Genomic DNA, 229,769 nt, shown 5'->3' with positions numbered 1-229,769 from the left:
ACAACCACATTGGCATATTCATTGGCCTGCTGGCGGCCTTGCTGCCCCATTATCTTGGCTTGGCTATTCCCGCAGCACTATGCGTGGCGGTATTTACCGTCATCCGCCGCATGAGCCAGAATGAAGAAATTGATGCCATTAACAGCAGTGGTCTTTCACTGCTGCGGATCACACGCCCCTATATCCAGTTGGGCGTTATTTTAGGTGTTCTTTCCTTCCTGCTTTATGGCTTTATTCAGCCTCACGCGCGGTATGATTTCCGTTCAACCTTTTATATTGCCAGCCATACGGGCTGGGCACCGCGTTTACAGCCCCGCATGTTTGCCAGCCCTTCGTCCCAACTCACCATTGTTGCGGACAAGGTCTCCCAAAGCGGTTCTGATCTGGAGAACGTTTTTATCAGAGACCTGTCTGAACAGCAGGAACGCGATATTACAGCGCGCAATGGGCATATCCGCATCGGTTCAGATGGGGAAACCGTTGAGATTGATCTGACCAATGGTGTGATTGTCACGGATAAAGGGGATGGCGTGCCTAGTCTGGTCACATTTGATCATTCAACACGCTACCTGACGCATGCCTCTCACATCTCCCCATTCCGTACCCGCGGCGAGGATGAGCGAGAACTGACATCTCCCGAACTGGTTGGCCGCCTGATCCGGCATGATCCTTCCATTTCCCGGCCACATATGCGCTCTGAAGTGCATTTTCGTATGGCGCGCAGCCTGACTGTGCCTTTTATTCCACTGCTGGCGGCTTCTCTGGCACTCATGCGCAAGCGCCAACGCAACAATGCCGGTCTGCCTCTGGCCTTTATTATTATGGTTGGGTTTGACCACATCATCCAGTTTGGCCACAGCATGGTTGCTACAAAAAAGGCATCACTCCTGCTTATCTGGGGGCCTGCTTTGATCTTTATTGTCGGCTGCACGCTCCTGCTGCTTTATAAGTCTGGCAGCTTTCAGGTGTTAAAAGCCTGGCGTTCCCGCTCATCTGCCCAAAAAGCCCTGCCATGAGCCAATCTTCAAGCATGCCCCGCCACGTTCTTCTCCGCTATCTTTCCATGGCGTTGCTCACACGCGTGATTTTTTGTGGTGCCGTTCTTGTCGGGCTTCTTGAAATTCTGGCTCTGCTTGAACAAACCACCCCTATTTTACAGCGGCACTTGGGCATACAGGGTATTCTGAGTTTTGCAGCCATGCGCGCGCCTTTTCTGTTGGCAGGTGCGCTTCCATTAAGTGTGCTGATTGGTGCGCTGCTTATGCTCACCCAGATGACATTGGCCAGCGAGATTGCCATCCTGCGCGCCTGCGGCCTTTCTACCTTTGGCCTGTATAAATACCTTATCCCAGCTACGCTCGTTATTGGCTTTGCCGGTGTTGTGCTGGATGATCAGGTCACCCCTCGGTCTGAACAGGCCTTGGCCGCATGGTGGAACCGCACAGACCCGCATCCAGAAAACGGGCACGCCTTCTGGTTTCATGATGGCAACCGTATTGCCCACATTGGTTATACATCTGATGGCGGCAATATGCTGACCAAGGTGGATATCTACATCCGTGATGCCAGCGGGCGGCTACAGCAGATTCTTCACGCCAAATCTGCTGATTACACGCATACGCGTGGCTGGCTCCTGCACAATGTTGATAGCATTACCGTGGAGGGCGAAAAAACCACACGCCTGCCTTCTGTTCAGGACATGGGCTGGGATACAAGCCTGCATCCGTGGGAGTTTATTCGACTGTCTGCCGAAAATCCGCCGCTTTCTTCCACCACCATTCTGGGCATGTTACGTGGGCGCCTGCCATCCCATACCAGCCCCGGTTTTCTGGAGGCTGGGCTGCTTGAACGCTTTTTGCGTCCGGCATCCTTGCTTGTTCTTTTGTTGATTGCACTGCCCACAATCTATATCCCTCCACGGACAGGAACGCGCAGCTGGGTGCCGGTATGGTGCTTGGGCAGCGGGCTGTTGTTTATTATTGTGCAGGGTATGCTACGCGCAATGGGAAATGCGGGGTTGCTACCACCGGCAATTGCTACCATACCCGCACTGATTATTTTCACACTGGGGGCCATTACTGTGCTCCTGAGGAATGAAACACGATGAGCGGAACGCTAAATAACTCGTCGCTTAAAACCGGGCGCAGCTTTGATCTGGGGAAAATGAACCTCAGGCAGCTTTGGGTGGCATATCTTACCTACCCAACCATCCTGCTCTATTTTGCGCTGGTTATTGCTTCTGCTGCACTAGCTGCGTACTTTTTTGCTGGCTGGTGGCCAACGCTGGTTTCTCTGGTAGCAGTTGTTATCGTGTACCCCGTGGTATGGTACCTGCTGCACCGTTATGTACTGCATGGCCGTATTCTGTATAAAATGAAATGGACGGCTGCATTGTGGAAGCGCATCCATTTTGACCATCATCAGGACCCGCATTTGCTGGATGTTCTGTTTGGTGCACCAGTGACAACACTGCCAACCATTGGAGCGGTAACCATCCCCATTGGGTATCTTATTGGTGGCATTGGGGCTGCGGCCACAGCGTTTGGTACGGGCGTTGCCATTACCTGCATTTACGAATTCTTCCACTGCATCCAACACCTCAACTACAAGCCGCGCTCAAGTTGGATCCAGCGTATGAAAGCGCGCCATGTACTGCACCACTTCCATGATGAAGATGGGAACTTTGGCATTACCAGCTTTGTCGTGGACCGGATATTTGGCTCATATTATCTGGATGCCAAAGCTCGCCCCCGTAGCCCCACGGTATTCAACCTAGGTTACGATGTTAAGGAAGCCCAACAGTATCCGTGGGTGATGGATCTGACTGGTGCCCCTCCGCGTGACCGCCCCGATGGTGCACGCCCGGCGGCGGAGAACAGGAAAGCGGCATGACCGCTTCCTCCCAAGGCATTACAGCCTTTATTCTGGCCGGTTCCCGCCCCGGCAAGCCAGATCCCGTTGCATTGGCCGGAGGCGTTTCTCACAAAGCGCTTCTGCCTATTGGCGGGGTACCTATGCTTTTAAGGGTGATTGATGCACTCCAACAGGTGCCTCAGGTCACCCGCATTGCTGTGTGCATTGAAAACCCGCAAATTATCGCTTCCATCATTCCCGCAGGCATAGACGTTATTCCTGCGCGCCCTGAAGGCCCTAGCGCAAGCGTGCTGGCTGGCCTTGCGCGCTATGGCACACCTTTGTTGGTGACCACCGCAGATAATGCCCTACTCCAGCCAAGCTGGGTGCAGGAACTGCTCAGCCAGAGCCACCCACAAGCCGATCTTGCTGTGGCCGTTGCGGCAGAAACAACTGTAAAGCGGGATGTGCCCAATACGCAGCGCACCTATATCCGGCTGGCTGATCTGGCTTTTTCTGGCTGCAATCTGTTTTTATTCCGCACTTCTGTTTCTGCCCGCGTGGCAGACCTGTGGCGGCATGTAGAGAAAAACCGCAAGCACCCTTTGCGTGTTGCATGGCTTTTAGGGCCAAGTATTTTGCTCCGCGCCCTATGTGGCAGGCTGACACGCCGCGCGCTGTATCAACGCATCTATCGCCTCACCAGCGCGAAAGCAGAACTTGTTCCGCTTTCTGATGGCCGCGCTGCTGTGGATGTAGATAAACCTGCCGATGTTGTGTTGGCAGAGGAACTTGCATCTACCCTTCCCGCTTGTTCTTTTTCAAAACCACTACAGAAATAACCTTTCTTCAGATTCAGGCGGGCAGCAACGCATGCAGTGCGGAAGGAATGTCCGCCATGCTAGCTACCTGGCCATCTGCCTGTGCCGCCAATGCGCCAGAACCATAACCCCATGCAGCAAACACAAACTTCACGCCGGCTCCTGTAGCGGCCCCATAATCTGGCGGCATATCCCCAATCATCACGCTGCGCGAAACTTTCCCGCTCGCTTGTTTGATTGTCCCCAATAAATGCGCAGGATCTGGTTTGTGGGCTGCAAAACTGTCACCTCCGCCTATTGCCGCAAAAAGTGATGTCAGGCCAAAATCATCCAAAATACGCCGGGCGGCTACCTCCGGCTTGTTGGTACATACAGCCAGCAACCATCCAGCATCTTTCAACTGTTCCAATGCCTGCTGTGTGCCGGGAAATAGACGTGAAAGCTGCGTAGCTCGTGGCGTGTAAAGCTCCATAAACGTTTGCACAGCTTCGGCCTCCGTAAACGGTAAGGCATAAGGCTGCGCAGTTATGGCCTGCTGCTTTTCACGCCCTGCATTCAGAACACGTTTCACCAGAGCAGGCACGCCATTGCCTATCATGGTGCGCACCTCTGCATTTGTCAGCGGTGGAAGATGGCAGATTTCCAGCAATTCCCGGCTACACGCGGCCAGATCTGGCACGGAATCAAGCAATGTGCCGTCCATATCAAAAACAGCAAGACGAGGTGTGGACATGCAGTTTTTCCTTGCCGAGTAAATATCTGAAAACTTTTATGATATTGGCATGTTTGTTTTCCGGTGTGGAGACGTTTGACACATGCCGGAGCTTGGCTTACCGCATGCTCTTATGACGTCTATTTCCGCACCACGTCCTGCCACGGCGGTTCTTCTGGCCGCCGGACTGGGCACCCGCATGAAATCCTCCCGCCCTAAAGCCATGCAATCTCTTGGTGGCCGACCAATGCTGGCTCATCTGCTGGCCAATGCAGCGGAGGTATTTGACAGGCTGGTTGTTGTAATCGGCCCAGATATGGAAGAGGTTGCCGAATTAGCAGCCCCCTACCCAGTGGTTGTGCAGCAAGAACGCTTGGGCACAGCTCACGCAGCGTTGCAGGCCGAAGCCTGGTTTGGTGATGGCGATGTGGCCGTTCTGTATGCTGATAACCCTCTGATTTCAGCAGAAACGCTCAACCGCTTGTTGGAAGAGCGCCGAAAGCCGGATGTAGGTTTGGCATTGTTGGCAATGCGCCCGGCGGATCCAGCACGTTATGGCAGGGTGGTTGCCCAAGATGGCAATGTGGAACGTATTGTAGAATGGGCAGACGCCACGCCAGAAGAGCGCGCGATTGACCTGTGCAATGCCGGTGTATTGTGTGCAGATGCCGTAGATTTCCGCCGTTGGCTCCATAACGTACGCAATGATAACGCCAAGGGCGAATATTACCTGACAGACGTGGTGGATCTGGCCGTAGCCGATAACGTGCAGGTGCGCGCGGTAGAAGCCGCGGAAGATGAACTGCGCGGCGTAAACTCCCGTGCGGAACTCGCGCAGGCAGAAGCGGCCCTACAAACACGCCTCCGCAATAAGGCCATGGAAAATGGTGTAACATTGGTTGCGCCAGAAACTGTGTTTTTAAGTGCTGATACGCAGATTGAACCCGATGTGTTGATAGAACCCAACGTGTTCTTTGGCCCGGGTGTAACCGTGCAAAGTGGTGCTGTTATTCGCGCCTTCAGCCACCTTGAAGGATGCGAAGTACAGGCCAATGCGATTATTGGCCCCTATGCGCGCATTCGGGAAGGTACCACCATTGGCGCTTCTGCACGGGTTGGCAACTTTGTTGAGATCAAAGCCACAACGCTGGGTGAAGGTTCTAAAGCCAACCATCTGACATATCTGGGCAATGCCGAAATTGGCAGCCGCACCAACATTGGCGCAGGCACCATTACCTGCAATTATGATGGCGTGTTCAAACACACCACCACGATTGGAGACAAAGCCTTTATTGGTTCAGATTCCATTATCGTAGCGCCCGTGAGTATTGGGGACAACACTCTGGTGGCTGCTGGCAGTGTCATTACACAAAATGTGCCAGATGAGGCTTTGGCTTTTGGCCGGGCGCAGCAGGTGAATAAAGCTGAAATGGGCAGGCTTTTTAAAGAGCGCCTGCAAGCAAAAAAGGAAAACGGCTGATGTGTGGGATCTGCGGCGTTGTTGGCCGAAGGCATGCCACCCCTATTGTTTTTGAAGGTCTGCGCCGGTTGGAATATCGGGGCTATGATTCCGCAGGTATTGCCACGTTAGTAGATGGGCGTGTTGAACGCCGCCGTGCAGCAGGCAAGCTCGATAATCTTGCGGCACTGCTCAAAAAATCTCCGCTGCCCGGCACCACCGGCATTGGCCACACACGCTGGGCTACTCATGGTGCCCCTACTGCATGCAATGCGCACCCTCATGGTACCGAGCGCGTGGCCATTGTGCACAATGGCATTATCGAAAACTTTGAAACCCTGCGCCGTGAGCTTGAAGCTGCTGGTCAGGTTTTTGAAACAGAAACCGATAGCGAAACCATCGCCCTGCTGGTGGACTACCACCTGCAACAGGGGCTGGAACCTAAGGAAGCCGCCCTCCGCGCGCTGCGCCGCCTAGAAGGTGCATACGCCGTTGCCATGATTTTTGCTGGCCATGAAGGGCTGATGATTGGCGCATGCCACAGTGCCCCACTGGCTGTGGGCTTTGGCGATGATGAAATGTTTCTGGGCTCCGATTCACTGGCTCTGGCACCGCTGACCCGTCGCATTGCCTACATGGAAGACGGAGACTGCGTTGTTATCACCCCCAAGAGTGCTGAGTTCATGAATTTTGACGGTGCACCTGTTGAACGCACCATCCAGCTTACCGCTTTGGCTGCAGGCTCCATCGGCAAAGATGGTTACCGCCATTACATGGAAAAAGAGCTGCACGAACATCCGTTGGTGATCGGCCAGACTTTGCAACGCATGGTGGACCCGGCTTCTCGCCGTGTGATCTTGCCGGAACTGCCTTTTGATCTGGCAGAAGTGCCACGTGCCGTTATTACCGCCTGTGGGTCTGCCTTTTTTGCCGGGATGATTGGCCGCTACTGGCTGGAAGAAATTGCCCGCTTGCCCGTGGATATAGATGTTGCCAGCGAGATGCGTTACCGCAACCCGCCGCTCACGGCAGGATCCTTGGGGCTGTTGATTTCTCAATCTGGGGAAACAGCAGATACACTGGCAGCCCTGCGCAGCCTGCGTGAAAAAGCAATTCACATCGCTTCCGTGCTGAATGTTGAACACAGCACCATGGCGCGGGAAAGCGATGTTGTGCTGGGCACAGTGGCAGGCCCGGAAATTTCTGTGGCATCTACCAAGGCCTTTACAGCTCAGCTCACCGTATTGGCGTGCCTGACCATTGCCACGGCTCGTGCCCGCGGCAAACTGGATACACTGGCAGAAGAACATCTGGTTAGTGCCCTGCTAGACCTCCCCAGCCGTGCTGCGGAAGTGTTCAACCAGACGGATGCCATTCGCGCTATGGCACAAGTTGTGGTGGAAGCGCGTGATGTTCTGTATCTGGGTCGTGGCAGCATGTTCCCGGTTGCCATGGAAGGTGCGCTCAAGCTGAAGGAAATTTCCTACATTCACGCAGAAGCATATGCTGCTGGTGAAATGAAGCATGGACCCATTTCCCTTATCGATCGCACAGTGCCTATTGTTGCTACCGTGCCATCCAACGCGTTGTTTGAAAAAACACTCTCCAACCTACAGGAAGCCAAGGCACGCGGTGGCCGCCTGCTGGTGTTTACGGATACCAAAGGTGCTGAACGTGTTTCTGCCATTGCAGAACAAATGGTGGTTCTGCCGCACGTGCACGATTTTGTAGCCCCCATTCTGCAAACCATTCCGGTGCAGATGCTGGCTTACGAGGTTGCTGTGCTGAAAGGCACAGACGTGGACCAACCACGTAACCTCGCTAAATCGGTGACCGTGGAATAAATACAAAAAAGCCCCTATCTGCACGGATAGGGGCTTTTTACTGCTTATGGCTGCTGCTGGGGTTTTCCTTCCAGCTCCACCATAATGTGGCCCATTTTGGGGCTATCTACCTCTATTCTGGTTGCCACCATGCCGATCTGGGGAATGTTCTCAAACCACACACGCCCCTGTTGCGGCTTTCTGGCTTTGCGATCTGCGCTGGACAGTTTGAAGCCCTTGATCTGCTGCGCCACAAAATTGCAGCGCAGGCCATCTTCTCCCCAATCTTTTGATGCGCCATCTGGCAAAGGCTGAACGCCTTCTGTTTGCACCTGCAACGTGCTTAAGCGCACACCATCAAACACCTTAACCGCACCATTGCCGCAGCCCTGCCCCTCCTGCACCTTGTGCAAAAGTGCCATGAGGATAGCCACATTATCTACCGCGCCTTTGCGCTCATCTGGCAAAATCTGTTCACGATCGGTTTCTACAGGCTCCATTGCCTGCACATCCGGCATGTCCTGTTTATAGGCAATGGATAGATGCCTGTTTTTACCGCGAGACCAACCTGCGCTTTCATAGCTTTCTGGCTCGGGCATGCCGCTATCGTAAAAATGGCCCTGCGCACGCAGGTTGATATTAGTTTTCATGAAAAGCTGGAACAATCCGCCCGTTTTGCTTTGGGCGGCTACGCTATATTGGTTTCCGCTGAGGCGATAAGCACTGTTAATGGTCATAACATGCAGGCCATGCGCGTACACAAAATAGCGCACCACTGTTTGCGGGGCAGAAACCGCGCCAGCAAATGGCGTTACCAGCACCTCTCCGACCCCAAGCAACAGACCTACGGCACTGGCTTTGGCAAAACGATGCTTAAATAACAGATGCAAAAAAGACATTAGAAAGTCCCTTTGGAATCATCAGGAAAAATCCTGCCGTTCCCCACGATAACCCAAACGGATAGAAACAGCCTGCGCCAACCCCGCAGCCATATTGCCCAATTGCGCAACCGTGAAACGGCTTAATTCTGTTTGAGGCAGGCTAATGCCAATACCGGCTACGGTCTGCCCAGAATGATCTCTTACAGAGGCAGCAAAGCACCATAGCCCTTCATGCACCTGCTCATCATCCACCGCGTATCCTCTGTCACGAATTTCTGCGATTTCACGCACCAATGTCGTCACAGAGCAGATACCGTTTGGCGTAAGCGGTTCTGACCATGTGGAAACAGGGTTAAGAGCCAGCCATTCTCTGAAAGACGTATCATCCATACCGGCCAGCATGGCATTACCTGTGGCCGTAAATATGGCAGGCAAGCGCATACCCACCCTAAAAGAGGCCCCAAGCACTGTAGCGCTATTGCGGCAGGCCACGTAAACAACCTCTGCCCCCTCCAGCATGGTCAGCGTTACCGTAAACGCATCCAGATCGTCACGATTCTCCAACACATGGTAGAATTCCGTTACCAGATCGCGCTTTTCCGTCACGTCTCCGGCCCAGTCCAACAGGCGTGTGCCCAGCCTGTAGCCCTGAGATGCGTTTTTCTCCAGCAGCCCCAATTCCACCATAACAGCCAGCAGGCCATGCACCGTGCTGCGTGGCAAATCGAGCTGGCGCGCCACATCTGCGGCCAAGGGCGGCCTGCTGGAAGCCTTCACCATATCAAGAATACGAACGGCCCGCCGCAATGCGGGAACCGTGTCCTGCGATTTGGACATACTTTTTCTTATTTTCCTTGTTGACAGAGAGGTCCGATCTCTTCATTATTCCAAATACGGGATCGAGTTCAATATAATGAACAACAAAAATCAGAACCGATCTTGCCGCGCAGAAGACATAGTGGAAGCCTGAGAAACAAGAACCCGAAAACGGGCAGCAGGCTTCCACTCTTCTTCGGCATTATGCCGTAAATAAATGCACCAAAATCTCGCTCCCTTTTCCGTCCTGCGCTACAGATAAAGCCTTTCCTGCACCATAGCAGTAAAAGGGCATGAACTTGACCTGTATATATGATTTTAAACTCCCCGCCCTAAATGGAAGCACCCTTGATCTGAGCGCTTATCGGGGGAAACCTGTTCTGGTGGTGAACACCGCATCTAAATGCGGATTTACCCCGCAATATGAAGGCTTGCAGGCTTTGTGGACACAGTTCCAAAAAGCCGGGCTGGTTGTTGTGGGGGTGCCAAGCAATGATTTTGGTCAGCAGGAACCCGGCACTTCGGAAGAGATTTCCTCCTTCTGCCAGATCAATTACGGGGTTACCTTCCCTATGGCGGCACGCAGCCCTGTAAAAGGGCCAGATGCTATTCCGCTCTTTAAATGGCTGGATAGTGAGCTTGGTTTTCTGGCACGGCCACGGTGGAACTTCTTTAAGTATCTCACCAACCGTCAGGGTATGCCAGTTGCATGGTTCAGCTGCCTAACGCCGCCTACATCCGGGCGTGTCAGGCATGCTGTGAAAAATGCTCTCAAATCGTAAAAATTAACCCGCAGAGGCAGGCAGTGGATCGCCGTTAAAATCGGCAGGAACCAGCCTGCCTTCCTGCATGGTCACAACCCTATCCATCCTGGGCAGCAATTCGCGGTTATGGGTTGCCACCAAAACCGCTAGCCCTTTCTGACGCACAACATCAAGCAACTGAGAAAATACGCTATCTGCCGTATGCACATCCAAGTTGCCGGTAGGTTCATCCGCCAGCAAAAGAGCCGGATCATTTGCTAGGGCACGTGCAATGGCAACACGCTGCTGCTCACCGCCTGAAAGCTTGCCCGGCAAATGGTTTACACGGTGTGCCAAGCCAAACATGCGTAAAAGCTCCTCGGCTTTACGGCGTGCCTGTGCCTTGCCTATGCCCGCAATCATCTGCGGGAGCACCACGTTTTCCTTGGCCGTAAATTCACCTAGAAGATGATGAAACTGATAAACAAATCCTATCTGGTCTCGCCGCATAGCTGTGCGTCCGGCATCTGCCATGCCTGTGGTAACTTGGCCTGCAATAACAATCTCGCCTGCATCTGGCGTATCCAGCAAGCCAGCCAGATGCAACAAGGTTGATTTACCCGTGCCAGATGGCGCAACCAGACCTACAATTTCTCCGGCATGCAAGGAAAAATTGATATCCTGCAAAACCGGCAGAACACCCTCATCCCCGCTGCGATAAGCCTTGCGAACATGCTTCAGGCTTAAAACCAACTGATTATTCATGCCGCAAAGCCTCCACCGGGTCTGTTTTGGCTGCACGCCAAGAAGGGTAAAGCGTTGCCAGCAGGGAAAGCCCCAGCGCCATGACAATAACTTCGGCCACCTGCCCCCACACCAGCTTTGCTGGCAGGTGCTCCAGATAATAAACTTCTGGGTTGAACAGGTTTGTGCCAGTCAGTTTTTGCAGAAGCTGACGGATACGCTCGATATTCATGCAGAATACAACGCCGAGTGCTGTGCCTGCCACAGTGCCCGTTACGCCTACAAAAGCGCCGCACATTAGAAAAATGCGCATGATGGCGCCTCGGCTGGCCCCTATGGTGCGCAGCACGGCAATATCGGCGGTTTTATCCTTCACCATCATGATGAGGGAGGAAATAACGTTAAAAGCCGCCACAAGGATGATAAGTGTGAGGATAAGGAACATCACATTCTGTTCCACCTGCACGGCGCCGAACAGAGCGTTGTTGGCGTTGGTCCAATCCAATACACGCAGGCCCGGATCTCCCACCGCATTTTCAATGGCAAGGGTAACAGGGCGCACATGCTCTGCATCCTTGGTCATGACCTGAATCTGCGTGGCCTTGTTGGGCATCTGAAAGTAAATTTGCGCTGCGTGCATGGGCAAAAACACAACGCTAGAGTTGTAGTCGTTCACCCCGGCATCAAAAATGGCCACCACGCGGTACCTGCGCACACGTGGCACGGTACCAAATGCCGTGGCAGCGCCATCGGGTGAAACAAGGGTAAGGCCTGAGCCAATGCCCAACCCTGCCCGTTCCGCCATTGTAACGCCGACAACGATGGAATCATCCGGGCCAAAATCATCCAGAGATCCCGCAATAATGGAAGAACTGACGGCTTTAAGGTCTTTCAGCCCCTGAGGTGTCAGACCATGCACCATGCCGCCAGAATTATAGGCCCCGGCGCTGAGCAGCACCTGCCCTTCCACCAAAGGTGTGGCGCTGACCACACCCGGAACAGACCGAACCTTACGCGTGACATCTTCATACTGGGAGATTGTGCGGCCCTGCCCATAAATGGTCAGGTCCCCATTCAACCCCAGAATGCGGCCCATAAGGTCGGCCTGAAAGCCGTTCATCACGGCCATAACGATAATTAGCGTTGCTACACCAAGGGCAATGCCAACCAGCGAGAAAATGGCAATAACTGATACAAACCGTTCCCCTCGCCGCGCACGGAGGTAACGGCCCGCCACCGCCCGCTCAAAGGGTCCGAACATGCTTATCAGCCTGCCAGAACCAGAGCCAGCGCGTCATCCACGCTCACCTCATGGCGTTCACCGGTGGCACGGCGCTTTAGTTCCACCTTGCCTTCCTTGGCACCACGTGGGCCTACAACAATCTGCCACGGATGGCCCATAAGGTCTGCATCTGCAAACTTTACGCCAGCGCGTTCTGCACGATCATCATACAGGAAGGCTTCTTCGTTCGTGCTGTAGATGCGCTCGCAAATGGCATCGCACAGTTCATCACCGTTTTTCAGGTTCAGAATAACTGCACGGAAGGGTGCAACGGCATCCGGCCAGATAATGCCGTTATCATCGTGGCAGGCTTCAATAATTGCACCGGCAAGGCGGGAAACCCCAATGCCGTAAGACCCCATTTCCGGATAAAGCTGGTTTCCGTCCGGGCCGCTTACGCTTACGTCCATGGAGCGGGTGTATTTATCGCCAAAATAGAAGATATGCCCAACTTCTACGCCGCGGCCTTCGCGCTGGCGTTCTGCTGGCACAGCCTGCCATCCGGCCTCATCGTGCATTTCATCTGTTGCAGCGTAAGGCGTTGTCACACGGTTGAAGAAAGCTTCCAGCGCTACGGGGCTGTTGGTATCAACCGGTTCATCCAGCCAATCCTGCTCTTCCAGCGCGGCATCGTAAAACACGCCACTTTCTCCAGTGGGGGCCAGAATCAGGAACTCATGGCTCAACTCACCACCAATCGGCCCGGTATCCGCCCGCATGGGCACTGCCCGCACACCCAAACGCTGGAAGGTACGCAGGTAAGCCAGCAGCATACGACGGTAGGTTGCAACAGCAGAGTCGTAGTCCAGATCAAAGCTGTAAGCATCTTTCATCAGAAACTCACGGCCGCGCATCACCCCAAAGCGGGGGCGCATTTCATCACGGAACTTCCACTGAATATGATACAGAACCTGCGGCAGATCCTTGTAGGATTTTACGGTCTGACCAAACAGATCCGTAATCATTTCCTCATTGGTCGGCCCGTACAGCAATTCACGCTTGTGCCGATCCTGAATACGCAGCATTTCCGGGCCATAGGCATCATACCGGCCAGAACGCTTCCACAAATCGGCTGATTGCAAGGTTGGCATCAGCACTTCCTGCGCCCCAACCCGATCCTGCTCTTCCCGCACGATCTGGCTGATATTGCGCAACACTTTCAGGCCCGCTGGCAGCCACGCATAAATGCCAGATGCCGTCTGGCGGATAAGCCCCGCCCGCAGCATAAGCCGGTGCGAGACAATCTGGGCTTCTGCCGGATTTTCCTTGAGAGTGGGAAGAAAGCTGCGCGAAAGACGCATGGTGCATTCAGCCTTGTAAAAAAAGCGACTTTTCCTGAACGAAAGCCGCTTTGGTGTAACCAATCACTATCTGCTGTAAAACAGTGACGGGATAAAGAAAAGCCTGAGACACCGGCATTTTCTCTTACCCCGTCTTCTGTCAGGTATCAGACACGCAGCACGTGAACATCCACCAGCGGGCGCTTTTGCAGCTTACGCCCCAATGCGCGACGCAGAGCCGTTTTAGCGGCCTCACGGAAGGAAACATCATCCCCACGCAGTTCATCTGGAATAATGTCCAGCGCGTTGGCGAATTCTTCGCGCACACGCACGCTTTCCAGATCATCCGGATCAAGCAAGCCCGGTGCGCTTACCTTGGGCTCACCAATTACAAAGCCTTCTTCATCCACTGCAAAGCTGCCGATGACCATGCCGTTGAACAGCATCTTGCGGCGCGCAGCCAGCACCCCTCCGTTCATGGGCAGCAGACGGTTACCGTCCAACGCCAGACGGCCTGTTGGTGCTGTATCCACCACTTCCAGCTTGCCCGGAGAAAGACGCAGGATATCACCATCTTCCAGCAGAACAGGAGCAATACCCATTTCCTGCGCCAATGCAGCCTGTGCTGTCAGATGGCGCCATTCACCATGCACCGGCACAACATGCTGCGGCTTGAGCAGTTCGTACATTTTCTGCACATCGCCACCCGTTGCGTGGCCAGACACATGCACAAAATGCTCACGATCCGTAATTACCCGCACACCACGGCGTGAAAGGTTATCCTGCACCGCCATAATCGCGCGCTCGTTGCCCGGAATCATACGGCTGGAATAAATAACCGTATCCCCCTCACCCAAAGCAATGTTGGGGTGGGTATCCATGGCAATGCGAGATAGAGCAGAACGAGGTTCACCCTGACTGCCGGTAATGATCAGCAGAATCTGGTCATCTGGCACATCATTTACGTCCTGCTCTGTCAGGAACGGCAAAACGCCAGACAGATAACCGCAATCCCGCGCAGCAGTATCCAGATTGCGCAGGGAGCGCCCAACCAGAACCACCGTACGCCCAGCAGCCTGCGCCGCCATGGCGATGGTTTCAACACGCGCCACGTTGGAAGCAAAGCACGTTACGGCAATGCGGCCCTTAAGGCTTGCCACCAGTTCCGTCATGCTGCGGCGCACTTCGGATTCTGAGCGAGACGGCCCCGGCTTCATCACATTGGTGCTGTCACACACCAGCGCCAGAACGCCTTCACGGCCAATTTCAGCCAGCCTGTCCAGATCTGTTGCAGGCCCTACCAACGGGTCCGGGTCAAACTTCCAGTCCCCCGTGTGCACCACAATGCCGGAGGGCGTGCGCAGAACCATGGACTGCGCCTCTGGCACAGAATGCGTTACCGGCACAAATTCAATATCAAACGGCCCCACATCAAACCGCGCACCGGGCTGGATGACGTGAATCGGCACATCCATAATGCGGGCTTCAGCCAGTTTGCGGCGCAGAACAGCCGCTGCAAATGGCGTAACATATACAGGGCATTGCAGCATGGGCCAGACATGGGCCACAGCACCAATATGGTCTTCATGCGCATGGGTAATCACCAAGCCGGCCAGCTTGTCCTTGCGCTCTACAATAAAGCTTGGATCTGGCACCAGAATTTCGGCTTCTGGCGTATCGTTGCCACTAAACCCAATACCACAATCTATCGCCAGCCACGTGTCTCCCAACCGGTAAAGGTTGAGGTTCATGCCAATCTCACCCGTTCCGCCCAAAGGCAGAAAGGCCAGATCGCCGTTCTGTTCTGTCATTTCCGTGTTTTACCCTTCTGCAACATAATCTCGGTCCACTGTAAGTTTTGGCAGGGGGTTTCGCCCCGCCAGCAAACGCAACCCATTTAGGGTGAGCATTGAATCCACATGTTCAAAAACAGACGTACCTTCTGAGAAGAGTGGAGCCAGACCTCCGGTTGCCAGCACCTTCATGGGGCCAACCTCCTTTCTGATCCTCTCGACAATCCCCTCAATCAAACCAACATAACCCCAAAACACGCCAGACCGCATGGCGGTTACCGTGTTGCGCCCAATGGCGGAATCTCCTACTGGCCGCCCTATTCCTATACGGGGCAACCGTGCTGCTGCCTGATGCAACGCTTCAACCGACAAATTGATGCCAGGAGCAATAACACCACCGCAGTAGCTTCCATCCTTATCCACAACATCAAACGTTGTGGCTGTTCCAAAATCTATAACCGTAAGTGGTCCACCATACATATGGTGTGCAGCCAGACCATTCAACAGCCGATCTACCCCAACTTCATCCGGGTTATCCACCTTGATGGCAAACCCCCAATCCAGCCGGGCAGATGCAAGAAGCGGCTCAACAGCAAACCACTGCCTGCATAAAGTGCGTAAATGATACAAGGCAGCGGGCACAACAGTGCCAATAACCGCACCGTCAATATCATCTGCCACAATACCTTGGGTGCGCAACAACGCATTCAGCCAGACAGCGTATTCATCAGATGTGCGCTGGGCCTGCATGGTAATGCGCCATACACCACGCCATCTTTCACCATCATGCACCGCAAACACGACATTGGTGTTGCCTGCATCAATAACAAGCAGCACCCTTTATACCCCTTCTTCCAGCAGGATATCTCCTGTCGTGATCGTTTTCATACCGGTTTCCGTGTCCAGCAGCAGGCGGCCATCCTCGGCCAGACCCGCAAATTTTCCCTGTTCATAAGTAGTTCGGCTGCTAACGACAAGAGGCGTCCCCACAGGATGCGCCCGTTCAAGCCATGCCTGCCGCAATGCACCAAAGCCATTTTGCTGCCAAACGGCGCACCAATGTGTCAGGCTGGAAAGAATACATTGGGCAACATCTTTTGCTGGCGGCACCGCGCCATACTGGCCCAAGCAAGCGGCAAAGCGTCCTGTTTGCTGCTGAGAGGGCACCTGCGTGAGATTGGCACCAAAGCCTATAACAAGGCGGCCGCCTTCTCGCTCTATCAGGATACCGCCTGCCTTTTGGCCATCCAATAAAAGATCATTCGGCCATTTTATCATGAGATGCCCTGCCACAGCAGGCACGGCGCGCAATAACCCATCGTAAAACGCCAAAGAGGCGGCAAACGGCCACCCCCCCAGCATATCCTGCCCTGCCTGTTGTGCATCTAGCAGAACGGATAAAGCAAGACTTTGCCCGGCATCCACCCATTGGCGGCCACGGCTGCCTCGTCCTTGGGTTTGCCTATAGGCTAAAACTGCAAGGCCGGAATCTGCCCCCTGCCGTGCCTGTTCCAGACAGAAATCAGAGGTGGAGCCCAGTTCTGCAAAGCATTCAAGCCGCCACGGGCTAGACTGATCTTTCATCCGCCCAGAGCAAGTGCTGCCTGATGCGCCCATGCCATTAGAGGGCCCATTCCTGCAACAAACAAGGCTGTTGCCAAACCCATGCTGCCGGAAACAAATAGCAGGCTGGGTGCAGGACGATCCAGCACTTCTGCTGGGCTATCAAAATACATCACCTTCACAATCCGCAGATAATAATACGCACCAACTATGCTGGAGAGTGCGCCAATTACCACCAGTACGTAAAGGCCAGACTGCCAAGCCGCGGCAAAAACCAAAAATTTACCAAAGAAACCAGCCAGCGGTGGTGCACCCACCATGCTGAACATAAACAGCGCCAGAACAGCAGCCATTGCCGGATCTGTACGCCCTAGGCCTGCCAGATCGGAAATGCTGACAACCTCCCGCCCTTTCCGTCGCATTGCCGTAATGCAGGCAAACACACCTGCATTCATGACAAAATAAGCGGCTAGATAAATAAGCGTGGCCTGCACACCTGCCAGTGATGCCGCGGCCAACCCCATCATGGCGTACCCCATATGACCAATAGAGGAATATGCCATCAGACGTTTGATGTTGCCTTGAGGAATAGCTGCAAAAGCCCCGTACACCATGGACAGCACGGAAACGGTTTCAATCAGGATTTGCCAACGCGGAGCAACCGTACCAAACGGCCCGGCCATAACACGCAGGAACAATGCAAAAGCTGCAAATTTGGGAGCCCCCGCCATATAAGCCGTTACCGGAGTGGGTGCACCCTGATAGACATCTGGCGTCCACATATGAAACGGCACAGCTGAGAGTTTGAAGCACAGGCCGGTAACAATAAAAACAATGCCAACAATCAGCCCCATTGGCAGATCACCAGAAGCCCGAATAGCCGCTACCAGCCCTGTATATTCCATAGTACCTGCGTAACCATACACAAGCGAAATACCATAGAGCAGCAAACCAGAAGCCAAAGACCCAAGCACGAAATACTTCAGCCCAGCTTCTGATGACAGCACACTATCCCGCTCCATCGCACACAGAATGTAAATGGACAGTGATGAGAGTTCCAACCCCACGAACAACGTCATCAAATTGGCGGAGGATGCCATGATCATCGCGCCCAATGTTGAAAACAGCATCAGCACCGGGGTTTCAAACGGCAGGGTAGTTTTATCCCGCGTGCGGTAACTGAACGTTAGCACCACGGCGGTTAATGCACCTGCCAGTATCAGCATCTTCATAAAGCGGGCAAAGCCATCATTCACAAAGGTGCCTGCATACCCTTCCCCCGTGGGAGACAGCAGAACCAGAAACCCGCATACGGCAAATGCTGCAATGCTCAACATGGCAGAAGAGAAAAATCCTTCCCCTTTCCGCTGCAACACACCGGCTACCAGAATAACAATGCCAGACAACGCAAGCACAATTTCTGGCACTGCTATTGTCCAGTTAAAGCTGGTCATACTCATTGCACCATACCCCGCAGGTGGGAGGAGAAAGAAAAGGGAAAAACCGTTTCGCGCATCATGTTCGCTTCTTCCTCAGCCACACAGCGCCACGGTTAACAGCACAACCAACCCGGCCAAAACCGTAAAGGCATAAATGGCGATAGACCCGGTTTGCAGCTTTACGGCTTGCGCTGCACTTGTACGCGCGGCCTGCACCACATCATGCGGCACAGCTTCCACCACGCCTTCTTCTCCGTCTTTCCAGAGAACGCGTGCGATTGCAGCGTAGGGGCGCACAAAAATGGCATCATACAATTCATCAAAATACCATTTGTTGAGCAGGAAGCGGTAAAGCGGCCCACACGCCCGCGCCATATTGGTTGGCAAAGCAGGGTTCAACACATAACACAGCACAGCTACAGCAATACCGGCCAAACCTGCCAAAGAGGGTAAAATAGCAATCAAACCCGGTACATGTTCCAGATTTTCCATAATCGTATTATCTGGCGCATTGAAAATGGCCCCTTCCCAGAAACCGATCTGGTGCGTTCCGATGTAAAAGGGCGCCAAAAGAATACCCGCCACAACAGCGCCAAAAGCCAGCAGCACCAAAGGCACGCTCATAACGGCTGGGCTTTCATGTGCTGCATTCCGCGCATGGGCATCTGCTGCCTGACCATGAAACACCAGGAAAATAAGCCGCCAGCTATAAAAAGCCGTGAGAAACGCAGTGATTGTGCCTAGGCTCCATGCATATATGCTGACGGAAGAACCTGTGGACCACAGTGCATTCAAAATGGCATCCTTGGACCAATAGCCTGCAAACGGAAACACACCGGCAAGCGCCAAACTGCCTATCCACATCACCGTGTAGGTCAGCGGCAGTTTTTTCCATAAACCGCCCATTTTAAACATGTTCTGTTCATCATGCATGGCATGGATAACGGAACCAGCGCCAAGAAACAGAAGCGCTTTAAAAAATGCATGTGTTGTCAGATGAAAAACCGAAGCCTGATACGCACCCACACCCACAGCGGCAAACATGTAACCAAGCTGCGAACAGGTGGAATACGCAATGGTGCGTTTGATATCTGGCTGCACCATACCCACCGTTGCGGCAAAAAAGCAGGTGGTTGCACCAATAAGAATAATGAACGTGCGTGTTGCAGGCGCAAACTCCAGCAACGGAGACATACGCGCCATAAGAAACACACCGGCCGTAACCATTGTGGCTGCGTGGATAAGGGCAGATACAGGTGTTGGACCTTCCATGGCATCTGGCAACCATGTGTGCAGGAACAATTGAGCCGATTTACCCATAGCCCCAACAAACAGCAGCAGGCAGATAACCTCCAGCATACGGAAGGAAATGCCAAACAACGTGTATGGTGCATTTAAAACCTGCGGAACCTGCGCAAAAATGGCATCATACTGCACGGTATGGAACAGCACATAAATCAGCCCGATACCCACAAGGAAGAATAGATCCGCCACGCGGTTGACCACAAACGCCTTGATGGCTGCGGCTGTTGCGGATGGACGATCATACCAGTAACCAATCAGCAGATAACTGGCGAGGCCCACCCCTTCCCATCCGAAAAAAAGCTGGATCAGATCATTGGAGGAAACCAGCATGAGCATGGCAAAGGTGAACAGAGAAAGGTAAGAAAAAAACCTGTATGTGGGCATAGCATCATGGCTCATGTAGCCAAGGCTGTAACAATGCACCAGCAACGAAACCACAAGCACCATTGCCACCATGGTAACAGATAGCGCATCAAACCTTAGCGTCCACGTGGCATCAAACCCACCCGCATGAACCCATTGTGCAAGACGCACTGTGGAATGGCCAAAGCCTGCAAGCCACCCGCCCCACAAAGCCCCAATGGCGCAAAGCGTTGCAATGCCCATACACAAAAGAGTAACGGCTTTGGCTAGGGTATCACCCATGAAGCGGCCACCAAGCCCAGCTACGGCAGCCCCTACAAGAGGTGTAAGAACAGCGGCGGAAAAGAGGTTAAGATCGGGCTGCATAGCCAATCATCCCTTCATCATCGTCACGTCTTCGACCTGGATGGACCCACGATTACGGAAATACACCGTAACAATAGCCAGACCGATAGCAGCTTCTGCTGCGGCAATTGTAAGCACAAACAGAACCATGACCTGCCCGGACAGATCTCCATGCGCGGAAGAAAACGCAACAAGATTGAGATTGGCCGAAAGCAGAATGAGCTCCATGGACATCAGCAGGATGATGACGTTCTTGCGGTTTAGAAAAATACCAAACACACCCAGAACAAGCAGTGCCGCGCTAACAAAAAGATAAGGCCCAATACCTATGGGAGCGATTGCGGGTGTCATGGCCTGTTCTCCTCTGTTTCCGCTACAGCCTGATTTCCGGAACCATAGGAACCGGGAACTGCTGTTTCGTAATAGGAGCCTTTGGGCCGAAGGAAACCACCGCTTTCAAACACGTTTTCGCCAAGTGGCAGTTGCACAAGCTCCAGCGTTTCTTCAACTGTGCGTGCGTGTTGCTTATCTATGTTCTGGCGGCGGCCTGTAGCGCGTTCACGCAACGTCAGCACAATGGCGCCTATCATGGCAACCAGCAGCACAATCCCACATGCCTGAAATAGAAAAACGTAATGTGTGTAAATGACAGTTCCCAAAGCTTCCGTATTGGTAAGCTGAGGCACAGGATTAAGAGGTGCCACAATATTGGCTGGCGCCATTTTCCAGTTACTGAACGCCATAAGCAGCTCGGCAAACAAAACGCCCCCAACACATACGCCTAAAGGTGCGTGTTTCTGAAAACCTTCGCGCAGGCTGCTGAAATCTATATCCAGCATCATCACAACAAACAGGAACAGAACAGCCACTGCCCCCACGTAAACAATAACAAGCAACATGGCCAAAAATTCGGCCCCTGCCACCAGAAACAAACCCGCTGCATTAAAAAATGCAAGGATAAGAAAAAGCACGGAATGCACCGGGTTACGTGCGCTAATGACCATTACAGCCGAAAACAGCAGCACCGTTGCAAAAACGTAGAAAACAAGCTGTGCCATCATTGGCCAACCTCCTGCCATGTCATGGCCTGCATCTGCTCAGCGATACGGGGCATCTAATTCCAGACGCCGCGCAAGCAGCGCTTCCCACCTGTCTCCATTCGCTAAAAGCTTATCTTTGTCGTACATAAGCTCCTCGCGCGTTTCGGTGGCAAATTCGTAGTTCGGGCCTTCAACAATGGCATCTACCGGGCAGGCTTCTTCACACAGACCGCAATAGATGCACTTTGTCATGTCAATGTCGTAGCGTGTGGTGCGGCGGGATCCATCATCCCGCTCTTCTGCCTCAATAGTAATGGCCTCTGCCGGGCATGTCGCTTCACAAAGCTTGCAGGCAATACAACGTTCTTCCCCATTAGGATAACGGCGTAATGCATGTTCCCCCCTAAACCTGGGGGATAGCGGCCCTTTTTCGTAAGGGTAGTTTAATGTCACTTTTGGGCGAAACATCATGCGGAAAGTGGATGACATGCCCCCCACCAACTCTTTCAGCAGGAAAGAGCGCAGCGTGTTACCTAAAGCACTCATCAGTTCACACCTCCCATATGGGGCAGCAGGCCTGTTGCCATAAGAAAACCTGCCGTTCCGATCATCCACAAAAGGGAAAATGGCAGGAATACTTTCCAGCCCAGCCGCATAAGCTGATCGTACCGATACCGTGGAAACGTGGCACGCACCCAGATAAAGACGAACAGACAGAAAAGGATTTTGAAAATCAGCCACAAAGGACCCGGCACCCATGTAAGCGGTGCAATACCCAATGGTGGCAGCCAGCCGCCCAGAAACAGAATGCTGACCATAGATGACATAAGGATCATGTTTGCGTATTCGCCCAGAAAGAACAGGCCAAACGCTAGGGATGAATATTCGACAAAAAAACCAGCCACCAGTTCACTTTCCCCTTCGGGAAGATCAAACGGTGCGCGGTTTGTTTCTGCCAATGCCGATATAAAAAACACAATAAACATCGGGAACATTGGCAAGCAGAACCAGACATGACGCTGAGCCAGAACAATATCGTTCAAGTTCAGACTTCCCACTGCCAGCAATACGGAAACAATCACCAAGCCAATGGAAACTTCGTAAGAAACCATCTGCGCGGCAGAGCGTAATCCACCAAGAAAAGCGTATTTGGAATTAGACGCCCAGCCAGCAATAAGAATGCCGTAAACACCTAATGAGGAAATAGCCAGAAGGTAGAGAATACCCACATTGATATTGGCAACGGCCAAACCGTTACCTGTAGGAATAACCGCCCATGCCACCATGGCCAACGAAAAGGTAAGAAACGGTGCAAACAAGAACAAAGCACGGTTTGCTCCTGCTGGAATGATTGTTTCCTTTACAATCATCTTGATGGCATCAGCAAAAGCCTGAAGCAGGCCAAATGGGCCATTCACATTTGGCCCACGGCGGCGCTGCATGGCGGCCATTACCTTGCGTTCCATCAGCGTAAGATACGCAACAGCAATAAGCAGCGGCACCAGAACAGCCAGTGTTTCCAGCAGCATCAGAATAATCTGGCCAGCAAGGGTATGGTAAAAGAACTGTCCCATTGGCCTTACTCCGCTGCTATTGCGCGAGGCACGCTATAAACTTTTGAACATTCCGCCATAGTGGGGCTGGCACGGCTGATAGCGTTGGTCTGGTAATAATCAGGAATGACAGACCTGAAAGGTGCGGACATAAAGCTTTTGTCCTCGTCCTTTTCCTGTTGTGAAGCAATTGCCTGAGGAGCCGCAAGCTTTGTGACATGCCCAACATGTGCAAACACAGGGTTTACGTCCGCCATACGTGCACGCAATTCCTCCACCGTATTATACGGCAATGTATGCCCACACACTTCTGAAAAAGCCCTGATAATACGCCAATCTTCTCGCGCATCTCCCGGAGCAAACACAGCCCGAAAAGCACGTTGCACACGCCCTGCAGTATTTACGTATGTACCGGATTTTTCCGTATAAGCCGCTCCGGGCAGAATAATATCTGCCCGCTTGGCCGCTGCATCACCATGATGCCCTTGATACACAACAAAGGTTTCTGGCGAGATACGATCAATGGGAAGTTCATCTGCGCCCATCAACCACAAAACTTCTACACCACCACGCAGCATGCTGGCAGTAGCGCATCCATGCGGGCCGGGCACAAACCCAATATCTAATGCCCCCACGCGGGATGCCGCTGTGTGCAGAACATTCAGCCCGTTCCACCCATCCACAACAACACCTGTTTTTGCTGCCAACTGTTTACAAGCAGCATAAATAGCTGGAGCATCCTGACGGGTTAAAGCCCCGTGCCCAAGAATGATCATGGGGCGTGATGCTTTTTGCAAAACCTCTGCAAAAGCATTTTCCCCTTTTAACAGAGCATCCAACGCAGTCGGACCATCAGCCAAAATCTCAACCTGATATGTTGGATCAGAAACAAACTGGCCGATACTGGCTATGGGAAAGCCGCCTCGCCCTGCATCCAGATACCGTTTACGAATACGGGCATTTAAAACTGGGGCCTCACGCCGTGGTTCTACCCCTATTAACAACAAGGCATCTGCCTCATCTATTCCGGCAATATCGCTGTTAAACAGGTAGTTTGCGCGTGCGCTCAAATCATACCATGCGCCATCTTGTCGGCAGTCCAAGTTTGATGAGCCAAGGCTATTCAAAAAATCCTTAAGAGCACAGAGGCTTTCTACATCACATAAATCACCCGCAATGGCACCAATCTTTTCACCAGGCACGCCTTCCAGCCTGCGCGCCAAAGAAACAAATGCCTCCTGCCATGTGGCCGGATGTAACTTACCGTGCACACGTACCCAAGGCTGATCAAGCCGCCGACGCTTGAGCCCATCAACCGAAAAACGTCCTTTGTCAGAAAGCCATTCTTCGTTCACTTCATCATTCACGCGCGGTACAATGCGCATGACTTCACCACCGCGCGCCTGAATCTGGATATTCGTACCCAGCGCATCCATCACGTCAATGCTGTCTGTTTTTTTGTATTCCCATGAACGGGCGTGAAAAGCCGATGGCTTGGCTGTAAGGGCACCTACAGGGCAAACATCTATCAGATTTCCTGAAAGCTCTGATGTCAGCGCCTTTTGCACGTATGTGGTGATTTCAGCATTTTCACCGCGAGAAACCATACCTAGCTCAGGCGTGCCAGCTACTTCCGTACTAAACCGAACACAACGTGTGCACTGGATACAGCGTGTCATAGCCGTTTTAACCAACGGCCCAAGATCTTTATCTGTTACAGCGCGTTTTTCTTCATGATAGCGCGAAATACCAGATCCATACCCATAAGCCTGATCTTGCAGATCACACTCCCCGCCCTGATCACAAATAGGGCAATCCAGCGGGTGGTTAATCAGCAGAAATTCCATAACCGCACGGCGTGCACGGCGCACAACCTCTGTATCCGTAAAAATCTGCATCCCTTCAGAAATAGGAAAACCGCAGGATGCAACAGGCTTGGGCGCACGCGCCACTTCTACCAGACACATACGGCAGTTACCCGCAACGGAAAGCCGTTCATGATAACAAAAGCGTGGTATTTCCTTTCCGGCAGCCTCGCAGGCCTGCAAAGCGCTAAAACCTGCGGGCACATCTACCGGTGTACCGTCAACAATGACCTTCACCATTATTCTTACTCCGCCGCCACTGGCACACCGCCGGCAGGCACCTGCACCAAGCCCGTGCCGCCATGCGCAGCCTTGTACTGCCGAATACGCGCTTCCATTTCTGGTCGGAAATGCCGGATAAGCCCCTGAATAGGCCATGCAGCGGCATCACCCAGCGCACAAATGGTATGGCCTTCCACCTGCTTGGTGACCTGCTCCAGCAGATCAATCTCTTCTATTTCGGCTGTGCCCTGCACCATGCGGTTCATCATACGCATCATCCACCCGGTGCCTTCCCGGCATGGCGTGCACTGGCCACAGCTTTCGTGTTTAAAGAACTTTGAAAAACGTGCGATGGCTTCAATAATATCCGTGGATTTATCCATTACGATCATGCAAGCAGTACCCAATCCGGAACGTTCTGCACGCAAACTATCGTAATCCATCAACACAGTTTCACAGATGGATTTGGGCAACACGGGAACAGAGCAACCACCAGGAATAACGGCCAGCAGGTTATCCCACCCACCGCGCACACCGCCGCCGTGTTTTTCAATAATCTCTTTAAGCGGAACACCCAGTTCTTCTTCAAAAACACAAGGTGTATTCACATGGCCGGAAATGGCCATAAGTTTTGTGCCTGCATTATTGGGCCGGCCCAAGCCAGAAAACCAAGCAGCCCCACGCCGCATGATGGTGGATGTAACAGCTATGCTTTCCACATTATTCACTGTGGTTGGGCAACCATATAACCCTGCCCCTGCCGGAAATGGCGGCTTCATACGGGGCTGGCCTTTTTTACCTTCCAAACTTTCCAGCAGAGCTGTTTCTTCCCCGCAAATATATGCGCCAGCACCACGGTGAATGCGGAAATCAAAATCCCATCCGCTACCTGCAGCATTTTTACCGAGCAGACCCGCCTCATAAGCTTCGTCTATAGCAGCCTGAAGGCGCTCGGCTTCTCTGCAAAACTCGCCACGAATGTAAATATAGGACGCATGCGCACCCATAGCGAAAGAGGCAATCATTGCGCTCTCTATCAGCTTATGTGGCTCATGCCTCATGACTTCCCGGTCCTTACATGTGCCGGGTTCTGATTCATCCCCATTGATAACGAGATAATGCGGGCGGCCATCAGACTTTTTAGGCATGAATGACCACTTTAGCCCAGTGGGAAAACCCGCCCCTCCACGTCCACGCAGGCCAGAAGCTTTCATTTCCGCCACTACTGCATCTCGCCCTTTTGCAATAATGGCTGCTGTATTCTCCCAGTCTCCCCGTTTCCGGGCTGCGGGCAAACGCCAATCATCCTGTCCATAAAGATTGGTGAAGATACGGTCTTTATCCTGAAGCATGGCCGTTTCTCCTACTTCTGATCCGGGGATGATACAGACGTTTCCAAAAGGGTTTTTCTGCCCCCTTCCGGTGCTGAACACATACGGTTGATAGCTGGCCCGGCTTCTGGCTTCCGGCCTGCACGCAAATCTGCAATCAATGCTTCTGTGCGTGGGCCATCCATATCTTCGTAGTAATCATCATCAACTTGCAGAATTGGTGCGTTGGCGCATGCACCCAGACACTCCACTTCTGTTAGAGTAAACAGGCCATCTGCGCTGGTTTCACCAAAATGATGAATACCCGTTGCCTTACGGCAAGCCTCTGTTACCACATCCGAACCACGCAACCAGCAGGGTGTGGTTGTACAAACCTGAAGGTGATAACGCCCAATCGGCTTTGTGTTGAACATGGTGTAAAAAGAGGCAACCTCATACACGCGTATTGGTGCCATCTCTAACCTGCGGGCAATGTCATCCATTGCGACAAGAGGTATCCATGCACTGCCAGTAACACGGCCCATCTGGCGCTGTGCAATATACAAAAGCGGCATAACCGCACTGGCTTTACGTTCTTCTGGGTATTTTTTAAGAACATTTACAATTTCTGCTTCAGATTCATCATCAAAAGCAAAACTTTCCGGCTGTTCTGCCGGGGCCCAGGTGGTGTTCATCGGTCAACCTCCCCGAACACAAGATCAAGCGATCCAATAATGGCCACCATGTCTGCCAGCATCCCGCGGCGGGACAATTCATCGATGGCCTGAAGATGAGCAAATCCTGTTGGGCGAATTTTGCAGCGATAAGGCCGGTTGCTTCCATCAGCAACCAGATACACCCCAAACTCTCCTTTAGGACTTTCCACCGCTGTATAGGTTGCGCCGGGGGGTACATGATACCCTTCGCTGAACAACTTGAAGTGATGAATGAGCGCTTCCATAGAACGCTTCATTTCTGCGCGTGGTGGTGGGCTAAACTTAGGGTCCTGCACCTTTACGTCCCCAGGGCGTATCTGGCTTAGGCATTGCTCAATAATCTTGACGCTTTCACGCATTTCCGCAACGCGCACCAAATAACGATCATAACAATCACCCTGCCGCGCTACCGGCACATTGAACTCAACTTTGTGATAATTGTCATAAGGCTGATTACGCCGCAGATCCCACGGCACACCAGAGGCACGCAAACATGGCCCGCTAAAGCCCCATGCCAATGCTTGTTCTGTTGTAAAAACGCCAATACCAACCGTGCGCTGTTTCCAGATACGGTTTTCAGTCAGCAAGCCTTCAAGTTCATCAATCCATTTTGGAAACTCTTTGGCCCATGCGCCTATTTTATCTTCCAAGCCAGCCGGCACATCACGCGCTACACCACCCGGTCGGAAATAATTGGCATGGAATCGTGCTCCGGATGCTGCCTCGTAAAACTCCAAAAGTTTTTCGCGCTCTTCATATCCCCACAAAGCGGGCGTAACGGCTCCACAATCCAGCCCCATCGCTGTAAGATTGAGAATGTGGTTTAGAACACGTGTTATTTCTGCAAACATAACACGCAGCCACTTGGCGCGTTCTGGAATATCAATACCCAGAAGTTTTTCCGTTGCCAGAGCAAATGCCTGCTCCTCACACATCGGAGAAACATAATCCAGCCGATCAAAATACGGCAGAGCTTTCTGATAGGTTTTGTATTCTATCAGTTTTTCTGTGCCACGATGCAAAAGACCAATATGGGGCACAGCACGCGCCACCACCTCGCCTTCCATCTCCAGCACCAAACGCAACACACCATGCGCAGATGGATGCTGGGGTCCAAAATTTAGCGCGTGAGAATCAATTTCCACAACCTTACGGGGCTCTTCTTCTGCCACCTTCTCAGGCACAAGGCTTTCTGGAACATCTTGCCGCAGCACAGTATCTGCTGTTTCGATAAAGGTATTTTTCAATTCAGTCATCAGCCGGACCTCTTCATGCCCTGTCTGACTTCATGCGCTTTTTCGTCTCCCGGCAAAGTCAGCATGCCTTCCCATGGGGAAACGAAGTCGAAATCTCGAAAATCCTGTGTCAAGGAAACAGGTTCTTTCACAACCTGCCTGCGCTCCACATCGTAACGAACCTGTTCATAGCCCGTTAACGGGAAGTCCTTGCGCAGCGGGTGCCCTTCAAACCCATTATCTGTGAGGATACGCCGCATATCTGGCTGGCCAGAAAAGACCACTCCAAACAGATCGTAACATTCACGCTCCCACCATGTGGCGCAGGGCCATAAATGGTGCACGGAAGGTACGGGGGTTACCTCATCTGTCTGCACGATCACGCGAATACGGTGGTTATGCGTGACGGACAGCAGATTATAAACAACCTCGAAGCGTTGCGGTCGTTCTGGAAAATCTACCCCGCACAAATCCATCAGTTGCTCAAAGCGGTATGATGGATGATCCCGCAGTAACTCGAAAAAATGCAATAAGTGATCGCGCTCTATGCGAACGACCAACTCACCTTTTTCTACTGCTGCATAAGAAACTGCAGGCACAGTTGCCATAAAGGTAAAGGCCATGGCAGACAGCCGCCCTTCAAGACGCCCTTGTCGAGGATTTACAGGAAGTTCAGCCACGGAGAATGGTCCCTGTCCGACGTATTTTTTTCTGAAGAAGCATGATGCCGTAGATCAAAGCCTCTGCCGTAGGCGGGCAGCCCGGCACATACACATCTACAGGCACAATGCGATCACACCCACGCACAACGGAATACGAATAGTGGTAATACCCACCGCCGTTGGCGCAGGAGCCCATGGAAATAACCCAGCGTGGCTCGGCCATTTGCTCGTACAACCGGCGCAGCACAGGCGCCATTTTGTTAGTAAGCGTGCCAGCCACAATCATGACATCAGACTGGCGTGGAGAGCCACGCGGGATAATACCCATACGGTCCAGATCATACCGCGGCATATAGGCGTGGATCATTTCCACCGCACAGCAAGCCAGCCCAAAGGACATAGGCCACAAGCTGCCTGTGCGCCCCCAGTTCACCAACTTATCCAGATTGGCAACAACAAAGCCTTTCTCGGCCAGAACCCCTGTAATGCCCCGCACAACAGCATCTTGCTCTGGGCCGGGCGGAAGCGCTTCGCGGTTCCATAAGACCGCATCCTGCTGGTTGGTTGTCATGGCTGTATCTCCCTCACCTCAATCCCAATCCAGCGCGCCCTTGCGCCATTCATACAAAAAGCCAATGCCCAGCACGGCCAGAAACCCAAGCATGGAAAGGAAGCCAAACAGCCCAATGCGCCCTAGGCTGATGGCCCAGGGAAACAAGAACGCAACTTCCAGATCGAAAATGATGAACAGGATGGCAACCAGATAGAAGCGCACATCAAACCGACGGCGCGCATCATCAAATGCTTCAAAACCGCATTCATAAGCTGTGAGTTTTTCGGAATACGGTTTCTGGTGGCCGCTTAGTAGCGCCATACCCAGCATGGCGGCGGCAATAATAACCGACATACCCCCAAACACGAGAACTGGCGCATAATCACCAAGAACAGACTGCATGGTGTGGTTCCTGCACATGTTTCAAGCCGCAGTGGCTTTTGTTTCATGCAGCAACCCTAGCCCCAACATCCTGCGCACGGATATGCACGAACGCGTTGGGTATGGGGCACTTTCTTGTGAAGGCCGAATTTTAAGAGATAAATTGAGAGGCCAGATAATGCTCTGGCGAAAACCACACACAGGCAGCAATGGAACTAAGTCCATTGTGCGTGTGGGTTACCATTTGGGGAAAATGGTGGGCAATGACGGGATCGAACCGCCGACCATCTCGGTGTAAACGAGACGCTCTACCGCTGAGCTAATTGCCCGCGCCCTATGTGCCATAAATAGAAAAGGCCGACAACCCCTTCACACGTTTCAAGCAGCAATCTTAACCCCAACATCCTGCGCACAGATATGCACGAACGTATTGGGCATGGGGCACTTTCTTGTGAAGACCGAATTTTAAGAGATAAATTGAGAGGCCAGATAATGCTCTGGCGAAAACCACACACAGGCAGCAATGGAACTAAGTCCATTGTGCGTGTGGGTTACCATTTGGGGAAAATGGTGGGCAATGACGGGATCGAACCGCCGACCATCTCGGTGTAAACGAGACGCTCTACCGCTGAGCTAATTGCCCGCCCCTTATGTGCCATAAACAGAAAAGGCCGACAACCCCCTTTTTTGAGATTGTCGGCCTTTTTCAGAAAAAAATTTTCTGACGGAATTAACCGCTGACGGCATCCTTCAGCGCCTTGCCCGGCTTGAAGCGGACAGAGGTGGAAGCAGGGATATCGATTTCTTCACCCGTACGTGGGTTGCGGCCTTTAGCTGCCTTGCGGGTTGCGGTCACGAATGTGCCAAAACCAACCAGACGTACTTCCTGCTTTGTGGACAGGGCCTTTTCGATCGCACCGAATACGGCATCGACCACTTCACCGGCTTTTGCCTTGGGCAGGTCAACAGCTTCAGCCACTGCTGAAACGAGTTCCTGCTTGTTGAGCGGCTTCTCCATCCTTACGCCTTTCTATTTCTTATATCTGTTCGGAACGGCGGGCGGCCTATTTCGTCCGCCTGTCCGCTACCTGAACGCACTATGAAGCCGTTTTCCGCCACGTCAACCAAGCAAACGCAACTTCGTGGGCTCTTATCCCTTCTATTCAGTGTGGCAACACCGGAAGAGCGGATTCTCCACCAGCCGCTGGCAGTGGATCTGGCACATCTTCCCACTCAATTGGCTGGGGCTGACGCACCAATGCACGCGCCAGAACTTCATCCACATGAGAGACAGGAACGATTTCCAGTTTCTTCTTCACGTTGTCAGGGATTTCCGTAAGGTCCTTCTCATTTTCCTTGGGAATGAACACAGTACGAATGCCCGCACGCAGGGCTGCAAGCAGCTTTTCTTTCAAGCCGCCAATAGCCAGCACACGCCCACGCAAGGTGATTTCACCCGTCATGGCCACATCCCGACGGATTGGAATACCTGTCAGCACGCTTACCAAGGATGTGACCATCGCCACACCGGCGGAAGGTCCATCTTTGGGAGTCGCACCTTCTGGCACGTGCACATGGAAGCTGCGCTTATCAAACAAGGTGGGCACAATGCCAAAGCTGGTGGCCCGACTCCGCACAAAGGAGAATGCAGCAGAGATGCTCTCCTTCATCACGTCGCCCAGCTTACCAGTTTCAACAATACCGCCCTTGCCCGGCACCATAACACTTTCAATGGTCAGGATTTCCCCACCCACTTCGGTCCAGGCTAGGCCGGTTACAACACCAACCATGTCTTCTGCTTCGGTTTCCCCATAGCTGAAGCGACGCACACCTGCGTATTTGTCCAGATTCTTGGGAGTAACAGAAACTTTCTTGGCCTTGCCGGTGACGATTTCCTTCACGGCCTTACGGGCAAGCCCTGCAAGTTCACGTTCCAGATTACGTACACCAGCCTCACGCGTGTAATAGCGAATCAAATCCCGCACAGCGTCATCTGTAATCGACCATTCACCCGGCTTGAGATTATGGGTCTGCGTCTGCTTGGAAATAAGATGGCGTTTGGCAATTTCCACCTTTTCATCTTCCGTGTAACCGGACAGACGAATGATTTCCATACGATCCAGCAGAGGCTGCGGCATGTTCAGGCTATTGGCCGTTGTTACGAACATGACATCAGACAGATCGTAATCCACTTCCAGATAATGATCTGCGAATGTACTGTTCTGTTCCGGATCCAACACTTCCAGCAGTGCAGATGCCGGATCTCCGCGCCAATCAGACCCCAGCTTGTCGATTTCATCCAGCAGGAACAGTGGATTCGAGACTTTCGCCTTCTTCATCCCCTGAATGATCTTGCCGGGCATGGAGCCGATATACGTGCGCCGATGACCACGAATTTCAGCTTCATCACGCACGCCACCCAGCGACATACGCACATAGTGCCGCCCTGTAGCCTTAGCGATAGAACGTGCCAGAGATGTTTTACCAACCCCCGGAGGACCTACCAGGCACAGAATCGGGCCTTTCAGCTTCTGAGACCTGCTTTGAACAGCCAGATATTCCAGAATCCGTTCTTTAACCTTTTCCAGACCATAGTGATCTGTATCCAGAATTTTTTCTGCTTCTGTCAGATCATGTTTGACCTTGGTCCGCTTTTTCCACGGAATACTCAGCAGCCAATCCAGATAATTCCGCACAACTGTAGATTCGGCAGACATCATGCTCATGCCGCGCAGCTTTTTCAGCTCCGCTACAGCTTTTTCGTGTGCTTCCTTAGAAAGCTTGGTTTTGGCAATGCGTTCTTCCAGCTCGGATGTTTCATCCTTGCCGTCTTCGCCTTCACCCAGTTCCTTCTGAATCGCCTTGAGCTGTTCGTTCAGATAGTACTCGCGCTGCGTTTTTTCCATCTGGCGTTTAACGCGGTTGCGAATCTTCTTTTCGACCTGAAGAACATCAATTTCCGCCTCAATATGCGCGAAAACCTTTTCCAGCTGCGCCATCACTGTTGGCGCTTCCAGAATTTCCTGTTTTTCCGCAATCTTGAGGTTGAGATGGCTGGTTACGGTATCCGCCAGCTTTGCCAGATCACTGATCTGGTTCAGAGATACCAGCACCTCAGACGCAATCTTCTTGTTGAGCTTCATATACTGCTCAAACTGAGACACGATAGAACGCCCAAGCGCCTCGGCTTCTGGCCCTTCAGCCGGCTGCTCTGGCATGTCCTCAATATCGGCTTCGAAATGGCCTTCAACCTCGTGCAAGGTTTTTACGCGTACGCGCTTAACCCCTTCCACCAGCACCTTTACGGTGCCGTCTGGCAGTTTCAGGAGCTGCAGAATGGTTGAAAGCGTGCCAACCCGATAAATGTCATCGGCAGACGGATCATCCTGCGCCGCATCTTTTTGGGCGACCAGCAGAATGTGGCGGTCATCTTTTGTGACCGTTTCCAAAGCTTTTACAGATTTTTCGCGCCCAACAAACAGAGGCACGATCATATGCGGGAACACCACAATATCGCGCAGTGGCAGCACAGCCACATGTGCCGGAGCTTTAGCTTCCTGAACTTCTGGCTCTGCAGCAGCTTCTGCAACTGGTGTGGTTTGAGGCGTGGCTTCTGCGACCACTTCCGGCTTGGTTTTTGTTGCAGTCCGGCGTCTGCGTTTCACTGGTTTTTCGTTATCAGCCATGATGATGACCTCCTGACAAGGACGATCCGGACACGGCACCCACCTTGCGGCATACCCTGTTCCGTACAAGAGCCAACGCGATGAAAGCTCTTTAGTCTATCCTTATGTCGTTATTCACAGCGTGTTACACAATGGGACAGTGACAAAAACAGCGCTGGAGCATGTGCCGCCAGCGCTGTTTTGTGAACATTTCCCAACTTAAGCAGATTGTTCTGCCGGGATCTCTTTCTTTTTCCCGTAGACATAGACCGGACTGGCCTTGCCTTCCGCAACATCCCGGTTAACCACCACTTCCTCTACATTTTCGAGGCCCGGCAGATCGAACATGGTCGACATCAGGATACTTTCCAGAATGGAACGTAGCCCACGCGCACCCGTCTTTCGCACAATAGCGCGATCTGCGATGGCCTTGAGTGCATCATCCGTGAAGTTCAGCTGCACATTTTCCATCTGGAACAAACGCTGATACTGCTTAACCAACGCATTTTTGGGTTCCGTCAGGATCTTGATAAGTGCCGCTTCATCCAGATCACCAAGCGTTGCGATAACTGGCAAACGCCCGATAAATTCTGGAATCAGACCAAACTTCATCAGGTCTTCCGGTTCCACATCATGCAGGATTTCACCTGTCTTGCGTTCATCCGGAGCACGCACATCGGCACCAAAGCCAATGTTGGTTCCCTTACCGCGGGCAGAAATAATCTTGTCCAGCCCGGCAAAAGCACCACCGCAGATAAACAGCATATTGGTGGTATCTACCTGCAGGAATTCCTGCTGCGGATGCTTGCGCCCACCCTGCGGAGGAACAGAAGCCACTGTACCTTCCATCAGTTTCAACAGCGCCTGCTGCACACCTTCACCGCTTACATCACGCGTAATGGAAGGATTGTCTGACTTTTTGGAAATCTTGTCGATTTCATCAATATACACAATGCCACGCTGTGCGCGTTCCACATTGTAATCAGACGCCTGCAACAGCTTGAGAATGATGTTTTCAACATCTTCCCCCACATACCCTGCTTCTGTCAGGGTTGTGGCATCTGCCATTGTAAAAGGCACATCCAGAATACGCGCCAGTGTCTGAGCCAGCAGGGTTTTACCAGAACCTGTGGGGCCAATAAGCAGAATATTGGATTTTGCAATCTCAACATCACCAGCTTTGGCAACCTGTGTCAGGCGCTTGTAATGGTTATGCACGGCAACAGACAAAACCTTTTTGGCTTGAGCCTGCCCGATAACATAATCATCCAGCACCTTGCAGATTTCCCGCGGCGTTGGCACACCCTCGCGCGATTTAACAAGGGAAGTCTTGTTCTCTTCACGGATGATATCCATGCAGAGTTCAACACACTCATCACAAATGAACACCGTGGGGCCGGCAATCAGCTTGCGAACCTCATGTTGTGACTTTCCACAGAACGAGCAGTAAAGCGTGTTCTTGGAATCACCGGACTTCGTATTCATCAGCCCACTCCCTCGATCATCCCAGGCCCCATCGCACCGAGAGCCGAGTCCCAGAACGTGTGTGCCTGCCTTACGGCAGGCGTCTTCCCTATTGTAACAGGAAGATTACTGTACGCCAGATTAAGGATGACTTTTATCCTTCTTGCCTGTTTCTGTCGCTTTATGGTGGCTGATCACCTCATCCACAATTCCGAAGGACTGAGCTTCCTGAGCGGACATGTAAGTATCACGCTCCAGCTTCTGCTCAATTTCCTCCAGCGTGCGACCTGTATGTTCACGGTAGATTTCATTCAGCTTCTGACGAATGATCAGAATTTCACGCGCCTGAATTTCGATATCACTTGCCTGCCCCTGCGCGCCGCCTGAAGGCTGATGCACCATAACGCGGGCATTAGGCAGTGCGAAACGACGCCCCTTTTCTCCCCCAGCCAACAGCAAGGAGCCCATAGAGGCTGCCTGCCCGATGCACACCGTGCTTACGGGGCTGCGGATGTACTGCATGGTATCATAAATTGCCAAACCGGCAGAAACCACACCACCCGGGCTGTTGATGTAAAAGGAGATTTCCTTGTTAGGATTCACGCTTTCCAGATACAGAAGCTGCGCGGAAATCAAGGAAGCAACCTGATCGTACACGGGACCAGTCAGGAAGATGATCCGCTCTTGAAGCAGGCGGGAATAGATATCAAACGCCCGCTCACCGCGAGAGGTCTGTTCGACCACCATCGGTACCAGCGCATTGCTGAAAATCTCAACGGGATCACGATCCCTCATACCACTCATTCCCGTATAAAAAACTGAATTAGCCTTTCCTGCCTTCCTGCGCGAACACAAGAAAGCTCAGGCACTCTGGTTCAAGATAGAGATAAAGTGGAAAGATGCCACCCCGGAAAAGAAAAACATGCCCAAAAAGAATGTCCCGCCAGTTCACACTGGCGGGACACGGCCTTTTTCTTATTAGATATTCGCTGGTGGAATATCTGAAAGTTCCTCTGGTGTGACCTCTTTATCGGTCACTTTGGCCAGTTCAATCAGGTAATCGACAACCTTGTTTTCAGGGGGGGGGACACGGCCTTTTTCTTATTAGATATTCGCTGGTGGAATATCTGAAAGTTCCTCTGGTGTGACCTCTTTATCGGTCACTTTGGCCAGTTCAATCAGGTAATCGACAACCTTGTTTTCAAAGATCGGTCCCCGGAGAGATTCCGCTGCCTGCGGATTCTTCTGGAAGAATTCGAATACCTGCTTTTCCTGCCCAGGGTAGCGCATGGCTTCTGCCCGCACCGCACGTCCCAGTTCATCCGGCGTTACCGTAATGTTGTTCTTACGGCCAATTTCAGCCAGAAGCAGACCCAGCTTTACGCGACGTTCCGCAATCTTGCGGTAGTCAGCGCGAAGGGTTTCTTCGTCTTTGTTCTTGTCTTCGTCATCAAGCTGACCGGACTTACGGTCTTCTTCAACGCGCGCCCAGATCTGGTTGAATTCTGCATCCACCATGCCTTCTGGCGCAGTGAAATCAGTTTTCTTTGCCAGTTCATCCAGCAGTTCGCGCTTGATACGCAGACGGGAAAGCTGATCGTATTCGCCTTCAACCTGCTTGCGAATCAGGTCTTTCAGCTGATCAAGGCTTTCAAAGCCCATCTTCTTGGCCAGCTCATCATCAATCGGCGCATCAACTGGCTTCTTGATCTGCTTGGCTTTGATATCGAAGGTTGCTTCCTTGCCTGCCAGCTCGGTTGCGCCGTAATCTTCGGGGAAAGTTACCGTGATAACTTTTTCTTCACCCGGCTTCATGCCTTCGATCTGCTCAGCAAATCCGGGAATAAAGCCTTCGCCGCCGATTTCAACGTTCACGTCTTCAGCAGAACCGCCTTCGAAGGGCACACCATCGCGCTTGCCAACGAAGTCGATAGCAACCACATCACCCTTGGCAACGGGGCGAACTTCTTCCACCACTTCAAAGGTGCGACCGCGTTTTGCGATATCTTCCAGCACCTTGTTGATGGCTTCATCGCTCACATTTGCCTTCAGGCGTGTCAGCGTAAGGTCAGACAGATCCGGCACAGCAATTTCTGGCAGAATTTCTGCTTCAACCGTGAATTCCAGATCTTTTCCATCATCGGTCTGACCGGAAACCAGATCCACCTTAGGCTGACCAGCAGGACGGATACCGCGTTCATCAAAAACGTTACGCAGAGCGTCAGATACCGTCTGTTCTAGAACTTCTGCCCACACGCTTTCGCCGTAACGCTGCTTGGCCAGAGAAACAGGCACCTTACCCGGACGGAAGCCCGGCAGGTTCAGGTTTGCTGCAACTTCCTTCAGCCGCGCATCACGCTTGCTGGCAATTTCCGCCGCTGGAACTGTTACGGTAAAACCACGCTTCAGCCCTTCGGAAAGGGTCTCGGTAACCTGCATCGGTCAGGCCTTCCTTTCGGTACAAAACTCAAACACCCGCTACGCAAAGGCCGTCGCGGACCAGGACGGGAGCATGATCGTAAAATAATTGGTACGGGTGGAGGGACTTGAACCCCCACGACTTGCGTCACCAGAACCTAAATCTGGCGTGTCTACCAATTCCACCACACCCGCGCATTAACGTGCTCACCGTCACGAGTTGGGTGGACTTAACTCAAACATGCGTCCACGGCAAGATGCCGATGTGCGAGTTCACCCTCTGTTTCTGCATATGAGCTGCTTTTTCTCGTGCAGCACCCAAATGAAGGTCCAAATCTTCGGCCACAGGCCACGGCCCAGCTTGCCGCCCGGCTTCTCCGTGCAACCACACGCCAGCACATGCGGCCTCCCACGCTGGCATGCCAGCCGCCAGAAGGGCTGAAATGACACCAGAAAGTGTATCGCCAGAGCCAGCCGTACCTAATGCAGGGGTTGCATGATTATTGATGGCAAGCCGCCCATCTGGCGCTGCAATCATGGTGGAAGCGCCTTTTAGAACCACCACCGCGCCAATTTGCTGAGCAGCCTGCCGGACATGCTCTGGCGGGTTGCTGCCTACTGGCCCGAATACGCGGGTAAATTCCCCAATATGCGGTGTTATAACTGCAACCCCTTTAAGTTTTTCAGGGTCACCAGCAGAGGCACTTAAAGCGCCAGCATCCGCCAAAACGCTTTTTCCTGCAGCCAATAATACAGGCAATGTGGCCTGCACCTCGGCTTCCGTCAGGCCGGGTCCACAAACCCACACACGGCGACGTTTATCTTCCAATAATGTCGGCAACGGCGCGTCATCTATAATAAGGCCGGGCGCACCCAATTTATACGCCGCTGCACCTGCCCCAGCGGCTACGCGCACCAAACCAGCGCCAGCAGCACGTGCACCACCAGCACATAATCGCGTTGCGCCCGGCATGGATTCGCCAGCACAAATACTCACCACGCCGCGCGTATATTTATGACTTTCAGGACCAGGAATCGGCAAATGCCACAAGCCGGGTTCATTTTGCCATGTTGTTGGCGACACCTGATCGAGCGCAATTTGTGGGATTCCGATATCCGCCAGAATCAACCGCCCCAGATATTCCCGTCCCGGATACAGCAAATGCCCCGGCTTGAACCGGCAGAACGTTACCGTCATGATAGCCTTCGGAGCATATCCGCGCACCAAGCCCGTCGCGCCATCCACGCCGGAAGGTATATCAACGGCAACAACACGCCGCGCAGCTTGCAGAACTTCAACAGGCAAACCTGCAACATCTCTGCTCAGTCCTGCGCCAAATACGGCATCCACCACCAAATCCGCCCTTGCAGATTCCTGTGCAGAAAACGGTACACGGACACCACGGAATCGGGCCGAGGATTCTGCGGCCGGGCCACCGGGCTTGGGCGCCACCATTTCCGCCACGGCCACAGGCCAACCTGCATCATAAAGATGCCGTGCCACTACGTAGCCATCTCCTCCGTTATTCCCGGGGCCACAGAGCACAAGCACACGAGCTGGCTTTTCATACCGAAGAATAGCGCGGGCCACGGCGCGGCCAGCATTTTCCATCAATACGGAAACGGGCACTGTTTGCGCCGAAATATGGTCAATTTTCCCCATTTCGTCAGGAGAATAAACGCTCAGAAGAGAAGGATATATTGCTGCCATATCGAGCCTCCGCACACAGAGTAGACGATGATCTGTGCAAATATAGCCCCTTGCGCAGTGTCCGTCCCCTTGGCAATCAGGCAGCAGACAAGCGTTGGACGATGACCCTCTCCCCGCCCCGCGCCTTCTTCCTGCATTAACGCCAAGCGGAGTTCAGCATGCCCCATTCCATTCTCTGGAGCCTTGTTCTCACCCTCCACCTTGTCAGCATCATCCTGTGGATCGGTGGTGGTGCTTACGCCGTTATCATTTTGCGCCCCAGCCTACGCCTGCTGGATGCAACGCAACGCAATTCTGTGCATTTGCAGACACTGGCCCGCTTTTTTAAGGTTTTAACGCACGTTATCCCTACGGCGCTGATTACCGGCTGGCTGCTGATTATTCATGAAGGTGGATTTGCCAACGCACCGTGGACAACCAACCTCATGCAGCTTTTGGGCATTATCATGGCTGTATTGTTTGTCATGATGTACACAGGCCCTTATCAGAAAGCCCGGCGCTCCATCCGCCCGCAGCCTTCTGTGTTCGACTCCATTCGCTCCCGCGTGCTGCTTATTGTAGGCTTGGGTGTGCTGGCTGTGCTTTCTGCCTGCCTTGGCCATCCTTTTGCCTAAGAAATGCAACACATTCTGGCAAAAACTTGATTTCAGGCCAAAACAGCTTTATCGGAACTAACGCCTGACCGGGTAGATACGTGAATCGGTGCCTCAGTCACTTTAGTTGAGGCACCCCGATACGGGCAGGCTCTTCAGCCAGTGCTGACAACAGACAGACCTACGGTTCCGAGAGCAGATTGACAGCTAAAACGCCCGCCTCCCCCCGCAAGACAACAACACGTAGCCGCAAAAAAACGGCTACCCCTGCCCCTGTGAGCGCCGCAGATGCCACGGAAGATACGGGCGCAGCAACTGAAGCTCCTGCTGAAAAAGCAGTTGTAGCTGAGGCAAAACCTGCCCCTAAAAAACGTGTTGTAAGACGCCGGAAGCCAAAAGCTGAGAAGGTGGAAAAAGCTGAAGAACCAGCAGCTGCGCCACAAAAGGCAGAAGCAACGCCAGAAGCTGAAACGCCTGCTCCCGTAGCAGCCACAGCTTCTGCTGTTGAAGTTGTTGAGCAAGCCCCTGAAGTTGCGCCTAAGCAGCCTCCTGAAAAGCAGGCTGCTCCGAAGGCCGAAGCTGAAGAAACGGCAGCCCCTGAACCGGCATCTGCTGAAAAAACAGCCGAAATTGCGGTTGAATCAACAGAAGATACCAATTCCGTCACATTTGCTGACTTGGAACTGTCCGAGCCGATTTTGCGTGCCATTTCGGACATGGGCTACACACACCCCACTCCTATTCAGGAACAAGCCATTCCGGCCATTCTGATGGCGCGGGATGTTATGGGCGTTGCACAAACGGGAACAGGTAAAACTGCGTCCTTTACACTGCCCATGCTGGAGATTCTGTCCGATTCGCGGGCACGGGCACGTATGCCACGTTCCCTTATTCTGGAACCCACGCGTGAACTGGCGTTGCAGGTTGCTGAAAACTTTGTGAATTACGGCAAATACCTCAAGCTCAACCATGCTCTGCTGATTGGCGGGGAAAGCATGGCGGATCAGAAGGAAGTGCTGAACCGTGGCGTGGATGTGCTGATTGCCACCCCCGGCCGCCTGCTTGATCTGTTTGAACGCGGCGGCTTGATGCTGAACCACACTGGTATTCTGGTGATTGATGAAGCTGACCGTATGCTGGATATGGGCTTCATTCCTGATATTGAAAAAATTGTCGGGCTGTTGCCACCTAACCGGCAGACACTGCTGTTTTCCGCCACCATGGCACCCACCATCCGTAAACTGGCAGATGCATTCCTGCATTCTCCCAAGGAAATTACGGTTGCGCGGCAGTCTTCTGTCGCCACAACCATTACAACTGGCATTGTGGTGGTGGATGAATACAGCAAGCGCGAAACGCTCCGTCAGCTGCTGAAAGATCCGGCGCTGCAGAATGCTATCGTGTTCTGCAATCGTAAGCGTGATGTTGATATTCTCACCAAATCACTCGTGAAGCATGGCTTTTCTGCCGCTGCGTTGCATGGTGATCTGCCTCAGTCCGTGCGCTTTTCCACTCTGGAAAAGTTCAAGAACGATGAATTGAAAGTGCTTGTGTGCTCCGATGTGGCTGCACGCGGCATTGATATTGGCGGCCTTTCCCACGTCTTCAATTTCGATCTGCCTTTCCATGCAGAAGACTACGTGCACCGAATCGGACGTACTGGCCGCGCAGGGCGTGAAGGCCACGCCTACAGCATTGCAACGCCGTACGATAAAGCGCTGGCAGAAGCCATTGAAAAGCTGACGGGCAAAGAAATTCCGCGCATGGCGCTGGATGGCGTGAAGCAGCTTGAATGGTCTGATGAAAAACGGCCACCAGCAGGCCGCACACGGAAACCCCGCACACCGCAGCGGGAGCGTGAAAATGCAGTGCCCACGCCGCGTGAACAGCAGCCAGAAGCCAAGCCCCAGCAGGCCGCACGCCCAGAACGTCAGCCTACGCGTAATACACGCCATCAGCGGGATGAAATCCCTCCTGCACCTGGTGGCGACGTACAGGGTTTTGGCGATATGGTGCCAGCATTCATGCTGCTGCCTCGGCGGAGTTCTGTAAGGCCGGCCTCACCAGGAGCAGATGCTGTTGCTGAACGCAGTGCAGACGTACAGTCCTGAACACGTCTGTGACTGAAACCTACGATACGGACGTTCTTTATCTGGCAACGCAGGGCGATGGTGCCGTGCGTACGCCAGATGGGCGCATAGCCTACATTCCAGAAACCCTTGCTGGTGAGCATATCCGTCTGACGAAAGATTCAGAGGGAAAATGGCAGCTTGCTGAAGTGCTTCAGCCTTCACCAGACCGGCAAATACCGCCCTGTTCTCTGTTCGAACACTGTGGTGGTTGTACGCTTCAACACGTAAAGCCCGCTGCTATTTTGCAGTGGAAAGTGGCTACCGTTCAACACGCTTTGCAAAAGGCCGGTTTTAGTAACCTTCCGGCATTTTCTGCCAAACAGGTACAGCCGCATTCACGCCGTAGAGCAGATCTGGCAGTAAGACGTCAGCCTGATGGCATTATGATTGGGCTTCATGCACGCAACAGCCATGAGGTTACGGATCTTACTACCTGCGTTGTGCTGCACCCCGATATTGTGGCTGCCCTGCCCGCTTTTCGGGCCACGCTCCGCAGCTTAAATGCCATTCGGCGCGAAGCCAATTTGCATATCAATCTGCTGGATTCCGGGCTGGATGTTCTGCTGCAAACAGATGGACCACTGACTGCGCCAGATCGCGTCCGTTTGGCGCAATTGGCTACAGAACAGCATATTCCGCGTATAAGCTGGCAGCAGATTAAAGATACAGGGTTGCCGGAAGTTGCTGCACAATCGGGCTCTGTTGTTCAGACAATCGCTTCCCACCAAATTGCGCCGCCAGCCGGAACTTTTTTTCAGGCAACGCGTGAGAGCGAACAATATATTCAGGAAGCCGTTGTCAAAAGCCTGCCAACCAAGCTGAACCGTCGGGATATTATCACCGAGCTTTATGCCGGTTGTGGCACCCTTACCTTTCCATTGGCAGAACATGCCCGCGTAAATGCTTACGAAGGTTATGCTCCTGCCCTAGAGGCTCTAAAAAAGGCAACTGGCGGCACACGTATCAGCCCATTCTGCCGAGATCTGAACCATCAGCCTGTTCTGGCCAAGGAAATAGCAGCTTCTGCTGTGGTTGTGCTGGATCCTCCACATGCAGGGGCAAAGCTGCAAATGCGCCAGATTGCGCAAGGGTTACCTAACCACATTGTGTACGTAAGCTGTAACCCGGCAGCCTTGGCGCAGGATGCAAGCCTGCTGGCCAAAGCCGGATATACGGTGGAAAATGTAACCGTAATTGACCAGTTTTTATGGTCTGCAGAAATTGAAGCTATTTGCAGCTTTAAACGTGAAAGCTCTCGCCGCAGCCGCAACGGCCTTTCTCGTTAGGGTTGGCAAACACAAATCCTGCTTCCAGATCACCTTCCTGATAATCCATTTCAGACCCAATCAGGTAAAGCGTAGCTTTGCGATCTACCAACAGAGTTACGCCGTGGTCTTTCACCACCTCGTCCCCTGCGCCCGGTGCATCTACAAACTGCATGTCATATGCTTTGCCGGAGCAGCCTTTGGTGCTTACAGAAATACGCAGCAACTGGCCCGCATGTGCCGTGGCATACAAATGCTGCAACCGATCTGCCGCAGCCTGGGACACCCGCATAAGAGGAGGAAGCTCCCGCTTTATGGGAGCCGCAGCCGTTTTCTGAGACATTTTATACCCTCACCTGAGTTTGCGGTTCAGAACATGTTCAGCGCAAGACGGGCTTCATCACTCATACGCGACATATCCCACGGCGGATCCCACACCACTTCTACTTCGGCAGATTTCACGCCCGGCACTTTTTCCACTGCTTCCTTTACCTGCACAGGCAGTTCCTGCGCGCTGGGGCAGTTGGGGGCTGTCAGTGTCATTTCAATACGTACGCGGCCATCATCATACAGATCAATCGCGTAAATCAGGCCGAGTTCGTAAATGTTTACCGGAATTTCCGGGTCATGCACTGTGGCAATCGCCTCAATCACCGCATCTTCCGAAACAGCACCGGCAGCCGGAAGCTTGGCAGATTGTTCTGCCCCTTCATCCGGTGTCCAGCTTTCTACTTTTCCGGCTTCATCTCCGGCAGGCGCATGATCAGCATGCAGCACATCGGCAGAAGCCTCTGCTGTTTTAGCTTCCTTTTCTACCTCTGGCAGAACGGGAGCATGCACGTCTTCAGACGTCGGCATGAGAAAGCGCCTCCTTTAACGCAATCCAAGGCAGTTCGGCACATCGTATCCGTGCCTTGTGAGACCGCAGAGGCTGGAAAACCTCTAACGGCCCTAATGAAGTATCTGCCGGTGCTGCAGGAGAAGCCTCCCCCACCAGCATGGCAGAAAACCGACCAGACAGGCTGACAGCTTGCGCAACATCTAAACCAGAAACCTGTTGCGCCATTAAATCAGCTGCTGCTGCGCAGATGGCGCACCCTCGTGTGGTGTGGCGCACACTTTGGATATGGGTTGCATCTAGCGCGATATCCACCCGTGTTTTGTCCCCACACATGGGGTTTTTGCCTTCGCCCTGCACAGAAGGTGCTTCCAGCTTACCCGCATATTGTGGAGCGCGTGCACGCTCCATAATCACACGGTCATACAGGGCATCAGAATCCGGCACGGTTTGTGTCACACAAAAAATTCCCGGATACGCACCAACGTATCGGCCAGCACATCTATTTCTTCCTGCAAGGTATAAATACCAAAGCTGGCGCGTGCGGTGGCTGTTAGCCCCAAACGCCGCATAAGCGGTTCTGCACAATGATGGCCTGCACGCACGGCAATACCGTTACGGTCCAGCAAAGTGGCAATATCGTGCGGGTGCACATCTGCCATGGTGAAGGAAATAACTCCCCCACGCTCTTTGGGTTGCCCAACAACATTCAGCCCCGGAACGGTCGCCAGACGCTGGAGCGCATAACTGGTCAAAGCCTGTTCGTGCGCCGCAATGGCATCAAAACCAAACTTTTCCACCCATTCAATGGCAGCGCCCAAGCCAATAGCTTCAACAATTGCAGGGGTGCCCGCTTCAAACTTGTGCGGAACATTGGCCCATGTGGATTTTTCAAACGTCACGGTGGAGATCATATCTCCCCCACCCATGAACGGCGGCATATCTTCCAGCAGTGCACGCCGCGCCCATAAAACGCCAATACCGGTTGGGCCATACAGCTTGTGCCCGGTAAAGGTGTAAAAATCTGCCCCCAGAGCCTGCACATCTGTCCGATGATGGACGACTGCCTGGCTCCCATCAAACAGCACCAGAGCACCAGCAGCATGCGCCATATCGGCAATTTGGCGCGCAGGTGTAATGGTGCCCAGCACGTTGGACATATGGGTGATGGCAACAAGCGCCACTTTGCCATCAGACAAAAGCTGGCCGAACGCTTCCATATCCAGATCACCGGCATCGGTAATCGGGGCTATGCGCAACTCAATGCCCATGCGGTCACGCAGCATCTGCCATGGCACCAGATTGGCGTGGTGTTCCATTTCGGAAATAACCACAGCCTGCCCCGGCGTAAGCAGTGAACCAAAGGAATACGCAACCAGATTGATGGCTTCTGTGCTATTACGGGTGAAAACAATTTCTTCCCGCGACGGTGCGTTCAGAAAGCCCGCAACCTGATCCCTTACAGCTTCATAGGCCTCAGTCGCACGTTCACTCAGCCAATACAGGCCGCGGTGAATATTGGCATACTGATGATGCATGGTGTGCACCATGGCGTTGATAACGGCATCCGGCTTTTGAGCCGAAGCAGCGCTATCCAGAAACACCAGCGGACGATCGTGCACTTTTTCGGACAGAATAGGAAACTGCTTACGAATAGCAGCCAGATCCAGCCCGGATGTATCTGTAATAGAAGGATGAGACATTACGCGGCCTTCCTTTCAGCAGAAAAACGGATTGCCAGCATGGCGCGGCAATATTCCTGCGCCGTTTCATCTTCAATCAGAGAAAGAGCTTCATCCAGAAACGCTGCAATCAAGATATGGCGGGCCTGTGCCTCTGGCACACCACGGCTGCGCATATAAAACAGTTGGTCATCATCCAACGCACCCACTGTTGCCCCGTGGCTGCAACGCACGTCATCCGCGTAGATTTCAAGCTCAGGCTTTGCATCAATTTCTGCGTTTTCAGAAAGCAGAAGCGCCTGATTCATCTGGTAGCCATCGGTTTTCTGGGCAACCTGCTCAACCAGCACCTTACCTTGGAAAACACCCCGCGCATGACCATCCAGCACATTCCGTACAGTCTGGCGGGAAATGCAGTCCGAAGCGGCATGGGTGATGACGCTGGTAATATCCCCTACCTGATGTTCAGCAAGGTTTTGCGCACCATTTACATGCAACTGAGCATGGGGCGCATTCAACCGTGCATGCACTTCATGCCGGGACAGCAAACTCCCCAAACCAAGGGCAAAGCTATTGTAAACGCCATGCCCAGCAACCTGCACATAGGTTGTTGCCAGCGCTATGGCCTGCGGACCTTCGGTCTGCAAAGTGGTATGGTACAGCTTAGCGCTTTCTCCCACCGTTACTTCCGTAACCGGGTTATGGAAATACGGCCCAACGCCTGCGCTGAGTGACAGCAAGGCAAGATGCGCCCCTTCTTCCAGCACCACGCTATGGCGTGGATGGAAAGAAATGGCAGTATCCCCGGCAACACCCAAGGAGATCAGGAGCACACGCCCTGCATCCGCACCCTTGGCAACATGCAATATAGCCCCATCATCCACCAAAGCCGTGTTCAGTGCGACCAGAGGATCTCTGTCCGGGCTGGCCTGCACATCTGAGGTCAGACTGTTCTGGCTGAAAAAGGAAACATCCACACCTTCAGGCAGAAGGCTGAGGTCTTTCACAAACCGGCCATTTACAAACACAATGCGCGGCAGAGCCTGCACGGCATCATGCTGGCTGAGCAGATTATCCAGCAGGCTTTTCGCCTGAGCTGCATCATATTGCGCGGGCGGAGCCTGAAATTCCTGTGCCGACAACGGGCGCAGGCTGGTATATTTCCATGCCTCTACATGCCTATCTGGCAGGCCGGTTCTGAGCAGTGCGCCAATGGCTGCTTGCCGCTCTGCCCCCTCAACATCGTTCAGGCGTTGCGCGAACGAAGACAGAGGGCCGCTCATATCTTTGCTGATCGCGTTCACGCCGCCTCCGCCAGAAATTTGGTGTAGCCTTCCTGATCAATTCTCTTGGCCAGTTCTGGCCCACCAGACAAAATGATCCGCCCTTTGGCCATAACGTGAATGCGGTCTGGCACCAGATAATCCAGCAGCTTCTGATGATGTGTAATAACCAGAGCAGAGAAATCTGGTGAGCGCAGACGGTTCACCCCCTCCGCCACAATACGCAGGGCATCCACGTCCAGCCCGCTATCGGTTTCATCCAGAATGGCGAAAGAAGGCTGAAGAAGTGTCATCTGCAACACTTCATTGCGCTTCTTTTCACCGCCTGAGAAACCGACATTGACGTTACGCTTGAGCATATCCGGCGCCATGGAGAGAGACTTGGCTGCCTCACGCGCCATTTTCAGGAACGCAACAGCATCCAGCTCTTCCAGCCCACGGGCGCGGCGCACTGCGTTGACCGCCGTACGCAGGAAGTTGGCATTATTTACACCCGGCAATTCGATAGGAGACTGGAATGCCAGAAACAGGCCAGCCGCAGCACGCTCTTCTGGCTCCATAGCCAGCAGATCCTGCCCCTTGAAAGTGACGGACCCAGCCGTGACCTCATAATCCTCACGCCCGGCCAGAACATAGGAAAGGGTGGATTTGCCGCACCCGTTTGGCCCCATAATGGCATGCACTTCACCCGGCGGAATGGTAAGATCCACACCGCGGAGGATCTGCTTTTCCTGCCCATCGGCATCAATCCGGGCGCACAGACCGGAAATTTCCAAAAACTGGCTCATGTTCTGTACTCCCTTAACCTACGCTGCCTTCAAGGCTGATCTGCAACAGCTTCTGTGCTTCCACAGCAAATTCCATGGGCAGTTCCTTAAGAACATCCCGGCAGAAACCATTTACAATCAGCCCAACCGCGTCTTCTTCAGACAGGCCGCGCTGGCGACAATAAAAAAGCTGATCTTCTGAAATCTTGGATGTTGTGGCTTCGTGCTCAATACGCGCTGCCATGTTCCGGCTTTCGATATACGGCACAGTATGCGCGCCGCATTCATCGCCAATCAGCAAACTATCGCACTGGGTAAAGTTACGTGCGCCAGAAGCCTTGGGTTGCACGCGCACCAGACCACGATATGTGCTGTCTGACCGCCCTGCGCTGATCGTTTTGGCAATGATGGTGGAACGGGTATTGCGCCCGATGTGGATCATCTTCGTGCCTGTATCTGCCTGCTGGCAGTTATTGGTAACAGCCACGGAGTAGAATTCACCCACAGATCCATCACCCTGCAGAATGCAGGATGGATACTTCCATGTAATGGCAGAACCTGTTTCCACCTGTGTCCAGGAAATTTTGGAGCGGGCCCCACGGCATGCGCCACGCTTGGTCACAAAGTTGTAGATACCGCCACGCCCTTCGGAATCACCGGGGTACCAGTTCTGCACTGTGGAGTATTTGATGGAGGCATCTTCCATTGCCACCAGTTCCACCACGGCCGCGTGAAGCTGGTTTTCATCCCGCATGGGGGCTGTGCAGCCTTCCAGATAGGAAACGGAAGCCCCATCTTCCACCACAATCAGGGTGCGTTCAAACTGCCCTGTGTTGCGCGCGTTGATACGGAAGTAGGTGGAAAGCTCCATTGGGCAACGCACCCCTTTAGGCACGTAGACAAAGGAACCATCAGTAAACACGGCAGAGTTCAGTGCGGCGTAGAAGTTATCTGCCACCGGCACCACACTGCCGAGATATTTCCGCACCAGTTCTGGGTGTTCCTGCACGGCCTCAGAAATCGGGCAGAAGATCACGCCCGCTTCTTCCAGCGTTTTGCGGAAGGTGGTGACAACGGAAACACTGTCAAACACCGCATCTACGGCAACTGGCGGACGCGCTGTTTCACCTTCAGGCAATTCCACACCAGCCAGCAGAGCCTGCTCATGCAGGGGAATACCCAGTTTTTCGTAGGTTTTCAGAAGTTCCGGATCAACCTCATCCAGAGATTTCGGGCCTTCTTTCTTGCGCGGAGCGGCGTAGTAATGCGCATCCTGATAATCAATCGGCGGGTAAGAAACCTTGGCCCACGTAGGCTCCTTCATGGACTGCCATTTGCGGAATGCCGTCAGCCGCCATTCCAGAAGCCATTCTGGTTCGTTCTTACGCGCAGAAATCAGGCGTACGATGTCCTCATTCAACCCTTTCGGGGCGAGGTCCATCTGAATATCTGTTTCAAAGCCCCACTTGTAGGTGGACTGGCCGAGCTTTTCGACCGCTTCGCGGGTTTCAGTAACTGCCGGCATGGTTCAGATCCCCTCACGTGGCATAGCAGCGCTGGGCTGCGTATTGGATCGTGGCATGTTTGAAAAACACGATGCCTTGCTGCGCATGCTTTCCAAGGAAATGCCCTCCAACGTGGTTCGTATGGCCTGATTGATGGTATCCCAGCTGCCACACAGACCGCACGACACGCCGGTATCACACTCTCCGCCATCTACACAGGCTGTTAGCGCAATCTTGCCATCCACGGCTGTAATAACACTGGCTACAGAAATATCTACCAACGGTCTGGCAAGGCGATACCCGCCCTTTGCCCCGCGCTGGGAAAGCACAAAACCATGTGCAGACAACACTTTAAGCACCTTGGCCACTGTTGGCTCTGGCACCCCTGTAATGGCTGCAAGTGTTGGAGACGTAACAACGCCTTCCTGTTCACCCAGTTTCACCAAGATGACGATTGCATAATCCGCCAGGCGGGAAAGTTTCAGCATTATCTGCCCTTGACCCAATTAAAGACCTGAGCGGTCCTGTTTCGGATACATGGCGACACACTGCCCTTGCGTCAACCCAAAACAAGCGCACAAAAGCATCCAGCGCAAACGTGATCGACCGCCCTACTGGGCGTTCAGCCCGAACAGAAGCCGTAACACGGCAAAAAGCAGCGCCCCCACACCAAACCCAACAAGGGTACCATTAAACCGGATAAACTGCAGATCCTTACCAACCCGAAGTTCCAGTTTTTCAGCTATTTCAACAGCATTCCAGCTTGAAACCACGCGGGAAATAAACTCCGCCATACGCTCACGCAGGAATGGCAGCATCTTCAGAACAGTGCGGTTCACGCTATCCATAATCCGTTGCCGCATGTTCTGATCATAGCGCATCTGGGCAGCCATGCGTTCAAGTGCATCCTGCACTACCGATGCAATGCGACCTTCCGGATCTTCCACATCCGCTTCCACCATGCGGCGGAAGCGCTGCCAGATATCTCCCCACCAGCCCACAACACTTTCATGGGAGAGCACGCCCATAATGGTTTGGGAAAACTCTTTGCCCTTTTCCGGGTCCGTTTCTATGCGGTCAATCTGACCACGCACCCAACTGGTAAAGCCTTCACGGATGCTGGAGTTCTGTGGGTCGATTCGCTCAAGCTCCTTGGCCGCTGCCAACAGAACCTTGGTGGCGATGGAACCGCCTATGGCCCACCCCAGTAAACGCCCACCCTGTTCACGCACGCGTTCTTCAATCATCTGGCGCAATGCGCCTTCCTTGGATTGTAGCGCGTCCTTGATCTGCTCAAGCAGGAAGGAGAGCACTTCCTGATGCTTGTCATCATCCACAAGGCTACGCAGGGCGCGCGCAATAATAGGCGCCAGATTACTGCCCCCCAACAGCTTGGGCATAACCCGAGCAACCGCGTTGCTGGCGCGACCATCTTCCAGCCTGTCCAGCATCTGGGGCAAAGAGCGTGTTATGGATTTTACCAAGGCATCCCGCGTGCCGGGATCATCCAGCATATCCGCCATAAAAGCAGGAAGGTCTACCTGCCCCAATACGCGCTCAACTTCCTTTTGGGTAAACACCTGCCCTGCAACAAACCGCCCCAGTGCCCGGCCAAGTCTATCCTTTTGTGCAGGTAAAATAGCAGTGTGCGGAATAGGCAGCCCCATAGGCCGACGAAACAGCGCCACCACGGCAAACCAGTCTGCCAGACCGCCTACAACGCCAGCCCGCGCACCAGCCCGCAGCATTTCAAGCCAGAATCCATCCCTCACCCATCCGGCGGCTGGTGCTGCGTAACCCAGCACCGTTACCCCAGCCATAAGGCCAACCAGCCCTGTAGCTGCATTCTTATATCGCCGCAGTGTCTGGCGGGCAGCGAAATCCGCGTCCTGATGAGGATGAGATGTCATGACCCACTCAATAGCACTGTGCGCAAACACCCCCAAGAGTGCGTGAGCTGGTTGCATACAAAACATAGACGTGAAAAGTTGTTCATCACTCTTTTCAAGCTATTTCGTTGTTATTTCGATTCATTCCGGCTTTATAACTGTTTTATTACAGGAACCTTCAGGACGCCCTTATGACTATGGATAACACATCTTCTCCTTCCCGTTTGGACAGTATCCTTGCGTCCGCTACTGCGCACCCAGATGCTGGCACAGCAGCTGAAGGCACAAATCCTGTAATGGGCATTGCGCTCCGACTTGGAGAAGCTTTGAGCCGCGAGGAAATCTCGCAAACAGATATTACAAGCCTTGTGCAAAAGCTGCGCGATGAAGCCTTTCTGACGCGCGCCCGTAAGCTGCATCGCTACGTAGGTGGCGCGACAACGGAAGCCACTAAAGAGAAGTTCCGCAATGTTGCACGTGCGATAGCCGAAGCATGCCCTACTGGTTCTTTTGCAGAGTATCAGGCACGCATCTCCGCCATTCAGTTTGCTGCGGTCTTTACTGCGCACCCCACGTTTGCCCTGAGCAACCCTGTGTATGCGGCTTTGGCAGAAAGTGCATCTCAAGCCATTCCCCCGCAGGAAGCACCGTTTTTTGAAACGCACAGACGCGCTGCTCCACCCACGCTGGAAGAAGAATTTACACTGGCCGCGCAAGCCATAACCCGTGCGCGGGATGCCATGGATCTGCTGGCCACTGCCCTGCTGGAAGAAGCCGCCACACGTTGGCCGCAGGAATGGACAAGCCTGAAGCCCTGCCCGGTTATTGCAACCAGTTGGGTTGGCTATGATACCGATGGCCGCACTGATATTGGCTGGTGGGACACCCTACGCCTACGCTTGCGCATGAAGCTGTTCCAACTGATGCGGTTGGAAAGCCAGATCATGCACGAGGGCTTGCTGGCCCCAGAGCTAACAGAAAAGTTGCAACGCGCCATTGCCTGCGTAAAGGAACAGATTAGCGCTGTTCCTGCTGGCCCAAGTGATGCCCAGGCTGTAGCCCATTTTGCAAAACTTCTGGTTTCTCAGCGCGACACAGCACTCACACATGCAGCAGAATTGGATGGCCTGCTTGAGGCCGCCATCAATACCGCGCCGCCTTCCGCACGCATTCCACTGGCTGTTGCCCGGGCGGGTTTTCTGGCGCATGGGCTGGGGCTTGCGCATACGCATGTGCGGCTTAATGCCTCCCAGATACACAACTTCGTTCGCCAGAAGCTAAACCTGCTGGATGACCCCAACAATCCGGCACATCGTCGGGCATTGTTGAACCAGATTAACGAAGCGCTGGAAGCTGTAACACCTGTTCCTGTGGACTTTGGCGCGCTGCTGAGCGATCCCTCCAGTGCTGGACGGCTGATGATGACCATTGCGCAAATGGTCAAATTTATCGATTCCGATACACCTGTTCGTTTCCTGATTGCAGAAACAGAAACCGGTTACACATTGCTCTCGGCCCTGTGGGTGGCCTCCTGCTTTGGTGTGGCGGATAAAATTGAAATCTCGCCGCTGTTTGAAACCGAAGATGCGCTCATGAACGGTGAGCACATTGTGGAAGAAGCCCTGCGCTCTCCCGCATGGCGTGCCTATATCCGCCGTATTGGCCGTATCTGCTTCCAGTTTGGATATTCCGATTCTGGCCGATATGTTGGCCAATTGGCGGCAACGTATCTGATAGAGCGCCTGCGCCTGCGTATTCATGATCTGCTGGTGCGGTGGGACATGCAGGATATCACCGTGGTGTTTTTTGATACGCACGGTGAAAGCATTGGTCGCGGCGCGCACCCCTTCCGTATGGCGGATCGGCTGGATTACCTTTCTCCGCCGCATGTGCGTGCACGGTTTAAAACCACCGGCATTGCCTGCCGTGAGGAAACGGCTTTTCAGGGTGGTGATGGTTATCTGCTTTTTGGCACGCCAGAACTGGCAGGCGCTACGCTGGCCACTATTGCGGAAAACCTATTTCTGCCCTTACGGCAGGAAGAAGACCCCATTTATGATCAGCCTGATTTTTCGGCTGATTTCTTCTCCAGCATTAGCGAGGGCATGAAAAAACTGGTGGAAGACCCCGGTTATGCCGCGCTGCTGGGGGCTTTTGGGCCATCACTTATTGATAGAACCGGTTCTCGTCCCCCTGCTCGCCAAAGTGCAGAAAGTGCCACCCACAAGCGCATTACCCACCCCAGTCAGCTCCGCGCCATCCCTAACAACGCAATTCTTCAGCAGCTCGGATGGTGCGCCAACACCTTGCAGGGCTTGGGGGCAGCCGTACACCGCCACCCGGAAACCTTTGAAACATTCCGCACATCCAGCCCGCGCTTTCATCGTGCTCTGGATTTTGCCCAGCATGGCCTGACCTGCTCGGATGATAAGGTGCTGAAAAGCGTTGTCTGTTTGCTAGACCCCGGCTTCTGGCTCGACCGCGCCACAGAGGAAAAAACGCCAGCACGCCGGAAGGCTTTTCTCTCCCTGATGCAGGATCTGGAAAAGCTTGATCTCTCTGCCGAACTGCTCACCATGTTCCGCCGTATTCAGGCCGACCATCTTGCGTTGAGAGAAGCGTGGGAACATGCACCGCGCACGGAACCACAGATCCGGCTTCTGCACGCCATTCGTATTATGCTTATTGAGCAGATATGGCTGCTGGCATGCCGTGTACCCTTCTTCATGCCACGTGGCGGCTTTAACCATGATGTCATGATGCAGCACATACTGTGTCTGGATATTCCGGCAGTGTTGGAAGAACTTGAGCATATCTTCCCCACCGGCACGGGCCCAACCAACCTTGATTTTCATGAACCACGTGGCCCGCGCGAAGAAGGTATTTACGAGCGAGAGCACAGAGACATCTTTGTACCCATGCAACGGATGTTTGAACTTATTCGTGAAATCAGCGTCGCCATCATGCACAATATTGGCGCTTTTGGCTGAGGGCCCTTTGGCCGGAAAGGGGCTGCCTTAACGGCAGCCCCATATGGTTTACCGTCCGCCCAAAAAGCTTTCTACTGCCAACGTAAATAGCTGCGGATTCTGCAAAAAGGCAAAGTGGCTGGTATTGGGCAACACCAAAAGCCCCGCCCCTTCTACCGTAGCGGCCATATGCTCGGCCTGAACACGCCCCACAACACCATCATGATCGGCAGCAGCAACCCATAGCGGTGCTGTTACCCGCATAAGATCTGCATCTGTCCAGTTAGGTTGCCTGCCACGCATGGCCTGCACTGCGGCTTCCATATCTCCAAACCGATGCGGCGTAGAGGAAAGCTGCCTGTATTCCTGCCGCGTTCTTTCCATAAAGGATTTGTAAGCAGGGATATCCCCTGCACGAGAGAGCAGACCATCTGGAGTGCTCCACGGTGCAAACGCAAATATCCGGCTGACACTACTGGGGTGCCGCATACCAACATCCAGCGCCTGCACGGCACCATCACCCCACCCTACCAAGGCGACGCGCCGGAGGTGCAGGAACGCCATAACTGTCAGCACATCATCGGCCAGCAGATCATACCCCAAGGGCAAAGCGCCCATTGTGCTGCGCCCATGCCCGCGCATATCCACAACAATCACACGGCACCTGGCGCGCAACAGTGCACGGGCAAGATCTCCCATATAATTGGAGTTTGCCAAACCATCATGCAGCAGCATGACGGGCACACCTTCCCCGACCGATGCGTAATATAATTGGGCCTTGCCCTGTGCCGGCACCATGCCCGTATCAACCGGCAAGCCACCACTTTCAGCTTCCAGCGCCAACGGTGTGGGAGGCAGAGCACGCCAATCATATACCCCGTTGATGGGCGGCATTTTATCTACGGAAGAAGAGGCAAAAGCCAATGAAGGCGCTTGTGCAAAAGCTTTATGCCCAACAAGGCCCGATGCCATGCCCCCCAGCGCAAGCTGCATAAGCGCACGCCGGTTTACCCGTGTTTTCTGCGCTGTCTCATCGGTTGCACATTCAAACAGCTTTGGCATCTTGCTTGTCTTTCCGTTTCTTTTCTGCGCCATCACAAATACTCGGGTTATGCCGTAACATGCCGCTTTGTATTTAGCGCACGCAACGTAATCTGGTTTTGCACAATAAAAAAGCCGCCCCCTTTGCAGGGAGCGGCCTTTATATTCCGAAACCGAAAAACGGCTGAAATTACTTGGACTGAGCCATGATTTCTTCAGCAACGTTGCGCGGCACCGGATCGTAGTGATGGAACTGCATGGTGAAGGAAGCACGGCCCTTCGTCATGGAACGCAGATGAGAAATGTAACCGAACATTTCTTTCAGCGGCACATAAGCACGAACCATAACGGTGGAACCGGAGGTTTCCTGGCTCTGGATCATGCCACGACGACGGTTCAGGTCACCCACCACGTCACCAACGTGATCGTTCGGGGTGGTGATTTCCACGTCCATGATCGGTTCCAGAATAACCGGACCAGCTTTTTTCATACCTTCACGGAAACAGGCCTTACCGGCGATTTCAAACGCCAGAGCAGACGAGTCAACGTCATGGTACTTACCGTCAAGCAGCGTGAACTTGAAGTCCACTGTCGGGAAGCCTGCCAGCACACCTGTGGAAGACTGAACGCGAATACCCTTTTCAACTGCCGGGATGTATTCTCTGGGAACAGCACCACCAACAACCTTGTTTTCGAACAGGATGCCTTCGTTACGTTCAACCGGCTGGAACTCGATCTTCACTTCAGCGAACTGACCGGAACCACCAGACTGCTTTTTATGGGTGTAGGTTTCCGTATGCGGCTGCGTGATGGTTTCACGGTATGCCACCTGCGGTGCGCCCACGTTTGCATCCACACCATATTCACGACGCAGACGGTCGATAATGATGTCCAGATGCAGTTCACCCATGCCGGACAGAATGGTCTGGCCTGTTTCCTGATCGGTCTTGAGTTGCAGGGAGGGATCTTCACCAGCCAGCTTCTGCAGGGCCAGTGTCATCTTTTCCACTGCGTCCTTTGTTTTCGGTTCGACGGAGATGTCGATAACCGGAACAGGGAAGGACATACGTTCCAGAACAACCGGATCTGCCGGATCTGCCAGCGTATCACCTGTCTGGGAGTCTTTCAGGCCCACAAACGCAGCAATATCACCAGCGTGCACTTCTGTCAGTTCTTCACGCTTGTCAGCATGCATCTGATAGATACGGCCGATACGTTCCTTGTGGCCCTTGGTGGTGTTCAGAACCGTATCACCGGTTTTGAGCACGCCACGATAAACGCGCACAAAGGTTAGCGTACCGTACTTATCGTTGATGATCTTAAAGGCCAGACCAGCGAACTTACCATTGGGGTCAACCGGAATGATGGGCTGGTTTTTTTCGTCTTCTTCTTCACCTTCCGGCGGAGCGCAACGAATACCTTCAACGTCATTCGGAGCCGGCAGGTAGTCGATGATGGCATCGAGCAGAGGCTGCACGCCCTTGTTCTTAAACGCCGTGCCACACAGAACCGGACGGAATTCACCGGAAATGGCGCCCTTCTTGATGCAGCGCTTCAGGGTTTCAACAGAAACGTCACCCTTTTCGAAGTATTCTTCCATGGCTGCATCATCAACAGCCAGAGCCGTATCCAGCAGGTTCTGGCGTGCTTCTGCAGCCTTTTCCTTCAGGTCAGCCGGAATTTCTTCGTCATGGAACTTCGCGCCAAGTTCACCGCCTTCCCAGACGATGGCCTTCATTTCCACCAGGTCGACAACACCAACAAACTTGTCTTCTGCGCCAATTGGCAGCTGCAGCGGGATAGCAACGATATCCAGCTTTTCTTTCAGCGTATCAAATGCGCGGTAGAAGTCTGCACCGGTACGGTCCAGCTTGTTGATGAAGATGATCCGAGGCACCTTGTAGCGGTCTGCCAGACGCCAGTTGGTTTCGGACTGCGGCTGCACACCAGCCACACCTTCAATAATGAACACGGCCCCATCGAGCACGCGCAGGGAGCGGTTCACTTCGATGTTGAAGTCGATATGTCCGGGCGTATCAATAATGTTGATACGGTGGCCTGCCCATTCACAGGTCACGGCAGCGGACGTAATGGTAATACCACGTTCACGTTCCTGAGCCATGTAGTCAGTCGTGGTGTTACCTTCGTGCACTTCACCAATTTTATGGGACACGCCGGTGTAGTACAGCATACGTTCGGTCGTGGTCGTCTTACCTGCGTCAATATGCGCGGTAATACCGATATTACGAATCTTGGACAGATCGGATGTGGCGGACACGAAAACCTCCAGAAAACAGGTCAGGCGCGAATGGGAATCCCTTCGCGCCTGTGGCCGCCGTGCACCGTATTGGCACCTGTGATGTTAAAATCTTCAGGAAACCCGGCTGCCGGAAACCGGCCGATAGACGACGATGCCTGACACCTTGCCAGACATCTACACCGCAGAAACCGGCCCTACCCCACGAAGTGAATAGAGCCGGCTCCACTGAATAAGGTAAACCCCTGAATCAGGCGCCTGCGGCTGCCTGTTTTTTGGCCTGAGCGCGCAGAACGCGGCGCTTGATGACCTGTGCTTCTTCAGGAAGTTTGCGGTTAGGCGTGCTCAGCAGGAATGCATCCAGACCGCCATTGTGTTCAATGGTGCGCAGGCCACGGGCACTTACGCGCATACGCACGGCAGAACCCAGAGTTTCAGAAACCAAGGAAGCATCCTGCAGGTTAGGCAGGAAGCGACGGCGGGATTTGTTGTTAGCGTGGCTGACGTTGTTTCCGGTCAGCACACCTTTGCCGGTAATCTGGCAACGACGGGACATTGTCTCATCCTTGTCTTATACAAAATAGGAACAGAGGGCCGAGACAAGCGCCCGGCGACCACATTCAGGATTGGCGCGGCTTATGGCTTAGCCACGGCTTTCAGTCAAGGGTTGTGCTCAGGCTTTCTCGTTTTCCTGCCCGGTCTGTGCCCGAACAGACGCATGTACTTCGCCTGATCGAACGCTCTGGGCGGCTGAGTCGAGAATGCGCAAAACGGTATCCTTGTCCATAATCTGGGCAAGAATACCTACAGAATTACCCAGAAGAGCGGAGGCCACTGCCAGCGGAGGATATTTTTCATTCCGCAGATGCTCAATAGCGTGCTGAATGACCATATCGCACCGCGCCAGATCTTCGGGCACATCCATGTTCGGGCCTGCTTCGGGAGTCTGCCCTGCTGTTTCGGTCATCTCTTTTGATCCTTCATTTTTCTGCGGCCCACATCATCTGCAGGCGCGCGATTCGTCAGACACAGCCAAGCCTTACCAGCAGGCCTACGCCTTTTATCACGTCTCCTGCCCGCTTTCTCCCCCCTGAGCGGCCCACATGGATGCATACACCGCATTCTGGGCCAGCAGGGCTGCATGCGTGCCGCGCTCAACAATATGCCCCTTGGCCATAACCAAAATTTCGTCTGCATCCACAATGGTGGATAAACGATGGGCGATAACAAGCGTTGTGCGGCGTGCTGAAACCGTTTTAAGCGCTGCCTGTATTTCTTTTTCAGTATGTGTGTCTAACGCACTCGTGGCCTCGTCAAGCACAAGAACGCGTGGGTCTTTCAAAATCGTGCGGGCAATGGCCACACGCTGCTTTTCTCCGCCAGAAAGTTTTAACCCGCGCTCACCCACCTGTGTTTCATACCCTTCAGGCAAGGACATGATAAAATCATGTATCTGCGCCAGTTGGGCCGCGTGCTGCACCTCTGCCGGGGTAGCCCCCAGCCGCCCATAGGCAATGTTGTAGCCAATGCTCTCGTTAAACAGCACGGTATCCTGCGGCACCACACCAATGGCCGCACGCAAATCTGCCTGCCGGTAATCACGCACATCGTGCCCATCCACCAGCACAGCACCCGACCACACATCGTAAAATCGGAACAGCAACCGGCTGATAGTGGACTTCCCTGCCCCTGTGGTACCCACAATGGCAACCTTGCGCCCCGGCTCCACCTCAAAGCTGATACCGTGCAAAATTTCACGCTCGGGCCGGTATCCAAAATGCACATCTCTGAACGCCACGCGCGCTGGTGCAGAAACCTGCAATCGTGTGGCAATGGAGAGAGGATGCGCAGGATCTGCCACTTCCACTTCTTCCTCCGTCAGTCCCAGCATGTGCTCAAGATCAACCAATGCGGTACGAATGGCAGAATAAACGGAACCCAGAAAATTCAGTGGTCCATAAAGTTGCAGCAGATACGTGTTGACCATAACGAACTCGCCAACCGTAATGCGTCCGGCCTCAATATCATGCCCACCCAGCAGCATTATGGCTGTAAGAGACAGGGCAATAATGGCAGCCTGCCCAAAGTTGAGGAAACCCAAGGAATACTGGGTTTTTTTTGCAGCCTGTTCATAACGCGCCTGGGCGCTGTCATACCTTTGGGCTTCGTGCTTCTCGTTCCCAAAATATTTTACGGTTTCGTAGTTCAGCAAGCTGTCTAGTGCTTTGCCTGTGGCCTCGCTGTTGGTTTCATTCATCTCGCGCCGGATTCCGAGCCGCCAAGATGTAAACCGCACGGTAAACAGAATATAGGCTGCAATCATCAGCGCCATAAGCGCCACATACTGCCAGTTGAAAACACGCCAGATCACCGCCATCACCAGTGCTGCCTGCAAGATGGTGGGAGAAATGGACATGATCATCCGCAGCAGCGTTTCCACCGCCTCTGTGCCACGCTCAATAGCGCGTGTGACCCCTCCGGTGCGGCGATCCAGATGAAAGCGCAAGGAAAGCGCATGCATGTGCTCAAAACTGCGGTAAGCCGCCTGCCTTGCCACCCGGAACCGAACTGGTGCGAATAACGCATCTCGCAAATTGGTAAGGGCTGCAGAAACCAGCCGTACCAATCCGTAACAAAGAATCAAAGCCGCAGGCGCCATAGCCAGCGAATGCGGGTGCGTAAACCGATCCACCACACGGCTATAAACCAGCGGAATGCCCAGTGTGGCCAGCTCACCCCCAAGCATGACCACAAGAACCAGCACAACGCGCCAACGCAGGGCACGATTTTCCTGTGGCCACAAATATGGCAGCAAACGCGAAAGTGTTATGGAAACCGGCTTTTTGAGCGGCCCGGCAGCCGCGCGACGTGGTGGCATAACCCGCATGTGCCATGCTGGGCGCATTTTGCAACCCCGCCACACCTTGCCACCGCCTTTGCCACACCCGATAACAACCCCAGACACGCTAGGCACAGTTCAACAGGATTTTGTTTCCATGTCTTCCGACATCACGCCTTTTCTTCGGCATCTCAAGCAGTGCAACACTGCTATCATTCCTGGCAAACGTGCCCCTTTTTCTCTGGCTGGCAAAGTTGCCGGATGGATTACGCCAGAACTGTTTGACAGGCTGGAAAAAGAAGGTCTGGGCAACCGTGCAACCAGCTTTAACCTGCCAGACCCAAGCAAACTGGAAGCTTTGGGTGAAGCTTTGGCGCAGGAAGGTTTTTACCGCTCCCACCACGAGCTGTTTGATGTGCGAACAGACGTTGGGGAACCCGCCATTGCCCGCATTGACCGCGGTGCTTTGCCTCTTTTTGGGCTGGTTGCCACAGGCGTGCACATGAACGGGTTGGTGCGCAAAGCAGATGGCCTGCACCTATGGACAGGCCGTCGTGCCGCAAACAAGCGGCTGGACCCCTCCAAACTGGACCATCTGGTAGCTGGCGGCGTACCTGCTGGCCACACACCACGTGAAGCCTTGATCAAGGAAGCAGCGGAAGAAGCCAGTATCCCTCATGATCTTGCGGCTCAGGCGCAGGAAACCGGGCATCTGGTTTACGCCATGGAGCGGCCTGAAGGGCTCAGACGAGATATTCTTGTCTGTTATGATCTTTATCTGCCAGAAAACTTTGAGCCAGAAGCCGCTGATGGCGAAGTGGAATCCTTCGCCCTGCTGCCATTGGCTAAAGTGTTTCAGATTGTGCGGGATACGGATGAATTTAAATTCAACGTCAATCTGGTGCTGATTGATCTGTTCCTGCGCCACGGCCTGATAGATACCCACACACCCGCAGGCCAGCAGCTACGGGCGGGGCTTAACCACGGTCTTTCCGCAGCCAGCCCCGGCCATCATCCTGTTTCAGCCTGATATTTCAGGCTGAATAGCGCGCATCTGCACAAGCGCTGGCCTCGGCTTCTGCTTCCTTTAGCCCGGCCAGCAAGCGCTCACGGATTTCCTCCAAACGTTTTTTATCCGTGATTTTCAGACCAAACAGGTCCTTCACATAAAAAACGTCCACTGCCCGCACGCCATAGGTGGTGATGTGGGCAGAGGCAATTTGCAGGTTTTCACGGCTCATGGCGGCCGTTACATCATGCAGCAGGCCGGGACGATCGCGCCCATTGATTTCGATAACGGTGTAGGTGTTGGAAATTCCATTATCTATCACCACGCGCGGCGGCACATGAATGGCGCGCATGCGCATGGGCATGTGCCCAAATCCGGCTCGCGCAATTTCTTCACTAATATCAATATGGCCGCTTAGCCCCTGCTCGATCAGCGATGCCAGACGGGCAAGCTTGTGCGTTTCTTCATACGCTTGGCCGGAGGTATCCTGAATCCAGAACGTATCCAGCGCCATACCGTGTGTCATGGTATGAATGCGCGCATCCACAATGGAAGCTCCGGCCAATGCCAAGGCCCCTGCTATTTTGGAAAACAGGCCCGGCACGTCCACCGTGTAAATGGTCACTTCCGTAACCCCACGGGCAGGCAGAGGCAGCACTTCTACTGTAAGCGGTGCATCCTTGGCATCTGCCGCACGAATAAGCCGTGCGTGGCGGCGATGTGTCTCATAATCGAAGGAGAGCCAGTAACCAGCGTAGCCCAGCCCCAAAAAGCGTTCGATATCTTTTTGAGGAACACCTTCTTCTGTCAGAATATCGGCTGTAATTTCCTTGGCATGGCGCACACGCACATCTCGTTCCGTAGTAGCCAGACCACCAGCCAGAACTTCTGCCACACGCACATACAACTCACGCAGCAGCGTGGCCTTCCATGCGTTCCACACGCGGGAACTTACGGCACGCATATCCACAATAGTCAGCAGTAGCAGCAAACGCAGCCGTTCTGGAGACTGCACTATGTTTGCTACATCCAGAATGGTCTTGGGGTCATCAATATCGCGCTGGAACGCCGTATGGCTGAGCAACAGATGATGCAGCACCAACCATGAAACAGTTTCTGTTTCTTCGCCCGACATACCAAGACGCGGGCAGAGTTCAGCCGCAATTTCCGCCCCAATTTCGGAGTGGTCCCCACCCCGCCCTTTGGCAACATCGTGCAGTAGAACGGACATATACAACGCCCGTTTGGAATGCAGCCCTTTTACCAGTTCGTAAGCAATGGGGATTTCATCCGCCATGCGGCCAGAAGCCACTTCATCCAGAATACGCACGGCTTCTATGGTGTGCTCATCCACAGTAAACACATGGTACGTATCAAACTGCATCTGCCCGACAATACGCGCCCAATCTGGAATCAGGCGGCCAAAAATGCCGGTTTCGTTCAGAATGTGCAGCCAATGTGCATGTCCTGCGGGCGGATATTCCCCATAGGCCGCAGAGTAAGACAGACCACTTTCTTCCACTACAGACGGCACAGCAGCCGTTGCGGGGCGGCGACGTGGCTTTTGCTCCACCACGGACTCATCACCGCACAACAGATCAAGGAAAATGCGAGAAGCTTCCGGATTATCCCGCAGACTGGTGGCCCTGCGTTCCCACCGGATAAGCTGATGCCGGGCCAACGGATGCAGCGGACGGCGGCGCACACGCGCCCAATCCAGAATCTGCATCATTTTAATGGGTTCCTGATCGAAACTTACGCCACGATCAGGCAAAATCTGCCCATCTAGCAGAGTAAATCCGGCTTGCCGCATGGCTTCATCTGGCTTGGCAGCGTTAGCAACTGGCCCCTGGGCCTGCCGCAGTACTGCGGGTTCCAGAACATGGGTTAACCGCATGACTTCCCGTGCTGTCAGGAAGTAATGGCGCATAAAGCGCTCCACCCCATTTTGCCGCCCATGCCGGGTATACCCCATGCGTGCACCAATAACGGGCTGCATATCAAAGGTCAGTCGTTCTTCCGCACGCCCCGCCACGTAGTGCAGGTGTAGGCGCACCGTCCACAAAAAGTCCCAAGATCGGCGGGCGCGTGCAGCTTCCTGCTCTGTTAACAAACCCATCCAGATAAATTCTGGGGCCAGAAGGTCTTTGACGTGGCGCGTACCAAAAGTGTTGCGGCACATCCAATACAGGGTTTGCAGATCACGCAGCCCCCCGCGCCCTTCCTTTATGTTGGGCTCTACCAGATATGGGCTATCACCAAACCGCCGGTGACGTTCCAGACGTTCACGGCGCTTGTCATGTATAAAACCAGCGGCACCTGCATCCACACAGGCCAGAATGTAGCGGGCCTCAAACGTGGCAAAAAGGGCAGAATCCCCGGCCAACAAACGTGCATCCAGCAGCGCGGTGCGCACTGTGGTGTCTTTTTTAGCTTCTTCAATACATTCATTGATGGTGCGGGTGGCATGCCCCACCTTCACACCCAGATCCCACAGAAAATACAGCACGTATTCAATCAGCGGATGTGCGCGCTCTGCACTTTCTTCCGCCACCAGAAACAGCAGATCAATATCGCTGAACGGTGCCAAGAGCCCGCGCCCGTAGCCACCTGTCGCGGCTATGGCAAAGCTGGGAAGCACCCCGCTTTCTACAATACCTGCTCCAATGGTGGCACGCACGGCCAGATCAACAATGGCGCGCACCATAACATCGGTAAAAACAGCTATTTTTTTGGCTGCCCCAGCGCCTTTAAGCTCATGCCGCTCAAACCGGTTACGTATATCTGCCTGATAGCGCCCCAGATGCCGACGGAAAATGGCAACGGCATCATCACGTTCAGGAATAGCCGCATCTTCCGGTGTTGCGTCTCTTAATTCCCGCGTCAGACACGCAGAAAGCATTTCTGGCGTTAGGGTTGCCAGCATGGTCATGTCGGACTGCTGCGCGGCGGCAGGCTCTACGGAAGGGGTGGGCATGAGAGGCGAGTTCTGCTCCTGAATGGGGTCTGGCGTCATGGTATCTAGCCTGCTGCCTGTGCGTGTTCTTCCTGCGCGGCTTCCTTGCGCAATTCATACAGAAGATCCAGCGCTGCGCGTGGGGTCAGGCTATCTGGGTCAATGTCCATCAAACGCTTACTTAACGTATTTTGGGGCTCAGGGGGTAATGTCTTCTGCGTGTCAAACAACGGAAGCGGTTCGGGTATTGTATTTTCAGCACGTTCCAACTCCCGCAGCAGGCGCCCGGCCCGGTCCACCACAGCGTGCGGTACACCGGCCAACCGCGCAACGTGTACACCCCAGCTTTTTTTTGCTGATCCTGCAAGCACTTCATGCAAAAACACAATTTGCCCCCGCCATTCCCGCACCGCCATAGTATGCAGGGAAAGGCGCGGGAGTGTATCCACCAAGCGCGAAAGTTCATGGAAATGCGTTGCAAAGATTGCACGGCAGCGCACGCTTGAATGCAAAGCCTCCAGCACAGCCCATGCAATTGCCAAACCATCCAACGTGGCCGTGCCGCGCCCGATCTCATCCACCACAACAAGAGAACGCGGGCCAGCCTGGTTAAGAATGGCGGCGGTTTCCGTCATTTCCACCATAAAGGTGGAGCGCCCACGCGCCAGATCATCCGAAGCGCCTACGCGGGAGAAAAGCTGATCCACCACCCCGATTCGCACCCGATCAGCCGGAACGGGAAAACCACCTTGTGCCAGAATAACCGCCAGCGCTGTCTGTCGCAGATAGGTGGATTTACCGGCCATATTCGGCCCCGTTAACAGCATAACGCGCTGTTGCGGTGCCAGATCGCACGTATTGGGCGTAAAACGCGTGCCTGCTGGCAAGGCGGCTTCCACCACCGGGTGGCGGCATCCTTCCAGCGCAAAGGCAAAATCTTCCGTCACCTCTGGCCGGCACCATGTGCCATTGCCTGCCAAGTCTGCGCAGGATTGCAAAACATCCAGCACAGCCAAAGCCTGTGCCAGAACAGGCATGCTGCGTTCCGCCAGAACCTGTTCAACCAACGCGCCAAACAGTTCTTTTTCACGCTGGGATGCTTTTTCTGCGGCCTCGGTTATGCGGGCATCCAGCGTTGAGAGTTCTTCTGTGGCAAAACGCGCATTACTGGCCGTGCCCTGCCGCAAGATAAGCTCTGGCTTGTCCTTCAGCTTGGCGCTGGCTGCTACGGGCACTTCCATCACATAGCCAAGCTGGGCGTGATGGCGAATTTTAAGGCTGTTCAGCCCATAATGCGCGGCATATTTGGCCTGTAAGCCCGCTATAAGGCGGCGTGAATCATCCCGCAATCCACGGTATTCATCCAGCTTGGCATCATAGCCCTGCGCAATAACACCGCCATCATCCAGCCTTGCTGGAAGGTTTTCCGCCAGCGCGCGCGCCAGTTCGGCCTCCAGCGCCTGCCCGCCACCCAAACGTGTAACCGCCTGATGTAACGCCGGAGGCAATGAAGCATCAGCAGCCGTGAGAATACGCGCAGCCTCCCGCGCCACCATAAGGCCATCGCGCATAGCGGCCAGATCTCGCGGTTGCCCACGCCCAAGGGACAACCGGCCGAGCGCACGTGCAATATCTGGAGCTTTTTTAAGTGTTCCGCGCAACGCCTCGCGCCGCACCGCATCTTCCTTCAGCCACCACCAGCCTTCCTGCCGTGCGGCTATCTGGCCTGCATGTGTAAGTGGGGCTGCCAGCCATTCTGCCAGCATACGTGCCCCTGCGGCACTGACTGTACGGTTTACCGCAGAAAATAGTGTGTGCTCATCCCCTCCGTCCCGCGCACGCAAGATATCCAGACTGGCGCGTGTGGCCGGATCTATGCCCAGAATACCACTTTCATTTTGCGGAACAGGATGTGCCAGACGCGGCAGCTTGCCTGCCTGACTGCGCTGAACGTATTCCACCGCCATAGCAGCGGCCACGCTTTCTTCATCCGTAAAGGTGCCAAAGGCTTCTATGCTGGCCACATCAAAAGCACTGGCCAGACGCTGGCGTGCCGTATCTGCGCCCGATGCTACGGTTTCTGGCGCACGGCGGGCTTCATAATCCGCCAGATTAAGAACGGCAGGTGCAAGAATTTCCGCAGGGTCCAGACGGCCTAAAAGCGCGGGAAGCCCTTTGCCTGTCAGGCTTTCGGTTTCAAACAACCCGGTTGAAACATCAATCCACGCAGCGCCAATAACTGTATCGGCAAAGGATGCCTCGGCTTTTTTGCCTTTCCCCTTTGTTTGTGGCGCTGTGAGCGCCAATGCGAGCAAAAGGTTGGAGCGCCCAGGCTCCAGCAGTTCATCTTCTGTTAGCGTGCCGGGGGTAATCACCCTTACAACGCCACGCGCCAGAGGCCCCTTGTTTGCGGGCCTGCCTTTACGGGGTGTTTCAGTCTGTTCTGCCACCGCCACCCGGAAGCCGCGCCGGATCAAACGCGCAAGATAAGCCGGAGCTGCCGCCACTGGCACCCCGCACATGGGAATCGGTTCCCCCGCATGTGTGCCGCGTGCTGTTAAGGCAATATCCAGCGCAGCCGCTGCGGCCGTAGCATCATCAAAAAACAGTTCGTAAAAATCGCCCATGCGAAAAAACAGCAGGGCTTCAGGATTTTCGGCCTTGAGGGTGAACCACTGCGCCATTGCTGGCGTAGCACCTTTGGAGGAAATGCGTGTCATGCCGCTATCATAAAGTGCTCTCACATAGCGGCAACAGCCTTTAGGGCACCATATCCGTGCGTTTTTCAGCCATCTTCTGCAAAATCTGCACAACGGTTACGATGCAGGGCAGCCACGGGGCATCGCCCTCACCCGTCTGTGGCTGACGAATAACCCTAACGGAAGGATACCACAGGCTGCGCACCTCTCCATCTGGCTGTGTCATGGTAGAGCCCGCAGCCCAGCGCCAGTCCCCACCAAAGCGATCAAGCAGCAAAACAGGCACACCCAGCAAACCACCCAGATGCGCTATCATCGTATCTACGGTTATCACCACATCCAGACCCGCCATAACACGGGCTGTTTCCAGCACATCACCTTGCGGTAATTTCTCTATCGGAAATGGAGGCTGCTGCCCTTCCGTATGTTTTTGGAGAGACTGAAACTCAACATTATCCAACCGCCCCAACGGTTCTAATAGTTGCGGATTGAGTGAGCGCCTGCGGTCAAACTGATACGTTGAACTACCCGCCCAACACAGCCCAATACGCAAAACGGTTTTCTTGCCGGGATCTGCCTTTTGAAGCCCCGTAATATCGGGCCACCATGCAAATGGCGCTTCCATTCCCAACACATCAGGCAAGCTCATAAGGCCGCAAGCTGCTACGGCTTTTGGCGCATGCTGGCTGGTGCATATTGTTACATGCGGCAGACGTGCCAACTCCATCTGCAGCACAAAACTGCGTATGCTTTGCGGCACATACAGCAAAACCGGAACACGCTGAGCCGCCGGAGAAACATAACGCAGAAACTGCAATACATCGCCCAATCCCTGCTCTGCATAGAGCAACACAGGCTTTTCCTGCGGAGCACCATCCCACTGAGGTAACCCGGCGGCACAAGCCGGAGGTGCAACAAGGTGCTGGCGCGCATCAAACAGCTTCCAACCCTCAGCAAATCGACCTTCGGCCAGATACAGCACGCCACGGTTCATACGTGCTCGGGCGGCATCCGTGCTGTTTCCTGCCTGTTTTTCTACCTTGCAAAACAAGGCTTCCGCCTGCGCACGTTTACCCAGATCAGCGAGAACCGTGGCGTAATTGAGCATCAGGCGCGTATCGTTCTGCTGTAATGCACATGCAGCTTGCAGTTCCTTCGCAGCTTCTTGCAGGTGGCCTAACGCCATCTGCACCAGCCCCAGATTACTGCGTGTTTCTGCGGCTTTGGGATCCAGTTGCGCAGATTTTACCAGAACATCCCGGGCTTCCTCATAACTGCACGTTGCAAACAACGCTGCTCCATGATTGGCCAGAGCTGGTGCGGATGTTGGCAGTTCTACCGCCACAGCTCGAAAATAAGGTTCGGCCTCTGCCGATTTGCCTGCCCCGTGCAGGATCATGCCACGCAGATTTTGTGCAAACAGGTTTTGCGTATCCAACTGCAAGGCCTTACCGGAAACCTCTATCGCTTTTTCCAACTGTCCATGACGTGACAAAAAAGCGGCCAGAGCCAGATGCCGCTCCTGTTCTAATGGCCGTAACTTTATAGCGGTGCGTAAAGCACGTTCAGCTTCGGCAATGCGCTGCTGCGCTTCCAGAACAGAGGCCATAGCATCATGCGCGCGCGGGTCTCTTGGTGATGCAAGAACGGCCACGTGAATGGCCGCCCGCGCTGCCTCCATCTGTCCTTCTGCCAGCAGTGCCAAACCTAACGTGATATGAAAATGCGGTTCTGCCTGTAACTGTACAGCCTTGGCTGCCAGCGCCACTGCGGCACGGTTATCTCCGCCCGCGCGCGCTATGCAGGCCATGCCATGCAGTGCACCAGCATGCTGCGGATTCTGCTGCAAACAGTTTTGCAGAACACGTAACGCCTGCTCCGCATTGCCATGCGCCAACAATACCAGTGCAGATTCCACCTGCGTATCCATCTGCATGGGTATAACTGGCTCCTTTTTGTAATCTGATATGCCTCACAAAGTGCATTCCGTGCGCGGCGTGTATGCTTTACCATATACGCCATGAATAAAGCCTATCTTTCCCTTGAACGCCATTTTGCCCGCCTTTCCTCCCTGAATGATGCCATAGGCATACTCTGCTGGGATAAGGAGGTAATCATGCCCTCCGGCACAGCAGAACGCCGGGCAGAAAATCTGGCCATGCTGGAAGGCATGCGCCACGAAATTCTAACAGCCCCAGTTGTTGCAGAACTGCTGGAACAGGCAGAACCGGGCGATGATATCTGGCGCCGTGCCAACCTGGAAGAAATGCGCCGCCTGCATGCCCATGCAACGGCCCTACCCGGAGAATTGGTGGAAGCCAGCACACAGGCCACGGCCCGATGCGAAATGGTATGGCGTACTGCGCGCGAGAATGGTGATTTTGCAGCCATTCTGCCCACACTCTCCGAAGTGCTGCGCCTTACGCGTGAAGTTGCGGTTGCCACAGGGGAAAAGCTGGGCCTTTCTCCCTACGATGCGCTGTTGGACACATTTGACCCCGGCACCCGCCAAACAGACATAGACCCGGTTTTTACACAGCTTGCCGCCGGACTGCCTGAACTGATTGGCACTGTACTGGAAAAACAGAACAGCCTGCCCGCCGCCACGCCACTGCCCGGACCATTTTCCGTGCCGCGGCAGGAAGCGCTGGGCCGCCAGCTTATGCAGCAGCTTGGGTTTGACGTCACTCGTGGGCGGCTGGATGTAAGCACACACCCGTTCTGCGGCGGGGCAACGCATGATGTGCGGCTGACCACCCGTTATGATGAAGGTGATTTCATTCCCGCCATGATGGGCGTGCTGCATGAAACAGGCCACGCCCTGTATGATATGGGCCTGCCAGAAACGTGGCTTTCCCAACCCGTTGGGCAGGCTGGCGGCATGACGCTGCATGAAAGCCAGTCCCTGCTGATGGAAATGCAGGTGTGCCGCTCCAATGCTTTTGCTGGCTGGCTGGCCCCCAAACTTCAGGCAGCTTTTGATGTGCCCGCAGGCACTGCAGGCTGGGATGCACAGAATATCCATCGGCTGCTTACCCACGTGCAGCCCGGCTTTATTCGGGTAGATGCGGATGAAGTGACATACCCTGCCCATATTCTGGTGCGCTACGAACTAGAAAAGGCACTGATCTCTGGTGACTTGCCTCTGGCTGATCTGCCTGCCGCATTTAATGAGCGCATTCACGCGCTTCTGGGCCTTCATGTACCGGATGATGGTCGTGGTTGCTTGCAGGATATTCATTGGCCGGAGGGGCTGTTCGGTTACTTCCCGTGCTACACCCTTGGCGCCTTAACAGCCGCACAACTGCGGGAAGCTGCCTGCAAGGAGGTGCCGCAGATTATGCCTGCCATTGCAAAAGGTGATTTTACGCCGCTATTGGGCTGGCTGCGTGAAAACGTGCATGGCCGTGCACGTAGCGCCTCCATGCCACAAATTGTGCAAGATGCCACAGGGCGCAAGCTGGATGCCTCGGCCTATCTGGCCCATATCCACCGCCGTTATGTGGAACGTGCGGAAGACGCATAATCATCCAACGCCCCTCTTGCTTGATGCCAGAATGAAGCAGAGGGGCAGCCGCCCCGCACAGAACGCGTTTGCACAAACGCCGTGCAGGCCCGAAACTGCCGCATTCATTTTTCACCCGTTTGCAAGATTTCTGACCGGACGCCCCTGATGAAGCATTCTTTCCTGCGTTCTGTTCTGCCGCGCCGCACGGTTTGCCGTGCCATGCTGGCGGCTGCCCTGTTCTCTCCATTCATGGGGCACCCTGCGTGGGCTGTGCATATGCCCAAAGTGCCGGAACTTCCTGCTTCCGCACTGGTGCCTTTCATGCAGTCCAACCAGCAGATATGGGATGCCGTTTTACCCCTGCCCGATGGCCGGATGCTGCTAGAAGCCCCTGCATGGGTTGGCAATACAGGCCCGCAGCTATGGGTAAGACAGACAGATGGCAGCGTTGCCCCATACCCTGATGCAAACTGGAACAACCGTGAGGCCACAAACGATACCCATTTTGTAGCCCTTGCTGGTATGACACGCACAGCAGATGGCAGCATCTGGGTGCTGGATAGCGGCGTGCCAAACCGGGAAAAACCACCCGTTGCGGCCCCGCGCCTGATCCAGATTGACCCAACAACCAACACAGTGACCCACACTGTGCCCATAGAAGCCAATCTGCTGCATCAGGGCAGTATTCTTTCCGGCATTGCCGTGCATGGTTCTACAGCTTACGTGCCGGATTCTGGTGTGGCAGGGCTTCTGCTTATTGATATTCCGTCTGCATCAGGGCGGCGTTTTCTGGACCATCACCCAGCCCTTACCGCCACAAAACCGATACAGACGCCTACAGGCCCACTGCTGAATGCAAATGGTCAGGCCATTGCCGTAGATACCAGCATGATTGCCGTAAGTCCGGATGGTACATGGATTGTTATGCAGCCACCCGCAGGCTTTCTGTATCGTGTATCCACCTCTTTGTTTACGGACCCGGACGTTACTCCGGCAGCGTTTGAAGAAGGCGTGACACAATGGTATAAAACCCCCGCATTGGGCGGTTTGACCATTGATAATGATGGCACGCTTTATTGGTCTGACATCACCACAGGCAGTATCCTCAGCTACACAGTTGGGCGTATTCCGCGCCGGCTGGTTACGGATGAACGCCTGAAATGGCCCACCACGCCCGGTTTGGATGGGCATGGGCATTTATACGTAGCGGCCAGTCAGCTTGATCATAGCGTAGGCTTTGGGACTGCAACGCCTTCTATTTCATGGCCTATTACGGTGTATCAGCTTACGCTGCCTACAACGCCTCCACCCCAATAAAGGCTACAGGCTTTCCCCCTAAAAAGGACACTTCGCGGCGTTCGCCATTCAGGATATAAGTTTCTCCATGCGCTATATTTCCACACGCGGGAATGCTCCCGTCCTTTCCTTTGCCGATGTTCTGCTTACCGGTCTTGCCGAGGATGGCGGCCTGTATCTGCCCGAAACATGGCCCGAATTCTCGCTGTCTGATTGGGAAAGCCTGCGTGGCCTGCCCTATCCGGAACTGGCAGCCCGTGTTCTGGCCCCGTTTGCAGCACCGGATATTGATCTGGAAACACTGCGCGGCCTGTGCGCCAAGGCCTATGCCAACTTTGACCACCCAGCCATTGTGCCGCTAACGCAGGTGGAAGATGGCCTGTTTGTGCAGGAACTGTTCCACGGCCCCACGCTGGCGTTCAAAGACATGGCCATGCAGGTGCTCGGCCAGCTTTTTGAACACGTACTCACCCAGCGGAATGACCACGTAACCATTGTAGGCGCCACCTCTGGCGATACAGGTTCCGCCGCCATTGAAGCCTGCCGTGGGCGGGACCGTCTGTCTGTTATCATCCTGCACCCCAAAGGCCGCACATCGGAAGTGCAGCGCCGCCAGATGACAACCGTGCTGGATTCCAACGTGACCAATCTGGCCGTTGAAGGCACGTTTGATGACTGTCAGGACCTGGTAAAGGCTCTGTTTGCTGATCTGCCTTTCCGCCGGGAAATGCATCTTTCAGCCGTCAATTCCATCAACTGGGCGCGTATTGCGGCTCAGATCCCTTACTATGTTTATGCGGCCCTGAACTTTGGCGCCCCAGAGCGTGAAGTTTCCTTTGCTGTGCCCACAGGCAATTTTGGCAACATTCTTGCTGCTTGGGCTGCACGCAAAATGGGGCTACCTATCAAGCATTTGTGCGTTGGTTCCAACCGGAACGATATTCTCACCCGGTTCCTGAACGCCAATGACATGACTATCAAAGGTGTGGTGCCCAGCCTTTCACCTTCCATGGACATTCAGGTTTCTTCCAACTTTGAGCGTCTGCTGTTTGAACTTCTGGGCCGTGATTCTGCTGCCTGCGCACGTATCATGACGGGCTTCCGCGCCACGGGGCATATGGATGTGCCTGAAGAAGTGTGGGAAAATGCTCGCACCGTCTTCTCTGGCCTTGCGCTGGATGATGAACAGACGGAAGCAGAAATTCGTAACCTGCACCAGAAATCCAATTATCTAGCAGACCCCCACAGCGCCATTGGCATTGCTGCGGGCCGCAAGTTCCGACAGCCGGGCGTGCCCATGATTGCAGAAGCCACAGCGCATCCGGCCAAGTTCCCCGATGCCATGGTGGCAGCTACGGGTATTCATCCGGCACTGCCTGTGCATCTGGAAGATCTGTTTGAGCGGGAAGAACGTTATCGCACTGTTCCGGCAACCACAGGCGCAATTAAAGATGCTGTGCGCGCTGCGGTACTGGCAAACGCTCCCTAACACCCCACATCTTACTTTCCCGTGTCAGGCCGCCTTGCCCGGCGGCCTTTCTTTTTCAGGACAAGAATGACAGACCCCATCAACATTACCCGCCTGCCCTCCGGCCTGACTGTTGTGACAGAACGCATGGAACGGGTGGAAACTGTTTCTTTCGGGGCTTATGTGGCCACAGGCACACGCCACGAAACGGCAGAAGAAAACGGTGTTTCCCATTTTCTGGAACACATGGCCTTTAAAGGCACAACCAGCCGCTCCGCCCTGCGCATTGCCGAGGAAATCGAAAATGTTGGCGGGCATATCAATGCCTATACCGCGCGGGAGCAGACCGTTTACTACGTCAAGCTTCTGAAGGAAAATCTGGGGCTGGGCGTTGATATCATCGGTGATATCCTCACCAACTCCACGTTTGATCCTGCGGAAATGGAGCGCGAACGCGGAGTTATTCTGCAAGAAATCGGACAGGCAAATGACACGCCTGACGATGTGGTTTTTGATCATTTCCAGGAAACAGCTTTTCCTAACCAGCCCATGGGCCGCCCAACATTGGGCACGGAAAACCTGATCCGGGAAATGAGCCGCGAAACCCTGATGCGCTACATGAAAGCGCATTACACTATAGACAACATGATTGTGGCCGCCGCAGGCAACCTGCACCATGAAGACGTGGTGCAGCGCGTGCAGCAGCATTTTGCCAATCTGTCCTCATCTTCTGCACCAGCTACACTTTCTGCCCGTTATGGCGGTGGTGAATTCCGGCAGGTGAAGGAACTGGATCAGGCGCATGTGGTGCTGGGCTTCCCCTCCTTTGGGTATGGAGACCCGGACTACTTTCCCGCCCTTCTGCTTTCCACCGTGCTGGGCGGCGGCATGTCTTCCCGCCTGTTTCAGGAAATTCGGGAAAAGCGCGGGCTTGTTTACTCTGTCTATTCCTTCAATGCACCGTTCACCGATGGCGGCATCTTCGGCATTTACGCTGGCACTGGTGCCAAGGAATGTGCGGAACTGGTGCCCGTAACGCTGGAAGAACTGAACAAGATTCAGCGCTACGTGACGGAAGAAGAGCTGGTGCGTGCACGGGCACAGCTTAAAGCCTCGCTTTTGATGTCTTTGGAAAGCACTGGCAGCCGGTGTGAGCAGATTGCCCGACAGTTGCAGATTTTCGGCCGGATTATCCCCACAGCCGAAACCGTTAGCAAAATTGAGGCTGTAAAAGCTGGGGATATTTGCCGCGCGGCTTCACGCATCTTTACAGGCACCCCTACGCTTGCGGCCCTTGGCCCGATTGAGCACATTCCTTCCTTGCAGATCATTACGGAGAAACTGGCAGCATGACGGAACAAACCCTAGACCGTATTTCTGATCTGGTTGCCCGCGCACGCAAGGCTGGGGCAGATGCGGCAGATGCCGTATTTGTCCGCAGCGTGGCGGCCGGTGCCGGTGTCCGCAATGGCGTGACAGAAGAACTGGAACGATCTGAAACCACGGATCTGGGACTTCGTGTTTTTGCTGGCAAAAAGAGTGCCATTCTTTCTACCACCACGCCAGAACCTTCACGCTTTGATGCGCTGATAGAACAGGCCATGGCCATGACCCGCGTGCTGCCAGAAGATCAATACGCCGGGCTAAATCCACTCGCCCAGCAAGGCCGCTTTACCCAGAATGATCTGGAACTGGCAGATTCGGCTGAACCTACAACCGAAGAACTGCTGGCCCGTGCTCGCGCTGGAGAAGAAGCCGCGCTGGCCATAAAAGGCGTTACCAACAGTGCTGGCAGCAGTGCCTCTTGCGGGCGCACAGAAGTGTTTTTGGTGACATCCGCCGGATTTGCCGGAAGCTATACCCGTACGCACCACTCCAACTCCGTATGCGTGCTGGCAGGTTCTGGCGATGGCATGCAGCGTGATTATGATTACCACGGCACAGTCTGGCTGCGTGATCTGAAAGATGCGGCAGAGCTTGGCAAAAGTGCTGGTGAAAAAGCCATTGCACGCCTTAACCCCATTAAACCCCGCACTGGCCGTTACCCCGTTGTGTTTCATCCTCGGGTGGCTGGTAGCTTTCTGGGCCATTTTGCCGGGGCCATTACGGGCACGGCCATTGCGCGGGGCACATCCTTTTTGAAGGATAAACTCGGGCAATCCATCTTTGCCAAAGATATTACCATTACGGATGATCCTACCCGTAAAAAAGGCCTGCGCTCCCGCCCATTTGATGGCGAGGGCATGCAGGTTGCACCATTGCATCTGGTAGAAAATGGCGCTTTGCAAAGCTGGATTCTGGATAGCCGCAGTGCGCGCCAGCTTGGGCTGCAAAGCAATGCTCACGCTGCACGCGGAACATCTGGCCCGCCCGGCCCTTCTGCCACCAATCTGTTTTTTGAGCCCGGCACACTCTCCCCCACTGAACTGATGGCGGATATTAAGGAAGGCCTCTACATTACCGAGATGATGGGTTCCTCCATCAATGGCCTTACCGGTGATTACAGCCGTGGTGCTTCCGGGTTTATGATTCGCGATGGCAAGATTGCTGAATCCGCTGCCGAGTTCACCTTGGCGGGCAACCTTCTGGATATTTTTGCGTCCATTACGTTAGCTAATGATCTGGACTTCCGTTTTGGCACGGACGCCCCCACATTACGTACAGATGCCCTTAGCATCGCCGGGGCATAACCTCTTAGCCGGAGACTATTCTTTCTGTGAAACCCCGCATTCTTGCACCTGTTCTCACTGCCTTCCTGAGCATCGGCCTTATTGCGGGGCCTTTGGCCCTGCATGCTGATGCCCGCCCCGGCCAAGGTGGCTCTATGGGCAGCCGTGGCAGCAGAACATGGAGCGCTCCTCCGCCCACACGTACGGCGCCTTACAGTGCGGCCCCAATGGAACGCTCCATTACGCCGCGCACGGCGCCTTCCCCTAACTATGGGCCGCAAACAGCACCATTTGCACGCCCGGCAGCTCCCTTTGCGCAATCCGGCGTTCGGCACCCATTCCTGACCGGGTTTGCCGGTGGGTTTTTGGGGGCCGGCTTGTTCGGCCTGCTGAGCGGACATGGCTTTTTGGGTGGCATGCATAGCTTTTTCAGCCTGATCGGGTTGATGCTTCAGGTTGCCTTTGTTGTCATGATCGCCATGTGGCTGGTGCGTCGCTTTACTGGCAATAAAAGCTCTGGTGGCAGCGGCTTTTCCATGGGGGCTGGCGGTGTGGCCAATTCACCGGGAGTAACGCCGGGGGCTATGCCTTCTGCTGGTGGAAATGCCGCCTTGCAGATTAACACTGCAGATTATCAGGCCTTCCAGCAAACGCTGATGGATATTCAGACAGCGTGGAACCAGCAGAATATTGCGGCCATGCAGCAAATGGCCACACCTGAAATGGTGTCCTACTTTAACGAGCAGCTTTCTGCCCTTGCCAGCCAAGGGGCACGCAACGTTGTTTCGGATGTGCATTTCATTCAGGGCGATCTGGCCGAGGCATGGCGTGAAAACGGCATGGACTTTGCCACCGTTGCCATGCGCTACAGCCTGATTGATCTTACCACCAATGCCATGGGGCAGGTTATTCAGGGGAGTTCTACCGAGCCGGTGAACATTACCGAGTTGTGGACCTTTACCCGGCCTTCTCGCGGGGGGCGCTGGCTTCTTTCAGCCATACAGCAAACCCGTCAGTAAGCACTGGTATTTTATAGCCCCGCCCTTTAACCTCAAAGGGCGGGGCTTTTTATTGCCTGCCTGACATTAACGGGAGATAGGCTGTTATGCTGCTGCTTGAAATTGTGACTGCATGCAGTGTTACGTTAGCAATCTGCTTTGGGGTGTTTTTTCTATTCTGGCAGAAACGCAAACTGGCAGAGCTGGAAGCTGATCTCACCCGCTTGCGCACACAGGGCATAGATATCAGCAAAGACACGCTTCTAAACGGACAAAGCCCTGCACAGAAGCAAGGCTAAGCGTTTACCTCACCACGCAGCTACATGCACTGTGGTGAGCAAGTATTATTTGGCTTTAACTGCTAAAGCTTACGGGTGAACCAAAGTTAGCCCGAACATGATAGTTGCCAACACCATCATAAATCCCAGCATGGTGCGCACACGTTCTTTTTGCCGTTTGTGTTTTTCTGTCTGCTCAAGCAGACCATCCTGCTGTGCATTCATACCACTTACACCCATGCCTGAAGGAAGTGATCTGCCAGCAGACCACAGAAAAGGAAAAATAGGTAAGCCAGAGAAAAGCGGAAGGAAATACGGGCCGCTTTATCCCCTTTCAGGCTTACGCCCTGTGCATCCTGCGGTTCCAGCAAAACACGCACAGCACATGCTACAAACCCTAAGCCAAGCACCAAAGCTGTGGTCGTATAAAGCCAACCGCACAGATGCATAAAGGATGGCACCAGAGAAACGGCCAGCAGCACCAGCGTGTAAATAAAGATCTGCCAACGTGTATGCCGTGCACCACGCACAACCGGCAGCATGGGAATGCCCGCACGCCCGTAATCCTTACAGGCATACAGAGAGAGTGACCAAAAGTGCGGGGGCGTCCAGAAAAAGACAATTCCGAACATCACAATCGGCAGAACAGCCATATGGCCTGTTACTGCGGCCCACCCGATCATGGGCGGGAAAGCCCCTGCTGCACCACCAATCACAATATTCTGCGGCGTGGAACGCTTAAGCCACATTGTGTAGATAACGGCGTAAAAGAAAATGGAGAACGCCAGAATGCCAGCAGCCAACGTATTGGTTGCCATCCACATTAAACATACAGAAAGGCAGGAAAGCCCTACCCCGTAAGCCAATGCTTCGTTTTCTGGAATACGCCCACCCGGAATAGGACGGGTGATGGTACGCTGCATGACGGCATCAATATCGCGGTCATACCACATATTGATAGCACCAGCCGCACCCGAGGCCATGCAAATGCAAAAGATGGTCACCAACGCCACAAAGAAATTCATGTGGCCCGGTGCAACAATCATGCCCGCTGCACCTGTAAAAACAACCAGCGAGATCACCCGTGGCTTTAACAGCTGAATCCAATCCCGCGCACGGGTGCCAACCTGATCGGCCTTAAACCGAGGGCGACGTTCTGCTGTTGCTTCTAGGGAAGCTGTTGCCACGCTGTCACTCATGCCCGGTATCCCTTGGAATCCTGAACAGAAATTGCGGCCCATTGTGCAGTTGTCTGCTGGTTACGCCGAAAGCTCATCACCACGGCACCAATAAAGCAGAGGGCTGCCAAGCCAAAAAATGCACCACTTACCATTTGTGCACCCGGCACAAACACCAGCGCTGTAGCTACAGCGGTGCAGGTAAAATGCAGATACGCCATAAGTTGCGGATACCAATATCCGCATTCCTCACCGCGCCACAGATAGAAACCACCGCACACAACATACAGTGCGCCAAGCTGAAGTGCAGAATGCAGGCCACTTCCCTGCACCAGTTGCACAAGCCAACCGCCGGAAACCACACCCATAAAGCCCAAGCCCCAGAGCAACGGCACACGCAGCGAGGCACGGGCATTCCATGCACCAGCCAACCACAGCACTGCCAGACAGGTAGCTGCAAAAGAGCACAGAGCCAGCATGGCGCTGCCAACCTGCATAGCGCCTGCACTTTCAGTGCCCTGCATAAAAACGCTTTTGGTCCACGCCACAACGCCAGACGCAGCGGCTGCAGCCATAATGAATGCAACAGGTTTTTCAGAGAACTTGCCAACGCGAGCGCTAATTTCAAACACCACACCAAAACCGGCAAGCAGCACCACCAGCCCTACGGGGCCAGCAAAGCTTTCTACATTTACCGCTGCAGCATCGTGCCAGTGTTTTACAATCTGCCCGGCCATAACAGGCACGGTAAGCAGCATAACAGCGGCTGCCAGCATTTCCCCCCATACAAAAGGAGAGAACGGTTTGCGCTCTTCCATATCGGCACGGCTATCAAATACGGTTACCAACAGGGCCATGCTCGTCATTAACGTGCCCGCACACCACAACAAGGTGGCAGTTTTAAGCTCTGCCCCTGTAACTGTGAGCGCCGCCCCAGCAAACACACACAGAAAACCGGCATCATTCATCCGGGGTAGCAATACGCCCGAACGCTGCACGGCACGCGGAAGCCACAAGGAACCAAAGCCACCCAGCAGCGCCGGAACAACAACATATAAAAGCATAAGCACAGGATGAGCCTGCACAACAGCATGCCATCCGGCCGTAGCAGGCATAATGCCCATTTCAGAAAGTGTAGAAGCACCTCCGCCAGCTAATGCTGCCAGAGTGGCCAGCACCACGTAGGCGGCGCCTGTGCCATTTCCTTTTCTGGCAACACGCATGCCATTTCCAGATGTCTCATTCTGTTGGCTCTGGTTATGGGCGACCATCATGCTCCAATTTCCAATTTCTTACTGGCATCATGCTGCTCTACGCCCTTGGCGCGTGGCACGGCATAAAACTGTTCCATCATATTAATGTTACATACGCGCAAATGCCATTTTCTGCCACGCAGAAGAAACGCCCCTGCCTTGGCAGGAGCGCACAGGTTATGCAGGCAGATTTTCCAGCGTGACCAAAGTAAACAGCCCTAATGGGGGAACAGGCTGAATATAGGCGCGTCGTATATCCTCATCAGGCAACAATGATTGCATTGCGAAATCAGGATGCCACCCCAAGGAGTGAGATGCCCGGCCCAGCGCATGTTCTACAGCGCCGCGCACACCACCTGGCGCCAAAAAGTGATTTACAAACAGAATATAACCGCCGGGGCGCACAATGCGTTTGAGTTCGCGCAGTAGCTGGCGTGGATGCGGCACGACAGAAGCCACAAACATGGCTACGGCGATATCGAAGGAAGCATCGTCAAACTTCGTATCTTCGGCATCCATTTCAAGCAGGCCGTTCACGTTTGTCAGCTTATCGCGCTGCACACGCTCACGCGCCTTGGCCAGCATATCGGCTGAAAGATCAATGCCGGTAATCTGCTTTTCTGGCCGGTAATGGGGCAGTGCCAAGCCGGTACCCACCCCCACTTCCAGCACATCCGTGCCGGGAAGACCGTTTACGGCTTCTACAGCACGCAAACGCCCAAACCGGGAGATGCCGCCAAAAACAACATCATATACATTTGCCCACCGGCGATAGGCTGCTTTGACAGCCTCCGCATCCAGTGCCGAGCGGGAAGGAGGAGGCGCGGGATTATCCCCCCCGCCGGAAGGATAATTTTGGAGAACGTCACTCATGTCCTCTCTCTGCCTGCTGGTGGACATTTCTTCAAGAGCCACAAAAGGTCTTCCTCTTCTGCACAAGGCACGCGCCACAAAAGCGCCCTTGTGTAAGGGCATATACTCCTTTTACGCTGCAACTGTGCAATAGATAGTGTTAATATAGAGCTATGTTTCAAATTCTTCTCGCCATCGTCTCCCTCGCCATATGGGCCAGCATTGTCATCTACTACTTCCGAAATCCGATATATGAATGGCTGGACAACCGCTTTGGGAAAGACACGCCGCTGGCAGATCTGGAATCTGCCGACAAACGGGATGACTCCCACAAGCAAAACAAAGGCTGAAAATTACGCTGCATTCAGCTTACGCTCTATACAGTTCCAGATTGCTCCTGCACCATTGATACCATCAAAGCGTTCCAACTCCTGAAGGCCAGTGGGAGATGTTACGTTAATTTCTGTCAAATACTGGCCAATCACGTCTATTCCTACAAAAATTAGGCCATGTTCTTTCAGAAACGGGCCAATAGCCGTGCAGATTTCACGGTCTCGCTCACTCAGCCCAATCTGTTTGGCCACACCGCCCACATGCATGTTTGACCGGTGATCTTCCCCCGATGGCACACGGTTGATTGCACCTATGGGTTCCCCATCCACCAGAATAATACGTTTATCTCCGGCCGTTACGGCAGGTTCATAACGCTGAATCATCAACGGCTCGCGCGAACGCGCAAAATGCATTTCAAGCAACGCATTCAGATTCTGGTCATCTTCACGGATACGGAAAACCCCGCTCCCGCCATTCCCGAAAAGTGGCTTCACGATAATATCGTGCCACTTGGCCCGGAATGCCCGAATCTGTTCGATATCCCACGTCACCAGGGTTGGCGGCATTAAATCTGGAAAATGGGTGACCAAGAGTTTTTCAGGGCTATCACGCACCCAGCGCGGATCATTCACCACCAAGGCTTTGCCCGGACCAATACCATGCACGTGGTCCAGCATGTGTGTGGCTGTAATATATGCCATGTCAAAAGGCGGGTCCTGGCGCATCAGCACCACATCCATATCCCCCAATGACTGGCGTGTTGGCGCACCAAACGTGGCATGGTTTCCTTCTTCCCGCCGAACTGTCACTGGGCGCATCAAAGCCGTTACACGGGTTTTGGAAGACTGCTCTGGTTCCACAGCTCCTTCCCCCAATGCCAGCGAATTCACCTCATACACATACAAGGTATGCCCACGTTTCTGAGCTTCCAGCATAAGCGCAAAGGTTGAATCCCCATGGATATTAACGTGCTCCAGAGGGTCCATCTGAACCGCAACCTGTAAGGATGATGCCATTGAGGTATGTTTCCTGTTATTCTTGGCTAAATAAACTGTAGCCAGCGTATCCTGCCTTGCCTGCCTGCTGCAAACAACACCAAGCCGACACCTGCATGCCTAACGCTTATTGGCAGGTAATATTGCAGTATCTTCCCGCACCGCATCGTTTCCCAAGCAGCGCAATCTTACACGATAAAGGGCGTAACTATCGGCCACGGCACCACGGCGGCGGCGTGTAATATCTGGATATTGCGCGAGAACATCAAAAAGCGCCGCATCAGGTTGATCATGCCGCCTGCGGCTCCGCAGCAAATAGCCCTCCACCCCACATGTAGAGTGTGGAAACGCAAAAAACTGCCATCTCGACTCGACAGCCAGCACTTTGCGATTCCGGGCGTAAAAAGAAAGCTCACCCGCAAGCCCGTATTCATCAGCAATCAGCTGACTATCTGGCGGAATCTGCTTTTCTACGGTCTGGACAAATTCTGGCCAGCCGCCCATTTGCCGTAACGTCATGTCAAAATGAGGCGAAAGATGTGCGGGTGCCAACAAAGCTTGCCCGACCACCACAACAAACATGGTAATACCAAGCGCGCAGGCTGCTTTCCACCACCGATACGGCACGCACACCACAGACAAGGCAAGAGCTGGATACAGCACAACAGGCCAGTTTGCCTGTACGCGCGCGCCTATAGCGTGCTGCACAAAAACAGCCACGGGCAGCAAAATCATACACAGCAATAACTGGGCGAATTGATCCTGCAGCCTCAGCAAATATTTTACGGCCACCACAAACAGCACAAAGATAAGCGGAGATGCCAAACCAACCTGACCGCCCAGCAATTCCCCCATAAAGGTGAACATACGGGTGGGCTGCCAATCCCCTGCTCGGCCACCCTGCTTGAGAAAGCTGACCCAATGATGTGTGGCATTCCACTCCACCACAGGGGCCATGCATATCACCGCCACCACAGCACCAAGCCAAGGCCACGGCGTGCGTAACCATTGTCTTCCGGCGTGCGTTGCCAGCAACCACATACCCAAGCCAGCTACAGGTAAAAGCGCCGTATATTTGCTATCAAACCCCAGCCCGGCAGAAAGCCCCACCAGCAACCAGAATGCTGGATGCTTGCCAGAAAGCAGATTGCTCACGCTCCACAACAGCAGGGCCATAAAAAACACCAGCGGGGTATCTGGCGTCATGATGAGCGTGCCCAACCCCACGGCCAATGTGCTGTTAAGCACAATGCCGGGTTTAAGACCTGTTACGAACCTGCTGGAACTTTCCGCCAACAGTTTTTGAGATTGAAGCCATTGCTGTGCAGCCCGCACCAACAGAATCGTGCCGATAGCCGCAGAAATAGGCCCCATAAAACGCAGGCCTTCTGCGGTATCTCCCGCAAAAAACATGCCAATGCGCATCCACAGCGCCACCATGGGTGGGTGATCAAGATACCCCGCTGCCGGAGCTAAGGCCCAGAGGCGATAATAGGCCTCATCAGGAGAAAGAGGAATCCATGCAGCCAGAATGAGCCGGAGCAATGTAAGCAGCCCCAGCGCTATCAGGCACATCCATATACCACGCGTGTGGTTTGCACTTTTTACGATCACGAGCGCCAGACAACGGTTGAAGACATGGCGTAATTCCACACCACAGCAAGAATAGCACCCGCCAAACTGGCCTCATTAAGCATATGATTCTGGCCGTAAATCATGCGGGCAATGCCCACATCCGCCAGTGCGCCAACCGAACACACCAACATAAAGAGAACAAGCCCACGCATACACGCCCAACCACGCAAGCGCCTGTCACGATAGGTGAAATTGTTATCCAGAAAGAAATTCAGAATCATGGCGGCAACAGTGCCAATGGCCTGCGCCATAGAAAAATGCGCCCCTGCCAGCCGCGCGCACTGCATAACCACCAAATTCGTGCCAACGCCTGCCAGCCCGACCATACAAAAGGCGACAAACCGCAAAGGCACCCAACCTTTGGCAAACTTATCCAAAAGGAGTGCGGCAAACTGAAGCATAACCAATGCATCCAGCTTGCTTTCCCCCGCCACACGTGGGCGAAACCCGCAAGGCACCTCCTGCACACGCAGGGGTTTGGGGGCAGAAAGCAATAAATCCAGCAAGATTTTAAAACCTGTGCCAGACAAACGCGGGGCAATTGCGGCGAATGTTTCTTGCCTTAACGCAAAAAAACCGCTCATCGGATCTGTCAGCTTTACCGGCAAGACACGTTGTGCAAGCCAGATGCCGCCATCAGACAACACATGCCGCCACGCATTGGCCAAACCAGCATTATTGCCGCCCTCAACATGCCGACTCCCAACAGCAACATCACATGTATTGTTCAGAACGGCATCTATCAGTGCACCAAGGCGTGATTCGTCATGCTGGAGATCTCCATCCATCACCGCCACAACCTGCGCGGATGAAGAAAGCGCGCCTTCAATAACAGCGGATGAAAGCCCCCGGCGCCCTATGCGGCAAATGCCGCGCACACGTGCATCATTCCGCGCCAGATCGCGCACACGCTGGCTGGTATGATCGGGCGAGTTGTCATCTACAAAGATAACTTCCCACCGCCTGCCCGTCAGCGCTTGCTCCAGAGCTTTGACAAGAGGCGCCACATTTGCCGATTCGTTATAGCATGGCACAACCACGCTAATATCCGGCCCCTTTACAACGGTTTCAGTTGAAACCGCTTGATGGTCTATCACGGGGCCTGCCCTTCCTCCTCAACCTGCACAGGCACGCCCCAACGCTCCAGACTTGTGCGGATGGTTTGCAGGGTTTGCACACGTATCACATGCTGTGCTTCTGTCAGTTGGCGGGTCAGCAGGTTTTCGTGCGCGGCATCACGCGCAATCAAACGGACAAGAAAATCTCCACCACCGCGGATCATGTGGCATTCGCGCACTTCTGGCCATTGGGCCAGTTGCTGCTCAAAACTGCACAGAATGGCCTCTTTCTGGCTTTCCAGACCGATCAACGCAAAAAAGGTAATGGGCCAGCCTAAAGCCGCAGCATTGGGTTCTGCATGATAGCCACGGATAATGCGCTCTTCTTCCAAACGCCGGACACGACGCAGACATGGAGGTGCGGAAATACCGACACGGCGGGCCAGCTCCACATTGGTCATGCGGCCATCATTCTGAAGCTCTGCCACAATGCGAAGATCAACTGCGTCCAGATCTGTCACGTTTCCTGATCCATCCTGCACAAGAGGCATGCACCCCAATTCAACTCGCGCGAGTATATGCCATGCAGCACATCCGGCGGCAAACACCTAAAGATACGCGCCCTTGCCCAAAACCCATGCGACAGCCATATGCTTCCAACAGTTACGTGCAGGCTGCCCCCATTACAGCAGCCTGTATGCGGGATTTCCATATGCGGGAGCGCTGCCAATATGGCTGAAACCATTACAACTGATCTGCTCGTTATTGGCGCAGGACCGGCCGGGTATACTGCTGCTATCTATGCGGCACGTGCCAATCTTTCTCCTGTTCTGGTTGCCGGGCTGCAACCGGGTGGCCAGCTCACCATTACAACAGAAGTTGAAAACTACCCAGGTTTTGCCACAGCCATACAAGGCCCCTGGTTGATGGAACAAATGGCTGAACAGGCACAGAATGTGGGCACGCGCATTGAATACGACATTATTACATCTGTTGATTTCAAAGCGGGTTCACCATTCCTTCTGACGGGTGATTCGGGCACCATTTACAAAGCGCGCGCCGTTGTTGTTGCCACTGGCGCTCAGGCTCGCTGGCTGGGTCTGCCAAGTGAAAAGCGTCTCCAAGGCGCTGGTGTTTCTGCTTGCGCCACATGTGATGGCTTTTTCTACCGCGGGAAAAATGTGGTGGTTGTAGGTGGCGGCAATACGGCTGTTGAAGAAGCCCTGTATCTCACCCACCATGCTGCGCACGTAACCTTGGTGCACCGGCGCGATAGCTTGCGGTCTGAAAAAATTCTGCAAGACAGACTTTTTGCCAACCCCAAGGTTTCCGTTATCTGGAACAGTGTTGTGGAAGATATTCTGGCCGATGGCACGCCAGAAACAGTGTGCGGCGTACGGCTGAAGAACACGCAGGATGGAAGCGAACAGACAATCCCGACAGATGGTGTGTTCATTGCCATCGGCCATGCCCCCAACACCGCTATCTTCCGCGATCAACTTACACTGGATACTGAAGGGTATATTGAAACCACACCCGGCACCACGCGCACTTCTGTACCCGGAGTCTTTGCCGCGGGAGATGTGCAAGACAAAACATATCGCCAAGCCGTAACAGCCGCAGGAACTGGCTGCATGGCAGCGTTGGATGCGGAACGTTATCTTGCAGGTTTAGCCTGATAACTTAACAGAAAACGGCTTCATCCCTTGACCAAGGGAGCCAATTCCTGCACGAATACACCGCATAAAACACGGCTGTGTTTTTGTAACTTCATTCAATTTGCAGGAGGCATGCGTGGACTGGGACAAACTCCGGGTTTTCCATGCAGTGGCAGAAGCCGGTTCCTTTACCCACGCGGGGGATGTGCTCAACCTTAGCCAATCTGCCGTATCACGGCAGATTTCCGCGCTGGAAGACGTCCTTCAGGTTCCTCTCTTTCATCGGCACGCCCGCGGCCTGATCCTGACGGAACAGGGTGAAACACTTCATAAAACCGTGCGCGAAGTCTTTTCCAAACTGGAAATGACGCAAACACTGCTGACCGAAAGTAAGGAAAAGGCAGCCGGGCGGCTGCGCGTAACCACAACCACCGGCTTTGGTAACTGTTGGCTTATGCCGCGGCTTCATCGCTTTATGGCAGATAACCCCGAAATAGATATCTGCCTGATTTTGGAAGATAATGATCTTGATTTAGGCATGCGGGAGGCTGACGTGGCGGTGCGTATGCATGCACCCAGACAGCCAGACCTGATTCAACGCCATCTGGCCGATTTTAGCCTGCCAATTTTTGCTGCCCCTCTCTATATCGAGAAATACGGCATGCCGAAATCTCTGGAGGAGATCAAAGAACACCAGTTGGTGCTGTTTGGTGAACACCATCCTCCGGTTGCGCATGTTAACTGGCTGACACAGGCCTGCCGCACCGATGGCAGCACACAGACTGCCCGACTAGAAGTTAACAGCATGGCTGCTATGGCCTCTGCTATTGCTGCAGGCTTGGGCATTGGGTCCATCCCGACTTACGCTGCAAAAGAATTTCCGGATCTGGTTCAGATCCTGCCGGAAATTACCACTCCAACTGTAGACGCTTATTTTGTTTATCCGGAAGAGCTCCGCAGCTCCAAACGCGTTGCGGTTTTCCGCGATTTTCTAATGAGTGAATTGGGTATTCGGTAAACATCATCTCGTTACCAAATATCGCACAATAAAAAAGCCTGCCCTTATTCTCTAGGGCGGGCTTTTTATTTTTATATTCAACTACCTTTATTCACCAAAATATTCCGATCACTTGTATGATTGTTTTTTCCTGAGACATACATGTAATATTTATTCAATTTATCCATTATTATAATATTTTACTTGGATATTATGTAAAAACCAAACATTCTTAAAAATCATAGCGCCACATATTTATTGGAACCGGAAATGATATTTCTGCGTTTACATAAAACGAGCACATACCACCAAGCAGAACAATAAACCCGAACGGACGATTACAGACCCGCCAAATATTACCGTTTGTTTATTATTTGAAACGCGCAAAATTTCAGGCATTGCTTTGAATAATGTTCTTTTATGGTCAATTATGCGCCGAAATTGTGAGTTCACCATTCACAAACTACAGTTAAGGGAGTATGGAGTGCAGATATTCACACCAAATTCCTATTGGATTTATCATGAGTGAGAACCAGGACTACTCTCCCCTTCTTGATCTGGTATCAGAGATCGTTTCCGCACACGTCTCCAACAACCAGACAGACCCTGCACTTATCCCGGGTATGATCCGTGATATTTATCAGGCACTGAAAACTGCTGAACATCCGCAGAATGAGCCGGAAAAACTGCAGCCAGCAGTGCCGGTAAAGCGTTCAGTATTTCCAGATTACATCATCTGTCTGGAAGACGGGAAAAAGCTGAAGATGCTCAAGCGCCACCTGCAGAGCGCTTATGGCATGACGCCTGAACAGTACCGTGAACGTTGGGGCCTGCCAGCAGACTACCCGATGGTTGCTCCTAACTATGCAGAACGTCGTTCCACCCTTGCGCGTGAAATCGGCCTTGGCCGTAAAATTCATGCCGCTGGGGATGAAGAAGAACAGGGTGGCCGTGGCCGCCGCAGCAAGAAGTCCCCTGCAGCATAAAATTTGCAGAAACTGATTGCTAAAAAAGTCTGGCGGTATTTCTCTGGTTCATACTGTCAGACTTTTCTATCTTGACGTCTTCTTCATCATTACGGAATGTTCTGAGTATAATTATTGTACACACTACAGCCGGGTGGGAGAACTTAAGATGACCAGATCCGAGCTGATTACAGCCCTGATGCAGAAAAACCCGCATCTTCAGCTGAAAGAAGCAACAAGACTTGTAAATATTGTATTTGGCACCATTACCAGCAGCCTTGCGGAAGGCAGCCGCGTAGAATTACGTGGGTTTGGTGCATTTTCTGTAAAAGAGCGTGACCCACGCATTGGCCGCAACCCTAAAACAGGGGTGCAGGTAAAGGTTGGCAAAAAGCTCGTTCCCTTCTTTAAAACAGGTAAAGAACTCCATCAGCGCTTGAACAAGCCTGTTGCAGGCAGCAAGCGTTCTCGGTCATCAGTCTGATTATTGCGTTATAAAGCTCTGCGCCAAGCGTAAGTCTTCTACAAAGCGAGTGTATTCACGCGCCTTCGCATCTTCATTCGGGAGACGCAGCAAGTAGGATGGGTGCACAGTTACCAATCCGGAGCACTGCTCATCTAACTGAAAAATACGAGAGCGTTCGCGCGAGATGGTAACAGGCCGCTTGAGAAGACTCTGCGCGGCCGTGACGCCTAGCATAACAATCAGTTTGGGGTGTACGAGCTTACGCTCTGCATCCAACCAGATTCGGCAGGCTTCCACAGACTCCTGATCGGGCTTCTGATGCAGGCGCCTGTTGTTTCTCCATGTGAAACGAAAGTGCTTTACAGCGTTTGTCACGTAAACGTGATTACGTGAAATACCAGCCTCTTCCAGCGCTCTATCAAACACTTGCCCCGCAGGCCCCACAAATGGACGGCCTGCCAGATCTTCCTGATCTCCCGGCTGTTCTCCAACAAACATAAGGGGCGTATTTTCCACCCCTTCCCCAAAAACCGTGCGGTTGGCGGGTTGCCATAAGGAGCAGGCTCGACAATCCATAGCCTCTGCTGACAAAGAGGCGAGAGAAGATGCCTGCGCAACATCTTCTAACGTCGGTACCAGCACAGTGTTGGGGTACCCCTGCCAGATACCCTGCCCGTCTTTCTGCCACATATCAGCAGATACATGCGCAGCCTCTGCCTCACCCATAGCGAAGTGGAGTTGGTTTCCATCCCACCACATACGCCGGTAAGGCGCAATAACCTCCCACGGTTGGGCGTCGCGCTCTATGCAGAAGCGTCCGTTTGCTTCCACAATATAATTCTGCGGCGTGTAATGCAGGCTTTTACTTTGGCGTTGATTACTAAATGTCGAAAAAGCCAGACGAAACTGCTCTGTCTCTTGTTTAACGTTTTGCACAAGCTCTCGAAGCTGCTGGATATCCGGGTCTTCCCGCATATCCTCCATATCCAGCAAACCGTGCATAAAACGATAAACAACGCGATATAAAAGCGCGAAACGCTCAGGTTGATGCGCCTGCAGTGCTTCCAGCACTGCTCTCACCAACTTGCGCGGAAGGTTTAGGGGGGCATCATTATCTGCAGAATCTGGCGCTTGCAGCTTCCAAGGTGTTTCCCCTTTGCCTGCAACACGCCAGCTTATACTTTCAGGGAGCACCTGCTTTTGCACATAATGGCGCGTAGCAGCCCGCCATGTTGCCAGATCTACCTGATGTGCCAGAACAATCTCAACCATTCCCGACTCCCCTTATTCTTTGTATTGGTCAGGCGCGTTTACGGTTTAAACGCCTGCGTAAGCCTGCCAGCACATCTGCCAAGTCCATAACCCCCAGCATATGCAACATACCGGCATAAAATACGCCACCAATCCCGACCATAACTGTCAGCCATATCAACCGCATGAAAAAATGCGCTGGCAGCGGCAACAAGGTTTCCACCCCAACAAGAAGCACGGCCATAACGGCAGCACCCAGCCCCACCCGGCCAATACCGCCCAATGTTTCCGGCGCAAGAAGCAGGGCATTTTTTTGCCGCAGTAAAAGCGCCAACACAGCCACATTGATAAAAGCAGCCAGACTGCTCGCCAAAGGCGGCCCCATATGAACCAGCGGCTTCATAAAAAGCAGATTGAGCGCAAAATTAAGGAGCAGAACGCCAATACCAATATAAACCGGCGTGCGCGTATCACCCCGTGCAAAAAATGCCGGAGAGAGCACCTTCACCATCACAAAAGCGGGCAAGCCAATAGCATAAGCCCGCAAGGATTGTGCCGAAAGCAGCGCATCATGCTCGGTGAAAGACCCGTGGCCGAACAGAACAATCATGATCGGCCCTGCCAATACCAACAAACCCGCCACAGCAGGCAGTGTCAGCAGCAACACATATTCAATGGACCGATTTTGTGCCGCATGGGCTGCGTCTGTTTCTCCCGCAGCTAAATGGCGCGTCAGAACAGGAAGCAACGTGGTACCGGCTGCAGCCCCCAGAACCCCTAAAGGCAACTGGTTAATCCGATCCGCAAAATACATGAGCGAAACACTGCCTGCGGGCAGCAGCGTGCCAATAATGGTATCAATAGTGAGGTTAATCTGCCCCACACCACTGCCGATCAACCCCGGCACCATGCGGCGCAATAACAGGCGAATGCGTGGGGTAAGAGCAGGCCACAAAGGCGTAAGGCCAAAATGCGCACGCTCACACGCCCAGAACAACAGCCCCAGTTGCGCAACACCAGATGCCGTCACCCCCCATGCCGCAGCGTAGGCAACATTCGGCAAAAAGGGCGAAGCCAGCAGAATGGCTGCAATACCCACCACATTGAAAGCCAAGTATGCCGCCGAAGCCACGCCAAATTTGTGCAAGCCGTTAAGAACACCAGCCAATAAAGCTGCTGCACAAATCAACACCAGATAAGGAAAAGTAATACGGCTCAGGCTGACTGCCAGACCGTATCTCTCTCCACTTTGCAAAAAACCTGGAGCGATAACCTTAAGAACCTGCGGCATAAAAATTTCGCCCAGCACGCATAAAAACAGCAGCCAGACCAGCATGACACCTAATGCTCTACGCGCGAAAAGCTGCGCTTCTTCTTTACCTTCCCGCGTCAGCACAGAAGAAAATAACGGCACAAATGCTGCGTTAAATGCGCCCTCACCAAACAGACGCCGGAACATGTTGGGCAGACGAAAAGCAACCTGATAGGCGTCCTGTAATGCCCCCGCCCCCATAAAGGCAGCCAGAAGCTGATCGCGAACAAGACCAAGAACACGGCTGAGCATTGTCCAGCCGCCAACGGTAAGGAAATTTTTGAGCATGACAGGATCAGTTCTTACTACGCCGCAGGAAACTGCGCGACACTAACGAAAGTGTCAGAAAAAGATACGGGAATATGATCCTTATGCGGCATATCTGGTTATGGCATAGGCACGGCCGCCATAGCGCGATATGGTTTGATAACTAAGCTTATGCTCGCCCCCAGCATATAAGGTATGCTGAAGATAAAATGTTATTGCGGAACCCCTGGGAGAACATACCGGAATATGCCTGATTCATTGCCATCACAATTTCTTCCGGATTCACCACGGTGCTCTCTTATCAAACCAAGCCAGCGTTCTCGCCGGGGGCAGGAAATGGCGCGTACAGTTCTGGCGCTGTTTATTGTAGGGGTAGCCGTTTACACAATTCAGGGCTTTCTGCCTGCATTGGCGTGGGGAAGCGTTTTTGCCATTGCCACATGGCCGCTTTATACGCGCGCCTGCAATAAATGGCCCCATGCGGCATCTGGCACACTTTTGCCCCTGTTGTTTACAGCGGCCATGGCATTGCTATTTGTTATACCGCTTACACTTGTAACGTTGGAAGCTGTAGGAGAGGCCCAGAGCGCACTGGAATGGGTATCTCACGCGCGTGAATATGGCGTGCCTGTGCCCGATGCCATTCACCGCCTGCCTTTTGGCAGCACCGCCATAAGCAAATGGTGGGAGGCCCACCTTTCAGACCCACGTGATCTTTCTGGCATGCTGGGCAATCTGGATAGCAAAGGCGTGGCAGTTACGCGCGCCGTGGGTTCGCAGGTTGCGCATCGCGCCACATTGTTCTGCTTTTCCATCCTTACCCTGTTTTTTCTTTATAAGGATGGGCTTTCCGTTATCCGCCAGTGCCGCGTAGTTTCATGCCGCGCTTTTGGTAAACGGGGGGAAAGCATTGGACGGCAGATTGTTGCGTCCATTCACGGCTCTGTTCAGGGGCTGGTGTTGGTAGGTATTGGAGAAGGCCTACTGCTTGGCATTATCTACGTATTTGCCCATGCCCCGCACCCTGCTTTATTTGGCGTAATTACTGCCGTAGCAGCCATGATCCCTTTTTGCGCCATGATAGCTGTTGGTTTGGTTTCTCTGCTTATTATGGTGCAGGGTAGCTCCGTTGCCGCCATTACAACCTTTTGTATTGGCGCTGTGATTATCTTTACGGCTGACCATTTTATCCGCCCTGCCCTTATTGGCGGCAGCACCAAGCTACCTTTCCTTTGGGTACTTTTGGGTATTCTGGGCGGTGCAGAAACGTGGGGCCTGATTGGCCTGTTTATTGGCCCGGCTGCTATGGCCGCGCTGAATCTGCTGTGGTGCCGGTGGGCATACGGAAACAACCCAAAAGCCAGTTAGGCTTTTGGGTTGTTCTGCAACACTGATTTTTCAGAGAAAATATCGGGCAGGCGGGATTCGAACCCACGACCCCCAGTCCCCCAGACTGATGCGCTACCAGACTGCGCTACTGCCCGTTAAGTGTGGAGTGGTGTTTAGCAGGAGGTTTTCTGCAACACAACCCACCCCAGACACAATTTTTTAAGAAACCAGCTTTTTACGGAAATCTTCCAGCTCCACCAGCACATCTGCCAGATCCTGACGCAACTGACGGTTCTGTTCTACTAGTTCCGTCATATGCGGATGCGGCTCAACAGATGCAAATGTAACCACTGCATCTTCCATTTCTGGTGACAAATCTGTGGCATCCTGAACATCTTCAGCAGTTGCTGCTGGCTCTGGCTCTGGCTCTGGCTCTGGCTCTGGCTCTGGCTCTGGCTCTGGCTCTGGCTGGATTGTGGATGCATTATCATCCACAGCAACCACTTTTTCAGAAGAATCTTCTATAATTTCAAAATCTTCTGCTGCAACTTCAGATGATTTAACTGCTTCTACGGCAGTTTCTGGCTGCTTTTCAGACTCATCTTGCTGGCCTGTTTCAGGCGCAGGTGTTTCGGCAGCAGGCACTCCACCGTTTTGCAAAATCCGCTGCACACCTTTGATGGTGTAGCCCTGAGTATAAAGCAAATCTGCAATATGCCGTAAAAGCTCTATATCGGCAGGCCGGTAATACCGGCGGCCACCACCACGCTTTAATGGCCGAACCTGATGAAACTGTGTTTCCCACAACCGAAGCGTATGCTGCGGCACATGAAGCTCATCTGCCACTTCGCTAATTGTGCGAAACGCAAAAGGCCCTTTTTCTGAAGGCGCTGAATTCGTGCTTACATTTTCCGCTGTGGGAGAAGAGGATTCTCCCCCTGTTTCGGAAAAAGTCTGCGCCTCATCAGTCATGATCATGCTCCGCTTCTGCATCTAGCGTTTCGTGGTTTACTTCAGCGCGCAGAAGCTGACTCGGACGAAAGACCAAGACCGAACGCGGCAAAATCGGAACTTCCTCACCCGTTTTCGGATTACGGCCGCTCCGTTGGCCTTTTTTCCTCACAGAAAAAGTGCCAAATCCGCTGATTTTAACACTTTCGCCGCGTTCAAGAGCGTCCATCACCGTCTCCAGAACATCTTCCAGAAGAACGGAGGATTCTTTACGAGACAGGCCAACCTGCTGATAGATCTGCTCTATCAAGGATGCACGTGTGACAGTTTCCATAAAAAATAAAGTAACACGCTTACACGCCGCGTCAATTCATTCACGCAGTTGTGCTTACAATATGTTCTGAAATTATAGCCTTACCAGAGCGGAACCCCATGTCAGGCCACCACCCAAGGCTTCCATCAAAACCAGGTCACCTTTCTGGATACGCCCATCACGCACGGCTTCATCCAATGCCAACGGCACAGATGCGGCCGATGTATTGGCATGCCGATCAACCGTGACCACCACCCGTTCAGCAGGCAGGTTCAGCTTTTTAGCAACGCCTTCAATAATGCGGATATTGGCCTGATGCGGCACCAGCCAATCTACATCTGCGTAAGAAAGACCTTCAGCTTCCAATGCCTCATCTACAGAGGATGAAAGCTTGCCAACGGCATGGCGGAATACATCGCGCCCGCTCATTTTCAGATGTCCGCTTTTATCCGGCTGCCCCACGGCACCATCCACATACAACAGGTCTCCTGCTGTGCCATCGGAATGTAAATGCGTGGAAAGAATGCCGCGATCACCCGGCTCATCCGAAGCAGAGAGCACAACGGCACCGGCGCCATCCCCAAACAGCACGCAGGTTGTGCGGTCTTCCCAATCCATGATGCGGGAATACACTTCAGAACCGATAACCAGCGCATTCCGAATCTGGCCGGAACGGATAAACGCATCTGCTGTGGAAAGCGCAAAAATAAAGCCTGAGCACGCAGCTGTAATATCAAAGCCAAAGCCTTGCTTCATGCCCAATGCAGCTTGAACACGCACAGCCGTTGCGGGAAAAGCCTGATCTGGCGTGGCTGTTGCTACAAAAACCGCATCAATATCGTCAGCCGTCAGCCCAGCATAATCCAGAGCACGCCGTGCAGCCTCTGCCCCCATGCTGGCTGCCGTATCATTCGGCCCAACAAGATGGCGGCGGGTGATACCTGTGCGGGTTTTGATCCATTCGTCTGATGTTTCAAGACGTTCTGCCAGCTCTGCATTGCTGACAACCCGATCTGGCAGGAAACCGCCAAACCCTACCAGAAGCGAACGTTTCGCCATAAACCGTTCTTTCATTATCAGCCAACAGCATGCGGTAGCGACCCAACATGCCGCTACTGATCAGACAGTCTTGCACCAATCAGGAAACGGGAACCGCTGGCTCGCGCTCCTCCGCATTTTGCTGGGGAGAGAGAAGTGCACTCATATGGGAGAGACGGTCACGAATACTGTCATTAAATCCGTGCGTCACCATATCCATTGCCACATCAACCGCTGCGGCAAATCCTTCTGCATCCGTGCCGCCGTGAGACTTAACAACCACACCGTTCAGGCCCACAAAAACGGCCCCATTGTAACGGCGTGGATCAAGCCATTCCTTCATGCGTTCCAAACCCGGACGCACAAGCAGATATCCAATTTTGGAAACAATACCACGCTTAAATACGCGCCGCAGGAGAGTGGTTGCCATTTTAAGCACCCCTTCCCCGGTTTTAAGCGCGACATTTCCGGTAAAGCCATCAGTCACAACCACATCGGTTGTGCCTGCGGTAATATCATGCCCTTCCACAAACCCGTGGAACTGCGAAGCCAATGGGCTTTCTCGCAGGGCTTCTGCTGCTACACGCAGCTTTTCATCACCCTTCAGCTCTTCCGAACCGATATTGAGCAACCCGATAGAGGGCGCAGGCAGCCCTAACACAGCCTTGGCAAAAGCTTCACCCATTACGGCAAACTCTACAAGGTTGCGCCAGTCACACGCCACATTCGCACCCAGATCCAGCATGACCACATCACCCTTGATGGTAGGGCTGATGGCCGCCATGGCGGGACGGGAAATACCCGGAAGGGTTTTGACAACAATTTTGGCCAAAGCCAGCATGGCGCCGCTGTTACCAGCAGAAACCACACCACGGGCGCGGCCACTTGCCACGGCATCCATGGCAAGGCGCATGGACGATCGCCGCATCCGCAAAGCAGATGTTGGCTTCATATCCATTGGGATAGACTGATCCGTATGCGAGATAGTGCATATGGATGCAGCCTTGGGGTACTTTGCCAGCAAAGGCCGCAACTGGGATTCATCCCCCAGCAGCAGCACCTTGATGCCTCGGTGCCGTTCAGCGGCGGCGGCGAGCCCGGCGACAACAACTTCCGGAGCCCCATCACCTCCCATTCCATCCACGGCAAGGCTGAACACCTCGTCCTGTTCAGAAAGGGAATTATCTGGAATCTCGGTCTTGTTCATGCCTGCTTCTCTGCCATACCGCAGATGCCTTGCTCCCACAGAACGCGCATCACGCTGTAATGCGCGTTTTACCGCAAACCCACGCTATTAAGCGCGGACAGCAACCTTAAGTGCCTTACCGGAAGCAACCACTTCACGACCATCGTAATGGCCACAATGGCTGCACACATGGTGCGGGCGCTTCAGTTCGCCACAGTTAGAGCATTCAGCAAAAGCTTCCACGTTCAGAGCTTCATGGCTGCGACGCATGCCACGACGTGAAGGCGAGGTTTTCTTCTTGGGTACAGCCATGAGCCCGAGCCCCCTCTTGAAAAACGGTTTAAAAACGCCTGGCAGCGTGTTTTTTCACCCCACCAGACAACAACACAGGTTTATCACCAGACTGAGCCGGGGCCTCTAGCAGACGGCAAGCATTTTCGCAAGCAATCCAGAAAGAAAACCCGTACCACGCCCAGATCAGGCCTTGCCCGGTTTTAGCCGAGACAGGGCCGCAAAGGGGTTCTGCTTTTCATCCTGCTCCCCTTCTTCCAAAAGCTTCTCTGCCTCTTCCTCGCTCAGGACAAGGCCTTCTGGCAGATCAATTTCCGGCGCATGTGGGTATGGGTCCAGATCAAGAGCAAACTGCTCTACAGCGGCTTCGCCCAGATCTATGTCCTGACCTTCATACGGAATTTCATCAATTGCATCCAGATCAGGCTCATCCGGTTCTACAAACCGTTCAGAAGGCACAAACCGAACACTGAATGCTCCTGCCAGAACATCCTCAAAGTTTTCAAGGCTGACAACGCAGGTCTGCGTATAATGGACAGCCAGCGCACCTTCTGCCTCCACCACACTGTGCCTGTCTGCCTTAAGCAGATACCGACAGCGAAAAAGTGTAATTTTTGGCAAACCAAGGCGACGGGCAATCGCTGCGCATTCCTGTTCTGTTGCTTCCACCGTCACTGAAGTTTCCTGCCCTCCGATTCGGCGCAATGCCATTGGGCGGGAAAATTCTGGTTTTTCAGACATGGCAGCCTCCTGAGCTGGCAGAGGAAGATCGTTTACAGGGGCGCATACACTTACGGGCACAAGCCCACCTGCAACGCTTTTTCTAATTGGGGCTTTTTGAAGGAAAGCTAAAGGGGGTAAAGTGCAAAAACGGATGGAAAAAACCATTCTGTAATTGACGCTTCGTATCAGTTTGAGGCATCCGACTGTTACATGGCCGCGATGTGCGGATGCCTTAAATGTTATGCTTAGGGAAGCCCCAACCGAATGAAGCAGCCACGCCAGCATAAAATATCACGCCTGCGTAACACCTGTGGCGCACTGGCAGCAGTGATAGCGCTTTCTGGCTGCGCCGTATTTGGGCCAACGCCAACGCCTCGTGGCTCCCTGATTGAAGCAGATGATTACAACCAGCTTATTCCCGGTGCCAGCACACGGGCCGATGCGCTGGATCTGCTAGGTTCTCCCACCACAAAGGGGGCCTTTGATGACAATACATGGATCTATATTTCCATGAGCACATATCTGATTCCCATGGATTTTCCGGGAATCGGCAAGCAGCAAGTTGTGGTGCTGAAGTTTGATGATGCAGGTAACCTGCAAAGCCTGCGCACATTGAACAAAAAAGATTCCCGCTCTGTGGCCATGATCAACAGCATCACCCCCACACCGGGCACAAAAATCAACATCCTCCAGCAAATTCTGGGGAATGTGGGCCGCTACAACCCCATGCAGAACATGATGGGCGCTGGCTCGGCTGGTGCTGGCGGCATGGGCATGAACAACCAGGGCCCAGGCCACTTTGGTTCAGGCAACTCTCTGTAATCACCCGTGGGTCTAGCGCGGCAGGAACAGCCTGACGCGCAAACCACCCATTGGGGAATCCAGCAATTCCATCTCTCCGCCATGCGCACGCACGATATCGCGTGAGATTGTAAGCCCCAACCCGGTTCCACCCCCACGCCCGCTCTCAAAAGCCCGTAGAACGCTGCCACGGTGCTCCTGGGGGATACCCGGCCCGTCATCATCTACCATCACCACAACGCCATCTGATCGGCCCTGAGCGCTTAAATTGATATGCTTTGCATAGCGCCGTGCGTTATCCACCAAATTGCTTAATGCACGCCGCATGGCATCTGGCCGCATATGCACCCGCAACCCCGGCGCCACACGCACTGAGAAAACATGCGCACCAGCGCGCCGGGCTGCGGCAGCCACATCTTCCAAAAAAGGCTCTATTTCGGTGTCCGCAACATTTTCGGTCCCTTCCCCGCGTGCAAAGGCCAAGTAACTGGCAATCATGTGCTCCATTTCCGCCACGTCACCAATCATGTCCTCAACATCGGGCTGAATATCTTCTGCACGCACCATGCCGGTACGGGGCATCATATCCAGAGAAAGCCGCAGGCGGGTAAGTGGCGTGCGCAAATCATGCGATACACCAGCCAAAACCCCCGTACGTTGCGAAACAAAACGGTAAATCCGGTCTTGCATGCGGTTAAAGGCCACAGCCGCTTTGCGCACTTCCTGCGCCCCTGCGGGACGAATAGGGCCAATATCACGCCCAAGCCCAAACTGCTCTGCCGCGTGAGCCAGCCGCCGTATAGCCCGCACCTGATTGCGCATAAACAGGCTGGCAATCACAAACAGCAGCAAGGAACTGCCAACCGCCCACGCCACAAACAGCCAGATCTGCCCCATATCCAGCCTTTTACGCGGAGCCTCTACATCCAACACGCCATCAGGCAACTGGATGGAAATTTTGACTGTGTGGGGGTCTTCTCGCCAGTTTACAAAAAACGGGTAGCTGATAGAGGCGCGTAACGCACGAGCCAGATCTTCATCCATAGGCCCCAACACGTGGGTGGAACCAAAACGCCTAAGCCGTGCATTAGAATGCCACGATTCCACCAACTGCAAATGTTGCTGGGCCTGCTCTACAAACCACTGCCTGTCTGCCGGTTTTTTTAAACGCTCCAAGGCGTTTAATGAGAGCACAATTTCTGATGTGACCGAATCTGAAAGACGGCGCGAGGCAACTTGTAGAAAATTGCCGTAAAAAACTTCCAGCGCGATGCCCTGCGTGATCAGCAAGGGGATCAACACAATCAGCAAGGACCGCGCCAGAAGCGAACGCGGAAGCACGCGCCGCATGGATTTTTCCACCCTGCGTGATTTCCAGAATGAGGATGGAAAAAGCTTTAGCCCGCTGCGCCGCATGATTTATGTCTTACAGCCGCGGTTTAAGCACATAACCACGCCCACGAATGGTATGCAGGTATCGTGGCTCCTTGGGGTCAGGCTCAATACGCCGCCTCAGGCGCGTTACCTGCACATCTACGGCGCGTTCCCCGATTTCCGCCATATCCAGCGCCTTGGCAATTTCCTCGCGCGAGAACACATCGTTGGGCCTGCGTGCCAATACGGAAAGCAGAGCGGCCTCGCCTCCCGTAAGATGAATGGTGCCATTAGGGCCGCTTAGAATAAGCCGAACGGGATCAAACTCTTTATCCCCCAACCGCACGATACGCAGATTATCCGTTGCCGGAGCAGGTTGATGCCGTCGCAAATGGGCTTTCAGGCGTAAAAGCAGTTCGCGTGGCTCAAAAGGTTTACCGAGATAATCGTCAGCCCCGGCTTCCAGCCCCGTAATACGGTCTGCTGGTTCTCCGCGTGCCGTAAGAAGCAGAATGGGGAGTTCCTGCCCTTCATCACGCAGTGCACGTGTCAGTTCCAAGCCGTTTTCACCCGGCATGGTTACATCCAGTACCATGGCATCCGGCTGAATGCCTTCTAGCGTCTGCCGTGCCTCTGCTGCACTGGCTGCTACGCTGACCCGAAAACCATGCTCAAACAGGTAGCGCTGCAATAACCGCCGTAACCGCGGATCATCATCCACCACAATAACATGCGGGGCGACATCTTCTTCCACACTCTCGCGTTCATGCTCCATGCCGCCCTCCTTTTTTGCCTGCTGCATCTTCATTCAATACAGACCGACTCTGTTCGGATAACATTCCACGCATCACGCGCCGAAACCCTTCCACGGCTGCGCCACCTGCCTCTCGATACGCAGCCACAAGGCGCTGGCGCACAACCGCAAACAATCTGGCTTCTGCCGCTTTGCCTTCCGGGCTTAAAAAAAGCAGACGCTGGCGCCTGTCCTGACGCCCCGGCTGGCTTTCCAGATACTGCCTTGCTTCCAGTTCATGCATGGTGCGGCCAAGGCTTTGTTTTGTCACCCCCAACACAGCCTGAAGGCGGCTGACCGGAATACCGGGGCTAAATGCCAGCACCTGCAACACCCGATAATGCGCATGGCCCAGCCCGTCTTCTTCCAGAACTGGCTCAATAGCCTGCGCCATATCGCGCGATGCCAGAAACATAAGGGTTTGCGCCAGACGCAACTGTTCTTCCCGCAGAAAGAGCAGATCTGCCCCTGCCGTTTCATGAGGTAGAGACATACGCGTGCAGGCTCCTCTTTATGCGCGGGCCATAAAGGGAAGACCGCCCATACGGGCTTTAATGCGCCCAAAGCGCAGAACATCTGCCAAGCGCCTATCAACAAAGGCTGCCAAAGTGGCTTCATTATCGCCTCGTGCCAGCCAGTACAGCAGCACAGAGGCATACACACCGCCCAAGCTCAGGCGCTTGGTCACGTAAGTTAACCCCGAGGAGTCATCCTGCGCAGCCTGCCAGATGGCATTGATAGTGCGCATCATGCTCCGGCGCAGTGCTTTTCCCTCACACGGGGCCAGCAGAACAGAAAGACCTTTACGCGTAGCTGAACGGACAGACTCATCCACCGGAAGCCGATACAGCAGCGCCTGCCGCACACGCTGGCTTAAGCGAGACTCTTCTTCCGTATCCCACATGGCTTCCAGCATATCCCTGTCACACAGGTCGAACCATGCTTCCACAAGCTCTGCACTGCCACCGGGAAACAGCAGATCTGCATCTGGGCCTGCCACTTGCAGCAGCACAGTTTTGCCCCAGCCCTGCTCTCCGGCCACGGCGGCCATCTTGCGCAGGATTTCATCCCGCGCAGGATCACGCTCTAACGGCGCAGGCATAATGCCAGCGGCCAGAGTGGCCACCGCCAATGAAATAGCCTGACTTATCTTACCTGCACCCGTGCTCATGCCTTACGCCCCATACCGTGTAAGTTCTTTTGCAAACCCAAATTTGCTCATATCCGTCATCCGCATGGGATAGAGGATTCCATCCAGATGATCCATTTCATGCTGCATGACATGCGCCCGAAACCCGGTGGCCATGCCTTCAACCTTCTGCCCGTGCTGATCAAACCCGGCATACCATATCCGCTTATAGCGCGGCACTTCCCCTCGCAGATCTGGCAGGGAAAGGCAGCCTTCCGTCCGTAGCAGCTTTTCATCATCAACCGGCTTTAAAACCGGGTTGATCAAGGCCTGCACGGGCAAAGATGGATCATCCTCCCCTTCACTCCGGGCAAGCGGCACGCTGTAAAGAAAAAGCCTTTGGGAAACAAAAACCTGCGGCGCAGCCAACCCCACGCCACCGCTTTTTTCCAGAGTTTCGCGCATATCCGCTATCAGGCGCTGAATATCTGGGGCTGTAGGGTCTGGCACCTCCTGCGCGGGCTGCCTTAAAACCGGGTGCCCCATGCGGGCTATTGCAAGAACTGCCATTTTTCACCCCATTTCTATGGAGGTTGCACAATAAAAGCACTCAGAAGTGCATTTTAAACACGAAAGAACAAATTGTATCTTGTCTAAAGGCCGTGTTATAGAGGCCGCCAACAAAGGAATCGGCGCCCCGCAAGGCCGCGACGGTTCCGGTTCCGTATAATCTACAAAAAGCCGGGTTACCCGGATTTTTCTGAAACAGGGGTTAGAGACCAAGTGCACGTTCTCGTCCGTGACAACAATGTCGATCAGGCTCTTAAAGCGCTCAAGAAGAAAATGCAGCGTGAAGGAATCTTCCGTGAAATGAAGCTGCGTCGGCACTTCGAAAAGCCGTCTGAGCGCAAGGCCCGTGAAGCGGCAGAAGCCGTGCGCCGTGCTCGCAAGATGGAACGTAAGCGTCTGGAACGCGAAGGCTTCTAAGCCTTTCCATCCTTCTATCCAAAAAAGGTCGGCATCCTATGGATGTTCCGGCCTTTTTTGTGTCTGCTATATTTCCATAGCTTGCCGCCCATAAAAAAAAGCCGCCCCACCTAAAGTGGAACGGCCTTTTAACTTGTCGCTGACTAGGAGCGTTATTTCTGGAGCTTATCCAGCTCCCGCACAATGGCTTCACCCATAACGGATGTGCCAACGCGAGCCATGCCTTCGCTCATGATATCAGCCGTGCGCAAACCGCTTTCCAGAACGTTGGAAACTGCCTGCTCAATCATGTTTGCTTCTTCCTGCTTGTTCAGGGAGTAACGGAGCAACATGGCAAAAGACAGAATTTGCGCAATTGGGTTTGCAATACCCTGCCCGGCAATATCCGGCGCACTGCCATGAATGGGCTCATACAGCGCAGGGAATTTGCCATTTTCACGCACAGCACCCAGCGTTGCAGAAGGCAGCATACCCAAGCTGCCTGTCAGCATGGATGCAAGATCAGACAGCAGATCACCAAACAGGTTGCCGGTCACAATCACATCAAACTGGCGCGGGTTACGCACCATCTGCATGGCGCAGTTATCAGCCAGCATGTGAGAGAGTTCCACATCCGGGAATTCTTTGGCATGCACGTCTGTAACCACTTCCTTCCACAGAAGGCCGCTTTCCATGACATTGCATTTTTCAACAGAGCACACACGGTTAGACCGCTTGCGTGCCAGATCAAACGCCACACGTGCTACACGCTCGATTTCTGCCGTGGTGTAAACTTCTGTGTTGATGCCGCGCTTGCTGCCATCCGGCAGGGTTTCAATGCCACGTGGGTTACCAAAATAGATACCACCCACCGTTTCACGCACGATCATGATATCCAGACCACGCACCACATCCGGCTTAAGCGTGCTGGCATCTACCAGTGCATCAAAAACTTTGGCGGGGCGCAGATTGGCAAACAGCCCCAGTTCCTGCCGCAGCTTGAGAATGGCCACTTCCGGGCGCTTTTCAAACCCGACATGCGCCCACTTCGGATCACCTACCGAGCCAAACAGCACAGCATCCGCAGCCCATGCCTTCTCAATCACTTCATCACGGATAGGCACACCGTATTCTGCCAGAGAAGCACCACCAACCACATCTTCTGTAATATCGAAGGACAGGCCACGGCGGCTTTCCAGCCAATCAATAACGTGCCGGACTTCCCGCATGATTTCGGGGCCAATACCGTCACCCGGCAGAACAAGAAGTTTTATGGCTGTGTTCTGTGCAGTCATCATGCAGCTCCAGAATAATCAATCAATATGAATGGAAGGCATCCAGGGTTTGTCCCGGTTTTCCCGGTTTTCATACCCTTCGATATTTGTTTCGTGCTGAAGTGTCTGGCCAATATCATCCAGCCCTTCCAGCAGCAGATGCTTGCGGAACGGGTCGATTTCAAAAGGCACTTCCTGCCCATCTGGCCGCACAATAACCTGCCGCGGCAGATCAACCGTAAGGCGGGCATTGCTGCCCATACTGGCATCTGCCATCAGCTGGTCGCAGATTTCACGCGGCAGGCGGATCGGCAAAATACCGTTCTTGAAGCAGTTATTGAAGAAGATATCTGCAAAGGAAGGCGCAATCACGCACCGGATACCAAAATCCAGCAGTGCCCAAGGCGCATGCTCGCGCGATGAACCACAACCCAGATTATCATAGGTAATCAGGATTTCGGCTTTGCGCCACGGTTCCTTGTTCAGCACAAAATCCGGGTTTTCTTTACCATCTGGCAGATAGCGCATGGCATCAAAGGCATTTTTACCCAAGCCTGTGCGCTGCGTGGTTTTAAGAAACCGGGCCGGAATGATTTTGTCTGTATCAATGTTGGCTTCTGGCAGAGCTGCTGCAATGGCCGACAGAGTTGTAAACTTTTCCATTATGCCAGCTCCCTTACATCAGTCAGGCACCCCGTCACCGCAGCCGCAGCAGCCATGGCAGGAGACAGCAGATGTGTGCGGCCGCCCGGCCCCTGACGTCCTTCAAAATTACGGTTAGATGTAGAAGCACAACGCTGACCCGGTGTCAGCCGGTCCGGGTTCATACCAAGGCACATGGAGCACCCGGCCTCACGCCATTCAAAACCTGCATCCAGAAAAATCTGGTCCAGACCTTCTTCTTCCGCCTGCCGCTTTACGTTGCCCGAACCCGGTACAATCATGGCGCGCACGCCTTCAGCCACTTTGCGGCCAGCAGCTACCTGCGCTGCGGCACGCAAATCTTCAATACGGCTGTTGGTGCAAGATCCAATGAAAACAACATCAACCGGTGTGCCAGCAATTTTCTGTCCGGCTTCCAGCCCCATGTAGTCCAGCATGCGCTGCATCTGGGTGCGCTTGGCTTCGTCGGCTTCATCAGCAGGGTTAGGGACGGTGGCCGTAATGGGCAGCACTGTTTCCGGGCTTGTGCCCCATGTCAGGCTGGGGCTGATATCTTCTGCCCGCAGCGTCACTTCCTTATCGAAATGCGCACCTTCATCAGAAGCCAGCGTTTTCCAATAGGCAACGGCCTTATCGAACTCTTCGCCCTTGGGGGCAAACGGACGGCCACGCACATATTCAAATGTGGTTTCATCTGGCGCAACCATACCTGCGCGTGCACCGGCTTCAATTGCCATGTTGCACAGCGTCATACGGCCAGCCATGTCCAGCCCACGAATGGCGGAACCTGCAAATTCGATTACGTGCCCTGTGCCACCAGCCGTGCCGATATGCCCGATAATAGCCAGCATGATATCTTTGGCCGAAACGCCAGCACCAAGCGTGCCATCAACCGTAACGCGCATGTTTTTGGCCGGACGCTGCAGAATAGTCTGCGTAGCCATCACATGCTCAACTTCCGACGTGCCGATACCGAAAGCGAGCGAACCCAGTGCACCATGCGTAGAGGTATGGGAATCACCACACACAATGGTCATGCCAGGTAGAGAGATCCCCTGCTCTGGCCCAACAACATGCACAATACCCTGATTGGCAGAAAGCAGCGGGAAATACGGAACCCCGAATTCCTTAACGTTGCGTTCCAGTGTTTCAATCTGGTTGCGGCTATCGGCTTCTTCAATCGGCTGAGTACGGTCAGACGTTGGCACGTTGTGGTCAACCACAGCCACAGTCTTTTCCGGGTGGCGCAGTTTACGCCCTGCCAGACGCAAGCCTTCAAAAGCCTGCGGGCTGGTGACTTCGTGCACAAGGTGCCGGTCAATATAAAGAATAGAGGTGCCGTCCGGCAGAGTTTCAACGACGTGATCATCCCAGATCTTGTCGAACAACGTACGCGGGCCCATGCCCCTCCTCCTTTATATTTCTTACGCTACGTGCATTAGCTCACCTATTGGGCCAATGCTGTTGCGGTATGCCTATATATCAAAAAGACCCGACTGACATAGGCCAGTCGGGTTTTAAAAACCATATCAGACCGATGTGAACGGTTATATGGTTTTAGCTGGCTGCCGGAGCAACCACTTCACGCGGGCGTTCTGCAATACGAGCAGACTTACCGCTACGGCCACGCAGGTAGTACAGCTTTGCACGACGCACTTTACCACGACGCACAACCTTGATTTCTGCAACCGTAGGTGCGTACAGCGGGAACACACGTTCCACACCTTCACCATTGGAAATTTTGCGCACGGTGAAGTTGCTGTTCAGGCCCTTGTTGGAGCGGGCAATCACAACGCCTTCAAAAGCCTGCAGACGGGTACGTTCACCTTCCTGCACCTTAACGGAAACGCGCACCGTATCACCGGCTTCGAATTCCGGAACAGCGCGCTCTGCTGTCAGACGCTTAATTTCTGCAGCTTCATACTGCTGAATGATGTTCATGTCGGTATCCTTCCTCAAACCCCAAAATGGTCTGTCTGTGCGGCCCCGCCCACAGCTTCAGCCATGTTTCTTTCCTTGCGAGCCAGCCAGGCAGACCACAGATCCGGCCTTCTTTCCCGCGTTATTTCTTCTGCCTGCTTCTGCCTCCAGGCCGCGATGGCGGCATGATTGCCCGAAAGCAGGATTTCCGGCACAGCGCGCCCTTCCCACTCGGCAGGACGGGTATAGTGCGGATATTCAAGCAGCCCTTCGGAAAAACTTTCCTCTACGCCACTTTCCTCACATCCCATCACGCCGGGTAGCAGGCGCACACACGCATCCAGCAACACCAGTGCGGCAGTTTCCCCACCCGAGAGAATGTAATCTCCGATGGATACCTGCTCAACGTCATGCGCTTGCAGCACACGTTCGTCCACACCTTCAAACCGACCACACAGCAACAACACCCCAGAACCAGCCGCATAACGCTGCACATCCTGCTGCGTTAACGGCCGCCCACGAGGTGTAAGATACACACGCGGCACATCTGCTGGTGCCTGAGAGGCAGCAAAAGCGGCATCCACCACATCCGGGCGGATAACCATACCTGCACCACCACCAAACGGTGTATCATCCACTGCACGATGCCGGCCCAGACCATGCTGCCGCAGATCTTCCGTCCGACATGTCCACAAGCCTTTTTCCAGCGCTCGCCCTGCAAGGGAAAGCCCCAGTGGGCCCGGAAACATTTCAGGAAACAGCGTGAGCACAGTGGCCTGCCAGTTCATGGCTGCACCTCTGTTTTCTGCCGTTTACCAACGCCGCGTCCTTCTTCGCCCGAAACTTCTTCGGGGCGCACCACTGTGATTGTCCGTTGTTTCAGATGAACCCCAGGCACACAGACCTGCGTAAACGGAACAAGAGAACCATCACTTAGTTCCAGACTGGCGCCAGCTCCATAATCATGCACCATCACAACACGACCAAGAGAAAGACCGTTTTCAAACGCTTCCATGCCAATCAGATCAGCATGGTAGAATTCTTCTTCCTCAGGTTCCGGCAAAGCGGCGCGCGGCACATACAGGCGGGTGTTCACCAACGCCTGCGCGGCATCACGATCGGCCAGCGGTGCGCCATTGGCATCCCGCAATTCGGCCACGCTATCCGCCCCACGCCAACTGAGGAACCATTTACGGCCCTGATCATCTTGCAATGCCCCACACTGCTCCAGCGTTTGCGGGTTTTCCGCATAAGCGCGCACACGCACAAGGCCGCGCACACCATGCGGTTTACCAACAACGCCCATCAGAATGAGGTTTGAGCACATGATGGTTTCAGGCTTTAGGCAGCAGCGGCTTCGGCAGCTTTAGCGGCTTCAGCAGCGCGTGCCTGTGCCTTCTTCTTCGGAGCAGACTTTTTAGGCTGTTCACGATAAGCGGGCTTAGGTGCCAGACCTGCGTTACCAAGGAAGCGTGCCACGCGATCTGTCGGCTGAGCGCCTTCAGACAGCCAATGCTTGATGCGTTCTTCTGTCAGACGCACGCGTTCAGCGTGATCAGAAGGCAGCATTGGGTTGTAAGCGCCAACCTTTTCAATGAAACGGCCATCACGCGGGCTGCGGCTATCTGCCACAACGATGTGGTAGTACGGACGCTTCTTGGCACCTGCGCGGGCAAGACGAATTTTAAGACTCATTCGGAGTTACTCCAGACCCAAAAATAAAAAACCCGAAAAACTGCTTCGAGAAATAGACCGCCTTAGCGGAAAGGATTGCCACCAGGTCCACCCGGCGGCCCTCCCCCTCCCATTCCTTTCGGCATGAGCGCGGACATTCCCTGGCGCATGAGACCTTTCAAGCCCAGTTTGTTGAAGCGCTTCATCATGGAGGACATCATATCAAACTGCTTGAGCAGCTTGTTAACATCCTGAACTGTAGATCCAGACCCGGCAGCAATACGCTTTTTGCGCGATGCCTTGATAATGGCAGGGTTTTTACGCTCTGCCTTGGTCATGGAAGAAATAATGGCAAGGTGCTTTTTCAGGATCGAGGTATCAAGATCCTTGTCCCCCAAAGCTTCCTTAACTTTACCCATACCCGGGAGCATGCCCAGAATACCGGAAATAGACCCTAGCTTGTTGATCTGGCGGATCTGGGATGCGTAGTCATCCAGATCGAACTTGCCCGCCATCATCTTCTGGGCGAGGCGTTCACCTTCTTCCTGATCAAGCGTATCGGCGGCTTTTTCAACAAGCCCGGCAATATCACCCAAGCCAAGAATACGGCCTGCTACACGTTCTGGATAAAATTCATCCAGCCCATCCAGCTTTTCACCCGTACCAATCAGCTTGATGGGGGCACCGGTAATGGCGCGCATGGAAAGCGCTGCACCACCGCGGGAATCACCGTCCATCCGGGTCATCACAACGCCGGTTACCCCCACAGCCTCATTAAAGGCCTTGGCAGTATTTACGGCATCCTGCCCGGTCATGGCATCTACAACCAGCAGGGTTTCTGCCGGGTGTGTGACATCACGAATCTGCCGCACCTCGTCCATCAACGCTTCGTCTATGGAAAGACGACCGGCGGTATCGAGGATAACGACATCGTAACCTTCGCGCCGCCCTGTATCGAGGGCGCGCTTGGCAATTTCTACTGGCGTCTGCCCGGCCACGATCGGCAGGGAAGTAACACCAACCTGCTCTGCCAACTGCGCAAGCTGCAACTGTGCTGCAGGGCGCTGTGTATCCAGAGAAGCGAGCAGAACCTTTTTACGTTCACGCGTTTTAAGACGCAGGGCCAGCTTACCAGAGGTGGTGGTTTTACCAGACCCCTGCAAGCCAACCATCAGAACGGGAACAGGTGGGGTGGAATTTAGATTAAGGGGAACAGCACCGGCACCGCCAAGAGCATCAATAAGAGCATCATTGACGATTTTAGCGACAGCCTGACCGGGAGAAATGCTTTCCAGCACTTCATGCCCAACGGCACGTTCCTTAACTTTATTAACGAAGTCTTTAACAACAGGCAGTGCAACGTCCGCATCCAGCATGGCCAGACGGACTTCCCGCATTGCCTCCAGAACATCGGCTTCAGACAGCGCTCCCTGTTTAGCGAGGCCATCAAAAACGCCGGAAAGCTTGCCTGAAAGAGCTTCGAACAAAAGTATCACACCCCATAACAAGACGCGCCACTGCGCGAACACTCGCGGAGTGGCGGGCCTGATTTGTTGCAGGGGTTACGGGATACCCCTGCGAGAGTCAAGAACCTTCTGGCGGTTTACTTGCCAGATTTATCTGCATCGGCTGCCGGAGCAGGATGTTCAACAGCATGAAGCTGGTCCAGCAGATCATGAATCTTGACCTGACGTGCATGAATCTGGGCCAACTGATCAGCCGTCAGCACATCATGGATGCGGGAAGCCGTTTCCAGATGCTGAGATTCACGCTGGGCGCGCAGCGTAGCCATTTCCTGCTGCAGCGTTGCAACCTTGTCTTTGTCCACCGGGCCCGGAGATGTCAGCGCATCTTCAATCTGGCGGTGGATTTTGTCGAAATCACCGCGGAGATCCTGCGCCTGATCCTGACGGTGTGCTTCCTGCAGAATGGTCTGAATCTGCTTGCGCTGCTTTTTGGTAAGATCAATGCCGTCCAGAGCATTCAGCCCTGCGCCCGGAATGCCGGGGCCAAAGCCGTTTCCATTAAATCCATTACCGGGTTCTGCATGTGCGCTTACGCCTGCAACAGAAACACCTGCAGCCACAATTGCTGCCAGAAGGGTCTTTTTGATTTTCATAATGTCTATGCTCCTTAAAGCTTGAACTGCTTCATACTTGGGGAAGATTTCAAACTTGCCAAGAGTGACGCCGCATATAAATCCTTGGGTATGCGGGTTGACATCAAGCTGCAGGCTTGCGCGCCAATTCCAGAAAACGGGCCGCATCGGCCACTTCCCGCTGTATACCGGCAATACGGTCCGTTATTTCCGTATCTTCACCCCACACAGCCATCTGCATACGTTCATCCAGCGTTGCGCTGGCCACCAGATCATCTACAGAACCAGCACCATTTACCAGCGCCAAACCCAGCACAAGGCTTCCCAATGCTGGCACGGAAACAGCAAGCACAGCCAATTCAGCCGGGTTCAGCTTTTCCATGGCATCATAGAGCTTCTGTAAAGACTCTTCGGGCTGCACAATCGGCATGACACTACATGATGTGTGCAGGATAGCCCCGTATTGCTTGCGCAGCCACTCCAGCCACGGGTCCCATTCCTTACGTTGGGCCTGCGCCAGCTTGCCTTCCCCCGGCTCCCGGTAACACAGCAGATCGCTGCCCGCATAAGCCAGAAGACTACGCAAAACCCCTTCCCGCTCCGCAGGAATACGCTCAATCATGGAACCGGCAATGCCTGTAAGGGGCAGATCAGCCGGTGAAAAACGGCCATCGGCATTTTGCCCGGCGGCCTGCCATTCTGCCGCCAGCGCATCTGCCAATGCACGAGACGTCACGCATAATGGGGTCTTGCGGGGCAGACGGATACTGCGCCCATCAAGCTGCACGACAAACCCCTGCCCTTCCGGCACAACATCTGCCTGCTTCCAGAACCGTTTGCGGCCAGCAGGCGCATTGCCAGAAACATTATGTTCGGTAGATGCCATTTTCATTGGAACAGCCCCAAGCCACGCAACATGTTCATGACCTTTCCTTCCTTGCCCGCTTTTTTCTGCGGCGCATCTGGCCCCGCCACACCCTCACGCGCGGCAGAAAGCATGGAGGGGCAGTTATCTCCCTCTCCATCATTTCCGCCAATGCTTATGCCGTATCGGCCTTCATAAGCCGGATCCATACGTGGTTTGGGGTCTGACAATGTGCCTGTAACCGCAACATCGGAAGAAGCCGAAGCTCCACCCAGCAACACGCGTGGAGAAAGGTGCATATCCAGCGCCTGAGAGCCCAGCCCCATCGTGCCATGACCATGCAGAACCAGAAACGGCGTTTCCAGCCCCAACATATCAATATTGGCGTTACCCTGCGCAAACTGCATATGGCTGCCAAAGCACCTTACGGGCATCTTGCCTTTAACCGGCACCTGCGGGCCCAGAAGCGTGCGAATAGCAGCACCACTTATGCTGCCGTCCACAACTGAAACCCCAAGATGCCCGTCCAGATTATTACGCCGATCTTCCGACGTTTCCCCCTGCGTGGAAACTGCGCCTACAAGCTGCACTGTGCCGGAGAGTGAAGAAGAAAGGCCAAGCCAGCGCTCAACAACAGGCAGGGGCAAAAACACAGGATGCGCCGCCAATTCAATCTGAGGCAAAGCACCCGCCACGTCATACACCAAGCGGCCAACTTGCTGGAAACCATTGCCTTCAGCCTGCACAGGCTCAAGTGTCAGCCTGCTGTTTTGCAACGTGGCATGCGTGCTGACATGCGCCCATGTGACACCCTGCCAGTTTACGCTCTGCGCTTGCACATCCATGGCACCTCGTGCGCCACGCAGCACATCCGGCACGGCATGGTGCCGCACAACAGATGCCGTATCAGCAACATCTATGTGCCCATCCACTTTAAGATCATTGGCAGCTGGCAGATCCCCACCCGGCACCACATGCGCAAGCTGGCCGTGCACATCCAGCGCAGAAGCGCCTGCACTTAAGGTACCTGTGCCGTGTATGCTGGATTCACCCTGTGTAAGCGTTAAATCCACCGGCACAATCTGCTGCGCAACGTGTTCGGACGCAGCCAACTGCTGCATTGTCCCTACTGTGCCACGCAAGCTCAACACCTGCGCACCAACCTGGCCGTCAATTTGTGCCGTTACCGGGTCTGTAGGGGCAGCCGTATCTATAACCACCCGTGTTAATGCGGCCTGTGGCAACCATGCGCCTACATCCACATTTTCAGCACGCACGTGCAGGCTTTGTGGCGCAGGCTGCGCACCCTGCCCGCCAACAGCCATATCTACAGAAACATTCCGGCCTTCTGGCAGATTTGCATGTGGGAAAAAGACATTCAAATCACGCAGTTGCGCAACAGAACCACCAATCTGCAACGCATAGACTTTTTGGCCCTGCGGATCCGTAATGGACCCATCTATATGGGCCAACCCGGCAGGATGTCCATTAACGGTAAGGGAAATTCTCAGCTGCATTGGCAACTGGGCAGACATTGGCAACAAAGGCCCTGTTTGCCCTGTAAGTGCTAACTGCCCAGCCCCTTTACGCAGCTTTACGTCAAAATCAGGCGCGTTACCCGAAAGCCCTTTTACCTTGCCTTCAGCAACCTGAAATGCACCAGAACGATGGTGCACCGCATCATCCCAAGCAACTTGCGCCTGTGTGAGCGAAAGATCTGAAACCGTCAGATTCCAGTGCATCTTGCCGGAACTGGCAGACGAAGAGCCCCCGATGCTACTCTGGCGTTCCTGCGGTGTGAAATGCCAGTCTGCCCGCCCATCTGCCAAACGGCGCAACTGCACCTGTGGGCTGATGAGGCTGACATCTTCAAACGCAATGCGATGAGAAAACAGTGGCAACAATGCCAGCCGGGCACGCACCTGCCCGATATCCAGCATGTTCACGCCATCTTCCGCCACGCTGGAAAGTTTTACGTCCTTTGCTTCCACCCACGGAAAAGGCAGAATCCACACATGCAACTGGCCAATGCTCAGGTGGCGGCCTGTGCTGCTTTCCACGGCATCGGCCAACCGTGTTTTCAGCCAGTCTGCATCCTGCGTGGCAGATATAATTGTGCCACCGCCCAGCGCCAGAACAGCGGCCCCCGCCAGCAGGCCGATTTTCCATTTCAGACGCATGTGCGTTTCTCCTGTTTCAACTTAAAACCGTCCTTATCCTTGGCCAGCACGGCGTGAAGGTGGCGGTGTGGTGCCCGGCACAAACCCAAGAGTTCGGAAGGTTTCACGCATATGAGGCGGCAATTCGGCACTTACAGTTAAGCGCCCACCAGCCGGATGCGGCATATCCAGCATACGGGCATGCAGATGCAACCTGTCTGTAAAGCCAGAAGGATGGGCTGCCGCTCCACCGTATTTGGGATCACCCAAAATAGGTGTGCCTAAAGATTCGCAATGCACACGGAGCTGATGCGTGCGTCCAGTAAGTGGTGAAAGCTCCAGCCAAGAAAACTTGCGCGCAGCCGAATCCAGCACTTCGTAAACAGACCGTGCAGATTGCGCATCGGCATCCTTACGGTCCGCCGCCACGGTAATGGAACCGGGGCCAGCACCCAAACGGGCCAACGGCTGATCTATCTCGCCCGAAAGCGGATCAGGCCGCCCGACCACGACAGCCCAATAGATTTTTTTCACATCCCGACCACGGAAAGATGCTGCCAGCTTGGCGGCCACACCGGGGGTGCGCGCCAGCAGCAGAAGGCCGGAGGTATCTTTATCAATCCGGTGCACCAGCCGTGGGCGCGGATCATCTTCTTCCCGCAAGCCATCCAGCATCATGTCAACATGCTTGGTAATACCGGGGCCACCCTGCACGGCAAGCCCTGCGGGCTTGTTAAGGACAATCACGTGCTTGTCCTGATACACCACCATCTTGCGGATTTCGCGCGCCAATTTTTCATCCAGCGGGCGCGGCACATCGCGCGCGGGTTTGGCAGCCATGGGTATGGGCGGCACGCGCACCGTTTGCCCCGGCTCCAGCCGGGTGGAGGCTTCTACCCTTTTGCCCTCAACACGAATCTGGCCCGTGCGGCACAGTTTTTGAAGCGCCCCCTGCGTAAGATGCGGGTAATGGCGGCGAAAATAGCGATCCAGACGAATACCAGCTTCGTCTTCGCTTACGGTACGATTGACAACACTCATGCGCCGATATTCACGACTAACGCCGATCCCGCAAGCGGGACCATGTTTCTAGCCTGTGACGAACCTCCCGTTCATAGCCTCTGCCCGTTGGATTATAGAAGTTCTGCCGCTTCATGCCGTCAGGAAAATAGTTCTGGCCAGAAAAGCCTTCTTCCGCATCATGGTCATACTGGTAACCCTTACCGTAACCAATATCCTGCATCAGTTTGGTGGGCGCGTTTAGAATATGTGCAGGCGGCATTAGGCTGCCTGTGGCCTTGGCGGCACGGCGGGCAGCGCCATAGGCTTTATAAACCGCGTTGGATTTGGGTGCTGTGGCCAGATGCACCACAAGCTGCGCCAAGGCCAGTTCACCCTCCGGCGAACCCAAACGCTCATACGTTTCCCACGCGGCCACGGCCAATGGCAGGGCATGCGGGTCTGCCATGCCTACGTCTTCTGCGGCAAAGCGTGTCATGCGGCGGGCTAGATAACGCGGGTCTTCTCCGCCTTCCAGCATACGGGCAAACCAATAGAGAGCCGCATCCGGGTCTGACCCGCGCATGGATTTATGCAGAGCGGAAATCAGGTTGTAATGCTCTTCCCTATCCCGATCATACAAAATGGCGCGTTTTGCCAACAGGCGGGAAAGTGCCTGCGCATCCAGCGGCTTTTCTGTTTTCAGGCTTAAAAGCTGCTCCACCATGTTGAGCAGATAGCGGCCATCACCATCTGCCATGGCGCGGAGGGTGACACGCCCATCTTCCGTAAGCGGCAAGGGCCTGCCTGTTTCTTCCTCCGCCCGCACCAACAGAGCTTCACAAGCTGGATCATCCAGCCGGTTGAGCACCATGACCTGACAGCGTGACAGCAAAGCCGAATTGAGCGCGAAGGATGGATTCTCTGTTGTGGCACCAACCAGTACAACGGTGCCATCTTCTACAACCGGCAAAAATCCATCCTGCTGCGCACGGTTAAAGCGATGGATTTCATCTACAAACAGCAGCGTGCCGCCACCCACTTCTGCCTGCCTGCGTGCATTCTCGAATGCTTTTTTCAGATCCGCCACGCCAGAAAACACAGCTGAAAGTTGCACAAACTTCAGCCCAGCAGCCTGTGCCAGAAGGCGGGCAATAGTGGTTTTACCAACACCCGGGCCGCCCCACAGAATCAGACTGGCGAGAGAGCCACGTTCCAGCATACGCGTAAGCGCACCTTCTGGCCCCAGCAAATGCGCCTGCCCAACAACATCTTCCAAACGCTGTGGGCGCAGACGATCCGCCAATGGCTGCATGGGCGCTGGCTTTTTGCGTGCGTCCGCATTTCTTCCCTGCGATTGCTCGGGGGAAAGCCCAAAAAGATCATCACCCATTATCGGGGGTTCACGCTCTGCGGCCATAGCCTGCGTGCCTCACTTCAATCTGTCTCAATCTGTATGAATATATCGGCCTGCACGGCAGCTTTTTCCAGAAGAAGCACGGAAAAAGCTGCTTTCAACACAGTTTAGTTGTCCTCGGCAGGCAGGACGAAAGTGCTTGCCGGAATGTCTGCGCCCGCATGCACATCAAACAAGGTTACGCGGGTTTCGCGCCCCTGCGCGTCCAGCACACTCCATGACCGCAGAGCAACTGGCGTTTCATAAAAAACCAGTGTCAGGCTGCCATCACCGGGGGAGGATGTGCGCACAAGCGTAACCTGCACCAGCCCGTTATCATGCTGAAAGCCCGTTACCGTGACATCATCTGTCAGGCTGACATGAGGGCGCAGCAGAAGGCCCAGAGGTGTACGCTCAATGGGAATAACCGTGGTTTGGTCCAACTGGTTATCTCGGAACACAACCTTGCCCCCGTTGGCTACCAGCAGCAGCGGTGAAGGCGGATCATACGCCAAGCGCATCTGGCCGGGGCGCTTCATCCACACGGTGCCGGTTGTGCGTTTTCCTTCTGCATCAAGCTGCTGAATGCGTGCCTGAAAGGTTTTGGACTGGTTAAGCGCCTGCTCAATCCGCTTCAGCCATGCTTTATCGGATGCAGAAAGCGCCACAGCAGCCGGAGCGGAAGAAGATGCTACGGGAATAGCCGTTTCACCGGTATCGTCCTGTGCATAAGCCTGGCTGCCAGCCAGAACCAACCCCATAGCCGCTGGCAGAACAGCCCGGAAAATGGATTTCATGAACGTGGTTTCTTTCATCTGAAGCATGCAGGCTTATACAGCTATCAACCCGGCAACCAGCGCCAACGCTACGGCCAAGCCAATTTCTCGATTAGCCCTAAACTGGGCCAGACACAAAGCGGGGCTTGTGGGGGCTACCTTACGGGCCTGTTGCCACAACAATATGGCAGGCAACACCAAAGCCACCCAAAAAAGTGGGCCAGACCCCGCCAAAACAGCGGCCACAGCCAGCAAAACAAGCATCAGCCCGTAACAGGTGCCAATAAACCCACGCGCCCGGCCGACCATAAGGCGAGATGTGGATTTCACACCAATGCGGGCATCATCTTCCATATCTTGAAAGCCGTAAATGGTATCAAAACCCAGTTGCCACACAATGGTTGCTGCATACAAAGCGGCTTGCGCCCAAGACAAATGCCCGGCCGCTGCCGCATATCCCATGGGTGCGCCAAAGCCGAAGGTAAACCCCATGACAAGCTGAGGCCACCACGTAAACCGCTTGGCCAATGGGTAAAGCGCCACCAGCAGCAGGGATGACACACCCAAAATCCATGAAAGGCTGTTCAACTGCACCAGCACAGCCAAGCCTGCCAGCAAAAGCAGCACCAAAAATAGTGTGGCCTGCTTCATGCTCAACGCGCCAGATGCCAATGGCCGCCCAGCCGTGCGCGCCACCTGCCGGTCTATATCCCTGTCCCACATATCGTTTACAACGCAGCCTGCGGCCCGCATCACAAGGCTGCCAATACCAAACAGCACAATCAGCCGAATACGTTCGGAAGTAGCAACGCCCTGAGGCAGCAAAATACCCCACATGCCCGGCAGCCATAAAAGCCACGTGCCTATGGGCCTATCCAACCGCGCAAGCAAAGCATAGGCCTGCAATGCTGGCGGTAGATGGGCGATCCACCCTGTAATACGGATATCTGTATGGCTGGAAGAAACTGACACGGCGGCTCACGTATCCTGTTCAGAAAGGCATATGGTGTTAAGGGCTGGTGTTCTATGCCACAAAGCGGAAACCACTTACACCTTTCAGCTCAGACAGACCCGGTAACCATGGTTGTAACAGATGCCTCCGCGCACCTTCCGCGCCTTTATAATGCCCCAGAAATACTGGGGGATGCCCACACGGGCCTCACGCTGCAAATTGCGCCAGATCAGGCCCGCTATCTAGGCACTGTGCTACGCAAAAAAGCTGGAGACCACGTGCGTATCTTCAACGCAAACAGTGGAGAATGGCTGGCACGCATTACGGAAATCCGGAAGGACAAAGGCTTTTTTGAGCTGGAACGCCAACTCCGCGCACCAACGCAACAGCCTGCCTTGGTTCTGGCTTTTGCCTTGCTCAAGCGCGATGCCACTGATCTGGTCTTACGTATGGGCACGGAGCTGGGTGTCACGCACTTTATGCCGCTTATTACCGAACGCACCAATACACACCGCATCAACCCCGACCGCCTGCATGCCATTGCCACCGAAGCCACAGAACAATGTGAGCGCTTTGATGTGCCGCAAATAGAGTCTCCGCAATCGTTCACAGATTTTCTGGCAAGCTGGCCACAGGAGCACCGGCTGTTTGCCGCCATAGAACGCGGAGAAGACCGGGCTATTCATACCCCCTCCCTGCTGCCCGATGCACATGCCGGGGATGGTTTTTTGGTTGGCCCTGAAGGGGGCCTAAGTGATAGGGAATGCCAGATGATGCTAAAATATTCTTGCATCACGCCAATATCCCTAGGCCCATTGGTGTTGCGGGCTGATACGGCCGTGGCTGCCGGGCTGGCACTTATAGGCTGCGGCTTGCGTTCGGCTGCTGTTTTGTCACAATAACGCTTCATATCTTCGCTTTGCTGGCGCAGAGTGCGATTTCTCTGTTTTTCAAGGATCTGTGATACCCCATGTCCAACCCCGGCGCATCAGATGAAACCCCTGCCCGCACCGTTGCACAGCTGGCCGAAGTGCTTGCGCAGGGATGCAAGCCGCGTGACGCATGGCGGATTGGCACGGAACACGAAAAATTCGGCTTTCTGCGCCCAGAAGCCGTAAAGGAAGGGCAGAAAGCCTATTCTGCCCCACCTTATGCCCCCAATGGCATTGAAGCCCTGCTTAAGGGCCTGCAGAAGTTTGAGCCGGATGATTGGACATCTGTGCTCGACAATAACAACATCATCGGCCTGAAAGGTCGGGGAGATGCCGCTGGTGCTGCTATCTCCCTTGAGCCTGCCGGGCAGTTTGAGCTTTCTGGCGCGCCCTTGCGCACCCTGCATGAAACAGCAGAAGAACTGACAGCCCATTTTGATGCCGTGCGCCCCATTGCGCGTGAACTGGGGCTGGGCTTTGCACCTTTGGGCTTTCACCCCACGGCCACACGGGCAGAACTGCCGTGGATGCCCAAATCCCGCTACGCCATTATGCGCGAATACATGCCCAAAGTTGGCTCAATGGGCTTGGACATGATGCAGCGTACCTGCACCGTGCAGGTTAATCTGGATTTTGGGTCTGAGCAGGACATGGTGCGCAAAATGCGTGTTTCCATGGCGCTGCAACCTGTAGCCACAGCCCTGTTTGCCAATTCTCCTTTTGTGGAAGGCAAGCCCAACAACATCCTCTCCAACCGCGCACAGGTCTGGACAGATACGGATAACGCACGCTCCGGCATGCCAGCATGCGTGTTTGAAGATGACTTCAGCTTTGAACGCTATGTGGAATGGGTGCTGGATGTGCCCATGTATTTCATTATGCGTGATGGCAAAATGCGCAACGTGGCTGGCCGCTCCTTCCGCGCATGGATGAATGGTGAACGACAGGACGGGCTGGAAGATGTAACCCCCACCATTGGGGATTTTGAAGACCACATTACAACAGCCTTCCCCGATGTGCGGCTCAAGCAGTTTTTGGAAATGCGCGGTGCAGATGCAGGCTCACCAGAAATGATGCTGGCTCTTTCCACTTTGTGGACGGGTGTTTTGTATGATGATGCTGCGCTGGAATCCGCTTGGGAGCTCGTAAAATCCCACCCATGGGAAGACTACGTAAAGCTGCGCGAGATTGTGCCACTTATGGGGCTGGATACGCCTTGGGGTGAAGGTACAGTGCGCGATCTGGCCGCACAGATGATTGCCATTGCCATGGACGGCCTACAGGGCCGGGACATGACGGATGAAAGCGGTCAGACAGAATGGGTTTATCTTGCCCCCCTCACCTCTTTGGTGGCGGGCGCACCCACACAGGCTGAACGTTGGCTGGAACGTTATTATGGCGCGTGGATGGGGGATGTCAGCCGCATCTTCCTTGAAGCGGAAGTCTGAACAACCGCACATAATGCGACCAATAAAAAAGCAGCCTCAGGCTGCTTTTTTTGTATTCAGAAACAAACGGCTTGCACTTAGCGTGGCAGCAAACAGCGCCACGCATCCGGCCATAAGCAAGCACTTTTGTGTGGCCCCTTGCGCAAACCACGTAAAAAAGGCCGCAACCCCCATAGCCCCCAAAGTCTGCCCAGCTTGGCGTGCAACCTGCACCATGCCACTGGCACCACCAGCCCGTGTATGAGGCGCAGCCACCATCATGGCCCGATTATTAGGGGGCTGAAAAAAACCAAACCCCCAACCCGCTACACCTGTACGCCATGCAATATCCCACACAGAAGGATGAGCAGGCAGAAGCCACAGCAAAAAGAAACCCAGTGCCGTTGTGCTCAAGCCAATGGAAGACAACACTCCCGCAGAAACCTTATCTGCCACGCGCCGGATCAATGGCGCCGCACACATAATGCCCAACGGCCACGGCGTAATAAGCAAACCCGTGGCGGCCGAACTAAGGCCAAGAGTGTTATGCAACGTAAACGGCATGGAAACGATGTAAAAATTAGAGGCCACAAAGCCACAGAACCCGGTGATAAAGGCCACTGCGAATTCTGGATTTTTCAGCAGATCAACAGGCAAAATGGGCTGAGGAGCTTCTGCCTCACGCCGCACCAACAACACTCCGGCGGCAAGCCCTGCCAACAGTAATGCACAAGAAATGGCTGTATTTTGGGAATGTGCCAGCCCATCTCCCCCCATTACGGAGGCCCCAAAAGCCAGCATGCACAATATACTGCCTGTAATATCCAACGAGCCAGAAGTGCGCGGCACTTTAGGCAGCGCATAAAAGGCCATGCCCAAAGCCAAAGCCCCAAATGGCAGGTTAATCCAGAACAGCCACGGCCAAGACCCTATGGTGAGAATAGCCGCAGCAGCCGTTGGCCCCAAGGCCACCCCAAGCGCCACCACAACGCCATTGAGAGCAATACCGCGCCCAATTTCTGCATGAGGGTAAATAAACCGCACCAGTGCAATATTCACACTCATAATGCAGGCGCCGCCAATACCCTGCAACACACGCGCACCCGCCAAAATAGGCAAGCTGGTGGCCGTGGCGCAGAACAGGGATGACACCATGAAAATGATGATCCCAACCTGACAAAGCCGGGCAAACCCCACCCGGCTACCCAACGCTGCCAGCGGTAGCAGAGAAACCAGACTGGCCATCTGATAGGCATTTACAACCCAGATGGACGAAGATGAGGAAGCGTTTAAATCCCGCGCAATATCGGGCAGCGCAACGTTTGCAATGGCGTAATCCAACAATGCCAGAAAAACAGAAAGCGCCACAGCCAGCATGGCCATATTGCGGGCCGCTCCATGAAGCCCATCCACCACGGGTGCAGACTGAGAAGTGGGGAGCTGTGTCATGGAGCAAAACGTCCTTCTGTCTGCAAGGCGTTACATGCCTGCTTTTTCTGGAAATCCAGAACGCACGCAGGCCTGTTTCTGCCACCCACCTTGCACAGCCAATGTATGGGCCGTAACCGCGCACGCCAATTTATACGCCATAGGCAAAACAATATGGGCACTACCTGATGCAGTGCCCACACAAAAAACCTATGCTCATCTCCTTTACCGCCAGAGCACCCCTGTCATCACTGGCAATAGTGCTCTTGCTCTGGTAGGAAGACGAAACCGCACTTACCAGATCAGGAATCTGCGTAAGGGTTTTTGGTGCCGCGCGTTTGCAAGCGAATAGGCACACCCGGCAGATCAAACGTTTCACGCAGGCCGTTTACAAGGTAGCGCTTGTAATCATCCGGCAGTTGCTCAGCCCGTGTGCCGAAAATAACAAACGTTGGCGGGCGAGATTTAACCTGCGTGATATACCGCAGTTTCAGCCTGCGCCCCTGTACCAATGGCGGCTGATGGCGTTCCAGCATTTCCTCAAACCAACGGTTGAGGGCACCTGTGGGCACACGTGCGTTCCAGACTGTCCATGCATCACGCACTGCTGGCAGCAGCTTGTGAATGGAAGCGCCGGTAAGTGCGGAAAAAGTAACAACTGGTACGCCACGCATCTGGGCCAGAGAAATGCTCAAACGGTCCAAAATCGCATTGCGCGTGGCTGTCCGATCCTGCACGGCATCCCATTTGTTCAGGGCTAATACGCAGGCACGGCCTTCACGCTCAATCAAACGGGCAATCTGCAAATCCTGCTCATGCACGCCCAATGTAGCATCCAGCACCAGCACGGCCACCTCTGCCATTTTCAGTGCTTCAATAGCAGCCGAAACGGACATTTTTTCCAGAGATTCATCGATGCGCGCTTTTTTGCGCAAACCAGCCGTATCTACAATTTCAAACGTATCATCGCCATCTTTCAACGTAACAGCAATGGAATCACGCGTAAGCCCTGCTTCTGGGCCGGTAATCATACGCTCTTCACCCAAAAGGGCATTCATGAGCGTAGATTTGCCAGCATTGGGGCGGCCCACAATAGCCACACGCAATGGGCCTGTTGGGCGCGGAGGTTCTTCCCCTTCTTCCACAGCAAAATCATCTGCTGCTTCAATTTCAGGTTCTGCCTCATGTTCCGGCTCTGCGGGCAGCCTATCGGCAATTTCCCACATCAGATCCGTCACACCTTCACCGTGTTCGGCAGAAAGTGCCAAAGGTTCACCCAAACCCAGAGCATAGGCTTCCATTGCGGAAGCTGCGCCAAGGCGCCCTTCGGATTTATTGGCAATCAACAACACAGGGCGGTTCTGACGCCGGATCCACTGTGCAAAATGCTCATCTGCTGGCGTAATACCAGCACGCGCATCTACGCAAAACAGCACCAGGTCTGCTTCACGCACGGCACTTTCAGAAGAAAAGCGCATCCGCCCGAACAGGCTTTCGGGTGCTGCTTCTTCCAACCCTGCTGTATCAATCAACCGCACGTACCGCCCACGAATAAGGGCCACACCTTCCTTGCGGTCTCGGGTTACACCAGGCGTATCTGCCACAAGTGCCTGCCTACGCCCAACAAGGCGGTTAAACAGCGTGGATTTACCAACATTTGGCCGACCTGCAATAACAACAACAGGCATATCCCCCGTAGGAAGCGGCGGAGGTGGGCGCATGGATTTGCGGCGATCAGCCATAAGAGCAAAGGTTCCCGTCGTTTGTCACGATCAGCATCTGGTTATCTACGATAATTGGCGGCACGAAAGAAACGGCATCCATGCTGTCTACTGATATAATTGCACCTGTTGTCGGGTTAATCCGCACCATACCATTTTCTGGCAGAGAACTCAGACAAACCAGTTCGCTGCCCACCAGCATGGGGCCAAACCAGGTTACGATATCTTTGTGCACATCCACCCGCCGGAAGCGGCGGAGCTGTGTAATCCAGCGCACATGGCCGGAAAGGCGGTCAATACATGCAATCTGCTGGTCTAGCGAGACCACAAAAAGCCAATCCCCCACGCATAGCAGGCTGTTTTGGCTGGCAACCGAGCGTTCCCACACACGGCGGCCTGTGCGGATATCAATGGCAGCCAACACCTGCGCCATGCTTACGGCATACACAATGCTATCAACAATAACAGGCAACCCACGCACACAGGACAGATCCAGCGTGCTGGCCTGACTGTTGACGTTGCCCATCATGTCACTCCAGACAACCTCACCACTTTCCACTCGGAAAGCAACAAGATCGCCCCCACCAAACCCGGCCACCACAATGCCGTTATCTACAGCAGGGGCAGGCTGGCCAAACACGGTGGTTTCAACAGATGTGGCCGTATACGTCCACAACTGGCGGCCGGTGGCGGAATCCAGCGCGAAAAACCGCTCATCAATTGTGCCAAAGAAAACACGCCCGCCAGCAACCGTTGGAGCAGAACGCCCCGGTGCGCCATTGGTGGTTTTCCACTTTACCTTACCGGTTGCGGCATCCACCGCCATGGTCTGGGAAATGCCGTCTACAATGTAGACAACACCGCCATCTACAGCCAAACCGCCGCCCATATTGGCAGAGTAAGATTTTCTGGGGCGTGGATTATATGTCCAGATATGGCGCATGCCGGGCCAGGAAAAAGCACGCACAACGCCTTGGGCATCCATAATAAACAGGCGGCCATCCTGCACAACAGGTGGTGCAGGAATAAGCCCGCGGCCCAAAGTGCCCAGTGCAGCCCATGCCATGAAATCTGGCTGGGAGATACCGGCCCCGATATCCTTGCTCCATCTTTTATGCAGCCCGCCCCAAGCATAATTGCTGCCGGTATGGGCCGAAACACGCCCACAAATAGGCCATTCCGAAACGCTAATAGTAGGAGGGATTGTAATGGGCGTATGATCGTCTGGGTCAACCATCAACCCGGAGCCGGAAGACAGAATATCCGTGCGGTGCCCGGCCAGAATGGGCTTTCTGTCACTCTCAAACATGGTGCACCCGGCCAGCGCAGGGGCCAATGCGGCGCCTCCTAGCAGGGCTCGGCGTGAAAGTCCGGAACGTCTGGTTGCGCTGGATTTCTTGTTGCTGCTCATTCTATTAGCCTGCTGTCGGATCAAGGGCCTGCATCATATCCTGCGCCCGGTTGCGTACGCCCTGAGGAACATCCTGCGCAGCCTGTAGCGCTGCAAATTTCTGCCGGGCCTCTGCCACATGCCCTTCGCGCACATCCAGAACAGCCAAGGCTTCCATGGCCAGACCATTCCACGGCTTGCCTTTGCCAGTAAGCAGCGCAAGGCGGGAGCGCAGTGTAGCGGGCTCTCCGGTATCCAACTGTTTTTGGCACCACAGCAAGGTTGCCAGATCACGCAGAGCAGAATCTGCGTTGGGGTCTTTCTGCACGGCATCCCATGCAGCCAGTGCACCTTTTACATCACCCCGCGCCGCCTGCACGCCACCTTCCTGCAAACGGGCCAGAACAGCCACGCCTTTTGCATCGGAAGATGCCAATTTCTGTAATGAGGCCAAACCCGCCTGCGCGGTAGTGGTGAGATCTACCGTGCCTGATGAAGGAGTTGAGGGCAGATGATCTGTCTGCCGCAAGGCCGTAAGATACGTTCCCGTAGCTTCCAATGCCTGAGATTTCTGGCTGGAAACATGCCAAGACCACGCACCAATGCCCGCAAGCACGGCCACAATCAGCCCAATACCCGCACCGGCATAGCGCTTTGCTGCCATACGCAGGCGCTCGGCCTGCATTTCCTCATCAACTTCCTTGAAAAGATCCTCTGCCACGGTCTGGCCTGTTCCTGTCTGCTGGCGTTCTGCCTGACGGCTTTGTGTTACCGTCTATCTGCCTCAGCCGGGGGTATCATACAAGTCATGCAGGCAATCAGCCTGATGGCGGCTCTTTTACTGCTGTACCAGAAAACAGCCGCCCTGCCGAAAATTTTAGTGCTCTGCCTTCTGTAATTTTGCCCCTCCGGCCTTAAGGGCCGTGGTCAATTTGGTGAAATTACCGGCAATACGCTTTTGCACGGTGCTGCTGCCTTCATGGATATGGGCAATTTTTTCACGCGCTTCGTTGCTGATAGCCGTTTCTTCTTTAACAGCAGCCTTGGCCACACAGCTGTTATAGGTGCGTGCTGCTTTTTCGTAAGCACTTACCTTATCAACACTGGCGTTATATTTATCAACGGAAGACACTTCCACAGAAGGTGCTACAGGTTCTGCACCGCAGGCGCTGGCTGTCCACATCTTGTCTGCGGCCTGCGCAGGCATGGCAACACCGCTGCACAACTGGGCGGCTGTAAGCCCGGCGATAAGATAAAAACCTTTCCTAATCATTCCTGTATCCCCGATTCAGAGCAGAGATATTTCTTCTGCCCAGTTTATAACTTTACCATCAGCAAACGCTTCTTGCACAGGCAGCGCAAATGTCCACACCTGCGCGCACTGGGTTGGAAAAAAAACCGTAAGACAGTATAGGCGCGATAATGCGCATTCTTTTCATCACGGCCACACGTCTGGGCGATGCCGTGCTTTCTACGGGCCTGCTGGCATATCTGCACCAACGCTGGCCAGATGCGCGGTTTACCATTGCATGTGGGCCTGTTGCCGCCGGGCTGTTTAGCGCCTTTCCCGGACTCGAACGCACCATTGTAATGGAAAAGCGCCCCTATGATCTGCACTGGCTTGATCTGTGGAAAGCCTGCGTGCCTTTCAAATGGGACATCACGGTAGACCTGCGCGGCTCAGCCGTTACATTTCTTCTACGTTCGGGCCGCCGGTTTATTATGCGCGGCGGGCGGCGGGCTGGCGCGCGCATTACGCATTTGGGAAATGTTCTGAACCTTTCTCCGCCTCCACTCCCGACTGTTTGGGTCAGCCCGGCTGATCGTGCAAAAGCACAGCAGATTATTCCTAATACCTCACCCATCATCGCCCTAGGCCCCACAGCAAACTGGACAGGCAAAATCTGGCCAACAGAGCGTTACCGGCCCCTATGGCAACGCCTGTGTGCGGCATACCCCCAGATTCGACCTGCCATTTTCTATGGTCCGGGAGAGCAGGAAGCCGCACTCGCCCGCCCTGTTCTGGAAGCCCTGCCCAACGCCATAGATGCCGGAGGCCATTTTTCCCTTACGGAAGTAGCCGCCATGCTGGCCCGTTGCCGCCTATATATTGGCAATGATTCGGGTCTGATGCATCTGGCCGCAGCCGCAGGCACACCCACTTTGGGGCTTTTTGGGCCATCTCGTGCATCGGAATACGCGCCTTCTGGCAAAAACGCACGATGGATTGCAGCCCCCGGCCCAGAGGGCGAAGCCCCCATAGTTGGGCTGGATGTTGCGGATGTTGCCACAGCAGCGCTCTCCCTTCTCAAGGAAACCGGCATATGATGGATGACACCACCAACGGGCAGAACACACAGCCTTTGAAAGTTGCGCACATTATGGCCGGAGCCCCCACAGGTGGGGCTGAGCTGTTTTTTGAACGCCTGTGTATTGCACAAGCTGCGGCAGGACTTTCCGTTCTGCCTGTTATCCGCACTAACCCGAAGCGTGCCCAACGTTTACGTGCAGGCAACCTTGCGCCCGTTGAACTGCCTTTTGGCAACATGCTGGATATACGCACCCGCATGGGCCTTCGTTCTGCTCTTAAAGAATTCTCTCCCCGCGTTGCCGTTGCATGGATGAACCGTGCCGCACGTTTTGCTCCCCAAGGTAACTGGGTGCTGGCTGGGCGGCTGGGGGGATTTTATGATCTTTCCTATTATCGCCGCTGCTCTCATCTTATTGGCAATACGCATGGCTTGGTGCGCTGGATGCGCGATCAAGGCTGGCCAGCCGATGCCGTGCATTACCTCCCCAACTTCGCCACGGATCTGGCGGCCACACCACCCGTATGGCCAGATTTTTTGCCGCACGGCGCCCCTTTTCTGCTGGCATTGGGGCGGCTGCATAAGAACAAGGCTTTTGATGTTCTTATCCGTGCCATGAAGCATGTGCCACACATCCCGCTTGTTATTGCCGGAGAAGGGCCAGAACGCGCAGCACTGGAAGCACTTGCCCAGCAGGAAGGTGTGGCCGAACGTGTATTCATGCCCGGATGGGCCAATCAGCCCGGAGGCTTGCTACGCGCCTGCTCCGCCATGATCTGCCCTTCCCGGCACGAACCATTGGGCAATGTTGTGATTGAAGGGTTTTCGGCCTGCAAACCGGTTATTGCCGCTGCTTCTCAAGGCCCCAGTGAACTCATCCGTAATGGTGAAAACGGCCTGCTGGCTCCGGTAGAAGATGCAAATGCTCTGGCTGCGCAGATCTGCACTGCACTGGAAACACCAGAACTGGCTGCCCGTATGGCGCAGGCAGGCCGCAGGGATTATGAAACAACCTATGCTGTCACCCCCGTTCTGGATGCGTGGCATAAATTCTTGTCCACGGTGGAGGCCGGGTAAATGTGTGGCATTGGGGGGCTGATTTATACGCCCGGCACGCAGCCATGTTCCGAATCGGTTCTGGAACGTATGGCGCAGGCCTTGGGCCATCGTGGCCCCAATGGTGTGCATATTGCCCGGTTGGGCCGTGCCGATATGGTGCATACACGCCTTGCCATTATTGATCTGGAAGGTGGAGACCAACCCTTAACCAGTGGCGATGGCACGCTTGTTGCCAATGGTGAAATCTATAACGACCCGCAAATTCGCCGACAGATCGGGCCAGAGCATTTCCAGACCGGAAGTGATTGTGAATCTCCTCTGCTTTTGTGGGAGCGTAACGGCTGCACCTATACCCGCGGGCTGCGCGGCATGTATGCTATTGGCCTGTACGATAAAGCCCAGCAGGAACTCCTGCTCTCGCGCGATCCGTTTGGGATCAAACCTCTTTATTTTACCGAATTTTCAGGCGGCATTGCCTTTGCCTCCGAACCCGCGCCTTTAATTGCCTCGGGGCTTGCCCCGCGCGCCATTGCGCCTGCTGTGCGCGATGAACTGCTGCAACTGCAGTTCACCACAGGGTGGGAAACAATTTTTCCCGGTATTCAGCGTATCATGCCGGGGGAAACTCTGCGCATCAACCAAGGGCGTATTCTGGACAGGCAACGGCAATCCCCCATTCCGTCCCACGCTCCTTTTTTCACTTCTGAAGCTGAGGCCCTGAACTATCTTGATGCAGCCTTGATGGACAGCGTGCATGCGCATGAACGTTCTGATGTGCCTTTTGGGCTGTTTCTTTCTGGCGGCATAGATAGTGCCTGCCTGCTAACAGCCATGAGCCGCCTACCCCGCACCACGCCCTTGCGCACATGGACCGCCATTTTTGATGCCCCCGGTGCCGCAGATGAAGCAGAAGCTGCCAATGCCTTAGCCCAACATGCCCGCGCCAAACATGAAACCTTGCGCATTACCGCAGATATGGTGTGGCAGCACCTGCCAGCCATTGTGGCCTGTATGGATGATCCGGTTGCAGATTACGCCATTATTCCCACATGGTTTTTGGCCCAAAAAGCAGCACAGGATGTAACCGTTATTCTCTCTGGCGAAGGGGGAGATGAACTGTTTTGTGGCTATGGGCGTTATCGCTCTGCCAGCCGCCCGTGGTGGAAAGGCAAGCGGCGCATGTGGCGGCGCGGTATTTTTGACAACATGAATATTCTGCGCCAGCACCCAGCCCATTGGCGGGATGGCATAGCCGCTGCAGAAATGGCCGCTGCAGATGCCGCAACGCCACTTTCACGCCTGCAAGCTGTAGATATTGCGGAATGGTTGCCAAATGATCTGCTTATCAAGCTGGATCGATGCCTGATGGCACATGGGCTAGAAGGCCGCACACCGTTGCTAGACCCCGTTGTGGCCCAAACAGCATGGCGCCTGCCCGATTCCATGCGCCTGCGTGATGGCAAGGGAAAATGGCTTTTGCGCAAATGGTTGCAGCAACACAATTCTGCCGCACGCCCCTTTGCCCCCAAGCAAGGCTTTACCGTGCCGATTGGCACATGGATCAGGCAGCAAGGTGCTCATCTTGGTGACTTGGTGGCGCGGCAGGAATGTATTGCAGAAATTGCCCGGCCAGACCGTGTAAAAGCCCTGTTTCGCGCAGCAGATAACCGCAGAACGGGTGCGGCCGCATGGGCACTTTTGTTTTATGCTCTGTGGCATCGCACACATATTCGCAATCTTCCGACAGAAGGCGATGTGTTTTCTGCCTTAAGCCAGTAAGGTTTTGAACAGTTTCTGTTCCTTACCCCAAAAGCCCTCTATCTTCCTACGGGAAACCTTTTTCTTTTATGGGAGAATGTAAATGCCTTCCCCAACACATATGACCCGGCTTGAAAACCGCACGGTTCTCAAGATTTCTGGCGCTGACCGCGTGCGTTTTCTGCAAGGTCTGGTAACGGCAGACATTGCAGCACTGGAACCGGGAGACGCTACATGGAGTGCCTGCCTGACACCTCAGGGCCGCTGGCAAGCAGACTTTTTTGTGGTTTCAGACCCCGATGATACCTGCCTGCTGCTAGATTGCGCCACAGAACAGGCGGAAAACCTAAAGACCACTCTCCAACGCTTCCGTCTGCGCTCTGATGTTCAGCTAGATATCACGGCTCTGCCCGTGCATGTCGCATGGGGAAACCCACCGCCGGACAGTGTGTTGGAAAACGCTATCAGTTTTCGGGACCCTCGGTTAGAAGAAGCCGGGTGGCGGCTGATTGATGCCGCGCCAGATACCCCCATAACCGCTACAGAGCAGGACTATAATCTGCACCGCTTGGTGCTGGGCCTGCCTGATGGTGTGCAGGATTGCGAGGTTGGCCGCACTCTGGCAGCCGAAGCCAATCTGGATCTGCTCGGGGGCGTATCTTGGAAAAAAGGCTGCTATATGGGCCAGGAAGTAACTGCTCGTATGCATTACCGCACACTGGCAAAACGCCGCCTGATGCCTGTTGCAGCCACATCTCCACTCCCCGCACCCGGAACACCCGTGCTGTGCGATGGTGTAGAGGTAGGCACGCTTCGTTCATCCCAAGATCATGTTGGGTTGGCATTACTCAAAACAGATGCTGCCAATAACCAACTAACCTGTGCTGCACATCCGCTGGTCGTGCGCCTGCCTGCTTGGCTGGAAGCTGCACTTAAACCTCAAACACCTTCTGATTCTAATCCTACGGAAAAATCATGACTTATATTGCCCCGCCAGCGGCAGAGCTGGATGCCATGCTGGATGTTGTAAAATTTGATGCCTCTGGCCTGGTAGCTGCCATTGCCCAGCAGCACGATACCGGCGAAGTGCTGATGATTGCATGGATGACGCGTGAAGCCCTGCGTGAAACATTGGAAACCGGGCGCGTCTGCTATTACTCCCGCAGCCGCCAGAAGCTTTGGCGCAAGGGCGAAACATCTGGCCAGATCCAGCATCTTATTGAAGCTCGGCTGGATTGCGATGCCGATGCCGTACTTGTGCTGGTGAACCAGATTGGTGTGGCATGCCACACGGGCCGCCGTAGCTGCTTTTACCGCGCCTTTACGCCAGATGGCCTGAAAGAACTGACAAAGCCGGAAATTGACCCCAACCAGCTTTATCACAAACACAACTAAACACGTTTAGCCGAGTGTCTTAGCCGTATTTTTACGGTTAAGAACCTCCAGAACAGCTTCTGCTGCGGCATCGGCTGGCAGTTGGCCCTGTGGCCCTTCCAGCCCGTGCAAAACCGTAGCAAAGGCCTGTTTCTGAGCCTGTGCCACAGCTGTATTTTCAAACAGAATCTGCACTTCATGCGCCAGCACATCTGCGCGGCACTGTTCCTGCAAAAGTTCAGGCACAACAGCACGGCCTGCCAACAAATTCACCATAGCCACAAATGGCACTTTAATAAGCCGACGGGCAAAAAAGGCCGTTATGGGGTTAACCCGATACGTCACAGCCATTGGTACTCCAGCCAAAGCGAGTTCCAACGTAGATGTGCCAGATTTGGTTAACGCAGCCCCGGCAGCAGCAAACGCATCATGCTTGTCATGAATATCTGTGACAATAACAGGCTTTATAGGCCAATCCTGCGTGGCACGCTCCACAACACTCGCCACAACCGGAGAAACCGGCACCACGGGCACCACGTCTGGCATGGATGTTTTAAGCAGGCGCAACATCTGGCCAAAAACTGGCAGCAAGCGCGGCGCTTCTGAGCGGCGGCTACCGGGCATGAGCACAAGTATCTTGGCGCTATCTGGCAACCCATGCCGGGCACGAAAGCGGGCCGCATCTCCATCCTTGGCGCCAGATTGCAAAACCGGGTGCCCTACAAAGCGGGTTTTTAGGCCGTGCTTGCCAAAAAACTTTTCCTCAAACGGCAAAAGGCACAGCAATTCTTCCCACAGGCCGGGAAATTCCTTCACCCTTTTCTGGCGCCATGCCCAAACCTGCGGTGCCACATAATGCACACGGGCAATGCCCAAACCGCTTATTTTTTTAAGAAGCCGGAGGGCAAAGCCGGGACTATCTATGGTGATCACCAAATCAGGCTTTTGCGCTGCAATATCCTGCGCGGCTTCATCCAACCGGGCAGAAAGCTGGCGCACGCGGGGTAAAACTTCCACCAGCCCCATAACGGCCAGATCCCGCATGGGAAACAGGCTGACCAGCCCTTCCTCCTGCATACGCACGCCCCCCACGCCTGCAAAGCGCATATTGGGCACGCGGGCACGCAAGGCATGCATAAGGCGTGCACCCAAAACATCGCCGCTGGCCTCACCAGCCAGAATCCAGACAAGAGGAGAGGAAGAAGGAGAAACCATGCGTCACGCATAAAACGCTGCCACACAGAGCACAATCATCTTATCCATGTCGCGCGGTAGGATATCCCCCATAAGGCATGTATATCTTGCAAATAATGCCTCAAAAGTCTTTCCTGCCCCGAAACGCTTTTGGTGCCCGATTAATGCGCCTTCTCACACTCAACCAAGGGACACCCGGTTTCTCGTGACAGTTAAAACCTATATTCATGAATGGACAGACCAGCCCGTCCGCAATGTTCTGGCCGGCATGGTGGGCACTTTTGCACTTATTCCAGAAGTTATCGCTTTTTCTTATGTGGCTGGGGTTGCGCCCTCTGTGGGGCTGTTTGCCTCATTTGTTATCAGTATTGCCATTGCCATTACGGGCGGCAGGCCGGGCATGATTTCCGGGGCTGCGGGGTCTGTTGCTCTGGTGGCGGCAGAACTGGTGCATAGCCACGGCCTGCAATATCTGCTGCTGGCGACACTGCTAGCTGGTGCATTCCAGATTATTTTCGGTTTGCTGCGTTTGCAAAGCATGATGCGCTTTGTCTCGCGCGAGGTGGAAACCGGGTTTGTAAACGCGCTGGGCATTCTTATCTTTTCTGCGCAGGTGCCGCAGATGCTGCATGTTACGTGGCATACTTATGCGCTTATCGCGCTGGGGTTAGCTATTGTTTACCTCCTGCCGCGCGTTACCACGGCTGTGCCTTCCCCTTTAATCTGCATTCTTGTGCTTACAGGCATTACCTTTGCGGTTCCCATGCCTGTGCATGTGGTGTCTGATCTGGGAGATCTACCTTCTGGCCTGCCACATCTGACTTTGCCAGATGTGCCTTTTTCAGCAGAAACTTTTAAAATTGTGCTGCCTTACGCATTTGCCATGGCCATGGTGGGGCTTCTGGAATCCCTCATGACAGCGACTGTGGTGGATGAATTAACAGACACACACAGCAACAAACGTATGGAATGCACCGGGCTTGGTTTTTCCAACATCATGGTGGGGCTGTTTGGCGGCATGGCCGGTTGCGGCATGATTGGGCAGACAGTTGGCAACCTGCGTTATGGCGGGCGTGGTCGGCTTTCCACCTTTACGGCTGGGGCATTTTTGCTGCTGTTGCTGGTTGTGCTGCATCGCTTTGTAGCCCAAGTGCCTGTTGCTGCTTTGGTGGCCATTATGATTATGGTGTCTGTCAGCACATTTTCATGGTCCTCCCTGCGTGATCTGGTAAAGCACCCTCGCCTTTCTTCCACCGTTATGCTGGCGACTGTTCTGGTCGTGGTGTTAACGCATGATCTGGCAGCTGGTGTGGCCTGTGGCGTGCTGCTGAATGGGTTGTTTTTCTCTTTTCAGGTTATGAAACTTGTTCAGGTAAGCAGCACGTTTTCAGAAAACAGCAACACCCGCACCTATTACGTGCATGGGCAACTGTTCTTTGCCTCTGCCAGTGTTCTTGCCGATGCCGTGGATTTTCAGGATACCGCTTCAAACATCGTGATTGATCTTGAAGACGCACATATCTGGGATATCAGCGCTGCAGACGCACTGGAAAAAATTGCATCTCGCCTGAAGGTACGCGGAAAAACAGTTTCCATTATTCATGCAGATCAACGCGCAGAAAAACTTCTGGCCTCTCTAGGCCATGATACATTACTGGCCTAAATATTTTACAAAGCACAATGACATTGAAAAAGGAGGCATGAGAAAATTCATGCCTCCTTTTTATTTCAGGATTTTTTAAGCCCGGGCTTTGGCACAAACCGCAAACCCAGCACACATGCCGCCACGGCTGCATATACAAAAGGTTCAATGTACCACTGCTTGAATGCAATGGCGTAATGGATACACGCCAGAACCATGGCAACATAAACCAGACGATGCAAACGCGCCCATTTTTTACCCAACCGGATGATGGATTTGCGCGTGGATGTTGCCGCCAGAACCACCAGAATAGAAAAAGCGATCAACCCGAATGTGAGGAATGGCCGCGTTAAAAAGTCTTTCCATATCCGCTGGATATCAAACCCACGTGCCCACCAGAAATAAAGAGTCACATGCAAAGCCGCGTAACTGAAAGCCAGCAGACCGAGCGGGCGACGGTAAACCATTAAATCAATTTTTAAAAACCGTTTGAGCGGCGAAATCATAAGTGAAACAAGCAAAAACCGAAACGCATACCGCCCGAATTCATGCAAGCATGTCTTGAATGGGTTTGGCCCCAGATCACCCGAAAAAGCACCTGCCAGATAAGATACGGCAGGCAGCATGAACAACACATACAGCAACACCTGCCGCGTAAGGGGAGAAAGGCGAAACCGCCGACTTTGGTCTGAGGTAGGCGATGGCATGGGGTTTTCTGCTCTCCACTGTTTAAAGCACCGCAGCCGCTTCATGCTGAGTGCAGGATTACCCTTACAAAATCAGCCTTATTGCGCAAGAATACTGTGCAATCGTAACAAATTACGCAACACCCAGACACGTAAACGCGAACAGCATCCCCCAAACCTGCCCAAGACATATCTTGTTATTCAGGTTTATAATTCTGTTAATACAAACAAGAAGGTTCATTCAGCATGACAACTCAGCAGACAATCGGTTTTATTGGGTTTGGTGCCATGGCCAGCCGCATGGCCGCGCATCTTGAAAAAGCTGGATACGCCACTCTTGCCTATACGCCTTCTGGCAAGGGTGGTGATGGCGTAACCCATTTTTTGCCCACTCCAGCAGAAGTTGCCAACAAGGCAGATATTGTTCTGGCCTGCGTACCAGATGATGAAGCCCTTGCCGCCAGTATGTATGGTCCACAGGGTGTTCTGGCTGGCATAAAGGCAGATGGTTTGCTGCTGAACACCAGCTCTGTTTCTCCAGAAGCCGCAGATGCCCTGCAAAAGGCTGGGCAGGAAAAAAATATCTGCGTCATAGACTGCCCTGTATCTGGCAGTACACCGGAGGCAGAATCTGCCAATCTGGTCATTCTCGCCGGTGGGGATGATGCCGCTATTGCGCGCGCCCAGCCCATTTTTGATAAAATTGGCCGCATTACCATTCATGCCGGACCATCTGGTAGCGGCGCGCGCCTCAAACTGGTTATCAATGGCATTATGGGGGCCGGTTTGGCTGCTGTGGCAGAAGGCATAGCTTACGGCTTGGCCGCTGGGCTGGATCGCTCCATGCTTTTTGATGCGCTGGATGAAATGGCTGTGATTTCCCCGCACCACAAGCGCAAGATCAAGATGGCCAAGGCTGGAGATTTCTCTCCCCAGTTCCCTGCCCGTCTGATGCAAAAAGACATGCGCCTGCTCATGGATGCCGCAGCACGTCTGGCCGTGCCCGCACCAACTTTAGCTGCTGTAACACAACAGCTTTCTCTTGCCCGCCGCGCGGCAGAAGATGCTGATTATTCGGTTCTGATTGGCGTTATGGAAAAAATTGTCGCTAACGACGCCTGAATACCAGCGCGACACACAGCAAGCCTGTCCCCTATTCCGCGGGGCAGGCCAGCTTGTTCGCTCCCACGCGCCAGATCACGCTTTGCCAATACGGCTGGTAACGCAGCTTTACGGCAGCGCGGCTCCAAAGCCTTAAAATGACATTCTTGCAGAAATGTCTTTCCAACCTGACTTAATTGTTCCTGCGTGCCGGGAAACAAGAAACGGCCACTTCCCGCAAGCAATGGCCAATGCCGCAACATGGTGCCTGCCCCATAAGCTGCTCCTCCAGCGGCCAAACGTTGCAGTGTCACTGCATCCTGCACACCTAGCAGTTCTCCGATAGCTTGCTGGAAAGCACCCGCACCATCTCGCATCATCTGCATCCAGCGCTCTACGTCTTGCGTGGGTTCCAGTTCTATTTCCCGGGCAGCAATCATTTTCAGGCAAGTTTCGCGCTGTAATTGGCCAGATTGTACAAGCGCCATGATTGCTGGCGCCAGAACGTGCTCTGGCTTGCGTTGCTCCTCCAGCACCTCTCGCCACCATTGCAGGCGAATATACCCAGCCATTGGCCCTGCCATGGCAGCAGAACGTGCCGGGGCCAAAGCGCGAATCAGCTCGTTATGGAAAGCCAGAAGAACATAAGCGGCATCACGCACAGATGAAGGCAAAAACCACAGGCACAGCGCCCGGTCCGGGTCTGCCTGCACAGCTTTTTGCACCTCCATTACAAGAGGCTGATGTTTCTGCCGTGCCATTAACCCCAGTATCTCCCTAACCCTAACGTGGCTTGATATGCGGGAAACCTGTGCATGGTTCATGCGTTTGAATAATCCCGCTTTCCTAACGGAAGGCCCTTATTGTGCGCCCTACTGGCAAGGCAAGTTTCCGTGAGTATGGCTGCGCAAGGCACTTGTCATGCGCCTTTCCCTTGACGCATCTGCCCCGCGCCCATAGCTCTGGAACTCAGGTGTGTTCCCTCACACGCCCCGCCTTTAGAATACGGAGTATTAAAATGGCTTTTGAACTGCCTGCCCTCCCCTTTGCTCCCACCGCACTGGCCCCACGTGGCATGTGCCCGGAAACGCTTGAATACCATCATGGCAAGCATCATCTGGCCTACGTCAACACCCTGAACAAGCTGCTGGAAGACAAGCCCGAATTTCAGGGCAAGTCTTTGGAAGAAATCATTCTGGCAGCTCACGGCAAAGCAGACCTTACGGGCCTGTTCAACAATGCCGGCCAGCATTGGAACCACTCCTTCTTCTGGAACTGCCTCTCCCCCAACGGCGGTGTTATGCCAGAAAAGCTGGCTGCAAAAATTGCCAGCGATTTCGGCAGCATTGACACCTTCAAGGAAGAATTCCGCAAGGCTGCTGTTTCTCAGTTCGGTTCTGGCTGGGCATGGCTGGTTCTGGGTAAGGATGGTAAGCTGGCCATCACCAAAACCCCCAACGGCACCAACCCGCTGGCCGAAGGCCAGGGCAAGGCTCTGCTGACCGTGGATGTGTGGGAACATTCCTACTACCTGGACTTCCGCAACCGTCGTCCGGACTACGTCACCAACTTCCTGGACAAGCTGGCGAATTATGAATTCGCTGAAGCCCAGTTGAACGCGGCATAAGTTTTTCCTTATAGGGAAAACACAAAAGGCAGCACCTTAACGGGTGCTGCCTTTTTTATTGGAAACCCTGACGTTTCAAGGATGTTCTGCCCGCACCATCTACCACCCATGCACGAAAACGCATCACACCCCCTTGATTGTCTCTCTCAACATTCCAATCTCAATTTGTGAAGAATGAGACCACGCTGACATTGCCTGCATGGGATGCCAGCAGGGCCTTCAGTCGCCTGATGTAAAAGGGACAAGAGGGATTATAATGGATATTGCAAAATTTACAGATCGTTCACGCGGCTTTTTGCAGGCTGCGCAAACAATAGCTTTACGTGATTTTAACCAGCAGCTTACGCCAGAGCACCTGCTCAAAGCCATGCTGGATGATAATGAAGGTGCTGCTTCCTCACTTATTCGCAGTGCTGGTGGCAACCCGGAAGCCGTAAAAGCCGCAACCGAACAGGCCTTGGCAAAACTGCCAAAAGTTCAGGGCAGCGGTGCTGGCCAACCCGCGGCAACACCGGAACTGGTGCGTATTCTGGATAATGCAGAACAGACCGCCCAGAAAGCTGGTGACAGCTTTGTTGCGCAGGATCGGCTGCTTGTAGCTATTGCTGCATCCGATACACCGGCAGGCCGCGCTTTAAAAGAAAACGGTGCCTCGGCCGATACACTTGAAAAAGCTATTACGACCATTCGTAAAGGACGCACAGTGACCAGCGAAAACGCTGAAGCCAATTTTGATGCGCTTAAAAAATATGCCCGTGATGTCACGGAAGTTGCCCTTAAAGGTAAGCTGGACCCCGTTATTGGGCGTGATGAAGAAATTCGCCGTGCCATTCAGGTTCTGGCCCGCCGCAGCAAAAACAACCCGGTTCTGATTGGTGAACCCGGTGTGGGTAAAACCGCTATTGTGGAAGGCTTAGCCCAGCGCATTGTAAATGGCGATGTGCCTGAAGCGCTGAAAAACAAAAAGCTGCTTTCCTTGGATATGGGCGCGCTGGTTGCCGGTGCCAAATATCGCGGTGAATTTGAAGAACGCCTAAAAGCTGTTCTGAAAGAAATTGAATCCGCCGAAGGCCAGATCATCCTGTTTATTGATGAAATGCACACACTGGTTGGCGCTGGCCGTACCGATGGTGCGATGGATGCTTCCAACCTCATCAAACCGGAACTGGCACGTGGTACACTGCACTGCATTGGCGCCACCACGCTGGATGAATACCGCAAGTATATTGAAAAAGATGCAGCCCTTGCCCGCCGCTTCCAGCCGGTATTTGTGGGTGAGCCGTCTGTGGCGGATACAATCTCTATTCTGCGCGGAATTAAGGAAAAATACGAACTCCATCACGGTGTACGTATTACCGATGGTGCGCTGGTGGCAGCGGCAACGCTTTCCAACCGTTACATCACGGATCGATTCCTGCCCGATAAAGCGATTGACCTGATTGATGAGGCCGCAAGCCGGCTGCGCATGCAGATTGACAGCAAGCCAGAAGAACTGGACGAACTGGACCGCCGCATCATTCAGCTAAAGATCGAACGTGAAGCCTTACGCAAAGAAGATGATACTGCCAGCAAGGATCGTCTGGAAGCCGTAGAAGCTGAACTGGCTGATCTGGAAGAAAAGTCCAACACGCTCAGCGCTGCATGGCACGCAGAAAAGAACCGCGTGAACACCATTCAGAAACTTCAGGAACAGCTTGATCAGGCGCGTTCTGATGTTGAAGTGGCACAGCGCAAGGGTGATCTGGGGCGTGCATCTGAACTGATGTATGGCGTTATCCCTAACCTGCAGGCTCAGATTGCCGAAGCCCAGAAAACAGAAGAAGAAACCGCCAAAAAGGATGATCTGGTTTCCGAAGCTGTAACAGATCAGGGTGTTGCTTCTGTTGTGTCCCGCTGGACAGGTGTGCCGGTTGACCGGATGCTGGAAGGTGAACGCGCCAAGCTGCTGCGGATGGAAGATGAACTGCGTAAATCCGTGGTTGGTCAGGAACAGGCTCTTAAAGCTGTTTCCAACGCCGTACGCCGTGCCCGTGCAGGCTTGCAGGACCCCAATCGCCCGATTGGTTCCTTCCTGTTCCTCGGCCCGACGGGGGTTGGTAAAACAGAGCTGACCAAAGCACTGGCCCGCTTCCTGTTTGATGATGATAAAGCCCTGCTGCGTATCGACATGAGTGAGTTCATGGAAAAACACGCAGTGGCCCGCCTGATTGGTGCCCCTCCGGGTTATGTGGGGTATGAAGAAGGTGGTGTGCTGACAGAAGCTGTGCGCCGTCGCCCCTATCAGGTCATCCTGTTTGATGAAGTAGAAAAAGCACATGAAGACGTGTTCAACATTCTGCTTCAGGTGCTGGATGATGGCCGCCTGACCGATGGTCAGGGCCGCACGGTGGATTTCCGCAACACTCTTATCATTCTCACCAGTAACCTGGGTTCTGAATATCTGGCCAATCTGCCCGATGGGGAATCCCCCGATATGGTGCAGGCTCAGGTGATGAAGGTTGTGCGTGAGCACTTCCGTCCTGAATTCCTGAACCGTCTGGATGAAATCATCCTGTTCTCGCGGTTGCAGAAAGCAGACATGACCAAGATTGTGGATATCCAGATTGCACGCCTGCAGCAGCTGCTGGATGATCGTAAGATCACCCTGCATCTGGATAATCTGGCCGAAGCTTGGCTGGCGAATGAAGGGTATGACCCCATTTACGGTGCGCGCCCACTTAAAAGGGTTATTCAGCGCACGCTGCAAAACCCGCTGGCAGAACAGCTTCTGGAAGGCAATATCCTTGATGGAGAAACAGTGAATATCTCCGCCAATGGTGATGGCCTGCTGATTAACGGTAAAACCGCAGCACAGACAGAAGCCGCCATGTAATTTCTGCCTTGGCTGAGTGTGTTACACAAAACGGGAAGGCCCAGTGCCTTCCCGTTTTTTTATGAAACTTTCTTATAGAAGGACTACAGAATGTCGGAACCTGTTTGGCTGGTATGGGCCAGAGAAATTCAGGCCATTGCCCAGACAGGGCTTACCTATGCACAAGACCCGTTCGATAAAGAACGCTATGAAATGCTGCGGAATTTGGCCGCACAGATGATGGCCGAAGGCAGCAATGTCGATGTGCAGAAAATAGAAAACCTGTTTAGCCAGCAATCCGGTTACGCTACCCCCAAGCTGGAAGTGCGTGTTGGTGTTTTTGATGCGCAAAACCGCCTGCTGATGGTGCGCGAAGTTCTGGACAGCAACCGCTGGACCGTGCCTGGCGGCTGGACTGATGTGAACCTGACAGCATCTGAATGTGCAGCCAAAGAAGTATGGGAAGAAACCGGCTATACAGTGCAGATTACCAAACTGGCCATGGCGATGGATCGGGCACGCCAAGGGCATATGCCGCCAGAACCTTTTTCTGTAACCAAGCTCTTTTTTCTGGGTGAAATAACGGGCGGCACACCCACCACCAGTATTGAAACAAGCGAGGTCGGCTTTTTTGCGCAGGAGAATATCCCGCAGGATATTTCAACCGGACGGATTACACCGCACGAAATAGCCCGGCTTTTTGCACATCATGCAAATCCGGAACTGCCTACAGATTTTGACTGAATAAGACATCTGACATCAGGATAGATATTCTCAAAATCCTGATGTCAGAGTTTTTCTTTTTTAAGCAATCATCGGTTGGATGTGGGAAAACTGGCGCTCAAACCGCGCACGATCTTCTGTTGAAAGACGAACTGTAATATCTGTCTGTTCATCCTTGTCTTCTCGCGCGACCACTTCACCGTGCTGGTAAAGCCAGGCCGAGGCCGCTCCATCTGCCAGCGGCAAACAATAACGCACCGTTTCCATACCTTGGGTAATACGCGCATCAATACGCGCCAGAAGTGTTTCCAGCCCCTCCCCCGTAATGGCGGAAATGGCAATGGTATCTTCTGTTTGTGGAATAGCTTCGGGGCCACCAAGCAGATCAACCTTGTTCAGCACTTCAATTATGCGTTCCGGCCAATCCTGTTCCAGCATGTCATCCTTTGCCATGCCTTCCAGAACGCCCAGCACATCTTTTTTCTGGGATGCGCTGTCTGGATGCGCCACATCGCGCACATGCAGGATAATATCTGCCTCTGCCACTTCTTCCAACGTGGCACGGAAGGCTGCAATCAGTTCCGTTGGCAGATCACTGATAAATCCTACCGTGTCAGACAGAATAACCCTGCGGCCAGAGGGCAGATCAATCGCACGCATGGTGGGGTCTAGCGTCGCAAAAAGCTGGTCCTGCGCATATACGGTGGCACCAGTTAGCGCATTGAACAGTGTGGATTTACCTGCGTTGGTATAGCCCACCAAGGCCACCACCGGAAAAGGCACGCGCTTACGCGCCTGCCGGTGCAAGCCACGTGTGCGCCGCACCTGCTCCAGATCTTTTTTAAGCCGCACGATACGATCACCGATCATACGCCGGTCAGCTTCAATCTGGGTTTCACCGGGGCCACCAAGAAAGCCAAAGCCACCACGCTGGCGTTCAAGATGGGTCCACAACCGCACAAGGCGGGAACGCTGATATTCCAGATGCGCAAGTTCAACCTGCAAAGTGCCTTCTTTTGTGGCGGCACGGGCACCAAAAATATCCAGAATAAGGCCGGTACGATCTATAACCTTACAACCGCACTCTGTTTCCAGATTACGCTGCTGGGCTGGGCTGAGCTTTGCATCCACCACCACCACATCAACCTGATCTGCCTTAACGGCAATACGCAGGGAATCTACCTGCCCCTTGCCTAACAAAGTGGCGGAACGTCTGCTGCGCAGAAGCAATACATCCTTGCGCACAATAACCAGCCCAATAGAGGCTGTAAGCCCCACGGCTTCTTCCAACCGTGCTTCTGCGGCCCGCACATCCTGCCCATGGGCAGAACGCTCCCACGGCAGAATAACTGCCGCACGGGTTGCTACTTTCTTTTTCTTTTCAGAGAAACTCGTCGCCAAGAGAAAGGTCCCTGTCTGCCTGCGCATCGGCAGTGTTGGAATCGGAAATATTGACAGGAATGCTGGGCATTACCGTGCTGATGGCATGCTTGTAGATAAGCTGGGTTTGTTCATCACGCCGTAAAAGAACAACCTCATCATCAAACCATGTAATAAATCCCTGTAACTTAACGCCGTTCACCAGAAACACAGTAACAGCCGCGCGTGAGCGCCGGATCTGGTTCAGGAACGCATCCTGCACGTTATATGCACTCTCTTTTTCCACAGTGGAGGCCCTATTCCGTTCTCATTATTATATTTTAGCCGGACTGCCTGCCTAAAGCCTGCAACCTTGAAACATGTCAGCCCGCGCCTCGTTCCTCAGATGTTACACCAAGCTGCTTAAGTTTGCGATGCAAAGCACTGCGCTCCATGCCCACAAACAGCGCCGTGCGACTGATATTGCCACCAAAACGCAAAAGCTGGGCTTGCAGATACTGGGTTTCAAACAGATCGCGGGCTTCTCGCAAAGGCAAGGCCATGACATCTGTTGAGGCATCAAACTTCAGCAATGCAGGTGCACTTTCACCCACAGTAGAAGGTAGCATATCTGCCCGAATGGGTTCCTGGCTGCTACCGGGCTGCATAATCAGCACACGTTCCATCAGATTACGCAGTTCACGCACATTGCCCGGCCAGTCATAGGCCTGAAGGGCTGCAACGGCATCGGGAGAAAGTTCACGCGTGGGCAAACCAGCCATTTCTGCCGCCCGGCGCAAAAACATTGCAGCCAGACCGGGAATATCATCCCGCCTTTCTCGCAGCGCGGGCATACGCAGCGGCACAACTGCCAGCCGATAATACAGATCTTCCCGGAAACGCCCGGCCATAATTTCGGCCTGCAGATCACGGTTAGTGGTGGCCAATACACGCACATCCACTTTAACGCGGGCATCACCACCCAAGCGTTCAAATGTCTGATCCTGCAAGGCTCTTACAATCTTGCCCTGCGTTTCCAGCGGCATGTCTGCCACTTCATCCAGCAGCAGCGTGCCACCATGCGCACGTTCCAGAACCCCTGTGCGACGGCCCACGCCTTCTGTGCCACCTTCAAGCCCAAACAGTTCTTCCTCAAAACGTCCCGGTGCCAGAGTGGCGCAGTTGAGCGCAACAAAGGGCCCATCTTCCCGCTTGGAGCGGGCATGAATCATACGGGCGGCAACTTCCTTGCCAGAACCCGGCCCTCCGCTAATCAGCACGCGGGAACCGGTGGGCGCCACTTTTTCTATCTGGTTTCTAACGGCGGCAATCTGGGCACTGTTTCCATACAGTTCCGTATCCTGCCCGGCCTTTATGCGCAGTTCTTCATTCTCACGCGCCAGCCGCGAAGCCTCCAGCGCGCGCCGCACAATAACCAGCAGACGGTCTGCCTGAAATGGCTTTTCTATAAAATCGTAAGCACCATGCTGGAGCGCTGCCACGGCTGTTTCAATTGTGCCATGGCCAGAAATCATGACAACCGGGACAGAAGGTTCCTCGGCCTTCATGGCTTGCAGGATAGCCAAGCCATCCATGTCCGAACCCTGTAGCCAGACATCCAGAATAACCAGTGATGGCCTGCGCGCCCTAAAAGCAGCCAATGCCGTATCTGCACTGGCGGCTACGCGCGTTTCATAACCTTCATCACTCAGAATACCTTCAATCAGCATTCTGATATCGGGTTCATCATCAACAATCAGGATTTCATGCGCCATGGTTGTCTTTCACCGACAAAATCAGAGTAGTCACAGTTCCTCTTTCTCCCGCTTTGTCTTCCAGACGCACTGTTCCACCATGATCTTCCATGATCTTTTTCACAATAGCCAAACCTAAACCAGTACCCTTGGCTTTGTGCGTCACATAAGGTTCCGTCAGACGATTTCTGTCATCCGATGGAAGCCCAACTCCGTTATCTGCCACTTGTATGGCGATATCTTCTGCCCCTTCTATAATCCGAACCGATACTTCACCCTTGGTTGCAGGTGCCTGATCTATAGCTTCGCCCTGTCTGGCTGTCATGGCAATGGCATCCGCCGCATTCTGCAAAAGATTAATAAGTGCCTGACTTATCAATCTTCTATCACATCGTGCTTTGGGGCCTCTGTCTGGAATATCCAGATGATAGGCGATTTCCGGGTGTGCGTTTCTTTGCAGAACCAGCACCTCACGCACAATACGCGAAATATCCTCATCTTTCATGACAGGCTGCGGCATGCGTGCAAAGGCCGAAAACTCATCCACCATACGCCCGATATCCCCCACCTGCCGCACGATTGTATCTGCACATTGCGAAAATGTATCGGGATCGGAAGTAATTTCTTTTAGAAAACGCCGCTTTAGCCGTTCTGCAGCAAGCTGGATGGGGGTGAGTGGATTCTTGATTTCATGCGCAATACGCCGCGCCACATCGGCCCATGCGGCCTTACGTTGCGCCTGTTGCAGGGCCGTAATGTCATCAAATGTCATCACATACCCTTCAGTAATCGTACCACGCAGTTCTGCCCCCAAACGCACCAGCAAGGTACGCTGGCTGGCCTGCTGGCCGATCTGAATTTCCCGCGTAAGCACGGCATCTGGCGTTGTGCGCGCTTCCTGCAAGAATTCGGCAAACTCTGGCACACGTTGGGCCAAGGGTTCACCAATGGCATCCATTAGATCGGTTTGTAGCAAAACACAGGCGGCGCGGTTTGGCAGTTCGATGTTCTGCTTCACATCCAGCCCGATCACACCGGCTGAAACACCAGAAAGCACGGCCTCCGTAAAACGCCGACGCTCATTGATCTGCCCATATGCAGCCATCAGTTCCGAACGCTGGCTGGCCAGTTCTTCTGTCATGCGGTTAAAGGCGCGAGAAAGACTGGCGACTTCATCATCCCTGTCATTTTCAGGCACATGAACACCTAAATCCCCCTCACTCACCCGCCGTGCAGCTACACTCAGCAAACCCAGCGGACGGGCTATCTGGTTTGCCAATGCCAGCCCGATCAAGGCTGCGGCGGCAAGCACCAGCAATGCCACCAACGCAAAGATCATGACAAATGTCAGCTGGATCTTGGCGCGGTTGTTGCTCAGCCGCTTGTAATCCGACACCACCTTTTCCGTACGGTGCATGTGCTCCAGAATGGTTGGATCAACCAGCCGGGTAATCACCAGCATAAGCGCTGGCGTTTGGGAAAGTTCCACCACAGCGCGCACTGTGCGTTCATCTGGAGAATCCAGAATAGCTACATCGTTGGAGCGCGCCATAACCGTGGCAGCAGGAGGAGGCAGCTCCTGCAAATATCCGGTGCGGCTCATCAACCCGCCAGCCGCCACAACTTTGTTGGTGATGGGATCATACACCAAGGCTTCTGTCAGCCCGCGCATGGTGGCCTGACTGTCCAGCATCTGCGCCAAGGCATCGTGATCCTGAAACAGATCCATGCCACTGGCGGCCAGCTCATTCTGGGCGCTCATGATGTAATTGGCCATCGAGAACGCATCTGTGCGGATATTGGCGTTATGCTCCACCAGATAACCGCGAGAAGCCTGCAAGGCTTCGTTTAGAGCCGTGTTAACCCGATCTGAAAACCAGATCTGAATTCCGTAATGGAAAAACAGCGTTGCAAACGCGCCCACCACAAGTGTGGGGGCCACAGCCACAATACCAAACAGCGTAACCAGCCGCACATGCAGCCGCGCCCCTGCCAGCCCTTTCCGATGCTCGCGCACCATGGGGCCGATACGAATAGCCAAGGCCACCACAAGCAGGGCCAGCACCATACCGTTTAAAAATAGGAGCAAGGGTTCGATCAGGGAATAATGCCCAAAGGACATTCCACCTGAAAGCACCACAAACGTGGCAAACCCCAAACACAAAGCCAATGCAGCAAGTGTAATGGCAACGGTTTTACGTTCCAGAGAACGCAAAAGCCAATGCAGGCGTGTGCGAGAAAGGAGGTGCCTGAGGGAGAACAGAAACTGCTTCATGCCTGAGGTTCAGACTACGCCACGAACGACAGGAATCTCAAGGTCTCGAATTTTTTTACGCAATGTATTTCGGTTCAGCCCGAGCATGGCGGCGGCTTTGATCTGGTTGCCCCGTGTTTCGGCTAGTGTCATCTGGATAAGCGGTCGTTCAACTTCCGCAATAATCCGGGCGTGCAGATCATGCAGCGGCACGCCATCACGCCCTGCTTCCAGATAACGGGCGATATGGCGAGAAACAGATTCAGACAAAGGCTCCGCCGCCATCACGCTATTGGGAATCGGATCATGCGCCAAAGGCTCGGCCAGTTCCGCATCAATCACATCGCCTGTAATGGTTTCCTGAGAATACAGGGCCACAATACGGCGGATAAGGTTTTCCAACTCGCGCACATTGCCCGGCCAGCGCCAAGCCTGAAGCCGTGTAATGGCACTTTCATCCAGAATTCTGTAAGTTCCACCTTCATCCCGGCACTGAGAGAGAAAATGCCGCGCCAGTAGTGGAATATCTTCCAGCCTTTCCCGCAAGGGGGGCAGACGCAAGGGCACCACGTTCAGGCGGTAATAAAGATCTTCACGGAAAGTACCGGCCTGAATAGCCTGCCGCAAATCTCTATGCGTGGCGGCTATAATGCGCACATCTGCACGCAAGGGCGTTGTGCCCCCTACCGTGGTAAATTCACCTTCCTGCAAAACACGCAGCAAACGAGTTTGCGCTTCCTGCGGCATGTCTCCAATTTCATCTAAAAACAGCGTGCCACCTGTAGCCTGCTCAAACCGCCCGGGCATACGGCCCTGTGTGCCCCCACGCTCATACCCAAACAGTTCACTTTCAATCTGTTTGCGCGGGATAGCCGCCATATTAACGGCCACAAAAGGCCCGCTTCTGCGCCGCCCATACTCATGCAATGCGTGGGCTACCAGTTCCTTACCCGTACCGCTCTCACCCGAGATCATCACTGTGAGATCAGACGTGGTCAGCCGGGCAATGCTACGGTAGATCCCCTGCATCACAACAGATTGCCCGATTAAAGGCAGGCGCTCTTCTGGTGGTTGATCTGCTGCTGGTTTTTCGGCTTCCTGCACTGGCGTTGTCAGCGCTCTTGCCACAACCGCCAGCAGTTCCTTCAAATCAAACGGTTTGGCCAGATATTCAAACGCACCCCGCTGCGTCGCTTTTACAGCTGTTGTCAGAGTTGATTGAGCGCTCATGACAATAACGCGCAGATCGGGCCGAAATTGGCGAATGCGCGTTACCAGATCCAACCCACTGCCATCTGGCATGATTACATCCGTAATCACCAGATCGCCCTCACCTTCCTGCACCCATTGCCAGAGTGTGTTGACGGAAGGCGTGGTTTGCACCTGATAGCCTGCCCGACCCAATGCCTGCCCCAGCACAGTGCGAATAGAACGATCATCATCAGCAACAAGAATGGTGGGCAGCGGTGTCATAACGTCTCAAACCAGATAAAAAGCTGAAAAACAGAACTGTTGAACAAAGGGGCGCATCACCCCGAGTGACTCATATGATCGACAATCGGCAGAAATAAGCTGATTTCTGTGCATCCGGGGCGGCTTTCCACTTCGATAACGCCACCGTGGTCGTCCATTACCTTGCCAACCAAGGCCAGCCCCAAACCACTTCCGTTTACCTTTGTGGAAACAAATGGTTCGAACAGATGTGGGCGCACTGTTTCGGAAATACCCGGCCCCGTATCCCGCACAGTGACCACCAGTGGAAGATGCCGCCATTGCGCTGTGCCGGGCACAGCCACCCGAATACCAGGGCGATAGCTGGTAAGCAGCGTGATCTCCCCATCCTGACCCGTGTTGCGTATGGCCTCGGCCGCATTTTTCACCAAGTTGAGCAACACCTGCACCAACCTGTCCCTATCCCCCCATACATGGGGCAAAGATGGATCATAACGCTCGACAATCTTGATGTCCTTGGCAAAACCATTACTGGCTAGCAGGCGCACATGCTCCAGTATTCTGTGAATATTGAGCGCACGAAAATCGAGCTGCGCTTCACCAAACATACCCATGCGGTCAACCAGCGCGTCAATCCGGTCAACTTCATCACAAATCAGGGTGGCCAGATCACGGTCTGCATCCGTTACGGCCTGCTCCAGCAACTGCGCGGCCCCTTTAATGCCAGACAAAGGGTTGCGCACCTCATGCGCCAACATGGCCGCCAACCCGGAAACACTGCGCGCCGCAGAACGGTAAGCCAGTTGCTGGTCCAACATACGGGCGGCAGAGGGTTCATGAAATGTCAGCAGAATGATGTCTGGATAATCTGGCACATCGGCAGCCTGAACGCTCACACCCTCATGATGAAAGCGCGGGGAACTGAACAGCAGTTCATGCTCCGTCACACTCCCACCACGGGTGCGTACATGTTCAAGCAGCAGATAAACTGGGTGATCCTGAGCAACCACTTCTGCCAAGCCGCCGTGCCGCAACTGATGGCGAGACATGCCAAAAAACTCTTCCGCCGCCATATTCGCTGCAAGAATTGTATTTTGTGGCCCTATTTCCAAAACCGGAACGGGCAGACTGTCCAGAACAAGCGCCGCATCGGGCTGGTTGGCCCCATGCGCTGCTTTTGGCTTCACGCCGCCTGAACCTGATCTTGCTGTTGCGCCATAGCGTGGCGAGAAACACGTGGTTCTCGCACGGCACCTGCCGCAATTTGCTGATCATAAAAATCAGCAATCATGGCAATGGCTTCTTCTGGCGTTTCTACCCGGTTAAACGCAGCCCGGAATGAGGCCGAGCCATGCAACCCAGCCGAATACCAAGACACATGCTTACGTGCCAGACGCAGGCCCGGGCGCTGACCAAAGTGCTCCAGCATCATATTATAATGTTCCAGCACAATGGCTTTTTCTTCCGGCAATGCGGGGTCTGGAATTTCCTGCCCCGTGCGTAAAGCGTGTGCCACCTGTGCCAAAAACCACGGGCGCCCATAACAGCCGCGCCCGATCATCACCCCATCTGCACCAGATTGGGCCAAGGCTTCCCGCGCATCTCCAACGGTAAGAATATCACCGTTTACGATAACGGGCAGATCTACCGCTTCCTTTACATTTTTTACAAAGGCCCAATTGGCAGTGCCATTGTAAAACTGCTGGCGCGTACGGCCATGCACCGTAATCATGCGGATACCCACATCCTGTGCAATCCGGGCCAGCACAGGTGCGTTCAGGTGCTCATGGTCCCACCCCATGCGCATTTTAAGGGTAACCGGCACAGGCACAGCCTTTACCACCGCCGCCAACAAACGCTCGGCAGCACCTTCGTCCCGCATAAGGGCAGAACCGGCCATTTGGCCAACGGCCACTTTTTTAACAGGGCAGCCAAAGTTGATATCAATAAGATCTGCCCCACGGCCTACAGCAATACGTGCGGCCTCTGCCATGGCATCCGGGTCACACCCGGCAAGCTGCACGGCATTGGGGCCGCCAGCATCCGCCACCTCTGCCATACGCAAGGTGGTATCGTTTTCACGCACCATCGCCCAGGAGGCGATCATTTCAGAAACAACAAGACCAGCCCCCAACTTACGTGCCAGACGCCGGAACGGCAGATCTGTTACGCCAGACATGGGGGCCAGAATGACGGGGGTATCCAAAACAATACCGCCCAGATTAATGGGACGCAGGGTGGGTTGCGTATGCACTGTTATTTCCGTTTGCCTATGATTTAGGCAGAAATACAGCCACCTTGCGCCTTACGCAACATAAGAAACTGTAATGGCGCCCGCTTATGGCACCAGAACAGAAACTGTGGCCGTGCAGGCAATACCTTCTTCACGCCCGGTGAAGCCCAGACGTTCGGATGTTGTGGCCTTAACGGAAATCCGATCTACATCCACTTCCAGCAAATCTGCCAGACGCTTGCGCATGGCTTCGGAATGCGGGCCAATTTTGGGGCGTTCACAAATAAGGGTGAGATCAGCATTCACCAGCATACCGCCGCGCTCACGGATACGCTGGCCTGCATGCACCAGAAAGCGGGCGCTATCTGCGTTTTTCCACTCATTCTGGCTGGGGGGAAAGTGGCGGCCAATATCTCCTTCAGCCAACGCACCGTAAATGGCATCGCACAGGGCATGAATGCCCACATCAGCATCGGAATGCCCCGCCAGCCCTTTGGTATGTGGCACCGTAATGCCGCACAGGATGAGCGGACGCCCTTCCTCAAACGCATGCACATCGTAACCCAGCCCTACGCGCGGCAGAAGCGTGGGGCCGATCAGTCGTTCCAGACGCACCAGATCACCCTCATATGTCAGCTTGATATTGTCTTCATCGCCAGCCACCAAAGCTACGCTGAACCCTGCATCTTCCAGCAGTTTGGCATCATCCGTTGCACTTACGGATGCAGCCCCACGGTGGAGATCTAAAAACAGGCCAAAGCGAAAACCCTGTGGGGTTTGGGCACGATAAAGATGATCCCGCGGCACGGTGCCATCAATCACACCATCTTTTTCCCGCTTGAGCGTATCCGCCACCGGCACCGCCGGAATAGCACCCGGATGCTGCTCCAGCGCAGAAACCACATTGCTGATCACCTGCGCTGTCACATATGGGCGGGCACCATCATGCACCAGCACGATATCCGGCTTTTCAGCTTCTGGCAGCTTGTCCAGCGCTTCCAACCCGGCCCGCACGCTGGCCTGCCGGGTTTCACCCCCAGCAACTGGCGGCAGAATCTTTAACCCTTCCAGCGCCTCGTTCAGGGATGCAGGGTCTCCCACCGGCTGAATAGAGGTGACATGAGGCAATAAGGCTTGCGCTGCATGACGGATTACGGGTTGTCCAGCCAGCAGCACGTACTGCTTGGGAATGGAAGAACCCGTGGTGGCGGCATAACGACTGCCCGTACCGGCAGCCAAAAGAATGGCGGCTACTCGCATGCACGAAGCAATGCGGCGGGTAGCCTTGTCCGTCAAGCCTCAAAATAGGCAGGGCACGGCTTTATGCTTCAGGCGTGCGCTCTTTTTCCTGCGCGGGGCGATAGGCTTCCACCAGATAAAGCGGGCGTTTTTTGGTTTCATTAAAAATACGACCGACATATTCGCCTATCAGGCCAACCGTCATAAGCTGAATACCGCCTAAAAACAGGATAACCGCCATAAGGCTGGGGTAACCCGCCACCCGGTTGCCAAATAACAAGGTGCACCCAACAATCCAGATACCGTAGCACACAGCCAGTATGGAAATTCCAAGCCCCATATATGTGCTCAACTGAAGCGGCAGCACTGAAAACGAGGTAATGCCTTCTAGCGCAAAGTTCCACAAAGACCAGTAATTGAAACTGCTCTTTCCCGCAGAACGTGGGGCGCGATCATACAGAACAGCGCGAGATGGAAAGCCAACCCAGGCAAACAACCCCTTCATAAATCTGTGGCGTTCACGCAGCAGCAACAGGCTGTCCACCAGCCTACGGCTCATCAAACGGAAATCCCCAGTATCTGGTGGAATAACCACTTTGTTGCCCAGCCGCTTCATAACTCGGTAGAACATCCATGCTGTCAGCCGTTTGGGAATACTCTCCCCTTCCCGCGTGTTGCGGCGGGCGTAAACGGTATCAACATCATCTGTCCAAGCGGCAACCAGATCTGCAATAACTTCTGGTGGGTCCTGCAAATCGGCATCAATCACGATAATGCCGCGCGTACCCCGCGCATGATCCAACCCTGCTGTTAAAGCAATTTCCTTACCAAAATTGCGGGAGAGATTAACAACACTTACGCGCCCATCCTGCTCTGCCAAAGCATACATGCCCGCCAGCGTTTGATCCCGCGAGCCATCGTTGACGTAAACAACCTCCCACGGCGCACCAATACCTTCCATAACGGCAGATAACCGCTGGTGAAAAATTGGCAGAACTTCCTGTTCATTATAACAGGGCACAACCACGCTAAACGCTGGCGAAAAACCAGATGGCAAATTTTTTCCCTCTCATTCAGCACTGAACAAGACTATCTCAACCCAGCAAGCCATCAGGTTTTGAAGCTTGCCTTAAGTCCCCAGTTTATACAGATACCAAAGCACAAAAAGCTTAAATATAAGTGCGACACATTTTGCCTGAAGCCTGTTGTCAAATTCGCAACACGGTGCAGGAAATTCCTTCCCACGCGGCATTCTCGGGTTTGCATCCCGCTTGCGGGAAACTAAAAGAGCCCCTTATGGCGCTTTATATCTTCTTTCAGGGATAATATTACCTCATGGCCACGCAAGAAATATTAAAAGAAAATGTAAAAGGTGCACCAATGGTGCTCCAGAACATTATTTTCCCGGCTCTTCAGTCCGTTATCCCGGAAGAACTGTATTTTCGGGCTCTGAATGAAAAGGTTGAGCTTTTTCGTGCTGCGCCAGAAACACTTTCATTTCATGCAGGCGGGCGGGCCGCCTTTGATACATATTTTAATGGCATTACTGTTGAGCGGTGGCGTGAACTCTGCGCCATTGAGAACCTGAACCTGACGCTGGAAGGCAGCGGCAAATTTATTGTCCGCTTTGGGCTGCATCAGCTCGCCCTTCCCCATCGCTGGCTGTTTGAACAAACAGTAGAGCTCAAAGAAGGCACGCCCGTTTCTCTGGATCTGCCATTCTGGGCTGGGCTGGAACGTGGCCTGCTGTATATGTGGGTGGAAGCGCTGGAAGATGGGTACCTACGCGGCGGCAATGTTTCCACCACCCAGCGGCCTGTGCGTGATGCGCGTATGGCTATTGTTATCACACACTTTAACCGTAAGCCGCACCTGCTTCCTGCCCTGCAAAAGCTTGAAGCCGGCCTGAACAGTGCACCGCAGTGGAAAGACCGGGTGCAGGTTATTGTGGTTGATAACTCCCAAAACGTGACCCCGGATGAAGCAGGGAGCGCGCTGGTTATACCCAACCGTAATCTGGGTGGTGCGGGCGGCTTTACTCGCGGCTTGCTTTACGCAAAAGACCACGGCTTTACGCACTGCCTGTTTATGGATGACGATGCCAGTTGTGACTTTGAGGCCGTTTGCCGCGCCTACATGCTGCTGAGCTACAGCACGGAAGATCGTGCCGCCATTGTAGGCAGCCAGTTGCGTGAAACTGTGCCGTGGCAGCTGCACGAAGCCGGTGCGCGTTTTGTAAAAGGCCGGTGGATTGCCCGTAAGCATATGCTGGACATGCGCAACGTCCACCACCTTCTACTTGCAGAAATGGATGATTCTGCTGCCAACTATGGTGGCTGGTGGTTCTTTGCCTTCCCCATTTCTGCCGTACGCCACTTCCCCTACCCCTTCTTTGTGCGTGGGGATGATGCGGAATTCTCGCTCCAGAACAAGTTCCCGCTGGTGACGATGAACGGTATCTGCTCCATGGCAGAGGATTTCAGCGTCAAGGAAAGCCCGATGACGCGGTATCTGGGCCTACGCGCCACCATGGTACTCATGATGCTGAACGGGGAAGAAAAATCCAAACCCTATCTGGATGTCTTTCTGGTCTGGTTCCGTGGCGTTCTGTTCTCCTACAATTACGCCAGCGCCAAAGTCCTGATCTTGGCGATGAAGCATGTGATGGAAGGACCAGAGTTCTTTGTGCGCAACATGGATATGGCCAATGTGCGCGCGCAAATTGGTGCCCTGACACCCAGTGAAAAAATGGTGCCTTATGATCTGAAAGATATCGAGGTTCTGCACCATCATCATCATGATGGGCGTATCCGCCGTTTGGCACGGCTTGTCACCCTAAACGGTACACTTCTACCAGCCGTATTGATGCGTGATGATGTGCGCTTCCAGTTCAAAGACTTTAATGCGGCATTCCGCGATATCTTCCGTTTCAAACACGTACTTTACTATCACGAAGCCACACGCACGGGTTACGTAGCCACCCAGAACAGAAAGTTGTTTTTTGAACTGTGGAAAGAAGGTCTGGCACTTTGTGCAAAATTTGCACGCGCCATGCCCGCCCTACAGCAAGCCTATGTAAAGGCGCTGCCAAATATGACAACCGAAGACTTCTGGCGCCATGTTTATAAAAATGAACTGACAACAGAAAAAGAAAATAGCTGAATTTACCAACGTATTTTTCTTGATCTGATGTAACAAAAAAGCCCGGCAAAAATATTGCCGGGCTTTTTTAGTATCAGCGCATTTGCAGAATGAGCTGTAATTTTCGTTCTCGGCTCAACTGCCACAAAAATATAACCAGCCCTAACATTCCCACCAGCAAGCACCCCAAAGCCAGCGGCCATGTGTGCGGGAAGTAGGAAACCGTCAACTTACCAGCACATCCTGCTGGCACATTAACCTGCACCAAAACATCCTGAAAACTGCTTACATTGACTTTGCAATTCAAACCACGTGCCGTGTAACCCGGCCACCATTGGCGGGACAAAACCATCTGCACCGGCGCTGTATGCGCTGGCACAGAAAACGTCATGCTATTTGCCGTCTCACGCTCCACTTTTACGCCTGTCTGCGTGGAATACGCCAGATTGGATGGATAGGCTTTAGGCGTAGAAAGATACAGCATGCCAGACTGTGCTGTAGCCACTTTATGATACCCACAAGCCAGAAACTCATGATGATATTTCTGATAAGTATCGGAAGATACCACCATGCTGCTTACGGCAAAAAGATCAAACAAGCAGGGGTTACCGGGCAACATAACCGCAGATGCCAATTTGGGAATAATATCATCCGGTTTGAAAATGGTATGAGACGTATCATGCGTTAAAATGGCATCGGTATAATCCTGCCCATTGGGAGAATAGCCATTGATTGCACGGATATTGTAATACCCAAACAAGCTGGATTGCAGATCTGCTGCTTCCTTCGGGTGCTCCCTACCCCATGGCACAAATGAGAGCAGATTACCCTGCATGTTCACTGCGGCTGGCACAGAAACATGAGCAGGCAGCACATTCACCGGCAGATAAATTCTGCCCAAAGAAGGCATGCTGGCAAGCATCAGTAACAAAGAGAATGCTGGAATGGCCGCAGGAATAATAAGCCCAATGTCTTTACCGCTTACTTTCTTGCTTCTGGCATACAAAAACCACACAGCCATCAGTGCAATGCTTGTTAAAAGCTCCAACGCAACAACTTTGGGCCGTTCAAATACGTTCTTGGAAGCCGAAACAAAAAATAGCAAAGCGGTAATTCCAAAAAATACATTCCGCCTAAAAGAGCTTTCAACAACATCCCTTTTTGAAAAAACATAGAATGTTGTAATTGCCGCAAAAACAGAAACATACGGCACAAAGCGCAAAGGCCAGCGCAAAATACCCATTTGCGAGGGCATAAGAGCCAAAGCCGTTGTCATACCTAAAATAACCAAACAAGCCGTCAGCACACGATCACGCACAGAAGTACGGAAGAAAATTGCAACCGGCAATGCAAACAGCGTGGAAAACCCGACAGGTATAAAAACAGACTTATACCCACCAAAATAATTCATGAATTCATAATAGGTCGGAGAAAACGTCACCAATAGTTGGGAAAGGCTTGGTACCATAAAGTTATCTGCATTTTCCCACCCTGTTGCGCGGTTAAGCAGCGGATGCAAAAACACGTATTCTGAATACACAGGAATGGCGGCTATGCCAGCCAACAATAAAGGCACGCAACGCCGGAATACAGCTTTTAAGGGGTCTCCATACGCCAGATCCACACAGCTAAACCCTGCCACAACAGCCAGATAACCAATAAACCCGTGCGGCCAGCCTGAAGCCAAAAGCACAAGCGTTGTGGCAAAATTAGCTATAACAGCCCCTGCAGTTATACGCTGGCGCAGTTGGCAATATGTGGCAATGGCCAGCAAAGACCATGCATGCCCATTAGCTGCGTTCCACCACGGCCCTGCATATTGGTATAAAAACACGGGGTTGATTGCGATGGAAAACCCAAGCAACAAAGAAATATCGCGCGACATTTCCAGGCTGCGCCCAATTATGTAGCCAGATATACAGCAGATAAAAACGTTGCACAAAGCATAGAACCAGCCCGTAACAAGCGGGTTGGCTATCAGGCACGTTACCAAGGATGCCAGAATATTCTGCGGCGCAAAAATACCACGCTGCAGTTCAACCATTGCGTTATCACCAATAAAAATATTCTTGGTGATGAACGGGATTTCTCCAGATAGCCATGTCTGCCCATACTGACGCAGAAAACCCAGATACTCGTTCTGGGAATCATCTATGGTGAAAAAGGATGGAAAGCGAACTTCGCATATCCCCACCACAAAGCACGACACCAGCAAAGCGTAAAAAACGGCTAAAAAACCGTTCTTAACGAAACTATTGTTTCTTGACATATCAGACCAAAAAAAATGGAATACCTTTCTCTTTTTCAACAGAAAGCACCAAATTTATCAATAAAAACTGAATAAATTTTGCGAAAGCACATAAAAAAAACACCCACACAAATATATTGCATGGGTGCTTCATAAAATATTACAGAAAATTACTATCAGGCAGGATCAACAAAAAACGCCGGAAGTGAAAGTTCTGAAGCCTGCATTGCCGTATCGATTACATCACACGCAGCCAGAGCTTCCTTGATGGTCACATCCATATCCAGATAACGATACGTGCCCAAACGCCCCATAAAGGACACGCCTTTTTCTGCACGTGCCAGTTCGATATAGTTTTCGAGCATCTTCTTTTCGTTCACCAGGCGGATGGGGTAGTAGGGAATATCGTTTTCACCTGCCAGGCGGCTGTATTCACGGAAACAAACAGTTTTGGAGAACTTGTCCTGCTCCCATGGGGCAAAGTGCTTGTGTTCAGAAATACGCGTGTAAGGCACTTCTTCATTACAGTAGTTGATAACGGCTGTGCCCTGATGATCACCATCATCTACAAAACGTTCAAAATCCAGCGTTCTGTAACCCAAGCGGCCCAGACGGAAACCAAAATACCGATCAATCGGGCCGGTATAGAATACGTGCTGAAAATCTTCTTCCAGGCTTTCAAAAGAACAGCCCAACCGTACATCAATACCCTCAACGTTCAGGATATTCTGCACAATGGCCGTATAACCTTCTTCAGGCATCCCCTGATACGGATGATTGAAGTAGTTATCATCATAATTGAAGCGCAAAGGCAGGCGCTTGAGAATGGATGCGGGAAGCTGCGTAGGCTCCAGCCCCCACTGCTTGCGCGTATATCCATAAAAGAACGCCCGATACAGTTCCGGGCCAATCATGCTCAGTGCCTGTTCTTCAAAGGACTGAGGGTTGGTAATGCTTTTATCTGCCTTACTTTCAATAAAAGCACGTGCTTCCTTCGGCCCCATTGTTGTGCCGAAAAACTGGTTAATGGTCAGCAGGTTAACAGGCAGCGTGTAAACGTGCTCGTTAGAAATGGCCTTCACGCGGTTTACATAAGGCTTGAACGTGCCAAATTTTTGCACATAGGCCCATGTCCGCTCATCTGCAGTATGGAAAATATGGGGCCCATATTTGTGCACCATAACGCCGGTTTCAGCATCGCGCTCAGTATAACAGTTCCCACCAATATGGGCGCGTTCATCCACAACCACCACTTTATGACCACGCTCTGCCAAATGGCGCGCAATAACGGCACCACTAAATCCAGCACCCACAACACAGAAGGTCATACGTTTTACAGCCTTTTTTCTCAGTGTTTCCGCGCGGAATGCTGCTTAGCCTTACCGCACTTTGTTCTATCGCTCTTTGATAAACAATCTACTGAACAGAGGCCATACCGCAGCACACGAATAGCCGTGAAAGAATGATTAATGGCCTGAATCATTCTCTGGTTGGACACGATAAACCTTTTCCCAGAACGCTTTGCTTGTCAGCATTGGCAGGTTTTTACGATAAGAGCGCCTGATAGCTGAACCCCGCAAAACAAACACAAGACTTGTTTTTATAAATGCGCCCAAAAGGCTAAAAAACCGCAACTTATTCAGTTCAGCCTCAAAAACATCCAGACTTTCATATTTGCGATACACAATATGCCGATGGCGAAAGGTTAGCCCCAGCAGCCCGCGCGTATATTCCCCAACATATGCAGGCGTTTTGCGCAAACACCATTGCGGCAACAAATGCCCGTTCAGGCTTAAAAGCCTGATATATTTCCGCATACGTGTTTCTGGCTTACCTTCGTAACGGAAAGGCATTGATTGAAAATATGCTGGTTCTTTATGTTGCAAAGCTTCTTTTTGGATACGCTTGGCTAGGGGCATGAAGTCCAGGTTCTGCCGCCAAAAATTTGGTCCTTTACTGACATCCTCAAAAGCCAGCAAAATAGCCTGTGCACTTTGATACCTGCATGAGAGCGCACACCATAAAAAGGCCAGCCCCATCATTTTTAAAGCCGGTAATGTGCGCCCCTGCCCTACCATAAAGTAAATAGCCAAGGATGCACGCATACCCAAGTAGCGGGTAAAGGCACTTTCCTTGCTCAGAAAATGTTCTGAAAAACAGGCAATGCCATTTACCGTAACAATATTAAAACGGTTCATGAGGCCAAAAAGTGCATCATCCCCCCTTACAAAAAAAGGAAATGGGTAGGCTGATACGGCATCTAACCGAAACGCAAAAAACCACCAACCACCATAAACCGGCTTACCAACACCCTGCTCCAACTGCAGTAGGTTTTCTACAGGCCTGACATCTGCGCCTTCATGCAAAGGCCGAAACACACCACCTGAGAATTCCGCACCTTTTTCCTGCACACTCCATGGTTTTTGATCATCCAACAACGTGCCGGCCAAACCTATGCGCCTATCTACACTGTAGGCCAACATGGCGTAGCAGCGCCGAATGGCTTCAACCTCGCAGGAAATATCATCATCCATAAATAGGCAGTGGGTAAATGTGCCCTGCTCATGCAGGTATAGAAGGCCACGCGCAAAACCACCGCTGCCACCGTAATTATGATTTTTGATAACCTTGGCCCCCGGCACCTCCGCCGGATCAAGGTTGGCTGAATTATCTATAACAATAAAATGGATCACATCCTGATAGGCAGGATCTTGCAAAAGCGCCTTTTGCACCCGCTGGATGGAATTACGTACATATTGTTGCCGATTAAAATGCGTGATGACAACGCCCAACTGCGGCACCTGCACCATAGGTGAGGATGTTGCAAAATATGCGGCTTCTACCGTGCACTCGGCCTTGGCTGTTACACTAAAATACAGCAGACCTTCAGATAATGCAGGCCATGCCGATATTTCCTCCGTGCAGCGTATTTCGTCTTCAATTTCCTTGCTCCAAAGAGGTGTGACAACACCAGCTTGGGAACGATGAAAAAGTGTGACCTCACCTTGCCCGCATATATGCAAGCTCAATGACAAACGGCTGACACCACCGGCCTGCTTCCATTTTTTGACAGAAAACGCATTGTAAAATGTATCAAAGGTAAAGGCTTGCCCGGCCTTTAGCCGAAAGGCTTGGGGAGATGTCTCCGCCACACGCTCTGGCAGCGCAGGGCGCGCGTACATTGCATCGCATTGCTCCAGCCCTTCTGTTGGCAGGATAAGACGATGCAAAACCGTAAGCATGGCAGCACTTTCAAACGGAGCGTAAAAAGACACATCCGGCTTTAGCGCACACAAACGCCTACTGCACCCTGTATTTTAGGAAAAAAGTGGCGCGCCCTGCTGGATTCGAACCAGCGACCCACAGCTTAGAAGGCTGTTGCTCTATCCAACTGAGCTAAGGGCGCTTTACGCCCTACGCATAATAGGGAAAAGCAAGAAAATCAATGCGTCCAGTTTTGGATGCGATCATAACGGAAATTATCTGCATACACTTTTGGACGATGCATCCGCTGTGCAGTTTCTTCCACCACATACGCAATATGTTCGCGCTGCGCATAAGCCTCTGCGGCTTCACGGCTATCAAAATACAAATGTATTTGAGATTGTGGATCTGCACTACCGGTCCACCCCATAAGGGCGCTCTGCTTATGTGGAGCAGATTGACCGTATTCAAAAACCCATTCTCTGGTGCCAGCTAAACCGGACTGACCAGCAGGCTTTGACTGCCTATAAATACGCGCCGGCATGATGTTGCCTCCCGCTTTATTTATGGTCGGGGCGCCCGGACTCGAACCGGGGGCCTCGTGTACCCAAAACACGCGCGCTACCAGGCTGCGCCACGCCCCGAACTGAGCGCTTGTTTAAGCGCCTATTCGGAGTATGGCAACCCTCTGATTGTAAAAAATCAGTCAACCGTGCTTTTTTTGCTTTTTGCCAGCGGCGGCACAAACAAAGGAGCTGTATCCCAAGGGAACAAAACCCAGGTATCCTGCGGCACTTCTGTAATAAACAGGTCTGTCAGTTCCTTGCCCGCAGGTTTGGCGTACAAGCAGGCAAAAAAGGCTTTGGGCAGTTTTTCACGCACCACACGGGCGGTTACGCCAGAATCAACCAGATCATCAATAATCAGAAAACCTTCACCATCTCCTGCAGCAACGGGTTCCTTAATAATCTGGGGCTTGCCCATATTTTCTTCATCATACGTCACGACAGAAATTGTTTCTATCAGACGGCACCCCAGTTCACGCGCCGCAATGGCTGCGGGAATCAAACCTCCGCGTGTTACCGCCACAATGCCTTTAATGGGCATTTTAGGCATCAGCGCCTCTGCCAATGCACGCGCATCACGGTGCAGCTGATCCCATGTTACCGTGGCATAATTCACAGCCATTCAAGCGTTCCCTTTTCCATCCATTCCGCAAACAATGCTTCTGTCGTGCCGCCGGGCCATTACATGACTGTCTGCCACAGCGTCTGTGCTGCCTGGCTCCAGCTGGTAGGCTGAAAATGTGCCTTTATCTGCTGTTCCATGGCTGCAAGACGCTGCGGCTGATCCAGAACGTTACGTACAAGCTCCAATGCCTGCGATGCGTTATCAGGGTCAAACATTTCTGTCAGCCCCATACCTGCTTCTGGCAGGGAAGACGCTGATGCGGTCAGGCTGGGTTTTCCCCAATACAGGCTTTCTGTCACCGGCAGGCCCCAGCCTTCATAAAATGAGGGGAAAATCGTAAACTGCGCCTGCTTATAAAGCTGCGCCATACAGCTATCAGACGGTCGATCTATCCACACAACATGGCCATTCAGCCACACGCTATTTTCAAGCTGCTGCAACAGATCGTCCACCAGCCATCCTTGCCCGCCAGCAATCACCAGCTTTGGTACGGTATTGGCTGGCCGCTCCTGCAATAACCGCCGCCAGACCCTAACTAACAGCGCATGATTTTTACGCACTTCCAGCGTGCCCGCACACAAAACATAAGGCCCAAGCTGTTTTATGTGCTCTTGCACAGAGGCTGATGCACTTTCTGGGTCTGCTTTAGAAAACCCACATCCCATAGGCACAACAATGACGGGAACAGAAAGAGGCTTGCCGCTTTGTTGCGCGTAAGTCAGCACATCTTTCTGGGTAGATTCGGAATTAGCAAAAATAACATCGCATTCCGGCACCACCTGTTGATACCAACGCCGGAATACCGCAGGCAAACCCGGCTGGCACCATTCTGGCCACAAAAGCGGCACCAGATCATGCACCAAAACCCCAATACGCATGCCGTATTGCTGCCGACCCTGTCGCAACAGCTTTTGATACATGGCATGAGACCATGAAGCCCCTAGAGAAAGCAGAATATCCCCCTTTTGGGGAGAAAAAGCCTGCCCCTGCACGTTCAGATTATCTTTTTTGCGCAAAGCGTGAGACGCTAGCCCCCACAAACCACGCACCAACGCACTTCCGGCCTGCACCGCACTTTGGCTATTTCGGATAAGCTTACCGGCAGGAACGCGCACAGAAACAGGGACATGCTGCCCGCACTTTTGCAGCAAACTTTGGTTTGTACTATGTGAGGCAGAAAGGCTGCGTATCTGCATTTTTTCTTGCTGCTCTGTATCCTGCCCACTAAGGGCTTGCCACACAGCCTGCACTTGCGCCCAAGACACCACCACAAAACCAGTGCCCTGAACATTATGCCGCACAAAACCAACGTGATCAGCCATATGCGGATCAGCCATAAAGGCCGCACAGATTTCCAGCACAACGCGTTGAATACCTGTAAGCCGTGCACCTGCTTGTGCAAAGGTAAACAGATCTTCCACATCCATCCAGATACGCTTCATGATGGCTATCCTTTTTCTCTATCCGCACAATCTGGATAAAACATATTCTGCATCCGCAAGAAAACGTGGCAGACCCGCTTTTCCATGATTATAGAGGGTTGCATGACAAGTCATGCTGTTACTCCCCTCCCTCCCCTTGTGCTGGATCATCCGCTTATCAAGCACAAATTGACCCATTTGCGGCGCGCAGAAACCTCTACTGCCGGTTTTCGTCGCCTTGTGCGCGAACTTAGCTTGCTGATGTGCTACGAAGCCACCCGTGAGCTGCCATTAGAGCCAGTAGAAATTCAAACCCCACTGGAACCCATGCAGGGTGAACAACTGGCAGGCCCGGATGTTTGCTTTATTTCCATCCTGCGGGCTGGCAACGGGCTGTTAGATGGCATGCTGGACTTGGTGCCCTTTGCACCGGTTGGCCATATTGGTTTGTACCGCGACCCTGAAACACTGGAAGCCGTAGAATATTATCTTAAGCTTCCTTCTCAGGTTTCTTCCCGCCGCTGTATTGTTGTTGATCCCATGTTGGCAACCGGGCACAGCGCGGCAGCCGCTATTACACGGCTGAAGGAAAAAGGGGCGCGCAAGCTGCTGTTTACCTGCCTGCTTTCCACCCCAGAAGGCATTGCCTGCCTGCAAAAAGCGCATCCTGATGTGCAGATCATGACATGTTCTATTGATCGGGGTCTGGACGAACACAGCTACATCGTTCCTGGCCTAGGTGATGCTGGTGATCGCCTTTTTGGCACACGTTAAGCGCTTGCCATTTGGCACGCATTTTTGTGGATCCGTGATATGAAACTGAAATCCGCTACCGTTCTTGCTGGTCTTCTGCTTGCGCTTACTGCATGCCATGAGCAGCCTGCATCAGACAGCACGCCCTTGTTCCATGACAAGGCGCACCAGAAGGCTCCTCCGCCTATTATTGAGGATGAGGACGAAAACCCACATGGCGGCCCGGCATTAGATGAAAATGATGGCTACCGGCCTGATACATTCAAGGCAAGTGGACCTTATCTGGGAACAGGCGCTGGCGGTTCACCGTAATATCGCAACGGTTTACACCACACTTTTTATAAAGCCTCATACCTGCAAGTTTTGTTTCTTGCAGGTATGGGGCTTTCATTTAACGCCAAACTTACTCATCCATTTCTGGAACGCTGCCAATGCGTTCCAGAAATTCTGGTTCTCCATAATCTCCAGCTTCTTCATCCACCTGCATACGCACCACCAGTGCTCCGGCCACAGAAAGAATACCCGCTCGCACTTTTTCTATCCGGCGATGCGCATCTTCCGGGTTACGGCACAAAATGGCAGCCCCACCCTCTAATTTGGTGCCACGCCAGACAAACGGCTGAAAAACAATACGTTCAGACAAAGACATGAGATCCTCCTCATCTTTTCTTTGTTCTGTATTTGTTCTTGTGGAAATTGCAAGCTTAATTATAAAACCGCCCAACAAAAAAAGCTGTGGCCCTTCCGCTAGGCCACGGCTTTTTAAGCAGTACGCTGCTGTGTGGTGTTATGGACGCCTAACCGACAGATACGAAAAACCGGAAACGCGCATGTATATGCCGGTCTTAGCATTCACATTTACGCTCACCAAATATTCGCCTAGCGCAAGCCAATTTAATATGTCACTATCGAAACGGAATAGACGGACATTTAATGGAGTAAAGAGCGCATGAAACTGGTTACTGCGATTATCAAGCCTTTCAAACTTGATGACGTGCGCGAAGCTCTGGCCCCTTTAGGTATTCAGGGGTTAACAGTTTCTGAAGTGAAAGGCTTTGGCCGGCAACGCGGACAGACCGAGATTTACCGTGGTGCAGAATATCGCATCAGTTTTCTGCCCAAAATCAAGGTTGAAATTGTTATCAAAGATGACATGGAAGACATGGTTGTAGAAGCCATTGCCACAGCAGCGCATACTGGCAAAATTGGTGATGGCAAGATTTTTGTAAGTGATATTTCACGCGCAGTGCGTATTCGCACAAAAGAATCTGGCGAAAGTGCTCTGTAATCAAGTTTTCGCGCGCTACGTTACTTTAAAAAGACATTACTGAAGGAAAATATATTTCCTTCAGTAATCATATCTTATTTCCATTCAGATAATATAATCGATCGGCGGAAGAGTCTGATCCATATTCAGTGCAGGCATACGCCCGGTATGGCGCACACCCACCTTACGGGCCGGATTACCTACAACCGTTGTAAAGGGCGGTACAGGCTCCAGCACAATGGAACCAGCGCCAATTTTAGCGCCCTCTCCAATTTCAATATTTCCCAAAACCTTGGCGCCAGCACCAATAAGCACGCCACGCCGCACCTTAGGGTGCCTGTCTCCAGAATGTTTACCTGTGCCACCCAGTGTAACGTTCTGCAAAATGGAGACATCATCCTCAATAATGCAGGTTTCCCCCACAACAATGCCCGTACCGTGGTCAAACAAAATACGCCGACCAAGACGCGCTGATGGGTGAATATCTACAGCAAACAGTTCTGATGCACGGCTTTGCAGGTGTAACGCCAGATGGCGCCGCCCCTCCGCCCATAGCCAATGTGCCACCCGATAGGTCTGAACTGCCTGATAGCCCTTAAAGAACAGAAACGGCGTTACAAAATCCGGGCATGCGGGGTCTCTTTCTCGAATCGCCAGCAAATCGGCAGCGGCAGCGCATACAATATCCGGCTCTGCATCAAAGCCTTCTTTAACAAGCTCCGCCAAAGCATCGGACGCCACAGACCGATCCCCCAGCTTGCGCCCGATCAACGCTGCCAGCGCAGAAGAAAAATCTGAATGGCTGCGCACACCTGTTGCCAACAACCCTTTCACCAACGGATCATGGCAAACACAGGCCTGCTGCGTCATCTGCTGCCACAAAACATTGAGTTGAGGCGCGCAGATTGAACTGTCTTCATCAAAATGGCTGGCTTTGACGGCAGCTTGAGCGCCGTCATGCGTTGCTGCGTCCATTTTTACAATCCCATAGCGTGCTTTACAAAGGCTTTACGCAGGCCAGGCAAACGGTTCACACCCGCAATACCAACATCGCGCGCAAACCTTAAAACTGGGTTATTGTTACTGAACAGCCTGTCCAGCACATCGGTTGCTGCAAGCATAAGCATATTGGCCGGGCGGCATTCTGCCTGATAACGCGCCAAAAGCTCAGGCGCTCCCAAATCCTTACCGCGCTTATGTGCCGCAATCAAAATCTTGCTCAGCGCAATAATATCACGAAAACCCAGGTTAAGCCCCTGCCCGGCTATGGGGTGGATACCATGTGCCGCATCCCCCACCAGCACCATACGCGTATCCGTATAACGCTGGGCATACTGGGCAGACAGAGGATACGTCCACCGCCGCCCAACAGGCTTCACCTGCCCTAAACGGTTATTACCCATCCGGCGCTGAAGCTGCATGGCAAACACATCATCTGGCAATGCTGCAAAACGCTCTGCCAAGCCATCGTGATCGCTCCATACAATGGCGGACATGTAAGGATGCTCCTCATTACCCGGCAAAGGCAGTTGCGCAAACGGCCCTGCGGGCAGGAAGTGTTCGAGCGCGCTGTTATCATGCGGGAATTCGTGCGCAATGGCGCAAACAATGGCCGTTTGACCATAGGACAAACGGGTAAGCGGAATACCAGCCTGAGAGCGCAAACGGCTTTTACGCCCATCAGCTGCAACAACTAGCTTTGCCTTAAAGCTGCGCCCATCATGCAGGGTTACTGTTGCCCCCTCCTTGCGCCGCACAATGGTGGCTTCAGCCGGGGCCAGCAGTGTAATTTCTGGCGTAGTATGCAGGCTGGCGTTCAAAGCCACGCGCAAAGAACGTGCCTCAATCATCCACCCAAATGGCTGATTGGCATCTTCACGCGTGAACTCCAGAAACAACGGTGATGCAGGCTCACCCGGCCGACCATCCGTTACAAGAATATCCTCAATCGGGCAGGACGGCAGCGGCAGAGCTTCCCACACACCGGCCTCTTCCAGATATGCTTTTGGGCCAGCAGCAATGGCATAGGCTCGGCCATCAAAATCCGGGTCTTCCATGGGGGGGAGATCCGCCTTGTCCACCACGGCCACTTTGATACCCGCCTGCGCCAAATGGCAGGCCAAGGTTCCCCCAACAGGCCCAGCACCAATAATGCAGACATCTACATCTGAAATGGGCATCTGCGCGTGTGCTGCCGCTGCGTGTTCGGCATGGGCTGTCTGATGCATGGGTTTCGTTCCTTAGCTCACAAGCGCCATACTTTCTGGGCGCATCTTCTCCAATTAAGGAGCAGTCTATACACCAGCCCCCTACGCTTGTAATGAATTTGTATCAAACAACCAAAAAAGACATGAAACTACAGAGAGTTAGGTTCATCCAAAAACCTTCACCCCACCCAGAAAAGCCATAATGGCTTAAGGCGCAATCTTGCCATGCACGAAAGCCACTAGCCTGCTTTTTTGGATTCCATCATGGTTTGCCAACTTTTTTACCTTCATCGCACACTCTAAGGATTATTCCCCCTGCTTGAGCATCTCGACTATCTGCTGCAGCATTATGGATATGGAATTGTCACCATCATTGTCATGATGGAAAGCATGGGCCTGCCCTTACCGGCGGAAACCTGCATTATCACGGCTGCACTTTACAGCCTTAAAACCCACCATCTGGGTATTGAGGGCATTACTGCGGCTGCGGTTCTGGGTGCCATTATCGGGGATAATCTGGGTTATCTGATCGGGCGCCATGTTGGGCTACCCCTTTTACAAAAACACGGCGCCAAAATTGGCCTGACAGCTGATCGCCTTCTGGTAGGGGAATATCTGTTTCACCATCATGGCGATGCCATTGTTTTCTTTGGCCGCTTTATCTCTGTTGCGCGCGTGTTTGTGGCATTGCTTGCAGGCGCATGCCAGTTGCGTTGGCCGCGCTTTATGCTGTTTAACGCCCTTGGCGGCACTTGCTGGGCTGGTGGCTACGCTATCGGCACATACATACTGGGTAATCAGATTACCAAATTGTCTGGCACAGTCGGAACGTGTGTGGGCGTTATAGGGGTTATCTTTATTATCGGGAGCGCCATCTTCCTCAAAAAGAATGAGAAGAAACTGATGCAGCGCGCCCTTGCCGAAGCAAAGACGGGGCAGTTCCCACCAGCCTGAACGGCATATGCAGGCGTTGCCCTAGAAAATTATACATTTTTACCTTAAATGCCTTTGCCTCTGCTCGCTTTCCAAATTCCATTGGCAAACACGTAAGGTAAAGAAAGCACATAAGATGAGATGGTTCAGATCCCGCCTGATATGCCGCCTTCTTGGCCATAAATGGTCACCTTGGCAGCGTGAAAATTCATGGGGCAACAAGACTGAATTTTTGCACCGCCACTGCCTGCGGCATGGATGCCTGGCGACCGAGAAAAAAGCCGCAGAAACCCACTAAAAAACATAAACGCAGAACCTGTATGGCTCCTATGATCTAAAAATTACGGGTTCCCTGCGCTCTTTTTTGCTCAAGCTGAGCTGTTTCTCACAAAAAATATGCTCTCTTCCTGCTTGGCCCCGCAAAAGCGGAAGACTCTAAAGGTCTAGCCGAGAAAGTGTGTTTGCCCATTCCCACTTACATGGAAGCCCTGATACGGGAGCAAAACTGAGCGTTTTGCAAAGATATTAAAAATTTTGGAGAAGTATAGTTGGCGGATGGGGTGTCGGTCAGGATAGGTTAATAAGTATTTGATTATAAGAAATAATTAAAAATAAATTATATGCAGATACCCACAGGATTACCCACAAATTTTGAGCGCTTGTATGTGATGCCTAAATGCCTTTCTATATGCATTAAGGTAAATTTCAGATCACCAACCAACACTTCCATGAAGCAGAATTTTGTTATGCCAAACGATTCCATCGTCCATCACAATGCAACTTGGCATCCCGGCTCTGTACGTAATGCTGTCATGGATTCAGCCCGTAAACTGGTAGAATCTAAGATACCTGTGCCTCCGAAGTCCTTTTTTAGAAAGCTAGCTAATGAGGCAGAGACACTAGCTAATGAAGCAATCGCAGAAGCAATCGCTTCTAAGGATGAAGCACCCGTTGCCCTTAATATTAAAATCGCTCATGACTTGTTTTATAATCTAAGCGATGACATTTTCCTTGCGACTGAAAATGCTAATGATCCTATCATTGCCCAGCTAGCTGCTTACTTCCTTCTCAATGCGATGGATGGTTATAATAAAGCCATTTACATGGATGCCTGGAACGGACATCCAGATCCAGAATGGGGTACAATCTGGGGCATCCATCAACACATTCGGGACTTCACCCCGGCTTTCATATTCAAAGTCTGCATGCACGGTGATGTGCGTTTTCTGGCTGTAGAATGCCACGCATCGAATCGTCACCTTCCTGATGATCCTCATGCACGTCTTCGTGCACGGACAATGATAGTATCAGGTCTGCCAGTGATCGCGTTTTCTCCAAATGAGATTAAGACAGATCCTGATGCATGTGTTTCTGAAGTGAACGAGGCGCTTGTAACTCTTGCGGAAGAATTGCTCTCGAATCCCCAAAAATATGATTTTCGTCCACAGACAGGCATATAGAATCGCCTTCACACGGCGGGGGTCACAGGTTCAATCCCTGTCGCACCCACCACGGTTTTTCCTAGATTTCTGCGGGTTTTAGGTAATTTTTTGCTGTTGTGCAGTTGTCACGCTGTGTCACGAAATGCCGTTTTACACCACGCTTTCCCATCAAAATCCGTGCCAAATCCGTGCCACTATTTCCCGATTCCTTTTCCCTTGTACCCATCCCCAACCCGTACTAGAATCACGGGGCTGCGGCGGGTTTGTCTGTTGGTAGCGGTGAGACGCCGCAGCACATGGCACAGAGTGGTAGGGAGTGGCCTGTCTAGGCCCAGCCACGCAGCCGGTGGAAGCCCGGCACCTCATGTTAATTTGCCGCTCAGTTTTTAACGACAAACAGATTTGTTGTTAACGAAACGCCATTTTGCTAACATCAAAGCAAGCCAAGAGCCTGTCCGCTACCTATGGCGGCTCTTGGTTTATAATTACTGCCTCCATAAATAGTTGGGCAGCCCCCTTAAATTAGGTAAAATATATATATACAATTTGCTTGTCATAAATCATCTATTTGTATATACAATTTACATGAGATACGATTGGGACGAAGCAAAGCGCCAGAGCAACATCGCCAAGCATGGCGTTGATTTTTCTGCTGCTGAAAACTTCGAGTGGGATATGGCGCTCGTCATGACAAGCCGCAGCGCAAATGAGCCCCGCCTCATTGCCGTTGCCCCAATCAATCTCCGCCTGCATGTGCTGGTTTTCAGCATTGAAACACGTATCGTCCGCATCATCAGCCTGCGAAAGGCCAACAAACGGGAGGCAAAGCTCTATGCCGCGCAAACCTGAATTTATCATGCCTACGGATGAGGAAGATGCCCTGATCAATCGGGGTATATCTCTGGATGCAGATAGCCCGGAGTTGACTGCTGAGGATTTCTTCAATGCCAAACCCGCATCCGTAGCCGTGCCAGAACTAGCAGCGCAGCGCAGGGTGCGCGGGCCACAAAAAGCACCTACCAAAAGGCTGGTATCTATCCGGCTTGATCCTGATTTGATTGACAGGCTGAAGCAGGATGGCCCCGGTTGGCAGCGCAGAGTTAACGATATGTTGCGGCAAGCTGTTGGTATGACTAGCTAATTTTTCCCTAACTATTCCGCCAAAAATCAGACCGCACCACCAGCGCGTGCCAGCCTACAACAAAGATAATGGTGGCGAGGAAAACTCCCCCGCCACCAACAATCATGCCGCACTCAAAATCCGGCGTCATGCGGACTGGATGGCCGCGTTATCAGCCTTACATTTGGCGAAGATAGCCTGAATATCCGCCACGCTCGGACCGGTCTTGCTTTTGGACTGTTCAATGGCCTCTTTCACCGTTTCGTAAACTTCTGGCCCGTATTTCTCGGCCAGACCAACCACGGTGCCAACTACGCCAAGGATGGCGCTGGTTTCTGCTGCGTTCATGTTATTTGCTCCCGCCAATGGCTGCGCAGGCATCCGGCGTGGTGCCGGTTTTCAGGCCTGCCCAGCAGGTTTCGAATGATGCGAAATCTGTCTGTAAGGCAGATACTGCTGTATCAGTAATGCTGTTGCCACCCTCAATGGAGGTTTCCAGAGACTGGATTTCATTGAACACGGTCTGGCTTGCCCGCTTGGCAATGGCCTTCTGAGTATCGGTCAGCGCCACGCCGGGCACCTTACCTGCCATTACATCCGGCATCGGGTTGGCCAGCACATGGTCGGCACTGTCCACATCGTAAACAGCTTGGCGCAATTTACCCTGTGAGGTATCGGCACAGGCAGTTAGAAGAGGCAGCAGCCCCAGAGCGAGAAATACTTTCTTCATTTCGTATCGTCTTTCGGAATGGTAACAACGGAACCGGGCCCAGCTTTGGGCGGTTCAGATTTGGAGGACGCTGCACCGCGCAGCATGACGGCTGCGTTGGCTGCGTACTTCCAGTTAAGAGCAAGGAGGTTGATGATCCGGTAAACCAGCCATAGCTTGCCAGACTGATTGGCCGGAAGCGGGATCAGGGTTGCCGCAAATCCTGCTGAGGCAAACACAACACAAGCATAAAGCGCCCACGTTGCTTCCGGCTGCGGCAGGGCAGCAATAAGCGTAGGCATGGATAAGCCCGCAGCAACGGCCTTGGCGGTCTGGGCAATGTTGGTTTTTGTGGGTGTGTCAGTCATGCGATACCCCTCCCCGCAAACTGACAGGCAGTGTGTTGACTTCCACCACCTCAATCATGAGGTTCCCGTTGGGGCTGCGATGGATGTCGCGGCGCAGTTCGGCCAGCACAATATCTGCGGTGCGTTTGGCTATGCGCTCGCATTCGGTTTCGGTGAGAAACACCGTCTTTGTCCTTTCTAAGTAACTGCCATGCCAGCTGGCGAATAAGCGGTAGAAGAATCCGCCTCATGCATTGATGGCCTGCTGGAATAGAGAAGTGTTGGCGGCGGCATTGGCCTGCCCAAGCGCGGTGTTGTAATACCGCTTGTGATAGGCGCTGAGGGCTGCTGCATCTGTGGACGAAGGCAATGGCTCAGCAGTGCGCAGATATTGCACTCTGCACATGCAGGCTGAATAAGCCCTGTTCTGCACAAGGTTTTCCGCTTCAGGCAGACCAGTCAAACTGCTTGCAGCTAGAATGCGATTGGCAAGATCAGGCCGGTAACGCAAAAAGTTCAGCCAGATATCATCGTGTGTTCTGGGTTCCATCTGGAACCAGCCCAGCGCAGGCCCATTGATTTGCCGGTCATGTATAAACCCGCTTTCAACAAGCCCTGTGCCTGTCACCAGATTAACGGCGGCATTCCCACCAAGGTTGATAGCTTCCAATGCCGGAAGAATGGTCAGGTGCTTGATGACAGAGAGATTTGCACCCCACACATTTTTAGTACTCATGCCGCCTCCATTTCGCGTGGGGGCAGAATGAACTGTGTTTCCTGTGGCTGAGGTTTGGGCTGTGTGGGAGGATGTTTCCGATGCAGGAACTGTACATCTCCGAACGCGTAATCATCCCATGTCTGACTGGAAAGAAGCATTCCGCCCACAGCAGCAATAACGCCCACCAAGAAGCCAGCTATGGCAATCCAGTATTTGATCTTTGCTGCTGCTGCATTGGCATCCGCCTCAGATTTCTGGGCACGCGCCGCATCTGTCTGAGCCTGCAGAAGCTTTTGCTGCTCAATGCGGTTGCGTTCCTGCTGCGCTCCATTTTGTGCTGCAAGTTGCTGGGAAAGTGTGGTGATTGCCGCACGGTTCTGGGCAGATTCCTGCGCCCTGTTCCGTTCCCGCTCCTGACCCTGTGCTTCAATGGAAATCAGTCGATCCATCATGGATCTCTGGCCAGACTTAAGGGTATCTACATCATCCTCAAGCCCATCCAGACGCCGACCATGACCGGCAACAATTTGGCGCAGGTCACCATCAGCCACGCAGGAGGTGCCCGCGCTCTGTTCATCTGTCATTCTTTTGTCCGAGAAAAACGGGCTGCCCGTTTAAAGGCAACCCATGCGGTTATGCGCCGCTATAGCCCCATTGTGCATCAATCCATGCAATGCGGGTTTCTGCATAGTTCATGATGTAGCTTACAGACTCTTTTTCAAGATTTTGGGCCACGTTAATAGATCCTGTTGGGCCTGTTAGGTTCCAATTAGCCAAATCCTGCGCCATCATTGTGGGGTCAATAAACCCGACATATTCAGCAATCCACCGCTTAATGCTGGCAGCATCAATGATCCCGGCATCCCGCAGTTCGGCCCATCGTGCCCGCAGTTCAGGACGGAAAACGGAGTGCATCAGTTTGAAAAAGCCGGGGTTCTGGAAGCTGTACCCATTCGGGTTTTCCATAACCCAACCGATTTGATCGGCGTCTGATTGGGTGCCCCCCACGTTGGTAATGAGGCCCCACGTTTCATCGCAATCGTAAAGCCACATATGCCAGATGCCCGATGTGGCACTGGCGTTCCAACTGCCCAGTTCAAAGTTATTCTGCATACTATCATACGAACCAGCCAGTTCACAGATCAGCACGTAATCAAGAAACGATTTGAGATCAATGTATTGCCAATACGTTGCACGGGCATCAACGGCACCAGCAACACAATCACCAAACCACTTCACAATCCGCGCACATGCGGCGTTGATGTCTGGGGCTGTTGTGGAAATATCGTCCTGATCGTCATAGCCAGAAATTGCTGGGGACTGGACTGTCCATTCGGTAGAGTTAAATGTGCCAGTCCAGATATTCCCGGCATGTTGGGGCTGGATCAATACGTGCTGGTTATTGTCCTCGTCCATCAGGTAATCGGGCAAATCAGCCGGGGAGCGCAGGACATACAGGCCAAGGAATACGCCATTCTGCCAGAGTTCTGCAGGAAAGCCAGCCGTTGTAAACAGTGCGGATGTATGTGTTCCCAGATCAGTGCTATCGAAATATTGATAGGCAGATAAAGGAGCCATAACCCCATCGGGGTTTTTACGCATATCGCGCCAGATCGCCGTTGTGAGACTGTCCCGAACAAGCGTGCGGTCTGTCCCGTATCCCTTCAAGGTAACGCTGGTCATGGGGAACCAGTCACCGATACGCAGAGCCAGTTTATTCCCTGTGTCTGCGTTTTTTAGTTTCAGCTTCCAGTTCTGTTTAAGCGCGGCCTGAGAGGATTGGCCTTGTGTCTGCCAAGTTCCGGACGCGGAAAAGAGCGGCGTTTTCCCCTCAAAAAACGTCACCGACATATTTGGGGTGGTGCTGGTTGTGGGCAGATCGCCCTCAATCAGAATACGCCACGGGGCAGCCGGGTTGGGAACGGAAATATAGTCCCACTGTGCAGAGGTATTATTTGCACCAATCTGGACAAGGGTTCCATTATTTACAAACCCTGTTGTGGGTTGTGCTACTTTAGCCAAAGATCAGCCTCCCGTAGTAACGGGATGCGCCATCCCACATGATTTCCACACAGCAAACGGCCCCAATACGGCTATCCACAAATGGAGCGCCTGAGGGCCAGATTACGTTATCAGGCCATGTTATTTCACAATTCCCGCCAAACGGCTGCTGGATGAGAATACGCATGGTCTGCAATTCGCCGACATTGCCGCCAGATACAGAAAGAGCGCAGTCCTGATCGGGAAGAATGCGGTATCCAATGTTGCCACGTTTTGCGAATGGCAGATCACAAGAAGCGCCGGGGTTCAGCTTGGTCAAGATGGATGTGCCGCTTGTTACAGCGTCCACAATCTGACCGCCGGAGAGAGTGTTTCCACCTGCTCCGGTTGCCACCCCTGCTGAAAAATCAAGCAGGGTTGTCATTAGGCTGCGCCTCCGGTGGCTGCTTTACCTGCACTTTCAAGAGCAGTAACGCGGTTTACAAGCTCAGAAACCTGAGCAGAGAGACCAGCCAAAATAACCGGGAAGATTTCTTCATACCGCAGCATCTGGATATACTGCTGATTGCCAGAGGTATCGACCGTTGCCGTCTGCTTGAGCGTGCCGTCTGTATTTTCTGTCACTGTGAACAGGGCAGTCTTTGTCCACAAAGCGAATTTTGACGGGTCCAGTCCTGCTGCCGTGATAGCGGCTTCAACGTCCTGTGCAATGTAACCGACGTGGTAACGTGCTGCTGCCGCGCCTTTTTCGGCAATGGACGCATTAAGCTGATACACAGTTGGCTTAACCGTTGCCAGTGCGGCGACAAGTTTCTGACCATCTGCATAGGACGTGTCAGTCAGAAGCCCCGCGATGGTTTTGGCAGATGCATCCGAAGTTACCACGGCTGCATTATGTGAATACACCGTATTAACGGGCTGTGCAGCAACACCAATATTCAAAGAACCAGAAGATCGACCTGTCAAAACGGTGCCGTCGAGGTAACGGCCAAATGTTGCACTGCCATCGGGATTGCTCCAGTTCAGATAGTCCTGCATCGTTCCAACCGTACCATTATAAATAACGCGAACTGAGCCACCTGTACCAATAGTATTGGTGCCATAACCAAAGCTCAAAACAGGGTTCTCGTTATTGTCCGCCGTGCAGGGAACAACGAGACTGCTATCAGCAGCCAAACCAGCAACACCGTTGGCAACGCCTACAGATGTTTTTGCAACGTAAGTGTCGCCCAAACCGTCAACAGCCGCCTTAGCCGCGGCGGCATCAGTCTGCGCTGCCTGTGCGTTTGTATTGGCTGTGGACGCATTGCTGTTTGCCGTTGCTACCGCAGCCGCATTATCCCCAACCGCTTTGCCCAGATCGGCAAGCGTTTGGCTGGCCGTGCCACCAGTGGCAGTTACAGAACAAGCAGAAAGGTCAAGGTTCGTAGGTGCACCGTAAGTTGTGGCCATTGTAAAATTACTCCGAAACGGCGCAAAGCACGCCGACATTATTGATTGTGTTAGGGAAGAAAACGCTGCCGTCTGTCAGAACAATTCCGGTATCGGCATCAACAGACAGGCCAGCAGGCAGAGATGAAGGATTGCTGGTGTAGGACGCAGGCGCGATATACACATTCCCGTTCACGGTGAAATCGGCAGGAATAGTGCCCGTAACGCTAGGCCGCGCCACTACAGCGCCACCCAAAACAGTCAGGTAATCATCGTCCTGCATGGCCGTAGCCATTTCAGAAAGATCCAGATCACCAGATGCCGTGCGTATTTTTGTGCTTTCGTCCAGTGTTAAAAGCGGCTTAAGCGTGGCTGCCTGCGTCTGTGTGGCAGGTGTAACAGCCAATGCAGGTTGCAAAGTCGTGCCGTCTGTCAGCGCCAGATTGCCGCTTGCGTCCAAAGCAGCCACACCGTTGGCTTTACCGCGTGCTGCGTTTACGCCATTGGCTGCATTCTCGGTTGCCTGTTCTGCTTGCGCTGCGGCTGTTGCTGCAGCTGCCTGAGCCGAACTTACTGCATCCGACAAACCGATAGTTTCTGAAATACCCTGAGCCAAAACAGAAACAGGAATCTGTTCTGCTTGCGTCGTGCCACCTGATGTAACAACACCCACAAGTGTGTCCGTACCGGATACAGCACTCGCCCGCGGCAAGCTGCTGATCGGGGTTCCCGATTGAGTTGTGCCAGACAATGGCACCTCCTGATTATGCGATAAGAAGAACGTCCGTCCGGGTCTGAAAAATCTGGTTCAGAAGATCTACGCCGGATGAGGATGTTAAATGCGTGCCATCAGTTGACAGCAGGCGATCTAACGAAATCTGATTAGTATGACTGCTATCTAGGGCCAGAATGGATTTGTCCGGAAGCCGCAAGGCATTGGGAGGCACAGGAGTTCCGTCTGAGAGGGCTGGAACTGGTTTGGCAGCGCTGGCCACGCCGCTGACAATAGCAATAAAAACATCCTGAGAAATTACACGCCCTTGCTGCGTTGTTATTTCTAAATTGACTGTTTGCGTTGTCCCCGGCTCACCTCCTCCCAAGAAAACGCAAGCCAACCCATTCACAATGCTGCACCATGAAACAGATATATCTGTGGAGAGCCCTTGCGCCGTTGTGACCGAAGCAGAAACATGAGCTATGTAATCGTTCGTTCCTCGCAGAACCTCAGACGCATCAAGAGAAAAATCAAAGTTCTCTGCACTGTTTTTCTTTGGCCAAACTAACAAAGACGACGGATATGTTGGCGCAGAACGCAGCAAACTAGGCGCTGGCAGGATCAATGTCCTAGAAATTGATGGCTGCCATATTGGAGATGACAATGGCCTCATGCAGTAGGTGCCTGCGGCAACACTGTTGAGGTTATATCTGTGCCATTTTCAATTGCCTCCAGAGCATTGAGATAAGTTATCCACGATTCAGGAGTAGCCGCGTTTTTAATCGTATAAGCGTTAAGCACATATGACCGAGCACCTGCCAAAGCTGCAGTAGCTTCTGTTTTCAGATCAGTAGTGGCGGGAGGCGTATAATCGACAATTACACCGTCCAAAATACCTTTACCCAGAGGTAGACGGAATGATGTCTCATCTGCCCAATCTTCAGGTGACACAGGTATCATATCGGACGCTGATGGTACATTCGCCAGATTGGACATTACCCACGTATCATACCAACCCGTTACACGGCACGGCTGCTGGGCTGTTTTGTCGTAACTGGCATAGTAACGATCGGGATACAGTGTTTTCACGTCAGTCATCACGGTGTTCCTGATACGAGAAAGTTCACGCTGGTTGCCCCATTTGTCTGAATTTGGAACCCCGTTGCTGTCCACCCGCCCAAAACTGATACAGAAGCGTTGCTGCCATTTGTCAAACCGTGACTGATAACAACTGACGTTGGCGCAGAAGACAGAGCTTGAGGTAGTGTAATGTCGTGCACGCCGCTGCTATCAACGGCCACTACAAAATCCTGCAAAAGTTTACCGCCGCTGAGACCGATAATATAGTTTCCTGCAGGCTGTTTCCCATTGATGGAATTTTGCAACGCAGTATCTGCCTCAGCACGCGCACTGCTTTCAGCGACTAGATCAGAATTCCATGCCAATGCCGCAATTTTTGTATTCCCAGCATACGCTAGATAGGCACGACCATCTGCCGGATTTACGCATAAAGATGTTCCCGGCAAAGCTAGTGCGATACCAGGATTATAATTCTCCAAATATCCAGAAAGAGAATTCGTTAGATCTGAAGTCTTTAGAAACTTATTTCCACTCGGATCATAGATGTAACCGTCGCCCCGAAAATAGAAGTTCGTTTGGGTGCCATCATATGCAGTAAACTGCAGAAGGCCGCCTGATCTGTAATCACTACCTTTGCCATTTACGTCTGTCACAGATAGCGAAAACGCCATCTTGCCATAGCCGTAAGCCGTTATTCCATCAGACCATACATAATCACCAGTCTGAATAGCCCCATCTGCTCCAGAGCCACCCGACATAACACGGGAGTTTCCTGCCACCACCCAACCGTTGGAGGTTACCCAGGCAGCCGTGTCGCCGCTTTTGAGGAAGTATGCACTCTCAGAGCCTGTAGCTATCTGACTGATAGCCTTGAACAGCTGCGTATTATCAGTTCTGTCTGGAGTTAATTTTGCTCCGACAATAACATTATATATCTCTGCCAACAGGGCATTGTACGCATATGCAGGAAAAACCGTGCGTGCAATTTGCTTAACCGGATCCCCATCCGTTGCCCAACCGGGTGTTCCTGTTGTTGGGGCAGTATCAGCTTTGCTGACATCAACTGTGCCAGGAGCGATTAAAAGATCCATCGTTTAACCTGTATATTCAAAATATATGGTTGTTCCTGCTTGGGATGCGCGCCGCATTTCATATTCGAGCACCGTGTGATCATCCGTGCTGGGTGAATCTACAGTGATGACATAGACAAAATTCCACTCCTCCCCACCAAAGGGAGAGCCAAATGTCATGCCAAAATAAGATGCGCTGCATGGCGTAACTGTTGCGCTATACCCAAGTGTTTTCGCCAGATCTTCCAATGCAGGTATGCTGATACTTTGATCACCGCATAGCCGCGCCACTACCTGCCCTTGCGCCTGTGCAAGCGTAGGTGTTGTGGTTTGCACAGCATCGGGAAGCCCCAGCGTTTTCTGCCACTCAGGAAGAAGTTCCTCTGTTGTCGCTGGGAATGCATCAGTCAGCAGGTTGGAAGATCTCTCTCCATTACGTTGGAAAGTCTGAGCCCAAATCCCGGCTAGTTTGTATAAAACGCCATCGACGGAACGAGACCAGATTGGCCCACGCGGCAGGAGAGATAAAAGGGCGTTACGGAAATTCTCAACAGAGAAGATAGGAGCCGCCATATATCAGCTCTCCGTTGTTAATGTTCCCAGAACAGGCATGGACCCTGCTGTTTCAGGAACAATAGGGCTTGATGGACTGGTGATATCGTAAGACGGCAGCCCGATGGCCGCGATAGCTTCTTGCCATGCATTTTGGTGAATGGTCACACCTGGGCCGCTCAAACGCAGAAACATATCCTGCAAAGCAGCTTTGATGAGTGTCTGGTTCGCTTCAGTATTCTCAGACCCAAGATCTGAAATCACAAAGTCTGTCGCCTGGGCAATGGGCGCGCACACAACCACTAGAGGTGTTGCCGGCTCTTTTTCCCATACAGCGTTTGCTACCGTGAGCTGGTCACCTGTAGCGGTTGTATAGCGTGTATCATTGCTGGATGCGCCGTCTGTTCCCTGTGGAAAGCCACCCTCTGCAGCATTTGCATCATCCAGCATAACGTAGATGACCACAGATCCAGATCCAAATCCGTTAGGCACAACCCATGCACGGGTTACACCGGCAACCGCTTCTGCCCATTCCTTGTAATCTGCCGCTGTTCCATAGCCACCAGGGTTCTGATAGGCATCCAGAACGCGGGAACGGAACTCATCCTGCGTTTCAATATCTGCCCCACCTGTAAAGGCAGTGCTAACGGATCCAGTTGTCTGCACACCTTCAACCGGGCTGGACAATGTGGCCAAAGATCCGGCTGCAATGTTACCGGCAGTGCCAGTGCTGGAGCACTTAGCCTGGGCAACTGTTTGACCATTTGCCGTAACTGAATCTGCAGTCGTTATGGCTGAAAGCGCCCCGCCTAGAATGATTGTAGTTCCGGCCGGAATAATGTTGTCACCAGTAACAGTGAACGTAACGCCCCCAGAAGCCGCTGTGGCATCCTTCAGGTAAATCCCTTTCAATGCCCCCCATGCGGCCAGATACTCGTCTGTAGCCGTCCATGGCACAGCCTGCTTGGCTATCCAGTCCAGGTATCCATAATGCAGCCACGCCAGCCCAGCTAAGGCATAGGTGATGACAGTGATGACAGAAAAACGCAAAACGGCGGAAACATTACTGATTCCGCCGTCCAGAACATCCTGTAATGCCTGCTGGCGCAGCTGCGTCAGCGTAGGCCGTGCATATGGCATCTACTAGCTCATCCCTTCCCATGCCCACGAGAACAGGAATTCCTGCGTGGCTGTTTTTCCGGGTTCCGTAATTTTCACTGTGAATAGAAGCGCTGGCGATGATCCACTTGCCCATTCTGCCGTTACGCCAATCGATTGCGCCACGCTGTCTGTTACCAGCCATTCCAGGGCCTCGTAACATATAGCCTCAACCTCACGCAGCGCAGACGTTTGGCCAGCTTTAATGGTCCGCGCCATTTGCCATAGGCGGGATCCAATAGGCATTTCTGCATACGCATCTGCCCACCAGCCGCGCCGATCTTCCTTATTGGAACCAGCGGCGTCTGGAGCGCCACGAATACCAACCGCTGCTGCATCTGCCGTAACTGTTTCCGGTGCCACGCGGTCAGTAAATAAACTAACCATAACCGCAGATTTTAACGGGCTATCAAGCGCAATGTCTCCGCCTTCAATAACAAAATCTCCGCGGCATTCATTTGGTATCCAGCGGATTGCGATGTCCATATTACCCCTCAGGCGCGCCTGTTTCACCCGGTGCGGCCGTAACCGGATGGGTGTGATCTGTTAGACTGATGTTGCCAGCCATAACGTCTTTCTGCCCGGTGATTGTTCCCGTACTGGTTATGTCTCCAGAAACATTCATACCACCGCAGGCTACATTGATTTTTTTCTCACCAGCATCAATGGAAATACTGCCATCTGCCTTCATGATGATGGAGCTCCCCATTGTAGGGCTGAAAACACAGACCTCTCCCCGTTGTAAACCGGGAGGCGGATGACGTTGATCGCCTGTGGCAATCACAACGCCCCGTGTTCTATCGCCCCCTTGAAACAGAACAGCAGCATCACAACCGGACGTTGGCCTACTGCGAAAGCCATATTCCTGCAGAAGAGGCACATCAGAGCGCATTTCACCAGCCGCCAATGCCAGCTGCATGGTAGGGGTAGATCGGCTTTCATCTGTGTCCGATGTCTGGCGTGCCAGACCCAAGGCCATCATCACCCGGCGCCCAAGACGCTGTAAAGGAGATGCCATCAGTCCCTGCTCACTGCAGCAATAGCTTCATTCTGTTCTACCGGAAGAACCAAGGGTTCTGGAACAAATGCGCTGGATGGCATCAACACCATATTGGCATGCGTTCCATCTTCTCCCTGCACCAACTCCAATTCGCCCAACAGCAGATCATTCCGGCTACTGGACGCGCGCGTAAGAGGGATAATCGTATTGGGCATCCATAAAGCGCCTGATCCATCCCGCCAGCTGCTAACAGTTGCCTCAATCACCTGAGAACGTCCATAGCGCCGTGCCACTTCCCACTGCACGCGTTTACGCGCAACGCTATAATCAGCATCCCCTAACTCCACAGGGATAAGGAGCGGCCTTCGGCGTGAGACACCGGGATCTGATGCACTTGCCTCAGCTGGTGCCGTTTGCGCCTGCATCTGCTGGCTCAGTTTGTCTCCATCAGATGGAGGCGTAAACAAAATGGCTGGATTTTGAATAATGGCCTGCACATTGGAAAACCGGCCTTCCAATGATGAAAGAGAAACCAGACGTTCCATATTAACGCCCTGCTGCACGCCTCCACTGGCAACCGTTGTTCCAACAGGGCTGAGCACAATGGATCCATCTGGCTGGTCATAGAAAATACAGCCTGCCAAACGGCATACGCGTTCAATAACCTCGTAGGCGGTTTCTGTCAGAATAACAGAAAACTGCTGTATCTGGATATCGCCCGCACCACCAACCGCTGAAACGCTGATGCCAAATGGCTGACAAACCTGCTGGGCAATGCCCAAGGCCGTTGTATTATTCATCTGGTATGTTGAAAACTCAGCCGAGCATTCCACCAGATCCACCGATCTGGAGGCTATAACCACACGGTAAACGTGCTCCTGCGACGTAAGCTCTTCTGATACGCTCTGCACATATCCAGTGAGTACCTTATCTCCGCCAATAGACAGGACACACGCCGATCCGGAAGGGATATCTACGCTTGCGCCTGTATCTGGCTGATACAGAGTTGTTTCCAGCATGGCTGTCCAGGGCATGATATCCACCCCCATGCGAATGGAAACTCTACCCCAGCCTGAAATTTGGTTCCCATTGACTGTGATTGAAACTGCATTGGATGCTGTCTGATCATAGCCAACAAATTCAGATACTGTTGAAAGCACAGACATCAGGAAGACAAAGCCTCAAACTGCGTGGGCATAAATGCGGGATGTATGGGATCTGCCCGCCGGATCAGATCTGGCGCCCTGCTGGCATCTGCATATAGCTGTTGCCCCAGAACCAGAGCTGGAACCGGTGCGTTGCGCGTGACCGTAATCTGGTCAGGAAGTTGGCTTGCACGCTGCGACAGATCTGTTGTGACCTGAACACGAAGTGAGCGAAGAGCCCGCCACATATCATCAAGCCCTGCATCTGCTGCTTCTGTGGCAGCATCATCCAGTAAAGTAGCTACACGCAACCGTAGGTTTTCTGCCTCCTCGGCTGATGTTGGCTGCCAGGTGGCACATGCCAGCGCGATAGACGTAAAGGCCATCCAGCAGCAGATCTGCGCGGTAGATGTAGATGCCGTGGCAATAGCGGAGCCAATAGGTGCTGATGATGACGTAACATCAATCTTATACGTGGCCATTGGCAGCAATACGCTAATCTGCGTGCCCGGATCATTGATAGATTGACGCAGTTGTTCGGTAACATTCAGCACAGCATCAGCTAGGGAAGCTGCGGTAGTTTGCTCTTGAGCATTTATAAGCAGGCTATCAATTTTTGTGCGGGACGCTGTTAGGTTTTGCAGGACGGAATCAACGGTTGCTGCGCTGTCTATCGTTCCTGCATTACCCGCAGCATAACGCCCATTATTGCCCGGTAGCGTAGCAATAGCTGCACTATTTACACGGGGCGAACGTATGGCAGAACTGGCCAAGCTTCCCCAGCCACCAACAACGCTTTGGGCTGCGGAAATAACCGGGCTGCCAACAGATAAGGATGATGTAACTGCACCTGAATATGTGGTGCTGCCAACCAGCTGTGCGGCCAAAGCTGCTGCGCCAATGGCAGCATCCAGAGATGTTTGAATGATTGTGTTGAGATAGTTTTTCTGTTCCAGAAAATCGAAATCAACATCAATACGGCCCATAATGCCGTCTGGTTCCATCCATGAGAAATTGCTTAATGTAACACGTAAAATCCCAAGAGTTGGATGCACCAACAAACCGGCATCAGCCGCTTCTGCTGCGTTAATCAGCAGATCCCGCTGCGCCATATATTCAGGGCCGCATACAAACCCGCGCACATGATAGATCCGGGCACGGCGCCCTAGATCTTCTGTCCATACACCATCACGGTATGGATAATCATGCACAGCCTGCTTGCGGCCTGCCTGCCCGCCGCTGCCCAGCACAACAAACGGAACGCCCCGGAAGGAGCATTGCAAATACTCTTCTGCCAGAGTGGTAAGTGTGCCGGACATGGTGTTAATTCCCTATGGAACTGTTTTCAGGATCCATCGCACGTTGCTGCTTAACGCTGGCAACATGCAGATTATCGCTACGGCTGGTTGCTTTTACCGTGGTGCCTGCCGGTGTTTTGGCAGAAATATGCAAGTCCAGAAGCATTTTGTCATAGGGCGATTGCCCCTGAGAAGATGCAGAAGGTAGAGAAGCAGTAGGCGTTAATGCAGAACTCCAGTCTCTTCCCAGACCAGCCCTTCTCTGCATTTCCGCAAGCTGATCTGCCTGTGTTTTCCCTGGCCTGAAATAATCAACAGAGGCAATTGCTGCGGCTTGGGATGCAGTGCCCGCACGCCGTAGCTGACTATCGCCCAGATAGCTGCGGTTTTTGAGCTCCCACATCATGAAGTTAAGCTGCTCATCACGTGCCTGATCCCCATGCACATCCTGCATGCGATGGTGATACAACCGTAAATAGTCAGCTTGCCGATCTGAATGCCACTGGCCCATGCCATAAGCCGTGCCGTTGTCTCCCGGCTTGTCAGGATTAAATCCACTTTCCTGTGACAGGTTTGCCACTAACCCCGCAGCTTGTTCTGAGGTGTATCCATTCCTCATGAAGAAGGACTGGATGCTACGGCCCGCTGCGATTGAGGAAGACCCGCCAAGGTTTTGGGCAGACATGGATTTTCTTTGGTCACCATAGGAACGACCAAAAGGCGTGTAGCGAGAGAGGAAATCGTCTAGCCATGAAAAGCCAGGCATTCCATCAAGGAAGTTTCTACCACTATCAGTCTGCGAAAGCTTGCCAATAATGGCCAGCAACCCACCTGCTGCCGCAGTAGCTGCCAGAAACCCAGCTGAAATTCCGCTTATCGCAAGAACTATGGATGCAATACCACCCAAAACAGGAGCGCCCCATAAAGCCCCCATGCCGGCAACAGCAGCAACCGCTGCCGCTTTCCATCCGCCTAGGTAATCAACAACGCTTTTGATACGTTGCATAACCCCGGAAATACGGGTTTCTATTTCATTCCAGCCGCCAGTTTGCAGCCATGTTACAATACGTTTGACATAACCAGCCAGATCCTGTGCGATCCACTTTCTGTTGGCGGCAATCAACTCAGCCATCCAATGCACAAGCCCTGTAATACTGGGCTCTACTGCCTCAGCGATAGAATAACCAAACCCTTCCACAGCCAAAGAAAGTTCTTGCTGGGACTTCTGCATTCTAGCCGCGGCATCTGCACCCGCTTTGTTTACAACTCCGTAACGCTTGGCCAGACGGATATTATTCTGGAATTCACGTTCAGACTGTTGAAAAATTGGGAGAAGCCCTGCTGCTTGCTCACCAAACAAACTGGTAACTGCTATGGCTTGCGCCGTTGGGTTCTTAATGCCACGAATTTTCTTGGCTATCCGGTCGAACATCTGGTCGGGGGAAAGTTTTTTCAGTTCCTCCACCCGAATACCAAACGCCTGAAGCTGTGCTGCCGCCTGTGGTGCAAACCCATTTGGCACCTCCCACTTGAGGTTTGCCAAATGCCCTAAAGCACCCCCCATGGCATCGGCAGTGCCACCCGAAAGCCGGGCCGCGTTACGCAACGCCATCAGCCGGCCCGGGTTCATGCCAATACTACGCGCAGTTGTGCGCAGATTAGTGCCGAAAGTAGCCCAGGCAGAAGCCAGCTTGTACACACCAGCAATAGAGGATGCGCTGGTAAGGATACCCATTTCGGGAACCAGACGCCCCACAGATCTAAATGCGTTCAGTGTAGAGCGTGATAGATCTGCCATGCCCTTACGCATGCGGGTCATGCCAGTGATATCAGAAAATCTCTTCAGATTACGCCGGGCATTACGTAACGGCATCTGAAGAGAAATGATTCTTTTCTCTATATATGTTAGAGCTCTACTGACACGATCTTCTGCCGTAATCGTAATTTTAGCGGTTGCGGCCACGAGCTACACTCTCCTTGCGCTGTTTTTCCGCTATACGGTTGGCCTGCGTTACCCAGAACATCATCTGGCTACCGCTCAGCCCTTCAACATCAGATAGAGACCAGCCCGAGAACACGGTGCAGAGATCTGCGGTCAGTTGTTCCCAGTTGTCCGGCCATGCATAAAAAAACCGGTCAGATAATCCGCTGCACGAGCAAACTTACTGATCGGCATCTTGAGGACTGCTGCCTTTGGCCAGCTGCTGATCCGTTCTACGAGATCGATCTCGCCAGACATGAGCCCTTCAAACGTCTGGCGTGATTCAAACGATTTGAATGCACGGCGTTCTGACACTACCGGCTCACGCAAATCCATGACGTTGAAGGTTTTGTTCACAGCCTCAATGCCAGGCTTAAACGTGATCGTCAGTTCTGGTGTGAGATCCGGTTCCTCGTCAGGGTTCCGCCGTGCATCTTCCTCAAAATGACCAAGGAAGTCAGTTGCTGCATCCAGAATATGAGAGGGCAACTGATCTACGGCTAGCCGAGGCCATTTACTGATCTGGCAAACCATACTGATCTGGGAATCATAAATGCTTTCCAGAGTAGGTTTGCGACCAATAACCTTGGTGGCCTGTAGCGCATGAAACACAGCAGGCTCATGCAATTTCAGGGTTTCGAATGTTTCTCCACCCTTGATTGTAATCGGCTTTTCCAGATGAAAAACACCAGGAAGTTCCTCGACAACTTCCTCCTGAGGATCACTCACGGCAGATAGAACATCTTCATCGCTCAGCATGGTCACGATACAGTATCCTCTGTCACGGTGTCACTTTCCACCCGGAATTCAAACGTGCCTTCCTGAGTGTTGACGTTGATGACTTCAACCTGCCAGCCATTGACGCACGTAATGATCTTGCCATTTGCCAAGGTTGCCACAACGTCAAAACCACTGCCGCCCTGCAAGTCAGAAATCTTCATATCCCGACGGTCACGCAAGGTTGCCTGAATGAACCCCTGGTTGGGCATGGACGAAAAACCCTCAACGGTTGTCTGACCTTTGAGGGTTTCATTCTGGTTTCCTGAGGGCTGCCATTGCAGTTCCCCCACTACGTTAAACGGCACACCATTGATTGTAAGGGATGCGACACCCGCTAGGGGGCCGCGATAAAGAGAACCCGACATATTTTCCCCGTTCAGGATGTCACAAACTGGGCATCGCCTGCGATAACCCAGAGCTGATCAGCAAATTTGAATGGCAGCAGCATTTTCACTACACCATTCCCGGCATTTTCAGAGACCAGATTGGCAGAGAACGTTCTGGGGTCTTGCGCCCAGAGCTGCTGGCATTGCCAGTTGTAGCGGGCTGCTGCGGCTTTTCCGACCAACTGTGCCGTAGTTGCCTTCGCGCCAGCAGGAATTTTGCTGCCATCAACAACCAGAATGAACCGATTAAACGTGGATGCCAGATACGAACGCATATCCTGCAGACAGACTTCTGCCGTCAGCAGGCGTTCAATATCCAGATAGCTATTGTCGGACACACCCGCACTGTTGGTCTGATAGGTTGTGATCAGACGTTCCGTCAGTACCGTATTATCGTCGGCCACGGTGAAGATGGACAGGCCATCATACAGCAGGCTGGCACGCTCATCGAATGTGAAGCGCCCTGCATCCGTTGGTGGCAAAACGGAAAGAGATAGGCCACGAACAGGAAGGGCAGGATTTTCCCGCATGGACACTGCCGTAACGGCCATAAGCTGGGCAGCCCAGATCATGGGAGAAGATGGGCTATCCGAAATAGGCATGATGGTGCCGTGCGGATCATTCTGCGTAATGCCGAACGCTGTTGCCTGCCCATATGTGCCACGATACGCTGCGATATGGTGACCATAAAGCTGCCTCATGGGAGACCAGTTACCGCTTGTATTGTCAAACAACTGCTTGAACGCGTTCAGGCTCGCTGTATCGACATACGGATGGGCATAGAGGTCATAGACACGCTCCCCCAGATTAGCCAGCGCTGTAGCCAGCGTGGTAGGGTTTTGTGTGCCACCAGACATCTGAGTGATGGCAACAGACAAGCCTGCAGGAACAGACTCCCCCCCAGCGGTGCCCAACAGGCAGGAACCCAACAGTATATCATTCCCGGCTAACCCTTTGTTCAGGGCTGTTGCCGTAATTGTTCCATCAGTTGCAGCGAGGGAAACCAGTAGCGTGGTAACAGACTTGGCTGCAGCAACCACATTGGCAGCAACTGTTGCGGCTGTATCCCCAGAGGAAACGCCAACCGGGATCAGAACATCCCCAACATACAGAGGCAGTGTACCGTCAGCTGTTGCTGTGCCAGTAATGGCCCATGTGCCACTGGCCGCTTTTGAGGCTGCATCATCTTCCAGAGGCAGTACCCACAGTTCACCGGAACTATCCAGATCACGGTAGGCTTTGACCATCAATGCACACTGGGAGCCAAGTCCATATTTGGCTACAGCGTCTGAATAGCCTCCCGATATCTCGGCAACGTTAGCAGTGGCACTGCCAGTGCTTAGCATCTGGCCAACAATAATGACGCGCCGTGCAGCGCTGGCAGTATTGGCTGCAGAATTATCCAAGGCAAAATAGAAGCCCGGAACACGGTTATTGTCTGAATAACCGGGGATTGTAACAGTCAATTACGCCCCCTTGTCTGTTTGCGCCTGAGCAGGGGCTGCAGCCGGCACGCTCTGGCTGGTTGTTGGGGTTGCTTTCTGCACATCGCCACGCGCTAGCGCACGCAGCCAGAAGCTTGTGTCGGGCACATTTTCACCTGCTGCATTCAGCAGACGCTTTGTGCCAGGCCACCGGACCGATCGGCCCTGTGCCGGTTTTACAAACATGGAGAATTCCTATTGAGGAAAATCAACTCTTAGGCCGGGAGCAGTCATGCCTTCATCCGCAGTACCTACACGGCCAGTAATTTCTTGAAGATCTACACCGGGAACAGGGTAATCCTGTTGGTATTCCAGACCGAATGTGATTTTCACAGCACCCAGATGATCTTCCGCTTCATCCAGAAGTCCTTGTTCCAGATTGAAATCTGTTACCTGCGATATAGATCTTTGCAGATCCTGATCGCACATCACGGACATTTCGATCTGCTCGGCAATCTGGTCCATGTTCTCCCGAACCTGTTCGGGAGTGCCACCAGAAACTTTTGCCACAACCTCAACTTTTACAATCTTATTGAAGCCCGGTTGAGCACGCCCAAATGACGTGCCCATTTCGGAAGGTATGGCAACAAAGATAACTGGAAGCATTTCTGGTTTTACAGGTGCCGTGCGATGCGTAAAAACACTTTGGCCGGCGTCAGTAGTCTTCCGGAGCAATGCCGCGATTTTGTCGCGGAACATGACCCGATACAGCATTTTCACCGTCCGCCTTGTTCAGCAGAATGTCAGCAGCGCCATGGCTATCAGGCTGGACTTCACGCACACGGTATTGTTTTCCGCGTATGACGAAAAGATCACCCTGCTGTGGTGCTGATACAAACTGCGATAGTTGAACACCTAACCGCGCATCTGCCGTAGTTACATGCGTTGTAGAAAGGCCGTCCACAATTTCGAGTGGCATGGCTTTGTAGCCATTATCGAAAATGCCGGTGACGAGAACAGGATCTGGATTAAGAGAGGAAATCCATTGGACTTCCTCCCCAAACACATTCTGGCATGGGGCCAGAACCAATTGATCCCAATCTACTGGGCCGACCATATCAGCCCTGTGTAGCCGGTGGCGCTTTCATGTCCGGCGCCGGCGGCATGGATGCTGCCTGCAATGTATTTGGAGCAGGCTGCTCACCATCACGGGCCACACGGGCAATCTTGCGCGCTACCCACAGATCTGCACGATATTTGGGGATAGCCATCTTGGTACCTACAGGCCAAGGACGGCGCCCAACCTGCGGATAAACAGGAATGAGCGTGACGACATCAACTGTGTCGCCCTTCTGCACACTCTTCTTGGGTGCATCAGGCGTTGTGTTTTGTTCTGTCATTTATCAGGTTCCTGTCGGTCCAGACACTGCAGCACCTGCTTCCATGACGGTTGCCGACAATGAGCAGTTCACACGAGAAGGAATGACGATTGGAGCAGACTGCATCATCAGATTGATGGTTGCAGGGTTTTCTTTGTACCAAATCTTTGGTGCGTAAGCGAGCGCACCATAGGCAAAAGCAGGGTCGAGAATAAGACCGAAACCACGGGTACCTTCCAGACCAGGGCCTGTCAGAATAACCGTCCCATCCGGGATCATGGGTTCTTCTTCATCTGTATCTGGATCAACATACCAGTCGTTATACAGCCAAAGATTAAACTGGCCCCATTTCCCCATAAAGATGGCGCCCTTATCAACGCGGCCACCGAGATCAACATCGGAGCCACCCACCTTACCAGGCCAGATAATGGCATTCAGAACCTTGATATCGCTTTTGAACGCATTCCATGTGGAATTTGTAAACACGATGTCTCGCGGTGCAATACCAGATTTCTGTAAGACCAAGGCTGCCCAGACTGTGATGTAGTCCGAAGGATAAACACCACTCTGTCCCCACTGGGCAGCACCTGTAAGCGCAATGGTAAGGGCTGGATCACGTTGGAAATCAACGACTGTTGCCGGGTAACCTTCGCCTTTAACGGTGACTGTCCCGTACACCAGAGCAGACGCTGCCATCCATTCCAGGCGACGATTGATCATATCAATCTGGTCTGTCATCTCATACGCGAGATTGGCTTCCAGACGTTGTGCCGGGGTCATTCCACCCATCAACCGTTCGCCAATGTTCCGGCGCACGGGTTTCAACAGATCTGGATTACGCCAGTCTTTAACGTAAGCAGGCTTGAACAGGTTGGTCTGCCACCGGCGACTTTCCACCATTTTCCCCTCGAACAAGGGGGAGCAGAAAGGCGACATACGCCGCTTACCAACATCGACATCAATCGCCACTTCTGGCGCATCAGATTCCACGATATTGGGAAAGAAATTGTCCAGCAGGAAGGTCTGTGCCGTTTTGGCATTTTGGACAAAATAAACGAGCTCAGCTACGCTATATGCACTGAGAAGCGGCAGAAGTGCCTGCTGCACCCCTGCTGCGCCGGTTGTTCCGGACATTCAGTATTTTCCTGAAACTATTGGAAAAACGCTATCACACGATAGCGTTGGACTCTCCGGTCTTCACAAAGATGGAGAACTGACGCAGAGCCGGTTTCAGGGTATCCACCGTCCAGCTTGCATCAAAGATCATGTAATTCGAGTTGAACTCGCCCATCTCATAGATGGCACCTGTGGCATCAGCCGCAGAGGCATCTACCTCATCAACCACAATACCGCATGGGGTCTGAGACCCGTCTGTAGCCGTTTTGACGCATGGGATATATTTCCCGGTAGCAGTTACCTGCCCGACAACCTGACCCCGCTGGAGCGTGTTGCCTTTGGCAAAGGTGACTGTCTCCGTGACCAGCTTGAGGTTGCCGGCAATGAGCTGATCCGGAACAAACGCAACCTGCTGTGCGCTGGGGTAAAAACCATAGCTCATCGGCTACCTCCCATACGGGCATGGTTCAAGCGGACCATGCGGGCTCCAGGGCGTTCATCTTGCTGGCTGCTACCCTGCGGGGCTACGGGGGCATGTCCTTCGTTCTGCATGCGCGTGCGCAGTGCAGCGTAGCCTGCCTGATCTGCGGCGGGTGCAGGTTCCTGCTGTGCAGATGCTGCCGGGGCAACTGTGCGCAACAGGTTGACTGCCGCCGTACGCGTCATGCTGGTGCCAAATGCAATTTCAGCAGCGGCAGCAGGATTGCGGCCGGCAGCGGCAGAACGGAAAATGGCAGAGCACCGGCCACGTTCGCGCATGCGAATGGCGCGGGCCTTCGGGTCCTTTTCGTCATCCTCATCGTCATCATCGGTGCCGTCTGGATCTTCATTGTCTGTATCTTCGGCACGTTTGGATTTTTTGCCCTTTTTGCCGCCCTCACCTTCCTGATCGCCTTCGCTATCAGGATCCTTGTTTTCTGGATCGGCATCAGCTGCAGGGGTTGCGCTCCCGCCGGCAGCACTTGCACCGGCTCCATGGGAAGCCAGATGCGCAAATGGACTGATAGCAGAGCTGCTCATCAGTGCTGGTTTTGCCATGCTCTATTTTCTCCGATATGGAAAATTTACTTCAGATGCGCCATAAAATCCAAAAAGGCGCTATCGCGTGACATGACAGCATCTGCCAAACCTGCAGATACGGCATCCTGCCCATAAAAAACGGCGGCTTCCATGTCCTGCACATCTTGTGCAGACAACCCACGGTTTCGTGCCACTGTTTCAAAAAACAGCTTGCCCATGCTCTCAATGTCGCTCTGGATGATTTTCTGGGCATCTTCGGACATGGGCGTGGTTGGATATGTATCCGTTTTGCGTGCCCCGGTCTGAAATGTCGTAACCTTGATGCCCGTTTCATCCAGAAATTTCGTGATATCGGCATGGAGATAAACCACACCGATTGACCCCACCTCACCCGTGCGTGGCAGGACAATTGTTTCTGCAGAACAAGCCAAGGCATATGCGGCAGAACAGGCCTGTTCATCTACAATTGCAATTACGGGTTTGCTTTCCCGCGCTGCATAAATACGGTCTCCCGTATCAAAGCAGCCGGCAACAGCACCGCCTGGGCTGTTCACATGCAGGATAATGCCGCGAACGGTTTCATCCTGCGCAGCCAAATTGATGGCGTTGCTGATGTCATCGTAGAAAGTTGCACCACCCCACCACCAGCCATTGCTGCTGCCTGGTAGCAAAATGCCCTTGATGGATATGACAGCAATGCCCGAAACATTCTCTGTGATGCTTTGGGCTGCATAGCGGGCTTCATCATCAACAGGACCGAACAGTGCTTTATCATCAGCACCGCTGGCCAAAAGACCCCGGACAATATCCAACTTGCGGCTGGAAAGCGCCAGTGGTGCCCCGATCAGCGCCTGTGTATGCGCGTATTGTTTCATTCTGCGTCCGGTTTCTTATCTGCTTTGTCTGCTGGATCTCCGCCGCTCCATTCAGGCAATGGCAAGCCACGGTCTTTGAATGCCTGCATTTCGATTGCACGCTGGGCAACATTCTCTTCCCAATCGCGCCCTTCATTTTCAGCGCATTCATCTTCCAAAGTGGACAGTGCACCATCCATGCCAAGAATGGCCCCTTGGCGTTCGGCAACTGGATCAATCCAGCCGCGACCAGGACCAAGCCATCGGCACCGTGCATAAGCATGCCGCGCCTCTAGGAAGCTGGGAGCGCCTGCAGGCAACGGCAGGTTATCGGCCTCCATGGACTCTTCCAGCCATGCCAGACGCACGGGAGAAGCAAACCCTATGGAGAATTCTTCGCGCCGCCGCTTCATGGTTTTCCATGCCTCCAGCAGCGCACCACGAGCCGATGAATAATTGACATCGGACCAGTCGTTACTGAGCTGCATGGGTGCAAGGCCAGCACCACTGGCAATGTTGTTCAGGGTTGCTCTTTCAAACTCCCTGAAGTTGCTGGCGGGACGGGCCGCGGTGACTGTGTTGATCTTTTCGCCAGGGAACAGGATTGGCAAACGTGATCCCTGCATGGAAATATTATGCTGCTTATGAAACACCCCACGCATTTCCTGATATGCACCTAGTGTTTCATCCCCGCCTTCCAATGCCTCGGCAGTCATCCCCTGATCATATGGGCTTTCAATATACGCCGCGAAAATGGCATTTAGGATGGCAGAGTCCATTTCAGCGCCATCATATTTGATCAGCATTTTCAGGCGTTGCAGGACAGGCGTGAGCATTCCTGTTCCGCCCGTATGCTGGCCACCACGATGATGTTCAAAGAAATGCACAACCTGCGGGCGTCCCCACGATGTTTCCCGCGGGATACGAGACCAGGTTACCGCCTCTGATGCGCTATACCAGTCACACTCATGGGCGTTCCGGATGTGATAGGCGATAGGAACGCCTGCATCGTTGATCTCAACCCCATTGCGCATGTTTTTGAGATCAAACTGGTTCTGCGGGTTGCTGAGCCTATCTGGATCAATGATCTGCACTGCTGTGCCATATCTGGCGCGCCCCAGACCGATATTCTCCTCCAGCCACGGGATATGGGCCAATGCATCCCCGTCCACGATGAGATGGCGAAATGCCAAATGCATTTGCTGAGAGAACGTCAGCATCCGTTCGGCATCATTGAACCGCAATGGATCATTTGCCCATGAGCGCCAGTTGCTATCTACAGCACGCGCAAACTCATGCGCCCATGTGGCATCAAACGCCGAGTTGCCGGTGATATGGGCAAGAAAGCGATAATCTGGTTTGCTGATCGGACGTAACGTGACGCCCACAGCATTATCCAGAACACGCGTGACTGCCCCGGAAGCCCAGCCATCATTGCGCACCAGATCGCGCACACGGCTGACAATCCGGTTACGCCACGGGCTACGCTCAGTATCGGCAGAAAACAGGGGAGGATTCCACCCCTGCATACGTTGCCCATAAATGTCTGCCGCGTCATACGGCAGACCTGGCCAACCTGTAAGAGCACTAAACCCCCTGCGAGAGGGTGGGCCCTTTTTTCCTGCATCGTTACTGAACAAGCGCGCGAATGTATCGCGCAGCCCCATTAGAACACCGGCCTAAGCGCACGCCTGCGTGTGCCTGGCATACCAAGCTGCCGTTGCAATGTTTTGATCATCGCAGATAGATCTCCGACATTCGCCTGACTGTATGTGACAGCACGGCTGCCATCGCCCTGAGAGTAGCTGACAGAAGCCACACGCTGACCACCCTGCAGGGCAATCAGAGCCATCTGGCAGTTGGTTAGCGCTTGTTGCAGCTGCGCCTTGCTCAGGCCTGCCAAGAGGCTGCTGGCTGGCTCAAAATGAGCCTGCGGTAAACGATACCCAAATGGGCCATAACCACACATTCTGTTATCCCCTACCCTGCAAGTTTGGCAGCAAGCCGTTCCATGCGGGTCATTTTCTTCTTCGGTTCTGCAGTTTTTCCCTGTGCCGGCATATCAGTGATTGCCATTTTCACAGGTTCTTCCGCGAAAGGATCCATCTCTTCCTGCACTGGCTCTGGTGCGGGTGGATGTTCTGTTGTTTCGGCTTCCAAGGCATCAGCCCGTTTGTTCAGCTTCAGGCCCATGTAAATCAGACCGCAGAGGGCTGCGTAGCTGTAGACAGCGATATCCAGCGCTTCATTCCGTCGCCCTGGCAAAAGCTCCCAAACACGCACGATTGTGCCGTTGATGCTTTTGCGCACAGACCTTTCGGACACCATCTGTGCGAAATAGTTTACATCCCGGTCTGCTGGGAAGTGCATATACCCTGGTGCTGGATGACCCGGTTCTGGTTGCGGCAGATGCAGACGCGCCCTGATGACGTCCTTGGCCGCGTTCACCCCAATGATGACGGGACGAAAGCTTGCCTTGTTACGTGCGCTGGGCCGTTTGGTTGGCCAGACTGGAGATCTGGCACCCCCACGCGCAGACTCACCCTTGATCGCCCAAATGCGACGGCCCAGCCGAGCGCGGCAGAATTCATACACCCTCTGGGTGTGATGGCCGCCTGAATCGATACACGCCGCCATAATGGTGAATGGTCGGCCATCTGCACGGTACCATGTGCGCTTCAGCACATCGTCCACGCGTGCCCATGTTTCGGGCATTTCAGGATCACCATCCACCACAATAACAGCGATGGACCAGCGTTCCTCATTACGGCCCCAGCCGACAACCTCTATTTCAATACGGTCATCCTGCGTATCCGCCCCGGCTGTCAGCACCACGACACCGAAAGGCACTTCGCCTTCCCATACCTCTACGCGTGCAGCCAGCGACAGCTCATTAAGAGCACCGTCCCCTTTATCCTCGTAAGGAAGGCCAAGGGTTGTGTTGATGAATGTCTGGCGCCGGATTGGATCCCGATAAACATCCAGCCATTCTTCCACCAGCTTCGCCCATGTGGCATTTGGAGAAAGGGAATAGCCTGTCCAGATATGGAAAGAGGCATGCCCCTTGAAGGGCTTGGAAGCTATCCACTCCCCTTTTGCCACCATGTCGGCTTTTTCGGCTTCTGTGATGATGCAGCCGTTATGCCGGCACACGTAATAGGCCGTTTCCGGTAGCGGCTTTCCGTTCTCGTCACAGTCCCATTTTATGCCATATGGGGTTTCCTTTTCACCCCATTCCAGCACCTGCATGTCCCCACAATGCGGGCATGGAACATGAAACTGGCGGCAGTCTCCTTCCTCATAGAGTTTTTCTATTCGGCTCAGGCCTGCAACCGTGGGTGTGGATCCTGCGATGATCTTGCGGTTCCAGAATGTCTCTGAACGCTTGGAACCAAGAGATATCTGATCACCCTCAGATCCCGCACCACCTACCGGATAACCATCTACCTCATCAAAAATAACGATACGCACGGTGATACGGCGGAAACCACCCGGAGAGTTGGCCCCTACCAGCTTGAGAGATGAACCATTCCGCATTGTCTTGGACAGCAAAGTGTTCTCGCCACTTTTGGCCTTGGTATCCGGAGCAATGGCAGCCAGCACAGGGGTATCCCTGAGCATGGGGGCTATTTCCGTTTTACTGTAATCCTCAGCATCAGTTTCGCGGGGCTGCACAACCAGAATGGGGCATGGATCCTGCTGCAGAAAATACCCTACTGCGTTATCCACAATCTTTGTGTATCCAACACGCGCTGACTTCATCACAGACACTTTCTCTACGGTGTCATCCGTAATCGCATCCATGATTCCGGGCTGGTAGGCGTAGGCTTCAAACCGTCCAGTCTGTGCGCTTGTCTCCCGAGAAAGCACTGCATATTCAGCTGACCACTGGCTTAACGTCAGCCGTGGCGGGGGTTTCAGGTTCTCAAGCTGTGCTCGGTCTAGGAGCTTGAGGAAAAATTTATACCCCTCTGGATAATCCGTCGGTGGGATCTGCATCCAGCGTCAGTTCCTCTAGGGCACGAAATATCAGTTTCTCCAGACGGTCACGCAGTTCCCTTGGTGTTTTGCACCGTGCCAGTGTGGGTGCCTGCTCTGCTGGGATGGCCAGAAGCTTTGTTCTCACTGTGGCGAACTTGGCCCCCACGGCTTTGGCAATCAGATCAGCATCTACAACGCGTCCGGACTTCTGATCGTATTCCAGCTTGCGTTGGAGGGCCTTGTAATTCTGCTCAACCTGAAACGCAGTTGCCGTGGGCATAAGCCCCTTCGCCAACAGATCAGCAGTTTCTCCTTCTGCAACCTTGGTTGCATCCGGTTGCAGGTCTGGTTGCACCCCTGAGCGGGTGGTCATCCATTCCTCAAAAGAAGCCAGGATTACGCGACCGCCGTCTGATTTGATCTTGCCGGCATCAATGTTTTTTTTGATAGCGGGACGGCTGATGCCAGCGCGGCGCGCCGCCTCGCTCTGGCTGATCGTCGTCACTATCTCACCTGCAACTGCAACCTAAAAAAATTGCCATATCTAGGGAACAAACGGGCTGGCGCAATCCCCGCGTTTCAAGGGGGCCAGGAAGGACCCAAGACCCCTAGGGGGAGGGCTACCCTCCCCGCGCATACCTGCCTCGCGTGTCACCACGCCGTCCTCACTGCCTTCTGGATGGCATCTGCCAATGCCTTACCCCCTCGGGTAGCGACAATCTCTGCACCTCTCTTGGCAAAGCTCAGACGCTTATGAACGTTCACGTTTGGACGCCACATATAGAGAAGCTTCAGACTGGTCTTTTTGCCATTGATCTTGTTCAAAGATCCTTTGGTTCCGCGTGTGCCATCCCGACGAGCACCACGGACTGGACGTTGCCATATGCCAGTTATGCCGCGTACGGTTCCCTTAAAGACGTCACTACGATCAAGAACCCGAGACAGCATTCCCTTAGATATCTGACCATATTTATCTGTTGGCCCATCTACTGGAACAAGCAGGTTCCCTTGCTGCCAAGGAGTTTCATGCTCCCCGCCAGTTTCATATGGCTGCAGATATCGTTCCTGAGCAGGACGCAATGAGACAACTGCTGTCAGATCACTCTTGGTTGCCTTCTTCTCAACCTGCGTTGCACGCAATGTAAATGGACGCGGATGCTCGAATATCTTGCTGAAGGCATCGTTCTCACCGCGCATGATCTGGAACGCCAGATCATTCAACGCAGAGGCCTGCGCGAACGGGATCTGCTTTTGCATGTCAGATAATGCGCGCTGGGCTTCTGATGTATCCAGCTTGATCTCAACGCCAGCCATGTCCAATTACCCCAAAATGCCCGAGGCACCATAGAACCGGTACGCTAGACAATGCGATGGTTGCAAAAAATGCGGCTAGACGCAGAAGAGTTGATCTCTGAAACTCTATGTCTAAACGCAATTCTTGCCCAAAAAATCTGCTGTACAGGTTCATCTTGTCTCTGCTATCTTTGCGCCTGTTCATTCCTGCCGTTTCCAGGAGTGGATAATAAGAAGCCCTCGCGCTGTGTCACCAGCCGAGGGCTTCGTTCATTCAAATCAACAATGACCTATCGCGTAGCATAAGCCCGGTCAGAGCACTCCTGAGCACGCTGCTTCGCCCACACCCGAATACCAGGGAAACGTGCCCGAGAAGACAGACGCTCATAATGGTCTGCTGCACGCGCCCATACACTGTAATCAGACGTCACCTTGGTGCCACGCGCAGGCCCATGTTTCTGTGGCTTCTGACTACCACGAGCCCCAGAACGGTTCATTTCTTTCTGTCGCATGACATCCCCGATTTTATGATGATGGATTGCAGACGCCGTATTTCACGGTGCTGTTCTTCTAGCTGCCGAGACTTGCGGCCCATTTCCCAGCGCAGCTTGAAATTCTCACGCCGCGCAGAAAGCACATCCGTCAGCCAGCGCTTCATGCCTTGGCCAGATCCAGAGGCAGCATTTGCCAGGATTGTTCCGGCGTTTCCCGAACATGAAGCCGCAGATACGCTTTGGTGCTGTCGATACGAATGCTGTCTGCAATCGCATCCATGGCCCGCTTCCACTGCGGCTCGTCTATGTTGTGCCGGCGAAGCCCAAGAATTTTCGTGGCAGAAAGCTTTCCTTCTTGCCCCACGTCAAATGCTTCCATCACAATGGTTTTGAGGTTCGCGTTCGCGCCCTCAGACCATTCCTCAAAAAGTTCATCCAGCAGGCTTTTGGCGACCTGAAGCTCAGGCCCAAAGGAAATGCTCTCGCCCATGCAAACAGACACACGCAACCGGCCATCGTAGCTACTCAGCGTAGTGTTGCCTTTCGGCCCGCCAAGCTTGGCTTGGTATTTTTCGTGCAGCAGGGATTGCAGCGCAGAAACCTCACTGAAGCCGCGCTTCTTGAATTCTGCCAGCTCTCTCGCCAGAAGCTTCGCTTCCGCATGAATAGCGCGAACCAGCTCATCTTCCAGAAGATCCTGCGGCTTTACCTGCGCAACAGGAACCAGACGCCCTTGAGCATCCTTCATGTAGCCTTCGGGCGCATCGTCCACGGGCCGGGGTGTGTCTGTCATGGTGTCAGTCCAGATATTTTGCAGAACCGTCACCCTCACGCACATGAGAGTAACGTGTAGTTGTGGCGAGAGAGGCATGCCCCAGCGTGGCGCAGACCACATGGGCCGGGGCATTGTTGTCCAGTGCGTGCGATGCGTGGGCGTGCCGGAGCCAATGCGCTGAGACACGCGATGACAATCCGGCACGCCGTGCTGCCCGCTTCACGATGCGATGAGCCGCATCTTTCGAGAGCGAGCAGCCATCATGGCCGGGGACAACAGGCGCATCTGGCCCGCTATCAACCCTGAGCGCCATGAGCTCTTTGAACAGTTTGGCAGGAACCTGCACGGGCCGCGTCTTGTTGCCTTTGCCAAAAACGGAAGCAACAGCACCCTGCTGGCGGCGCGTCAGATCTCGCCAACGCAAAGCGCAGGCCTCTGAAATGCGCAGCCCCATACGGTACAGAACATTCAGCAGCGCCCGCTTGCGTGGCTCTTCCTCACCATCAATCAGCGCAATCACTTGCTCACGGGTAAGAATGCGCTCATGCAGCGTGTCTCTCCCCCGCGCTATGCGGAAGGCAGATCCTGCATCATGAGAGAGAACGCCAGTTCCCGCGCCATAGGAAAGCAGAGATTTCACGGCTGAAAGCTTCCGCCTGCGCGTGGCATCGGAAGCATCGCCCATGCTGTCGAACCACGCCTGCAGGTCGGGCAGCACAATATCGTTCAGTGATTTCCCGGCAAATGCCAGCAGGTCGCGCACGTCTCTCTCGTATGCGCGGCGCGTGTTCTCGCCACGGTTATGCAGCCACGTCCGGATGCACAGTTCATCGGCAGAAACTGGAGCGGCTTTCACCGCCTCTGGCGCGGGTGATCTGTTACGATCTCCGCTAACCATTTGTTTTCCCTACATTATGTGGTGTTTTTCACCCCATCAAATCCGCAAGATAACTACACTTATCTTGCGGGTTTTTGGGGTGCTGTACGACTTATCTTGCGGGTGCCCAATACTGGGGTGCCAGATAAGTCAGCGTTATCATTGCGGGTTAATCGGACGGCGCACCGCCAATTTTTCTCCCGCAACCACCCCACTTTGGGGGCCTCCAGCTGGGGCGAACTGTGCCCGCAGGAATTTGTTCACCTGTCTGGAGCATCATTTCCCGTTGCACCGCAGCTTCTACACGCAGCACATCCGCTTCTGCTGCCGGGCCAATGTCGGCAGCCATACGGCGCAATGCACTCCGCGCCACGCGGGCAACACGTGCCGCACGTGCAATGCGATTGCGCAACAGCAAACCGCTGCCGCCCAAATCAACATCACTGCGATGATAAGGAGGATTGGTGTAGATCAGCTGAACAACAAGGCATTCAGGCCCATCAACACCCAAAACCAGAACTGGCTTTTTCCCGCGCAGCACAATAGAGCCCCGGCAGATACTCCGCCGCTTGCCCATAAGTATGCTCGTATTGTTCGGAAATAAAAAAAGCCGTGGCCCTCTCAGGCACACGACTTCGAATAGGATACCAGAATAGACAGATTATCTGTGGACAGTCAAGATAACTCTAAAAAATCAGTTATCGTCTTTTTTAGGTTCGATATTGAACCACAGTTTTCCAGGCATCTCTGCATATACGTCTGCCAGCTGCCCTAACAGCAATTCAATGGCGCCAGAAATCTGACGCCGATCACGCTTGCGCTGCCCTGCAACCTGAGAAATGCTCATATGGTCGATCAGGAAACTATACAGAAATTCTTCTGAACGTTTTCCAAGGTGCTCTCGAATATATCTGCACCGTTCTGTCCCATGCATGCGGGCAAGCAAAACATATTCAGGATCTGGCTTACCGCCCTTACTAGATGCTTCCGGATCTTTGGCACCCATGATTCCGGTCTCATAATCCCGCGCCCACATCTGGGCTGCCGCCACTTCGGCATCACCAATCACGCCAGAAGTATGCAGCTTGTTTAACAGCCCGCATGAGCTGGAAACTGCGATTGTAGGTTTTCCTTTTTCTTCCAGCCAGATGGTCGCAATATCGCCATGCTGCTGACGTTCTGGAAGAACTTCACCAGATGGGCCTGAATGCAATGTAAGTTTTTCGAGCGCATCAACATGTTCATCATCACTAACGTGACGAAATACTTTGCATTCTCGCAGTGGAAAGGATTTCTCTCCTAATCCAATACCAAATGCACGTATGCCATCATCATAAGCATACTGGAAACGAAAGGCATCTATCTTCCCTTCCCGATATATAATCCAATCCCCTTCCCGGAATTGAATGTCCTTTGGCTCTTTCTTGGTCACGTTGCTGCCCTACCTCTTCTGGTGTACCGTCCTCGGGCATCACGTGGTTGTTCGTATGCATCCAAACGGCGTTGCAGAGTGGTGATTTCCAGTTCAGCCTCTGCACGCCGTTTTTGTTCCTGGGCCAGTTTGGCCCGCAGATCTTCCACTGCATCAATCGGGTTGGGCTTGCCTTCTGCCTGCAACCGCAAGTTTCGTAATAGCGTGCGGAAACTCATGGCCTCTGCTCCAAAGTTTTATAGGCACGCTCTTTCATGCGACCGAGTGAAAATACGCAGCCAAACAGCAACCAAGCACCTAAAAATTGGATCATGGAAAAGATTGTCAAAAACCAGAAGCCAGCCCCTCTTTCTTGAGCAGTCACAAAGCCCAGAAGAAAGACATGGTCGATGAATATGCCAGCTAGAGCGCCAAACAATGGAAGAACCCATTTCGGAACTTTTCTATTCATGATGGCATCTCACCAATTTTAGGCAGGAACTTCACAACGGGGTCACCTTTCCAGCCGTGCTCAAAAACAAACCATGCGTAAGCAATGGCGCCACCTTTTGCAGGAATATCTGTGCCGCCCGGCGGCATGGAAATACGCTTGCCAGCCACCCAAACACGCGCCAGCGGAACAGTCGGAAACCACTCCCCGCGCTTAATCCCTTCCAGAAAGGCAAGCCGCAGCAGCACGCACACGCGGTCTTTCGTCTTGGCCAAGCAGGCCGTGATAAAATCTTCTGCCACGCCATAAGGGGGATTGCTGACAACATTTGTGGGCTGGGAAATGGATAAAGACTGCTCATAGCTCAGGCGCGGATACGTGCCGCCTGCACGATCTTGAATGTCTGAACCTCCAGCCAAAACCCCATTGCTACAAAGCGCCTGCACGATATTCCCGCCGCCGCAGCACGGATCCAGCACAGTCCCCATAAATGGGCGCTCACCTTTGACCAGGGCATGAACGCACCACGCGGGCTCAACATACCAATCATCCTTGTGCCGCTCATAACCAGAATGCCTCATCCCACAGCCTCCATCATGGCGGGGTGTTCACGGTAATAGGCTGCATAATCCTCAACGCGGCGTTTGATATCTGCTGGGGGAAAGCCGTGCTTCTCCGCTTGAGCAGCAAAAGCTGTATCAGCACGCTCAATGTTTCTGTCATTGAGGTGGAAAAGACTTTGCCAAAGCCGTTCAGCTTCTCGAAGCCTCTGGGTGGCATAAGGCTTCACAGGGTCGGCTACCGTCTGCGGTTCCTGCTCCTGAGCATCTGAAAGCCGGTCTCTCACATTCTGCAGCTCAATCTGGCGGAAGACCTCAGCCTCAAAGACCTTGAACTTTCTCGGTTCCTCAGTATTTCCGCGCATTTTCTCGGTATGCGCACGAATGGCGGTGATGATCGTATCAGGCTGTGCACCAGCCTTCAGCCATCTCTTGGCAAATGAGACCGCGTAACCAGCCTGATCTTCCATGCCCGTTGCAGCAATCATTCGCGCTACGGTCTGCGAGACCAGCTCAGGAGAGATGTCCACGCTTGGGTTTTGGGTTTCCCCAGAAATAGAACTAGAAGGAATATTAGTATCTCTCTCTAATTCTAGATCTATGGAACCCACGGAACCCAAATTTTCAGAAACCGAAACCGAATTGGGTTTTTTGTTTGGGTTTTGGGTTTCGGTTTTTCCACCCTGAATAACCGATGCCAAAGGCATGTGGCGTTGGTTACGGTCAGCAACTGCCTTCTTTCCGCTCCCTGGTGGGCGTCCACCCTTTTTCCCATTCTCACGTGCGGTAATCTGCTTGCGTGTCAGGCCCGGTGGCACATCACCCTCTTCCTGCCGCTGCTGCCAATCTGCATCAGCTGCGGCCTTGCGGGCAGCGCGTTCTTCCTTGCGCAGCAGTTTGTCATACAGGTGTGGGCTAAACAGTGCGCCTTCATCATCCCGCGCCATAAAGCCAGCCTTCACAACAGCCGGCAGCACGCGGTCCAGTTCAGAACGGGGCATCCATGATTGCGCAGCAATCTGCCCATCATCCAGAACCATCTCGCCTGCGCGAAATACCGTGGTCCGCATGCTTTTCAGTGCATCATGCAGGCTTTGCACCACACCGCGCATTTCTGCCGGCATGCTACGCAGCATGTTCCATGGTGTAAGGGTGCTGCGGTCAAATTCAGCAATAACAGGCCGCATCATATTTCTCCCGGCTTGTATTGCGTATCATGGCAGCACTCGGCACGGTGGCCTGCTGCCTGCTGCCTGCTGCCTGCTGCCTGCTGCCTGCTGCCTGCTGCCTGCTGTGCGTAGCGTTGCTCAACCATGCGCGGCATCTCCCATCGGGCGCACAATGTGCGGCTTGGCAGATTTCTGAACTGCGCGGCCAAACGCTATGGCCTGCTCCAGAATGCGCTGGGCATGCAGCATTTTGGGAATGATCTCGTCGGCTTCTTCCGGGTCCAGTTGGTTATCTTCCAGCACCTTCATGGCCGTGGCCATCACATCCACAGATGCCATGCCAAACTGGCTCATATCCTTGCCAAAATCGCTGGTACCAACACGTAGGGGCATCAACACATAGCCCAGCGCATGAGCCATGGCCTCCAGAATGAACGGATGCTCAGCGCAGTGGTCCAGATCCACAGCCACATCCACCGGCACCACGCATTCCTTGGAGCGGTTCTGGTAATCAGAAAACTGGGTGCGCCCCACGCGGGAAATACGTGCAGCGGCATCTACACCACCAACATGCGTAAGGGCCGTTTTGGTGGCCGTCTTAATGGCTGGAACAAATGCTGAGGAAAACGGAGCGCTCATCTCTCATTCTCCCGTGGGCACATCGCAACGCGGGAGATCAACCCCAGCACAAATGCACCCCGATCATGTGGATCAAGGCCAATCCATGCAGTGGTAAGGGCACTCGCCCGATCAGCAACTGCATTGCATGACATGGCCCGGCGGATCATAATTTCTGCACGTTGCATATTTTTTTGATTTTCGGAGTTTTCACACATGGCAAGCCAACCATCTTTTATTGTTATGGAGTGCCCCCATTGCCGCAGCAAAAACATGGCTTGCGATATTACGGGCATGAGAGTTGAAGGGGACGATGTACGAAGCCTGAGAGGTTTTTTCACAAGCTTTTGCCGAGGATGCAGAAAACCTTTTGGCGGAGCATTCGAAAGCATATCTCCCCGCAGCCGCAGAGACTGGAGTTCGTATCTTCGACACCAGAATTACGCGCTGGAAAGTGCTTATGAGCTCAATTTGAGTGAAGGCACGGCTATCCCTTGCATTTGGCCAGAAGCCCCCAAACCCAAGAGATTTGATTACCTTCCTCCAGAAGTTTCTGTTGCGATGGGTGAAGCTGAAGATGCCCGCACAGGACAAACCCCTAACCGTCTGGTACGCAGTGCTTACCGCACGGTTATTGACGTAGCGACCCAACACGTTTTTGCAGAAAATCTGGATGCTTTTCGGGAAGGTACAAACCCTAAGCAAAACCTTAACAACCGCATCAATATGCTTGCTGCCCAGCATTTCCTCACCCCCAGCATGAAAGACTGGGCGCATGGCATTCGTGACATCACCAATGAGGATGTTCACACCAGCAGCCCGGTCTCGAATGAAGAGGTGACAGAAATTGCCGAATTCACAGATATGCTGCTGCAATATCTGTTTGAACTTCCCGGCAGAGTGAAGCAGGCCAAAGAAACGGCTGAACAGAAGCGAGCTGCCGCAGAAGCGGAAGGCTAGCTGCATAGGCGCAACGCGGGCGGAAATATTGTCATTCCCGCCCGTGCGCCTCACGATGGGGTTGCTAGACCCAACCATCGTAAGAACTGATGAATGAAGATTGAAATCGGAAAGCCCTCTCTGCCGCCGGTCACCATCACCGAAATCAAGCAGGATTTCCTGATGCGGTACGCGGGCACAAAGGGCGAAAGTGAACGCCGAATCACCGTGAATGGGCTGAAAGGTGAGCAGCTGCCGGACGGAAGCATCCGTATCCTCAGCATCAACGCCTACTGCCATGAGCGCAAAATGGCGCGCACATTCAAAATGAGCAGCGTGAAAGAACTTGTCGTGCCTGAAACTGGAGAGGTTGTGACAGACCTGCTGCGCTGGCTGAAAGCCAATGAGGCCTAGCCGAACCGCATTCGGCTGACAGGCACACTTGGGTGCGGCATGGTTGGTTTTATGGAAATCAGTCATGCCGCAACTCCAGTGCTTTCGGGCTTAGCAAAGAGATCTGGGCGCAGTTCCTGTGCTGACTTTCCACATACAGCAGCAACTTTGTGGAGGTGCCTTTTGGGCACACGTTTCCATTGGGAAACTGCCGCATATGATAACCCACACGCATCTGAAATACGTTTATTGGCACCACGCATTGCCATGATCTCGATTAAAGCCGGGTCTTTCATGCAGAAAACCTTAATAACCTTAAGGGAATTAAGCAAGCAAATTAAGGATGCCATGTATGCAGGCAAGCGGAACAATTACGTATGAACCAGACAAAACCTACAGATTCTTCAGATCGTGACCCTAGGAAAGTAGCCTTTGGCAACCGCGTAAGAACATTAAGGGAACTAAAGGGCTTCACACAGCAACAGCTTGCAGGCATGATTGGGCTGACGGAAAATTCGATTACCCAATATGAAGGTGGTCGAGCTATCCCAAGACCTTTGAAAATGGAAGCTCTAGCAGTGGCTCTTGGCACGAATACGACTTATTTGCTGACTGGCAACGAGCCGGATTCACTTGTTAGAGCGCAAACCCGCCCAGAACTAGAAGCCTTAGAGATATTAAGGGATATACCATTAGATCAGCAGGAAACTGCTTTAGCCGCTTTACGTGGGATTGCTCAGGCATTCCGAAAGAAAAAATAAAAACCTTAACTAAATTAAGTTTTTCCTTGCCTACATTCCTTAATTTACTTAAGGTTTCTCCATCACAACCCGTGGTGGAGAAAAACCGTGTCGAATGACGCTATCAAGATTGAAAAATCAGGCATAGGATTTGTGCTGATAGGAAGCCTCAACCGCGTTTCCTATAGCATGGAGCAGGAAGCCCGAAGCGGCAGCATGGCTGTGGCTTATAGCCATGATCACCTAGCTGATTTGCGCAAGGAAACCGCACTAAAGCTGGTGCAACAAGCCACCAACAATTTCATTGCCGATCGACCAAGCATTTCTGAACTTTCAATGCTTCGTGATGCAGCGGAATGCCTGATTACAATCTCCATAGCGGAAATGCGCAAGGCAGCCTGCACATCAGAAGAAAAGCAGTCCTCAGATCCAGAGATGGATCATGCTGCCCTGAAACCCGCAGAGCCTGATGCGCACTATGGCCGCGCCCCCTGCTTGTCAGTGAGCGATTGCTGGCTGCAGCCAGAAAAAGATGGCTCACGGTTACAACTTATTACCCACAATACAGGCTTAGATATTACTGACTTTGTTACCAACATGATTTTTGGCAGTCAGGTAATTCCTGTCAGGTTTTCCGTTTCGGGCAAAATCAAAGATGACCGGTTATTTGAAGCCACTGAAGTAAATCCGGAGTATGCCTCAGGCCGCTCTTTACCAGTTCGCCAGTTAAGACTTTCAAGCCTTCAGCCGGCAAAGAGCGTATAGCATGCTTAAGCCCGTCTTTCTTTTTGGCATCGCCTTCAGAAACATCAATCTGGGTGCAAATCAGCGCCTTGATGCTGTCTGCGTCAAGTTTGACCGTAACAACGCCAAGTTGGGCACTCAGGCCGCCATCTTCACGCAGGTAATCAAGGCCGCGGGTTGTAATGGAAGCGCCACCCCAGCTCCAGAAACCATCAAGGCTTTTTCGCAATTCGGCATCACACAAGCCATTATCAGCAAGATACTTCAAATTGGCAAAGAACTCTTCATTACTCAGGTTGTCATCGGCAAATTCAGAAGCATTCGTAATGTTTTCATAAGGCTTTTTGGCAAGCCCACGAAGCATAGGTTCCCAAATCTCTTTGCGAATAACTCCAGCTTCATCATCAGACATATCTAGTTTCCCTTTCTTGGGTCTGTTGGCACGCCAAGAATGGGAAAAGTTGGGTGAGTCTGGCAACAGGCTCTCCCTTCCAAGGGGCAGAAAATGGTTACTCCTCCTAAAAAACCCGAAGCATATCAGTTCTCAGTAGATGAGAGCCGGAATATCGAACGCATCATCAGGCGCGTAATTGATATTTCCAAGCCTACCAGTCTGGCCTCCAAAAATAACATTTACGACAAAACAAGGCAGCTGCTGCGCGTATGCCACGCCCGTGTCTGCCAGTTGGATCTGGCTGCCATGCTGCACGCAGATATTCGGCTGGTGCTGGAAGATCTGGGCACACTCAAGCGCAACCTGAATGTAGACACTGCGCATATGGATTACGGCACGCGGCTGCACTTTGCGCTTAACGTGGTGTACCGCCGCAGGGATCAGGCAGCATGAACGCCATTCCCTGCCCTGCGCACCAAATCCCCCGCCAGATGTTCAGTATTCCGGAGCACAAGGTAACGCTCATTCGTGCGCAGGCCGATGACCTGCTTGCCCATGCAAGCACGCTGGAATCCTACCGCCGCGCATGTGCCGATACCAACAATTCATATGGCGAAGAGGCATGGAAGCACCTTGCCGGCCAAGCACGCCTGCAGGCCGAGCTGCTCTACACCCGCGCCAATATCATCGAAAGCTGTAGCAAATGAACAATCACGCCTTTCAGGTTGCCCGCACGCAGCTGGAGCAGCTCATCCACAACAATGTGGACAGCAAAGAAAAGCTGAACATGCTTTCCCTGGTCAAAGACATGGCCGCTGCAATGGAAGCCGAGCAGGACATTGCAGATACCGCCCTGCGTATCGGCTACACCAAGCGCCGCAACCCGATGGCACGCATTCAGGACTTCATTCTGGGTGAAGTGAGGGTCGCACAATGAACCGTCAGGAAATGCTTGAGGCATTGGATAAACGGGTTGCCGACATCAAGGCTGAAATAGAAAGCTACCCACCAGATACACAATACGCATTCGTCTTTGGTCTTGCTTCACTGGCAGCAACAGAAAAGATGATCGCAACTTTTTGTAGCACATTAGGAAATGGTGATCCCCTTCTTTGTTCTGCGGGGTGCGCTGCTGCATCTGCCGTGGCGATAGATGTATCTATGTCTCCACTGGTTTATCTAAGTAGATTAAATACAGATATCCTAAGCTTCCTCATGCAAGGTGGGGAAGGTACTATAATTGGTGCAGAAGACGCCAAAACTGTTTCTGATATCTTCAAAAACAATGGCCAATCACCTACTGGCACACGGCATTAAGGAAATGGGATATGCACAACCCTGCACCCTCCCAGCGCCTAGTCATTCTGTGGTTTGTGCTGTCAGTTATCGGAATATGCGGGAATGCGTTCCTATGGCTGCACAGATAGATCTGGAGCACCTGCTGGGCACCTACAGGCCTGCGCCACAGGTGGAAGCCCCCAAGCGCATCAGAAACGATAAATGCCTGGGCTTTCGTATCCGCCAGCGCCGCCAGCAACTCAGCATGAGCATGCAGCAGTTAGGGGCAGCCATCGGCTGCACCTACCAACAGGTGCAGAAATACGAAAGCGGCAAGAACGCAATCAAAGCCACCCTGCTCCCCACATTCGCCACCGCACTGGACGTGCCTCTGACATGGTTTTTTGAAGGATTGGAAGCATGAGCACAGAACCCAACGAAAAATTCCTGACCCGCAAAGAAGTATTGGAAACCGTAAAGGTCGGCACATCAACCCTGTACCGCTGGATGGAACAAAACCGTTTCCCACGCCCTCTCAAATTCACAGCCGGCTGCGTGCGCTGGAAGGAAAGCGCCGTAAAAAACTGGCTGTCTGCCCAGGAAGAAATGAGGGCAGTAGCATGACCTACCCCCTCCCCATAGTTGGCTACATCAACCCACTGGTGGCAGACGCCCTACGCGACCCAACCAGCGGCATCAATGTTACGCAATTACGGGCAGAGCGTAACGGTTGTGTGTCAGCACCGCTTGTTTTGAAAACTGATGCGGATGCAGAGATTGCGAAACTGCGTGAATATTACGCAGCTAACGAGGACATTAAACGGGTGGGTTTATTTGGCGCCACACTGGAAATGTTTGCTCGTGAGGAAAAGGCGCGCGCAGCCCTGAAAGGCCCGGAAGCATGAGCATGAATAAAAAGCTTCGGGAATGCCCCTTTTGTGCCACCCAGGATGCCGCTGTCGTTGGTGAAACAGATTGGTTTTATGTCTCCTGCTTTACGTGCGGTGCAGACGGCGGCGGAGCCGATACCAAAGCGGGCGCAGAAGATAATTGGAACACCCGCGCTGGAGAGAAGGCGTGATGCAGGCGAAACCAGATCTGTTCGGCTTTCAAAGGCCGAGAGCCCCCAGACGGTTTATGGCCCACATGGTTGACGTGGGCATAAGCGACTGCGTGCCGCAAGATAGCAATATGACCCAGATTGCAGAGTTCAAATGTAATCGCTGTGGTTGGGAAAGCGGCTGGATATACATGAAGAATGTAACAGCCGTTAAGCATGGCGTGCCATGTGATGAATGTAACGGGAGCAGTGAAAATGCCTGAAAAAAAATGGCTTAATCCTGATCTCCCAGGAGTGCCTATATTCCCAGAGCGGGATGGGTGGCACATGCTTGATCGTGATGTGTGGCAGTGGAGCGCAAAACGCAAAGCATGGAACGATACAGTCCTGCATCCTAACTTTGTACTGCCCAAGAATATGGCTTGGCGAAAATATTATGATCCCGTCCTCACCCCCACGCAGATAAACGAAATGCTGGCGGGGGAGCGGGAGCGTATCTGTCTCATGATAGAAAGAAGTCTTGATGCATCTTGTAGCTTGTTACCGCCCGCAGGGAAAACACTACTGAAGGCCGCAGCCGAAGATATTACCGATGCAATCCGCAATCTAGGAGCCGCGCCATGAGGACGAGAAAGGAGCAGGTGGCCGCTCTAGCGTGCGCCTTATTCAACAAGCGCACGGATATAGATGAGTGCCTCGCCATTGCTAACAAATATATCAAAGAAGCCGAGGAACGCGCACGGGCAGAATGTGCGGCTGATACGCGGCGGTTGGAGTGGTTGGCGGATATGAAAGTAGGAGTTGAATACAGAGAAGAATTTGGTTGGGGAGTATATGAAATACTTGAGGGAATGCTTGGAGAGGCACCCACCCTACGCGCCGCCATTGATGCAGCTATGGAGGGCGGGAAATGACTGACGCACGCATTGAGGCGGCTGCAAAGGCGATTGCCGAATATGTATATGAGCGCAACGGCAAGCCCATGAAATGGGAAAACATGGGAGATAACCGTCAAGAAGTCGCTCGATGCTATGCGCGAGTTGCCCTTGAAGCAGCAGACGCAGCGGCTTGGAATACTGACATCAAGAAAGCGCCCGGATTTCGCCAGACAATCGTTGTCCATTTGAAGAATGGCGACACCACGCTTGCCAACAATGAGTTTCCTCAAGGCGAGGATGGTTGGGTTGATATGACGGACGAAAATATTGCAGAGGCCGATATCGAGGCATGGATGCTGATTCCTCGCTTTGCCGCACCAACCAAAGAGGCAACCCCATGAACGCCATAACCCCCGACCACTACAAAACAGAAAGCGGCCTGCAAGTATGGGATGTGACCCGGTACATGTCTGGCAACATGGCGCAGGCGTTCCAGTATGTTTACCGCGCAGGGCATAAGGGAAGCGAAGTGGAGGATCTTCGGAAGGCCGTGGCGTTCTTGGAGGATTGGGTTGCCCATCCTGATGTGCCGCGTTCCGTCCTGCCAGAAGGTGTTGAGCCTACAGATGGGCCAAGCGTAACGCTCAGTCTCCTTCTAGGGATAACAGATCAGGATGAATGGGATTTCAAGAATCATATTCTGACCGATATTGTTCAGGCAGACAGCTATGAAGGTGAAACCGTTAGCGGTGATGATTTCTGTGGCCGCAAACTGATCTCCTTAAAGACGCTTCCGCAGATTAAAGCCCGCATCACAGCACTGGAAGGAGGCGGGAATGGGTGAGATCATGATAATCCATGCCATCAATCTGTGGCTGATATTCGGAATATCACAAGTATTCAGCATGTTGCTCTATGACAGAATATATAGCTTGAAAGATGTTGCAGAAATCATACTGGCAATTTCCGCCGGGCCATTACTTTTCCCACTAAGGTTTTTACTGTCAGCCTATTCACGGCACAGACAAAGAAAAATCTTGGAATTTTATCGTAATCAACAAGGCCCAGAATCACGATGATGATACCATCATAATTATGCCTCTATCCCAGCCGGCTTTCTTTGGGCAGAAACAAGATCATCAACTGGCTTCTGCCCTTCTAGTATGAGTCCGCTCCATATGGTGGCCAGTTCCCGTCGCCTATCAAGATACAATGCACGGTTATAAGCCGCCGCCACTTTATCCTTGGATGCATGCGCAAGCATTAACTCAATCACATCATGATCCAGTGGGAAGCGCTCATTCATATTACTGGAGAATGTGGAGCGGAATCCGTGCGGAACATGGCGCCCATGGTATCCAGCACGGTTGATCAAATACCCAATTGCATTCTCACTCATCGGCAGCTTAGGGCGTCTGGTATTGGGAAACAAATGCGGCCAGCGGCTTGAAAATGGTCTCACGGCCTGGACCACATTTACGGCCTGCGGAGATAGTGGAACAATATGCTCCCGGCTCATCTTCATACGCTCAGCCGGGATAATCCAGACAGGATCCTGCGAATCTAAGTCATGGAATTCATCCCACATGGCAGCCCGCACTTCACCCGGACGCACAGCTGTCAGATATAATAGCCGAAATGCCAGCAATGTAACCGGATGCGCCACACAGCTTTCTACACGTGCAATCATCTCACGCGCCTGCTCTAGGTCAGTGATGGCAGGCTGACGATTGCGTATTACAGGGCGCAGCGCAGGTTTAACAATTCCGGCCGGATCTGTGTCTGCTCTCTCTGTTGCTATGGCATGTACAAACACATCGCTCATACGCTGGCGGATCCTATGCGCTGTTTCCACCGCTCCGCGCTCTTCAATGCCTTTTAATATATGCAGCACAACCCGAGGTGTAATTTGTCCTGGCGGCAGATGCCCTATGTGGGGGAACACATCACGCTCCAGACTGTGGATTACATCATAAGCATGCCTTGGCCGCCATAAATCCTTCCTCTGCCCGTACCATTCTCTGGCAACTGCCTCAAAGCTATCTTGCTGTTGAGGATCAGCCAACAGGTGAGCAACCTTCCCTGCCTTATTCGGGTCTATCCCCTGCCGAAGCAGATCCTTAGCGTTGTCACGCATCATGCGTGCCTCACGCAAACCTACGGATGGATATGGCCCCAACGTAAGGGTTTGCTCTTTCCCTTGCTGCCGGTAACGTAGGCGCCAGAACTTCTTGCCTGTGGGCATTACATGCACAAACAGCCCTTCACTATCAGAAAGGCGATAGGCTTTCTCGGCTGCCTTAGCTGTCTTGACCTTGGAATCTGTCAGCATGATTGCGTTACCCACACATCCTGAAAATCTTACCCACACGTTACCCACATTTATGCGGGAACGGATGGGATAAAACGAGAACGATTGGGAACACAAAAACCCTATACCCGGCAGTTTTGCAAGGGCTTTGGGAATAATTGGGAACTATCGGGAAGTATAGTTGGCGGATGGGGTGGGATTCGAACCCACGGTACGGTTCCCCGCACGCTGGTTTTCAAGACCAGTTCCTTAAACCACTCGGACACCCATCCTCATGTCATCCATCTGAGGACCTGCCGCCTTATAAACAGGATATGGCCACCCTGTCCAGCGGGAGAAAACACGATATATCAAGTGCAGCAAACTTGCTCTTCGGGCGTCAGGCTTGTACAAGCCCCATCCTTAATGGACATTCCTTTCAGGGACGAATTATGAAACAGCAGGCAAACCTGATCCGCGCCGGTCAGGTGATTGAGCATGATGGCCGCCGCTGGACGGTGCTGAAACAGCAGATCATCACCCCCGGCAAGGGCGGAGCATTTATTCAGGTTGAAATGCGCGACCTGAAAACCGGCAACAAAACCAACGAACGCTGGCGGACCGCTGATAGCGTTGAACGCCTGATGACGGAAGATAAGGAATACCTGTATTCCTACACCGATGGCGAACTGCTGGTTCTGATGGACCCCGAAACCTATGACCAGCTGACAGTTCCTGTGGATCTGCTGGGTGATCAGGCTCCGTTCATTCAGGATAACATGACCATCAACCTGCACCTGGTTGAAGGTGACCCGGTAGGTATTGATCTGCCACCGCAGGTTACGCTGGAAGTTGTGGAAGCTGACCCGGTTGTAAAAGGCCAGACGGCATCTTCCTCCTACAAGCCCGCAAAACTTTCCAATGGTGTAAAAACCATGGTGCCGCCCTTTATTGAATCGGGTGAACGTATTGTGGTTCGGACGGAAGACGGTTCCTACGTCGAACGCGCCAAAGACTGATCCCTTCCGTTTTTCTCTCCAGAGCAGGACAAAACTACAGTGGCCATGCGTCTCTCCCCCGTCATGATGGTGATGCAAACAGCAGCCCAGAAGGCGGCCAAGCGTCTCCTGCGCGATTTTAACGAAGTCGAGCAGCTTCAAGTCAGCATCAAAGGGCCGGGAGACTTTGTTTCCCAAGCTGATCTGCGTGCAGAACAGACCCTGCGGGAAGAGCTGGAACGCGCCCGCCCCGGCTATGCCTTCTTTATGGAAGAATCCGGCAAATCCGGCAGCGATAACTGGACATGGCGTTGGGTGGTAGACCCGCTGGATGGCACCACCAACTTCCTACACGGTATTCCGCACTGGGCTATTTCCATTGGCTTGCAGCGCCGCCTGCCAGATGGGCGTATCGAGTTGGCCGCAGGGCTGGTTTACAACCCGGCAGCGGGTGAAATGTTCTGGGCAGAAAAAGGCACCGGCGCCTATCTGAACGAACGCCGTATCCGTGTATCCGCACGGCGTGACATGCAGGAATCCCTGTTTGCCACGGGTATTCCGTTCGCCAAGGTGCCTGCACGTATGCGCCTGCCGTTTGCACGCGTGCTAGGTGCCCTTATGCCGCGTGTAGCCGGTGTGCGCCGCTTTGGTGCCGCAGCGCTTGATCTGGCGTGGGTAGCTGCTGGGCGTTACGAAGGGTACTGGGAATTCGGCATCAAACCGTGGGATTGTGCCGCCGGTGCTCTTATCGTGCGTGAAGCCGGTGGGCAGGCGACAGACCCCGCAGGCGTTGATCTGGATGATCTGCCTGACGATGTCATGATTGTTGCTGGCAACGGCAACCTGCACAGCAAACTTCTGGAAGTGGTGGCAGATAGCCTTAAAGACGGCAACTAACTTTTCTGTCCCAGATTACCATCTAAAAAGCCCGCCTCATTAAAGTGAGGCGGGCTTTTTTGTTCTTCATATGTTGCTTTTTGATTTCTAGCTCTGGCATTCCGCGCCGGAATGGATCATCTAGTATTTATCATGCAGACATCCTTCCCCTCCGCTTACGATGCCCCAGCACTGGTTGCATATAAGGGAGCCTATTCCCTTCTTACGGAAGATGGAGAGGTTCTCCATTTGTCTGCGCAGGATGTGAGGCAAAACCTGCAAAACATGCCTTGTCCGCTGGTTATTCATGCCCCCGCATTAGCACGGCGGTTAGATTTACCGCCTCCGGGGCAACCTGCACCGTGGCTGGATTTATTAGAGCTATTTGCCTTTGTGCATCCCGCCACACCTGTGGCCCCTACCCCACGCGGTTTGGCGCTGGCCTTAGGCATGCAGGATGAGGACATAGGCGCCGCAGAAGCTGACCTTCTGCCTCGCCTTCTTTCCCCTCTCCTTACCAATCTGGCACGCCAGAATAACGGCGCGACAGCAGAGCATCTTGCTGCTCTCACTGTAAGATTGGGCCAAGCTGGATGGATCTGGAGCGGCACAGTTGCCGAAACCCTGGGGCTGCATGACAAACTCACCCCACAAGGCAAATTGCCTGAAACAATGCTTCAGCCAGGGGATGCCCTGCGTATCTGGCGTTTTTTGCCAAAATGGGCGGAAACACCGCTTCCTCCTCCCCCAGCATCTCACCCCATTTCACCCGTAGAAGCACGCGAGCAACTGACCAAAATGCTGGGCGAGGATGCCGAAATCCGCGCCGGGCAAGCCGACTTCGCATCAGTCGCTACCGGGGCGTTTGAACCACGCAATGTGCGCGGAGATCCTGCCATTGTGCTGGCAGAAGCTGGCACAGGAACCGGCAAAACCTTAGGCTATATTGCTCCCGCCAGCCTTTGGGCGGAACGGAATAAGGGGGCGGTGTGGGTCAGTACCTATACGCGCCACCTGCAACGGCAAATTGAGCAGGAAACCCGCAGGCTTTACCCAGATCAGGCTACACATCGGCAACGCGTTGTGCTCCGCAAAGGGCGGGAAAACTATCTGTGCCTGCTGAACATGGAAGAAGCCGTTAACACTGCGGCCTCTCGCCCGGCCGGTATTACCATCGCCCTTATCATGCTGGCCCGCTGGGGCTTGGCCACTGCGGATGGAGACCTGTTTGGAGGTGACCTGCCCGGCTGGTTTGGTGACCTGTTCGGCCAAGGGAATCTGATAGGCGTGGCAGACAGGCGCGGCGAGTGCATTCACGGCGCATGTGCCCATTATCAGCATTGCTTTGTTGAACATTCCATCCGCCGCGCGCGTGAAGCTGATCTGGTTATTGCCAACCATGCTCTTGTCATGGCGCAGGCGGCCTACGCGCAGGCAGGTATGAGCGACGATGCCGATGAAACGGATGATCCCTCGGCCCCCTCCCGTTATGTATTTGACGAAGGCCACCATCTGGCCGATGCGGCAGATAGCGCCTTTTCTGCCGAACTTTCCGGGCTGGAAGCGGCTGAGTTGCGGCGTTGGCTGCTTGGCGCGGAAGGACGGCGCTCACGCGCCCGCGGTTTAAAGCGGCGTCTGGATGATCTGGTTGTCGGCCACCCAAAACTGGAAACACCTTTGGAAGCGGCGCTTATGGCCGCAACGGCCCTTCCCGCCCCCGGCTGGTCTTCACGATTAGGGCAGGAACAGGCGGATGAACCACCGCCGCCAGAACCCCCGGAAGATATCGGGTTGTTTCCGCTTGAACCAGAAGCTCCTCAGCCGGTGTTGGAAAATCCTACAGAAGTTTTTCTGCGGCTCCTGCGGCAGCAGGCTCTTGCCAGAACACAGGAAGGTGGAAAACAGCACGTTTATGCTGCCCTTGAATGTGATCTGCACCCTTTGGTGCCAGACTTGGCAGAAGCCGGGCATCTTCTGGCCCGTGCCTTAACACGCCTTGTTGAGCCGCTACGCACCTTGGTGGAGCGCCTGCACGCGCGCTTGGAAGAAGATGCCGAAACGCTGGATTCCACAACACGCGGGCGCATAGAGGCCATGACACGCGCCTTACGCCGCAGGGCTATCTCGCGGCTGGATGCGTGGATTGCTATGCTGAGCGCACTAGACACACCACCTGAGCCCGATACCACACCTTCCCACGTGCACTTTATCCGGGTTGAGCGGCGCGAAAAACAGCGCATGGGAGAACAGGATGTGGGCCTTTACCGCCATTGGCTAGACCCCACCATTCCGTTTGCTGGCATCATGGCTATACCCGCACAAGGTATGTTAATTACATCAGCCACCTTGCGTGACCAGCAAACAAACGAACCTGATAGCGATAACGCAGAACAGGCGTGGGAGGCAGCGGAGGCACGTACCGGGGCCAATCACTTCCCTTCTCCACCTCTGCGCGCCAGTCTGGCCAGCCCGTTTGATTATGCCCGCCAGACACGCGCCTATATTGTGACGGACATAGACAACAGCAGCATTGTCGATCTCGCTGCCGCATTTCGCACGCTTTTCTTGGCATCCGGCGGTGGTGGCTTAGGGCTGTTTACGGCCATTTCCCGCTTACGCGGCGTGTATGATCGTATTGCCCCTACACTGGAAGAAAACGGTCTGCCGCTTTACGCCCAACATGTAGATGCGATGGACAACAATACGCTGGTCGATATTTTTCGAACGGAAGAACACGCCTGTCTGTTAGGCACAGATGCCATGCGAGATGGCGTGGATGTGCCCGGCAATGCGTTACGGCTGGTGGCTTTTGAACGTGTGCCGTGGCCCCGGCCAGATATTCTGCACCGTGAACGCCGCATTCACCTTTCTGGAGGTGATCCGAAATCTTTTGATGAACGAATTGCACGCCTGCGGTTACGTCAGGCCTTTGGTCGGCTTATTCGCCGCCAGTCTGATCGCGGGGTATTTGTCCTGCTAGACAGGCGCACCCCTACCCGCTTGCTCAGTGCTTTTCCCGAAGGTGTGGAAGTCCGCCGCCTTGGGTTGGCAGACACAGCGCGAGAACTTGCTGCCTTTTTGGCAGATACAGAAAGGGCCGATCAAAACTGATCGGCCCTGCCTGAAAAATCAATCTACTTTCAGATTGGTTGCAGCCTGCTTGCCGCGTTCTTCAACCAGATCGAAAGAAACCTTCTGTCCGTCATTCAGGCCACGCAAACCCGCTGCCTGTACTGCGGTAATATGCACGAACACATCTTTACCGCCATCATCTGGGGCAATAAAGCCATAACCCTTGGTGGCGTTAAACCATTTTACTGTACCGGTCGGCATGAGCGGGATAGTCCTTGTTCTTCTCAACGTTTTGTCCTGCTGCACACCGTGTGCGGTTCAGGATATGCCCCATCCCCCCATGACCAGCCGCAATTGTCAATCATAATTCGATAACGGGCCACGGTCGGGACAGGGAAATAGCCTTACGGATTCATATTGCTTTTCAGGAAATCAACGCTGCGTTCCTGCGCTTCCTGATAAGCTTTGGCATTAAAAGAGCTTCTTTCCGGGCAACCAAATCCGTGCCCTGCATCGTCGTACACGTAAAGTTCAACTTCCGGATGCGCCTGCCGAATAGCCGCAATATCGGTATGCGGGATACTTGCATCCTGTTCACCAAAATGAAGCTGCACCGGGCAGCGCGGAGTCTCGTTTCGGCGGGCGAAAACCCCCCCGCCATACCAGCCAACAGCAGCCGCAAAATCATCGGTTTTGCACGCTGCTTCCCACGCCAATGTGCCGCCCCAGCAATAGCCGATAATGCCCACCTTACGGGGTTTGAATACTGAGGCCGCCGCCTGAATATCCAGTAATGTTTTGGCAAGCGGAATCTGTGCCCGCAGTGCTAGGCCTTCTTTCACACCTTCTGCTGAGTAATCCAGCTCTACTCCACGTTTCACACGGTCAAACAAAGCTGGCGCAATGACGTGAAATCCTGCCTTGGCAAAGTTTTCACAAACCTGCCGGATATGGTGGTTCACACCAAAAATTTCCTGCAGCACCACAAGTGTGTAAGGATGATGGCTGCCTTCGGTTTCCCATGCAGAAAACTCATGTCCATCTGCAGCCTGAAGTGTTGTGATATGACCCATGTAAGCACCTCCTATGTGCTCTCAGGTTACAGCAAAAAGAAACTTTATCCACATTCCTTGACTCTGCCTTTGGGCAGACCTATCTCCTTTTCTGGCACTCCCGGGGTGGGAGTGCTAACGTAACGCGGCGTTATGTTACGCGCGACAAAGCGGATGGGGCTGCTTTCTGTTAAGGGCACCATCCCAAAAATGAATGTGGAGCGATCCATAATGACGAAGTTTCGTCCCTTACACGACCGGGTAGTTGTCCGTCGCCTTGAAGGCGAACAGAAGACCGCTGGCGGAATCATTATTCCTGACACAGCTCAGGAAAAGCCTATGGAAGGCGAAGTGGTTGCAGTTGGTCCGGGTGCCCGGAATGAACAGGGCCAGATTGTGGCGCTTGATGTTAAGGCTGGTGACCGCGTCCTGTTCGGCAAATGGTCCGGCACGGAAGTGAAGATCGACGGCGAAGAGCTGCTGATCATGAAGGAAAGCGACATCATGGGCGTGGTAACCGCCTGATTTTGCGCTGATCCGCATTTTAATTTCAGAACGATCTTCACAGGAGAAATTCAATGGCTGCCAAAGACGTAAAGTTTGGTGCAGACGCACGCCAGCGTATGCTGCGCGGTGTGGATATTCTGGCTGACGCTGTAAAAGTAACGCTGGGCCCCAAAGGCCGTAACGTGGTGCTGGACAAGAGCTTCGGTGCTCCCCGTATCACCAAGGACGGTGTTTCCGTTGCCAAGGAAATCGAACTGGCTGACAAGTTCGAAAACATGGGCGCTCAGATGCTGCGTGAAGTAGCATCCAAAACCAACGACATTGCTGGTGACGGCACCACAACGGCTACGGTTCTGGCTCAGGCTATCGTGCGTGAAGGCCACAAGGCTGTTGCCGCTGGCATGAACCCGATGGATCTGAAGCGCGGGATCGACAAGGCTGTTGCCGTTGTGATCGAAGAGCTGAAGAAGAACGCTAAGAAAGTAACCACCCCGGCGGAAACCGCTCAGGTTGGTACGATTTCTGCAAACGGTGAATCTGAAATCGGTCAGATGATCTCCGAAGCCATGCAGAAAGTTGGCTCCGAAGGCGTGATCACGGTTGAAGAAGCCAAGCACTTCCAGACAGAACTGGATGTTGTTGAAGGCATGCAGTTTGACCGCGGCTACATTTCTCCGTACTTCGTGACGAACCCGGAAAAGATGACAGCGGATCTGGAAAACCCCTACATCCTGATCCATGAAAAGAAGCTGTCTTCCCTGCAGCCCATGCTGCCACTGCTGGAATCCGTTGTTCAGTCCGGCCGTCCGCTGCTGATCATTGCAGAAGACGTTGACGGTGAAGCTCTGGCAACTCTGGTTGTCAACAAGCTGCGCGGTGGCCTGAAAATTGCTGCTGTTAAGGCTCCGGGCTTTGGTGATCGCCGCAAGGCTATGCTGGAAGACATTGCTATCCTTACGGGTGGTCAGGTCATCAGCGAAGATCTGGGCATCAAGCTGGAAACCGTTACCCTGAACATGCTTGGCACGGCCAAGAAAGTGCACATCGACAAAGAAAACACCACCATTGTTGATGGTGCTGGCAAAGCCGATGACATCAAGGGTCGCGTTAAGCAGATCCGTGCACAGATCGAAGAAACCTCTTCCGACTACGACCGCGAAAAGCTGCAGGAACGTCTGGCCAAACTGGCTGGCGGTGTTGCCGTGATCCGCGTTGGTGGTTCCACCGAAGTGGAAGTGAAAGAACGCAAAGACCGCGTTGACGATGCCCTGCACGCAACCCGCGCTGCTGTGGAAGAAGGCATTGTTCCGGGTGGTGGCACGGCTCTGGCCCGCGCTACGCTGAAGCTGGAAGGCCTGCACTACCACAACGATGACCAGCGCGTTGGTGGTGACATCATCCGCCGCGCTCTGCAGGCTCCTCTGCGCCAGATCGCTCACAACGCTGGTGAAGACGGCGCTGTGATCGCAAACAAGGTGCTGGAAAACAGCGACTACAACTTCGGGTTCGACGCTCAGGCAGGCGAATACAAGAACCTAGTTGAAGCCGGTATTATCGACCCGGCCAAGGTTGTCCGCACGGCTCTGCAGGATGCAGCATCTGTTGCTGGTCTGCTGATCACCACGGAAGCCATGGTTGCTGAACGCCCGGAAAAGAAAGCTGCTCCGGCTGGCGGCCCTGACATGGGTGGCATGGGCGGTATGGACTTCTAAGCCGCACAAATCAAAAACTGCTTTGATTTGTAAAAAGGGAGGAAGTCACTTTGTGACTTCCTCCCTTTGTCTATTTATAAAGATTTCATAAAATCGCGCATAATGAGCCCATGGAAAGTTGCACTATCGATTTTGATAAAATCGGATAAGTGTTATAAAAGCCTATAGAAATAGCAGGTAACTGTATTCAGGAAGCTTTTCACTAGATAAGGGCAGTAAAATGCTGGAAACAAAAACTTTTCGCGGGTTGCCCTTTTCATTATCTCCGGCACTTACAGAAAAAATCTGGCTTTTTACTCCAGCCTCATCTTCAGCACAGCCATGTCAGCTTTTTCTTGGCCTTTCTGGGCATGTAAAAAGCTCTGTAGATGTTGATGTGCATTTTTGGCGGATTGAAAACCATCAACTCCTTTTTCTCGACCATGATGCGTCTTTGCTATGGCAATCTGTCAATATTGAATATCGAACAGATGGCCGAATGGTTGTGGCCCTAAAAGATCCATGCGGGAACATTTCAGCCCTTCTGGAAGAACAGGACCCCAAACAGTTACCCTCTGATACTTCCCAGAATGATGTACCTTCTCCACAACCCACGAAAGAGAACAGTAGCACGCCATCCATTGATGATGCGGAATTTGTCTTTCCTTCTGACCTTGAACGCACATCTTCTGCTCTAAAACGGGTGTTGATTATTGGCTCCAGTATTGCAGCACTTTGCCACGAACAACTTACGCAGCAGCACCCGGATATTCAGTTTGACTTCGTGCCGTATGAGTATGTGGCCCCTTTGCTAACAGCACTCCCCGTTTCGGCAGAAGAATATGATCTCATATATCTTCAGCCTTCCCTACGCTCTGTTCTGGGCGATGATATTGTGTGGGGAGAACGGTTTAATACCAGTGGTTTTGGAGATCATGTTCTCGCCAACGGGCATGCAACATTAAAGCAATTTGTTCAACATATTGCTGATTTTCGTACACAGGCAAAAACTCCTCTGCTTGTTACTAATTTTCTGACCCCACAACAGCAGCCTGTTCCCTACACAAGATCTGCGACAATATCTCTTTCACTGCGCGACATTGTTCAGCAACTTAACACCCAACTTGAAGGTGCTCTCAATAAATATCCGGATATGCGTATGCTTGATCTGGATGCTGTCAGTTCAATTGTTGGCAAACGTTACCTTCAGGACGATCTCGTATATTTCTACACTCATAATGGCATTATGTTTCAAGACTGGGATGACTTTGGAACAGTTAAACGAGACACCCCAATTCCAGATATTCAAACATTTTATCCCAGCAAACGTGCCGCTATTGGAACTCTTCTATTCCGACAAATGATATGGGGCTTACGCACGCTCCGCCACACGGATGCTGTAAAAGCTGTTATTTTCGGCTTGGATAATACGTTATGGCGTGGCTGTCTGACTGAAGATAACCCAGGTCAACCCCTTCCCCGCCAGGATGGGTGGCCAATGGGCCTATGGGAAACCATTCAATATTTGCGCGGGCGCGGCATTGCCATTGCCCTTTGTGCTGACAGCGACAAAGAAACTGTAACCACTTTGTGGGACAAAATTATAGAACCACGATTTCTGTCACTAGAAGATTTTGATTGTGTTGAACTCGGCTCTACTCCTGTAAATGAAGCCATTCGTACAATATGCGACACACTGAAGCTAAAACCTGCTGAGATTGTTGTGGTGGAAGCATCTGCTGCACGATGCGCAGTTCTTGCCAAAACAGAACCGGATATCCGTATTATTGGAAATAACCCATATCTTTTGAGACGCATTTTATTATGGGCGGCTGAAACCCAAGCCTATACGCAAAATAATTTACTAATGCCCATTCTTGCGCCCGAAACCGAAACCGAAACCGAAACCGAAACCGAAACCGAAACCGAAACCCACATTGACGCCACAATAAATATGTCAAGCTTGCTGCTTGCAATGCAATGTCAGGTCTCTAGCCATCGGATTACAAGTGAAGATACAGACCTGTTTCCGTATATTTCACAATTGGCAAAAGCATCTCTAATTATCAACCGCACAGAATGCGCAGCAGAAGATATGCATATGTGGCTGAAATCAGAGGGAAACATATTGCTGGCCTTTTCAATAAAAGACCGATTTGCTGATTATGGAATTGCAGGCGCAATTTTTGCCCGAAAGCACGATATACAAATTTTCCTTTTATCTGCGCGCGTACAAGGTTTGGGCATTGAAAACTTTCTACTTACAGAAGCCGCACAAATCATCTACAATCAGTATGGGGAAAAAGATATCACTGTTTCAATTCCCAATAATGCTGAGGCCACCGCAACGCGTAATATTTATATTCGTGCAGGCTTTCTTCCTGTTGATGCCAATAACGACCTAGAAACACTACGCTTGCCCGCAGGGCATCTTCCGAAAAGCAATCCTTATGTTACAAGAACTTGAAATCCATTCCCCACCTAAGGATTGAACAGTAACAAAACTACTCCTTTGCGAAAAATAACTGGCAGGTTACGTTGAAATCCATTGAATTTTTTATGTAACTGCTAAAACTTAAACAGATCGGTAGGATCTTCTGGAGGCATTAACAACGTGAAAAGACTTATTATCGATCTTGATGACACTCTTACACTTACAGATGCATCCAAGTCTTATTCGGAAAAAGAACCTAATATCGACGTTGTAGAACGCCTGCGAGAGTACAAACAAAAGGGTTTTGAAATTGTTATTCAAACGGCCCGTAATGTGCGCACTTATAATGGCAACGTAGGTAAAATAAATGCCAACACACTGCCTGTAATTATTGACTGGTTACGCCAGCACGAGATTCCATTTGATGAAATTTACGTAGGCAAACCTTGGTGTGGCACAGAAGGATTTTATGTTGATGACAAAGCCCTCCGGCCAGATGAGTTTGTAAAATATTCTCCAGAAGAAATTAAACAGCTTCTAAAAATTGGCTCTTAACTGACAGAATATCACATGACATCTTTTTCTCTCATTTTATCTAGCGCATATGTTGATCCGGAATTAGCCATTGAGTTTGGTTATATTCCGCCGTCATTTCTGCCCATGGGTGTATCCCGGCTTTATGAGACCCAAATTGACAGCCTCAAGTCATTGGGAGATGTCTATCTTACGCTTCCGGAAGATTTCACTGTCCCCCATTATGATATGCAAAGGCTCCGCCAACTTGGAGCCACTATTGTTCGGGTGCCAAGTCATTTGTCTTTGGGCAATGCCATAATTTATGCGCTTAACTATATTGATGCATCAGCCAGCACACTTCATCTCCTGCATGGCGATACACTGGTGGACGGGTTGGATATCTCGCAGTCAGACAGTATAGCCGTTCAGGCAGAAGGCGATGACTACGCGTGGGCCTCAGTAACTGTTCAAGAGGACCACACAGTTACCAGCGTACAGACCATCCAGCTCGAAGCCGATATTCCCCAGTCTCAGCCCATTATGTGCGGTTACTTCAGTTTCTCCAAACCGCGCCACCTTGTGCGCACCCTTACCCGTGCTGGCGGGAATTTTGTACAAGGACTATCCTTATATGCACAGGAACATACGGTAAGAGCTGTCTACCCACAAACCTGGTATGATTTCGGGCATCTCCAGACCTATTTCCGTTCTCGCCGAGCTGTAACAACTCAACGGGCTTTTAACTCCCTTTACATTGATGACCGTATTGTCCGCAAATCGAGCGATGATCATGCGAAAATGCGGGATGAAGCCGCATGGCTCAATAATGTTCCGGCTGATATTAAGCCATTTACAGCACGCCTGTTAGATCATTCTGCAGGCTCCTATACGATCGAATATGAATATGCGCCTACCCTTTCCGAGCTGTTTGTATTTTCCAGCATTGGTAAAGCAACATGGCAGAGTATTTTAACGTCCTGCTTTGATTTTCTTTCTCTTTGCGGAACACAAAATACACCGGACATAAAAGGGAACGAAATCCTTCGTTTGCTTACGACAGACAAAACATATGATCGTCTTGCCCATTACGAAGCCGCGACAGGTTTTGATGTAAACCAACCCCTTAACCTGAACGGGAAATCTTTGCCCTCTCTTAAGCAGATAAGTGATGAAATGATCGCTAATATTGATCTTTCATCCAATAAAAATGCAAGCGTTATGCACGGAGATTTCTGCTTAAGTAATATCCTATATAATTCTCGGGCACGCCGTATTTGTGTTATTGATCCGCGCGGATATATTCCTGGAAGTGGTTCAAGTATTTTTGGAGATATACGCTATGACCTGGCTAAGTTGTGGCATTCCCTTGGTGGATTATACGACCTGATTATTGCGGGTCACTATCAATTTGAAGGAAAGACACCTTACGACTTTAATCTCTCCTTCCCATCTGGTCCTCATCACAATTGGGTGCAGGAAGATTTTCTTCAACGACTTCCTGCCGAAACCAACAAACTTGAGATTCAGTCTTTAACTGTTTTGCTATTTGTCTCTATGCTACCGCTGCACGCTGATAGGCCAGACCGGCAGAAGGCCTTTATTGCCAATGCTGCACGTCTTTATCAGTGTATATAAGGAAGATTACCTATGATTGTCATACCCATGGCTGGTCTGTCCCGCCGCTTCACCGAGGCGGGCTATGAACTCCCAAAATATATGCTGCCGGTTGGCGAACAGACAGTTTTTGCCCTTGCGGTTGAAAGTTTCAAAAAATACTTTGAAACTGAAAAGTTTATTTTTATTGCACGCGATGTAAAAGGTACAAAAAACTTTATTGAATCAGAATGTCGCAAACTCGGCATCAAGGATTTTCAAATTGTTATTTTAGACACCTCTACACAAGGGCAGGCAGAAACTGTCCAGCTTGGTGTTCTGAAAAGCGGCACACCTCTCGAAACGCCATTGTGTATCTTTAATATTGATACATTCAGAAAGAATTTCTCTTTTCCTTCTGAACCTTGGTTTGCTCATGCCGATGGGTATCTTGAAGTATTTAAAGGCAGCGGACAGAACTGGTCTTACGTCGGGCCAGCCAAGGATAAAAGCGAACCACTTGTTGCACGCACGACAGAAAAAGATCCTATCTCTGATCTTTGCTGTAATGGTTTGTACTATTTTACCCGTGCATCTGATTTTCTATGGGCGCTGGAAAAAGAAAAAGAAAACCCATCCATGCCCGAATTATATATTGCGCCACTATATAATCACTTAATCAAACGCGGTGATAATATATATTATAATCTCATTAATAAAAATGACATTGTATTCTGTGGTGTCCCCAAAGAATATCAAGATGTTCTGAATCAGATATCCTCATAAGAAAAACAAACAACAGAAACATTCTCCATGTTTCTGTTGTTTACCCTACTATCTGCATGTGGCGGAAATTCGTTGGTAAAAAACCATTTCTTTCAATTTCTTCCCGCAAAAGTGACCTCTAGCGTAAAGATTATAAGTTTTGTATCTATTCTTTTATCTAGAGGGAATAACATAAGGCGACTGAAATGGATTATGACGCAATTTTAAAAAACAGGCAGGAAGTACTTGATCTAGTTAATGCGGGCAAAATACAGGACGCTTTCCTTCGTATAGTCGATGGAGCCTTTATTTATTCAGAAACCGACAAAGAATGCCCTCACGATGTTTCCGTGCTGCAGGAAAAAATAATAGAAGGTCTTATCCAGCACGTAACAGACGAAAATTACCGCGATATTTTTATTATTCTAAATAGAATTGCCAGTTTTTTTGGCCTTAGTCAGCGCTTGTGTATTGAAATTAGTCTGCTCAATGTTACGCGTAAAATTGATACCGATTTTCAATTACAATTTCTGGAAAGCTTGCCCGCGCCGATCCGGCAAGATCCCGTCATTCGGCTGATTGAAGCTGAAACCTACCGTCAAGCAGGAAACTTCATTAAAGCTCTGACAATCTATAATGCCCTCCCTCTGCGTAAAAGCTGGTGGCCATTTGATGGGTTGTGGGAAACTCTTACCCGAAAATTGTGTTGCTCTCTTCTGGAAATCAACTCTCACTTCCTTAAGCACCAAAGCCTTCCCCCTTCTGGATGGAACATGGAACCGCATTCTCTTAATGCCTTGATTTCCGGCTTAATCCGGCCTGCCGGACAAGATGCTCGCAGTTTCCGCCACGAAATTGAGCAAATCATGTGGCACACCCCTGTACCCAATACAGATGTGGGTGGATTAACTATTTCATTCTTGGCTTCACATATCAAAAACTTGGATGCTGATAGAGGTGCCATTATCTTCCACCTTGCCGTTTCTTTTGAAAAAAGAAACGAAATTGACACCATATTACAACAGGAAGATTATCTTGTTGCCACACTGGCAAACCATCCACTTTTTATAAAATACTTTGATATTTTTTCTCAAAAACACCCATCCTATAGAAATAAATTTCTTGAATGCCTCGATATCTTTTTAAACTCGTCTTTCTGCCGGGAATTCCAGAAAGGCAACATGGAAGCATTTAAATTTAGCGTTCTTGTAAACATCAATGTATGGGCCACAGAGGTTCTTTCCAGATACAGAAAATGCTTGGAAAACAGTCGTATCCCTGGCGTGCCATTTCTCCAGCAGCCTCGCCATGCCATTTTCCCCGAAAAAGGTGGAGAAAACCATCTTTTCATTGGCGTGTTTGGGCAAATGCGCGATCCACGCGGCAGCTTTTCCCGCATTATGCAGTATTTGCACAATGATACCCAGCATTGGCGAAACGAAGGAAAACGCGTCAGCATCGGTATTTCCACATGGGATCAGACCGGCCAGAAAAAAATTGAGGATGGAAGTCCTGCAAGCGAGTTCATACATCGCCTTCCTGCCCCTCTAACGCGTATATTAAGTACCTTTGCCATTCATACTTTGGCAGATTTACGTAACCGTCTTCCACATACAGCAGAGGCTATCCAACAAGCCTCTTATTCCAACGAACAGGTAAGTCCTGAGCTTATTTTGGACATTGCCAAAGAAAATGGTTTTGATCCCAAAGATATTTTTATAAATATTTCTACAGAAAACCATTATCTGGACGAAATCGGACGCGAGTTTCGTAATTTCTACAAAAATGCCGGTTCTGGCGTAGAAAATCAGGCACGTATGTGGCACCGCATTGCCGCTCTTTATGATCTGGCACGCCAAGCTACAGAAGCATCTGGCATGCCCATTGGTACAATGGCTCTTGTACGTCCAGATGTTCTGTTCGAGCATTCTTCGCTTATCAACCTTGCTCGGGAAACCGCTGCCCTTACGCTAGAAGGGCCTGCAGCAGTATGTGATTTTGATCCGCAAGCATACTGGATTGAAGGCGTAGGTGACCGTTACTTTGCAGGTAGCGCACGTGCCGTTGCGCGTGCTTTTGATGCCAAAGATCTCATTCTACAAATCATCCGAGATCCCATTCTTTCAACGCTGTATCAAGATCGTCCTTTTTGGCATCGATTTGCACAAACTGTTTTCTACGAAAGTGATACATTCCTACAGAGTTCAACTGCCATCCATATGCAGTTCCTACGACAGAATATTCAACTTGAAGTGCTACAAGATAGCCTAAAAAAAGATTATGAGACGATCACAGATACCAACTTAAAAGATGTCATCGCTCAATCTATAAGTGTTTCCTAAAATATATTAAAAATATTCGTCTTATTTCATAAAGCAAGTAAGACGAATATTTCTGTAGCCATATTGAAGAGTGAAGAAAGATGCACGGCCATAAAAAGCATTTTGTCTCTGTGGATACTTTACTGCAAGCCAACACAGAGGCGCAGCAAGCATCTGAAAAAACTCTCCAATACCAGCAAAATACGTATATTATGGAAAACACGCACGGAAACGGGCTAGGTGCGGCAAATCAGGTTATCCTGCAAGGCAATGCAACTGTTCAAAACTGTCGCCGCAAGGCTGTGCATCCTTTATTCCTCCCTTCCCCTAGCATGTTCCCAGCAACAGTGCGTGCAGAGCACCTGACTGCATTTCACAATGCGTGCCGTAAGGGCCACGCTACTGTAGTTGTTATGGGAGACAGTATTTTTGCTACCGCCAGCGATATGGTCGCCCATACCGAAAATGCTACTTTCGCGTGGATTGAAACACTTCAACAACAACTGCCGCATGTAAAATTTTCATTTATCAATGCGGCTGCCGGGGGCCGTTCATGGCATGACATGAACGCAAATACGACCCCCCCTCCCCCATGGATCAATCCGCCTGAAGGTAAAAACTGGAAGGAAGCCGTTCAATATTACCAACCAGATTTACTCTTGCTGCATAGTGGAGGAAATGATGTCGGAAACTTCAATCCCGTTGATGTTCGGGAATTGGTTGCCTTCTTTCGGAATCATCTGAACCCACCCTCCATCATCCTTGGTTTGACGCACCAGCCTTCACAAGCTTCCACTATTAATAATTATGGCAGCCAAACTTACCAGAATGATCTAGATGGTATTATCAAGTGGCTACGTACTTACGCCCAACATGAAGGCTTAGGCTACCTGGATTTTCACCGGTGGCATAGTATGCGGCGCGATGGATTTGACCCCTGCGAACTTACCCTGACACGCATTACACCTGAAACAGATACAAATCTGCCTGCATTTGGGACATATGTTTCTGATACCCCACATAATTCCTGGCGTTTTCCTACATGCCAGAATGAAAATGGTATTTCAGCTGACTGTTGTACAGACTTTGCTATTTCTTTTGAATTAGAACGAAAAACCGCATTTCTCTCCATTGATCTTGGACCTCGGAGTTCATCTACATTCCATGCGCCTTACTCCAACCGTTTCCATGTTTTTTTCAATGATGAAAGCGGCCACATAAGCTACACATGGAGTGATGGCACACATATTGATGAAGAAAGAAAACAGGTTACAAATATTCCTGTTCCAGAAGCACCTTTCCTTTTTAATATCATGCTAAAAGGAAGCCGACTGGTCTTTTCAATATGGAAGTCCCTGTCACATACAGATTGGCAGCCTGAACATCTGAATGCATTGGGCACTGGCTATCAGTATGTTTACGATGCTGGGATTATACGCTTTGGTGGCCCTTTTACACCGCAGCTTGCATGGGCTGGCTACAATCGGCTGAAAATTTTTAATCTCTGTATCGCTAATGCGTGTGTTGTCAGTGATAATGCTGTTCGTAATATGCCTGACCGTACAGATAACGATTTATACGCCCAAACATATGCAGCAGGTGGTTCAGGCCATTATCATATGAATGCATATGGCGTCCGAGATATTCTGACCCCTATATTCAGAGCCCAAAACTGGTCTTATTAAACTCAATAATATGACCATACATTAGATATACAATAGAAAGGAGAAGTGGCCCCATTTGTTCGGACAAGTTTTTGGGGGTGAATAAGTTCTATACCCGATTGATATCATGCCGCCATTCTGACGGCGTTGGTGCGGTATGATATACCTCATCAGGCGTGCGTCCACCCAGCGGTATGCGGACGCTGCCTATTATAATGGGCGATCCACTTTGCAAGACCCGCACGTAGATCTGAGCCGCTCTCAAAAGCATGCAGGTAGTAGACTTGTAACGTTTTTATGCCGGTCATCTGAGCGTTTTAAGCTCGTATCAGGAGACCGAAAATACCATGAAACATACGGAAGATTTCAAGCGCGAGGCCGTAAAGATTGCGTTGAGCAGCGGGTTGTAACGCATTCACATTGCGACCGACCTAGGTATTGGCAAATCTACCCTGGCGAAATGGATAGTGGATTACCATCCGG

238 protein-coding genes, 7 tRNA genes and 1 pseudogene (1 of these 246 running past the window's edge) are annotated in these 229,769 nt (G+C 53.0%); 74 read left to right on the top strand and 172 right to left on the bottom strand.

Annotated features, from left to right (window positions below; translation table 11 throughout):
• The 4 genes in view from APA10_RS10830 to mobA are tightly spaced (each overlapping or abutting the next) and all read left to right on the top strand, a layout consistent with a single transcriptional unit that may run on beyond the window.
• Positions 1-1,016, top strand: partial view of an LptF/LptG family permease gene (locus APA10_RS10830; protein WP_003630683.1) — the 3' portion only. It extends 184 nt beyond the left edge of the window; 1,016 of the gene's 1,200 nt are visible here — the last part of the coding sequence; its start codon lies beyond the left edge, outside the window; its stop codon occupies positions 1,014-1,016.
• A complete protein-coding gene (locus APA10_RS10825; RefSeq protein WP_014456931.1) occupies positions 1,013-2,107 on the top strand; it encodes an LptF/LptG family permease in 1,095 nt (364 codons plus the stop codon). The genes APA10_RS10830 and APA10_RS10825 overlap by 4 nt, the downstream gene beginning before the upstream one ends.
• The gene (locus APA10_RS10820; RefSeq protein ID WP_003625306.1) at positions 2,104-2,892 is read left to right on the top strand and encodes a sterol desaturase family protein; all 789 of its coding nucleotides are present in this window, start codon (positions 2,104-2,106) and stop codon (positions 2,890-2,892) included. Before APA10_RS10825 ends, APA10_RS10820 begins: the two co-directional genes overlap by 4 nt.
• A complete protein-coding gene (mobA, locus tag APA10_RS10815; RefSeq protein ID WP_003630680.1) occupies positions 2,889-3,695 on the top strand; it encodes a molybdenum cofactor guanylyltransferase in 807 nt (268 codons plus the stop codon). The genes APA10_RS10820 and mobA overlap by 4 nt, the downstream gene beginning before the upstream one ends.
• A 13-nt stretch (positions 3,696-3,708) precedes the next feature.
• On the opposite strand, the gene APA10_RS10810 is transcribed toward mobA, so the two are convergent.
• Entirely contained in the window at positions 3,709-4,407 is a 699-nt protein-coding gene (locus APA10_RS10810; protein WP_003630679.1) for an HAD family hydrolase, read from the bottom strand.
• An 82-nt stretch (positions 4,408-4,489) separates the two neighbouring features.
• On the opposite strand from APA10_RS10810, the gene glmU reads away from it, so the two are divergent.
• On the top strand, positions 4,490-5,866 hold the full coding sequence (gene glmU, locus APA10_RS10805; RefSeq protein ID WP_003630676.1) for a bifunctional UDP-N-acetylglucosamine diphosphorylase/glucosamine-1-phosphate N-acetyltransferase GlmU: 1,377 nt from the start codon (positions 4,490-4,492) through the stop codon (positions 5,864-5,866).
• Positions 5,866-7,689 carry a glutamine--fructose-6-phosphate transaminase (isomerizing) gene (gene glmS / locus APA10_RS10800; protein ID WP_003630674.1) on the top strand — a complete coding sequence of 608 codons (1,824 nt, stop codon included), beginning with the start codon at positions 5,866-5,868 and terminating at the stop codon, positions 7,687-7,689. Before glmU ends, glmS begins: the two co-directional genes overlap by 1 nt.
• 44 nt (positions 7,690-7,733) lie before the next feature.
• On the opposite strand, the gene APA10_RS10795 is transcribed toward glmS, so the two are convergent.
• A complete protein-coding gene (locus APA10_RS10795; protein WP_003630672.1) occupies positions 7,734-8,567 on the bottom strand; it encodes a DUF3108 domain-containing protein in 834 nt (277 codons plus the stop codon).
• Positions 8,568-8,588: 21 nt separating this feature from the next.
• On the bottom strand, positions 8,589-9,386 hold the full coding sequence (locus APA10_RS10790; protein WP_035367616.1) for an IclR family transcriptional regulator: 798 nt from the start codon (positions 9,384-9,386) through the stop codon (positions 8,589-8,591).
• 272 nt (positions 9,387-9,658) lie between these two features.
• Here APA10_RS10790 and APA10_RS10785 point away from each other — a divergent pair, with 272 nt between their 5' ends.
• Positions 9,659-10,147, top strand: a complete 489-nt coding sequence (locus APA10_RS10785; protein WP_080587155.1) for a glutathione peroxidase — start codon at positions 9,659-9,661, stop codon at positions 10,145-10,147.
• 3 nt (positions 10,148-10,150) lie between these two features.
• On the opposite strand, the gene APA10_RS10780 is transcribed toward APA10_RS10785, so the two are convergent.
• The 28 genes from APA10_RS10780 to APA10_RS10645 all read right to left on the bottom strand — a co-directional run bounded on the left by APA10_RS10780 (position 10,151) and on the right by APA10_RS10645 (position 39,017).
• Positions 10,151-10,873, bottom strand: coding sequence for an ABC transporter ATP-binding protein (locus tag APA10_RS10780; protein ID WP_003630513.1), 723 nt, complete (start codon positions 10,871-10,873; stop codon positions 10,151-10,153).
• The gene (locus APA10_RS10775; protein ID WP_035366220.1) at positions 10,866-12,113 is read right to left on the bottom strand and encodes a lipoprotein-releasing ABC transporter permease subunit; all 1,248 of its coding nucleotides are present in this window, start codon (positions 12,111-12,113) and stop codon (positions 10,866-10,868) included. The genes APA10_RS10780 and APA10_RS10775 overlap by 8 nt, the downstream gene beginning before the upstream one ends.
• Positions 12,114-12,118: 5 nt before the next feature.
• Entirely contained in the window at positions 12,119-13,435 is a 1,317-nt protein-coding gene (proS, locus tag APA10_RS10770) for a proline--tRNA ligase (protein ID WP_003630515.1), read from the bottom strand.
• Positions 13,436-13,581: 146 nt separating this feature from the next.
• Positions 13,582-15,225 carry a ribonuclease J gene (locus tag APA10_RS10765; RefSeq protein ID WP_003625289.1) on the bottom strand — a complete coding sequence of 548 codons (1,644 nt, stop codon included), beginning with the start codon at positions 15,223-15,225 and terminating at the stop codon, positions 13,582-13,584.
• Between the two features lie 9 nt (positions 15,226-15,234).
• Entirely contained in the window at positions 15,235-16,044 is an 810-nt protein-coding gene (locus APA10_RS10760; RefSeq protein WP_003625287.1) for a type III pantothenate kinase, read from the bottom strand.
• Between the two features lie 3 nt (positions 16,045-16,047).
• Entirely contained in the window at positions 16,048-16,791 is a 744-nt protein-coding gene (locus tag APA10_RS10755; protein ID WP_003630516.1) for a biotin--[acetyl-CoA-carboxylase] ligase, read from the bottom strand.
• Positions 16,788-18,230 carry an NADH-quinone oxidoreductase subunit NuoN gene (gene nuoN / locus APA10_RS10750; RefSeq protein ID WP_050923546.1) on the bottom strand — a complete coding sequence of 481 codons (1,443 nt, stop codon included), beginning with the start codon at positions 18,228-18,230 and terminating at the stop codon, positions 16,788-16,790. The genes APA10_RS10755 and nuoN overlap by 4 nt, the downstream gene beginning before the upstream one ends.
• A 72-nt stretch (positions 18,231-18,302) precedes the next feature.
• Positions 18,303-20,243 (bottom strand): NADH-quinone oxidoreductase subunit L, encoded by a 1,941-nt coding sequence (gene nuoL, locus APA10_RS10745; protein WP_003630518.1) that lies wholly within the window; start codon positions 20,241-20,243, stop codon positions 18,303-18,305.
• A gap of 6 nt (positions 20,244-20,249) precedes the next feature.
• Entirely contained in the window at positions 20,250-20,573 is a 324-nt protein-coding gene (gene nuoK, locus APA10_RS10740) for an NADH-quinone oxidoreductase subunit NuoK (RefSeq protein ID WP_003625283.1), read from the bottom strand.
• The gene (locus APA10_RS10735; protein ID WP_080587154.1) at positions 20,570-21,301 is read right to left on the bottom strand and encodes an NADH-quinone oxidoreductase subunit J; all 732 of its coding nucleotides are present in this window, start codon (positions 21,299-21,301) and stop codon (positions 20,570-20,572) included. Before APA10_RS10735 ends, nuoK begins: the two co-directional genes overlap by 4 nt.
• An 18-nt stretch (positions 21,302-21,319) precedes the next feature.
• Positions 21,320-21,808, bottom strand: coding sequence for an NADH-quinone oxidoreductase subunit NuoI (nuoI, locus tag APA10_RS10730; RefSeq protein WP_003625281.1), 489 nt, complete (start codon positions 21,806-21,808; stop codon positions 21,320-21,322).
• Positions 21,808-22,836, bottom strand: a complete 1,029-nt coding sequence (gene nuoH / locus APA10_RS10725) for an NADH-quinone oxidoreductase subunit NuoH (RefSeq protein WP_003625280.1) — start codon at positions 22,834-22,836, stop codon at positions 21,808-21,810. Before nuoH ends, nuoI begins: the two co-directional genes overlap by 1 nt.
• 5 nt (positions 22,837-22,841) lie before the next feature.
• On the bottom strand, positions 22,842-24,920 hold the full coding sequence (nuoG, locus tag APA10_RS10720) for an NADH-quinone oxidoreductase subunit NuoG (protein WP_003630521.1): 2,079 nt from the start codon (positions 24,918-24,920) through the stop codon (positions 22,842-22,844).
• 5 nt (positions 24,921-24,925) lie between these two features.
• Positions 24,926-26,254 carry an NADH-quinone oxidoreductase subunit NuoF gene (nuoF, locus tag APA10_RS10715; protein WP_003630522.1) on the bottom strand — a complete coding sequence of 443 codons (1,329 nt, stop codon included), beginning with the start codon at positions 26,252-26,254 and terminating at the stop codon, positions 24,926-24,928.
• Positions 26,255-26,265: 11 nt separating this feature from the next.
• Entirely contained in the window at positions 26,266-26,907 is a 642-nt protein-coding gene (locus tag APA10_RS10710) for a complex I 24 kDa subunit family protein (RefSeq protein ID WP_003630523.1), read from the bottom strand.
• Positions 26,904-28,184: an NADH-quinone oxidoreductase subunit D gene (locus APA10_RS10705; RefSeq protein WP_003630524.1), complete on the bottom strand. Its 1,281-nt coding sequence runs from the start codon at positions 28,182-28,184 to the stop codon at positions 26,904-26,906. Before APA10_RS10705 ends, APA10_RS10710 begins: the two co-directional genes overlap by 4 nt.
• Positions 28,184-28,843: an NADH-quinone oxidoreductase subunit C gene (locus APA10_RS10700; RefSeq protein WP_014456948.1), complete on the bottom strand. Its 660-nt coding sequence runs from the start codon at positions 28,841-28,843 to the stop codon at positions 28,184-28,186. The genes APA10_RS10705 and APA10_RS10700 overlap by 1 nt, the downstream gene beginning before the upstream one ends.
• Complete coding sequence (locus tag APA10_RS10695) at positions 28,836-29,396, bottom strand: NuoB/complex I 20 kDa subunit family protein (RefSeq protein WP_003625270.1); 561 nt, start codon at positions 29,394-29,396, stop codon at positions 28,836-28,838. The genes APA10_RS10700 and APA10_RS10695 overlap by 8 nt, the downstream gene beginning before the upstream one ends.
• A gap of 18 nt (positions 29,397-29,414) precedes the next feature.
• Positions 29,415-29,780 (bottom strand): NADH-quinone oxidoreductase subunit A, encoded by a 366-nt coding sequence (ndhC, locus tag APA10_RS10690; protein WP_003630526.1) that lies wholly within the window; start codon positions 29,778-29,780, stop codon positions 29,415-29,417.
• 233 nt (positions 29,781-30,013) lie between these two features.
• Positions 30,014-30,088: transfer RNA gene (locus tag APA10_RS10685), tRNA-Val, on the bottom strand.
• Between the two features lie 239 nt (positions 30,089-30,327).
• Positions 30,328-30,402 (bottom strand) — tRNA-Val (locus tag APA10_RS10680).
• An 87-nt stretch (positions 30,403-30,489) separates the two neighbouring features.
• Positions 30,490-30,777 (bottom strand): HU family DNA-binding protein, encoded by a 288-nt coding sequence (locus APA10_RS10675; RefSeq protein ID WP_003624117.1) that lies wholly within the window; start codon positions 30,775-30,777, stop codon positions 30,490-30,492.
• A gap of 145 nt (positions 30,778-30,922) precedes the next feature.
• Positions 30,923-33,445 (bottom strand): endopeptidase La, encoded by a 2,523-nt coding sequence (gene lon, locus APA10_RS10670; RefSeq protein ID WP_003629859.1) that lies wholly within the window; start codon positions 33,443-33,445, stop codon positions 30,923-30,925.
• Positions 33,446-33,643: 198 nt separating this feature from the next.
• The gene (gene clpX / locus APA10_RS10665) at positions 33,644-34,909 is read right to left on the bottom strand and encodes an ATP-dependent Clp protease ATP-binding subunit ClpX (protein WP_014456950.1); all 1,266 of its coding nucleotides are present in this window, start codon (positions 34,907-34,909) and stop codon (positions 33,644-33,646) included.
• A gap of 120 nt (positions 34,910-35,029) precedes the next feature.
• Positions 35,030-35,692: an ATP-dependent Clp protease proteolytic subunit gene (locus APA10_RS10660; protein WP_014456951.1), complete on the bottom strand. Its 663-nt coding sequence runs from the start codon at positions 35,690-35,692 to the stop codon at positions 35,030-35,032.
• A 300-nt stretch (positions 35,693-35,992) separates the two neighbouring features.
• The gene (gene tig / locus APA10_RS10655; protein ID WP_003624109.1) at positions 35,993-37,327 is read right to left on the bottom strand and encodes a trigger factor; all 1,335 of its coding nucleotides are present in this window, start codon (positions 37,325-37,327) and stop codon (positions 35,993-35,995) included.
• Between the two features lie 89 nt (positions 37,328-37,416).
• Positions 37,417-37,501: transfer RNA gene (locus APA10_RS10650), tRNA-Leu, on the bottom strand.
• A gap of 40 nt (positions 37,502-37,541) precedes the next feature.
• Positions 37,542-39,017, bottom strand: coding sequence for a bifunctional ADP-dependent NAD(P)H-hydrate dehydratase/NAD(P)H-hydrate epimerase (locus APA10_RS10645; protein WP_003629860.1), 1,476 nt, complete (start codon positions 39,015-39,017; stop codon positions 37,542-37,544).
• Positions 39,018-39,175: 158 nt separating this feature from the next.
• Here APA10_RS10645 and APA10_RS10635 point away from each other — a divergent pair, with 158 nt between their 5' ends.
• The 3 genes from APA10_RS10635 to APA10_RS10625 all read left to right on the top strand — a co-directional run bounded on the left by APA10_RS10635 (position 39,176) and on the right by APA10_RS10625 (position 43,028).
• Positions 39,176-39,631 carry a hypothetical protein gene (locus APA10_RS10635; RefSeq protein WP_003624106.1) on the top strand — a complete coding sequence of 152 codons (456 nt, stop codon included), beginning with the start codon at positions 39,176-39,178 and terminating at the stop codon, positions 39,629-39,631.
• 179 nt (positions 39,632-39,810) lie between these two features.
• A complete protein-coding gene (locus tag APA10_RS10630; protein WP_003629863.1) occupies positions 39,811-41,721 on the top strand; it encodes a DEAD/DEAH box helicase in 1,911 nt (636 codons plus the stop codon).
• A gap of 8 nt (positions 41,722-41,729) precedes the next feature.
• Positions 41,730-43,028, top strand: coding sequence for a class I SAM-dependent RNA methyltransferase (locus APA10_RS10625; protein ID WP_003629864.1), 1,299 nt, complete (start codon positions 41,730-41,732; stop codon positions 43,026-43,028).
• Here APA10_RS10625 and APA10_RS10620 read toward each other — a convergent pair.
• The 9 genes from APA10_RS10620 to APA10_RS10580 form a co-directional block, all read right to left on the bottom strand.
• Positions 42,982-43,350, bottom strand: a complete 369-nt coding sequence (locus tag APA10_RS10620) for a HesB/IscA family protein (protein WP_003624099.1) — start codon at positions 43,348-43,350, stop codon at positions 42,982-42,984. The two genes, APA10_RS10625 and APA10_RS10620, sit on opposite strands and share 47 nt — an antisense overlap.
• Positions 43,351-43,376: 26 nt before the next feature.
• Positions 43,377-43,865, bottom strand: coding sequence for an SUF system Fe-S cluster assembly protein (locus tag APA10_RS10615; protein WP_003629865.1), 489 nt, complete (start codon positions 43,863-43,865; stop codon positions 43,377-43,379).
• Positions 43,852-44,304, bottom strand: a complete 453-nt coding sequence (sufU, locus tag APA10_RS10610; RefSeq protein ID WP_003629866.1) for a Fe-S cluster assembly sulfur transfer protein SufU — start codon at positions 44,302-44,304, stop codon at positions 43,852-43,854. Before sufU ends, APA10_RS10615 begins: the two co-directional genes overlap by 14 nt.
• Positions 44,301-45,548, bottom strand: a complete 1,248-nt coding sequence (locus tag APA10_RS10605) for an aminotransferase class V-fold PLP-dependent enzyme (RefSeq protein ID WP_003624095.1) — start codon at positions 45,546-45,548, stop codon at positions 44,301-44,303. The genes sufU and APA10_RS10605 overlap by 4 nt, the downstream gene beginning before the upstream one ends.
• Positions 45,548-46,810, bottom strand: coding sequence for a Fe-S cluster assembly protein SufD (gene sufD / locus APA10_RS10600; RefSeq protein ID WP_174714335.1), 1,263 nt, complete (start codon positions 46,808-46,810; stop codon positions 45,548-45,550). Before sufD ends, APA10_RS10605 begins: the two co-directional genes overlap by 1 nt.
• A gap of 17 nt (positions 46,811-46,827) precedes the next feature.
• Positions 46,828-47,598: a Fe-S cluster assembly ATPase SufC gene (gene sufC / locus APA10_RS10595; RefSeq protein WP_003624093.1), complete on the bottom strand. Its 771-nt coding sequence runs from the start codon at positions 47,596-47,598 to the stop codon at positions 46,828-46,830.
• A gap of 13 nt (positions 47,599-47,611) precedes the next feature.
• Positions 47,612-49,102, bottom strand: coding sequence for a Fe-S cluster assembly protein SufB (gene sufB, locus APA10_RS10590; RefSeq protein WP_003624092.1), 1,491 nt, complete (start codon positions 49,100-49,102; stop codon positions 47,612-47,614).
• Between the two features lie 3 nt (positions 49,103-49,105).
• Positions 49,106-49,570, bottom strand: coding sequence for an SUF system Fe-S cluster assembly regulator (locus APA10_RS10585; protein WP_003629868.1), 465 nt, complete (start codon positions 49,568-49,570; stop codon positions 49,106-49,108).
• 123 nt (positions 49,571-49,693) lie between these two features.
• The gene (locus tag APA10_RS10580) at positions 49,694-51,058 is read right to left on the bottom strand and encodes a DUF445 domain-containing protein (protein WP_014456960.1); all 1,365 of its coding nucleotides are present in this window, start codon (positions 51,056-51,058) and stop codon (positions 49,694-49,696) included.
• A 104-nt stretch (positions 51,059-51,162) separates the two neighbouring features.
• On the opposite strand from APA10_RS10580, the gene APA10_RS10575 reads away from it, so the two are divergent.
• A complete protein-coding gene (locus tag APA10_RS10575) occupies positions 51,163-53,961 on the top strand; it encodes a phosphoenolpyruvate carboxylase (protein WP_035365868.1) in 2,799 nt (932 codons plus the stop codon).
• A gap of 48 nt (positions 53,962-54,009) precedes the next feature.
• On the opposite strand, the gene APA10_RS10570 is transcribed toward APA10_RS10575, so the two are convergent.
• From APA10_RS10570 to APA10_RS10550, 5 genes are all read right to left on the bottom strand, one after another.
• Positions 54,010-55,035 carry an alpha/beta fold hydrolase gene (locus APA10_RS10570; protein ID WP_035365870.1) on the bottom strand — a complete coding sequence of 342 codons (1,026 nt, stop codon included), beginning with the start codon at positions 55,033-55,035 and terminating at the stop codon, positions 54,010-54,012.
• 136 nt (positions 55,036-55,171) lie between these two features.
• A complete protein-coding gene (gene fusA / locus APA10_RS10565) occupies positions 55,172-57,259 on the bottom strand; it encodes an elongation factor G (RefSeq protein WP_014456963.1) in 2,088 nt (695 codons plus the stop codon).
• 229 nt (positions 57,260-57,488) lie between these two features.
• A complete protein-coding gene (rpmB, locus tag APA10_RS10560; RefSeq protein ID WP_003624085.1) occupies positions 57,489-57,794 on the bottom strand; it encodes a 50S ribosomal protein L28 in 306 nt (101 codons plus the stop codon).
• Between the two features lie 117 nt (positions 57,795-57,911).
• Positions 57,912-58,205, bottom strand: a complete 294-nt coding sequence (locus tag APA10_RS10555; RefSeq protein ID WP_003624084.1) for a hypothetical protein — start codon at positions 58,203-58,205, stop codon at positions 57,912-57,914.
• 96 nt (positions 58,206-58,301) lie between these two features.
• Complete coding sequence (locus tag APA10_RS10550) at positions 58,302-60,053, bottom strand: ABCB family ABC transporter ATP-binding protein/permease (protein WP_174714337.1); 1,752 nt, start codon at positions 60,051-60,053, stop codon at positions 58,302-58,304.
• 181 nt (positions 60,054-60,234) lie between these two features.
• On the opposite strand from APA10_RS10550, the gene APA10_RS10545 reads away from it, so the two are divergent.
• Positions 60,235-61,107 (top strand): NUDIX hydrolase, encoded by an 873-nt coding sequence (locus tag APA10_RS10545; protein ID WP_003629875.1) that lies wholly within the window; start codon positions 60,235-60,237, stop codon positions 61,105-61,107.
• 4 nt (positions 61,108-61,111) lie between these two features.
• Here APA10_RS10545 and APA10_RS10540 read toward each other — a convergent pair whose 3' ends face one another.
• The 3 genes from APA10_RS10540 to APA10_RS10530 are packed head-to-tail and all read right to left on the bottom strand — an operon-like array spanning position 61,112 to position 68,677.
• Complete coding sequence (locus tag APA10_RS10540) at positions 61,112-64,102, bottom strand: [protein-PII] uridylyltransferase (protein WP_003629877.1); 2,991 nt, start codon at positions 64,100-64,102, stop codon at positions 61,112-61,114.
• 5 nt (positions 64,103-64,107) lie between these two features.
• On the bottom strand, positions 64,108-66,762 hold the full coding sequence (gene mutS, locus APA10_RS10535; protein ID WP_035365872.1) for a DNA mismatch repair protein MutS: 2,655 nt from the start codon (positions 66,760-66,762) through the stop codon (positions 64,108-64,110).
• Between the two features lie 40 nt (positions 66,763-66,802).
• Entirely contained in the window at positions 66,803-68,677 is a 1,875-nt protein-coding gene (locus APA10_RS10530) for a tetratricopeptide repeat protein (RefSeq protein ID WP_003629881.1), read from the bottom strand.
• An 84-nt stretch (positions 68,678-68,761) separates the two neighbouring features.
• Between APA10_RS10530 and APA10_RS10525 the strand changes: the two genes are divergently transcribed.
• The 7 genes from APA10_RS10525 (at position 68,762) to APA10_RS10495 (ending at position 76,979) form a co-directional block, all read left to right on the top strand.
• Positions 68,762-70,267 (top strand): carboxypeptidase M32, encoded by a 1,506-nt coding sequence (locus tag APA10_RS10525; protein WP_003629882.1) that lies wholly within the window; start codon positions 68,762-68,764, stop codon positions 70,265-70,267.
• Between the two features lie 147 nt (positions 70,268-70,414).
• Positions 70,415-71,566 carry an L-dopachrome tautomerase-related protein gene (locus tag APA10_RS10520; protein ID WP_035365874.1) on the top strand — a complete coding sequence of 384 codons (1,152 nt, stop codon included), beginning with the start codon at positions 70,415-70,417 and terminating at the stop codon, positions 71,564-71,566.
• Between the two features lie 67 nt (positions 71,567-71,633).
• Entirely contained in the window at positions 71,634-73,034 is a 1,401-nt protein-coding gene (gene thrC, locus APA10_RS10515; RefSeq protein WP_003629887.1) for a threonine synthase, read from the top strand.
• Between the two features lie 66 nt (positions 73,035-73,100).
• Positions 73,101-74,366, top strand: coding sequence for a M16 family metallopeptidase (locus APA10_RS10510; RefSeq protein WP_003629888.1), 1,266 nt, complete (start codon positions 73,101-73,103; stop codon positions 74,364-74,366).
• Positions 74,363-75,703 (top strand): TldD/PmbA family protein, encoded by a 1,341-nt coding sequence (locus APA10_RS10505; protein WP_003629890.1) that lies wholly within the window; start codon positions 74,363-74,365, stop codon positions 75,701-75,703. The genes APA10_RS10510 and APA10_RS10505 overlap by 4 nt, the downstream gene beginning before the upstream one ends.
• Positions 75,704-75,729: 26 nt before the next feature.
• On the top strand, positions 75,730-76,701 hold the full coding sequence (locus tag APA10_RS10500) for a Tim44 domain-containing protein (RefSeq protein WP_003629891.1): 972 nt from the start codon (positions 75,730-75,732) through the stop codon (positions 76,699-76,701).
• Positions 76,702-76,787: 86 nt separating this feature from the next.
• The gene (locus APA10_RS10495; RefSeq protein ID WP_003629893.1) at positions 76,788-76,979 is read left to right on the top strand and encodes a hypothetical protein; all 192 of its coding nucleotides are present in this window, start codon (positions 76,788-76,790) and stop codon (positions 76,977-76,979) included.
• Positions 76,980-77,048: 69 nt separating this feature from the next.
• Here the strand turns inward: APA10_RS10495 and APA10_RS15515 are convergent, their stop codons facing one another.
• The 4 genes from APA10_RS15515 to APA10_RS10480 all read right to left on the bottom strand — a co-directional run bounded on the left by APA10_RS15515 (position 77,049) and on the right by APA10_RS10480 (position 80,364).
• Positions 77,049-77,183 (bottom strand): hypothetical protein, encoded by a 135-nt coding sequence (locus tag APA10_RS15515; RefSeq protein ID WP_259286332.1) that lies wholly within the window; start codon positions 77,181-77,183, stop codon positions 77,049-77,051.
• A 5-nt stretch (positions 77,184-77,188) separates the two neighbouring features.
• Positions 77,189-78,157 (bottom strand): heme o synthase, encoded by a 969-nt coding sequence (locus tag APA10_RS10490; RefSeq protein WP_003629896.1) that lies wholly within the window; start codon positions 78,155-78,157, stop codon positions 77,189-77,191.
• On the bottom strand, positions 78,154-79,410 hold the full coding sequence (locus APA10_RS10485) for a cbb3-type cytochrome c oxidase subunit I (RefSeq protein ID WP_003629898.1): 1,257 nt from the start codon (positions 79,408-79,410) through the stop codon (positions 78,154-78,156). The genes APA10_RS10490 and APA10_RS10485 overlap by 4 nt, the downstream gene beginning before the upstream one ends.
• A gap of 156 nt (positions 79,411-79,566) precedes the next feature.
• Positions 79,567-80,364 (bottom strand): class I SAM-dependent methyltransferase, encoded by a 798-nt coding sequence (locus APA10_RS10480; protein WP_003629899.1) that lies wholly within the window; start codon positions 80,362-80,364, stop codon positions 79,567-79,569.
• A gap of 50 nt (positions 80,365-80,414) precedes the next feature.
• Here APA10_RS10480 and APA10_RS15175 point away from each other — a divergent pair, with 50 nt between their 5' ends.
• A complete protein-coding gene (locus APA10_RS15175) occupies positions 80,415-80,591 on the top strand; it encodes a hypothetical protein (protein WP_003629900.1) in 177 nt (58 codons plus the stop codon).
• A gap of 3 nt (positions 80,592-80,594) precedes the next feature.
• Here the strand turns inward: APA10_RS15175 and gshB are convergent, their stop codons facing one another.
• The 4 genes from gshB to APA10_RS10460 all read right to left on the bottom strand — a co-directional run bounded on the left by gshB (position 80,595) and on the right by APA10_RS10460 (position 84,813).
• Complete coding sequence (gene gshB, locus APA10_RS10475; protein ID WP_003629901.1) at positions 80,595-81,590, bottom strand: glutathione synthase; 996 nt, start codon at positions 81,588-81,590, stop codon at positions 80,595-80,597.
• Positions 81,591-81,689: 99 nt separating this feature from the next.
• Complete coding sequence (locus APA10_RS10470; protein ID WP_035365876.1) at positions 81,690-83,183, bottom strand: ArnT family glycosyltransferase; 1,494 nt, start codon at positions 83,181-83,183, stop codon at positions 81,690-81,692.
• Complete coding sequence (locus APA10_RS10465; protein WP_174714338.1) at positions 83,180-84,298, bottom strand: glycosyltransferase; 1,119 nt, start codon at positions 84,296-84,298, stop codon at positions 83,180-83,182. Before APA10_RS10465 ends, APA10_RS10470 begins: the two co-directional genes overlap by 4 nt.
• Entirely contained in the window at positions 84,298-84,813 is a 516-nt protein-coding gene (locus tag APA10_RS10460; protein ID WP_003624051.1) for an Lrp/AsnC family transcriptional regulator, read from the bottom strand. Before APA10_RS10460 ends, APA10_RS10465 begins: the two co-directional genes overlap by 1 nt.
• A 180-nt stretch (positions 84,814-84,993) precedes the next feature.
• Between APA10_RS10460 and trxB the strand changes: the two genes are divergently transcribed.
• From trxB to APA10_RS10440, 4 genes are all read left to right on the top strand, one after another.
• On the top strand, positions 84,994-85,941 hold the full coding sequence (gene trxB / locus APA10_RS10455; protein ID WP_003629904.1) for a thioredoxin-disulfide reductase: 948 nt from the start codon (positions 84,994-84,996) through the stop codon (positions 85,939-85,941).
• 115 nt (positions 85,942-86,056) lie between these two features.
• Positions 86,057-86,938, top strand: a complete 882-nt coding sequence (locus APA10_RS10450; RefSeq protein ID WP_035365878.1) for a LysR family transcriptional regulator — start codon at positions 86,057-86,059, stop codon at positions 86,936-86,938.
• Positions 86,939-87,396: 458 nt separating this feature from the next.
• On the top strand, positions 87,397-87,903 hold the full coding sequence (locus tag APA10_RS10445) for a MucR family transcriptional regulator (protein ID WP_014456983.1): 507 nt from the start codon (positions 87,397-87,399) through the stop codon (positions 87,901-87,903).
• Positions 87,904-88,051: 148 nt separating this feature from the next.
• Positions 88,052-88,366 carry an integration host factor subunit beta gene (locus APA10_RS10440; protein WP_003624040.1) on the top strand — a complete coding sequence of 105 codons (315 nt, stop codon included), beginning with the start codon at positions 88,052-88,054 and terminating at the stop codon, positions 88,364-88,366.
• On the opposite strand, the gene APA10_RS10435 is transcribed toward APA10_RS10440, so the two are convergent.
• A complete protein-coding gene (locus APA10_RS10435) occupies positions 88,367-89,620 on the bottom strand; it encodes a UdgX family uracil-DNA binding protein (protein ID WP_003629907.1) in 1,254 nt (417 codons plus the stop codon).
• 28 nt (positions 89,621-89,648) lie between these two features.
• Positions 89,649-91,199 carry a murein biosynthesis integral membrane protein MurJ gene (gene murJ, locus APA10_RS10430; RefSeq protein WP_003629908.1) on the bottom strand — a complete coding sequence of 517 codons (1,551 nt, stop codon included), beginning with the start codon at positions 91,197-91,199 and terminating at the stop codon, positions 89,649-89,651.
• 174 nt (positions 91,200-91,373) lie between these two features.
• Here murJ and APA10_RS10425 point away from each other — a divergent pair, with 174 nt between their 5' ends.
• Entirely contained in the window at positions 91,374-92,546 is a 1,173-nt protein-coding gene (locus tag APA10_RS10425; RefSeq protein ID WP_050923499.1) for an AI-2E family transporter, read from the top strand.
• 42 nt (positions 92,547-92,588) lie between these two features.
• Here the strand turns inward: APA10_RS10425 and APA10_RS10420 are convergent.
• From APA10_RS10420 to APA10_RS10390, 7 genes are all read right to left on the bottom strand, one after another.
• A tRNA-Pro gene (locus tag APA10_RS10420) sits at positions 92,589-92,662 on the bottom strand.
• 64 nt (positions 92,663-92,726) lie between these two features.
• Positions 92,727-93,479 (bottom strand): MerR family transcriptional regulator, encoded by a 753-nt coding sequence (locus APA10_RS10415; protein ID WP_035367619.1) that lies wholly within the window; start codon positions 93,477-93,479, stop codon positions 92,727-92,729.
• Positions 93,472-93,792, bottom strand: coding sequence for an integration host factor subunit alpha (locus tag APA10_RS10410; protein ID WP_003623929.1), 321 nt, complete (start codon positions 93,790-93,792; stop codon positions 93,472-93,474). The genes APA10_RS10415 and APA10_RS10410 overlap by 8 nt, the downstream gene beginning before the upstream one ends.
• A 72-nt stretch (positions 93,793-93,864) precedes the next feature.
• A complete protein-coding gene (locus tag APA10_RS10405) occupies positions 93,865-94,845 on the bottom strand; it encodes a beta-ketoacyl-ACP synthase III (protein ID WP_003623931.1) in 981 nt (326 codons plus the stop codon).
• A 64-nt stretch (positions 94,846-94,909) separates the two neighbouring features.
• Positions 94,910-96,016: a phosphate acyltransferase PlsX gene (gene plsX, locus APA10_RS10400; RefSeq protein ID WP_003623933.1), complete on the bottom strand. Its 1,107-nt coding sequence runs from the start codon at positions 96,014-96,016 to the stop codon at positions 94,910-94,912.
• 87 nt (positions 96,017-96,103) lie between these two features.
• Complete coding sequence (gene rpmF, locus APA10_RS10395; RefSeq protein ID WP_006116507.1) at positions 96,104-96,307, bottom strand: 50S ribosomal protein L32; 204 nt, start codon at positions 96,305-96,307, stop codon at positions 96,104-96,106.
• A gap of 165 nt (positions 96,308-96,472) precedes the next feature.
• A complete protein-coding gene (locus APA10_RS10390; RefSeq protein WP_035362249.1) occupies positions 96,473-97,027 on the bottom strand; it encodes a DUF177 domain-containing protein in 555 nt (184 codons plus the stop codon).
• A gap of 246 nt (positions 97,028-97,273) precedes the next feature.
• Between APA10_RS10390 and APA10_RS10385 the strand changes: the two genes are divergently transcribed.
• Positions 97,274-97,831, top strand: a complete 558-nt coding sequence (locus APA10_RS10385; protein ID WP_003623939.1) for an outer membrane protein assembly factor BamE — start codon at positions 97,274-97,276, stop codon at positions 97,829-97,831.
• 12 nt (positions 97,832-97,843) lie between these two features.
• Here the strand turns inward: APA10_RS10385 and APA10_RS10380 are convergent, their stop codons facing one another.
• From APA10_RS10380 to def, 5 genes are read right to left on the bottom strand one after another with little or no spacing between them, the layout of a single operon-like run.
• Entirely contained in the window at positions 97,844-99,226 is a 1,383-nt protein-coding gene (locus tag APA10_RS10380) for an ATP-binding protein (RefSeq protein WP_003629636.1), read from the bottom strand.
• Positions 99,227-99,236: 10 nt separating this feature from the next.
• Positions 99,237-99,959, bottom strand: coding sequence for a response regulator (locus APA10_RS10375; RefSeq protein ID WP_080587153.1), 723 nt, complete (start codon positions 99,957-99,959; stop codon positions 99,237-99,239).
• Positions 99,949-100,470 (bottom strand): MarR family winged helix-turn-helix transcriptional regulator, encoded by a 522-nt coding sequence (locus APA10_RS10370; protein ID WP_003623945.1) that lies wholly within the window; start codon positions 100,468-100,470, stop codon positions 99,949-99,951. Before APA10_RS10370 ends, APA10_RS10375 begins: the two co-directional genes overlap by 11 nt.
• A gap of 18 nt (positions 100,471-100,488) precedes the next feature.
• Positions 100,489-101,148, bottom strand: coding sequence for a ubiquinone biosynthesis protein COQ9 (locus APA10_RS10365; RefSeq protein ID WP_003629632.1), 660 nt, complete (start codon positions 101,146-101,148; stop codon positions 100,489-100,491).
• A gap of 3 nt (positions 101,149-101,151) precedes the next feature.
• Complete coding sequence (gene def / locus APA10_RS10360; protein ID WP_003629631.1) at positions 101,152-101,676, bottom strand: peptide deformylase; 525 nt, start codon at positions 101,674-101,676, stop codon at positions 101,152-101,154.
• 213 nt (positions 101,677-101,889) lie between these two features.
• On the opposite strand from def, the gene rpsU reads away from it, so the two are divergent.
• Complete coding sequence (gene rpsU, locus APA10_RS10355; protein WP_003623949.1) at positions 101,890-102,093, top strand: 30S ribosomal protein S21; 204 nt, start codon at positions 101,890-101,892, stop codon at positions 102,091-102,093.
• Positions 102,094-102,245: 152 nt separating this feature from the next.
• On the opposite strand, the gene leuB is transcribed toward rpsU, so the two are convergent.
• From leuB to ubiA, 15 genes are all read right to left on the bottom strand, one after another.
• Entirely contained in the window at positions 102,246-103,370 is a 1,125-nt protein-coding gene (gene leuB / locus APA10_RS10350) for a 3-isopropylmalate dehydrogenase (RefSeq protein WP_003629629.1), read from the bottom strand.
• A 15-nt stretch (positions 103,371-103,385) separates the two neighbouring features.
• Positions 103,386-104,009, bottom strand: coding sequence for a 3-isopropylmalate dehydratase small subunit (gene leuD / locus APA10_RS10345; RefSeq protein ID WP_003623951.1), 624 nt, complete (start codon positions 104,007-104,009; stop codon positions 103,386-103,388).
• Positions 104,009-105,412 (bottom strand): 3-isopropylmalate dehydratase large subunit, encoded by a 1,404-nt coding sequence (gene leuC / locus APA10_RS10340; protein ID WP_003629628.1) that lies wholly within the window; start codon positions 105,410-105,412, stop codon positions 104,009-104,011. The genes leuD and leuC overlap by 1 nt, the downstream gene beginning before the upstream one ends.
• A 154-nt stretch (positions 105,413-105,566) precedes the next feature.
• The gene (gene rplS, locus APA10_RS10335; protein ID WP_003623953.1) at positions 105,567-105,950 is read right to left on the bottom strand and encodes a 50S ribosomal protein L19; all 384 of its coding nucleotides are present in this window, start codon (positions 105,948-105,950) and stop codon (positions 105,567-105,569) included.
• A gap of 14 nt (positions 105,951-105,964) precedes the next feature.
• Positions 105,965-106,717 carry a tRNA (guanosine(37)-N1)-methyltransferase TrmD gene (gene trmD, locus APA10_RS10330; protein ID WP_003629626.1) on the bottom strand — a complete coding sequence of 251 codons (753 nt, stop codon included), beginning with the start codon at positions 106,715-106,717 and terminating at the stop codon, positions 105,965-105,967.
• Entirely contained in the window at positions 106,714-107,256 is a 543-nt protein-coding gene (gene rimM / locus APA10_RS10325) for a ribosome maturation factor RimM (RefSeq protein ID WP_035365823.1), read from the bottom strand. The genes trmD and rimM overlap by 4 nt, the downstream gene beginning before the upstream one ends.
• A gap of 14 nt (positions 107,257-107,270) precedes the next feature.
• Complete coding sequence (rpsP, locus tag APA10_RS10320; RefSeq protein ID WP_003623956.1) at positions 107,271-107,624, bottom strand: 30S ribosomal protein S16; 354 nt, start codon at positions 107,622-107,624, stop codon at positions 107,271-107,273.
• 62 nt (positions 107,625-107,686) lie between these two features.
• Positions 107,687-109,090, bottom strand: a complete 1,404-nt coding sequence (ffh, locus tag APA10_RS10315) for a signal recognition particle protein (RefSeq protein WP_014456997.1) — start codon at positions 109,088-109,090, stop codon at positions 107,687-107,689.
• A 116-nt stretch (positions 109,091-109,206) separates the two neighbouring features.
• Positions 109,207-109,722, bottom strand: coding sequence for a Spy/CpxP family protein refolding chaperone (locus APA10_RS10310; RefSeq protein ID WP_003623960.1), 516 nt, complete (start codon positions 109,720-109,722; stop codon positions 109,207-109,209).
• Positions 109,723-109,825: 103 nt separating this feature from the next.
• Complete coding sequence (locus APA10_RS10305; RefSeq protein ID WP_003629622.1) at positions 109,826-110,593, bottom strand: ATP12 family chaperone protein; 768 nt, start codon at positions 110,591-110,593, stop codon at positions 109,826-109,828.
• The gene (locus APA10_RS10300) at positions 110,590-112,746 is read right to left on the bottom strand and encodes an AsmA family protein (RefSeq protein ID WP_003629621.1); all 2,157 of its coding nucleotides are present in this window, start codon (positions 112,744-112,746) and stop codon (positions 110,590-110,592) included. Before APA10_RS10300 ends, APA10_RS10305 begins: the two co-directional genes overlap by 4 nt.
• A 33-nt stretch (positions 112,747-112,779) precedes the next feature.
• Positions 112,780-113,766, bottom strand: coding sequence for an RluA family pseudouridine synthase (locus APA10_RS10295; RefSeq protein ID WP_003629620.1), 987 nt, complete (start codon positions 113,764-113,766; stop codon positions 112,780-112,782).
• A 16-nt stretch (positions 113,767-113,782) separates the two neighbouring features.
• Positions 113,783-115,144 (bottom strand): replication-associated recombination protein A, encoded by a 1,362-nt coding sequence (locus APA10_RS10290; protein ID WP_003629619.1) that lies wholly within the window; start codon positions 115,142-115,144, stop codon positions 113,783-113,785.
• A 104-nt stretch (positions 115,145-115,248) separates the two neighbouring features.
• Complete coding sequence (locus APA10_RS10285) at positions 115,249-115,944, bottom strand: LolA family protein (protein ID WP_003629618.1); 696 nt, start codon at positions 115,942-115,944, stop codon at positions 115,249-115,251.
• A 6-nt stretch (positions 115,945-115,950) separates the two neighbouring features.
• Complete coding sequence (gene ubiA / locus APA10_RS10280) at positions 115,951-116,868, bottom strand: 4-hydroxybenzoate octaprenyltransferase (protein WP_003629616.1); 918 nt, start codon at positions 116,866-116,868, stop codon at positions 115,951-115,953.
• Between the two features lie 54 nt (positions 116,869-116,922).
• Here ubiA and APA10_RS10275 point away from each other — a divergent pair, with 54 nt between their 5' ends.
• Both APA10_RS10275 and APA10_RS10270 read left to right on the top strand, forming a co-directional pair.
• Positions 116,923-117,750 carry a 16S rRNA (uracil(1498)-N(3))-methyltransferase gene (locus APA10_RS10275; RefSeq protein ID WP_003629614.1) on the top strand — a complete coding sequence of 276 codons (828 nt, stop codon included), beginning with the start codon at positions 116,923-116,925 and terminating at the stop codon, positions 117,748-117,750.
• Positions 117,751-117,818: 68 nt separating this feature from the next.
• Positions 117,819-119,228 (top strand): glutamate--cysteine ligase, encoded by a 1,410-nt coding sequence (locus tag APA10_RS10270; protein ID WP_003629613.1) that lies wholly within the window; start codon positions 117,819-117,821, stop codon positions 119,226-119,228.
• 36 nt (positions 119,229-119,264) lie between these two features.
• Here the strand turns inward: APA10_RS10270 and APA10_RS10265 are convergent, their stop codons facing one another.
• From APA10_RS10265 to APA10_RS10245, 6 genes are all read right to left on the bottom strand, one after another.
• Positions 119,265-120,656 (bottom strand): MFS transporter, encoded by a 1,392-nt coding sequence (locus APA10_RS10265; protein WP_003629611.1) that lies wholly within the window; start codon positions 120,654-120,656, stop codon positions 119,265-119,267.
• A 30-nt stretch (positions 120,657-120,686) separates the two neighbouring features.
• A complete protein-coding gene (locus tag APA10_RS15170; protein WP_003629610.1) occupies positions 120,687-120,836 on the bottom strand; it encodes a hypothetical protein in 150 nt (49 codons plus the stop codon).
• Between the two features lie 101 nt (positions 120,837-120,937).
• Positions 120,938-122,356 carry a ribosome biogenesis GTPase Der gene (der, locus tag APA10_RS10260; RefSeq protein WP_035362253.1) on the bottom strand — a complete coding sequence of 473 codons (1,419 nt, stop codon included), beginning with the start codon at positions 122,354-122,356 and terminating at the stop codon, positions 120,938-120,940.
• Between the two features lie 13 nt (positions 122,357-122,369).
• A complete protein-coding gene (locus APA10_RS10255; RefSeq protein ID WP_020944167.1) occupies positions 122,370-123,767 on the bottom strand; it encodes a PQQ-binding-like beta-propeller repeat protein in 1,398 nt (465 codons plus the stop codon).
• A 4-nt stretch (positions 123,768-123,771) separates the two neighbouring features.
• A complete protein-coding gene (locus APA10_RS10250) occupies positions 123,772-124,467 on the bottom strand; it encodes a tetratricopeptide repeat protein (protein ID WP_003623976.1) in 696 nt (231 codons plus the stop codon).
• 156 nt (positions 124,468-124,623) lie between these two features.
• Positions 124,624-125,019: a hypothetical protein gene (locus tag APA10_RS10245; RefSeq protein WP_003629607.1), complete on the bottom strand. Its 396-nt coding sequence runs from the start codon at positions 125,017-125,019 to the stop codon at positions 124,624-124,626.
• Positions 125,020-125,168: 149 nt separating this feature from the next.
• Between APA10_RS10245 and APA10_RS10240 the strand changes: the two genes are divergently transcribed.
• The 5 genes from APA10_RS10240 (at position 125,169) to hisI (ending at position 130,267) form a co-directional block, all read left to right on the top strand.
• Positions 125,169-126,074, top strand: a complete 906-nt coding sequence (locus tag APA10_RS10240) for a glycosyltransferase family 9 protein (RefSeq protein WP_003629605.1) — start codon at positions 125,169-125,171, stop codon at positions 126,072-126,074.
• Positions 126,071-127,132, top strand: coding sequence for a glycosyltransferase (locus APA10_RS10235; protein ID WP_003629604.1), 1,062 nt, complete (start codon positions 126,071-126,073; stop codon positions 127,130-127,132). The genes APA10_RS10240 and APA10_RS10235 overlap by 4 nt, the downstream gene beginning before the upstream one ends.
• Entirely contained in the window at positions 127,133-128,893 is a 1,761-nt protein-coding gene (gene asnB / locus APA10_RS10230) for an asparagine synthase (glutamine-hydrolyzing) (protein WP_003629603.1), read from the top strand.
• Positions 128,894-128,975: 82 nt separating this feature from the next.
• A complete protein-coding gene (ygfZ, locus tag APA10_RS10225; RefSeq protein ID WP_003629602.1) occupies positions 128,976-129,851 on the top strand; it encodes a CAF17-like 4Fe-4S cluster assembly/insertion protein YgfZ in 876 nt (291 codons plus the stop codon).
• A complete protein-coding gene (gene hisI, locus APA10_RS10220) occupies positions 129,848-130,267 on the top strand; it encodes a phosphoribosyl-AMP cyclohydrolase (RefSeq protein WP_003623988.1) in 420 nt (139 codons plus the stop codon). Before ygfZ ends, hisI begins: the two co-directional genes overlap by 4 nt.
• A 6-nt stretch (positions 130,268-130,273) precedes the next feature.
• Here the strand turns inward: hisI and lpxB are convergent, their stop codons facing one another.
• Positions 130,274-131,461: a lipid-A-disaccharide synthase gene (gene lpxB / locus APA10_RS10215; RefSeq protein ID WP_003629601.1), complete on the bottom strand. Its 1,188-nt coding sequence runs from the start codon at positions 131,459-131,461 to the stop codon at positions 130,274-130,276.
• A gap of 184 nt (positions 131,462-131,645) precedes the next feature.
• Here lpxB and APA10_RS10210 point away from each other — a divergent pair, with 184 nt between their 5' ends.
• Positions 131,646-133,103, top strand: coding sequence for a SulP family inorganic anion transporter (locus APA10_RS10210; protein WP_003629600.1), 1,458 nt, complete (start codon positions 131,646-131,648; stop codon positions 133,101-133,103).
• A 65-nt stretch (positions 133,104-133,168) separates the two neighbouring features.
• On the opposite strand, the gene APA10_RS10205 is transcribed toward APA10_RS10210, so the two are convergent.
• Positions 133,169-133,834, bottom strand: coding sequence for a protein-methionine-sulfoxide reductase heme-binding subunit MsrQ (locus APA10_RS10205; protein WP_003629599.1), 666 nt, complete (start codon positions 133,832-133,834; stop codon positions 133,169-133,171).
• A 180-nt stretch (positions 133,835-134,014) separates the two neighbouring features.
• Between APA10_RS10205 and APA10_RS10200 the strand changes: the two genes are divergently transcribed.
• Positions 134,015-134,890: an NAD(P)-dependent oxidoreductase gene (locus APA10_RS10200; RefSeq protein WP_003629596.1), complete on the top strand. Its 876-nt coding sequence runs from the start codon at positions 134,015-134,017 to the stop codon at positions 134,888-134,890.
• Here the strand turns inward: APA10_RS10200 and APA10_RS10195 are convergent.
• Positions 134,839-135,693 carry a squalene/phytoene synthase family protein gene (locus APA10_RS10195; RefSeq protein WP_035365822.1) on the bottom strand — a complete coding sequence of 285 codons (855 nt, stop codon included), beginning with the start codon at positions 135,691-135,693 and terminating at the stop codon, positions 134,839-134,841. The two genes, APA10_RS10200 and APA10_RS10195, sit on opposite strands and share 52 nt — an antisense overlap.
• A gap of 194 nt (positions 135,694-135,887) precedes the next feature.
• Between APA10_RS10195 and APA10_RS10190 the strand changes: the two genes are divergently transcribed.
• The 3 genes from APA10_RS10190 (at position 135,888) to APA10_RS10180 (ending at position 140,091) form a co-directional block, all read left to right on the top strand.
• The gene (locus APA10_RS10190; protein ID WP_003629595.1) at positions 135,888-136,496 is read left to right on the top strand and encodes a superoxide dismutase; all 609 of its coding nucleotides are present in this window, start codon (positions 135,888-135,890) and stop codon (positions 136,494-136,496) included.
• Between the two features lie 256 nt (positions 136,497-136,752).
• Positions 136,753-139,368: an ATP-dependent chaperone ClpB gene (clpB, locus tag APA10_RS10185; protein WP_003624005.1), complete on the top strand. Its 2,616-nt coding sequence runs from the start codon at positions 136,753-136,755 to the stop codon at positions 139,366-139,368.
• A 90-nt stretch (positions 139,369-139,458) separates the two neighbouring features.
• The gene (locus APA10_RS10180) at positions 139,459-140,091 is read left to right on the top strand and encodes an NUDIX hydrolase (protein ID WP_003629594.1); all 633 of its coding nucleotides are present in this window, start codon (positions 139,459-139,461) and stop codon (positions 140,089-140,091) included.
• Between the two features lie 60 nt (positions 140,092-140,151).
• Here the strand turns inward: APA10_RS10180 and hflX are convergent, their stop codons facing one another.
• The 9 genes from hflX to APA10_RS10135 all read right to left on the bottom strand — a co-directional run bounded on the left by hflX (position 140,152) and on the right by APA10_RS10135 (position 151,418).
• Positions 140,152-141,498: a GTPase HflX gene (hflX, locus tag APA10_RS10175; protein ID WP_020944174.1), complete on the bottom strand. Its 1,347-nt coding sequence runs from the start codon at positions 141,496-141,498 to the stop codon at positions 140,152-140,154.
• A complete protein-coding gene (gene hfq / locus APA10_RS10170) occupies positions 141,452-141,736 on the bottom strand; it encodes an RNA chaperone Hfq (protein WP_003624011.1) in 285 nt (94 codons plus the stop codon). Before hfq ends, hflX begins: the two co-directional genes overlap by 47 nt.
• 76 nt (positions 141,737-141,812) lie before the next feature.
• Positions 141,813-143,204, bottom strand: a complete 1,392-nt coding sequence (ntrX, locus tag APA10_RS10165) for a nitrogen assimilation response regulator NtrX (protein WP_003624013.1) — start codon at positions 143,202-143,204, stop codon at positions 141,813-141,815.
• Complete coding sequence (locus tag APA10_RS10160; RefSeq protein WP_003629593.1) at positions 143,194-145,458, bottom strand: sensor histidine kinase NtrY-like; 2,265 nt, start codon at positions 145,456-145,458, stop codon at positions 143,194-143,196. The genes ntrX and APA10_RS10160 overlap by 11 nt, the downstream gene beginning before the upstream one ends.
• 9 nt (positions 145,459-145,467) lie before the next feature.
• Positions 145,468-146,910, bottom strand: a complete 1,443-nt coding sequence (ntrC, locus tag APA10_RS10155; protein ID WP_003624017.1) for a nitrogen regulation protein NR(I) — start codon at positions 146,908-146,910, stop codon at positions 145,468-145,470.
• 56 nt (positions 146,911-146,966) lie between these two features.
• The gene (locus APA10_RS10150; protein ID WP_003629592.1) at positions 146,967-148,076 is read right to left on the bottom strand and encodes a two-component system sensor histidine kinase NtrB; all 1,110 of its coding nucleotides are present in this window, start codon (positions 148,074-148,076) and stop codon (positions 146,967-146,969) included.
• Complete coding sequence (gene dusB, locus APA10_RS10145) at positions 148,073-149,143, bottom strand: tRNA dihydrouridine synthase DusB (RefSeq protein WP_003624021.1); 1,071 nt, start codon at positions 149,141-149,143, stop codon at positions 148,073-148,075. Before dusB ends, APA10_RS10150 begins: the two co-directional genes overlap by 4 nt.
• An 84-nt stretch (positions 149,144-149,227) precedes the next feature.
• On the bottom strand, positions 149,228-150,382 hold the full coding sequence (locus APA10_RS10140) for a bifunctional 2-C-methyl-D-erythritol 4-phosphate cytidylyltransferase/2-C-methyl-D-erythritol 2,4-cyclodiphosphate synthase (protein WP_003629590.1): 1,155 nt from the start codon (positions 150,380-150,382) through the stop codon (positions 149,228-149,230).
• 61 nt (positions 150,383-150,443) lie between these two features.
• Positions 150,444-151,418, bottom strand: coding sequence for a glycosyltransferase family 2 protein (locus APA10_RS10135; RefSeq protein ID WP_014457022.1), 975 nt, complete (start codon positions 151,416-151,418; stop codon positions 150,444-150,446).
• Between the two features lie 278 nt (positions 151,419-151,696).
• Between APA10_RS10135 and APA10_RS10130 the strand changes: the two genes are divergently transcribed.
• Positions 151,697-153,523: a glycosyltransferase gene (locus APA10_RS10130; protein ID WP_003629587.1), complete on the top strand. Its 1,827-nt coding sequence runs from the start codon at positions 151,697-151,699 to the stop codon at positions 153,521-153,523.
• 73 nt (positions 153,524-153,596) lie between these two features.
• On the opposite strand, the gene APA10_RS10125 is transcribed toward APA10_RS10130, so the two are convergent.
• The 8 genes from APA10_RS10125 to APA10_RS10090 form a co-directional block, all read right to left on the bottom strand.
• Positions 153,597-155,771 (bottom strand): hypothetical protein, encoded by a 2,175-nt coding sequence (locus APA10_RS10125; RefSeq protein WP_003629586.1) that lies wholly within the window; start codon positions 155,769-155,771, stop codon positions 153,597-153,599.
• Between the two features lie 155 nt (positions 155,772-155,926).
• Entirely contained in the window at positions 155,927-157,078 is a 1,152-nt protein-coding gene (glf, locus tag APA10_RS10120) for a UDP-galactopyranose mutase (protein WP_003629584.1), read from the bottom strand.
• Between the two features lie 138 nt (positions 157,079-157,216).
• On the bottom strand, positions 157,217-158,992 hold the full coding sequence (locus tag APA10_RS10115; RefSeq protein WP_174714339.1) for a glycosyltransferase family 2 protein: 1,776 nt from the start codon (positions 158,990-158,992) through the stop codon (positions 157,217-157,219).
• A gap of 87 nt (positions 158,993-159,079) precedes the next feature.
• A tRNA-Arg gene (locus APA10_RS10110) sits at positions 159,080-159,156 on the bottom strand.
• A 36-nt stretch (positions 159,157-159,192) separates the two neighbouring features.
• Positions 159,193-159,498: an ETC complex I subunit gene (locus APA10_RS10105; protein WP_035365821.1), complete on the bottom strand. Its 306-nt coding sequence runs from the start codon at positions 159,496-159,498 to the stop codon at positions 159,193-159,195.
• A 23-nt stretch (positions 159,499-159,521) separates the two neighbouring features.
• A tRNA-Pro gene (locus APA10_RS10100) sits at positions 159,522-159,598 on the bottom strand.
• Positions 159,599-159,656: 58 nt separating this feature from the next.
• Positions 159,657-160,142 carry a xanthine phosphoribosyltransferase gene (gene gpt, locus APA10_RS10095; protein WP_003629580.1) on the bottom strand — a complete coding sequence of 162 codons (486 nt, stop codon included), beginning with the start codon at positions 160,140-160,142 and terminating at the stop codon, positions 159,657-159,659.
• 59 nt (positions 160,143-160,201) lie between these two features.
• Positions 160,202-161,587, bottom strand: a complete 1,386-nt coding sequence (locus APA10_RS10090; protein ID WP_003629578.1) for a glycosyltransferase family 4 protein — start codon at positions 161,585-161,587, stop codon at positions 160,202-160,204.
• Positions 161,588-161,671: 84 nt separating this feature from the next.
• On the opposite strand from APA10_RS10090, the gene upp reads away from it, so the two are divergent.
• Complete coding sequence (upp, locus tag APA10_RS10085; protein ID WP_019088284.1) at positions 161,672-162,340, top strand: uracil phosphoribosyltransferase; 669 nt, start codon at positions 161,672-161,674, stop codon at positions 162,338-162,340.
• A gap of 39 nt (positions 162,341-162,379) precedes the next feature.
• Complete coding sequence (locus APA10_RS10080; RefSeq protein WP_003629575.1) at positions 162,380-162,631, top strand: hypothetical protein; 252 nt, start codon at positions 162,380-162,382, stop codon at positions 162,629-162,631.
• Between the two features lie 91 nt (positions 162,632-162,722).
• Here APA10_RS10080 and APA10_RS10075 read toward each other — a convergent pair whose 3' ends face one another.
• Positions 162,723-162,968, bottom strand: coding sequence for a hypothetical protein (locus APA10_RS10075; protein WP_014457032.1), 246 nt, complete (start codon positions 162,966-162,968; stop codon positions 162,723-162,725).
• A 300-nt stretch (positions 162,969-163,268) separates the two neighbouring features.
• Between APA10_RS10075 and APA10_RS10070 the strand changes: the two genes are divergently transcribed.
• On the top strand, positions 163,269-163,607 hold the full coding sequence (locus APA10_RS10070; RefSeq protein ID WP_003625731.1) for a P-II family nitrogen regulator: 339 nt from the start codon (positions 163,269-163,271) through the stop codon (positions 163,605-163,607).
• A gap of 84 nt (positions 163,608-163,691) precedes the next feature.
• Here APA10_RS10070 and cysE read toward each other — a convergent pair whose 3' ends face one another.
• Both cysE and APA10_RS10060 read right to left on the bottom strand, forming a co-directional pair.
• Positions 163,692-164,561: a serine O-acetyltransferase gene (cysE, locus tag APA10_RS10065; RefSeq protein WP_003625733.1), complete on the bottom strand. Its 870-nt coding sequence runs from the start codon at positions 164,559-164,561 to the stop codon at positions 163,692-163,694.
• Between the two features lie 2 nt (positions 164,562-164,563).
• Positions 164,564-165,814 carry a UbiH/UbiF/VisC/COQ6 family ubiquinone biosynthesis hydroxylase gene (locus APA10_RS10060; protein ID WP_003629572.1) on the bottom strand — a complete coding sequence of 417 codons (1,251 nt, stop codon included), beginning with the start codon at positions 165,812-165,814 and terminating at the stop codon, positions 164,564-164,566.
• A gap of 369 nt (positions 165,815-166,183) precedes the next feature.
• Between APA10_RS10060 and APA10_RS10055 the strand changes: the two genes are divergently transcribed.
• The 4 genes from APA10_RS10055 (at position 166,184) to APA10_RS10040 (ending at position 169,309) form a co-directional block, all read left to right on the top strand.
• On the top strand, positions 166,184-166,747 hold the full coding sequence (locus APA10_RS10055) for a DedA family protein (RefSeq protein ID WP_231111011.1): 564 nt from the start codon (positions 166,184-166,186) through the stop codon (positions 166,745-166,747).
• Positions 166,748-167,472: 725 nt separating this feature from the next.
• Entirely contained in the window at positions 167,473-168,186 is a 714-nt protein-coding gene (locus APA10_RS10050) for a hypothetical protein (RefSeq protein WP_124326521.1), read from the top strand.
• Between the two features lie 567 nt (positions 168,187-168,753).
• Entirely contained in the window at positions 168,754-169,017 is a 264-nt protein-coding gene (locus tag APA10_RS10045; protein WP_003631209.1) for a BrnT family toxin, read from the top strand.
• A complete protein-coding gene (locus APA10_RS10040) occupies positions 169,001-169,309 on the top strand; it encodes a BrnA antitoxin family protein (protein ID WP_035366715.1) in 309 nt (102 codons plus the stop codon). Before APA10_RS10045 ends, APA10_RS10040 begins: the two co-directional genes overlap by 17 nt.
• A 7-nt stretch (positions 169,310-169,316) precedes the next feature.
• Here APA10_RS10040 and APA10_RS15510 read toward each other — a convergent pair whose 3' ends face one another.
• The 51 genes from APA10_RS15510 to APA10_RS09810 form a co-directional block, all read right to left on the bottom strand.
• Positions 169,317-169,439: a hypothetical protein gene (locus tag APA10_RS15510; protein WP_003631211.1), complete on the bottom strand. Its 123-nt coding sequence runs from the start codon at positions 169,437-169,439 to the stop codon at positions 169,317-169,319.
• Positions 169,436-169,636, bottom strand: coding sequence for a hypothetical protein (locus APA10_RS10035; protein ID WP_003631212.1), 201 nt, complete (start codon positions 169,634-169,636; stop codon positions 169,436-169,438). The genes APA10_RS15510 and APA10_RS10035 overlap by 4 nt, the downstream gene beginning before the upstream one ends.
• Before the next feature lies 1 nt (position 169,637).
• A complete protein-coding gene (locus APA10_RS10030; protein ID WP_003631213.1) occupies positions 169,638-170,018 on the bottom strand; it encodes a hypothetical protein in 381 nt (126 codons plus the stop codon).
• A complete protein-coding gene (locus APA10_RS10025; protein WP_003631214.1) occupies positions 170,015-170,365 on the bottom strand; it encodes a hypothetical protein in 351 nt (116 codons plus the stop codon). The genes APA10_RS10030 and APA10_RS10025 overlap by 4 nt, the downstream gene beginning before the upstream one ends.
• Complete coding sequence (locus APA10_RS15165; protein ID WP_003631215.1) at positions 170,358-170,528, bottom strand: hypothetical protein; 171 nt, start codon at positions 170,526-170,528, stop codon at positions 170,358-170,360. The genes APA10_RS10025 and APA10_RS15165 overlap by 8 nt, the downstream gene beginning before the upstream one ends.
• A 63-nt stretch (positions 170,529-170,591) precedes the next feature.
• The gene (locus APA10_RS10020) at positions 170,592-171,080 is read right to left on the bottom strand and encodes a hypothetical protein (protein ID WP_035366716.1); all 489 of its coding nucleotides are present in this window, start codon (positions 171,078-171,080) and stop codon (positions 170,592-170,594) included.
• The gene (locus tag APA10_RS10015; RefSeq protein ID WP_003631217.1) at positions 171,077-171,646 is read right to left on the bottom strand and encodes a hypothetical protein; all 570 of its coding nucleotides are present in this window, start codon (positions 171,644-171,646) and stop codon (positions 171,077-171,079) included. The genes APA10_RS10020 and APA10_RS10015 overlap by 4 nt, the downstream gene beginning before the upstream one ends.
• A gap of 49 nt (positions 171,647-171,695) precedes the next feature.
• Entirely contained in the window at positions 171,696-173,084 is a 1,389-nt protein-coding gene (locus tag APA10_RS10010) for a CotH kinase family protein (RefSeq protein WP_250698537.1), read from the bottom strand.
• Positions 173,077-173,487: a hypothetical protein gene (locus tag APA10_RS10005; RefSeq protein WP_035367339.1), complete on the bottom strand. Its 411-nt coding sequence runs from the start codon at positions 173,485-173,487 to the stop codon at positions 173,077-173,079. Before APA10_RS10005 ends, APA10_RS10010 begins: the two co-directional genes overlap by 8 nt.
• Positions 173,487-174,515: a tail fiber domain-containing protein gene (locus APA10_RS10000; RefSeq protein WP_080587151.1), complete on the bottom strand. Its 1,029-nt coding sequence runs from the start codon at positions 174,513-174,515 to the stop codon at positions 173,487-173,489. The genes APA10_RS10005 and APA10_RS10000 overlap by 1 nt, the downstream gene beginning before the upstream one ends.
• 7 nt (positions 174,516-174,522) lie before the next feature.
• On the bottom strand, positions 174,523-175,245 hold the full coding sequence (locus tag APA10_RS09995; RefSeq protein ID WP_035367613.1) for a hypothetical protein: 723 nt from the start codon (positions 175,243-175,245) through the stop codon (positions 174,523-174,525).
• A 13-nt stretch (positions 175,246-175,258) separates the two neighbouring features.
• On the bottom strand, positions 175,259-175,813 hold the full coding sequence (locus tag APA10_RS09990) for a phage fiber-tail adaptor protein (RefSeq protein WP_174714340.1): 555 nt from the start codon (positions 175,811-175,813) through the stop codon (positions 175,259-175,261).
• Between the two features lie 65 nt (positions 175,814-175,878).
• Positions 175,879-176,307 carry a hypothetical protein gene (locus APA10_RS09985; protein ID WP_124326523.1) on the bottom strand — a complete coding sequence of 143 codons (429 nt, stop codon included), beginning with the start codon at positions 176,305-176,307 and terminating at the stop codon, positions 175,879-175,881.
• Positions 176,307-177,380, bottom strand: a complete 1,074-nt coding sequence (locus APA10_RS14325; RefSeq protein ID WP_003630329.1) for a hypothetical protein — start codon at positions 177,378-177,380, stop codon at positions 176,307-176,309. Before APA10_RS14325 ends, APA10_RS09985 begins: the two co-directional genes overlap by 1 nt.
• Before the next feature lie 3 nt (positions 177,381-177,383).
• Entirely contained in the window at positions 177,384-177,932 is a 549-nt protein-coding gene (locus APA10_RS09975) for a putative phage tail protein (protein WP_003630330.1), read from the bottom strand.
• Between the two features lie 3 nt (positions 177,933-177,935).
• Positions 177,936-179,051 carry a baseplate J/gp47 family protein gene (locus APA10_RS09970; RefSeq protein ID WP_003630331.1) on the bottom strand — a complete coding sequence of 372 codons (1,116 nt, stop codon included), beginning with the start codon at positions 179,049-179,051 and terminating at the stop codon, positions 177,936-177,938.
• A 3-nt stretch (positions 179,052-179,054) separates the two neighbouring features.
• Complete coding sequence (locus APA10_RS09965) at positions 179,055-179,555, bottom strand: phage GP46 family protein (RefSeq protein ID WP_003630332.1); 501 nt, start codon at positions 179,553-179,555, stop codon at positions 179,055-179,057.
• Between the two features lies 1 nt (position 179,556).
• Positions 179,557-180,087, bottom strand: coding sequence for a phage baseplate assembly protein domain-containing protein (locus APA10_RS09960; protein WP_003630333.1), 531 nt, complete (start codon positions 180,085-180,087; stop codon positions 179,557-179,559).
• Positions 180,087-181,235, bottom strand: coding sequence for a phage baseplate assembly protein (locus APA10_RS09955; protein WP_003630334.1), 1,149 nt, complete (start codon positions 181,233-181,235; stop codon positions 180,087-180,089). The genes APA10_RS09960 and APA10_RS09955 overlap by 1 nt, the downstream gene beginning before the upstream one ends.
• On the bottom strand, positions 181,235-182,533 hold the full coding sequence (locus APA10_RS09950) for a DNA circularization protein (protein WP_003630335.1): 1,299 nt from the start codon (positions 182,531-182,533) through the stop codon (positions 181,235-181,237). The genes APA10_RS09955 and APA10_RS09950 overlap by 1 nt, the downstream gene beginning before the upstream one ends.
• 4 nt (positions 182,534-182,537) lie before the next feature.
• Positions 182,538-184,310, bottom strand: a complete 1,773-nt coding sequence (locus tag APA10_RS14320) for a phage tail tip lysozyme (RefSeq protein WP_142951041.1) — start codon at positions 184,308-184,310, stop codon at positions 182,538-182,540.
• Positions 184,311-184,458: 148 nt separating this feature from the next.
• Positions 184,459-184,590 (bottom strand): hypothetical protein, encoded by a 132-nt coding sequence (locus tag APA10_RS15505; RefSeq protein ID WP_003630337.1) that lies wholly within the window; start codon positions 184,588-184,590, stop codon positions 184,459-184,461.
• Positions 184,591-184,607: 17 nt separating this feature from the next.
• Positions 184,608-185,252 carry a phage tail assembly protein gene (locus APA10_RS09940; RefSeq protein WP_035366059.1) on the bottom strand — a complete coding sequence of 215 codons (645 nt, stop codon included), beginning with the start codon at positions 185,250-185,252 and terminating at the stop codon, positions 184,608-184,610.
• 2 nt (positions 185,253-185,254) lie between these two features.
• The gene (locus APA10_RS09935) at positions 185,255-185,638 is read right to left on the bottom strand and encodes a phage tail tube protein (protein WP_003630341.1); all 384 of its coding nucleotides are present in this window, start codon (positions 185,636-185,638) and stop codon (positions 185,255-185,257) included.
• An 11-nt stretch (positions 185,639-185,649) separates the two neighbouring features.
• On the bottom strand, positions 185,650-187,125 hold the full coding sequence (locus tag APA10_RS09930) for a phage tail sheath subtilisin-like domain-containing protein (protein WP_035367611.1): 1,476 nt from the start codon (positions 187,123-187,125) through the stop codon (positions 185,650-185,652).
• Positions 187,126-187,329 (bottom strand): DUF2635 domain-containing protein, encoded by a 204-nt coding sequence (locus tag APA10_RS09925; RefSeq protein ID WP_003630344.1) that lies wholly within the window; start codon positions 187,327-187,329, stop codon positions 187,126-187,128.
• Between the two features lie 9 nt (positions 187,330-187,338).
• The gene (locus tag APA10_RS09920) at positions 187,339-187,749 is read right to left on the bottom strand and encodes a hypothetical protein (RefSeq protein WP_003630345.1); all 411 of its coding nucleotides are present in this window, start codon (positions 187,747-187,749) and stop codon (positions 187,339-187,341) included.
• Between the two features lie 49 nt (positions 187,750-187,798).
• The gene (locus APA10_RS09915; protein ID WP_050923526.1) at positions 187,799-188,200 is read right to left on the bottom strand and encodes a head-tail joining protein; all 402 of its coding nucleotides are present in this window, start codon (positions 188,198-188,200) and stop codon (positions 187,799-187,801) included.
• Between the two features lies 1 nt (position 188,201).
• Positions 188,202-188,483 carry a hypothetical protein gene (locus tag APA10_RS09910; protein WP_003630347.1) on the bottom strand — a complete coding sequence of 94 codons (282 nt, stop codon included), beginning with the start codon at positions 188,481-188,483 and terminating at the stop codon, positions 188,202-188,204.
• Between the two features lie 3 nt (positions 188,484-188,486).
• Positions 188,487-189,596 (bottom strand): major capsid protein, encoded by a 1,110-nt coding sequence (locus APA10_RS09905; RefSeq protein WP_003630348.1) that lies wholly within the window; start codon positions 189,594-189,596, stop codon positions 188,487-188,489.
• Between the two features lie 34 nt (positions 189,597-189,630).
• Entirely contained in the window at positions 189,631-190,020 is a 390-nt protein-coding gene (locus APA10_RS09900; protein ID WP_003630349.1) for a head decoration protein, read from the bottom strand.
• A complete protein-coding gene (locus tag APA10_RS09895) occupies positions 190,017-190,616 on the bottom strand; it encodes a hypothetical protein (RefSeq protein ID WP_003630350.1) in 600 nt (199 codons plus the stop codon). The genes APA10_RS09900 and APA10_RS09895 overlap by 4 nt, the downstream gene beginning before the upstream one ends.
• Positions 190,617-190,642: 26 nt before the next feature.
• On the bottom strand, positions 190,643-191,473 hold the full coding sequence (locus tag APA10_RS09890; protein WP_003630351.1) for a S49 family peptidase: 831 nt from the start codon (positions 191,471-191,473) through the stop codon (positions 190,643-190,645).
• The gene (locus APA10_RS09885) at positions 191,470-193,119 is read right to left on the bottom strand and encodes a phage portal protein (RefSeq protein WP_003630353.1); all 1,650 of its coding nucleotides are present in this window, start codon (positions 193,117-193,119) and stop codon (positions 191,470-191,472) included. The genes APA10_RS09890 and APA10_RS09885 overlap by 4 nt, the downstream gene beginning before the upstream one ends.
• The gene (gene gpW / locus APA10_RS09880; protein WP_003630354.1) at positions 193,119-193,421 is read right to left on the bottom strand and encodes a gpW family head-tail joining protein; all 303 of its coding nucleotides are present in this window, start codon (positions 193,419-193,421) and stop codon (positions 193,119-193,121) included. Before gpW ends, APA10_RS09885 begins: the two co-directional genes overlap by 1 nt.
• Before the next feature lie 11 nt (positions 193,422-193,432).
• The gene (locus APA10_RS09875; RefSeq protein ID WP_035366061.1) at positions 193,433-195,451 is read right to left on the bottom strand and encodes a phage terminase large subunit family protein; all 2,019 of its coding nucleotides are present in this window, start codon (positions 195,449-195,451) and stop codon (positions 193,433-193,435) included.
• Complete coding sequence (locus tag APA10_RS09870; RefSeq protein WP_003630356.1) at positions 195,414-195,938, bottom strand: hypothetical protein; 525 nt, start codon at positions 195,936-195,938, stop codon at positions 195,414-195,416. Before APA10_RS09870 ends, APA10_RS09875 begins: the two co-directional genes overlap by 38 nt.
• Before the next feature lie 146 nt (positions 195,939-196,084).
• Positions 196,085-196,747: a hypothetical protein gene (locus APA10_RS09865; RefSeq protein ID WP_003630357.1), complete on the bottom strand. Its 663-nt coding sequence runs from the start codon at positions 196,745-196,747 to the stop codon at positions 196,085-196,087.
• A 269-nt stretch (positions 196,748-197,016) separates the two neighbouring features.
• The gene (locus tag APA10_RS09860; protein ID WP_003630358.1) at positions 197,017-197,223 is read right to left on the bottom strand and encodes a hypothetical protein; all 207 of its coding nucleotides are present in this window, start codon (positions 197,221-197,223) and stop codon (positions 197,017-197,019) included.
• Positions 197,220-197,384: a hypothetical protein gene (locus tag APA10_RS14955; protein WP_003630359.1), complete on the bottom strand. Its 165-nt coding sequence runs from the start codon at positions 197,382-197,384 to the stop codon at positions 197,220-197,222. The genes APA10_RS09860 and APA10_RS14955 overlap by 4 nt, the downstream gene beginning before the upstream one ends.
• Positions 197,381-198,013 (bottom strand): DUF3164 family protein, encoded by a 633-nt coding sequence (locus APA10_RS09855; protein ID WP_035366063.1) that lies wholly within the window; start codon positions 198,011-198,013, stop codon positions 197,381-197,383. The genes APA10_RS14955 and APA10_RS09855 overlap by 4 nt, the downstream gene beginning before the upstream one ends.
• Before the next feature lie 4 nt (positions 198,014-198,017).
• Positions 198,018-198,893, bottom strand: coding sequence for a tyrosine-type recombinase/integrase (locus APA10_RS09850; protein WP_035366065.1), 876 nt, complete (start codon positions 198,891-198,893; stop codon positions 198,018-198,020).
• Positions 198,894-199,041: 148 nt separating this feature from the next.
• Complete coding sequence (locus tag APA10_RS09845) at positions 199,042-199,449, bottom strand: hypothetical protein (RefSeq protein WP_003630365.1); 408 nt, start codon at positions 199,447-199,449, stop codon at positions 199,042-199,044.
• 117 nt (positions 199,450-199,566) lie between these two features.
• A complete protein-coding gene (locus APA10_RS15430; protein ID WP_050998020.1) occupies positions 199,567-200,304 on the bottom strand; it encodes a hypothetical protein in 738 nt (245 codons plus the stop codon).
• Entirely contained in the window at positions 200,301-200,522 is a 222-nt protein-coding gene (locus APA10_RS09835) for a hypothetical protein (RefSeq protein ID WP_035367609.1), read from the bottom strand. Before APA10_RS09835 ends, APA10_RS15430 begins: the two co-directional genes overlap by 4 nt.
• Complete coding sequence (locus tag APA10_RS09830) at positions 200,519-200,755, bottom strand: hypothetical protein (protein ID WP_035366821.1); 237 nt, start codon at positions 200,753-200,755, stop codon at positions 200,519-200,521. The genes APA10_RS09835 and APA10_RS09830 overlap by 4 nt, the downstream gene beginning before the upstream one ends.
• Positions 200,752-201,315: a TRM11 family methyltransferase gene (locus tag APA10_RS09825; protein ID WP_003631345.1), complete on the bottom strand. Its 564-nt coding sequence runs from the start codon at positions 201,313-201,315 to the stop codon at positions 200,752-200,754. Before APA10_RS09825 ends, APA10_RS09830 begins: the two co-directional genes overlap by 4 nt.
• Complete coding sequence (locus APA10_RS09820) at positions 201,312-202,484, bottom strand: hypothetical protein (RefSeq protein ID WP_003631344.1); 1,173 nt, start codon at positions 202,482-202,484, stop codon at positions 201,312-201,314. The genes APA10_RS09825 and APA10_RS09820 overlap by 4 nt, the downstream gene beginning before the upstream one ends.
• Entirely contained in the window at positions 202,481-202,609 is a 129-nt protein-coding gene (locus APA10_RS15500; RefSeq protein ID WP_276325082.1) for a hypothetical protein, read from the bottom strand. Before APA10_RS15500 ends, APA10_RS09820 begins: the two co-directional genes overlap by 4 nt.
• On the bottom strand, positions 202,602-203,102 hold the full coding sequence (locus APA10_RS09815; RefSeq protein WP_003631101.1) for a hypothetical protein: 501 nt from the start codon (positions 203,100-203,102) through the stop codon (positions 202,602-202,604). Before APA10_RS09815 ends, APA10_RS15500 begins: the two co-directional genes overlap by 8 nt.
• Positions 203,099-203,269 carry a hypothetical protein gene (locus APA10_RS09810; RefSeq protein ID WP_003631104.1) on the bottom strand — a complete coding sequence of 57 codons (171 nt, stop codon included), beginning with the start codon at positions 203,267-203,269 and terminating at the stop codon, positions 203,099-203,101. Before APA10_RS09810 ends, APA10_RS09815 begins: the two co-directional genes overlap by 4 nt.
• A 283-nt stretch (positions 203,270-203,552) precedes the next feature.
• On the opposite strand from APA10_RS09810, the gene APA10_RS09805 reads away from it, so the two are divergent.
• Together APA10_RS09805 and APA10_RS09800 are read left to right on the top strand one after the other, a co-directional pair.
• Positions 203,553-204,041, top strand: coding sequence for a DUF4145 domain-containing protein (locus tag APA10_RS09805; RefSeq protein WP_003631109.1), 489 nt, complete (start codon positions 203,553-203,555; stop codon positions 204,039-204,041).
• A 93-nt stretch (positions 204,042-204,134) separates the two neighbouring features.
• On the top strand, positions 204,135-204,434 hold the full coding sequence (locus APA10_RS09800; protein WP_003631111.1) for a hypothetical protein: 300 nt from the start codon (positions 204,135-204,137) through the stop codon (positions 204,432-204,434).
• Positions 204,435-204,496: 62 nt separating this feature from the next.
• Here the strand turns inward: APA10_RS09800 and APA10_RS09795 are convergent, their stop codons facing one another.
• Positions 204,497-204,709, bottom strand: coding sequence for a helix-turn-helix domain-containing protein (locus APA10_RS09795; protein WP_124326527.1), 213 nt, complete (start codon positions 204,707-204,709; stop codon positions 204,497-204,499).
• A gap of 81 nt (positions 204,710-204,790) precedes the next feature.
• On the opposite strand from APA10_RS09795, the gene APA10_RS14310 reads away from it, so the two are divergent.
• Entirely contained in the window at positions 204,791-205,174 is a 384-nt protein-coding gene (locus APA10_RS14310) for a helix-turn-helix domain-containing protein (protein WP_003631114.1), read from the top strand.
• An 87-nt stretch (positions 205,175-205,261) separates the two neighbouring features.
• Positions 205,262-205,918: a hypothetical protein gene (locus tag APA10_RS14950; RefSeq protein ID WP_124326528.1), complete on the top strand. Its 657-nt coding sequence runs from the start codon at positions 205,262-205,264 to the stop codon at positions 205,916-205,918.
• On the opposite strand, the gene APA10_RS14645 is transcribed toward APA10_RS14950, so the two are convergent.
• Complete coding sequence (locus APA10_RS14645) at positions 205,803-206,309, bottom strand: hypothetical protein (RefSeq protein WP_003631115.1); 507 nt, start codon at positions 206,307-206,309, stop codon at positions 205,803-205,805. The two genes, APA10_RS14950 and APA10_RS14645, sit on opposite strands and share 116 nt — an antisense overlap.
• Before the next feature lie 93 nt (positions 206,310-206,402).
• Here APA10_RS14645 and APA10_RS09775 point away from each other — a divergent pair, with 93 nt between their 5' ends.
• The 12 genes from APA10_RS09775 (at position 206,403) to APA10_RS09715 (ending at position 210,351) form a co-directional block, all read left to right on the top strand.
• Positions 206,403-206,744, top strand: coding sequence for a hypothetical protein (locus APA10_RS09775; protein ID WP_003631116.1), 342 nt, complete (start codon positions 206,403-206,405; stop codon positions 206,742-206,744).
• The gene (locus tag APA10_RS09770) at positions 206,741-206,998 is read left to right on the top strand and encodes a hypothetical protein (RefSeq protein ID WP_003631117.1); all 258 of its coding nucleotides are present in this window, start codon (positions 206,741-206,743) and stop codon (positions 206,996-206,998) included. The genes APA10_RS09775 and APA10_RS09770 overlap by 4 nt, the downstream gene beginning before the upstream one ends.
• Positions 206,995-207,228 carry a hypothetical protein gene (locus tag APA10_RS09765; RefSeq protein ID WP_035367607.1) on the top strand — a complete coding sequence of 78 codons (234 nt, stop codon included), beginning with the start codon at positions 206,995-206,997 and terminating at the stop codon, positions 207,226-207,228. The genes APA10_RS09770 and APA10_RS09765 overlap by 4 nt, the downstream gene beginning before the upstream one ends.
• The gene (locus tag APA10_RS09760; protein WP_003631327.1) at positions 207,225-207,608 is read left to right on the top strand and encodes a hypothetical protein; all 384 of its coding nucleotides are present in this window, start codon (positions 207,225-207,227) and stop codon (positions 207,606-207,608) included. Before APA10_RS09765 ends, APA10_RS09760 begins: the two co-directional genes overlap by 4 nt.
• Positions 207,609-207,702: 94 nt before the next feature.
• On the top strand, positions 207,703-207,993 hold the full coding sequence (locus APA10_RS09755) for a helix-turn-helix domain-containing protein (RefSeq protein WP_003631325.1): 291 nt from the start codon (positions 207,703-207,705) through the stop codon (positions 207,991-207,993).
• Complete coding sequence (locus tag APA10_RS09750) at positions 207,990-208,193, top strand: helix-turn-helix transcriptional regulator (RefSeq protein ID WP_003631324.1); 204 nt, start codon at positions 207,990-207,992, stop codon at positions 208,191-208,193. Before APA10_RS09755 ends, APA10_RS09750 begins: the two co-directional genes overlap by 4 nt.
• A complete protein-coding gene (locus tag APA10_RS09745; RefSeq protein WP_003631322.1) occupies positions 208,190-208,474 on the top strand; it encodes a hypothetical protein in 285 nt (94 codons plus the stop codon). Before APA10_RS09750 ends, APA10_RS09745 begins: the two co-directional genes overlap by 4 nt.
• Positions 208,475-208,476: 2 nt before the next feature.
• Entirely contained in the window at positions 208,477-208,650 is a 174-nt protein-coding gene (locus APA10_RS09740) for a Lar family restriction alleviation protein (RefSeq protein ID WP_157999369.1), read from the top strand.
• A gap of 306 nt (positions 208,651-208,956) precedes the next feature.
• Positions 208,957-209,253 carry a hypothetical protein gene (locus tag APA10_RS09730; protein ID WP_003631318.1) on the top strand — a complete coding sequence of 99 codons (297 nt, stop codon included), beginning with the start codon at positions 208,957-208,959 and terminating at the stop codon, positions 209,251-209,253.
• A complete protein-coding gene (locus APA10_RS09725; RefSeq protein WP_035367605.1) occupies positions 209,250-209,543 on the top strand; it encodes a hypothetical protein in 294 nt (97 codons plus the stop codon). The genes APA10_RS09730 and APA10_RS09725 overlap by 4 nt, the downstream gene beginning before the upstream one ends.
• Positions 209,540-209,908 carry a hypothetical protein gene (locus APA10_RS09720; RefSeq protein WP_003630840.1) on the top strand — a complete coding sequence of 123 codons (369 nt, stop codon included), beginning with the start codon at positions 209,540-209,542 and terminating at the stop codon, positions 209,906-209,908. Before APA10_RS09725 ends, APA10_RS09720 begins: the two co-directional genes overlap by 4 nt.
• Positions 209,905-210,351: a DUF3310 domain-containing protein gene (locus APA10_RS09715; RefSeq protein WP_003630839.1), complete on the top strand. Its 447-nt coding sequence runs from the start codon at positions 209,905-209,907 to the stop codon at positions 210,349-210,351. Before APA10_RS09720 ends, APA10_RS09715 begins: the two co-directional genes overlap by 4 nt.
• Positions 210,352-210,600: 249 nt before the next feature.
• Here the strand turns inward: APA10_RS09715 and APA10_RS09705 are convergent, their stop codons facing one another.
• Together APA10_RS09705 and APA10_RS09700 are read right to left on the bottom strand one after the other, a co-directional pair.
• Positions 210,601-211,839, bottom strand: coding sequence for a tyrosine-type recombinase/integrase (locus APA10_RS09705; protein ID WP_035366424.1), 1,239 nt, complete (start codon positions 211,837-211,839; stop codon positions 210,601-210,603).
• 161 nt (positions 211,840-212,000) lie between these two features.
• A tRNA-Ser gene (locus tag APA10_RS09700) sits at positions 212,001-212,090 on the bottom strand.
• Between the two features lie 159 nt (positions 212,091-212,249).
• Here APA10_RS09700 and efp point away from each other — a divergent pair.
• The 3 genes from efp to APA10_RS09685 all read left to right on the top strand — a co-directional run bounded on the left by efp (position 212,250) and on the right by APA10_RS09685 (position 216,782).
• On the top strand, positions 212,250-212,816 hold the full coding sequence (gene efp / locus APA10_RS09695) for an elongation factor P (protein WP_003625750.1): 567 nt from the start codon (positions 212,250-212,252) through the stop codon (positions 212,814-212,816).
• Between the two features lie 45 nt (positions 212,817-212,861).
• On the top strand, positions 212,862-213,692 hold the full coding sequence (locus APA10_RS09690) for an inositol monophosphatase family protein (protein WP_080587156.1): 831 nt from the start codon (positions 212,862-212,864) through the stop codon (positions 213,690-213,692).
• A 111-nt stretch (positions 213,693-213,803) separates the two neighbouring features.
• Positions 213,804-216,782 carry an ATP-dependent DNA helicase gene (locus APA10_RS09685; RefSeq protein ID WP_174714341.1) on the top strand — a complete coding sequence of 993 codons (2,979 nt, stop codon included), beginning with the start codon at positions 213,804-213,806 and terminating at the stop codon, positions 216,780-216,782.
• Positions 216,783-216,800: 18 nt separating this feature from the next.
• Here APA10_RS09685 and APA10_RS09680 read toward each other — a convergent pair whose 3' ends face one another.
• Both APA10_RS09680 and APA10_RS09675 read right to left on the bottom strand, forming a co-directional pair.
• Positions 216,801-217,004, bottom strand: a complete 204-nt coding sequence (locus APA10_RS09680) for a cold-shock protein (protein WP_003625755.1) — start codon at positions 217,002-217,004, stop codon at positions 216,801-216,803.
• A 143-nt stretch (positions 217,005-217,147) separates the two neighbouring features.
• Entirely contained in the window at positions 217,148-217,816 is a 669-nt protein-coding gene (locus APA10_RS09675) for a dienelactone hydrolase family protein (RefSeq protein ID WP_035367603.1), read from the bottom strand.
• 210 nt (positions 217,817-218,026) lie between these two features.
• On the opposite strand from APA10_RS09675, the gene groES reads away from it, so the two are divergent.
• The 8 genes from groES (at position 218,027) to APA10_RS09635 (ending at position 229,307) form a co-directional block, all read left to right on the top strand.
• Entirely contained in the window at positions 218,027-218,320 is a 294-nt protein-coding gene (gene groES, locus APA10_RS09670; protein WP_026019247.1) for a co-chaperone GroES, read from the top strand.
• A gap of 53 nt (positions 218,321-218,373) precedes the next feature.
• Positions 218,374-220,014, top strand: coding sequence for a chaperonin GroEL (gene groL, locus APA10_RS09665; protein WP_003625762.1), 1,641 nt, complete (start codon positions 218,374-218,376; stop codon positions 220,012-220,014).
• 220 nt (positions 220,015-220,234) lie between these two features.
• Entirely contained in the window at positions 220,235-222,460 is a 2,226-nt protein-coding gene (locus APA10_RS09660; protein ID WP_035367601.1) for a hypothetical protein, read from the top strand.
• Between the two features lie 147 nt (positions 222,461-222,607).
• A complete protein-coding gene (locus APA10_RS09655) occupies positions 222,608-222,982 on the top strand; it encodes an HAD family hydrolase (protein WP_003631140.1) in 375 nt (124 codons plus the stop codon).
• A gap of 15 nt (positions 222,983-222,997) precedes the next feature.
• On the top strand, positions 222,998-224,578 hold the full coding sequence (locus tag APA10_RS09650; protein WP_003631141.1) for a phosphotransferase: 1,581 nt from the start codon (positions 222,998-223,000) through the stop codon (positions 224,576-224,578).
• 12 nt (positions 224,579-224,590) lie between these two features.
• On the top strand, positions 224,591-225,322 hold the full coding sequence (locus tag APA10_RS09645) for a glycosyltransferase family 2 protein (RefSeq protein WP_035366674.1): 732 nt from the start codon (positions 224,591-224,593) through the stop codon (positions 225,320-225,322).
• 185 nt (positions 225,323-225,507) lie between these two features.
• Positions 225,508-227,643 (top strand): hypothetical protein, encoded by a 2,136-nt coding sequence (locus APA10_RS09640; RefSeq protein ID WP_035367599.1) that lies wholly within the window; start codon positions 225,508-225,510, stop codon positions 227,641-227,643.
• A gap of 80 nt (positions 227,644-227,723) precedes the next feature.
• The gene (locus tag APA10_RS09635) at positions 227,724-229,307 is read left to right on the top strand and encodes an SGNH/GDSL hydrolase family protein (protein ID WP_003631153.1); all 1,584 of its coding nucleotides are present in this window, start codon (positions 227,724-227,726) and stop codon (positions 229,305-229,307) included.
• 88 nt (positions 229,308-229,395) lie between these two features.
• Here APA10_RS09635 and APA10_RS14640 read toward each other — a convergent pair.
• Positions 229,396-229,564: pseudogene (locus tag APA10_RS14640) on the bottom strand (integrase core domain-containing protein); the annotation flags it as partial.
• Positions 229,565-229,769 lie beyond the last annotated feature (205 nt).

Source organism: Acetobacter pasteurianus subsp. pasteurianus LMG 1262 = NBRC 106471 (assembly GCF_000285275.1).
Taxonomy (GTDB): domain Bacteria; phylum Pseudomonadota; class Alphaproteobacteria; order Acetobacterales; family Acetobacteraceae; genus Acetobacter; species Acetobacter pasteurianus.
Note: the sequence above shows the minus strand (reverse complement) of the source record. Positions and strands in the feature narration are given on the sequence as shown.

Excerpts from the sequence above, each read along its gene's own strand:
- APA10_RS10825 (WP_014456931.1), top strand. The coding sequence starts at position 1,013 with ATGAGCCAATCTTCAAGCATGCCCCGCCACGTTCTTCTCCGCTATCTT.
- APA10_RS10820 (WP_003625306.1), top strand. The coding sequence starts at position 2,104 with ATGAGCGGAACGCTAAATAACTCGTCGCTTAAAACCGGGCGCAGCTTT.
- mobA (WP_003630680.1), top strand. The coding sequence starts at position 2,889 with ATGACCGCTTCCTCCCAAGGCATTACAGCCTTTATTCTGGCCGGTTCC.
- APA10_RS10810 (WP_003630679.1), bottom strand. The coding sequence starts at position 4,407 with ATGTCCACACCTCGTCTTGCTGTTTTTGATATGGACGGCACATTGCTT.
- glmU (WP_003630676.1), top strand. The coding sequence starts at position 4,490 with ATGCCGGAGCTTGGCTTACCGCATGCTCTTATGACGTCTATTTCCGCA.
- glmS (WP_003630674.1), top strand. The coding sequence starts at position 5,866 with ATGTGTGGGATCTGCGGCGTTGTTGGCCGAAGGCATGCCACCCCTATT.
- APA10_RS10795 (WP_003630672.1), bottom strand. The coding sequence starts at position 8,567 with ATGTCTTTTTTGCATCTGTTATTTAAGCATCGTTTTGCCAAAGCCAGT.
- APA10_RS10790 (WP_035367616.1), bottom strand. The coding sequence starts at position 9,386 with ATGTCCAAATCGCAGGACACGGTTCCCGCATTGCGGCGGGCCGTTCGT.
- APA10_RS10785 (WP_080587155.1), top strand. The coding sequence starts at position 9,659 with ATGAACTTGACCTGTATATATGATTTTAAACTCCCCGCCCTAAATGGA.
- APA10_RS10780 (WP_003630513.1), bottom strand. The coding sequence starts at position 10,873 with ATGAATAATCAGTTGGTTTTAAGCCTGAAGCATGTTCGCAAGGCTTAT.
- APA10_RS10775 (WP_035366220.1), bottom strand. The coding sequence starts at position 12,113 with ATGTTCGGACCCTTTGAGCGGGCGGTGGCGGGCCGTTACCTCCGTGCG.
- proS (WP_003630515.1), bottom strand. The coding sequence starts at position 13,435 with ATGCGTCTTTCGCGCAGCTTTCTTCCCACTCTCAAGGAAAATCCGGCA.
- APA10_RS10765 (WP_003625289.1), bottom strand. The coding sequence starts at position 15,225 with ATGACAGAACAGAACGGCGATCTGGCCTTTCTGCCTTTGGGCGGAACG.
- APA10_RS10755 (WP_003630516.1), bottom strand. The coding sequence starts at position 16,791 with ATGAAAGATCAGTCTAGCCCGTGGCGGCTTGAATGCTTTGCAGAACTG.
- nuoN (WP_050923546.1), bottom strand. The coding sequence starts at position 18,230 with ATGAGTATGACCAGCTTTAACTGGACAATAGCAGTGCCAGAAATTGTG.
- nuoL (WP_003630518.1), bottom strand. The coding sequence starts at position 20,243 with ATGCAGCCCGATCTTAACCTCTTTTCCGCCGCTGTTCTTACACCTCTT.
- nuoK (WP_003625283.1), bottom strand. The coding sequence starts at position 20,573 with ATGACACCCGCAATCGCTCCCATAGGTATTGGGCCTTATCTTTTTGTT.
- APA10_RS10735 (WP_080587154.1), bottom strand. The coding sequence starts at position 21,301 with ATGGCAGGAGGTTGGCCAATGATGGCACAGCTTGTTTTCTACGTTTTT.
- nuoI (WP_003625281.1), bottom strand. The coding sequence starts at position 21,808 with ATGAGTGCTTTAGGTAACACGCTGCGCTCTTTCCTGCTGAAAGAGTTG.
- nuoH (WP_003625280.1), bottom strand. The coding sequence starts at position 22,836 with ATGGGACAGTTCTTTTACCATACCCTTGCTGGCCAGATTATTCTGATG.
- nuoG (WP_003630521.1), bottom strand. The coding sequence starts at position 24,920 with ATGGTGAAGGTCATTGTTGACGGTACACCGGTAGATGTGCCCGCAGGT.
- nuoF (WP_003630522.1), bottom strand. The coding sequence starts at position 26,254 with ATGCTTCAGGATAAAGACCGTATCTTCACCAATCTTTATGGACAGGAT.
- APA10_RS10710 (WP_003630523.1), bottom strand. The coding sequence starts at position 26,907 with ATGAACACCACCTGGGCCCCGGCAGAACAGCCGGAAAGTTTTGCTTTT.
- APA10_RS10705 (WP_003630524.1), bottom strand. The coding sequence starts at position 28,184 with ATGACTGAATTGAAAAATACCTTTATCGAAACAGCAGATACTGTGCTG.
- APA10_RS10695 (WP_003625270.1), bottom strand. The coding sequence starts at position 29,396 with ATGACAACCAACCAGCAGGATGCGGTCTTATGGAACCGCGAAGCGCTT.
- ndhC (WP_003630526.1), bottom strand. The coding sequence starts at position 29,780 with ATGCAGTCTGTTCTTGGTGATTATGCGCCAGTTCTCGTGTTTGGGGGT.
- APA10_RS10675 (WP_003624117.1), bottom strand. The coding sequence starts at position 30,777 with ATGGAGAAGCCGCTCAACAAGCAGGAACTCGTTTCAGCAGTGGCTGAA.
- lon (WP_003629859.1), bottom strand. The coding sequence starts at position 33,445 with ATGGCTGATAACGAAAAACCAGTGAAACGCAGACGCCGGACTGCAACA.
- clpX (WP_014456950.1), bottom strand. The coding sequence starts at position 34,909 with ATGAATACGAAGTCCGGTGATTCCAAGAACACGCTTTACTGCTCGTTC.
- APA10_RS10660 (WP_014456951.1), bottom strand. The coding sequence starts at position 35,692 with ATGAGTGGTATGAGGGATCGTGATCCCGTTGAGATTTTCAGCAATGCG.
- tig (WP_003624109.1), bottom strand. The coding sequence starts at position 37,327 with ATGCAGGTTACCGAGACCCTTTCCGAAGGGCTGAAGCGTGGTTTTACC.
- APA10_RS10645 (WP_003629860.1), bottom strand. The coding sequence starts at position 39,017 with ATGGCAGCAATATATCCTTCTCTTCTGAGCGTTTATTCTCCTGACGAA.
- APA10_RS10635 (WP_003624106.1), top strand. The coding sequence starts at position 39,176 with ATGCCCCATTCCATTCTCTGGAGCCTTGTTCTCACCCTCCACCTTGTC.
- APA10_RS10620 (WP_003624099.1), bottom strand. The coding sequence starts at position 43,350 with ATGTCTCAGAAAACGGCTGCGGCTCCCATAAAGCGGGAGCTTCCTCCT.
- APA10_RS10615 (WP_003629865.1), bottom strand. The coding sequence starts at position 43,865 with ATGCCGACGTCTGAAGACGTGCATGCTCCCGTTCTGCCAGAGGTAGAA.
- APA10_RS10605 (WP_003624095.1), bottom strand. The coding sequence starts at position 45,548 with ATGTCTCATCCTTCTATTACAGATACATCCGGGCTGGATCTGGCTGCT.
- sufD (WP_174714335.1), bottom strand. The coding sequence starts at position 46,810 with ATGAGCGGCCCTCTGTCTTCGTTCGCGCAACGCCTGAACGATGTTGAG.
- sufC (WP_003624093.1), bottom strand. The coding sequence starts at position 47,598 with ATGAGCCAGTTTTTGGAAATTTCCGGTCTGTGCGCCCGGATTGATGCC.
- sufB (WP_003624092.1), bottom strand. The coding sequence starts at position 49,102 with ATGCCGGCAGTTACTGAAACCCGCGAAGCGGTCGAAAAGCTCGGCCAG.
- APA10_RS10585 (WP_003629868.1), bottom strand. The coding sequence starts at position 49,570 with ATGCTGAAACTTTCCCGCCTGGCGGATTATGCAATCGTCATCTTGGTG.
- APA10_RS10580 (WP_014456960.1), bottom strand. The coding sequence starts at position 51,058 with ATGTTTTGTATGCAACCAGCTCACGCACTCTTGGGGGTGTTTGCGCAC.
- APA10_RS10575 (WP_035365868.1), top strand. The coding sequence starts at position 51,163 with ATGACTATGGATAACACATCTTCTCCTTCCCGTTTGGACAGTATCCTT.
- APA10_RS10570 (WP_035365870.1), bottom strand. The coding sequence starts at position 55,035 with ATGGCGCAGAAAAGAAACGGAAAGACAAGCAAGATGCCAAAGCTGTTT.
- rpmB (WP_003624085.1), bottom strand. The coding sequence starts at position 57,794 with ATGTCCCGTCGTTGCCAGATTACCGGCAAAGGTGTGCTGACCGGAAAC.
- APA10_RS10555 (WP_003624084.1), bottom strand. The coding sequence starts at position 58,205 with ATGACCGAAACAGCAGGGCAGACTCCCGAAGCAGGCCCGAACATGGAT.
- APA10_RS10545 (WP_003629875.1), top strand. The coding sequence starts at position 60,235 with ATGTCTTCCGACATCACGCCTTTTCTTCGGCATCTCAAGCAGTGCAAC.
- APA10_RS10540 (WP_003629877.1), bottom strand. The coding sequence starts at position 64,102 with ATGACGCCAGACCCCATTCAGGAGCAGAACTCGCCTCTCATGCCCACC.
- mutS (WP_035365872.1), bottom strand. The coding sequence starts at position 66,762 with ATGACACGCATTTCCTCCAAAGGTGCTACGCCAGCAATGGCGCAGTGG.
- APA10_RS10530 (WP_003629881.1), bottom strand. The coding sequence starts at position 68,677 with ATGCAGATGGATACGCAGGTGGAATCTGCACTGGTATTGTTGGCGCAT.
- APA10_RS10525 (WP_003629882.1), top strand. The coding sequence starts at position 68,762 with ATGAATAAAGCCTATCTTTCCCTTGAACGCCATTTTGCCCGCCTTTCC.
- APA10_RS10520 (WP_035365874.1), top strand. The coding sequence starts at position 70,415 with ATGAAGCATTCTTTCCTGCGTTCTGTTCTGCCGCGCCGCACGGTTTGC.
- thrC (WP_003629887.1), top strand. The coding sequence starts at position 71,634 with ATGCGCTATATTTCCACACGCGGGAATGCTCCCGTCCTTTCCTTTGCC.
- APA10_RS10510 (WP_003629888.1), top strand. The coding sequence starts at position 73,101 with ATGACAGACCCCATCAACATTACCCGCCTGCCCTCCGGCCTGACTGTT.
- APA10_RS10505 (WP_003629890.1), top strand. The coding sequence starts at position 74,363 with ATGACGGAACAAACCCTAGACCGTATTTCTGATCTGGTTGCCCGCGCA.
- APA10_RS10495 (WP_003629893.1), top strand. The coding sequence starts at position 76,788 with ATGCTGCTGCTTGAAATTGTGACTGCATGCAGTGTTACGTTAGCAATC.
- APA10_RS15515 (WP_259286332.1), bottom strand. The coding sequence starts at position 77,183 with ATGAATGCACAGCAGGATGGTCTGCTTGAGCAGACAGAAAAACACAAA.
- APA10_RS10490 (WP_003629896.1), bottom strand. The coding sequence starts at position 78,157 with ATGAGTGACAGCGTGGCAACAGCTTCCCTAGAAGCAACAGCAGAACGT.
- APA10_RS10485 (WP_003629898.1), bottom strand. The coding sequence starts at position 79,410 with ATGATGGTCGCCCATAACCAGAGCCAACAGAATGAGACATCTGGAAAT.
- APA10_RS10480 (WP_003629899.1), bottom strand. The coding sequence starts at position 80,364 with ATGCCCTTACACAAGGGCGCTTTTGTGGCGCGTGCCTTGTGCAGAAGA.
- APA10_RS15175 (WP_003629900.1), top strand. The coding sequence starts at position 80,415 with ATGTTTCAAATTCTTCTCGCCATCGTCTCCCTCGCCATATGGGCCAGC.
- gshB (WP_003629901.1), bottom strand. The coding sequence starts at position 81,590 with ATGGCATCATCCTTACAGGTTGCGGTTCAGATGGACCCTCTGGAGCAC.
- APA10_RS10460 (WP_003624051.1), bottom strand. The coding sequence starts at position 84,813 with ATGCCTCTTGTGCAGGATGGATCAGGAAACGTGACAGATCTGGACGCA.
- trxB (WP_003629904.1), top strand. The coding sequence starts at position 84,994 with ATGGCTGAAACCATTACAACTGATCTGCTCGTTATTGGCGCAGGACCG.
- APA10_RS10445 (WP_014456983.1), top strand. The coding sequence starts at position 87,397 with ATGGAGTGCAGATATTCACACCAAATTCCTATTGGATTTATCATGAGT.
- APA10_RS10440 (WP_003624040.1), top strand. The coding sequence starts at position 88,052 with ATGACCAGATCCGAGCTGATTACAGCCCTGATGCAGAAAAACCCGCAT.
- APA10_RS10435 (WP_003629907.1), bottom strand. The coding sequence starts at position 89,620 with ATGGTTGAGATTGTTCTGGCACATCAGGTAGATCTGGCAACATGGCGG.
- murJ (WP_003629908.1), bottom strand. The coding sequence starts at position 91,199 with ATGCTCAAAAATTTCCTTACCGTTGGCGGCTGGACAATGCTCAGCCGT.
- APA10_RS10425 (WP_050923499.1), top strand. The coding sequence starts at position 91,374 with ATGCTGAAGATAAAATGTTATTGCGGAACCCCTGGGAGAACATACCGG.
- APA10_RS10415 (WP_035367619.1), bottom strand. The coding sequence starts at position 93,479 with ATGACTGATGAGGCGCAGACTTTTTCCGAAACAGGGGGAGAATCCTCT.
- APA10_RS10410 (WP_003623929.1), bottom strand. The coding sequence starts at position 93,792 with ATGGAAACTGTCACACGTGCATCCTTGATAGAGCAGATCTATCAGCAG.
- APA10_RS10405 (WP_003623931.1), bottom strand. The coding sequence starts at position 94,845 with ATGAAAGAACGGTTTATGGCGAAACGTTCGCTTCTGGTAGGGTTTGGC.
- plsX (WP_003623933.1), bottom strand. The coding sequence starts at position 96,016 with ATGAACAAGACCGAGATTCCAGATAATTCCCTTTCTGAACAGGACGAG.
- rpmF (WP_006116507.1), bottom strand. The coding sequence starts at position 96,307 with ATGGCTGTACCCAAGAAGAAAACCTCGCCTTCACGTCGTGGCATGCGT.
- APA10_RS10390 (WP_035362249.1), bottom strand. The coding sequence starts at position 97,027 with ATGTCTGAAAAACCAGAATTTTCCCGCCCAATGGCATTGCGCCGAATC.
- APA10_RS10385 (WP_003623939.1), top strand. The coding sequence starts at position 97,274 with ATGAAGCAGCCACGCCAGCATAAAATATCACGCCTGCGTAACACCTGT.
- APA10_RS10380 (WP_003629636.1), bottom strand. The coding sequence starts at position 99,226 with ATGCGGCGCAGCGGGCTAAAGCTTTTTCCATCCTCATTCTGGAAATCA.
- APA10_RS10375 (WP_080587153.1), bottom strand. The coding sequence starts at position 99,959 with ATGGAGCATGAACGCGAGAGTGTGGAAGAAGATGTCGCCCCGCATGTT.
- APA10_RS10370 (WP_003623945.1), bottom strand. The coding sequence starts at position 100,470 with ATGTCTCTACCTCATGAAACGGCAGGGGCAGATCTGCTCTTTCTGCGG.
- APA10_RS10365 (WP_003629632.1), bottom strand. The coding sequence starts at position 101,148 with ATGAGCACGGGTGCAGGTAAGATAAGTCAGGCTATTTCATTGGCGGTG.
- def (WP_003629631.1), bottom strand. The coding sequence starts at position 101,676 with ATGGCAGTTCTTGCAATAGCCCGCATGGGGCACCCGGTTTTAAGGCAG.
- leuB (WP_003629629.1), bottom strand. The coding sequence starts at position 103,370 with ATGATGACTGCACAGAACACAGCCATAAAACTTCTTGTTCTGCCGGGT.
- leuD (WP_003623951.1), bottom strand. The coding sequence starts at position 104,009 with ATGGAAAAGTTTACAACTCTGTCGGCCATTGCAGCAGCTCTGCCAGAA.
- leuC (WP_003629628.1), bottom strand. The coding sequence starts at position 105,412 with ATGGGCCCGCGTACGTTGTTCGACAAGATCTGGGATGATCACGTCGTT.
- rplS (WP_003623953.1), bottom strand. The coding sequence starts at position 105,950 with ATGAACATCATTCAGCAGTATGAAGCTGCAGAAATTAAGCGTCTGACA.
- trmD (WP_003629626.1), bottom strand. The coding sequence starts at position 106,717 with ATGAACTGGCAGGCCACTGTGCTCACGCTGTTTCCTGAAATGTTTCCG.
- rimM (WP_035365823.1), bottom strand. The coding sequence starts at position 107,256 with ATGTGCTCAAACCTCATTCTGATGGGCGTTGTTGGTAAACCGCATGGT.
- rpsP (WP_003623956.1), bottom strand. The coding sequence starts at position 107,624 with ATGAGTCTTAAAATTCGTCTTGCCCGCGCAGGTGCCAAGAAGCGTCCG.
- APA10_RS10310 (WP_003623960.1), bottom strand. The coding sequence starts at position 109,722 with ATGAAAATCAAAAAGACCCTTCTGGCAGCAATTGTGGCTGCAGGTGTT.
- APA10_RS10305 (WP_003629622.1), bottom strand. The coding sequence starts at position 110,593 with ATGAAAATGGCATCTACCGAACATAATGTTTCTGGCAATGCGCCTGCT.
- APA10_RS10300 (WP_003629621.1), bottom strand. The coding sequence starts at position 112,746 with ATGCGTCTGAAATGGAAAATCGGCCTGCTGGCGGGGGCCGCTGTTCTG.
- APA10_RS10295 (WP_003629620.1), bottom strand. The coding sequence starts at position 113,766 with ATGAGTGTTGTCAATCGTACCGTAAGCGAAGACGAAGCTGGTATTCGT.
- APA10_RS10290 (WP_003629619.1), bottom strand. The coding sequence starts at position 115,144 with ATGGCCGCAGAGCGTGAACCCCCGATAATGGGTGATGATCTTTTTGGG.
- APA10_RS10285 (WP_003629618.1), bottom strand. The coding sequence starts at position 115,944 with ATGCTTCAGATGAAAGAAACCACGTTCATGAAATCCATTTTCCGGGCT.
- APA10_RS10275 (WP_003629614.1), top strand. The coding sequence starts at position 116,923 with ATGCCACAAAGCGGAAACCACTTACACCTTTCAGCTCAGACAGACCCG.
- APA10_RS10270 (WP_003629613.1), top strand. The coding sequence starts at position 117,819 with ATGTCCAACCCCGGCGCATCAGATGAAACCCCTGCCCGCACCGTTGCA.
- APA10_RS10265 (WP_003629611.1), bottom strand. The coding sequence starts at position 120,656 with ATGACACAGCTCCCCACTTCTCAGTCTGCACCCGTGGTGGATGGGCTT.
- der (WP_035362253.1), bottom strand. The coding sequence starts at position 122,356 with ATGCGCCCACCTCCGCCGCTTCCTACGGGGGATATGCCTGTTGTTGTT.
- APA10_RS10255 (WP_020944167.1), bottom strand. The coding sequence starts at position 123,767 with ATGAGCAGCAACAAGAAATCCAGCGCAACCAGACGTTCCGGACTTTCA.
- APA10_RS10245 (WP_003629607.1), bottom strand. The coding sequence starts at position 125,019 with ATGATTAGGAAAGGTTTTTATCTTATCGCCGGGCTTACAGCCGCCCAG.
- APA10_RS10240 (WP_003629605.1), top strand. The coding sequence starts at position 125,169 with ATGCGCATTCTTTTCATCACGGCCACACGTCTGGGCGATGCCGTGCTT.
- APA10_RS10235 (WP_003629604.1), top strand. The coding sequence starts at position 126,071 with ATGATGGATGACACCACCAACGGGCAGAACACACAGCCTTTGAAAGTT.
- asnB (WP_003629603.1), top strand. The coding sequence starts at position 127,133 with ATGTGTGGCATTGGGGGGCTGATTTATACGCCCGGCACGCAGCCATGT.
- ygfZ (WP_003629602.1), top strand. The coding sequence starts at position 128,976 with ATGCCTTCCCCAACACATATGACCCGGCTTGAAAACCGCACGGTTCTC.
- hisI (WP_003623988.1), top strand. The coding sequence starts at position 129,848 with ATGACTTATATTGCCCCGCCAGCGGCAGAGCTGGATGCCATGCTGGAT.
- lpxB (WP_003629601.1), bottom strand. The coding sequence starts at position 131,461 with ATGGTTTCTCCTTCTTCCTCTCCTCTTGTCTGGATTCTGGCTGGTGAG.
- APA10_RS10205 (WP_003629599.1), bottom strand. The coding sequence starts at position 133,834 with ATGAAGCGGCTGCGGTGCTTTAAACAGTGGAGAGCAGAAAACCCCATG.
- APA10_RS10200 (WP_003629596.1), top strand. The coding sequence starts at position 134,015 with ATGACAACTCAGCAGACAATCGGTTTTATTGGGTTTGGTGCCATGGCC.
- APA10_RS10195 (WP_035365822.1), bottom strand. The coding sequence starts at position 135,693 with ATGAACCATGCACAGGTTTCCCGCATATCAAGCCACGTTAGGGTTAGG.
- APA10_RS10190 (WP_003629595.1), top strand. The coding sequence starts at position 135,888 with ATGGCTTTTGAACTGCCTGCCCTCCCCTTTGCTCCCACCGCACTGGCC.
- clpB (WP_003624005.1), top strand. The coding sequence starts at position 136,753 with ATGGATATTGCAAAATTTACAGATCGTTCACGCGGCTTTTTGCAGGCT.
- APA10_RS10180 (WP_003629594.1), top strand. The coding sequence starts at position 139,459 with ATGTCGGAACCTGTTTGGCTGGTATGGGCCAGAGAAATTCAGGCCATT.
- hflX (WP_020944174.1), bottom strand. The coding sequence starts at position 141,498 with ATGCGCAGGCAGACAGGGACCTTTCTCTTGGCGACGAGTTTCTCTGAA.
- ntrX (WP_003624013.1), bottom strand. The coding sequence starts at position 143,204 with ATGGCGCATGAAATCCTGATTGTTGATGATGAACCCGATATCAGAATG.
- APA10_RS10160 (WP_003629593.1), bottom strand. The coding sequence starts at position 145,458 with ATGAAGCAGTTTCTGTTCTCCCTCAGGCACCTCCTTTCTCGCACACGC.
- ntrC (WP_003624017.1), bottom strand. The coding sequence starts at position 146,910 with ATGACACCGCTGCCCACCATTCTTGTTGCTGATGATGATCGTTCTATT.
- APA10_RS10140 (WP_003629590.1), bottom strand. The coding sequence starts at position 150,382 with ATGCGAGTAGCCGCCATTCTTTTGGCTGCCGGTACGGGCAGTCGTTAT.
- APA10_RS10130 (WP_003629587.1), top strand. The coding sequence starts at position 151,697 with ATGGCCACGCAAGAAATATTAAAAGAAAATGTAAAAGGTGCACCAATG.
- APA10_RS10125 (WP_003629586.1), bottom strand. The coding sequence starts at position 155,771 with ATGTCAAGAAACAATAGTTTCGTTAAGAACGGTTTTTTAGCCGTTTTT.
- glf (WP_003629584.1), bottom strand. The coding sequence starts at position 157,078 with ATGACCTTCTGTGTTGTGGGTGCTGGATTTAGTGGTGCCGTTATTGCG.
- APA10_RS10115 (WP_174714339.1), bottom strand. The coding sequence starts at position 158,992 with ATGCTTACGGTTTTGCATCGTCTTATCCTGCCAACAGAAGGGCTGGAG.
- APA10_RS10105 (WP_035365821.1), bottom strand. The coding sequence starts at position 159,498 with ATGCCGGCGCGTATTTATAGGCAGTCAAAGCCTGCTGGTCAGTCCGGT.
- gpt (WP_003629580.1), bottom strand. The coding sequence starts at position 160,142 with ATGGCTGTGAATTATGCCACGGTAACATGGGATCAGCTGCACCGTGAT.
- APA10_RS10090 (WP_003629578.1), bottom strand. The coding sequence starts at position 161,587 with ATGAAGCGTATCTGGATGGATGTGGAAGATCTGTTTACCTTTGCACAA.
- upp (WP_019088284.1), top strand. The coding sequence starts at position 161,672 with ATGATTATAGAGGGTTGCATGACAAGTCATGCTGTTACTCCCCTCCCT.
- APA10_RS10080 (WP_003629575.1), top strand. The coding sequence starts at position 162,380 with ATGAAACTGAAATCCGCTACCGTTCTTGCTGGTCTTCTGCTTGCGCTT.
- APA10_RS10075 (WP_014457032.1), bottom strand. The coding sequence starts at position 162,968 with ATGTCTTTGTCTGAACGTATTGTTTTTCAGCCGTTTGTCTGGCGTGGC.
- APA10_RS10070 (WP_003625731.1), top strand. The coding sequence starts at position 163,269 with ATGAAACTGGTTACTGCGATTATCAAGCCTTTCAAACTTGATGACGTG.
- cysE (WP_003625733.1), bottom strand. The coding sequence starts at position 164,561 with ATGGACGCAGCAACGCATGACGGCGCTCAAGCTGCCGTCAAAGCCAGC.
- APA10_RS10060 (WP_003629572.1), bottom strand. The coding sequence starts at position 165,814 with ATGCATCAGACAGCCCATGCCGAACACGCAGCGGCAGCACACGCGCAG.
- APA10_RS10055 (WP_231111011.1), top strand. The coding sequence starts at position 166,184 with ATGGGCCTGCCCTTACCGGCGGAAACCTGCATTATCACGGCTGCACTT.
- APA10_RS10050 (WP_124326521.1), top strand. The coding sequence starts at position 167,473 with ATGCCAAACGATTCCATCGTCCATCACAATGCAACTTGGCATCCCGGC.
- APA10_RS10045 (WP_003631209.1), top strand. The coding sequence starts at position 168,754 with ATGAGATACGATTGGGACGAAGCAAAGCGCCAGAGCAACATCGCCAAG.
- APA10_RS10040 (WP_035366715.1), top strand. The coding sequence starts at position 169,001 with ATGCCGCGCAAACCTGAATTTATCATGCCTACGGATGAGGAAGATGCC.
- APA10_RS15510 (WP_003631211.1), bottom strand. The coding sequence starts at position 169,439 with ATGACGCCGGATTTTGAGTGCGGCATGATTGTTGGTGGCGGGGGAGTT.
- APA10_RS10035 (WP_003631212.1), bottom strand. The coding sequence starts at position 169,636 with ATGAACGCAGCAGAAACCAGCGCCATCCTTGGCGTAGTTGGCACCGTG.
- APA10_RS10030 (WP_003631213.1), bottom strand. The coding sequence starts at position 170,018 with ATGAAGAAAGTATTTCTCGCTCTGGGGCTGCTGCCTCTTCTAACTGCC.
- APA10_RS10025 (WP_003631214.1), bottom strand. The coding sequence starts at position 170,365 with ATGACTGACACACCCACAAAAACCAACATTGCCCAGACCGCCAAGGCC.
- APA10_RS10020 (WP_035366716.1), bottom strand. The coding sequence starts at position 171,080 with ATGAGTACTAAAAATGTGTGGGGTGCAAATCTCTCTGTCATCAAGCAC.
- APA10_RS10015 (WP_003631217.1), bottom strand. The coding sequence starts at position 171,646 with ATGACAGATGAACAGAGCGCGGGCACCTCCTGCGTGGCTGATGGTGAC.
- APA10_RS10005 (WP_035367339.1), bottom strand. The coding sequence starts at position 173,487 with ATGACAACCCTGCTTGATTTTTCAGCAGGGGTGGCAACCGGAGCAGGT.
- APA10_RS10000 (WP_080587151.1), bottom strand. The coding sequence starts at position 174,515 with ATGGCCACAACTTACGGTGCACCTACGAACCTTGACCTTTCTGCTTGT.
- APA10_RS09985 (WP_124326523.1), bottom strand. The coding sequence starts at position 176,307 with ATGACTGACGTGAAAACACTGTATCCCGATCGTTACTATGCCAGTTAC.
- APA10_RS14325 (WP_003630329.1), bottom strand. The coding sequence starts at position 177,380 with ATGGATCTTTTAATCGCTCCTGGCACAGTTGATGTCAGCAAAGCTGAT.
- APA10_RS09975 (WP_003630330.1), bottom strand. The coding sequence starts at position 177,932 with ATGGCGGCTCCTATCTTCTCTGTTGAGAATTTCCGTAACGCCCTTTTA.
- APA10_RS09970 (WP_003630331.1), bottom strand. The coding sequence starts at position 179,051 with ATGCCATATGCACGGCCTACGCTGACGCAGCTGCGCCAGCAGGCATTA.
- APA10_RS09965 (WP_003630332.1), bottom strand. The coding sequence starts at position 179,555 with ATGGACATCGCAATCCGCTGGATACCAAATGAATGCCGCGGAGATTTT.
- APA10_RS09960 (WP_003630333.1), bottom strand. The coding sequence starts at position 180,087 with ATGGCATCTCCTTTACAGCGTCTTGGGCGCCGGGTGATGATGGCCTTG.
- APA10_RS09955 (WP_003630334.1), bottom strand. The coding sequence starts at position 181,235 with ATGTCTGTGCTTTCAACAGTATCTGAATTTGTTGGCTATGATCAGACA.
- APA10_RS09950 (WP_003630335.1), bottom strand. The coding sequence starts at position 182,533 with ATGTCCGGCACACTTACCACTCTGGCAGAAGAGTATTTGCAATGCTCC.
- APA10_RS14320 (WP_142951041.1), bottom strand. The coding sequence starts at position 184,310 with ATGGCAGATCTATCACGCTCTACACTGAACGCATTTAGATCTGTGGGG.
- APA10_RS09940 (WP_035366059.1), bottom strand. The coding sequence starts at position 185,252 with ATGCTGAGCGATGAAGATGTTCTATCTGCCGTGAGTGATCCTCAGGAG.
- APA10_RS09935 (WP_003630341.1), bottom strand. The coding sequence starts at position 185,638 with ATGTCGGGTTCTCTTTATCGCGGCCCCCTAGCGGGTGTCGCATCCCTT.
- APA10_RS09925 (WP_003630344.1), bottom strand. The coding sequence starts at position 187,329 with ATGTTTGTAAAACCGGCACAGGGCCGATCGGTCCGGTGGCCTGGCACA.
- APA10_RS09920 (WP_003630345.1), bottom strand. The coding sequence starts at position 187,749 with ATGCTTCCAGTTATCTTTGTTGCCATACCTTCCGAAATGGGCACGTCA.
- APA10_RS09915 (WP_050923526.1), bottom strand. The coding sequence starts at position 188,200 with ATGGTCGGCCCAGTAGATTGGGATCAATTGGTTCTGGCCCCATGCCAG.
- APA10_RS09910 (WP_003630347.1), bottom strand. The coding sequence starts at position 188,483 with ATGACAGAACAAAACACAACGCCTGATGCACCCAAGAAGAGTGTGCAG.
- APA10_RS09905 (WP_003630348.1), bottom strand. The coding sequence starts at position 189,596 with ATGTCCGGAACAACCGGCGCAGCAGGGGTGCAGCAGGCACTTCTGCCG.
- APA10_RS09900 (WP_003630349.1), bottom strand. The coding sequence starts at position 190,020 with ATGAGCTATGGTTTTTACCCCAGCGCACAGCAGGTTGCGTTTGTTCCG.
- APA10_RS09895 (WP_003630350.1), bottom strand. The coding sequence starts at position 190,616 with ATGGCAAAACCAGCACTGATGAGCAGCTCTGCTATCAGTCCATTTGCG.
- APA10_RS09890 (WP_003630351.1), bottom strand. The coding sequence starts at position 191,473 with ATGAAACAATACGCGCATACACAGGCGCTGATCGGGGCACCACTGGCG.
- APA10_RS09885 (WP_003630353.1), bottom strand. The coding sequence starts at position 193,119 with ATGGGGCTGCGCGATACATTCGCGCGCTTGTTCAGTAACGATGCAGGA.
- gpW (WP_003630354.1), bottom strand. The coding sequence starts at position 193,421 with ATGTGTGGTTATGGCCCATTTGGGTATCGTTTACCGCAGGCTCATTTT.
- APA10_RS09875 (WP_035366061.1), bottom strand. The coding sequence starts at position 195,451 with ATGCAGATCCCACCGACGGATTATCCAGAGGGGTATAAATTTTTCCTC.
- APA10_RS09865 (WP_003630357.1), bottom strand. The coding sequence starts at position 196,747 with ATGGCTGGCGTTGAGATCAAGCTGGATACATCAGAAGCCCAGCGCGCA.
- APA10_RS09860 (WP_003630358.1), bottom strand. The coding sequence starts at position 197,223 with ATGAACCGTTCTGGGGCTCGTGGTAGTCAGAAGCCACAGAAACATGGG.
- APA10_RS14955 (WP_003630359.1), bottom strand. The coding sequence starts at position 197,384 with ATGAAGCGCTGGCTGACGGATGTGCTTTCTGCGCGGCGTGAGAATTTC.
- APA10_RS09855 (WP_035366063.1), bottom strand. The coding sequence starts at position 198,013 with ATGACAGACACACCCCGGCCCGTGGACGATGCGCCCGAAGGCTACATG.
- APA10_RS09850 (WP_035366065.1), bottom strand. The coding sequence starts at position 198,893 with ATGGTTAGCGGAGATCGTAACAGATCACCCGCGCCAGAGGCGGTGAAA.
- APA10_RS09845 (WP_003630365.1), bottom strand. The coding sequence starts at position 199,449 with ATGGGCAAGCGGCGGAGTATCTGCCGGGGCTCTATTGTGCTGCGCGGG.
- APA10_RS09835 (WP_035367609.1), bottom strand. The coding sequence starts at position 200,522 with ATGAGTTTCCGCACGCTATTACGAAACTTGCGGTTGCAGGCAGAAGGC.
- APA10_RS09830 (WP_035366821.1), bottom strand. The coding sequence starts at position 200,755 with ATGAATAGAAAAGTTCCGAAATGGGTTCTTCCATTGTTTGGCGCTCTA.
- APA10_RS09825 (WP_003631345.1), bottom strand. The coding sequence starts at position 201,315 with ATGAGGCATTCTGGTTATGAGCGGCACAAGGATGATTGGTATGTTGAG.
- APA10_RS09820 (WP_003631344.1), bottom strand. The coding sequence starts at position 202,484 with ATGATGCGGCCTGTTATTGCTGAATTTGACCGCAGCACCCTTACACCA.
- APA10_RS15500 (WP_276325082.1), bottom strand. The coding sequence starts at position 202,609 with ATGGTTGAGCAACGCTACGCACAGCAGGCAGCAGGCAGCAGGCAGCAG.
- APA10_RS09815 (WP_003631101.1), bottom strand. The coding sequence starts at position 203,102 with ATGAGCGCTCCGTTTTCCTCAGCATTTGTTCCAGCCATTAAGACGGCC.
- APA10_RS09810 (WP_003631104.1), bottom strand. The coding sequence starts at position 203,269 with ATGCAACGTGCAGAAATTATGATCCGCCGGGCCATGTCATGCAATGCA.
- APA10_RS09800 (WP_003631111.1), top strand. The coding sequence starts at position 204,135 with ATGAAGATTGAAATCGGAAAGCCCTCTCTGCCGCCGGTCACCATCACC.
- APA10_RS09795 (WP_124326527.1), bottom strand. The coding sequence starts at position 204,709 with ATGAAAGACCCGGCTTTAATCGAGATCATGGCAATGCGTGGTGCCAAT.
- APA10_RS14310 (WP_003631114.1), top strand. The coding sequence starts at position 204,791 with ATGAACCAGACAAAACCTACAGATTCTTCAGATCGTGACCCTAGGAAA.
- APA10_RS14645 (WP_003631115.1), bottom strand. The coding sequence starts at position 206,309 with ATGTCTGATGATGAAGCTGGAGTTATTCGCAAAGAGATTTGGGAACCT.
- APA10_RS09775 (WP_003631116.1), top strand. The coding sequence starts at position 206,403 with ATGGTTACTCCTCCTAAAAAACCCGAAGCATATCAGTTCTCAGTAGAT.
- APA10_RS09770 (WP_003631117.1), top strand. The coding sequence starts at position 206,741 with ATGAACGCCATTCCCTGCCCTGCGCACCAAATCCCCCGCCAGATGTTC.
- APA10_RS09765 (WP_035367607.1), top strand. The coding sequence starts at position 206,995 with ATGAACAATCACGCCTTTCAGGTTGCCCGCACGCAGCTGGAGCAGCTC.
- APA10_RS09760 (WP_003631327.1), top strand. The coding sequence starts at position 207,225 with ATGAACCGTCAGGAAATGCTTGAGGCATTGGATAAACGGGTTGCCGAC.
- APA10_RS09755 (WP_003631325.1), top strand. The coding sequence starts at position 207,703 with ATGGCTGCACAGATAGATCTGGAGCACCTGCTGGGCACCTACAGGCCT.
- APA10_RS09750 (WP_003631324.1), top strand. The coding sequence starts at position 207,990 with ATGAGCACAGAACCCAACGAAAAATTCCTGACCCGCAAAGAAGTATTG.
- APA10_RS09745 (WP_003631322.1), top strand. The coding sequence starts at position 208,190 with ATGACCTACCCCCTCCCCATAGTTGGCTACATCAACCCACTGGTGGCA.
- APA10_RS09740 (WP_157999369.1), top strand. The coding sequence starts at position 208,477 with ATGAATAAAAAGCTTCGGGAATGCCCCTTTTGTGCCACCCAGGATGCC.
- APA10_RS09730 (WP_003631318.1), top strand. The coding sequence starts at position 208,957 with ATGCTTGATCGTGATGTGTGGCAGTGGAGCGCAAAACGCAAAGCATGG.
- APA10_RS09725 (WP_035367605.1), top strand. The coding sequence starts at position 209,250 with ATGAGGACGAGAAAGGAGCAGGTGGCCGCTCTAGCGTGCGCCTTATTC.
- APA10_RS09720 (WP_003630840.1), top strand. The coding sequence starts at position 209,540 with ATGACTGACGCACGCATTGAGGCGGCTGCAAAGGCGATTGCCGAATAT.
- APA10_RS09715 (WP_003630839.1), top strand. The coding sequence starts at position 209,905 with ATGAACGCCATAACCCCCGACCACTACAAAACAGAAAGCGGCCTGCAA.
- APA10_RS09705 (WP_035366424.1), bottom strand. The coding sequence starts at position 211,839 with ATGCTGACAGATTCCAAGGTCAAGACAGCTAAGGCAGCCGAGAAAGCC.
- efp (WP_003625750.1), top strand. The coding sequence starts at position 212,250 with ATGAAACAGCAGGCAAACCTGATCCGCGCCGGTCAGGTGATTGAGCAT.
- APA10_RS09690 (WP_080587156.1), top strand. The coding sequence starts at position 212,862 with ATGCGTCTCTCCCCCGTCATGATGGTGATGCAAACAGCAGCCCAGAAG.
- APA10_RS09685 (WP_174714341.1), top strand. The coding sequence starts at position 213,804 with ATGGATCATCTAGTATTTATCATGCAGACATCCTTCCCCTCCGCTTAC.
- APA10_RS09680 (WP_003625755.1), bottom strand. The coding sequence starts at position 217,004 with ATGCCGACCGGTACAGTAAAATGGTTTAACGCCACCAAGGGTTATGGC.
- APA10_RS09675 (WP_035367603.1), bottom strand. The coding sequence starts at position 217,816 with ATGGGTCATATCACAACACTTCAGGCTGCAGATGGACATGAGTTTTCT.
- groES (WP_026019247.1), top strand. The coding sequence starts at position 218,027 with ATGACGAAGTTTCGTCCCTTACACGACCGGGTAGTTGTCCGTCGCCTT.
- groL (WP_003625762.1), top strand. The coding sequence starts at position 218,374 with ATGGCTGCCAAAGACGTAAAGTTTGGTGCAGACGCACGCCAGCGTATG.
- APA10_RS09660 (WP_035367601.1), top strand. The coding sequence starts at position 220,235 with ATGCTGGAAACAAAAACTTTTCGCGGGTTGCCCTTTTCATTATCTCCG.
- APA10_RS09650 (WP_003631141.1), top strand. The coding sequence starts at position 222,998 with ATGACATCTTTTTCTCTCATTTTATCTAGCGCATATGTTGATCCGGAA.
- APA10_RS09645 (WP_035366674.1), top strand. The coding sequence starts at position 224,591 with ATGATTGTCATACCCATGGCTGGTCTGTCCCGCCGCTTCACCGAGGCG.
- APA10_RS09640 (WP_035367599.1), top strand. The coding sequence starts at position 225,508 with ATGGATTATGACGCAATTTTAAAAAACAGGCAGGAAGTACTTGATCTA.
- APA10_RS09635 (WP_003631153.1), top strand. The coding sequence starts at position 227,724 with ATGCACGGCCATAAAAAGCATTTTGTCTCTGTGGATACTTTACTGCAA.